The 219303-nt window shown below is 63.6% G+C and carries 229 protein-coding genes, 1 tRNA gene, 1 other RNA gene, 3 pseudogenes and 1 riboswitch (2 of these 235 running past the window's edge); of the genes and pseudogenes, 129 read left to right on the forward strand and 105 right to left on the reverse strand.

The annotated features are described in order from the left end of the window. The 6 genes and pseudogenes from AC07SZ_RS18135 to AC07SZ_RS18160 all read left to right on the forward strand — a co-directional run. On the forward strand, positions 1–499 hold the end of the coding sequence (locus AC07SZ_RS18135; RefSeq protein ID WP_494915314.1) for a glutamate-5-semialdehyde dehydrogenase. 788 nt of this gene lie to the left of the window's left edge; only the last 499 of its 1287 coding nucleotides appear in the window; its start codon lies off the left edge, out of view; it ends in the stop codon at positions 497–499. 199 nt (positions 500–698) lie between these two features. Then, entirely contained in the window at positions 699–1286 is a 588-nt protein-coding gene (locus AC07SZ_RS18140) for a nicotinate-nucleotide adenylyltransferase (RefSeq protein ID WP_056575225.1), read from the forward strand. A gap of 75 nt (positions 1287–1361) precedes the next feature. Then, positions 1362–2930: a metal-dependent hydrolase family protein gene (locus tag AC07SZ_RS18145; protein WP_494915316.1), complete on the forward strand. Its 1569-nt coding sequence runs from the start codon at positions 1362–1364 to the stop codon at positions 2928–2930. Between the two features lie 26 nt (positions 2931–2956). Further along, positions 2957–3748: a hypothetical protein gene (locus AC07SZ_RS18150; protein WP_494915547.1), complete on the forward strand. Its 792-nt coding sequence runs from the start codon at positions 2957–2959 to the stop codon at positions 3746–3748. A gap of 82 nt (positions 3749–3830) precedes the next feature. Then, positions 3831–4004, forward strand: a pseudogene (locus AC07SZ_RS18155) (nicotinic acid mononucleotide adenylyltransferase); the annotation flags it as partial. 81 nt (positions 4005–4085) lie between these two features. Further along, positions 4086–5384: an MFS transporter gene (locus AC07SZ_RS18160; protein ID WP_494915318.1), complete on the forward strand. Its 1299-nt coding sequence runs from the start codon at positions 4086–4088 to the stop codon at positions 5382–5384. A 25-nt stretch (positions 5385–5409) separates the two neighbouring features. Here the strand turns inward: AC07SZ_RS18160 and AC07SZ_RS18165 are convergent, their stop codons facing one another. Beyond that, the gene (locus AC07SZ_RS18165) at positions 5410–6261 is read right to left on the reverse strand and encodes a mechanosensitive ion channel family protein (protein ID WP_056575238.1); all 852 of its coding nucleotides are present in this window, start codon (positions 6259–6261) and stop codon (positions 5410–5412) included. A 298-nt stretch (positions 6262–6559) separates the two neighbouring features. On the opposite strand from AC07SZ_RS18165, the gene rsfS reads away from it, so the two are divergent. The 10 genes from rsfS (at position 6560) to AC07SZ_RS18215 (ending at position 16156) form a co-directional block, all read left to right on the forward strand. Next, positions 6560–6937 (forward strand): ribosome silencing factor, encoded by a 378-nt coding sequence (rsfS, locus tag AC07SZ_RS18170; protein ID WP_023766075.1) that lies wholly within the window; start codon positions 6560–6562, stop codon positions 6935–6937. 72 nt (positions 6938–7009) lie between these two features. Continuing rightward, positions 7010–7492, forward strand: coding sequence for a 23S rRNA (pseudouridine(1915)-N(3))-methyltransferase RlmH (rlmH, locus tag AC07SZ_RS18175; RefSeq protein WP_494915321.1), 483 nt, complete (start codon positions 7010–7012; stop codon positions 7490–7492). Positions 7493–7658: 166 nt separating this feature from the next. Beyond that, complete coding sequence (locus AC07SZ_RS18180; RefSeq protein ID WP_056575244.1) at positions 7659–9029, forward strand: murein hydrolase activator EnvC family protein; 1371 nt, start codon at positions 7659–7661, stop codon at positions 9027–9029. Between the two features lies 1 nt (position 9030). Then, entirely contained in the window at positions 9031–10362 is a 1332-nt protein-coding gene (locus AC07SZ_RS18185; RefSeq protein ID WP_056575247.1) for a S41 family peptidase, read from the forward strand. 194 nt (positions 10363–10556) lie between these two features. After that, positions 10557–11735: a divergent polysaccharide deacetylase family protein gene (locus AC07SZ_RS18190; protein ID WP_172371888.1), complete on the forward strand. Its 1179-nt coding sequence runs from the start codon at positions 10557–10559 to the stop codon at positions 11733–11735. 35 nt (positions 11736–11770) lie between these two features. Further along, the gene (locus AC07SZ_RS18195; protein WP_056575254.1) at positions 11771–12292 is read left to right on the forward strand and encodes an RNA pyrophosphohydrolase; all 522 of its coding nucleotides are present in this window, start codon (positions 11771–11773) and stop codon (positions 12290–12292) included. Between the two features lie 92 nt (positions 12293–12384). After that, entirely contained in the window at positions 12385–13524 is a 1140-nt protein-coding gene (alr, locus tag AC07SZ_RS18200; RefSeq protein ID WP_494915323.1) for an alanine racemase, read from the forward strand. 272 nt (positions 13525–13796) lie between these two features. After that, positions 13797–14219 carry a nucleoside diphosphate kinase regulator gene (gene rnk, locus AC07SZ_RS18205; RefSeq protein ID WP_056576455.1) on the forward strand — a complete coding sequence of 141 codons (423 nt, stop codon included), beginning with the start codon at positions 13797–13799 and terminating at the stop codon, positions 14217–14219. 14 nt (positions 14220–14233) lie between these two features. Next, positions 14234–14776: a GreA/GreB family elongation factor gene (locus AC07SZ_RS18210; protein WP_056576458.1), complete on the forward strand. Its 543-nt coding sequence runs from the start codon at positions 14234–14236 to the stop codon at positions 14774–14776. Between the two features lie 123 nt (positions 14777–14899). Further along, the gene (locus tag AC07SZ_RS18215; protein WP_172371890.1) at positions 14900–16156 is read left to right on the forward strand and encodes a D-amino acid dehydrogenase; all 1257 of its coding nucleotides are present in this window, start codon (positions 14900–14902) and stop codon (positions 16154–16156) included. Positions 16157–16232: 76 nt separating this feature from the next. On the opposite strand, the gene AC07SZ_RS18220 is transcribed toward AC07SZ_RS18215, so the two are convergent. Both AC07SZ_RS18220 and AC07SZ_RS18225 read right to left on the reverse strand, forming a co-directional pair. Next, positions 16233–18386, reverse strand: a complete 2154-nt coding sequence (locus tag AC07SZ_RS18220; RefSeq protein ID WP_494915324.1) for a phospholipase D-like domain-containing protein — start codon at positions 18384–18386, stop codon at positions 16233–16235. Then, positions 18383–18826 carry a phospholipase A2 family protein gene (locus AC07SZ_RS18225; RefSeq protein ID WP_056575264.1) on the reverse strand — a complete coding sequence of 148 codons (444 nt, stop codon included), beginning with the start codon at positions 18824–18826 and terminating at the stop codon, positions 18383–18385. Before AC07SZ_RS18225 ends, AC07SZ_RS18220 begins: the two co-directional genes overlap by 4 nt. A gap of 203 nt (positions 18827–19029) precedes the next feature. Here AC07SZ_RS18225 and AC07SZ_RS18230 point away from each other — a divergent pair, with 203 nt between their 5' ends. After that, positions 19030–19605: a hypothetical protein gene (locus tag AC07SZ_RS18230; protein WP_056575267.1), complete on the forward strand. Its 576-nt coding sequence runs from the start codon at positions 19030–19032 to the stop codon at positions 19603–19605. 127 nt (positions 19606–19732) lie between these two features. Here the strand turns inward: AC07SZ_RS18230 and AC07SZ_RS18235 are convergent, their stop codons facing one another. Further along, complete coding sequence (locus AC07SZ_RS18235; RefSeq protein WP_056575270.1) at positions 19733–20611, reverse strand: LysR family transcriptional regulator; 879 nt, start codon at positions 20609–20611, stop codon at positions 19733–19735. A 161-nt stretch (positions 20612–20772) separates the two neighbouring features. Between AC07SZ_RS18235 and AC07SZ_RS18240 the strand changes: the two genes are divergently transcribed. After that, the gene (locus AC07SZ_RS18240; RefSeq protein ID WP_056575272.1) at positions 20773–22269 is read left to right on the forward strand and encodes a CoA-acylating methylmalonate-semialdehyde dehydrogenase; all 1497 of its coding nucleotides are present in this window, start codon (positions 20773–20775) and stop codon (positions 22267–22269) included. A gap of 59 nt (positions 22270–22328) precedes the next feature. Here the strand turns inward: AC07SZ_RS18240 and AC07SZ_RS18245 are convergent, their stop codons facing one another. Then, positions 22329–23129 (reverse strand): SDR family oxidoreductase, encoded by an 801-nt coding sequence (locus tag AC07SZ_RS18245; protein ID WP_494915327.1) that lies wholly within the window; start codon positions 23127–23129, stop codon positions 22329–22331. Further along, the gene (locus AC07SZ_RS18250; RefSeq protein WP_056575278.1) at positions 23126–23455 is read right to left on the reverse strand and encodes a nuclear transport factor 2 family protein; all 330 of its coding nucleotides are present in this window, start codon (positions 23453–23455) and stop codon (positions 23126–23128) included. Before AC07SZ_RS18250 ends, AC07SZ_RS18245 begins: the two co-directional genes overlap by 4 nt. A 173-nt stretch (positions 23456–23628) precedes the next feature. Here AC07SZ_RS18250 and AC07SZ_RS18255 point away from each other — a divergent pair, with 173 nt between their 5' ends. Beyond that, a complete protein-coding gene (locus tag AC07SZ_RS18255) occupies positions 23629–23952 on the forward strand; it encodes a winged helix-turn-helix transcriptional regulator (protein ID WP_056576460.1) in 324 nt (107 codons plus the stop codon). 228 nt (positions 23953–24180) lie between these two features. Next, the gene (locus tag AC07SZ_RS18260; RefSeq protein ID WP_056575282.1) at positions 24181–24492 is read left to right on the forward strand and encodes a hypothetical protein; all 312 of its coding nucleotides are present in this window, start codon (positions 24181–24183) and stop codon (positions 24490–24492) included. 7 nt (positions 24493–24499) lie between these two features. On the opposite strand, the gene AC07SZ_RS18265 is transcribed toward AC07SZ_RS18260, so the two are convergent. After that, the gene (locus tag AC07SZ_RS18265; protein WP_140776562.1) at positions 24500–25192 is read right to left on the reverse strand and encodes a GntR family transcriptional regulator; all 693 of its coding nucleotides are present in this window, start codon (positions 25190–25192) and stop codon (positions 24500–24502) included. 69 nt (positions 25193–25261) lie between these two features. Between AC07SZ_RS18265 and AC07SZ_RS18270 the strand changes: the two genes are divergently transcribed. The 13 genes from AC07SZ_RS18270 to AC07SZ_RS18330 all read left to right on the forward strand — a co-directional run bounded on the left by AC07SZ_RS18270 (position 25262) and on the right by AC07SZ_RS18330 (position 40328). Continuing rightward, entirely contained in the window at positions 25262–26155 is an 894-nt protein-coding gene (locus AC07SZ_RS18270) for a dihydrodipicolinate synthase family protein (RefSeq protein WP_056575288.1), read from the forward strand. A 63-nt stretch (positions 26156–26218) separates the two neighbouring features. Beyond that, positions 26219–27538, forward strand: a complete 1320-nt coding sequence (locus AC07SZ_RS18275) for an NAD(P)/FAD-dependent oxidoreductase (protein ID WP_494915328.1) — start codon at positions 26219–26221, stop codon at positions 27536–27538. A gap of 15 nt (positions 27539–27553) precedes the next feature. Further along, entirely contained in the window at positions 27554–28555 is a 1002-nt protein-coding gene (locus tag AC07SZ_RS18280; RefSeq protein ID WP_056575294.1) for a 4-hydroxyproline epimerase, read from the forward strand. A gap of 335 nt (positions 28556–28890) precedes the next feature. Further along, positions 28891–29793 carry a branched-chain amino acid ABC transporter permease gene (locus AC07SZ_RS18285; RefSeq protein WP_056575296.1) on the forward strand — a complete coding sequence of 301 codons (903 nt, stop codon included), beginning with the start codon at positions 28891–28893 and terminating at the stop codon, positions 29791–29793. 4 nt (positions 29794–29797) lie between these two features. Further along, positions 29798–31393, forward strand: coding sequence for a high-affinity branched-chain amino acid ABC transporter permease LivM (gene livM / locus AC07SZ_RS18290; protein WP_056575299.1), 1596 nt, complete (start codon positions 29798–29800; stop codon positions 31391–31393). Continuing rightward, complete coding sequence (locus tag AC07SZ_RS18295; protein WP_246738921.1) at positions 31393–32913, forward strand: ATP-binding cassette domain-containing protein; 1521 nt, start codon at positions 31393–31395, stop codon at positions 32911–32913. Before livM ends, AC07SZ_RS18295 begins: the two co-directional genes overlap by 1 nt. After that, complete coding sequence (locus AC07SZ_RS18300; RefSeq protein WP_056575304.1) at positions 32913–33641, forward strand: ABC transporter ATP-binding protein; 729 nt, start codon at positions 32913–32915, stop codon at positions 33639–33641. The genes AC07SZ_RS18295 and AC07SZ_RS18300 overlap by 1 nt, the downstream gene beginning before the upstream one ends. An 18-nt stretch (positions 33642–33659) precedes the next feature. Further along, positions 33660–34007 carry a DUF6867 family protein gene (locus tag AC07SZ_RS18305; protein ID WP_056575307.1) on the forward strand — a complete coding sequence of 116 codons (348 nt, stop codon included), beginning with the start codon at positions 33660–33662 and terminating at the stop codon, positions 34005–34007. 137 nt (positions 34008–34144) lie between these two features. After that, positions 34145–35260, forward strand: a complete 1116-nt coding sequence (locus tag AC07SZ_RS18310) for a branched-chain amino acid ABC transporter substrate-binding protein (protein ID WP_056575311.1) — start codon at positions 34145–34147, stop codon at positions 35258–35260. 281 nt (positions 35261–35541) lie between these two features. Further along, positions 35542–39000 carry a pyruvate carboxylase gene (gene pyc / locus AC07SZ_RS18315; protein ID WP_172371895.1) on the forward strand — a complete coding sequence of 1153 codons (3459 nt, stop codon included), beginning with the start codon at positions 35542–35544 and terminating at the stop codon, positions 38998–39000. A gap of 163 nt (positions 39001–39163) precedes the next feature. Continuing rightward, a complete protein-coding gene (locus AC07SZ_RS18320; RefSeq protein WP_027053014.1) occupies positions 39164–39424 on the forward strand; it encodes a DUF2312 domain-containing protein in 261 nt (86 codons plus the stop codon). A gap of 147 nt (positions 39425–39571) precedes the next feature. Further along, positions 39572–40012: a hypothetical protein gene (locus AC07SZ_RS18325; protein WP_172371896.1), complete on the forward strand. Its 441-nt coding sequence runs from the start codon at positions 39572–39574 to the stop codon at positions 40010–40012. Between the two features lie 7 nt (positions 40013–40019). Continuing rightward, complete coding sequence (locus AC07SZ_RS18330) at positions 40020–40328, forward strand: hypothetical protein (RefSeq protein ID WP_056575317.1); 309 nt, start codon at positions 40020–40022, stop codon at positions 40326–40328. A gap of 71 nt (positions 40329–40399) precedes the next feature. Here AC07SZ_RS18330 and msrB read toward each other — a convergent pair whose 3' ends face one another. The 4 genes from msrB to AC07SZ_RS18350 all read right to left on the reverse strand — a co-directional run bounded on the left by msrB (position 40400) and on the right by AC07SZ_RS18350 (position 43482). After that, a complete protein-coding gene (msrB, locus tag AC07SZ_RS18335) occupies positions 40400–40804 on the reverse strand; it encodes a peptide-methionine (R)-S-oxide reductase MsrB (RefSeq protein WP_056575320.1) in 405 nt (134 codons plus the stop codon). Between the two features lie 102 nt (positions 40805–40906). Further along, on the reverse strand, positions 40907–42097 hold the full coding sequence (locus AC07SZ_RS18340; RefSeq protein WP_494915330.1) for a vWA domain-containing protein: 1191 nt from the start codon (positions 42095–42097) through the stop codon (positions 40907–40909). A 7-nt stretch (positions 42098–42104) separates the two neighbouring features. Next, the gene (locus AC07SZ_RS18345; protein WP_494915332.1) at positions 42105–42551 is read right to left on the reverse strand and encodes a GNAT family N-acetyltransferase; all 447 of its coding nucleotides are present in this window, start codon (positions 42549–42551) and stop codon (positions 42105–42107) included. Between the two features lie 91 nt (positions 42552–42642). After that, positions 42643–43482 carry an AAA family ATPase gene (locus AC07SZ_RS18350; protein WP_056575328.1) on the reverse strand — a complete coding sequence of 280 codons (840 nt, stop codon included), beginning with the start codon at positions 43480–43482 and terminating at the stop codon, positions 42643–42645. Positions 43483–43627: 145 nt separating this feature from the next. On the opposite strand from AC07SZ_RS18350, the gene ssrS reads away from it, so the two are divergent. The 4 genes from ssrS (at position 43628) to AC07SZ_RS18370 (ending at position 46199) form a co-directional block, all read left to right on the forward strand. Continuing rightward, a non-coding RNA gene (ssrS, locus tag AC07SZ_RS18355) (6S RNA) lies at positions 43628–43783 on the forward strand. A 95-nt stretch (positions 43784–43878) separates the two neighbouring features. Further along, positions 43879–44466, forward strand: a complete 588-nt coding sequence (locus AC07SZ_RS18360; RefSeq protein WP_172371902.1) for a 5-formyltetrahydrofolate cyclo-ligase — start codon at positions 43879–43881, stop codon at positions 44464–44466. 70 nt (positions 44467–44536) lie between these two features. After that, complete coding sequence (locus AC07SZ_RS18365; protein WP_056575335.1) at positions 44537–45361, forward strand: TIGR00282 family metallophosphoesterase; 825 nt, start codon at positions 44537–44539, stop codon at positions 45359–45361. A 70-nt stretch (positions 45362–45431) separates the two neighbouring features. Further along, positions 45432–46199 (forward strand): TerC family protein, encoded by a 768-nt coding sequence (locus AC07SZ_RS18370; RefSeq protein ID WP_056575337.1) that lies wholly within the window; start codon positions 45432–45434, stop codon positions 46197–46199. Positions 46200–46219: 20 nt separating this feature from the next. Here AC07SZ_RS18370 and AC07SZ_RS18375 read toward each other — a convergent pair whose 3' ends face one another. Genes AC07SZ_RS18375 through AC07SZ_RS18390 form a run of 4 tightly spaced genes read right to left on the reverse strand, consistent with a single transcriptional unit; the run spans position 46220 to position 48024 of the window. After that, the gene (locus AC07SZ_RS18375; protein ID WP_494915333.1) at positions 46220–46687 is read right to left on the reverse strand and encodes an SRPBCC family protein; all 468 of its coding nucleotides are present in this window, start codon (positions 46685–46687) and stop codon (positions 46220–46222) included. Between the two features lie 25 nt (positions 46688–46712). Next, complete coding sequence (locus tag AC07SZ_RS18380; RefSeq protein ID WP_494915335.1) at positions 46713–47075, reverse strand: hypothetical protein; 363 nt, start codon at positions 47073–47075, stop codon at positions 46713–46715. A 50-nt stretch (positions 47076–47125) separates the two neighbouring features. Further along, positions 47126–47518, reverse strand: a complete 393-nt coding sequence (locus AC07SZ_RS18385; RefSeq protein ID WP_081295069.1) for a VOC family protein — start codon at positions 47516–47518, stop codon at positions 47126–47128. A gap of 23 nt (positions 47519–47541) precedes the next feature. Further along, entirely contained in the window at positions 47542–48024 is a 483-nt protein-coding gene (locus tag AC07SZ_RS18390; protein ID WP_494915336.1) for an SRPBCC domain-containing protein, read from the reverse strand. A gap of 51 nt (positions 48025–48075) precedes the next feature. On the opposite strand from AC07SZ_RS18390, the gene AC07SZ_RS18395 reads away from it, so the two are divergent. The 3 genes from AC07SZ_RS18395 to AC07SZ_RS18405 all read left to right on the forward strand — a co-directional run bounded on the left by AC07SZ_RS18395 (position 48076) and on the right by AC07SZ_RS18405 (position 49732). Continuing rightward, entirely contained in the window at positions 48076–48399 is a 324-nt protein-coding gene (locus AC07SZ_RS18395; RefSeq protein ID WP_056575352.1) for an ArsR/SmtB family transcription factor, read from the forward strand. Positions 48400–48603: 204 nt separating this feature from the next. Then, a complete protein-coding gene (locus AC07SZ_RS18400) occupies positions 48604–49353 on the forward strand; it encodes a YebC/PmpR family DNA-binding transcriptional regulator (RefSeq protein WP_172371904.1) in 750 nt (249 codons plus the stop codon). Between the two features lie 52 nt (positions 49354–49405). After that, the gene (locus tag AC07SZ_RS18405; RefSeq protein ID WP_494915338.1) at positions 49406–49732 is read left to right on the forward strand and encodes an Rdx family protein; all 327 of its coding nucleotides are present in this window, start codon (positions 49406–49408) and stop codon (positions 49730–49732) included. 102 nt (positions 49733–49834) lie between these two features. Here AC07SZ_RS18405 and AC07SZ_RS18410 read toward each other — a convergent pair whose 3' ends face one another. Together AC07SZ_RS18410 and AC07SZ_RS18415 are read right to left on the reverse strand one after the other, a co-directional pair. Next, positions 49835–50311 (reverse strand): anthrone oxygenase family protein, encoded by a 477-nt coding sequence (locus tag AC07SZ_RS18410; protein WP_494915339.1) that lies wholly within the window; start codon positions 50309–50311, stop codon positions 49835–49837. 1 nt (position 50312) lies between these two features. Next, positions 50313–51140 (reverse strand): NAD(P)H-binding protein, encoded by an 828-nt coding sequence (locus tag AC07SZ_RS18415; protein WP_494915341.1) that lies wholly within the window; start codon positions 51138–51140, stop codon positions 50313–50315. A 125-nt stretch (positions 51141–51265) separates the two neighbouring features. On the opposite strand from AC07SZ_RS18415, the gene AC07SZ_RS18420 reads away from it, so the two are divergent. Then, a complete protein-coding gene (locus AC07SZ_RS18420) occupies positions 51266–51895 on the forward strand; it encodes a TetR/AcrR family transcriptional regulator (protein ID WP_494915342.1) in 630 nt (209 codons plus the stop codon). A 147-nt stretch (positions 51896–52042) separates the two neighbouring features. On the opposite strand, the gene rpmE is transcribed toward AC07SZ_RS18420, so the two are convergent. After that, positions 52043–52264: a 50S ribosomal protein L31 gene (gene rpmE, locus AC07SZ_RS18425; RefSeq protein ID WP_010912060.1), complete on the reverse strand. Its 222-nt coding sequence runs from the start codon at positions 52262–52264 to the stop codon at positions 52043–52045. A 206-nt stretch (positions 52265–52470) separates the two neighbouring features. On the opposite strand from rpmE, the gene AC07SZ_RS18430 reads away from it, so the two are divergent. Continuing rightward, entirely contained in the window at positions 52471–54270 is a 1800-nt protein-coding gene (locus AC07SZ_RS18430; RefSeq protein ID WP_494915344.1) for an ABC transporter transmembrane domain-containing protein, read from the forward strand. A 196-nt stretch (positions 54271–54466) separates the two neighbouring features. On the opposite strand, the gene AC07SZ_RS18435 is transcribed toward AC07SZ_RS18430, so the two are convergent. Then, positions 54467–55951, reverse strand: coding sequence for a carboxypeptidase M32 (locus tag AC07SZ_RS18435; RefSeq protein ID WP_494915345.1), 1485 nt, complete (start codon positions 55949–55951; stop codon positions 54467–54469). A gap of 243 nt (positions 55952–56194) precedes the next feature. Between AC07SZ_RS18435 and AC07SZ_RS18440 the strand changes: the two genes are divergently transcribed. Continuing rightward, positions 56195–56548, forward strand: coding sequence for a DUF1304 domain-containing protein (locus AC07SZ_RS18440; protein WP_056575376.1), 354 nt, complete (start codon positions 56195–56197; stop codon positions 56546–56548). A 92-nt stretch (positions 56549–56640) separates the two neighbouring features. Here the strand turns inward: AC07SZ_RS18440 and AC07SZ_RS18445 are convergent, their stop codons facing one another. From AC07SZ_RS18445 to AC07SZ_RS18475, 7 genes are all read right to left on the reverse strand, one after another. Further along, positions 56641–57069, reverse strand: coding sequence for a hypothetical protein (locus tag AC07SZ_RS18445; RefSeq protein ID WP_494915346.1), 429 nt, complete (start codon positions 57067–57069; stop codon positions 56641–56643). Positions 57070–57317: 248 nt separating this feature from the next. Next, complete coding sequence (locus tag AC07SZ_RS18450) at positions 57318–58349, reverse strand: peptidoglycan -binding protein (protein ID WP_056575382.1); 1032 nt, start codon at positions 58347–58349, stop codon at positions 57318–57320. Between the two features lies 1 nt (position 58350). After that, on the reverse strand, positions 58351–59376 hold the full coding sequence (locus AC07SZ_RS18455; RefSeq protein ID WP_056575385.1) for a MotA/TolQ/ExbB proton channel family protein: 1026 nt from the start codon (positions 59374–59376) through the stop codon (positions 58351–58353). A 164-nt stretch (positions 59377–59540) separates the two neighbouring features. Beyond that, the gene (trhA, locus tag AC07SZ_RS18460) at positions 59541–60227 is read right to left on the reverse strand and encodes a PAQR family membrane homeostasis protein TrhA (RefSeq protein WP_494915348.1); all 687 of its coding nucleotides are present in this window, start codon (positions 60225–60227) and stop codon (positions 59541–59543) included. Positions 60228–60327: 100 nt separating this feature from the next. Then, positions 60328–61128: an inositol monophosphatase family protein gene (locus AC07SZ_RS18465; RefSeq protein WP_056575392.1), complete on the reverse strand. Its 801-nt coding sequence runs from the start codon at positions 61126–61128 to the stop codon at positions 60328–60330. 120 nt (positions 61129–61248) lie between these two features. Continuing rightward, positions 61249–61815, reverse strand: a complete 567-nt coding sequence (efp, locus tag AC07SZ_RS18470) for an elongation factor P (protein ID WP_019861758.1) — start codon at positions 61813–61815, stop codon at positions 61249–61251. A 116-nt stretch (positions 61816–61931) separates the two neighbouring features. After that, complete coding sequence (locus AC07SZ_RS18475; RefSeq protein WP_494915350.1) at positions 61932–62789, reverse strand: LysR family transcriptional regulator; 858 nt, start codon at positions 62787–62789, stop codon at positions 61932–61934. Between the two features lie 107 nt (positions 62790–62896). On the opposite strand from AC07SZ_RS18475, the gene AC07SZ_RS18480 reads away from it, so the two are divergent. Continuing rightward, the gene (locus AC07SZ_RS18480; protein ID WP_056576464.1) at positions 62897–63913 is read left to right on the forward strand and encodes a zinc-dependent alcohol dehydrogenase family protein; all 1017 of its coding nucleotides are present in this window, start codon (positions 62897–62899) and stop codon (positions 63911–63913) included. Positions 63914–63928: 15 nt separating this feature from the next. On the opposite strand, the gene AC07SZ_RS18485 is transcribed toward AC07SZ_RS18480, so the two are convergent. From AC07SZ_RS18485 to AC07SZ_RS18495, 3 genes are all read right to left on the reverse strand, one after another. After that, a complete protein-coding gene (locus tag AC07SZ_RS18485) occupies positions 63929–64969 on the reverse strand; it encodes a tetratricopeptide repeat protein (protein ID WP_172371923.1) in 1041 nt (346 codons plus the stop codon). 1 nt (position 64970) lies between these two features. Beyond that, positions 64971–65618, reverse strand: a complete 648-nt coding sequence (locus tag AC07SZ_RS18490; RefSeq protein WP_494915353.1) for a thiamine phosphate synthase — start codon at positions 65616–65618, stop codon at positions 64971–64973. A gap of 132 nt (positions 65619–65750) precedes the next feature. Beyond that, positions 65751–66656 carry a DMT family transporter gene (locus AC07SZ_RS18495; RefSeq protein ID WP_494915355.1) on the reverse strand — a complete coding sequence of 302 codons (906 nt, stop codon included), beginning with the start codon at positions 66654–66656 and terminating at the stop codon, positions 65751–65753. A 132-nt stretch (positions 66657–66788) separates the two neighbouring features. On the opposite strand from AC07SZ_RS18495, the gene AC07SZ_RS18500 reads away from it, so the two are divergent. From AC07SZ_RS18500 to AC07SZ_RS18510, 3 genes are all read left to right on the forward strand, one after another. Beyond that, complete coding sequence (locus tag AC07SZ_RS18500) at positions 66789–67247, forward strand: Lrp/AsnC family transcriptional regulator (protein WP_172371930.1); 459 nt, start codon at positions 66789–66791, stop codon at positions 67245–67247. A gap of 88 nt (positions 67248–67335) precedes the next feature. After that, on the forward strand, positions 67336–68064 hold the full coding sequence (locus tag AC07SZ_RS18505) for a class I SAM-dependent methyltransferase (RefSeq protein ID WP_172371932.1): 729 nt from the start codon (positions 67336–67338) through the stop codon (positions 68062–68064). 122 nt (positions 68065–68186) lie between these two features. Beyond that, positions 68187–68957 (forward strand): sulfite exporter TauE/SafE family protein, encoded by a 771-nt coding sequence (locus AC07SZ_RS18510; protein WP_494915356.1) that lies wholly within the window; start codon positions 68187–68189, stop codon positions 68955–68957. A gap of 32 nt (positions 68958–68989) precedes the next feature. On the opposite strand, the gene AC07SZ_RS18515 is transcribed toward AC07SZ_RS18510, so the two are convergent. Beyond that, positions 68990–69541, reverse strand: coding sequence for a DUF2269 family protein (locus AC07SZ_RS18515; RefSeq protein ID WP_056575412.1), 552 nt, complete (start codon positions 69539–69541; stop codon positions 68990–68992). Between the two features lie 335 nt (positions 69542–69876). On the opposite strand from AC07SZ_RS18515, the gene AC07SZ_RS18520 reads away from it, so the two are divergent. The 6 genes from AC07SZ_RS18520 to AC07SZ_RS18545 all read left to right on the forward strand — a co-directional run bounded on the left by AC07SZ_RS18520 (position 69877) and on the right by AC07SZ_RS18545 (position 74538). Then, complete coding sequence (locus tag AC07SZ_RS18520) at positions 69877–70257, forward strand: hypothetical protein (protein ID WP_494915358.1); 381 nt, start codon at positions 69877–69879, stop codon at positions 70255–70257. A gap of 382 nt (positions 70258–70639) precedes the next feature. After that, positions 70640–71173 (forward strand): protease adaptor protein RcdA, encoded by a 534-nt coding sequence (gene rcdA / locus AC07SZ_RS18525; RefSeq protein WP_056575417.1) that lies wholly within the window; start codon positions 70640–70642, stop codon positions 71171–71173. Between the two features lie 95 nt (positions 71174–71268). Further along, on the forward strand, positions 71269–71778 hold the full coding sequence (gene ruvC / locus AC07SZ_RS18530) for a crossover junction endodeoxyribonuclease RuvC (RefSeq protein ID WP_056575418.1): 510 nt from the start codon (positions 71269–71271) through the stop codon (positions 71776–71778). A 13-nt stretch (positions 71779–71791) separates the two neighbouring features. Then, complete coding sequence (gene ruvA, locus AC07SZ_RS18535; RefSeq protein WP_056575421.1) at positions 71792–72412, forward strand: Holliday junction branch migration protein RuvA; 621 nt, start codon at positions 71792–71794, stop codon at positions 72410–72412. A gap of 43 nt (positions 72413–72455) precedes the next feature. Then, positions 72456–73493: a Holliday junction branch migration DNA helicase RuvB gene (gene ruvB, locus AC07SZ_RS18540; RefSeq protein ID WP_010912034.1), complete on the forward strand. Its 1038-nt coding sequence runs from the start codon at positions 72456–72458 to the stop codon at positions 73491–73493. A 148-nt stretch (positions 73494–73641) separates the two neighbouring features. Further along, positions 73642–74538 (forward strand): metallophosphoesterase, encoded by an 897-nt coding sequence (locus AC07SZ_RS18545; protein ID WP_494915360.1) that lies wholly within the window; start codon positions 73642–73644, stop codon positions 74536–74538. 32 nt (positions 74539–74570) lie between these two features. On the opposite strand, the gene AC07SZ_RS18550 is transcribed toward AC07SZ_RS18545, so the two are convergent. After that, a complete protein-coding gene (locus AC07SZ_RS18550; protein WP_494915362.1) occupies positions 74571–75821 on the reverse strand; it encodes a glycoside hydrolase family 5 protein in 1251 nt (416 codons plus the stop codon). Between the two features lie 146 nt (positions 75822–75967). Here AC07SZ_RS18550 and ybgC point away from each other — a divergent pair, with 146 nt between their 5' ends. From ybgC to ftsH, 11 genes are all read left to right on the forward strand, one after another. Beyond that, positions 75968–76450 carry a tol-pal system-associated acyl-CoA thioesterase gene (gene ybgC / locus AC07SZ_RS18555; RefSeq protein WP_494915364.1) on the forward strand — a complete coding sequence of 161 codons (483 nt, stop codon included), beginning with the start codon at positions 75968–75970 and terminating at the stop codon, positions 76448–76450. 58 nt (positions 76451–76508) lie between these two features. After that, positions 76509–76784, forward strand: a complete 276-nt coding sequence (locus AC07SZ_RS18560; protein WP_494915366.1) for a type II toxin-antitoxin system ParD family antitoxin — start codon at positions 76509–76511, stop codon at positions 76782–76784. Next, the gene (locus AC07SZ_RS18565; RefSeq protein ID WP_494915367.1) at positions 76774–77085 is read left to right on the forward strand and encodes a type II toxin-antitoxin system RelE/ParE family toxin; all 312 of its coding nucleotides are present in this window, start codon (positions 76774–76776) and stop codon (positions 77083–77085) included. The genes AC07SZ_RS18560 and AC07SZ_RS18565 overlap by 11 nt, the downstream gene beginning before the upstream one ends. A gap of 258 nt (positions 77086–77343) precedes the next feature. Beyond that, positions 77344–78054 (forward strand): protein TolQ, encoded by a 711-nt coding sequence (gene tolQ, locus AC07SZ_RS18570; RefSeq protein ID WP_056575438.1) that lies wholly within the window; start codon positions 77344–77346, stop codon positions 78052–78054. 10 nt (positions 78055–78064) lie between these two features. Beyond that, on the forward strand, positions 78065–78517 hold the full coding sequence (gene tolR / locus AC07SZ_RS18575) for a protein TolR (protein ID WP_056575440.1): 453 nt from the start codon (positions 78065–78067) through the stop codon (positions 78515–78517). Positions 78518–78524: 7 nt separating this feature from the next. Beyond that, positions 78525–79682 carry a cell envelope integrity protein TolA gene (tolA, locus tag AC07SZ_RS18580; RefSeq protein ID WP_056575443.1) on the forward strand — a complete coding sequence of 386 codons (1158 nt, stop codon included), beginning with the start codon at positions 78525–78527 and terminating at the stop codon, positions 79680–79682. Positions 79683–79750: 68 nt separating this feature from the next. Then, a complete protein-coding gene (gene tolB, locus AC07SZ_RS18585) occupies positions 79751–81034 on the forward strand; it encodes a Tol-Pal system beta propeller repeat protein TolB (RefSeq protein ID WP_494915549.1) in 1284 nt (427 codons plus the stop codon). Positions 81035–81281: 247 nt separating this feature from the next. Beyond that, a complete protein-coding gene (gene pal, locus AC07SZ_RS18590; RefSeq protein WP_056575449.1) occupies positions 81282–81788 on the forward strand; it encodes a peptidoglycan-associated lipoprotein Pal in 507 nt (168 codons plus the stop codon). A gap of 220 nt (positions 81789–82008) precedes the next feature. Continuing rightward, positions 82009–83124: a tol-pal system protein YbgF gene (gene ybgF, locus AC07SZ_RS18595; RefSeq protein WP_056575452.1), complete on the forward strand. Its 1116-nt coding sequence runs from the start codon at positions 82009–82011 to the stop codon at positions 83122–83124. 58 nt (positions 83125–83182) lie between these two features. Continuing rightward, on the forward strand, positions 83183–84556 hold the full coding sequence (gene tilS, locus AC07SZ_RS18600) for a tRNA lysidine(34) synthetase TilS (protein WP_494915368.1): 1374 nt from the start codon (positions 83183–83185) through the stop codon (positions 84554–84556). Between the two features lie 122 nt (positions 84557–84678). After that, positions 84679–86607: an ATP-dependent zinc metalloprotease FtsH gene (ftsH, locus tag AC07SZ_RS18605; RefSeq protein ID WP_494915369.1), complete on the forward strand. Its 1929-nt coding sequence runs from the start codon at positions 84679–84681 to the stop codon at positions 86605–86607. A gap of 282 nt (positions 86608–86889) precedes the next feature. On the opposite strand, the gene AC07SZ_RS18610 is transcribed toward ftsH, so the two are convergent. Together AC07SZ_RS18610 and AC07SZ_RS18615 are read right to left on the reverse strand one after the other, a co-directional pair. After that, positions 86890–87342, reverse strand: coding sequence for a hypothetical protein (locus AC07SZ_RS18610; protein WP_065005507.1), 453 nt, complete (start codon positions 87340–87342; stop codon positions 86890–86892). 240 nt (positions 87343–87582) lie between these two features. Then, on the reverse strand, positions 87583–88416 hold the full coding sequence (locus AC07SZ_RS18615; protein WP_494915370.1) for a hypothetical protein: 834 nt from the start codon (positions 88414–88416) through the stop codon (positions 87583–87585). A 367-nt stretch (positions 88417–88783) separates the two neighbouring features. On the opposite strand from AC07SZ_RS18615, the gene glmM reads away from it, so the two are divergent. The 8 genes from glmM to AC07SZ_RS18655 all read left to right on the forward strand — a co-directional run bounded on the left by glmM (position 88784) and on the right by AC07SZ_RS18655 (position 99438). Continuing rightward, entirely contained in the window at positions 88784–90136 is a 1353-nt protein-coding gene (glmM, locus tag AC07SZ_RS18620) for a phosphoglucosamine mutase (protein WP_056575467.1), read from the forward strand. A 249-nt stretch (positions 90137–90385) separates the two neighbouring features. Further along, a complete protein-coding gene (locus AC07SZ_RS18625; RefSeq protein WP_056575471.1) occupies positions 90386–91243 on the forward strand; it encodes an outer membrane protein in 858 nt (285 codons plus the stop codon). A 244-nt stretch (positions 91244–91487) separates the two neighbouring features. Next, positions 91488–92267, forward strand: a complete 780-nt coding sequence (locus AC07SZ_RS18630) for an outer membrane protein (RefSeq protein WP_056575473.1) — start codon at positions 91488–91490, stop codon at positions 92265–92267. 201 nt (positions 92268–92468) lie between these two features. Further along, positions 92469–93644 (forward strand): phosphoserine transaminase, encoded by a 1176-nt coding sequence (locus tag AC07SZ_RS18635; RefSeq protein WP_494915371.1) that lies wholly within the window; start codon positions 92469–92471, stop codon positions 93642–93644. Between the two features lie 64 nt (positions 93645–93708). Beyond that, entirely contained in the window at positions 93709–95310 is a 1602-nt protein-coding gene (gene serA, locus AC07SZ_RS18640; RefSeq protein ID WP_056575479.1) for a phosphoglycerate dehydrogenase, read from the forward strand. A gap of 448 nt (positions 95311–95758) precedes the next feature. Continuing rightward, the gene (locus AC07SZ_RS18645) at positions 95759–96454 is read left to right on the forward strand and encodes a gluconate 2-dehydrogenase subunit 3 family protein (RefSeq protein ID WP_494915550.1); all 696 of its coding nucleotides are present in this window, start codon (positions 95759–95761) and stop codon (positions 96452–96454) included. A gap of 3 nt (positions 96455–96457) precedes the next feature. Then, complete coding sequence (locus tag AC07SZ_RS18650) at positions 96458–98224, forward strand: GMC family oxidoreductase (RefSeq protein WP_494915373.1); 1767 nt, start codon at positions 96458–96460, stop codon at positions 98222–98224. Next, positions 98221–99438: a cytochrome c gene (locus AC07SZ_RS18655; RefSeq protein ID WP_494915374.1), complete on the forward strand. Its 1218-nt coding sequence runs from the start codon at positions 98221–98223 to the stop codon at positions 99436–99438. Before AC07SZ_RS18650 ends, AC07SZ_RS18655 begins: the two co-directional genes overlap by 4 nt. Positions 99439–99442: 4 nt before the next feature. Here the strand turns inward: AC07SZ_RS18655 and AC07SZ_RS18660 are convergent, their stop codons facing one another. After that, positions 99443–100351 carry a DMT family transporter gene (locus AC07SZ_RS18660; RefSeq protein ID WP_494915375.1) on the reverse strand — a complete coding sequence of 303 codons (909 nt, stop codon included), beginning with the start codon at positions 100349–100351 and terminating at the stop codon, positions 99443–99445. A 213-nt stretch (positions 100352–100564) separates the two neighbouring features. Between AC07SZ_RS18660 and AC07SZ_RS18665 the strand changes: the two genes are divergently transcribed. Both AC07SZ_RS18665 and AC07SZ_RS18670 read left to right on the forward strand, forming a co-directional pair. Then, the gene (locus tag AC07SZ_RS18665) at positions 100565–101863 is read left to right on the forward strand and encodes an adenylosuccinate synthase (protein WP_056575495.1); all 1299 of its coding nucleotides are present in this window, start codon (positions 100565–100567) and stop codon (positions 101861–101863) included. Between the two features lie 75 nt (positions 101864–101938). Next, positions 101939–103630 carry a hypothetical protein gene (locus AC07SZ_RS18670; protein WP_494915376.1) on the forward strand — a complete coding sequence of 564 codons (1692 nt, stop codon included), beginning with the start codon at positions 101939–101941 and terminating at the stop codon, positions 103628–103630. A 26-nt stretch (positions 103631–103656) separates the two neighbouring features. On the opposite strand, the gene AC07SZ_RS18675 is transcribed toward AC07SZ_RS18670, so the two are convergent. The 4 genes from AC07SZ_RS18675 to AC07SZ_RS18690 form a co-directional block, all read right to left on the reverse strand. Next, a complete protein-coding gene (locus tag AC07SZ_RS18675; RefSeq protein WP_494915377.1) occupies positions 103657–103956 on the reverse strand; it encodes a CcdB family protein in 300 nt (99 codons plus the stop codon). Next, complete coding sequence (locus tag AC07SZ_RS18680; RefSeq protein WP_056576468.1) at positions 103956–104198, reverse strand: type II toxin-antitoxin system CcdA family antitoxin; 243 nt, start codon at positions 104196–104198, stop codon at positions 103956–103958. Before AC07SZ_RS18680 ends, AC07SZ_RS18675 begins: the two co-directional genes overlap by 1 nt. Before the next feature lie 160 nt (positions 104199–104358). Beyond that, a complete protein-coding gene (locus AC07SZ_RS18685; RefSeq protein WP_056575503.1) occupies positions 104359–106179 on the reverse strand; it encodes an ABC-F family ATP-binding cassette domain-containing protein in 1821 nt (606 codons plus the stop codon). A 1-nt stretch (position 106180) separates the two neighbouring features. Then, positions 106181–106840 (reverse strand): thiamine diphosphokinase, encoded by a 660-nt coding sequence (locus AC07SZ_RS18690; protein WP_494915378.1) that lies wholly within the window; start codon positions 106838–106840, stop codon positions 106181–106183. 87 nt (positions 106841–106927) lie between these two features. After that, positions 106928–107043: riboswitch (TPP riboswitch) on the forward strand. A gap of 43 nt (positions 107044–107086) precedes the next feature. Between AC07SZ_RS18690 and thiB the strand changes: the two genes are divergently transcribed. The 4 genes from thiB to AC07SZ_RS18710 all read left to right on the forward strand — a co-directional run bounded on the left by thiB (position 107087) and on the right by AC07SZ_RS18710 (position 112357). Further along, on the forward strand, positions 107087–108085 hold the full coding sequence (gene thiB, locus AC07SZ_RS18695) for a thiamine ABC transporter substrate binding subunit (RefSeq protein ID WP_494915379.1): 999 nt from the start codon (positions 107087–107089) through the stop codon (positions 108083–108085). Positions 108086–108263: 178 nt separating this feature from the next. Further along, positions 108264–109859 (forward strand): thiamine/thiamine pyrophosphate ABC transporter permease, encoded by a 1596-nt coding sequence (gene thiP / locus AC07SZ_RS18700; protein WP_494915551.1) that lies wholly within the window; start codon positions 108264–108266, stop codon positions 109857–109859. Next, positions 109852–110628 (forward strand): thiamine ABC transporter ATP-binding protein, encoded by a 777-nt coding sequence (thiQ, locus tag AC07SZ_RS18705; RefSeq protein ID WP_494915380.1) that lies wholly within the window; start codon positions 109852–109854, stop codon positions 110626–110628. Before thiP ends, thiQ begins: the two co-directional genes overlap by 8 nt. A 259-nt stretch (positions 110629–110887) precedes the next feature. Beyond that, the gene (locus tag AC07SZ_RS18710) at positions 110888–112357 is read left to right on the forward strand and encodes a M48 family metalloprotease (RefSeq protein WP_056575515.1); all 1470 of its coding nucleotides are present in this window, start codon (positions 110888–110890) and stop codon (positions 112355–112357) included. Between the two features lie 15 nt (positions 112358–112372). Here AC07SZ_RS18710 and AC07SZ_RS18715 read toward each other — a convergent pair whose 3' ends face one another. After that, positions 112373–113236, reverse strand: a complete 864-nt coding sequence (locus AC07SZ_RS18715; protein WP_494915381.1) for an RNA polymerase factor sigma-32 — start codon at positions 113234–113236, stop codon at positions 112373–112375. 320 nt (positions 113237–113556) lie between these two features. Between AC07SZ_RS18715 and AC07SZ_RS18720 the strand changes: the two genes are divergently transcribed. The 3 genes from AC07SZ_RS18720 to AC07SZ_RS18730 all read left to right on the forward strand — a co-directional run bounded on the left by AC07SZ_RS18720 (position 113557) and on the right by AC07SZ_RS18730 (position 115913). Continuing rightward, positions 113557–114330: an amino acid ABC transporter substrate-binding protein gene (locus tag AC07SZ_RS18720; RefSeq protein ID WP_056575520.1), complete on the forward strand. Its 774-nt coding sequence runs from the start codon at positions 113557–113559 to the stop codon at positions 114328–114330. Positions 114331–114468: 138 nt separating this feature from the next. Further along, positions 114469–115149 carry an amino acid ABC transporter permease gene (locus AC07SZ_RS18725; RefSeq protein WP_056575523.1) on the forward strand — a complete coding sequence of 227 codons (681 nt, stop codon included), beginning with the start codon at positions 114469–114471 and terminating at the stop codon, positions 115147–115149. Beyond that, complete coding sequence (locus tag AC07SZ_RS18730; protein WP_056575525.1) at positions 115146–115913, forward strand: amino acid ABC transporter ATP-binding protein; 768 nt, start codon at positions 115146–115148, stop codon at positions 115911–115913. Before AC07SZ_RS18725 ends, AC07SZ_RS18730 begins: the two co-directional genes overlap by 4 nt. 86 nt (positions 115914–115999) lie before the next feature. On the opposite strand, the gene AC07SZ_RS18735 is transcribed toward AC07SZ_RS18730, so the two are convergent. From AC07SZ_RS18735 to AC07SZ_RS18760, 6 genes are all read right to left on the reverse strand, one after another. Beyond that, positions 116000–116581, reverse strand: a complete 582-nt coding sequence (locus AC07SZ_RS18735; RefSeq protein WP_010911999.1) for a CarD family transcriptional regulator — start codon at positions 116579–116581, stop codon at positions 116000–116002. Positions 116582–116952: 371 nt separating this feature from the next. Further along, positions 116953–117291: a ferredoxin FdxA gene (fdxA, locus tag AC07SZ_RS18740; protein WP_008873823.1), complete on the reverse strand. Its 339-nt coding sequence runs from the start codon at positions 117289–117291 to the stop codon at positions 116953–116955. 249 nt (positions 117292–117540) lie between these two features. Continuing rightward, complete coding sequence (locus tag AC07SZ_RS18745) at positions 117541–117927, reverse strand: RNA-binding S4 domain-containing protein (protein WP_056575528.1); 387 nt, start codon at positions 117925–117927, stop codon at positions 117541–117543. Positions 117928–117942: 15 nt separating this feature from the next. After that, positions 117943–121305 carry a helicase-related protein gene (locus AC07SZ_RS18750; RefSeq protein ID WP_494915382.1) on the reverse strand — a complete coding sequence of 1121 codons (3363 nt, stop codon included), beginning with the start codon at positions 121303–121305 and terminating at the stop codon, positions 117943–117945. Between the two features lie 709 nt (positions 121306–122014). Continuing rightward, the gene (gene phbB / locus AC07SZ_RS18755; RefSeq protein WP_056575534.1) at positions 122015–122740 is read right to left on the reverse strand and encodes an acetoacetyl-CoA reductase; all 726 of its coding nucleotides are present in this window, start codon (positions 122738–122740) and stop codon (positions 122015–122017) included. An 89-nt stretch (positions 122741–122829) separates the two neighbouring features. Further along, positions 122830–124008, reverse strand: a complete 1179-nt coding sequence (locus AC07SZ_RS18760; protein WP_140777086.1) for an acetyl-CoA C-acetyltransferase — start codon at positions 124006–124008, stop codon at positions 122830–122832. 86 nt (positions 124009–124094) lie between these two features. Between AC07SZ_RS18760 and AC07SZ_RS18765 the strand changes: the two genes are divergently transcribed. Beyond that, the gene (locus tag AC07SZ_RS18765; RefSeq protein WP_494915383.1) at positions 124095–124223 is read left to right on the forward strand and encodes a hypothetical protein; all 129 of its coding nucleotides are present in this window, start codon (positions 124095–124097) and stop codon (positions 124221–124223) included. An 81-nt stretch (positions 124224–124304) separates the two neighbouring features. After that, on the forward strand, positions 124305–124916 hold the full coding sequence (gene phaR / locus AC07SZ_RS18770; protein WP_056575541.1) for a polyhydroxyalkanoate synthesis repressor PhaR: 612 nt from the start codon (positions 124305–124307) through the stop codon (positions 124914–124916). Positions 124917–124955: 39 nt separating this feature from the next. On the opposite strand, the gene AC07SZ_RS18775 is transcribed toward phaR, so the two are convergent. Both AC07SZ_RS18775 and AC07SZ_RS18780 read right to left on the reverse strand, forming a co-directional pair. Beyond that, entirely contained in the window at positions 124956–125438 is a 483-nt protein-coding gene (locus tag AC07SZ_RS18775; RefSeq protein ID WP_494915384.1) for a GNAT family N-acetyltransferase, read from the reverse strand. After that, positions 125435–125854: a rhodanese-like domain-containing protein gene (locus AC07SZ_RS18780; RefSeq protein WP_056575546.1), complete on the reverse strand. Its 420-nt coding sequence runs from the start codon at positions 125852–125854 to the stop codon at positions 125435–125437. Before AC07SZ_RS18780 ends, AC07SZ_RS18775 begins: the two co-directional genes overlap by 4 nt. Positions 125855–125962: 108 nt before the next feature. Here AC07SZ_RS18780 and ftrA point away from each other — a divergent pair, with 108 nt between their 5' ends. Beyond that, a complete protein-coding gene (gene ftrA / locus AC07SZ_RS18785; RefSeq protein WP_494915385.1) occupies positions 125963–126946 on the forward strand; it encodes a transcriptional regulator FtrA in 984 nt (327 codons plus the stop codon). Positions 126947–126951: 5 nt separating this feature from the next. Here the strand turns inward: ftrA and AC07SZ_RS18790 are convergent, their stop codons facing one another. Next, positions 126952–128103, reverse strand: a complete 1152-nt coding sequence (locus AC07SZ_RS18790) for a citrate synthase (protein WP_056575550.1) — start codon at positions 128101–128103, stop codon at positions 126952–126954. Positions 128104–128196: 93 nt separating this feature from the next. Between AC07SZ_RS18790 and AC07SZ_RS18795 the strand changes: the two genes are divergently transcribed. The 5 genes from AC07SZ_RS18795 to AC07SZ_RS18815 all read left to right on the forward strand — a co-directional run bounded on the left by AC07SZ_RS18795 (position 128197) and on the right by AC07SZ_RS18815 (position 136163). Continuing rightward, a complete protein-coding gene (locus tag AC07SZ_RS18795) occupies positions 128197–129285 on the forward strand; it encodes a citrate synthase/methylcitrate synthase (RefSeq protein WP_494915386.1) in 1089 nt (362 codons plus the stop codon). 193 nt (positions 129286–129478) lie between these two features. Continuing rightward, positions 129479–130609 carry a patatin-like phospholipase family protein gene (locus AC07SZ_RS18800; RefSeq protein WP_494915387.1) on the forward strand — a complete coding sequence of 377 codons (1131 nt, stop codon included), beginning with the start codon at positions 129479–129481 and terminating at the stop codon, positions 130607–130609. A gap of 842 nt (positions 130610–131451) precedes the next feature. Continuing rightward, a complete protein-coding gene (locus AC07SZ_RS18805) occupies positions 131452–132627 on the forward strand; it encodes an efflux RND transporter periplasmic adaptor subunit (protein ID WP_172371943.1) in 1176 nt (391 codons plus the stop codon). A 77-nt stretch (positions 132628–132704) separates the two neighbouring features. After that, positions 132705–135881 carry an efflux RND transporter permease subunit gene (locus AC07SZ_RS18810; RefSeq protein WP_056575556.1) on the forward strand — a complete coding sequence of 1059 codons (3177 nt, stop codon included), beginning with the start codon at positions 132705–132707 and terminating at the stop codon, positions 135879–135881. A 123-nt stretch (positions 135882–136004) separates the two neighbouring features. Then, entirely contained in the window at positions 136005–136163 is a 159-nt protein-coding gene (locus AC07SZ_RS18815; RefSeq protein WP_065005546.1) for a DUF3309 family protein, read from the forward strand. Between the two features lie 66 nt (positions 136164–136229). Here AC07SZ_RS18815 and AC07SZ_RS18820 read toward each other — a convergent pair whose 3' ends face one another. Continuing rightward, positions 136230–137189 carry an SDR family oxidoreductase gene (locus AC07SZ_RS18820; RefSeq protein ID WP_494915388.1) on the reverse strand — a complete coding sequence of 320 codons (960 nt, stop codon included), beginning with the start codon at positions 137187–137189 and terminating at the stop codon, positions 136230–136232. 92 nt (positions 137190–137281) lie between these two features. Continuing rightward, positions 137282–137491, reverse strand: coding sequence for a DUF680 domain-containing protein (locus AC07SZ_RS18825; RefSeq protein WP_056575563.1), 210 nt, complete (start codon positions 137489–137491; stop codon positions 137282–137284). A gap of 114 nt (positions 137492–137605) precedes the next feature. On the opposite strand from AC07SZ_RS18825, the gene AC07SZ_RS18830 reads away from it, so the two are divergent. Beyond that, positions 137606–138520, forward strand: coding sequence for a LysR family transcriptional regulator (locus tag AC07SZ_RS18830; RefSeq protein WP_494915389.1), 915 nt, complete (start codon positions 137606–137608; stop codon positions 138518–138520). Here the strand turns inward: AC07SZ_RS18830 and AC07SZ_RS18835 are convergent. The 3 genes from AC07SZ_RS18835 to AC07SZ_RS18845 form a co-directional block, all read right to left on the reverse strand. Continuing rightward, positions 138478–139659, reverse strand: a complete 1182-nt coding sequence (locus tag AC07SZ_RS18835) for an MFS transporter (RefSeq protein ID WP_494915390.1) — start codon at positions 139657–139659, stop codon at positions 138478–138480. The genes AC07SZ_RS18830 and AC07SZ_RS18835 overlap by 43 nt on opposite strands. A 248-nt stretch (positions 139660–139907) precedes the next feature. Further along, the gene (locus AC07SZ_RS18840) at positions 139908–140216 is read right to left on the reverse strand and encodes a DUF1244 domain-containing protein (protein WP_056576484.1); all 309 of its coding nucleotides are present in this window, start codon (positions 140214–140216) and stop codon (positions 139908–139910) included. An 11-nt stretch (positions 140217–140227) separates the two neighbouring features. After that, positions 140228–141025: an N-formylglutamate amidohydrolase gene (locus tag AC07SZ_RS18845; RefSeq protein ID WP_494915391.1), complete on the reverse strand. Its 798-nt coding sequence runs from the start codon at positions 141023–141025 to the stop codon at positions 140228–140230. Positions 141026–141349: 324 nt separating this feature from the next. On the opposite strand from AC07SZ_RS18845, the gene AC07SZ_RS18850 reads away from it, so the two are divergent. The 3 genes from AC07SZ_RS18850 (at position 141350) to AC07SZ_RS18860 (ending at position 144120) form a co-directional block, all read left to right on the forward strand. Further along, complete coding sequence (locus AC07SZ_RS18850; protein ID WP_244494134.1) at positions 141350–141760, forward strand: DUF1036 domain-containing protein; 411 nt, start codon at positions 141350–141352, stop codon at positions 141758–141760. Then, the gene (gene pyk / locus AC07SZ_RS18855; RefSeq protein ID WP_056575575.1) at positions 141757–143193 is read left to right on the forward strand and encodes a pyruvate kinase; all 1437 of its coding nucleotides are present in this window, start codon (positions 141757–141759) and stop codon (positions 143191–143193) included. The genes AC07SZ_RS18850 and pyk overlap by 4 nt, the downstream gene beginning before the upstream one ends. A 198-nt stretch (positions 143194–143391) precedes the next feature. Continuing rightward, complete coding sequence (locus AC07SZ_RS18860; protein ID WP_494915392.1) at positions 143392–144120, forward strand: L,D-transpeptidase; 729 nt, start codon at positions 143392–143394, stop codon at positions 144118–144120. 36 nt (positions 144121–144156) lie between these two features. Here AC07SZ_RS18860 and AC07SZ_RS18865 read toward each other — a convergent pair whose 3' ends face one another. The 3 genes from AC07SZ_RS18865 to ykgO all read right to left on the reverse strand — a co-directional run bounded on the left by AC07SZ_RS18865 (position 144157) and on the right by ykgO (position 146170). After that, positions 144157–145224, reverse strand: coding sequence for an alpha/beta fold hydrolase (locus tag AC07SZ_RS18865; RefSeq protein ID WP_056575581.1), 1068 nt, complete (start codon positions 145222–145224; stop codon positions 144157–144159). Positions 145225–145327: 103 nt separating this feature from the next. Next, complete coding sequence (locus tag AC07SZ_RS18870; protein WP_056575584.1) at positions 145328–145936, reverse strand: tetratricopeptide repeat protein; 609 nt, start codon at positions 145934–145936, stop codon at positions 145328–145330. 108 nt (positions 145937–146044) lie between these two features. Next, complete coding sequence (gene ykgO, locus AC07SZ_RS18875; protein WP_006327841.1) at positions 146045–146170, reverse strand: type B 50S ribosomal protein L36; 126 nt, start codon at positions 146168–146170, stop codon at positions 146045–146047. A gap of 231 nt (positions 146171–146401) precedes the next feature. Between ykgO and AC07SZ_RS18880 the strand changes: the two genes are divergently transcribed. Next, a complete protein-coding gene (locus AC07SZ_RS18880; RefSeq protein ID WP_494915393.1) occupies positions 146402–146824 on the forward strand; it encodes a lysozyme inhibitor LprI family protein in 423 nt (140 codons plus the stop codon). 114 nt (positions 146825–146938) lie between these two features. Here the strand turns inward: AC07SZ_RS18880 and AC07SZ_RS18885 are convergent, their stop codons facing one another. From AC07SZ_RS18885 to AC07SZ_RS18935, 11 genes are all read right to left on the reverse strand, one after another. After that, the gene (locus AC07SZ_RS18885; protein ID WP_494915394.1) at positions 146939–148015 is read right to left on the reverse strand and encodes a 5-(carboxyamino)imidazole ribonucleotide synthase; all 1077 of its coding nucleotides are present in this window, start codon (positions 148013–148015) and stop codon (positions 146939–146941) included. After that, positions 148012–148509, reverse strand: a complete 498-nt coding sequence (purE, locus tag AC07SZ_RS18890; RefSeq protein ID WP_494915395.1) for a 5-(carboxyamino)imidazole ribonucleotide mutase — start codon at positions 148507–148509, stop codon at positions 148012–148014. Before purE ends, AC07SZ_RS18885 begins: the two co-directional genes overlap by 4 nt. A gap of 99 nt (positions 148510–148608) precedes the next feature. Continuing rightward, positions 148609–149520 (reverse strand): anti-sigma factor family protein, encoded by a 912-nt coding sequence (locus AC07SZ_RS18895; RefSeq protein WP_494915396.1) that lies wholly within the window; start codon positions 149518–149520, stop codon positions 148609–148611. After that, on the reverse strand, positions 149517–150056 hold the full coding sequence (locus tag AC07SZ_RS18900; RefSeq protein ID WP_494915397.1) for a sigma-70 family RNA polymerase sigma factor: 540 nt from the start codon (positions 150054–150056) through the stop codon (positions 149517–149519). Before AC07SZ_RS18900 ends, AC07SZ_RS18895 begins: the two co-directional genes overlap by 4 nt. Positions 150057–150093: 37 nt before the next feature. Further along, the gene (locus AC07SZ_RS18905; RefSeq protein ID WP_056575596.1) at positions 150094–150372 is read right to left on the reverse strand and encodes a hypothetical protein; all 279 of its coding nucleotides are present in this window, start codon (positions 150370–150372) and stop codon (positions 150094–150096) included. Positions 150373–150436: 64 nt separating this feature from the next. Further along, positions 150437–151642 (reverse strand): aminotransferase class V-fold PLP-dependent enzyme, encoded by a 1206-nt coding sequence (locus tag AC07SZ_RS18910; protein ID WP_494915398.1) that lies wholly within the window; start codon positions 151640–151642, stop codon positions 150437–150439. Positions 151643–151667: 25 nt separating this feature from the next. Then, a complete protein-coding gene (locus tag AC07SZ_RS18915; RefSeq protein WP_056575602.1) occupies positions 151668–152129 on the reverse strand; it encodes a RidA family protein in 462 nt (153 codons plus the stop codon). Between the two features lie 70 nt (positions 152130–152199). After that, positions 152200–152994 carry an amino acid ABC transporter ATP-binding protein gene (locus AC07SZ_RS18920; RefSeq protein ID WP_494915399.1) on the reverse strand — a complete coding sequence of 265 codons (795 nt, stop codon included), beginning with the start codon at positions 152992–152994 and terminating at the stop codon, positions 152200–152202. A gap of 4 nt (positions 152995–152998) precedes the next feature. Beyond that, positions 152999–153649 carry an amino acid ABC transporter permease gene (locus tag AC07SZ_RS18925; protein WP_494915401.1) on the reverse strand — a complete coding sequence of 217 codons (651 nt, stop codon included), beginning with the start codon at positions 153647–153649 and terminating at the stop codon, positions 152999–153001. A gap of 1 nt (position 153650) precedes the next feature. Continuing rightward, the gene (locus AC07SZ_RS18930) at positions 153651–154316 is read right to left on the reverse strand and encodes an amino acid ABC transporter permease (RefSeq protein ID WP_056575612.1); all 666 of its coding nucleotides are present in this window, start codon (positions 154314–154316) and stop codon (positions 153651–153653) included. Positions 154317–154389: 73 nt separating this feature from the next. Beyond that, on the reverse strand, positions 154390–155220 hold the full coding sequence (locus tag AC07SZ_RS18935; protein ID WP_171883346.1) for a transporter substrate-binding protein: 831 nt from the start codon (positions 155218–155220) through the stop codon (positions 154390–154392). A 170-nt stretch (positions 155221–155390) separates the two neighbouring features. On the opposite strand from AC07SZ_RS18935, the gene AC07SZ_RS18940 reads away from it, so the two are divergent. Continuing rightward, the gene (locus tag AC07SZ_RS18940) at positions 155391–156179 is read left to right on the forward strand and encodes an IclR family transcriptional regulator (protein ID WP_056575615.1); all 789 of its coding nucleotides are present in this window, start codon (positions 155391–155393) and stop codon (positions 156177–156179) included. Positions 156180–156212: 33 nt separating this feature from the next. On the opposite strand, the gene AC07SZ_RS18945 is transcribed toward AC07SZ_RS18940, so the two are convergent. After that, positions 156213–156416, reverse strand: a complete 204-nt coding sequence (locus tag AC07SZ_RS18945) for a YdcH family protein (protein WP_010911954.1) — start codon at positions 156414–156416, stop codon at positions 156213–156215. Between the two features lie 235 nt (positions 156417–156651). Here AC07SZ_RS18945 and AC07SZ_RS18950 point away from each other — a divergent pair, with 235 nt between their 5' ends. From AC07SZ_RS18950 to AC07SZ_RS18970, 5 genes are all read left to right on the forward strand, one after another. Beyond that, on the forward strand, positions 156652–156831 hold the full coding sequence (locus AC07SZ_RS18950; RefSeq protein WP_010911953.1) for a YdcH family protein: 180 nt from the start codon (positions 156652–156654) through the stop codon (positions 156829–156831). A gap of 351 nt (positions 156832–157182) precedes the next feature. Further along, positions 157183–158436 carry a flavodoxin-dependent (E)-4-hydroxy-3-methylbut-2-enyl-diphosphate synthase gene (gene ispG, locus AC07SZ_RS18955; protein WP_494915402.1) on the forward strand — a complete coding sequence of 418 codons (1254 nt, stop codon included), beginning with the start codon at positions 157183–157185 and terminating at the stop codon, positions 158434–158436. Positions 158437–158441: 5 nt separating this feature from the next. After that, the gene (locus AC07SZ_RS18960; RefSeq protein ID WP_056575621.1) at positions 158442–159296 is read left to right on the forward strand and encodes a lytic transglycosylase domain-containing protein; all 855 of its coding nucleotides are present in this window, start codon (positions 158442–158444) and stop codon (positions 159294–159296) included. A gap of 38 nt (positions 159297–159334) precedes the next feature. Continuing rightward, the gene (locus AC07SZ_RS18965; RefSeq protein ID WP_494915403.1) at positions 159335–159886 is read left to right on the forward strand and encodes a chloramphenicol phosphotransferase CPT family protein; all 552 of its coding nucleotides are present in this window, start codon (positions 159335–159337) and stop codon (positions 159884–159886) included. Positions 159887–159940: 54 nt separating this feature from the next. Next, a complete protein-coding gene (locus tag AC07SZ_RS18970; RefSeq protein WP_494915404.1) occupies positions 159941–160702 on the forward strand; it encodes a Stf0 family sulfotransferase in 762 nt (253 codons plus the stop codon). 6 nt (positions 160703–160708) lie between these two features. Here AC07SZ_RS18970 and AC07SZ_RS18975 read toward each other — a convergent pair whose 3' ends face one another. From AC07SZ_RS18975 to AC07SZ_RS18985, 3 genes are all read right to left on the reverse strand, one after another. After that, positions 160709–163048, reverse strand: a complete 2340-nt coding sequence (locus tag AC07SZ_RS18975) for a response regulator (RefSeq protein ID WP_494915405.1) — start codon at positions 163046–163048, stop codon at positions 160709–160711. A gap of 113 nt (positions 163049–163161) precedes the next feature. Further along, positions 163162–163917: an SDR family oxidoreductase gene (locus tag AC07SZ_RS18980; protein ID WP_494915406.1), complete on the reverse strand. Its 756-nt coding sequence runs from the start codon at positions 163915–163917 to the stop codon at positions 163162–163164. 55 nt (positions 163918–163972) lie between these two features. Then, positions 163973–164890 carry a polyprenyl synthetase family protein gene (locus AC07SZ_RS18985; RefSeq protein ID WP_056575636.1) on the reverse strand — a complete coding sequence of 306 codons (918 nt, stop codon included), beginning with the start codon at positions 164888–164890 and terminating at the stop codon, positions 163973–163975. Positions 164891–165112: 222 nt separating this feature from the next. Between AC07SZ_RS18985 and AC07SZ_RS18990 the strand changes: the two genes are divergently transcribed. From AC07SZ_RS18990 to AC07SZ_RS19025, 8 genes are all read left to right on the forward strand, one after another. Then, positions 165113–165874 (forward strand): biosynthetic peptidoglycan transglycosylase, encoded by a 762-nt coding sequence (locus AC07SZ_RS18990; RefSeq protein ID WP_056575639.1) that lies wholly within the window; start codon positions 165113–165115, stop codon positions 165872–165874. A 140-nt stretch (positions 165875–166014) separates the two neighbouring features. Next, a complete protein-coding gene (gene rpmF / locus AC07SZ_RS18995; RefSeq protein WP_008834724.1) occupies positions 166015–166197 on the forward strand; it encodes a 50S ribosomal protein L32 in 183 nt (60 codons plus the stop codon). Between the two features lie 128 nt (positions 166198–166325). Then, the gene (locus AC07SZ_RS19000) at positions 166326–167060 is read left to right on the forward strand and encodes an Lrp/AsnC family transcriptional regulator (protein ID WP_494915407.1); all 735 of its coding nucleotides are present in this window, start codon (positions 166326–166328) and stop codon (positions 167058–167060) included. 2 nt (positions 167061–167062) lie between these two features. Beyond that, the gene (locus tag AC07SZ_RS19005) at positions 167063–167920 is read left to right on the forward strand and encodes a transporter substrate-binding domain-containing protein (protein ID WP_494915408.1); all 858 of its coding nucleotides are present in this window, start codon (positions 167063–167065) and stop codon (positions 167918–167920) included. Between the two features lie 99 nt (positions 167921–168019). Next, on the forward strand, positions 168020–168679 hold the full coding sequence (locus AC07SZ_RS19010; RefSeq protein WP_494915409.1) for an amino acid ABC transporter permease: 660 nt from the start codon (positions 168020–168022) through the stop codon (positions 168677–168679). Next, positions 168676–169350 carry an amino acid ABC transporter permease gene (locus AC07SZ_RS19015; protein ID WP_056575651.1) on the forward strand — a complete coding sequence of 225 codons (675 nt, stop codon included), beginning with the start codon at positions 168676–168678 and terminating at the stop codon, positions 169348–169350. Before AC07SZ_RS19010 ends, AC07SZ_RS19015 begins: the two co-directional genes overlap by 4 nt. 31 nt (positions 169351–169381) lie before the next feature. Further along, positions 169382–170335, forward strand: a complete 954-nt coding sequence (locus AC07SZ_RS19020) for an agmatinase (protein WP_494915410.1) — start codon at positions 169382–169384, stop codon at positions 170333–170335. A gap of 151 nt (positions 170336–170486) precedes the next feature. Beyond that, complete coding sequence (locus AC07SZ_RS19025; protein ID WP_056575660.1) at positions 170487–170888, forward strand: hypothetical protein; 402 nt, start codon at positions 170487–170489, stop codon at positions 170886–170888. A gap of 70 nt (positions 170889–170958) precedes the next feature. On the opposite strand, the gene AC07SZ_RS19030 is transcribed toward AC07SZ_RS19025, so the two are convergent. The 3 genes from AC07SZ_RS19030 to AC07SZ_RS19040 all read right to left on the reverse strand — a co-directional run bounded on the left by AC07SZ_RS19030 (position 170959) and on the right by AC07SZ_RS19040 (position 172387). Beyond that, positions 170959–171390, reverse strand: coding sequence for a GlcG/HbpS family heme-binding protein (locus tag AC07SZ_RS19030; RefSeq protein ID WP_056575662.1), 432 nt, complete (start codon positions 171388–171390; stop codon positions 170959–170961). A 165-nt stretch (positions 171391–171555) separates the two neighbouring features. Then, positions 171556–171789: a hypothetical protein gene (locus AC07SZ_RS19035; RefSeq protein WP_056576497.1), complete on the reverse strand. Its 234-nt coding sequence runs from the start codon at positions 171787–171789 to the stop codon at positions 171556–171558. A gap of 76 nt (positions 171790–171865) precedes the next feature. Beyond that, positions 171866–172387 (reverse strand): winged helix-turn-helix transcriptional regulator, encoded by a 522-nt coding sequence (locus tag AC07SZ_RS19040; protein ID WP_056575665.1) that lies wholly within the window; start codon positions 172385–172387, stop codon positions 171866–171868. 90 nt (positions 172388–172477) lie between these two features. On the opposite strand from AC07SZ_RS19040, the gene AC07SZ_RS19045 reads away from it, so the two are divergent. From AC07SZ_RS19045 to AC07SZ_RS19060, 4 genes are all read left to right on the forward strand, one after another. Beyond that, positions 172478–173323: an alpha/beta fold hydrolase gene (locus tag AC07SZ_RS19045; RefSeq protein WP_494915412.1), complete on the forward strand. Its 846-nt coding sequence runs from the start codon at positions 172478–172480 to the stop codon at positions 173321–173323. 115 nt (positions 173324–173438) lie between these two features. Further along, a complete protein-coding gene (locus AC07SZ_RS19050; protein ID WP_056575670.1) occupies positions 173439–174095 on the forward strand; it encodes a glutathione S-transferase family protein in 657 nt (218 codons plus the stop codon). Positions 174096–174100: 5 nt separating this feature from the next. Then, on the forward strand, positions 174101–174436 hold the full coding sequence (locus AC07SZ_RS19055; RefSeq protein ID WP_056575673.1) for an ArsR/SmtB family transcription factor: 336 nt from the start codon (positions 174101–174103) through the stop codon (positions 174434–174436). Between the two features lie 11 nt (positions 174437–174447). Beyond that, positions 174448–174912, forward strand: a complete 465-nt coding sequence (locus tag AC07SZ_RS19060; RefSeq protein WP_494915414.1) for an SRPBCC family protein — start codon at positions 174448–174450, stop codon at positions 174910–174912. Positions 174913–174947: 35 nt separating this feature from the next. Here the strand turns inward: AC07SZ_RS19060 and AC07SZ_RS19065 are convergent, their stop codons facing one another. From AC07SZ_RS19065 to AC07SZ_RS19075, 3 genes and pseudogenes are all read right to left on the reverse strand, one after another. Next, positions 174948–175211 carry an ArsR/SmtB family transcription factor gene (locus AC07SZ_RS19065; protein ID WP_494915415.1) on the reverse strand — a complete coding sequence of 88 codons (264 nt, stop codon included), beginning with the start codon at positions 175209–175211 and terminating at the stop codon, positions 174948–174950. Positions 175212–175242: 31 nt separating this feature from the next. Beyond that, positions 175243–176514: pseudogene (locus AC07SZ_RS19070) on the reverse strand (MFS transporter); the annotation flags it as partial. A 65-nt stretch (positions 176515–176579) separates the two neighbouring features. Next, positions 176580–176774: a DUF1192 domain-containing protein gene (locus tag AC07SZ_RS19075; protein ID WP_027047479.1), complete on the reverse strand. Its 195-nt coding sequence runs from the start codon at positions 176772–176774 to the stop codon at positions 176580–176582. Positions 176775–176896: 122 nt separating this feature from the next. Here AC07SZ_RS19075 and AC07SZ_RS19080 point away from each other — a divergent pair, with 122 nt between their 5' ends. From AC07SZ_RS19080 to AC07SZ_RS19095, 4 genes are all read left to right on the forward strand, one after another. Further along, positions 176897–177907: an NAD(P)H-quinone oxidoreductase gene (locus AC07SZ_RS19080; RefSeq protein WP_494915416.1), complete on the forward strand. Its 1011-nt coding sequence runs from the start codon at positions 176897–176899 to the stop codon at positions 177905–177907. Positions 177908–178112: 205 nt separating this feature from the next. After that, a complete protein-coding gene (locus AC07SZ_RS19085) occupies positions 178113–178253 on the forward strand; it encodes a DUF1127 domain-containing protein (protein WP_064987068.1) in 141 nt (46 codons plus the stop codon). Between the two features lie 336 nt (positions 178254–178589). Next, entirely contained in the window at positions 178590–179672 is a 1083-nt protein-coding gene (locus tag AC07SZ_RS19090) for a helix-turn-helix transcriptional regulator (RefSeq protein ID WP_056575691.1), read from the forward strand. Positions 179673–179852: 180 nt separating this feature from the next. Continuing rightward, positions 179853–180545 (forward strand): DUF1013 domain-containing protein, encoded by a 693-nt coding sequence (locus AC07SZ_RS19095; protein WP_044548374.1) that lies wholly within the window; start codon positions 179853–179855, stop codon positions 180543–180545. Positions 180546–180600: 55 nt separating this feature from the next. On the opposite strand, the gene AC07SZ_RS19100 is transcribed toward AC07SZ_RS19095, so the two are convergent. The 4 genes from AC07SZ_RS19100 to AC07SZ_RS19115 all read right to left on the reverse strand — a co-directional run bounded on the left by AC07SZ_RS19100 (position 180601) and on the right by AC07SZ_RS19115 (position 182764). Next, positions 180601–181320: a helix-turn-helix transcriptional regulator gene (locus tag AC07SZ_RS19100; protein WP_056575694.1), complete on the reverse strand. Its 720-nt coding sequence runs from the start codon at positions 181318–181320 to the stop codon at positions 180601–180603. Between the two features lie 72 nt (positions 181321–181392). Continuing rightward, the gene (locus AC07SZ_RS19105; protein WP_056575697.1) at positions 181393–181800 is read right to left on the reverse strand and encodes a hypothetical protein; all 408 of its coding nucleotides are present in this window, start codon (positions 181798–181800) and stop codon (positions 181393–181395) included. A gap of 66 nt (positions 181801–181866) precedes the next feature. Further along, positions 181867–182457, reverse strand: a complete 591-nt coding sequence (locus AC07SZ_RS19110) for a DJ-1/PfpI family protein (protein ID WP_172371949.1) — start codon at positions 182455–182457, stop codon at positions 181867–181869. A gap of 139 nt (positions 182458–182596) precedes the next feature. Then, complete coding sequence (locus AC07SZ_RS19115) at positions 182597–182764, reverse strand: hypothetical protein (RefSeq protein ID WP_081295019.1); 168 nt, start codon at positions 182762–182764, stop codon at positions 182597–182599. A 299-nt stretch (positions 182765–183063) separates the two neighbouring features. Between AC07SZ_RS19115 and AC07SZ_RS19120 the strand changes: the two genes are divergently transcribed. The 3 genes from AC07SZ_RS19120 (at position 183064) to AC07SZ_RS19130 (ending at position 185847) form a co-directional block, all read left to right on the forward strand. Continuing rightward, entirely contained in the window at positions 183064–184017 is a 954-nt protein-coding gene (locus tag AC07SZ_RS19120; protein WP_494915417.1) for a ring-cleaving dioxygenase, read from the forward strand. A gap of 28 nt (positions 184018–184045) precedes the next feature. Beyond that, positions 184046–185602 carry an ArnT family glycosyltransferase gene (locus AC07SZ_RS19125; protein ID WP_494915419.1) on the forward strand — a complete coding sequence of 519 codons (1557 nt, stop codon included), beginning with the start codon at positions 184046–184048 and terminating at the stop codon, positions 185600–185602. Positions 185603–185685: 83 nt separating this feature from the next. Continuing rightward, complete coding sequence (locus AC07SZ_RS19130) at positions 185686–185847, forward strand: hypothetical protein (protein ID WP_081295073.1); 162 nt, start codon at positions 185686–185688, stop codon at positions 185845–185847. Positions 185848–185879: 32 nt separating this feature from the next. Here AC07SZ_RS19130 and AC07SZ_RS19135 read toward each other — a convergent pair whose 3' ends face one another. The 7 genes from AC07SZ_RS19135 to tkt all read right to left on the reverse strand — a co-directional run bounded on the left by AC07SZ_RS19135 (position 185880) and on the right by tkt (position 195584). Beyond that, positions 185880–186593, reverse strand: a complete 714-nt coding sequence (locus AC07SZ_RS19135; RefSeq protein WP_056575711.1) for an SGNH/GDSL hydrolase family protein — start codon at positions 186591–186593, stop codon at positions 185880–185882. A gap of 61 nt (positions 186594–186654) precedes the next feature. After that, positions 186655–187395: a DUF899 domain-containing protein gene (locus AC07SZ_RS19140; protein WP_056575714.1), complete on the reverse strand. Its 741-nt coding sequence runs from the start codon at positions 187393–187395 to the stop codon at positions 186655–186657. Positions 187396–187644: 249 nt separating this feature from the next. Continuing rightward, positions 187645–188670: a class I fructose-bisphosphate aldolase gene (locus tag AC07SZ_RS19145; protein WP_056576505.1), complete on the reverse strand. Its 1026-nt coding sequence runs from the start codon at positions 188668–188670 to the stop codon at positions 187645–187647. A gap of 281 nt (positions 188671–188951) precedes the next feature. Next, positions 188952–190148 carry a phosphoglycerate kinase gene (locus AC07SZ_RS19150; RefSeq protein WP_172371955.1) on the reverse strand — a complete coding sequence of 399 codons (1197 nt, stop codon included), beginning with the start codon at positions 190146–190148 and terminating at the stop codon, positions 188952–188954. A 157-nt stretch (positions 190149–190305) separates the two neighbouring features. After that, entirely contained in the window at positions 190306–192186 is a 1881-nt protein-coding gene (locus AC07SZ_RS19155; protein WP_056575720.1) for a potassium/proton antiporter, read from the reverse strand. A 183-nt stretch (positions 192187–192369) separates the two neighbouring features. After that, positions 192370–193380: a type I glyceraldehyde-3-phosphate dehydrogenase gene (gene gap / locus AC07SZ_RS19160; RefSeq protein ID WP_494915421.1), complete on the reverse strand. Its 1011-nt coding sequence runs from the start codon at positions 193378–193380 to the stop codon at positions 192370–192372. Between the two features lie 212 nt (positions 193381–193592). Next, positions 193593–195584, reverse strand: a complete 1992-nt coding sequence (tkt, locus tag AC07SZ_RS19165; protein WP_172371959.1) for a transketolase — start codon at positions 195582–195584, stop codon at positions 193593–193595. A gap of 261 nt (positions 195585–195845) precedes the next feature. On the opposite strand from tkt, the gene AC07SZ_RS19170 reads away from it, so the two are divergent. The 4 genes from AC07SZ_RS19170 (at position 195846) to AC07SZ_RS19185 (ending at position 198391) form a co-directional block, all read left to right on the forward strand. Further along, on the forward strand, positions 195846–196118 hold the full coding sequence (locus tag AC07SZ_RS19170) for a DUF4164 domain-containing protein (RefSeq protein ID WP_056576508.1): 273 nt from the start codon (positions 195846–195848) through the stop codon (positions 196116–196118). Between the two features lie 10 nt (positions 196119–196128). Beyond that, entirely contained in the window at positions 196129–196494 is a 366-nt protein-coding gene (locus tag AC07SZ_RS19175) for a cell division protein ZapA (protein ID WP_056575728.1), read from the forward strand. A 218-nt stretch (positions 196495–196712) separates the two neighbouring features. Further along, a complete protein-coding gene (locus AC07SZ_RS19180; protein ID WP_056575731.1) occupies positions 196713–197372 on the forward strand; it encodes a peroxiredoxin in 660 nt (219 codons plus the stop codon). 146 nt (positions 197373–197518) lie between these two features. Then, the gene (locus tag AC07SZ_RS19185) at positions 197519–198391 is read left to right on the forward strand and encodes an MBL fold metallo-hydrolase (protein ID WP_494915423.1); all 873 of its coding nucleotides are present in this window, start codon (positions 197519–197521) and stop codon (positions 198389–198391) included. A 286-nt stretch (positions 198392–198677) separates the two neighbouring features. On the opposite strand, the gene rpoH is transcribed toward AC07SZ_RS19185, so the two are convergent. Both rpoH and AC07SZ_RS19195 read right to left on the reverse strand, forming a co-directional pair. After that, positions 198678–199589, reverse strand: coding sequence for an RNA polymerase sigma factor RpoH (rpoH, locus tag AC07SZ_RS19190; protein ID WP_019861619.1), 912 nt, complete (start codon positions 199587–199589; stop codon positions 198678–198680). Positions 199590–199801: 212 nt separating this feature from the next. Then, the gene (locus AC07SZ_RS19195) at positions 199802–200857 is read right to left on the reverse strand and encodes an RluA family pseudouridine synthase (RefSeq protein ID WP_494915425.1); all 1056 of its coding nucleotides are present in this window, start codon (positions 200855–200857) and stop codon (positions 199802–199804) included. A gap of 27 nt (positions 200858–200884) precedes the next feature. On the opposite strand from AC07SZ_RS19195, the gene AC07SZ_RS19200 reads away from it, so the two are divergent. The 4 genes from AC07SZ_RS19200 to AC07SZ_RS19215 all read left to right on the forward strand — a co-directional run bounded on the left by AC07SZ_RS19200 (position 200885) and on the right by AC07SZ_RS19215 (position 202317). Beyond that, on the forward strand, positions 200885–201268 hold the full coding sequence (locus tag AC07SZ_RS19200) for a fimbrial protein (RefSeq protein ID WP_494915427.1): 384 nt from the start codon (positions 200885–200887) through the stop codon (positions 201266–201268). A 29-nt stretch (positions 201269–201297) separates the two neighbouring features. Continuing rightward, positions 201298–201705: a VOC family protein gene (locus tag AC07SZ_RS19205; RefSeq protein WP_494915552.1), complete on the forward strand. Its 408-nt coding sequence runs from the start codon at positions 201298–201300 to the stop codon at positions 201703–201705. Between the two features lie 90 nt (positions 201706–201795). Next, positions 201796–201870: transfer RNA gene (locus AC07SZ_RS19210), tRNA-Glu, on the forward strand. Next, on the forward strand, positions 201859–202317 hold the full coding sequence (locus AC07SZ_RS19215; protein ID WP_494915429.1) for a hypothetical protein: 459 nt from the start codon (positions 201859–201861) through the stop codon (positions 202315–202317). The genes AC07SZ_RS19210 and AC07SZ_RS19215 overlap by 12 nt, the downstream gene beginning before the upstream one ends. A gap of 63 nt (positions 202318–202380) precedes the next feature. On the opposite strand, the pseudogene AC07SZ_RS19220 reads toward AC07SZ_RS19215, so the two are convergent. Both AC07SZ_RS19220 and AC07SZ_RS19225 read right to left on the reverse strand, forming a co-directional pair. Next, a pseudogene (locus AC07SZ_RS19220) lies at positions 202381–203514 on the reverse strand (recombinase family protein); the annotation flags it as partial. A 93-nt stretch (positions 203515–203607) separates the two neighbouring features. Next, positions 203608–203940, reverse strand: a complete 333-nt coding sequence (locus AC07SZ_RS19225; protein ID WP_494915430.1) for a hypothetical protein — start codon at positions 203938–203940, stop codon at positions 203608–203610. A 66-nt stretch (positions 203941–204006) separates the two neighbouring features. Between AC07SZ_RS19225 and AC07SZ_RS19230 the strand changes: the two genes are divergently transcribed. Further along, positions 204007–204345 (forward strand): hypothetical protein, encoded by a 339-nt coding sequence (locus tag AC07SZ_RS19230; protein ID WP_494915431.1) that lies wholly within the window; start codon positions 204007–204009, stop codon positions 204343–204345. Then, a complete protein-coding gene (locus AC07SZ_RS19235; RefSeq protein ID WP_494915432.1) occupies positions 204342–205028 on the forward strand; it encodes a DNA methyltransferase in 687 nt (228 codons plus the stop codon). The genes AC07SZ_RS19230 and AC07SZ_RS19235 overlap by 4 nt, the downstream gene beginning before the upstream one ends. A gap of 69 nt (positions 205029–205097) precedes the next feature. Here AC07SZ_RS19235 and AC07SZ_RS19240 read toward each other — a convergent pair whose 3' ends face one another. The 13 genes from AC07SZ_RS19240 to AC07SZ_RS19300 all read right to left on the reverse strand — a co-directional run. Then, positions 205098–205814, reverse strand: coding sequence for a hypothetical protein (locus AC07SZ_RS19240; protein WP_494915433.1), 717 nt, complete (start codon positions 205812–205814; stop codon positions 205098–205100). A gap of 84 nt (positions 205815–205898) precedes the next feature. Beyond that, positions 205899–206783, reverse strand: a complete 885-nt coding sequence (locus AC07SZ_RS19245) for a hypothetical protein (protein WP_494915434.1) — start codon at positions 206781–206783, stop codon at positions 205899–205901. Between the two features lie 679 nt (positions 206784–207462). Continuing rightward, positions 207463–207813: a hypothetical protein gene (locus AC07SZ_RS19250; protein WP_494915435.1), complete on the reverse strand. Its 351-nt coding sequence runs from the start codon at positions 207811–207813 to the stop codon at positions 207463–207465. A gap of 94 nt (positions 207814–207907) precedes the next feature. Next, positions 207908–208300 (reverse strand): hypothetical protein, encoded by a 393-nt coding sequence (locus tag AC07SZ_RS19255; protein WP_494915437.1) that lies wholly within the window; start codon positions 208298–208300, stop codon positions 207908–207910. A 173-nt stretch (positions 208301–208473) separates the two neighbouring features. Continuing rightward, on the reverse strand, positions 208474–211116 hold the full coding sequence (gene mobF / locus AC07SZ_RS19260) for a MobF family relaxase (RefSeq protein ID WP_494915439.1): 2643 nt from the start codon (positions 211114–211116) through the stop codon (positions 208474–208476). Positions 211117–211187: 71 nt separating this feature from the next. Further along, positions 211188–213002, reverse strand: coding sequence for a type IV secretion system DNA-binding domain-containing protein (locus AC07SZ_RS19265; protein ID WP_494915441.1), 1815 nt, complete (start codon positions 213000–213002; stop codon positions 211188–211190). Beyond that, positions 212999–213406 carry a hypothetical protein gene (locus AC07SZ_RS19270; RefSeq protein ID WP_494915442.1) on the reverse strand — a complete coding sequence of 136 codons (408 nt, stop codon included), beginning with the start codon at positions 213404–213406 and terminating at the stop codon, positions 212999–213001. Before AC07SZ_RS19270 ends, AC07SZ_RS19265 begins: the two co-directional genes overlap by 4 nt. After that, positions 213403–214239 carry a nucleotide-binding protein gene (locus AC07SZ_RS19275; RefSeq protein WP_494915443.1) on the reverse strand — a complete coding sequence of 279 codons (837 nt, stop codon included), beginning with the start codon at positions 214237–214239 and terminating at the stop codon, positions 213403–213405. The genes AC07SZ_RS19270 and AC07SZ_RS19275 overlap by 4 nt, the downstream gene beginning before the upstream one ends. Before the next feature lie 192 nt (positions 214240–214431). Beyond that, positions 214432–214935: a hypothetical protein gene (locus tag AC07SZ_RS19280; protein ID WP_494915444.1), complete on the reverse strand. Its 504-nt coding sequence runs from the start codon at positions 214933–214935 to the stop codon at positions 214432–214434. Positions 214936–215353: 418 nt separating this feature from the next. Beyond that, complete coding sequence (locus AC07SZ_RS19285) at positions 215354–216553, reverse strand: hypothetical protein (protein WP_494915445.1); 1200 nt, start codon at positions 216551–216553, stop codon at positions 215354–215356. Between the two features lie 75 nt (positions 216554–216628). Next, positions 216629–217234 carry a hypothetical protein gene (locus AC07SZ_RS19290; RefSeq protein WP_494915446.1) on the reverse strand — a complete coding sequence of 202 codons (606 nt, stop codon included), beginning with the start codon at positions 217232–217234 and terminating at the stop codon, positions 216629–216631. A 183-nt stretch (positions 217235–217417) separates the two neighbouring features. Next, complete coding sequence (locus tag AC07SZ_RS19295) at positions 217418–218305, reverse strand: ornithine cyclodeaminase family protein (protein ID WP_494915447.1); 888 nt, start codon at positions 218303–218305, stop codon at positions 217418–217420. Positions 218306–218571: 266 nt separating this feature from the next. Continuing rightward, positions 218572–219303, reverse strand: the end of a protein-coding gene (locus AC07SZ_RS19300; protein WP_494915449.1) for an FAD-dependent oxidoreductase. It continues 771 nt past the right edge of the window; 732 of the gene's 1503 nt are visible here — the last part of the coding sequence; its start codon lies beyond the right edge, outside the window; it ends in the stop codon at positions 218572–218574.

Consider the following 219303-nt stretch of genomic DNA (forward strand, 5'->3'; position numbering starts at 1 on the left):
GCGCACCGGAGTCTGTGGCGCGGCCGAGACGCTGCTGGTCGACCGCGCGGTGGTATCAACCCATCTGGTGCCGATCCTCGATGCGCTGCGCGCCGCCGGCTGCGAGATCCATGCCGATGCCGAGGTGTTGAAAGTGTTTTTCGACGCCAGGCCGGCGACCGATGCCGATTGGGTGACGGAATATCTCGACGCCATCATCGCGGTGAAGCTGGTCGATGGCATCGGTGGTGCCATCGAGCACATCGAGACCTTCTCCTCGCATCACACCGAGGCGATCATCGCCGAGGATGCGAAGGCGGTAGAGCGGTTCTTCAACGAGATCGACTCGGCCATCCTGCTGCACAACGCCTCGACGCAATTCGCCGATGGCGGCGAGTTCGGCATGGGCGCCGAGATCGGCATCGCCACCGGCAAGATGCATGCGCGCGGGCCGGTTGGCGTCGAGCAACTGACCTCCTTCAAATACCGCGTGCGCGGGTCGGGACAGGTGAGGCCTTGAGCGCTGGTCTTGCCCTCCCCCTTGTGGGGAGGGTGGCGAGTGCAGCGAGCCGGGTGGGGGGACGACGCTGAATTCCACGATGCCCCCACCCCGCTCCGCTTCGCGGATCGACCGACCTGGGCAAGCCACGGGTCCTGCCCGTCTTGTGGACCCCCACAAGGGGGAGGGTGAGAACGCCGTCCCTTCCCGCTACTTGAAAATGCCGCACGCCGAAAAAGGGCTGGCCGTCGGCCTGTTCGGCGGCTCGTTCAACCCGCCGCATGCCGGCCATGCACTAGTCGCCGAAATTGCGCTCAGGCGCCTGGCGCTCGACCAGTTATGGTGGATGGTCACGCCAGGCAATCCGTTGAAGAGCACGCGCGAGCTGGCGCCGCTGACCGAACGGCTACACCTGTCGGAGCGGATCGCCAAGAACCCGAAAATCAAGGTCACCGCCTTCGAGGCGGCGCATCATGTGCGCTATACCGCCGACACGCTGGCCCTGGTCAAGGCGCGCAATCCCGGCGTCGATTTCGTCTGGATCATGGGCGCGGACAGTTTGCGCGACTTCCACCGCTGGCAGCGCTGGCGCGAAATCGTGCTCACCTTCCCGATCGCGGTCATCGACCGCCCGGGCGCGACGCTGTCGTTCCTGTCGTCGGTCGTCGCCAAGACCTTCGACTATGCCCGCATCGATGAAGGCGACGCGCCGCGGCTCGCCCGCATGAAGGCGCCGGCCTGGACCTTCATCCACGGCCCGCGCTCGTCGCTGTCGTCGAGCGCGATCCGGAAGATGGCAAAGGGGTGATCGGCCCAGCATCACCGGCAGCGCTCAACAGTAAGTGAACGGTCCGGCAGCGTTCACTGCTATCCCAACCTGATATTGACGGGCAACGGTGCCTCTGTCATCAAAGACGAGTTCTTCGGCGATACAGTTGATTGCGTGCGAGCGCTGCCTACATCAATTTTTACCTCTTTTCGGCGGGGGGTTGTTGTGAGAATTAGTTTCGGCAACAGGTATGGGGGCTTGGCGCACGGGTTGGACTGCCCTTGTCATAGTCCGCTTGCACTCAACCTCTTCGATCGATTGAACAGAGACATTTCACGCCGCTCTGTTCTTTCCGGTATCGCCGGGATGTTCGGTGCTTCGGCGCTCGGCCTTGCATCCCCATCCTTCGCGCAGGCAGCGGGTAAGCCGATCCTGCTCAGCAATGCCAGGATCTTCGACGGCCAGGCAAGCAAGCTCATCGAAGGCAAGTCTGTCCTTATCGACGGGAAGACGATCAAGGCTCTGCCTGGCGCCAGCGAAACGGTTGCCGATGCCGAGGTTATCGACTGCGCAGGCGGCACGCTGATGCCGGGCATGATAGATGCCCACTGGCATGCCTTGCTTGCCGGTATCTCGCAGGTCGCGGCCATGACGGCCGACGTCCCTTATGTTCATCTCGTCGCCGCACAGGAGGCCGAGCGGACAGTGTTGCGCGGGTTCACGACGGTTCGTGATGTCGGTGGCCCGTCATTCGCTTTGAAGCGCGCTATCGATGAAGGGCGATTGGTGGGTCCCCGCATCTATCCTTCCGGCGCCATGATCTCGCAAACTTCGGGGCATGGCGACTTCCGCATGCGCACGGATTTGCCGCGCACTCCGCAAAGCAACGCAAGCCTGGCGGAACAGGCTGGCATCGCCGAGATCGCTGATGGCGAGGCGGAAGTCCTGCGCCGTGTACGCGAGCAGCTCATGCTGGGGGCGAGCCAGATCAAGATCATGGGCGGGGGAGGCGTCGCCTCGCCCTACGACCCGATCGATGCTGTGCAATACACTGAGGCCGAGATGAAGGCTGCGGTATCCGCTGCGGCTGACTGGGGCACCTATGTGTGCATCCATGCCTATACGCCCGCCGCCGTGCAGCGTGCGGTCGCCAGCGGTGTGAAGTCGATCGAGCATGGCCAACTCGCCGACGAGGAGACCGCCAAACGCATAGCCGATGCAGATGCATGGTGGAGCATCCAGCCCTTCCTTGCCGACGAGGATGCCAACACCTACGCCTTGCCGGAACAGCGCGCGCAGCAGCAGACAATCGCCGAAGGTACGGCGCGGGCCGTCGAGCTTGGACGTAAATACAAAATCAACATGGCCCTGGGCACTGATATCCTGTTCAACCCGAAAGGCACCTCGACACAGGGAAAGCAACTCGCCAAGTTCAGCCGGTGGTATGAAAATGTGGATGTGTTGCGGTTGCTGACCAGCGGCAATGCCGAGCTTGCCGGCCTTTCCGGCCCGCGCAATCCTTACCCGGGAAAACTCGGACGCATCGAACCCGGCGCCTATGCCGACATGCTCATCGTCGATGGCAATCCGCTCGAGGACATTTCCCTCATCGCAAATCCGGAACGAACGTTGAAGCTCATCATGAAGGATGGGCGCATCCACAAGAACACGCTGGGGGGATGACCTTGCGAGCAATCCTTGGGATAGGCATGCTTGCCGCCTTCGCCTTCGTTTCCATGGAAGCAAGGGCGGCTGACGTGCTTGCGGGAAGCGCCGACACGACCGCGGATGGCGAAAAGAACTGGGCCCTGCAAGTCACGCCCTATCTCTGGGCGGCGGGCATCAACGGCGACATATCGCCTTTCCGCAGGGCCCCGACCATTGGTGTCGACAAATCATTCTCGGATGTCATGAATGATTTGAACATTGGCGGCTTCATCAATGTATGGGGGCGCTACGACCGCTTCGTCTTCTCCGCCGACGCCATGTATGTCGACACGACAGACGAGAAAGCAACCGGCCCGCTTCCGCCCCTGCCCCCGCCATTGCCGCAAGTCCCCAGCATCAGCGGCAGCGTGGATACCAAGGAATTCACATCGACACTGCAGGCCGGCTATCGTGTCTATGACAGTCCAGCTTTCACCCTGGATGCGCTGGGCGGTGTTCGCTTCTGGCATATCTCCAACCGGGTGACCGTGCAGGCGGCAGGGTTGTCGGGCAGCTACAAGGAAAGTTTTGGATGGGCTGACCCGGTCGTTGGCGCGCGCGCCTTTCTCAGGATGACGGACAAACTCTCGGCGCAGGTTCAGGCGGATGTCGGCGGCTTCAACGTCGGGTCCAAAACCACCTGGCAGGTGCTGGCAACCGCCAACTACATCATAAACGACCATCTTTCCGTCTCGGGCGGCTACAAGGTACTCAGTGTCGACTACGAGTCCGGCGGTCACGTCTTCGATACTCGATTGTCTGGGCCGGTGCTGGGGGTGACCTGGCGATTCTGATGATCTGGGACCAATCTATGATGCGACCCATCCGATGGATTGTCTGAAGCCCATCGATCATGATCGTGCTCAACGGTGTACGGGCGCGACGCTGTCGTTCCTGTCGTCGGTCGTTCCCAAGACCTTCGACTATGCCCGCATCGATGAAGGCGACGCGCCGCGGCTTGCCCGCATGAAGGCGCCGGCCTGGACCTTCATCCACGGCCCGCGCTCGTCGCTGTCGTCGAGCGCGATCCGGAAGATGGCAAAGGGATAGAGAAGAGCCAGCGTTTCGGCCGCCCGGCCATGTCGCTTTTGCGGCGGCGTTTGTCCAGCCGATCAGCGATGCTGGCCTGACATGGCAGTTCAAACCAAGACCCAACCCGCAGTCGATCCGGAGCATGGCAGCGCGCCCACGCCGCTGATCGCGATTGCCAGCGTCATCGTGTCGATGGCGCTGATCGCCATCGGCAACGGGCTGATGTTCGCCTACATCCCGGTCCGGCTCGGCGTCGAGGGTTTCGATCCGACCTGGGCCGGGCTGATCATAACCGGCCTGTCGGCCGGCGGCCTCGCCGGCTGCATCCTCACCGGACCACTGGTGCGCAGGGTAGGCCATGCCCGGGCCTTCATGGTGTTGTCGGCGCTGATCGCGCTCGCCAATGCCGCCGTCGGCGCAGGGCCGTATCCGGTTTTGTGGATCGCCGCCCGTGCGCTTTACGGCTTTGCCATATGCGGCCTGTTCATCGTCGCGCAGAGCTGGCTGAACGATGCGGTCGCCAATGCCATACGCGGCAGGGTGATGGCTTTTTTCTACGTCGCCTACGTCGCCGGGCTGGGTGTCGGCTATGCGACGCTGGCGCTGGTCGATATCAAAACGGCGGACGCGCCGCTGATCGGCATCGCCTTTACCGCTCTGTCGATCCTGCCCGTCGGCATGACGCGGCTGGCGCAGCCACCCGCTCCTCAGGCGGCCTCGGTGGCGCTGCGCTGCGCCTGGCGGATTTCGCCGGTCGGTGTTGCCGGCATGCTGGCGGTCGGCGGGCTGTCCATGTCGATCGCGGGTTTCGCGCCGATCCATGCGACGGCCAAGGGTTACAGCCAGGCCGATGTGGCGCTGCTGCTTTCGGTGATGCCGCTCGGCACGCTGATCCTGCAGCTTCCCTTCGGCTGGATTTCCGACCGCACCGACCGCCGTTACGTGCTGATCGGAGCGTCCGCGCTAGCTGCGGCGGCGGGTATGTTCGCGCTCGGTTTCGACGGCGGCGCGCTGCCGGCGCTGCTGGTGATCTACGTCTTGTGGGACGGCGCCTCGGAATCGATCTATTCGCTGTCCAGCGCGCATGCCGCCGACCGTGCCGGCAAGGACGACATGGTGGCGCTGTCCAGCTCGCTCTTGTTCGCCTGGTCGCTGGCCGGTTTTGTGGTTCCGGGCATCGTGACGGCGCTGTCGGCGGTCTTCGGCACGCAAGCCTTCATCTATGTGGCAATCGTCACTGCCTGTGCTTTCTGCCTTTTCGTGCTGTTGCGTGTGTTCACCACACAGGCCGTGCCTGCCACTGAGACCGGCAGCTTCGCACCGATGACGGCGCAGGCCCCGCTTCCGGTCGAACTCGCCTATGCGCCGGACGAGCCCGCAGGCCGGGCCAAGGACTGAAGGCTGTTTGTCCCGCCGCAATTGCTTACTGCTTGCGAGCTTCGGGCGCCGGCGCTTCCGGTGGCGGCAGCGGAATGGAGATGCCCTCGCTGTCGAAAGCCTGTTTGGCGCGTTTCGTCATGTCGATGTTCGTGGAGAAATAGTCGACCGCCGAGGTCCAGTAGCGCAAGGTAAGCGAAACGGTCGTATCGCCAAGGCCGGCCACGAAGGCGATCGGCGCCGGTTCGCGACGGATGCGCTTCTCGGCGCCGGCAAGGGCGAGCAATGTCTTCTGGGCGCCGTCGATATCGTTCCACGAGCCGATGCTCAGGCTGATGTCGGCGCGGCGCACGCCATTGCGCGAGAAATTGCGCACCGGCTGATTCCACAGCGTCGAATTGGGCGCCAGGATGTAGAGGCCGTCGGCGGTCCTGAGCCTGGTGGCGAACAGGCCGATTTCCTCGACCGAACCGGCGATGGAACCGACCTCGACGGATTCGCCGATGCGGAACGGCCGCAGCGCCAGGAGCATGATGCCGGCGGCGATGTTCTGCAGCGTACCTTGCAGCGCCAGCCCGATGGCGAGGCCGATGGCGCCGATGGCGGCGATGATCGAGGCGGTCTGCACGCCGAACTGGCCGAGCACCATGATGACGACGAGGATCAGGATGGCGTAGCGGACGATCTTGGAAAAGAAATGCCGCAACGTCGCATCGAAACCGTGGATGTGACCCAGGCCGGCAAAGATCGAACGCTCGGCGAGGCCGGCGACGATGTAGCCGACCACCAGCAGGATGACGGCGCCGATGGCGGAGAAGGAATAGGAGACGATCAGCGTGCTGAGCTGCGCGAGGCCGGCCTGAACGGTGAGGATGGTGTCTTGCGGGTCGATCGGCATGGCGGGATTCCACTTTGTTTTGACGCAATTCCAAACGGAAAACCGCTTCACACTTTTCCTGGAATTGCTTCTGGTCGGTCAGCCGATAACCGCCGCGCGGCGCCTGGGTTCCGATCTTTTTGCCTGCCGCATGGAACAACAGGGCAATCGGCGAGTTCGCATGAGTCGGGCAGCGTCTTGAAACTGCAACGGAACTCTGCCTATCTAAGTGGTGTCACCTGCTTTTGGGGGTGATTTGGTTGTTCTTGCTGCGAAAGGAAATACACTGAGAACAGCACTGCGGAAGAAGGCCGATATCATGCCTTCGCCGGCCGGGATCAGCGTAGACGACGCCGTGTCCCGTGCCATCAAGACAGTCCTTGCCAGTCTGGAAGACTCCAAGGCCGAAAATATTGTCTCAATCGACATTCAGGGGAAATCGAGCCTCGGCGACTATATGGTTGTCGCGTCGGGCCGATCGCACCGTCATGTCTCGGCTGTCGCCGACCATCTCCTCAAGGCGCTCAAGGATGCCGGCCTCGGCACGGCGCGCGTCGAGGGGCTCTCCGGCGCCGACTGGGTCCTGATCGATTCGGGCGATATCATCGTCCACGTCTTCCGCCCCGAAGTCCGCGAATTCTACAATCTCGAAAAGATGTGGCAGGCGCCGGATCTCGAGGAAGAGACCCTTCACTAGGCTGCTTGTGCCGTTGCCCGGAAGTCGGATTTCGCCTTTGGGTGACATGCATTAACGGCTTATAGAGGCGGGATGAAGATTTCAGTTCATGCCGTGGGCCGAATGAAAGCCGGCCCCGAGAGGGAATTGGCCGACCGCTATTTCGAGCGCTTCGCCAAGAGCGGGCCGGCGGTCGGGCTCGAATTCTCCGGGGTCACCGAGATTGCCGAGGGCCGCGCGCAAAGCGCCAGCGAACGCCAGCGTGACGAGAGCTCGAGGCTGCAGGCGCAGTTGCAGCCGGGCACGGCCCTTATCCTGCTCGATGAGCGCGGCAAGAGCCTTTCCTCGCAGGATTTCGCCGATCGTATCGGACAGTTGCGCGATGGCGGGCGCAAGGCGCTGGTGCTCGCCATAGGCGGCGCCGATGGTCACGACCCATCGCTGCGCGGCCAAGCCGATCTGGTGCTGTCGTTCGGTGCGCTGACCTGGCCGCATCAGCTGGTGCGCGTGATGGTGGGGGAGCAGCTCTACAGGGTGGCGACGATCCTGTCAGGCCACCCCTATCACAGATCCTGAAAGCTCCCGGATCGCACCGAATTCCGCCCCAATGCCGCGCGAGACCGGGCTGGGACTATTTTTCCATGTGCATGCCGTTATCCCAGGACAACCGCGCGGTTCTGGGCGACAGGCGTCAACATGGTTGATGGTTCGTTAACGAAGCCGCGGATAGAATCGACCGGGAATGTCTGAAGGCTGGAAATCGACACCGGGCTCAACAAGGGGCTCATCAACCGGGCGCTTCTGGCGCGCGCGTTGCGGCGTCGCGGCGGCTGCGATCCTTTTGTCGTTCCACGCGGCACGGGCCGAGAACACGCTCGACATGGCGCCCGATCCGGACCAGAGCCGCGCCGAGTACGAACAGGTCTCCAAGGAAATAACGCTGTCGTCGGAACGGCTGGCCAAGCTCGCCGCCGATATCGCCGCGGTCAAGAAGGACCATGCGTCGATCACCGCCGCGCTGATCCAGTCGGCGATGACCGAGCAGAAGCTTGGCCAGGACATCGAGGATATCGGCGCCAAGCTGGAGGGGCTGAAGGGCCAGCAACAGAAGATCCGTGCCTCGCTTGTGGCGCGGCGCGACGTGCTGGCCGAAGTGCTGGGCGCGTTGCAGCGCATGGGCCTCAACCCGCCGCCGGCGATCCTGGTCAAGCCGGAGGACGCGCTGTCGTCGGTGCGCAGCGCCATCCTGCTCGGCGCCGTGGTGCCGGAATTGCGCCAGCAGACCGACAGCCTGCTGGCCGACCTCAAGGAGCAGACCCGGGTGACGGCCTCGATCGAGGCCGAACGGGCGCGGCTGACGGAAGCGGTCGGCGAGCAGGTGGCGGAAAAGAAGCGGCTCGGCATGCTGCTCGAAGCCAAGCAGAAGCTCGAGGCCGATACCCAGGCGCAAATGGCGGCCGAACGGCAGCGTTCAGAGCAACTGGCGGCCAAGGCTTCCAGCCTGAAGGACCTGATCGCCTCGCTCGAAGCGCAGGCCGACAAGACCCGCAAGGCCGCCGATGCCGCCAAGGCCGCCGCCGCGGGCCAGGCGGGTGACGATCAGACTGGCGGCGACACAACGGCATCGCTGGCGGCAATCCCTGTCCCCGAAGGCAACCGGCTCACCGCGACGGCTCCGTTCTCGGCGCTGCAGGGGCAAATCGCGCTGCCGGTCACCGGCCGCATCAAGCGCCGTTTCGGCGCCGATGACGGTAACGGCGCAGTGATGCTTGGCGACATGCTTGCGACACAATCGGGAGCCATCGTTACCGCGCCGGCGGATGGGAATGTGCTTTATGCGGGGCCGTTTCGCTCCTATGGTCAACTCTTGATCCTCAATGCCGGCGACGGTTATCATGTCGTTCTGGCGGGGATGAGCAGAATCAGCGTCGTGACTGGCCAGTCGGTGCTCGCAGGAGAGCCGGTCGGCGCGATGGGAGAGGCCCGGGTGGCAAGCACCTCGGTTTCGAAGAATGTAAATGCCACGCCGGAACTCTATGTCGAGTTCCGCAAGGATGGAAAACCCGTCGATCCGGCCCCATGGTGGGCGGACCGTTTTTCTGGAAGGACGTGAAATGATGCGGAAACTGTCGCTTCTGTTTGCCGGTGCGCTGATGGGCGCGTCCGCCATGAGCCTTGTCTATGGTGCTCCTGGCTCGTCGGCGAACGCTGCGGGATCGGAGACCTACAAGCAGCTGGCGATCTTCGGCGACATCTTCGAGCGGGTCCGGGCGCAATATGTCACGCCGCCCGACGACAAGTCGCTGGTCGAGAACGCCATCAACGGCATGCTTTCCTCGCTCGATCCGCACTCTTCGTACATGAACGCTGAACAGGCGCAGGATATGCGCGTGCAGACCAAGGGCGAGTTCGGCGGCCTCGGCATCGAGGTCACCATGGAGAACGACCTGGTCAAGGTGATCACGCCGATCGACGACACACCTGCCGCCAAGGCCGGCGTGCTGGCAGGTGACTACATCGCCAAGATCGACGGCGAAGAGGTCCGCGGCCTGACGCTCAACGACGCGGTCGACAAGATGCGCGGCCTGGTCAACACGCCGATCAAGCTCACCATCCTGCGCCAGGGCGCCGACAAGCCGATCGAGTTGACGGTGGTGCGCGACATCATCAAGGTCAAGGCGGTCAAGTTCCGTGTCGAGAACGACATCGGCTACATGAAGATCACCTCCTTCACCGAAAAGACCTATGACGACCTCGAGAACGCCATCGAGACCATCAAGAAGCAGGTGCCGGACGACAAGCTGAAGGGCTATGTGCTCGACTTGCGCCTCAATCCGGGTGGTCTGCTCGACCAGGCGGTGAGCGTGTCCGACGCCTTCCTGAAGCGCGGCGAGATCGTCTCGACGCGCGGGCGCGATCCCAAGGACGTCACCCGCTTCGACGCCAAGCCGAAGCAGACCGACGACATCAACGGCAAGCCGATGATCGTGCTCGTCAATGGCGGCTCGGCCAGCGCTTCCGAAATCGTTGCCGGCGCGCTGCAGGATCTGCGCCGCGTCACCGTGGTCGGCACGCAGTCCTTCGGCAAGGGTTCGGTGCAGACCATCATTCCGCTCGGCGAGAATGGCGCGCTCCGGCTGACGACGGCGCTCTATTACACGCCGTCGGGCAAGTCGATCCAGGGCAAGGGCATCACGCCCGACATCAAGGTCGACCAGCCTCTGCCGCCGGAACTGCAGGGCAGGGACCTGACGCGCGGCGAGTCCGATCTCAAGGGCCATATCAAGGGCGCCGACGAGAGCTCGACGGGATCGGGCTCGGCAGCCTATGTGCCGCCGGATCCGAAGGACGATCTGCAGCTGATCTTCGCCGAGCAGCTGCTGCGCGGCGAGAAGACCGATCCGGCCTTCCCGCCCAATCCGGAAAAGGCCGTGCTCAACCAGTAAAATTCACGGCCAGCAACAGTCTGGCCGCCTGAACGAAGCAATGCGATGCTGCCGGGGCCGAAAGGTTCCGGCAGTTTGATTCGGGGGCAAGGCAAGGCCTCCAGATATGGCGCCAGGGGTGCGCCGGGGTTGATGAATTTGCGCATGTCCTGCCGAAGGGTCGCCTTCGGAACCGTGCGCTCCGGGGACAAGGCTTGGCTGATATCGGCAAGGACATCGAACGCCCGCTTGGACAGACCGTCCGGGTGCCGCGCGCCGCCGGCAAGGTCAGCCCGGGCATTGTCGCGGCGAGCGTTGTCGTATTGGCGGTGGTCGGCGTTTCAGCCGCGATCGCGCTCCGGGAAAAGCCGTTTCGCAAGCCGCAAGAGGTCGCCGTTTCGACGCCGAAAGTGACGGCGCCCGAGCCTGCCGCCGCGCCATCCGCTTTGGCCCCGGTCGCGGCGCCAAAGGTCGAAACGCCAGCCAAGACCGGTGGTCCGCAGATCATCCATGTGCAGAAGCAGGAGGGCGATGGTCCTCCGCAGGCGGCCATCGTCATTCGCGACCCGTCGAGTATCGGGCAGAACCTGAAGATCGCGCATCTTCCCGACAAGGCGCTGATCGAAGCCAGCGATAGCGGGCCCTTGCCGATACGCTCCGCAGACGGAAGGCGGCCGTTCGATGTCTATGCGCGGCCATGGTCCGGTGCGCGCGGTGCGCGGGTGGCGATCGTCATTGGCGGGCTTGCCGTCTCCCAGACCGGCACCCAGGCGGCGATCGCCAAGCTGCCCCCTGAAGTGACGCTGGCCTTCGCGCCGCAGGGCAACAGCATTGGCCGCTGGATGCAGGCCGCCCGACAGGGCGGCCACGAGATCGTCATGCAGGTGCCGCTCGAACCGTTCGACTATCCCAACGTCAACCCCGGCCGCAACACGCTGACGGTGGCGGCGAGTGCCGAAGAGAATCTCAAGAACCTGCACTGGGCGCTGTCGCGAACGACGAACTATACCGGCGTCATGAACTATATGGGCGCCCGTTTCTCCGCCGATCCGGCGGCGATGGAGCCGTTCATGGCGGAACTTGGCAAACGGGGGCTTGCCTATGTCGACGATGGCTCGTCGGCGCGCAGCCTGGCGCCCGACCTGGCGCTGAAGGATGGCGTGCCCTTCGTCGCTGGCGACACGGCGATCGATGCGGTGCAGGATCGCGGCGCCATCCTGAAGAAACTGGACAGTCTCGAAGCCACCGCGCGGGCCAAGGGCACCGCCGTCGGCATCGGCTCGGCCTTCGACCTGACCGTCGACACCGTTGCGTCCTGGATTGCCGAGGCCAGGAAGCGCGGCATCGAGATCGTGCCGATTTCCGCGGTGGCCATAGACCCGCAAAAAGGCTAGCCACGCCTGGCCGCGAACCGCTCGGAGGACAGATAATGGCAAAGACGAAAAAGGTCGACCGCGAAGCGCTGCCTTATCGTCCCTGTGTCGGGCTGATGATCCTCAATGGCGAAGGCCTGGTCTGGGTCGGGCATCGTATTGTCGAACCCGACAGCGAATTCGCAGGCGCGACGCAGCTCTGGCAGATGCCGCAAGGCGGCATCGACAAGGGCGAGGAGCCGCTGCAGGCCGCGGAGCGGGAGCTCTATGAGGAAACCGGCATGCGCGGCGTCTCGCTGCTCGCCGAGGCTCCGGACTGGATCAACTACGATCTGCCGGACCATCTGGTCGGCATTGCCCTGAAAGGGCGGTATCGCGGCCAGACGCAGAAATGGTTCGCCTTCCGCTTTCATGGCGATAGCGACGAAATCCAGATCAATCCGCCGCCGGGTGGCCACACCGCCGAATTCGACAAATGGTCGTGGCGGCCGATGCGGGACCTGCCCGACCTGATCGTGCCGTTCAAGCGCAAGGTCTATGAAGACGTGGTGGCGGCGTTCCGGCACCTCGTGCCGTAGCTGGACGACCGGCGGCCATGGTTCGAAGGGCCGCAGTTGCCGCGCCGGCCCAGCGGTCCTATTGATGCTTATCCGCCACAAGGAGGGTCGCCATGAACGACGCCCCTACAAAATTGCTGCCCGAGGACGTTGTTGCCATAAGTGAAGCGGCGGCCGGAGCAATCCTGACCATCGATCTCGATGCGATCCGCGAAAACTACCGGCGACTGAAGACAAGGCTGGGCAGCGTGCGCTGCGCCGGCGTGGCCAAGGCCGACGCCTATGGTCTCGGTGCCGCGCAGGTGGCATCGGCCTTGATGAAAGAAGGCTGCGACGTCTTCTTCGTCGCGCTGCTGGCCGAAGGCATCGCGCTGCGCGAGGTGGTTGGGAGCGAACCGGAAATCTACGTGCTGAATGGACTGCCGCCGGGTTCCGAGCCGGAAGCCGTGGCGGCCGGCCTGTGCGCGGTGATCAACAGCGGTGCGCAGTTGAAGGCCTGGAGCGCGGCCGCGCGTGACGCCAGGCGCCGGCTTCCGGCCGCCATCCAGGTCGACAGCGGCATGTCGCGGCTTGGCATGGCGCCAGCCGAGGTCGAGGCCGTGGCCAAGGATACCGGCGCGCTCGATGGAATCGATGTCAGATATGTGATGAGCCATCTGGCTTGCGCGGACGAACCGCGCCATCCGGCCAACGAAGAACAGCGGCTGGCTTTCGAGCGGCTTCGCGCCATGCTGCCCGAGGTGCCTGCTTCGCTTGCCAACTCCTCCGGCATCTTTCTTGGTCCGCCCTATCACTATGATCTCGCCCGGCCGGGGGCGGCGCTCTACGGCATCAATCCGACGCCAGGCGCACCCAATCCAATGCTGCCCGTGGTCCGGCTGCAAGCCAAGGTGGCGCAGACGCGCCGGGTCGAAAAAGGCACCGGTATCGGCTACGGACACACTTACTACGCGGACGGCCCGTTGAGCCTGGCGACGATTTCGTTCGGCTATGCGGATGGCTGGCTGCGGCGTTCCGCCTCGGCAGCCTGGTTCGAAGGCATACGCCTGCCTTTCCTCGGGCGCGTGTCTATGGATTCGATCATTCTCGATATTTCCGCAGTGCCGCCCGGCAGGCTGCGCGAGGGTGATCTTGTCGAGCTGATGGGTCCTTCGCAGAGCGTCGACGATGCCGCCGGCCATGCCGGCACCATCGGCTATGAAATCCTGGCCAGTCTTGGTCCCCGCTTTCACCGGCGCTATGTCGGCGGTTGAGCGGTTTGGCCACGCTTGACAAGCGGGCGCCTGTCGGCAAGGTTCGGGGCATGAGCAACCTCGCTTACATCAGAACCTTGTTCAGGGTCTGCCCGATCGCGGGATCGTAGCCCCGGCGCGGCCGCCTTTTGGCGTCCGTCCGTACCGGGGCATCCATACATCCAAAATCGCCATCAAGCCGTCCAGCCTTTTGCCGCTGGCGGCTTTTCGTAGCGCCGCCAGCGTGGCGGCAGGCGCGCATTCGTTCGACGCGCCGATCCATGAGGTTTGCCATGCAACATGCAACAGGACTGCGCCCAAGCAGCCAGATACTGATCAGCAACACCGACCATGACAGGTTGACAGGCCTGGCGAGGGCCTTGCTCGACCGTGCCCCCGAGACGGCCGAGGAACTGCTTTCGGAAATGGACCGGGCCATCATCACGGACGCGGCGACGATGCCGGCCGGGGTGGTGCGCATGGGTTCGATCGTGACGGTCCGCACCGAGGGCGGCGATACCCAGCGCATCACGCTGGTCTATCCCGGCGAAGCCGACATTGCCGAAAACAGGATTTCGGTGCTGACGCCGATGGGAACGGCGCTCATCGGAGCGGCGATCGGGCAGACGGTGTGCTGGAGCAGTCGTGACGGCCGTGAACTGTCGGTGACGATCGAAGCCGTCGACTCGCCGGCCTCCGGCCAGCAGCGGCGCTGATCGTGGAGGCGGTGATGACGAGCACGAATTGCTGCCTGACGACGAAAGACTTCGCTGTCCTCGAAGTCATGCTGGAGCGCCGGCGGGCATTCGCGGATCCGGTCGTGCACATGCTCGAATACAAGCTTTCAAGCGCCGACGTCGTCCCGATCGATTCGGTCGGCCCCGATATCGTCACGCTGAACAGCAGGGTGGTGTTCAGCGTCGACGCCGGTCACGCCGAGACGCGCACCCTGGTGCAGAACGAGGTGCGCGGACCGGTCGGCTCGAGCCTGTCGGTGGCAACCAGGCGAGGGCTCTGCATGCTTGGCATGGCGCAAGGCCAAACGGCTTCGATCGAGCACGCCGATGGCCGGCGGGAGTCGATCCTCATCAAGGCCGTGCTTTACCAGCCGGAGGCTGCCCGGCGCGCGGTCAGGCAGAAAGACCGGGCAGACGGGCAGCGACCGCATGGGCTCACTCTCGTCTATAGCGCCGCAGCCGATTGGCGGCCTCTTGGCGAGACGGCCGGAATGCGGCAGACAGAAGACGACGACCCCGGTCCCTCGGCGGCGTGAATAGGCCACAGCGCATGGTTCTCGAAAATCGGCATCGATTTTCACCTGGGATCATGCGCAAATCGAGAAATGCGGTCGCGACCACGGGCGTCTTGGGGACGCGCGGCGCGCAAGGAGTGAACGATGAAGATCATGGTGCTGGGAAGTGGCGTCATCGGGGTGACCACGGCCTACTATCTCGCCGAGGCTGGCCATGAGGTGACGGTGATCGATCGCCAGAAAGGCCCGGCACTGGAGACCAGCTTTGCCAATGCCGGTGAGATTTCGCCCGGTTATGCCTCGCCCTGGGCCGGGCCCGGCATTCCGCTCAAGGCGATCAAATGGCTGTTGATGAAGCATGGTCCGCTGGTGGTGCGGCCGGCTTTCGATCCGCATATGTGGACCTGGCTGGTCAAGATGCTGCGCAACTGCACGGCCGAGCGCTATGCGGTCAACAAGTCGCGCATGGTGCCGCTGGCCGAATACAGCCGCGACACGCTGAAGGCGCTGCGCGAGGCGACCGGCATCACCTACGACGAGCGGACCCAGGGCACGCTGCAGCTGTTCCGCACGCAAAAGCAGCTTGATGGCACGGCGGGCGACGTCGATGTGCTGAAGAAATATGGCGTGCCCTACGAAATCCTCGACCCGGAGGGCTGCATCGCGGCGGAACCGGCGCTGGCCGGCGTGCGTGAGAAATTCGTCGGAGGGCTGCGGCTGCCGCATGACGAGACCGGCGACTGCAAGATGTTCACCGACAAATTGACGGAACTATGCGTGGCGCGGGGCGTGAAGTTCGAGTACGACACGACGATATACCGCGTCATCCGCAGCCGTAACCGCATCGCCAACCTCAGCACCAGCAAGGGTTTCAAGGCCTCCGACGCCTATGTGATGGCGCTGGGCAGCTACTCGGCGGGCTTCATGCGTCGCATGAAGCGGTCGATCCCGGTCTATCCGGTCAAGGGCTACTCGATCACCGTGCCGATCAAGGATGCCGACTTGGCGCCTGTGTCGACGGTGATGGACGAAACCTACAAGGTGGCGATCACCCGGCTGGGCGACCGCATCCGCGTCGGCGGCACGGCCGAGATCTCCGGCTTCGACCTCAGGCTGCATGAATCGCGGCGCCGCACGCTCGAACATTCGGTCGGCGATCTCTTTCCAGGCGCCGGCGCCATGCGCGAGGCGACCTTCTGGTGCGGTCTGCGGCCGATGACACCGGATGGGCCACCGCTGATCGGCCGCACCGAGCTTTCCAATCTCTATCTCAACACCGGCCATGGCACGCTCGGCTGGACCATGGCCTGCGGCTCGGCCAAGGTGCTGGCCGACATCATGTCGAACCGGGTGCCCGAGATCGATGCCCGTGCGCTGGCGCAGGAACGCTACCTGAAATAGGAGCGGGCTTCCTTCGGCATGTTGGGTGGATGCAATTCCGGACGGAAAACCGCTTCACACTTTTCCTGGAATTGGATCAGAACGCCTGCCTGACCCAGGCCTCGTCGAACAGCAGCCGGTAGGCCCAGGGGATCGTCACCTCGGTGGAAACCGGGTTCGAGTGGGCGAGATAGTCGTCATAGATCGGCTTCATCCTGACATAGAAGGCGGGATCGAGCACCATCATGCCGTTCTCTGAATCGTGGAAGAAACTGCGGTTGTTGAGGTTGACCGAGGAGATGGCGACCAGCCTTTCGTCGATCATCATGATCTTGGAATGCAGCACCACATCCGGCGCCTTGAACTCGCGTATGTCGATGCGGTCGCCATATTTCTCGACAAACAGCTTGTTGAGCGCGGTGAGAAACTTGCCGCCGATATCGCCCTTGAGATCGATGCGGCCGACAATGTCGATCTTGACGCCGCGGGCGAGTGCCCGGTCAAAGGCTCGGGCGAGGCTCGGCGTCAGATTGAGGTAGGGGTTGACGATCTGGATATGGTGCTGGGCGGCGTCGACCAGCTCGACGAAATAATCCTCCAGCGCATGGTCGTCCTCATAGGGCACGGAAATGAAATGCCGGGCGTTGCCCCGGGGGCGGCCATCGGCGCGAACCGGGACGGAGAAGGGGCGGGCCAGATTGGTGTCGGCATCGCGCAGCCATATTGTCGACAGATGCGCGGCGAGTGTCTCGACCGTCGGCCTGTCCGCGAACTCGATGTCGAAGTCGCTCCAGTTCGAATAGTAGTTCAGCGAAAAGCCGTCGGTCTTGCCGTATTGCTGCAGGTCCGGATAGCGCGACAGATCGATCGGCTGGTGGAACAGGAAGCCGTCATGGATGTTGCGGCCGCCTATGATGACGCGCGAGCGCGCGGGGTCCTGCGCCAGCGTCGCCAGCATCTTGATGTGATGGGTCTTGTGCAGTTGCGATATCTGCTCGTCGATCGGGGCGCCATGATCGGCGCGCCAGCGGTATTCCTGTAGCTGGACGTTGGGGAACTCAGCCGCCAGCCGGTGCAGCATGGCATCGTCCTTGTTGCGTTCCAGCACATCGGTGACCATGATGCGCACCTTGGTGCCAAGGGCCGCATGATGGCGGATCAACCGTTCGATGATGCGGCCGGAAAAGTCCGCCTTGAATTCAAGCGAGGACAGATAGATCAGCTTCAGCCTTGGCGCCCTGGAGAAATCGAGCGGCAGTTCCGGGTCGCCCTTGTCTATCGCCGCATCGGACAGCGGCGCGCCCATCAGCGCCTCGACCTTGGCGTTGAAGCCCTCGCGCGACTTGCGCAGCAGCTTGGGCGCGCCGATCGGCATGGCGCAGGTCTGCGACAGCCAGCGGCTGGCATAGAAGGCGCGCTCAAGCGCGTCGAGGCCGGCGCTGTCGGGAACCGGGCAACGCTGGTAGCGGCTGTCGAAGCTGGCGAGTGCTGGATCGGCGGTCTCTTCGCGCCGGATGGTAAGCGGAGCGCCCGCCGGGTCAAGGCTGGAGCGGATCCTCGCCGTGCAGCGGCTCAGGCTGTCGCCAGGAAACAGGCTGACCGCATCGTCCTCGCCCGACAGGCGAAAGCGGAATGCCGCGCCGGCGGTGATGGTGCGGGAGGCTCCAGCGGTCCGGATCGCCAATGCGCCGTCGCAGGTGCTCTCGATGTCGGCAGGCTGCTTGCCGGCCTGGCGCACAATGATTTCGGTGCTGCGTGCCTGCAGGCCGGAGAAATCGAAAGTCCTGGGTGCCGAGGCGCGCGCGGACGGATCGATGTAGAGCGTCTGCCGGGACATCCGCCAGCGTCCGGCGAAATGGCCTTCGCCGCTGCCGCCGCCGGCTGGCAGCAGATGCGCCTTGGCGACCGGTTCGGCCAGTTGCTGCAGCGTCGAATAGGTCGCCTGGAAATCGCGATTTTGGACATCGCGGCGGTTGCGCCCGAAAGGGCCGGTGCCGTTGGCGCGATCCATGGCGCCAAGCTGGTTGTGGGCGAGCAGTGCCAGGAACCGTCTTTCATAGTCGTTGGTGCCTGCATCGCCGAAAAACCGCGACGCTGCCACCTGTGGCCCGGGCGTGCTGGCCGACGGCGAGGGCGGTGTGCAGGTTTCCTGCCCAGGCAGGAGGTCGCAGGCATCGCGGCCTGCCTCGGCACAGCCGGCAAGAGCCGCCAATCCGAACAGGGCAAGGATGATGGGTATGCGGCGATTCAACCGGCGGCTCCGGTCTTCATGCCGTTCAACTGCGCCGGGTCGCGCGGCGGCATGAAGCCCTGCGGAAAAACCTTGCAGATGGGGATGGCGAAAGTCGCGATCAGCAATTCCGCCTCATCGCGCATCTTGCGGGGCGCCGTCTTGTCGTCGCGGATCGTCCTGGCCGAGGCGACGAGAGCGCCGTCGCAGTCGCAGTGATTGTGACGGGCGATGTAGCAGGCGTCATGGGTCCGGCACACCGCATCGAGGCGGTTGACCGGCCGGGCCGACAGATCGCCGGTGCGGGTACCGGGGCCGCAGTAATTGCCGATAACGAAAGGCGAGGGCCGGGCCATGACGTAGCGGATCGGTTTGGGCAATTGGGCTTCCGGCACCTTCGTCCATGGATTGGCGCAGGCCGAGACGAAAACCAGCGGCAGGATGGCAAGAACGGCTCGCATTTTTATCCGCGCCAGCTTTCTGAACGATGTTCCCCACCCGGTGGCCCTGCCTCGTGGCCGACGACCGCATGCCTGATGCCACACTGGTCGGTTTTATGGCAAGGAAAAGGCGGCGTGTTTCACCTTGCCGTGTTATTGTCGCGGCCGCATACCTGCCTTAGTCAAGGCGCAAATCACGTCGTGGTATCTTGCGAGCACCAGTGATGCGTATCGGCTTTCCGGCCATGGCTGTCGCGTTGCTGTTCTTTGTGTCGGCGGCCAATGCCGCCGACAAGACCGTCCATGACCACGACAACGGATTCTCGCTGACTTTTCCGGAGGAATGGACCAACGAGCCGCCTTCCGGCGAGACGATGCGGCTGAAGGTAAAGTCCGGCGACCAGGGCCTTACCTGTCGGGTATCGGTCGGCCGCTACGACCCGCAGGCGTCCGGCTCGCCGGCCGATCCCAAGGCATTCATGGAAACGGAATGGTCAGGGGAAGCCTGGCAGGAGATGGTCGGAGCCGCCTTCGACTCGGCCGTTTTCAGCAGCGACAAGTTGATACGGTTCCCGGATGGCTATCCGGCACGCATGGCCGACATGGATTTCCGGATCGACGACGGCAACGCCGGTTTCCCTGGCCACGCCAAGGTCGTGCTTTCGATCCGCGGCATGCACTTCGGCCTCGTGACGTGTGGGCTCACGGGCGACACTGTCGAGCAAACCAAGCAGAAATGGGCACCGCTGGCCGATGAGGCCGAACGGGTGGCGGGCTCGTTCATTCTCGATGGCCCCTGACGGCGCTTCTGCGGCGGTCTATCGTTTCAGGGAAGCGCCGAGCCGCTGCAGATTTCTGCTTTGACGCAATTCCCTGGGGAAAGCGCTACGCGCTTTTGCCAGGGAAAGCCGCTTTCCTGGAATTGTTTCACTGGAAGAGGCTTCTTTCTCGCTCAACCGCCTTGGTGATGAAGCTGGCGACGATCTGGATGCGACGCAGCGGCCTGACCGATTCGTGATAGACCAGCCAATAGGCGCGGCGGATGGGCGCCACCACATCGACCGCCACCAGTTCCGGCATCGAACGCGCGACGAATGTGTGCAGGATGCCGATGCCGGCGCCCGAGCGCACCGCTTCGGCCTGGCCGAGGGCGGAGGAAATGGCGAAGCTGGTGCGCCAGTCGGCGCTGAACTCGGCCGCGTAGTCGAGCGATGGGCTGACGATAAGATCCGGAACATAGCCGATGAGCGTGTGCTGGCCGAGTTCGGCCGCGGTCCTGGGCAGACCATTGGAATCGGCATAGGCCCGCGACGCAAACAGGCCGAGCGAATAGTCAACCAGCTTTCCGGCCACCAGCCGGCCCTCCGTCGGCCGCTCGACGGTGATGGCGATGTCGGCCTCGCGCCGGGACAGGGAGAAGGAACGCGGGACCGGCACGAGTTGGATCGTCAGTTCGCGATGCAGTGCGGTCAGTTCGCCGAGGCGCCTGGCCAGGAAGGCGACGCCGAAGCCGTCCGGTGCTCCGATGCGCACCGTGCCCGAAACGTCGTCCTCGCCGGCAATGGTCGAGCGCGCGGCGATCATGTCGCCCTCCATGCGCTCGGCAATATCGAGGAAGCGCTCGCCGGCGGGCGTCAGTTCGCTGCCGGTGGTCAGGCGGCGAAACAGCTTTGTGCGCAGCGCGTCTTCGAGCGCGGCGATGCGCCGCGAGACGGTGGCGTGGTTGAGCTCCAGCCGCCTGGCGGCGCCAAGGATCTGGCCGGCGCGGGCGACGGCGAGGAAGATGCGGACGTCATCCCAGTTCATGGGAAGCCCTCAGGAGATGTCTTGCGGCCGCTATTTGCGAGAATTGATGCGCGGTCGTCAATCGATATCTAATTTTCGCACAACGGTTGCGTTCTCCCTCGCGTTGCCTTCGCCCCCGCAAAGGCGGACAATGCGGCATCACAAACCCAGGGAGAGAAATCATGATCGAATACGGTCATTTCATCGGCGGCAAGCGTGTCGCCGGCACCAGCGGCCGCAAGCAGGATGTCATGCAGCCGATGGACGGCTCCGTGCGCGGCACGGTGGCGCTGGCCTCGCAGGCGGAACTGCGCGCGGCGGTCGAGAATGCCAAGGCGGCGCAGCCGAAATGGGCCGCCACCAACCCGCAGCGTCGCGTGCGCGTGCTGATGAAATTCCTCGAACTGGTCGCCCGCGACTATGACGAACTGGCCGACATACTGGCGCGCGAGCACGGCAAGACGATCGCCGACGCCAAGGGTGACATCCAGCGCGGCCTTGAAGTGGTGGAGGTCTGCATCGGCGCGCCGCATATGATGAAGGGCGAGTTCACCGATGGCGCCGGCCCCGGCATCGATGTCTATTCGATGCGCCAGCCGCTCGGCGTCGTCGCCGGCATCACGCCGTTCAACTTCCCGGCGATGATCCCGCTGTGGAAGATCGCGCCTGCGATTGCATGCGGCAACGCCTTCATCCTGAAGCCGTCCGAGCGTGATCCGGGCGTGCCGATCCGCATCGCCGAATTGTTCCTCGAGGCTGGGCTGCCGGCAGGCATCCTCAACGTCGTCAACGGCGACAAGGAAGTCGTCGACGCCATCCTCGACGATCCCGACATCAAGGCCGTCGGCTTCGTCGGCTCGACGCCGATCGCGCATTACATCTATTCGCGCGGCACGGCCGCCGGCAAGCGCGTGCAGTGCTTCGGAGGCGCCAAGAATCACATGATCATCATGCCCGACGCCGACATGGACCAGACCGTCGACGCGCTGATCGGCGCCGGCTACGGCTCGGCCGGCGAACGCTGCATGGCGATCTCGGTCGCGGTTCCGGTCGGCAACGATACCGCCAACAGGCTGATGGAGAAGCTGGTTCCACGTGTCGAAAGCCTGAAGGTCGGCCCGTCGACGGATTCGGCCGCCGATTTCGGCCCGCTGGTGACGGCGCAGGCGCTGGAGCGCGTGAAGGGTTATGTCGACACCGGCGTCAAGGAAGGCGCCAAGCTGGTCGTCGACGGCCGCGGCTTCAAGATGCAGGGCTACGAGAACGGCTACTACATGGGCGGCTGCCTCTTCGACAACGTCACGGCAGACATGCGCATCTATAAGGAAGAGATCTTCGGGCCGGTGCTCTCGGTGGTGCGCGCCCCGACCTATGAGAGCGCGATCAAGCTCGCCAACGACCACGAAATGGGCAATGGCGTCGCCATCTTCACCCGCGACGGCGACGCCGCGCGTGACTTCGCAAGCCGTGTCCAGGTCGGCATGGTCGGCGTCAACGTGCCGATCCCGGTGCCGATCGCCTATTACACGTTCGGCGGCTGGAAGGCGTCGTCCTTCGGCGACCTCAACCAGCATGGCTCGGACGCCTTCCGCTTCTACACCAAGACCAAGACGGTGACCTCGCGCTGGCCGTCCGGTATCAAGGACGGCGCGGAATTCGTCATCCCGACGATGAACTAAGGTCTGATGTCTGTTTCACGATCAGGGCGCGGCTTTTGTCGCGCCCTTTTTGCATGACATCACACCGTTGGAATCGTGCCGCCATCAATGACGTATTCGGTGCCGTGGATCGCCGAGGCGCGGTCGGAGACGAGGAAAGCCACCAGTTCGGCGACCTCTTGCGGCCATGCCGGCCGGCCGATCGGGATGCCGCCCAGCGCATCCATGATGCCCTGGCGGGCGGTTGCCTCATCCGAACCCGAGTGGGATGCCAGCCGCTTCACCATGGCTTCCGATGCGCTGGTGTGGATCCAGCCCGGGGCCACGCTGTTGACCCGGATGCCTTTCGGGCCAAGTTCCTTGGACAACGCCTTGCTGTAGGTTGAAAGGGCTGCCTTGGCCGCCGCATAGGCGATGGTGGATTCGTGCAGCGGCAGGCGGCGCTGGATCGACGATATGTGAATGATCACGCCCGCGCCTTGCTCGATCATGCCGGGAATCAGCAAGCGATCGAGCCGCACCGCCGCGAGCAGATTGAGGCTGAGCTCGTCCTGCCAGAGCTGATCGGTCAATCCGGCAAATCCGCCGCCGGGGCTCTTCGAACCGCCGACGCTGTGCACGATGATGTCGATGCCACCAAGCTGCTTCATTATAGCCGCGGCCACTGTCTCGGTACCCGCCAAGGTACTCACATCGGCCTGCACGAACAGCTTCTGCGATGATGCTTCGGTCGCTGAGCGGGCAGTGGTAAGAACGATCGCGCCTGCCGCCGAAAGCCTGCGCACGATGGCTTCGCCGGTGCCCTTGGTGCCGCCGGTGACCAGAACGCGTTTCCCGGCAAATTCCCGGTCGTCGAACGCAAATTTCTGGACGATGGTCATGCGCCGATCTCCAGCCGCGCGATCCGGTCGCCGGCCAGCGTGAAGACATAGTGGAGCGTCGCAGGGCTGCCTGGGAAATTGCCTGAGACGATGCCGGCGATCCGCCATGCATCGCCACGGACCGTCGCGTCGGCGACCTCGACGGTCACCCGGTATTTGCGTGTCGTCTCCTCCATCCAGCCGCGGATGGCGGCCGGACCCCGATGGGTTTCGCCTTCGTCCTTGACCGTGGCGTCGGACGCGAAGGGCGCCAGCATGGCATCGATGTCATGCCTGTTCTTGGCGGCGAAATAGTTGGCCAGCGGCTGCGGAAGGTTTGCGGTCATGGTGTCGTCTCCGGTGCGGGTTGCCGCCGCTGGCGGAGGCTGGCGGCGCTTGTCCGGCTTCTAAAATGAGATATGCTGGTGAAATGACAAGAACCGACGAAAAAGTAAGGTACTTACCCGAAAGTAAGGTTGGGCCCGAAAGCAAGGTTGTGACCGAAAGCAAGTCCGAGACGCTGACGCCGTTGTCGGCGGCGAGCGGCGTCGAGAATGTGCTGCGTATCCTCGAGGGCCGCTGGAAGCTGGTGATCCTGTTTCACCTGTTCGGCGGCAAGGTGCTGCGCTTTTCCGACCTCGAACGGGCTATCCCGGCGATCTCGCAGAAAATGCTGATCCAGCAGTTGCGACAGATGGAGAGCGACGGCATCGTGCGCCGTATCGTGCACCACCAGGTGCCGCCAAAGGTCGAGTACTGCCTGACCGATTGGGGCCAGGCCCTGTGCCCGGCCCTCGACGCCTTGTTGAAATGGGCGGCACTCCGCGACCCTGCGGAAGCTTGACGCAGGTCGCCGGCCTGCAATGCGCCGCGAGCTCCGAAATGACGCTTGTTTTCGGATCGGGACCTCACCATATCGATTCCAGGGAATGATAAAGGTCCCTGACGACAGACCGGAAACCAGAAGGAGTGACGTGATGAAGACGTCGAATCCGGCCTGGAGCGTTCCGGTGAATTGAGGCTGCCCCATGTGCCTCCCTTTGCCGGAACGCCAAGGCGAAGGAGGTGCCAAATGGCACACGAATTTTCATTTCGATGGATCAGGATAGCCGTGATCGGCGCCGCGCTGGCGCTGTCGACGCTGTCGGCGCAGGCGCAGTTTATCTGCGGCGGCCACAGCGACCTCGTCGCGGGACTGGCGCGGGCCTTTCAACAGAAGCAGATCGGCTACGGTGTTGTCGGCCAGGCCGCCATTGTCGAGATCTATGTTTCGGCGAGCGGGACCTGGTCCATGCTGGTGACCGATGTGAACGGCCGAAGCTGTATCTTCGCGACCGGTGATGGATGGGAGAATACCGCCATGGCCGCCGCGCAAGGGATCTGATCGCCGTTCAGCGCGTCGCCGCCGTCTCGGCATGGCCGCGCAGCAGAGCCATGAGCCGCTTGGCATCCTTGGCCGCGGCCTCCTCGTCGCCGTCCAGGATCGAGCGGATCAGCGCGACGTGATGCTCGGCTGACTCGGCCAGGCCCGTATCCGCCTTGTAGCGGAACCAGAAGCGGCGGCTGTGGGTCTGCAGGGGCGCGGCCAGGCGGGCGGCGAACGGATTGTCGGCGGCCAGCGCCAGGGCTTCGTCGAGCGCCTTGTCGGCCTGGATGAAGGCAAGCACATTGCCTGATATGACCGCCTTCTGCATGGCCAGCGCCGCCTCGTGAAACAGGTCGGCGGCCTCGCGGGTGACGAAGCGTGCGGCCGAGCGGGCAAGCACCACCTCGACGCCGCGCCGGGCGTCAAGAACGCGTAACCAGTCGCCGGGATGCAGCGGTGCGATCGCGATGCCGGCGCGTGGCCTGACGTCGAGCAGCCCTTCCCAGGCCAGCCGCTGGATCGCTTCGCGCACCGGCGTGCGGCCGAGCGCCAGCCTTTCGATGAGCGCGCCCTCGGTGACGAAGCTGGCAGGCGCCAGCTCGAGCGTGACGATCATATGCTCGAGCACGCGGTAGGCCTTTGTCGCGGCCGGCTCGGATGTCGATCCTGGTTCGATGGATATCAAAGGCGGTCTCCTGATATATCTAGAATATATCATAATGGATTCCGCATTGACAGCGGCTTTCTTAATAGATATACGACTGATATATCAGATGGAGAGATAGCTATGTGGACCGGAGTTTTCCCCGCAGTCACGACCAAGTTCACCGCCGACGATCGGCTCGATCACGCCGAGATGGAGCGCTGCTTCAACCTGCAGATGGAGGCCGGCTGCGATGGCATCATCGTCTGCGGCTCGCTCGGCGAAGGGCCGATGCTGTCGCATGACGAGAAGATCGAGGTGCTGAAGACCGCGCAGAAAGTCGCCGGCAAGAAGCCGGTGCTGCTGACGGTCAACGAGGCGGGTACACGCGAGGCGGCCAGCATCGCCAAGCGCGCCGCCAAGGAAGGCGCAAACGGCCTGATGGTGGTGCCGAGCCCGATCTACCATACCAATGCGGAAGAGACGGTCGCGGCGCTGCGCGCCGTCGCCGAAGCTGGCGACCTGCCGGTCATGATCTATTCCAACCGCCTTGCCTACCGTGTCGACGTTACCGTCGATCAGATGGAGGAGCTGGCATCCGACAAGCGCTTCGTCGCCATCAAGGAATCCTCCGACGACATCCGCCGCTCGACCGAGATCATCAACCGCCTGGGCAGCCGCTACGACCTGTTCACCGGCGTCGACAATCTGGCTTTCGAGGCACTGTCGGTCGGCGCCATCGGCTGGGTGGCCGGCCTGGTCACCGCGTTCCCGCGCGAGACCGTCGCCATCTATCAGCTGATGAAGCAGGGCCGCCGCGAGGAGGCACTCGCCATCTACCGCTGGTTCCGGCCGCTGCTCGACCTCGACGTCTCGACCTATCTGGTGCAGAACATCAAGCTCGCGGAAGTCTTCGCCATCAACACCAATGACCGTGTGCGCATGCCGCGCCAGCCCCTGTCGGGCGAGCGCCGCAAGGCGGTCGAGAAGATCATCAAGGACGCTCTGGCGGTTCGTCCGAAGCTGCCGCGGTTCTGAGGGCTTTCTTCTCCCTGTTCACCGGGGGAAGATGGTCGCGGTCAGGGGAGAGGCAGCATCGACGTGCAGGGAAATTCCAAATCTTCAGACGAGGCGCCCCGCCCCTCATCGCCCCTTCGGGCGCCTTCTCCCCGTGAGCGGGGGGAAGCGGAAGACATCGCCATCATTGGCGGCGGCATCATCGGCATCTGCGCGGCGGCCTTCCTTGCCGAGGCAGGGCGAAACGTAACGGTCTTCGACCGCACCGGGATCTGCGAGGAAACGAGTTCCGGCAATGCCGCCGCCTTTGCCTTCTCCGACGTGCTGCCGCTGGCGCACAAGGGCATGATCAAGAATCTGCCGAAATGGCTGGCCGATCCGCTCGGCCCGCTCAGCATTCCACCCGCCTACCTGCCGAAGCTGCTGCCTTGGCTGATCCGCTTCTGGCGCGCCGGCGCACCGGCGAAATACGAGGCCAGCCTCGCCGCCCAGGCCGGCATGATGAAGCTCGCCGAAGCGGAATGGATGGGCCTGCTCGACCGTTCCGGTACAAGGCGCATGCTGCGCGAGGATGGTTCGCTCGAATTCTATGAAAGCGAGGCCGAGTTCCGCGCCTCGCTGCCGGGCTGGGCGGCGCGCGAACGTTTCGGCATCGGCTTCCGCCATGTCGAGGGCGAAAGTCTGGCGGATCTGCAGCCGGGCCTTTCACCGCGCTTCATCAAGGGCACCTTCGTGCCGGGCTGGAAGACGGTCGCCGATCCAAAGTTGCTCGGCAAGGCGATATGGGCCTACGCCGAGGCCAGGGGTGCCCGTTTTGAAATGGCGCGCATCGACCGCGTGGCGACGGACCAGGATGGCGCGACACTGACACTGGCCGACGGCACGAGCCGGCAAGCCAGGCAGCTCGTCGTCGCCGCCGGCGCCTGGTCGCATCTCTTGGCACGGCAGCTCGGCGACCGCATCCCGCTGGAGACCGAGCGCGGCTACAACACGACCTTGCCGCGGAACGCCTTCGACGTGAGGCGGCAACTGATCTTCTCGGGCCATGGCTTCGTCATCACGCCGCTCGAAACGGGCCTGCGCGTCGGCGGCGCGGTCGAACTCGGCGGTATCGAGCGGCCGCCCAATTTCAACCGGTCGAAAGCGCTGTTGCGGAAGGCGCAGCAATTCCTGCCGGGGCTCAACCCGTCCGGCGGCCGCGAATGGATGGGGTTCCGGCCCTCACTGCCGGATTCGGTGCCTGTCATCGGCAAGGCGGCGGGAGGCCGGTCGGCTGTCTATGCCTTCGGCCACGGCCATCTCGGCCTGACCCAGGCGGCGGCGACCGGGCGGTTGATCCGGGAACTCGTCCTGGGGCAGACTCCGCCGGTTGATCTGGCCCCTTTCAGCCCACAACGGTTTTGATTTTCGAGGAGCGACATGGCCAAGAAATCCTTCTTCTGCATCGACGGCCACACTTGCGGCAATCCGGTGCGGCTGGTCGCCGGCGGCGGCCCGCTGCTCGCCGGCTCGACCATGATGGAAAGGCGCGCGCACTTCCTCGCCGAATATGACTGGATCCGCACCGGCCTGATGTTCGAGCCGCGCGGCCATGACGTGATGTCGGGTTCGATCCTCTATCCGCCGACGCGCGAGGATTGCGACATCGCGATCCTGTTCATCGAAACCTCCGGCTGCCTGCCGATGTGCGGCCACGGCACCATAGGCACGGTGACGATGGCGATCGAACACGGGCTGATCAAGCCGAAGACGCCAGGTGTGCTGAGGCTCGACACGCCGGCCGGCCTGGTCATCGCCGAATACAAACAGGTCGGCGAATATGTCGAAGAGGTGCGCATCACCAACGTACCGTCGTTCCTCCATGCCGAAGGCCTGACGGTCGAATGTCCCGGGCTCGGCGAGATCACCGTCGATGTCGCCTATGGCGGCAATTTCTACGCCATCGTGGAGCCGCAGAAGAACTTTCGCGACATGGCGGACTATTCGGCCGGCGACCTTATCGCCTGGAGCCCGGTGGTGCGGCAACGGCTCAACGAGAAATACACCTTCGTGCATCCGGAAAACCCCGGCATCAACCGGCTCTCGCATATGCTGTGGACGGGCGAGCCGACGGTGGAAGGGGCCGATGCCCGCAATGCCGTCTTCTACGGCGACAAGGCGATCGACCGCTCACCGTGCGGCACCGGCACCTCGGCGCGCATGGCGCAGCTTCATGCCAAGGGCAAGCTGAAGGCCGGCGATGCCTTCGTGCATGAATCGATCATCGGTTCGCTGTTCAAGGGCAAGGTCGAAAAGGAGGTCACCGTGGCCGGCAAGCCGGCGATCATTCCCTCGATCGGAGGCTGGGCACGGATGACCGGACTGAACACGATCTTCATCGACGACCGGGATCCGTTCGCGCATGGTTTTGTTGTCAAGTAGGAGGAATCCTGCCCTTGCGGAAAGGTATGTGGCAAAAGAACGAACGCTGTCAGAAACGCAACGATTCGTCCCATCACCTAATTTTGACGGCGGTTTCTTCGAAACGGAGCGCATTATACGTCTGAATCATCAAGGACATTGCGTTATGCCAATGATAGGGTCCGCGATAGTCCAGGGTCGGGTGCAAAGAATGGGCGGTCGGAACGACGTGAATCGGAAACACGCGGGGCGATCAAAAAAATCACGTTGCAATCCGGGCTCGAAACTTTACGACTAGGGGAAATACGAAAAGGAATGCGTCTGCATGGGCGACATTCCAGGGGAGCCATGTACACATGCAGTACTTTGTCCAGCAGCTTATCAACGGGCTGACGCTGGGATCGATCTATGGGCTGATCGCGATCGGCTACACGATGGTCTACGGCATCATCGGCATGATCAATTTCGCCCATGGCGACATTTTCATGGTCGGCGCCTTCACGGCGCTGATCGTCTTCCTCATCCTCGGCGCGCTGTTTTATTCGGTGCCCGTGGTCGTCGCTCTGCTGGTCATGATGATCGTGGCGATGCTGCTCACCAGCCTCTATAACTGGACGATCGAGAAGGTGGCCTACCGGCCGCTGCGCGGTTCGTTCCGGCTGGCGCCGCTGATCACCGCCATCGGCATGTCGATCGCCCTGTCAAACTTCGTCCAGGTCACGCAAGGCCCGCGCAACAAGCCGATCCCGCCGATGGTCAGCCAGGTCTACAACATCAACGGCGTCAGCGTGTCGCTCAAGCAGATCATCATCGTCGTCGTCACGGCGCTGCTTCTGGTGCTGTTCTGGTACCTGGTCAACAGGACCTCGCTCGGGCGCGCCCAGCGCGCCTGCGAGCAGGACCGCAAGATGGCCGCGCTGCTCGGCATCGACGTCGACCGCACGATCTCGATCACCTTCATCATGGGCGCGGCCCTTGCCGCCGTCGCCGGCACGCTGTTCCTGATGTATTACGGCGTCATCGCCTTCTCCGACGGCTTCGTCCCGGGGGTGAAGGCATTCACCGCGGCGGTGCTTGGCGGCATCGGCTCGCTTCCCGGTGCCGTGCTCGGCGGGTTGCTGATCGGCTTCATCGAGAGCATGTGGTCGGCCTATTTCTCGATCGACTACAAGGACGTGGCGGCGTTCTCGATCCTGGCCATCGTGCTGATCTTCCTGCCTTCCGGCATATTGGGCCGGCCAGAAGTCGAAAAGGTCTGAGACCATGGCCGTGACCGTTTCTCCCGACCGCGACACCGTCGCCAACCCCGTGCCGCGCGCATTGCGCGAGGCCTTCTATGCCGGCGCCATCGCGCTTGGCCTGTTCGTGCTGTTCATCGGACTCAGAACCGACCAGAACATGTCCAACGAACTGGTCGTAGTGCAGCGCTGGGGCCTGCTCGCCGCCGTGGTCATCGCGACCGCGGTCGGACGCTTCCTATATGTCGCCTATGGCCAACCCTTCATGGCCAACCAGAAGATCGCCAACGTAGCCACCGGCCTGTTGCCGGCCAGCGTGGCGTCGCGTTTCTTCACGCTGCCGGCCTTCATCGGGGCCATCGTCGCGGCGGTGCTGTTGTTCGTGTTCAACAGCTCGCTCGCCGGATGGGTGGGAGCGGAACCAGCGGGCTACCTGCAATTCCTGCGCGCCCTGGCGGTCATCTATGCGCTGGCCTGCGTGATCTACTACTTCCGTGGCTTCATCCATGCCAACTTCACCAAGCTCGGCATTGCCGCGCTGGTGCTCTATCCGATTCTTGTCGTCGCCGTGCTGTCGCTTATGTCGTGGTCTGTCGCCACCGGGCTGCAGGGCTCACTGAAATGGGTCGACAATTTCGGCATCCAGATCCTGATCTATGTGATGCTGGCCTGGGGACTGAACATCGTCGTCGGCCTCGCCGGCCTGCTCGACCTCGGCTACGTCGCCTTCTACGCGGTCGGCGCCTATGCCTATGCGCTGCTCGCCACGCATTTCGGCCTGTCGTTCTGGATTCTGCTGCCGGCCGCGGGCGCCATGGCGGCGCTGTGGGGGGTATTGCTCGGGTTCCCGGTGCTGCGCCTGCGCGGCGACTACCTGGCGATCGTGACGCTGGCCTTCGGTGAGATCATCCGCCTGGTGCTGATCAACTGGCGCGACGTCACCAACGGCTCGGCCGGCATTTCCGGCATTCCGAAAGTCACCTTCTTTGGCCTGATGACCTTCAACGTTTCGGACCCCAACTACATCGCCAAGGTTCTGCACCTCGCGACCTCGAGCGCCTACTACAAGATTTTTCTCTACTACCTCATCCTGGCGCTGGCGCTGCTCACCGCCTTCGTCACGATCCGGCTGCGGCGCATGCCTGTCGGCCGTGCCTGGGAAGCGCTGCGCGAGGACGAGATCGCCTGCCGCTCGCTCGGCATCAACACGACGACGACCAAGCTGACGGCGTTTGCCACCGGCGCCATGTTCGGCGGGTTCGCCGGCTCGTTCTTCGCCGCGCGGCAAGGTTTCGTCAGCCCCGAATCCTTCGTCTTCCTGGAATCGGCAATCATCCTGGCCATCGTCGTGCTCGGCGGCATGGGGTCGCTGGTCGGCATCGCGGTCGCCGCGATGGTGATGATCGGCGGCACCGAGGCGCTGCGCGAACTCGACTTCCTCAAGCAGGTCTTCGGGCCTGATTTCACCCCGGAACTCTACCGCATGCTTCTGTTCGGCATGGCCATGGTCATCGTCATGCTGTGGAAGCCGCGCGGCTTCGTCGGCAGTCGTGAACCAACCGCCTTCCTCAAGGAACGAAGAGCTGTCTCAAGCTCCTTCACCAAGGAGGGCCACGGCTGATGAATGCGACCACGCAAATGAAAGAAGCCATCCTGCAGGTCGATCATCTGTCGATGAAGTTCGGCGGCCTGGTCGCCATCGGCGACCTGTCCTTCACCGCCAGGCGCGGCGAGATCACGGCGCTGATCGGCCCCAACGGCGCCGGCAAGACCACCGTGTTCAACTGCATCACCGGCTTCTACAAGCCGTCGGAAGGCATGATCACGCTCAACCGTGCCGACGGTTCGAGCTATTTGCTCGAACGTTTGCCCAACCATGAGATCCCGGCGCGCGCCAAGGTGGCGCGTACCTTCCAGAACATCCGCCTGTTCTCGGGCATGACGCTGCTGGAGAACCTTCTGGTCGCCCAGCACAACAAGCTGATGAAGGCATCGGGCTATACCATCCTGGGCCTGTTCGGCTTCAGCGGCTACCGCAAGGCCTCGGCCGAATCGGTGGACCTGGCCAGGCACTGGCTCGAGAAGGCCGATCTCGTCGACCGGGCCGACGATCCGGCCGGCGACCTGCCCTACGGCGCGCAGCGGCGTCTCGAAATCGCGCGTGCCATGTGCACCGGGCCCGAGCTTCTGTGCCTCGACGAGCCGGCGGCCGGCCTCAATCCGAAGGAATCGGCTGCACTCAATGAACTCTTGATGGACATCAAGCATACGACCGGCACCTCGATCCTCCTGATCGAGCACGACATGTCGGTGGTCATGCAGATTTCCGACCACGTCGTGGTGCTTGAATACGGCCGCAAGATCTCCGACGGCAATCCGCAGTCGGTGCGCACCGACCCGCGCGTCATCGCCGCCTATCTCGGCGTTGACGACGAGGAGGTCGAGACCGTGCTGACCGAGGTCGGCGACGAGGACGTCATCGAGCAGCTCGACATTGGACCGGATGCCGCGCATGGCCCGGGGACATCGTCGTCCTACCTGGCAGGACCGGTGACCGACACCGTCGGACACAGCGACGGCGAGCGCGTCACTGTGTCGAAGGGCGCCTCGAAGGCGGCGCAGGTCGATGCCCGCGCGGCCACCGTGGCGAGCAAACCGGTCGGGACACCATCAAGGCCGGCCGCGAAGGCCGGAGCGACGAAGGCCGCACCGAAGAAAACCGCCGCCAAGGCGCCCGCGGCGAAGGCTGAAGGCATTTCGAACCGCCTTGCCGCCCCTCGCGGCGGCAAGGCGGACAATCTGACCCGCATCAAGGGCATCGGCACGGTCAACGAGAAGAAGCTCAACGAACACGGCATCTTCCACTTCGACCAGATCGGCGCCTGGAAGAAGGCCGATGTCGAGGCGGCCGAAGCCTATCTCGCCTTCGACGGGCGCATAGCGCGCGAGGAGTGGGTCAAGCAGGCCAAGCTGCTCGGTCGGGGCAAGGATACGGAATTCTCGCGCCGTGTCGACGCGGGCAAGGTGGCGACCAGCCATGCTTCGGCAAAGAGTGCCAGTGCGGCTTCGAAGACCGCAAATGCGGCTTCGGGGAAGGCGGCGGCCAAACCTGTGTCGAGCAAGCGTGGAGGGGGCAAATAATGGCCGGGACAAGGCTGCTCGATATCAAGGGCGTTGAGACCTACTACGGCAACATCCGGGCGCTGAACGGCGTCGATGTCTCCGTCAATGAGGGCGAGATCGTGGCGCTGATCGGCGCCAACGGCGCCGGCAAGTCGACGCTGATGATGACCATCTTTGGGGCTCCGCGCGCCCGCACGGGCACCATCACCTTCGCCGGCACGGACATCACCCAGATGCCGACGCACGAAATCGCGCGCATGCGCATCGCGCAATCACCCGAAGGCCGGCGCATCTTCCCGCGCATGACGGTGATGGAAAACCTGCAAATGGGCGCCAGCCTCGACAACCTCAAGCACTATGACGAGGACGTCGAGAAGGTGTTCACGTTGTTCCCGCGGCTGAAGGAGCGCATCGCCCAGCGCGGCGGCACGCTGTCGGGCGGCGAGCAGCAAATGCTGTCGATCGGACGCGCGCTGATGGCGCGGCCGAAACTGCTTCTGCTCGACGAGCCGTCGCTGGGGCTGGCGCCGCTGATCGTCAAGCAGATATTCGATGCCATCCGCGAATTGAACCGCACCCAAGGGCTGACCGTGTTCCTCGTCGAGCAGAACGCCTTCGGCGCGCTGAAGCTCGCCACGCGCGGCTATGTCATGGTCAACGGCAATGTGACGATGAGCGGCACAGGCAAGGAACTGCTCGCCAATCCGGAAGTGCGCGCCGCCTATCTCGAAGGCGGACATCACTGAGTTTCAGGAGTCCTCACCATGCAAGGCATTCTCTATGAGGAACCGTCGATCTGGCAGTTCTTCTTCGTCACCTGCCTGCTCGGCGGCTGGGCAGCCTGGATGACCGGCAAGGCCAGCGCCCAGACATGGCGCAGCTTCATCCAGCTGTTCGCTTATGTGCTCGGGCTCGGCATCGGCATCCGCTTCATCCACCATGCGCTGTTCAACGGCACGATGTTCTCGCTGCATTACTATATCGTCGACACCATCGTACTGATGATACTGGGCTTCGTCGGCTATCAATACACACGAACCAACCAGATGGTCACACAGTATAATTGGCTCTACGAAAGAGCTTCAATCTTGAGCTGGAAACCGAAAGGTTGAGGCTCATCAATAACGCCGCGTCAGGGATGAATCGGCGTGACAAGTGCCTGAAAATCGGCAAACTATGCTTTCTGCGATAAGGGTGGGCATCGCATGAAAGCTTCATCCACGCCCACTCCGTTAATGGGAGCGTTTAAATGAAAAAGTCACTTTTGTCCGCCGTTGCCCTGACCGCGCTGGTCGCGTTCAGCGGCAATGCGTGGGCTGATGTCCTGTTCGGCGTCGCCGGTCCGATCACCGGTCCGAACGCGGCCTTCGGCGCACAGCTGCAGAAGGGCGCCGAAGCGGCCGTCGCCGCAATCAATGCCAAGGGCGGCATCAATGGCGAGCAGATCAAGCTCGAAGTCGGCGACGACGTCTCCGATCCGAAGCAGGGTATCTCGGTCGCCAACAAGTTCGTCGGCGACGGCGTCAAGTTCGTGGTCGGCCACTTCAACTCGGGCGTCTCGATCCCGGCCTCGGAAGTCTACGCTGAAAACAACATCGTCGAAGTCACGCCGGCCGCGACCAATCCGAAGTTCACCGAGCGTGGCCTGTGGAACGTGTTCCGTACCTGCGGACGCGACGACCAGCAGGGCGGCATCGCCGGCGCCTATATCGCGGCGAATTTCAAGGATGCCAAGGTCGCCGTCGTGCACGACAAGACGCCTTACGGCCAGGGCCTCGCCGACGAAACCAAGAAGGCGATGAATGCCGCCGGCGTCAAGGAAGTGATGTATGAAGGCGTCAATGTCGGCGACAAGGACTTCTCGGCGCTCATCGCCAAGATGAAGGAAGCCGGCGTTACCCTGATCTACTGGGGTGGCCTGCACACCGAAGCCGGCCTGATCATCCGCCAGTCCGCGGACCAGGGCCTCAAGGCCACGCTGATGTCGGGTGACGGCATCGTCACCGACGAACTTGCCGCGATCGCGGGCGACGCCGTCGCCGGCACGCTCAACACGTTCGGCCCCGACCCGCGCCTGATCCCGGCCAACAAGGAACTCGTCGAGAAGTTCCGTGCGCAGGGCTTCGAGCCTGAAGCCTACACGCTCTACGCCTATGCCGCCGTGCAGGCGATCGCCGAGGCTGCCACCAACGCCAAGTCGAACGACCCGCAGGCTGTTGCCAAGGCACTGCATGAAAACGGACCGTACCCGACCGTTCTGGGCGATCTTGCCTATGACGCCAAGGGCGACCCGAAGCTGCCGGGCTACATCATGTACGAGTGGAAGAAGAAGGACGACGGAAAGTATTCCTGGTTCCCGAAATAAGCTGCTCCAGCAGTCTGATATCCATGATGCCCGGCGCGTTGCGCCGGGCATTTTCTTTGGCGCTCCGCAGCGACCGATGACCTTCTTCTTGGCCGGGCCAGAGCGCATCCAGGATTGGAATTGTCGCCCTTGTTCCGCCGGTTCGGGCCAAGGCGTGCGAGTGTTGGCCGGATAATTGATTTAAATCGGTTTAAATCAGCATTGATTTTGTTTGCACTGCAGCATTTTCACGCTAATCATTGCACCGATTTCCCGTCCCTTCCGCTACTGGAGCCCAGTCCTTGGCAATCACGAAGATCCTCGTCGCCAACCGGTCAGAAATCGCCATCCGCGTCTTTCGCGCGGCCAACGAACTGGGCCTCAAAACCGTGGCGATCTGGGCCGAGGAAGACAAATATTCGCTGCACCGCTTCAAGGCCGACGAAAGCTACCAGGTCGGGCGCGGCCCGCATCTCAACAAGGACATGGGGCCGATCGAGAGTTATCTGTCGATCGAGGAAGTGATCCGCGTCGCCAGGCTTTCAGGCGCCGATGCCATTCACCCGGGCTACGGGCTGCTGTCCGAAAGCCCCGAATTCGCCGAAGCCTGCGCGCAAGCCGGCATCACCTTCATCGGCCCGAAGCCGGACACGATGCGCCGCCTTGGCAACAAGGTCGCGGCGCGCAACCTCGCCATCGAGGTCGGCGTGCCGGTGATCCCAGCCACGGATCCGTTGCCGGACGATATGGAGGCGGTCAAGAAACTGGCCAAGGAGATCGGCTATCCGGTGATGCTGAAGGCCTCGTGGGGCGGCGGTGGACGCGGCATGCGCGCCATTCGGTCCGAGGCCGATCTCGCCCGCGAAGTCACGGAAGGCAAGCGCGAGGCCAAGGCCGCCTTCGGCAAGGACGAGGTCTATCTCGAAAAGCTGATCGAACGCGCCCGCCATGTCGAGGTGCAGGTGCTTGGCGACACGCACGGCAATGTCGTGCACCTGTTCGAGCGCGACTGCTCGATCCAGCGCCGCAACCAGAAGGTCGTCGAACGGGCGCCCGCTCCCTATCTCGAAATGTCGCAGCGCGAGGAGCTTTGCGGCCATGCGCTGAAGATCGCGCGCGAAACCAGCTATATCGGTGCCGGCACGGTCGAGTTCCTGCAGGATGCCGATACCGGAAAATTCTATTTCATCGAGGTCAATCCGCGCATCCAGGTCGAGCATACCGTCACCGAGCAGGTGACCGGCATCGACATCGTCAAGGCGCAGATACACATCCTCGACGGCTTCGCCATCGGCACACCGCAATCGGGCGTGCCGGCGCAGAGGGACATCAGGCTGAATGGCCATGCCCTGCAGTGCCGCATCACCACCGAGGATCCCGAGCACAATTTCATTCCGGACTATGGCCGCATCACCGCCTATCGCGGTGCCACCGGCTTCGGCATCCGCCTCGATGGCGGCACCGCCTATTCAGGCGCGGTCATCACCCGCTTCTACGATCCGCTGCTGGAGAAGGTGACGGCGTGGGCGCCAACACCGGCCGAGACGATTGCCCGCATGAACCGCGCGCTGCGCGAATTCCGCATCCGCGGCGTCGCCACCAACCTCACCTTCCTCGAAGCGATCATCAACCACCCGAGCTTCGCGGACAATTCCTATACGACCAAGTTCATCGACACGACACCGGAGCTTTTCCAGCAGGTCAAGCGCCAGGACCGCGCGACCAAGCTGCTCAACTACCTGGCCGATGTCAGCGTCAATGGCCATCCCGAGACGCGCGGCCGGCCGATGCCGAAGGCCGATGCGGCCGCACCGGTCGTACCTTACCTCAACGGCAATGTGCCCGGCGGCAGCAAGCAGAAGCTCGACGTGCTCGGGCCGGAGAAATTCGCCGCCTGGATGCGCGAACAGAAAGAGGTGCTGGTCACCGACACGACGATGCGTGACGGCCACCAGTCGCTGCTGGCCACGCGCGTGCGCACACACGACATCGCCGGCATCGCCGGCACCTATGCGCGCGCCCTGCCGCAGCTTCTGTCGCTCGAATGCTGGGGCGGTGCCACCTTCGACGTCGCCATGCGCTTCCTCACCGAGGATCCGTGGGAGCGGCTCTCGCTGGTGCGCGAGGCGGCCCCCAACCTTTTGCTGCAGATGCTGCTGCGCGGCGCCAACGGTGTTGGCTACACCAACTATCCCGACAATGTCGTGCAGCATTTCGTCAAGCAGGCGGCGAGCGGCGGTATCGACCTGTTCCGCGTCTTCGATTGCCTGAACTGGGTCGAGAATATGCGCGTCGCCATGGACGCCGTCGGCGCCGAGGGCAAGCTGATCGAAGCGGCGATGTGCTACACCGGCGACATTCTCGACCCGGCGCGGGCCAAGTACGACCTGAAATATTATGTCGGGCTGGCGAGCGAACTGCAGGCAGCCGGCGCCCACATCATCGCCGTCAAGGACATGGCCGGGCTGCTGAAGCCGGCGGCGGCGCGCGTGCTGTTCAAGGCGCTGCGCGAGGCCACCGACCTGCCGATCCATTTCCATACCCATGACACGTCGGGCCTGTCGGCGGCGACCGTGCTGGCGGCGGTGGAGAGCGGCGTCGACGCCATCGACGCGGCGATGGATGCCTTCTCCGGCAACACATCGCAGCCTTGCCTGGGGTCGATCGTCGAGGCGCTGAAGGGCACCGAGCGTGACCCGGGCCTCGATCCGCAATGGATCCGCAAGATCTCGTTCTACTGGGAAGCGGTGCGCAACCAGTATGCCGCCTTCGAAAGCGACCTGAAAGGGCCGGCTTCGGAAGTCTACCTGCACGAAATGCCGGGCGGACAGTTCACCAACCTCAAGGAACAGGCGCGTTCGCTCGGACTAGAGACACGCTGGCACGAGGTGGCGCAGACCTATCATGACGTCAACCTGATGTTCGGCGACATCGTCAAGGTGACGCCGTCGTCCAAGGTCGTCGGCGACATGGCGCTGATGATGGTGAGCCAGGACTTGACTGTCGCCGATGTCGAGAATCCGGCCAGGGATATCGCCTTCCCGGACTCGGTCGTCTCGATGCTGCGCGGCGATCTCGGCCAGTCGCCGGGGGGCTGGCCGGCGGCGCTGCAGAAGAAGGCGCTGAAGGGCGACAAGCCGATCACGGCGCGGCCCGGATCGCTGCTCAAGCCGGCCGACCTCAAGGCCAGCCGCAAGGAAATCGAGGAGAAGCTGGAGCGCAAGCTGTCGGAATACGAGTTCGCCTCGTGGCTCATGTATCCGAAGGTCTTTACCGACTTTGCCGGCGCGCAAGAGACCTACGGCCCGGTCAGCGTCCTGCCGACGCCAACCTATTTCTACGGCATGAAATCCGAAGACGAGATCTTTATCGACATCGAGAAAGGCAAGACGCTGGTCGTGCGTTGCCTCGCCATCGGCGATGTCGACGAGAAGGGCATGGTCACCGTGTTCTTCGAACTCAACGGCCAGCCGCGTCGCGTGAAGGTGCCTGACCGGGCGCATGGCGCTTCCGCCGCCAAGGCCCGGCGCAAGGCCGAGCCGGGCAACGAGGCGCATGTCGGCGCGCCGATGCCGGGCGTGGTCTCCGCCCTTTCCGTCACGACCGGCCAGGCGGTGAAGGCGGGTGACGTGCTGCTCTCCATCGAAGCCATGAAGATGGAGACAGCTCTGCATGCCGAGCGCGACGGTACCGTCGCCGAGGTGCTGGTCAAGGCCGGCGACCAGATCGATGCCAAGGATCTGCTGATCGCCTTCAACTGAAGGCTCGCGAAAGCGCGGGCAGGCTGTCGGCTTCTGTCGGCAGCCCTTGGCGAGCTGTTCGATAACGGCTTGACCCGCCGCCCCCGGTCGGGCATCGAACCGCTGAAATTCGCTGCCGGCAACTTTGCGAGTCGCGGCACAGAAACAATCCTTGGAGAAGAACATGGCCGACGATATCACCGAGACCAGCCAGACTGTTGCCGCCGGCCAGCTGCGTGCCCTCATCGAGCGCATCGAGCGGCTCGAGGAAGAAAAGAAGACGATCGCCGACGACATCAAGGAAGTGTTCGCGGAAGCCAAGGGCACCGGCTTCGACACCAAGGCGATACGCACCATCATCCGTCTGCGCAAGAAGGACCAGGCCGAACGCCAGGAAGAGGACGCCATCCTCGATCTGTACATGGCCGCGCTCGGCATGGAGTAGGACCAGAGCGTTCTCCGTTTCGCGGAAACGGCGAACTGCCCTATCTCTTTGTCGACGCAATTCCCAGGGGAAAGCGTTTCACACGTTTCCTGGAATTGCTTTGGCCGCCCGGAGCCCGATGCGCCTGCAGGAGATATGGTTTGAACCATGAGCGAATTCGACTTCGGCGGCCGCCGCGCCTCGGAATTCCGCCATCGCGGCTTCTGGACGCTGTTCGCTGAGCGGCATCCGGAAGAAAGAGCCCGGCTGGCACGGCGCGGGCCCTGGTTCTGGCAGCGCGGGTTGCCCGACTTCGCCCTGGTCATTTCCATGTATGTCGCGCCGGCGCAGAACCATGTCGGCGTCTTCTTCGGCCGCAACGAGAAGTTCGGCGCGACGCACAGCTGGTCACGGCTGAAGCCGTTCCAACCGGCGATCGAAGCCAGGCTGAAGCTCCGGCCGGAACAAAGCTGCGAGGGCCTCGGCATCAATTCGATGTGGCGGGTCAATTGCTTTGCCGAGGATAACTGGCCGGCGATGACCGACTGGCTGGTGACCGAATGCTCGCGTGTCGAGCGCGCCGTCGCCGAAGTGCTCGGGCAGGGGTAGGGCGCCGGTGTCCCAGGACGGCGTCAGGTCCTTCTTCCGCTCGCGTTGGCTTGGCCAGGTGCCGATCGACCGGCTGTTCTGGCGCGACATGCTGATGGTCGGGACGGGGATCAGCATTTCATCGTCCGCGGCAGCGCTGATCCTGCTGGGGCTGAAGATGCCGCTCGGCCTCGTGCTGGCGGTGCATTTCGCACCGGTGCCCTACAACATCTTTCTCACCATCGCGGTCTGGCGGACGGCCGAGACATCAGGCGCCAAGGCATTGTTGATGATGCTGGGCTCGGCGCTCTGGCTGATCGCGACGGTTGTCGTCTGAGGCGATAGTCAGTTGAGCGCGTACGAAAAGGGCGGCCGAAGCCGCCCTTGCCGAAAGCTGCAGGATATCGTTCAGGCCGCGGGCTCGAAGGTCAGCGCCACGCCGTTGATGCAGTAGCGCAGGCCGGTCGGCGGCGGGCCGTCCTCGAAGACATGGCCGAGATGGCTGCCGCAGCGAGCACAGTGGCATTCGGTGCGGACCATGCCGTAGCTGCGGTCGACCGTGGTCTCGATCGAACCCGGTACCGGGTCGTTGAAACTCGGCCAGCCGGTGCCGCTTTCGAACTTCAGCTTGGATTCGAACAGCGGCTGGTCGCATCCGACGCAGAAGAAGGTGCCGGCGCGCTTCTCGTGGAGAAGGGCACAGCTTCCGGGACGCTCGGTGCCGTGGTTGCGCATGACCGCATACTGCTCCGGCGTCAACCGGGCGCGCCATTCGGCATCGGTGCGGGTGACAGGGTAGGTGTGGGTGTCCATTTGATCTCCTCAGCCTTGGCGGCTCGTTATTGGTTGCAGCTCATATCCGCATCAACATAGGCATTTGTTACAGGTTCGCCCAGCGGCGGACTTTCGACAAGATCAATGTTTCCGAGAAAGCTGCTTCGTCGCGGCTTCAAGCCCGGCCAGCGTCAGCGGGAACATGCGGCCGCCGAAGATGTCGCGGATCATCGCGATCGAATGGGTGTAGCCCCAGTTCTTCTGGTTCTCCGGATTGAGCCATACCGCGTTCGGCCATTGCTGCAGCAGGCGGCCGAGCCAGACGGCTCCGGCCTCCGGGTTCCAGTGCTCGACCGAACCGCCCGGGTGGGCGATTTCATAGGGGCTCATCGAGGCGTCGCCGACGACGATCACCTTGTAGTCCGGACCGTATTTGTGGAGCAGGTCCAAGGTCGAAATCACCTCGGCATGGCGGCGCCGGTTGTCCTTCCACACGCCTTCGTAGAGGCAGTTGTGGAAATAGAAATATTCGAGCTGGCGGAATTCGGCTCGTGCCGCCGAAAACAGCACCTCCACGCTCTTGATATGGTCGTCCATCGAGCCGCCGACATCGAAGAACATCAGCAGTTTCACGGCATTGCGCCGCTCGGGCCGCGTCTGCACGTCGAGATAGCCGTGCTCGGCGGTGGCGTGGATGGTGCCGGGCAGGTCGAATTCCTCCTCGGCGCCGTCGCGCACCCAGCGGCGCAGCCGCTTCAGCGCGATCTTGATGTTGCGGGTGCCGAGTTCCACGGCATCGTCGAAATTCCGGAACTCGCGCTTGTCCCACACCTTCACGGCGCGGCGGTTGCGGCTTTCGTGCTGGCCGATGCGCACGCCTTCGGGATTATAGCCGTAGGCGCCGAAAGGTGAGGTGCCGCCGGTGCCGATCCATTTCGAGCCGCCCTGGTGGCGGCCCTTCTGCTCCTCGAGCCTTTGCCTCAAGGTCTCCATCAACTTTTCGAAGCCGCCGAGCGCCTCGACCAGCTTTTTCTCTTCTTCGGTCAGGTGTTTTTCGGCGAGTCGGCGCAGCCATTCCTCGGGAATATTGGCGACGTCGACCGCATCCGGTCCGCCCAGCGCCTCGATGCCCTTGAAGACATGCGCGAACACCTGGTCGAAGCGGTCGATATGGCGCTCGTCCTTCACCAGAGCGGCGCGGGCAAGGTAATAAAAACCCTCGATGTCATAGTCGACCAGCCCGGCTTCCAATCCTTCCAGCAGCGACAGATATTCCCGCAGCGAAACGGGAACACGCGCTGCCTTCAGCTCAAGAAAGAAGGGGATGAACATCTTCTATCTATAGCAGATCATACTCGATGAAGCCGGTGCGACGCGCGACATGGTCATAGAGCTTGCGCGCGGTGGTGTTGGTTTCGTGCGTCATCCAGTAGACATTCTTGACGCCGATTTTTTCCGCCGCGTCCTTCACCGCCTTGATAAGCGCCGCACCGACGCCCTTGCCGCGCACGTCCGGGTCGGCGAACAGGTCCTGCAGATAGCAGTTGTTTTTCTCCGACCAGCCTGAGCGGTGGTAGAGATAGTGGGTGAGGCCGACCGCCTTGCCGTCGAGCGTGGCGATAAAACCCTTCGGCTCGAATTCGCCTGCCGTGAACAGCCGCTTCCAGGTGACGGCGTAGACTTCTTCCGGCAGCTTGGTTTCGTAGAAGGTGAGGTAGTCGGTCCACAGGCGCTTCCAGTCGGCGTGGTCGGACTGCGCGAGCGGGCGGACGATAATCTCAGACATTTCATTCCTCCGAAGGGTTCTGGCCGAAGCTGCCTTCCTGTCCTGCCGGCAGCAACGGTCCACAGCAGGGAAAAGCGCTGTCGCGGCCTGCCTATTGCTGCCTTCTGGCCATGAAGGCCAGCCGCTCGAACAGATGGACGTCCTGTTCGTTCTTCAGCAGCGCGCCATGCAGTTTGGGCAGCGCGTTCTTGGGGTCGGCGCGCAAGTCCTCGGGCGCGATGTCGTCGGCGACCAGCAGGCGGATCCAGTCGAGCGCCTCGGAGGTCGAAGGCTTCTTCTTCAGCCCCGGTACCTCGCGGATCTCGTAGAACTGGGTGAGGGCCGCCCGCACCAGGTTCTGCTTGATGCCGGGATAGTGGACGTCGACAATCCTGTGCAGCGTGTCGACGTCGGGAAAGCGGATGTAATGGAAGAAGCAGCGGCGCAGGAAGGCGTCTGGCAGCTCCTTCTCGTTGTTGGAGGTGATGATGACGATGGGGCGGACGGCGGCGCGTATGGTCTCGCCGGTCTCGTAGACGAAGAACTCCATGCGATCGAGTTCCTGCAGAAGGTCGTTGGGGAATTCGATGTCGGCCTTGTCGATCTCGTCGATCAAAAGCACGACCTTCTTGCCGGCCGCGAACGCTTCCCACAGCTTGCCGCGCTTGATGTAGTTCTTGATGTCGTTGAACCTGGCATCGCCGAGCTGGCTGTCGCGCAGCCGCGACACGGCGTCGTACTCGTAAAGACCCTGCTGCGCCCGCGTCGTCGATTTGACGTGCCATTCGATGAGGTCGAGGCCGAGGGCTGATGCCACCTGGCGGGCAAGCTCGGTCTTGCCGGTGCCGGGCTCGCCCTTGACCAGCAGGGGCCGTTCCAGCGCGATCGCCGCGTTGACGGCCACCATCAGGTCCTTGTCGGCGACATAGGCCGCCGTGCCTTCGAAACGCATTTTTGCTCCTTCGTTCATTCCGGGCGACCGTAAGGAGGCGGCTCGGCCTGCGCAAGAGTGGGGCGGCGATGCGACGTCGCGAGCCCGGCACGGAAAGAGTGGCAGCTCTCTGGCGCTTAGGGGACCATCGGCCTATATTGGATGTGACGGTCTGCGCTTCCCGGCAGGAGAACATTTTCCCCGGGGCCTTAACGATCCTTAGGGAGCTGTCCCTGGGAAGACCCGTGGGTTTTCTCACACGGCGCCCACCTACTTTGTAGGTTCCCGGGATCGCTCTCTCCACCGGTTGCGTGGATCGTCACTTCCCGCATGCGCCCATGCGTTCCGGTGGATGGTGCGGTAGAAAACGTCGCTCCTAAAACGCCATCCCTATCCGGCCTTTTCTATCGTCCGCGCATGACATCTCTCAAAGACCTGAAAAAACAGCTGCGGCGCGAAGCGCTTGGACGCCGCGACGCGCTCGATGAATTCTGGCGGGTCGAGGCAGCGCTCGAAATGGCCGAGACGGCGCGCGATCATCTCGCTATCGAGCCCGGCCAGATCGTATCCGGCTTCTGGCCGATGCGTTCGGAAGTCGACGTCAGGCCGTTGATGTTCGCCTTGCGCGAAAAGGGCGCGAGACTTTGCCTGCCGGCCATTCTCGACAAGACCACGATCGTCTTTCGCGAGCTGGTTCGCGGCGCGCCGATGGTGGACATGGGCTTCGGCACGGTTGGGCCCCATGAAGAGGCCGAGGTGCTTGATCCCGAAGTGATGCTTGTGCCACTCGCCGCGTTCGATGCGCGCGGCCACCGCATCGGCTATGGCGCCGGCTACTACGACCGCGCCATCGCGAAGCTCGTCGACAAGGGGCACACGCCCCGTCTGATCGGCATCGCCTTCGACTGCCAGGAAGTTCCGCAGGTTCCGGATGAGCCTCACGACGTCGTCATCCCGGAAATACTCACAGAGAACGGGTTGCGCCGCTTCGCGCCGAAATTGTAGATAATGGAGGCATGATCTTTTCGCGGATGTCATGCAGCTTTTGCTTCGCTGACTTTCGGTGCGGGATCATATGAGACTTCTCTTCCTCGGAGACATGGTTGGAAAAACGGGACGCACGGCGGTGTGGGAACAACTGCCTGGCCTGATCTCGGATTTCAAACTCGACTTTGTCATCGTCAATGGTGAGAACGCCGCCGGCGGTTTCGGCATCACCGAGGAGATCTTTCGCGAGACGATCGCGGCCGGCGCCGATGTCGTGACCACGGGCAACCATGTCTGGGACCAGCGCGACGCGCTCGCCTTCGCGCCGCGCGAAGAGCGCTTCCTGCGCCCCTCCAATTTTCCCAGGGGCACGCCGGGGCGCGGATCCGGCGTCTATATCGCCAGGAGCGGGGCCAGGGTCTTGGTCGCCAACATCATGGGCCGGGTGTTCATGCATCCGGAGCTCGACGATCCGTTCCAGGCTGGCGAGCGCGAGCTTGCCGCCTGTCCGCTCGGCGAGCAGGCCGATGCGGTGGTCATCGACTTCCACGCCGAAGCGACCTCGGAGAAGATGTGCTTCGCGCATTTCGTCGACGGCCGCGCCAGCCTCGTCGTCGGCACCCATACCCACCAGCCGACCGGCGATCATCAGATCCTCAACGGCGGCACGGGTTACATTTCCGACGCCGGCATGTGCGGCGATTATGATTCCTCGCTCGGCATGGACAAGGAGGAGCCGCTCAACCGGTTCCTGTCGAAAGTGCCGAAAGGCCGGTTCGAGGCTGCGACTGGACCTGCAACATTGTGCGGTGTCGGCGTGACTATTTCCGACCGTACGGGCCTGACAGAAAAGATCGCGCCGTTTCGTCGCGGGCCAAGACTTGAAGAAACGGCTCCGTCTTTCTGGTCGTGACATTGATATAGAGGTTTGTAGTACCTAACTGCCGGCGACACTGCTCTAGATCGTAGAGGGGACGACCTCCATGCAGCTCATTGAGTTCCTGGCGCCGCATTTTCACTTTGTATCCGATCCAACGGCCTGGGTCGCGTTGCTGACCCTGGTGGTGCTCGAGATCGTGCTCGGCATCGACAATCTGATCTTCATCTCGATCCTCACCAACAAGCTGCCGGAAGCGCAACGGGCCCGCGCCCGCCGGCTCGGCATATCGGCGGCACTGGTCATGCGGTTGGTGCTGCTGGCCACTATTTCGGTCATCGTCCAGCTGACGACGCCGGTGTTCACCGCATTCGACCATGGCTTCTCCTGGCGCGACCTTATCCTGATCGCCGGCGGCCTGTTCCTGGTGTGGAAGGCGACAAAGGAAATCCATCATACCGTCGACCCGGACGACCATCAGGACACGATGCTGGGCGAGACGCTCAAGATCTCGCTGGCCGGCGCCATCTTCCAGATCCTGCTGCTCGATCTGGTCTTCTCGATCGATTCCATCATCACCGCCGTCGGCATGACCGACGAGATCGCCATCATGTACATCGCGGTGATCGTGGCCGTCACCGTGATGATGCTGGCGGCGGGGCCGCTGGCCAATTTCATCGCCCGCAACCCCAGCATCGTCATGCTGGCGCTGGGCTTCCTGTTGATGATCGGCATGACACTGATCGCCGATGGCATGGGCTACCATGTGCCGAAGGGCTACATCTACGCGGCGATGGGTTTCTCGGCGCTGGTCGAGGGGCTCAACATGCTGGCACGGCGGCGCAAGAAAGCGAAATCCGGCGACGGGCATTGAGGCTGGCGCGCCGGGACGGGCTAATGTCCCGGCGCACCCTTCGGATGACGGTCGCCGATCAGGCCCAGCGTCAGGCCCTGCTCCAGCCAGGCCTTGGCGCCAGCCAGCACCAGTGTGAAGCCGCCGGTCGAGCCGATCGCTTCTTTCACCTGTTCGTCGCCCGTGCCGGCAAAACCGAAGTTATGGACCTCCAGAAAGGTCGCTTCGTCAGGCATCGCGATGAACGTCCAGACCACCGTGGTCGGCGGGTCGCTCCATGTCATGACGATTTTCTCGTCCCGGACGATCTCGCTGACATGGACTGTCGTCGAGACGCCATACATGCGCCATTCCCAGCGAACCTCCTTGCTGCTGTCCAGCCGGCCGCTGCCGTGGGTGAACCAGAATTTGGTGGTGATGGCCGGATCGACGATAGCCTCGAAGACTTCGGCGACCGGTCGCCGGATCAGCATGCCTGCTTCGGCCGTTGGCGTGTCATGAATGTCCATGGTGATTTCCTTTCAAGCTCGGTGCTCACCAGGCATCGGGTTCACGCACCATGTGAATAATGTTGGCGGGATTGGTGATCCAGCCACCACGGAAAGCCTGCCCCAACGGTTCGATGGCATCGCAACGCACGACGCCGGCTCCGGCGAGGTGCGCGGCGGCGGCGGCAAAATCGTCGGTGAAAAGTTCCAGCCACACCTCGGCCTGGCTCAGCATCGGCGCCTCGTCGATCCACAGCCTGACAGAGCCGAGCTCGAAGCCGATGGCGGGTGCCTTGGCGGTGAACGGCTTCAGGCCGATGACGTCGCGGTAAAAGGCGACCGTTGCCTCGAACTGATGAGGCGGCACTTTCATGGCGATGTTGATGCCGCCGGTTATCCTTGGGGTCATTGCTGGCTCCGTGTGTTCAGGTGCTGCCGGTCCCCTCGGCCCTAAGGCGGTTATGGCAGATTGATCTGCCAGGAGACGCCGAACCGGTCGTTCAGCCAGGCGAACCGGCGGCTGAATCCGTAATTGTCCGGCGGCATAAGGAATCCGCCATCCTTTGCCAGGACCTCGACAATGGCGTTCAATTCCTGCTCCGAGGAACAATCCACATACAGCGAAACCGAAGGCGTGAACGTGAAGGCGTGATGCACGGGGCTGTTGTAGACCGTGACCTCCAGGCCGGCGATGGAGACGCGCGCCAGTTTGAGCATTCCTTGCGGGCCGTCCTCGCCGGCTCCATAGCGCGTGACGTCAACGACGCTGCTGCCGGGAATGGTCTCGCAATAGAGGGTCATTGCCTCTTCGGCCTTGCCCTCGAACATCAGGAACGGTGTTACTCTGATCATCACGGGCCTCCTTCTTTGCCTGCTCAGACATTGGTCTCGTTGGCGGGTTCGCCCTTCATCTCGCTGCGGTAATAGCCGTCACGCAGATTGATGCCGTATTCGACATACGCCTTCATGCAGGCCAGCATCTGCGACCAGCCCTCGCAGTTGAGGTAGGATTTCTTCAGGCCGACCGCGCCTTCCCGCCAGCCGCTCTCGGCAATGGTGACGAAGGTGCCGCCATCATCCAGCGGCTCGAAATTCATCTCGATGCGGGTCTTGTAGGCCGGCTTGCCGTCGGTATCGGTGGCGTCCCAGCGCAGCACGATGCGGCTGTCCTTGACCACCTCGTCGACCTCGACCGGCACCTTGCCCCACCAGACGACGCCAATACCGGTTTCCAGCGGCGCGCTGGCGCCGCCGATGGTGGTGAAATAGCCGCTCAGCTTCTTCGGATTGACGACCGCGTCGAAGACTTCGGCGACCGGCCTGCCAATGCGTCCTGAAACCCGAAATCCAAGGGACATATCCACAGCTCCTTGCTTGATAGGTTCGAGGATATGTTATAGAAATATAACATGTCAAGCCGATCGCAAGACGACAATGTTTTCAAGGCGCTGGCGCATCCGCGCCGGCGCGAAATGCTGGACCAGCTGAAGGACGAGCCGAAGACCACCGGCATGCTGTGCGATGCTTTTCCCGACATCGACCGCTGCACCGTCATGCTGCATCTCAAGGTGCTGGAGGAGGCGGAGCTGATCGTGGCGCGCCGCGACGGTCGCGAACGCTGGAACCACCTCAATTCCCTGCCCATCAAGCAGATCCATGACCGCTGGATCAGTCAGTATGCCGGCCATGCGCTCAGCATCATCGACCGGCTGAAGTCCGATCTGGAGGCATAACGCGTTGCAGGGGATCGCCGCAACACGGCGCGCTGGACGAATTGAGCCGATTTATCTATAAGCCGGCCATTCCGACAGAGAACGCCGTGCTTCCGTGGGTTGCACCTGGGACGCTCTGAAATTTTGAATTCGAGCATTGTTGCGAAGGGCAAGGTGATCCACCTGGCTGCAGGATGCTCTAGCCGAGAAGACGACAGGGGTGCCATGGCTGGCCATTCACAGTTCAAGAACATCATGCACCGCAAGGGCCGTCAGGACGCGGTGCGGTCGAAAATGTTTTCCAAGCTGGCGCGCGAAATAACCGTTGCCGCCAAGAGCGGCACGCCCGATCCATCGATGAATCCACGCCTGCGGCTGGCGATCCAGAACGCCAAGGCCGTGTCGATGCCGAAGGACAATATCCAGCGCGCCATCAACAAGGCCTCGATGGGCGATGCCGAGAACTACGAGGCTGTGCGCTATGAAGGCTATGGCCCGGGTGGCGTCGCCGTCATCGTCGAGGCCTTGACCGACAACCGCAACCGCTCGGCGTCGAATGTGCGCGCCGCCTTCACCAAGGCCGGCGGCGCGATGGGCGAAACCGGCTCGGTATCCTTCATGTGGGACCGTGTCGGCGAGATCTACTATCCGGCATCGGCCGGCAGCGCCGACACGGTCATGGAAGCGGCGATCGAAGCCGGCGCCGACGACGTCGAATCGGACGAGGAAGGCCACACGATCTATTGCGCCTTCGAGAATCTCGGCGAGGTGTCGAAAGCGCTGGAAACCGCGCTCGGCGAGGCGGAATCGGTGAAGCTGATCTGGCAGCCTCAGACCAATGTCCCGGTCGACGAGGAACGTGCACAGTCGCTGATGAAGCTGGTCGCCACACTTGAAGACGACGACGACGTGCAAAGCGTCTACGCCAATTTCGAGGTCGACGACGAGACCTTGGCCAAGCTCAGCGCGGCGTGATCGGCGGGATATGAGCAGAGCTCAATCCGATATGAGCGGAGCTCAATCCGATATGAGCGAGAAGCCGTTGCCCGCCATCCGCATCACCTATTGCACGCAGTGCCAGTGGCTGCTGCGCGCTGGCTGGATGGCGCAGGAGCTGCTCTCCACCTTCGGCACCGACCTCGGCGAGGTGACGCTGGTGCCCGGCACCGGCGGGATCTTCACCGTCTCCTGCAACGACGTGCTGGTCTGGGACCGCAAGCGCGACGGCGGCTTTCCCGATGCGGCAAAGCTCAAGCAGCTGGTGCGCGACGTGATCGACCCGGATCGCGATCTCGGTCATTCCGATCGCAAAGGCCACACGTCAAAAGGGCACGCGCAAAAAGACCCCGCCTGAAGTCTTTTCGTTTCATCGACTGCCTTGTTTGACGCAATTCCCAAGGGAAAGCGCTGGGCGCTCTCCCGGGAAAACCGCCTACACTTTTCCTGGAATTGCTTTCTAGAGCAACGCGAAGATAAAGCAGGCCATCGCCACGATGGCGGTGACGGTGCGGACGTGGTTCCACATCACCCATTGGCTCAGATGGTTAGCCCACACGGCGGCGCCGTTGCTGCTGGCCGGGTCGACGGCGGCGAGCGCATCGTTGAGCGGCACGTTGAAGACCATGGTCACGATCGGGTTGCCGATCAGGTAGATCACCGCGCCGGCAAGCAGCCAGTACGAGCCGGACTGGCTCCAGCCCATGATGGCGGCGGCGACAAGCACCAGACAGAGCAGGCCGGTACCGAAAAGCGCCGTCATGAAAGTCGGCGTGATCACCGTGACGTTGATCGAGTTCATCGCCGCGATGCCTTGTGGGACGGGCAGCCGGGCAAGCGCCGCCATGACGAAATTGGAGAAGGCGAAGAATACGCCGGCGACGAGGCCCGAGCCGATCGCGGCAATGATGGTGAGAGCGGGCAGAAGCTTGGTCATCTCAGTTGCTCCAGATTCGGCTAGCGGCGGTTTCGCTTGCGTAGGCGGAGAAGTCTTTGGGTGGCCGGCCAAGCACGCGCTGGACGCCGTCGGTGAGCGATTCGTTGCGGCCGTCGAGCACCTGGGTGAACAGCTCATCGAGCAGCCAGACGAATTCGGGTGGCAGTCCATGCGAGGCGACGGCGTTCGTGAACTCGTCATGCGAGATTCTGACAAAGCGGATATCGCGTCCCGCCGCCTTGGCAATTTCGGCGACCGCTTCGGCGAAGCTCAAAAGCCGCGGCCCCGTGAGCTCATAGAGCTGACCGATATGACCGGGCTGGGTCAGCACAACTTCGGCGGCGTCGGCGATGTCGTCGACGTCTACAAAGGGTTCGCCGACAGGTCCGACCGGCAGTGCCACCTCGCCCGCCAGCAACGGCTCGACGAGAAAGCCTTCGCTGAAATTCTGCGAGAACCAGGCGCAGCGCAGGATCGTCCAGTCGGCCCCGGAAGCCTTCAGCATCTCTTCGGCGCGCTGGGCTTCCGTTTCGCCGCGGCCCGACAACAGCACCAACCGGCGGACGCCATGCCCCACGGCAAGGCGGGTGAAGGCACCGATCACTTCGGCAGCACCCGGCACGGCAATGTCGGGATAGTAGCTGATGTAGACCGCGCTGACGTCCTCAAGTGCGGGAGCCCAGCTTGCCGGAGCTTCCCAATCGAAGCGCGGCGTGCCGGAACGGGAGCCGATCCGTACCGGAATGCCCCGCGCCTTCAGCCGCTCGGCAAGACGGCGGCCGGTCTTGCCGGTGCCGCCGAGGATCAGGATTGGTTTGGTGTCGGTCATGGTGGTTTTCCTCCGTTTTAAAACATGAGTAATCCTCACATTTGCAAAACGTGATAAACCCTCGTATTTTGCGAGTCAAGCCATTTCCCCGGCGATTGTGCCGAATGCGTTATTGGAGACAGTCCATGGAAGGCACGCCGGCCAACGAGCAGATCGCTTCGCCACGGCGGGCGCCAAGCCAGCAGCGCAGCCGCGAGCGGGTGGAACGCATGCTGGCCGCAGCCTCGGCGCTGATCACCGAGCAAGGCAGCGATGCCATGCGCATGGGCGAGGTGGCGGAGCGGGCAGGGGTGTCGATCGGCTCGCTCTACCAGTTCTTTCCCGACAAGCGGGCGATCATCTGGGCGCTGGCCGAGCGCTACACGGCCGAGAGCCAGGCCTGCATTTCAGCGGCACTCGCCAATGTAGGCGATGCCGAAGGCCTGCGACGGGCTTTCTCCGATCTGGTCGATATCTATTACGGACTGTTCCTGGCCGAGCCGGTGATGCGCGACATCTGGTCGGGCACGCAAGCCGACAAGGCGCTGCGCCAGCTCGAACTCGCCGACAGCCGGGCCAATGCGGAGTTCCTTGTCGCGGTGTTGAAACGGCTACGTCCCGGCGCCGACCCTGTCGCCCTGGAAACCACGGCGTTTCTGGTTTGGCAAATGGGCGAGGCCGCGGTACGGCTGGCCATCTCCGTCGACCGACAGGAGGGCGACAGGCTGGTCACAGCCTACAAGCGCATGGCGCTGCGGGAATTGCTGGCTGAGTAGAGACGACTTTGGCGTTTCTGCCGCATCGGTAGCGAAACCGCCTGCGACTGCGTCCTTCTCCCCGCATAGTGACGGGGAGAAGAGAGCACTGGTCAACAAAAAACCCGCCACGAAGGCGGGTCTTTGATCTGCAAGGGCTTGTCCGGCTTAGAGGCCGAAACCTTCGAAGCGCTTCTTGAACTTCGACAGGCGGCCGCCGCGGTCGAGCAGGGTCTGCTGGCCGCCGGTCCAGGCCGGGTGGGTGGTCGGGTCGATATCGAGGTTCATCGTATCGCCTTCCTTGCCCCAGGTCGAACGGGTCGTGTATTCGGTGCCGTCGGTCATGACGACCTTGATGGTGTGGTAGTCGGGATGGATAGCGCTCTTCATGGCTCGGTTCCTGGCTTGCCGGCGCGGCTGACGGGCATAAGCCTGCGTCGATGCGCCTCTTTTTAAAACTCGAAGCCGCAGCTATTGAGGAGCCACGGCTTCTAAAACGGTCGGCGAGCCTATACATCAGGCGGAATTGAATCACAAGGCCGCGGCAAGCGCATATTGCGACGCCTAGAGCTGAAGCGGCTAGAGGAAACACCGAGATGGCGCAATCAAGCAGCGCAGACGAGCGCCGACGCTCGCTCAAGCCGCTCCGACGCCTGTTCCCCTATATCACGCAATATCGCACGCTGGTCGTCGGCGCCCTCATCTCGCTGGCCGTCGCCGCGGCAACGACATTGGCGCTGCCGCTGGCCGTACGGCGCATGATCGACCACGGCTTCTCGTCCTCCAGCACCACCTTCATTGCCGAATACTTTGCCGCGCTGGTGGCGATGGCCGCCATGCTGGCGGCGGCATCGGCCTGCCGTTATTATTTCGTCATCACGCTGGGTGAACGCGTCGTTGCCGATATCAGGCGCGATGTCTTTGCCCATGTGACGACGCTGTCGCCTGCCTTTTTCGACACCGCGCAGTCGGGCGAGATCGTGTCGCGGCTCGCCGCCGATACCACGCAGGTCAAATCGGCGGTCGGCGCGACCGCCTCGGTCGCGCTGCGCAACGTCATCCTCGGCCTCGGCGCGGTGGGAATGATGGTCATCACCAGCCCAAAACTGTCCGGCCTGGTCATCGCAGCCATTCCCATCATCGTGCTGCCCCTGGTCGCCTTCGGCCGCTCGGTGCGGCGCAAATCAAGGCAGGCGCAGGATACGCTTGCCGAGGCGACAGCCTATGCCAGCGAGCAGATCGGCGCGGTGCGCACGCTGCAGGCCTTCACCAATGAGAAACTGGTCACCGGGCGGTTTTCGGGCGCGGTGGAGGCTGCTTTCGAGGCTGCACGCGCCTCGATCTTCGCACGCTCCTTCCTCACCTTCTTTGCCATTTTCACCATCTTCTCGTCTGTCGTGGCAGTGCTGTGGTTCGGCTCGCGCGATGTGCTCGACGGCAATCTGTCGCCAGGCACGCTCGGCCAGTTCCTGCTCTATTCGGTGTTCGCCGCCGGTGCGCTCGGCGCGCTGTCGGAGGTCTGGGGCGAACTGGCTCAGGCTGCTGGCGCCGCCGAACGGCTGACCGAAATCCTCGCCGAGAAGCCGGCGATCCAGGCGCCGGCCGATCCGAAGCCGCTGCCGTCGATCGCCAAGGGCGCGATCGTCTTCGACGACGTCTCCTTCTCCTATCCGGCAAGGCCAGACCGCGCCGCCGTCCATGGCTTGAGTTTTCAGGTCATGCCCGGCGAGACGGTGGCCATCGTCGGTCCCTCCGGGGCCGGCAAGAGCACGGTGTTTTCGCTGATCCTGCGTTTCTACGATCCAGAGACCGGCAAGATCCTGATCGATGGCGTCGACGTGCGCGAAGCCGATCCGGTTTCGGTGCGCGAGCGCATCGCCATCGTGCCGCAGGACGTCACCATTTTCGCGGCGAGCGCGCGCGACAATATCGGCTTCGGCCGGCCGGGCGCCGGCAATGCCGAGATCGAGGCGGCCGCGAAGGACGCGCTGGCCGACGAATTCATCCTCAAGCTCGAAAATGGCTATGACAGCCAGGTCGGCGAGCGCGGCGTGACGCTGTCCGGCGGCCAGCGCCAGCGCGTGGCGATCGCCCGCGCCATCCTGCGCGACGCGCCGATCCTGCTGCTCGACGAAGCGACCTCGGCGCTCGACGCCGAAAGCGAGACGCTGGTGCAGACGGCGCTGGAGCGGCTGATGCAGGGCCGCACCACAATCGTCATCGCCCACCGGCTGGCAACGGTGCTGAAGGCCGACAGGATCCTCGTCATGGATGGCGGCCGAATCGTCGAGGAAGGCACGCATCAGAGCCTTGTCGCCAAGGGCGGCATCTATGCCAGGCTGGCCAAGCTGCAGTTCGAGACCGGCGCCAGCGCCTTCAGGGGCGCGGCGGAGTAGGCATTTCCGGCATGGCGGTCAGTTCGCCCGCATGATCGGAGCGTCTTGCAGCAACCGCCGGATACCACCAGTGATGGAAAAGCGAGGCGATCCCGCAAGACGTGGAAGCCCGGTGGCCGGACGGCGAATACCTCGTCGCCTTGCTGTTCGCCGGCGCTTGTCGCCAATCACCGAAACCGGATGGCGGTGGCGGATTTCATCCGCCGTAGCGCTGCTTCAAGTGATTGACGAAATACACGGCGTTGAGCTTTTCGCCGGTAGCGCGCTCGAGCAGGTCCGGTGTCGACCAGCGCGACCCCTGTGACCATATCTTATCGCGGCGCCAGTCGTTGATGGCGGCGAAATTCCCTTTCGCCAGGTCGTCATCGGCGGAGGGGTGTTCCCTGGTCAGCGCGGCCCATTGCTGCGCCGCCATCATCGCGCCCAGCGTGTAGGACGGGAAGTAGCCGAAGGCCGCGCCCGGCCAATGCACGTCCTGCATCGGCCCGTCGGCCGGATTGTCGATGGTGGAAAGGCCGAGATAGTCGCGCATCTTGGCGTCCCACGCTTCGGGAAGATCAGCCACCTCCAGCCTGCCCGAGACCAGCTCCTGCTCCAGTTCGTAGCGCAGGATGACATGCAGGGGATAGGTCACCTCGTCGGCGTCGACGCGGATCAGGCCGCGCTCGACGCGATGCACATGCGGTAGAAGGTCGTCGAGCGACCAGGCCTCGCCGAGATGCTTCTCCACCACCGGCAGCGCCCAGCGCCAGAAGGCGGGATTGCGGCCGATCTGCTTTTCGACGAAGAGGCTCTGGCTTTCGTGCACGGCCATGCCGCGCGCCTTGCCCAGCGGCCAATGCGACCATGCTTTCGGCAGGTTCTGTTCATAGAGCGCATGGCCGGTCTCGTGCAGCACACCCATCAGCGCCGACAGGAAATCGGACGTCTTGTAGCGGGTGGTGATGCGCACGTCGCTGGGCACGCCGCCGCAGAAGGGATGGTGCGACACCGACAGCGAGCCGTGCGTCAGGTCGAAACCGACCGCAGCCATCATGGCAAGGCCGAGTTCGCGCTGCTTGTCGATCGCATAGGTACCCGAAAGCGGCTTCAGCGGATGCTTGCGCAGCCGCGCCTCCTGGATCGCCAGTGCCTCCGGTACGAATCCCTTGAGGAAGGCTTTCAGGTCGGCGAAGACAGGGGTGATGTCCGCGGTGCGGTTGCCGGGGTCGAATTGCTCCATCAGCGCATCGTAGGGGGCGAGGCCGAGCACGTCGGAGCGCAGAGCCGCCTCTTCGCGCACCAGCGCCACGACACCCTCGAGCGCAGGCTGGAAGCCCGCCCAATCGTTCTTGGCGCGCAGGTCGCGCCATAGCTGCTCGCAACGCATGCGCGCCGTCGTCTGGCGTTCGACGAATTCGACAGGCAGGCAGGTCAGGTTGGTATACTGCCGCCGCAGTTCGCCGAGCGCCGCGCGCTGCTCGTCGTCGAGCGCCTCGCCTTCCGCGGCGGCGATCCAGTCCGATATCTCCGGTGCGGTCGCCCTGGTGTGGTACATGCCGGCCAGCGCCGCCATTGCCTCCGCACGCTTCTCACCGCCGCCGACGGCCATATGTGTCGCTTCGTCGGCGCCGAGGATGGCCAGCGCATGCTCAAGCGCTTCGAGCTTGTGGCCGAGGTCGTCGAGTTTCTGAAAGGACATGGCGGATTCCGTGATTGAGGACGGCGCGAAAAGACACCAACGCAAAAGCGTTGGCAACCCTCGGAGCGGTTCAGCGTTTCACGGAAACGGCACCCTGCACCGACTCATTGCTTTGATGCAATTCCCCGGGGAAAGCGCTGCGCGCCTTTGCTGGAATTGCTCTGGATACCGTCCGGCGGATGGCACCTTGCGCAGGCGATGCCACACATGAAATGCTGCGGCAACGCGTGCAGGGGGAGCAAAATGATCGGCGACATCCTGGTCGGGCTGGTGGCCTTGATCCATGTTTACATCGTCTATCTCGAGATGGTGCTTTGGGACACGCCGCGTGGGCACAAGACATTCCGCCTGACGCCCGAATTCGCGCAGGCCTCGAAGGTGCTCGCCGCCAATCAGGGCCTCTACAACGGATTTCTTGCCGCCGGCCTGATCTGGGGGCTTTACCTCGGCGCTGCCGGTTTTCAGGTCAAGGTCTTCTTCCTGTTGTGCGTGGCCATTGCCGGCCTCTATGGCGCGGCGACGGTCGGCCGCAAGATCCTGTTCATCCAGACCGTGCCGGCGGTGGTCGCCCTGGTCGCGCTCTGGCTTGGTTGGTAGGCGGGCTGGGCCGGTGAGGAAAAAGGACGCCCGCGGGATCGGGGTCCCGAAGGCGCCAGGAGGTCCCTTCCTCGTGGACCGTTCCAGAGGCCTCAGCCGTTCGGATAGGTTCCGCCGTCGGAACCATCGCCCATGAGGAAGCCGCTGCCGGTGTCGACCCTGAGCCGCTGGTCGACATTGTCGAGCCGGCGCAGCAGCTCATGATATTGCGCGGCCGGTATCCTGCCGTGATCCGACGCGGCTATCTTCTCGGCTGCCTGGTTGATGCGGACGGTACGCATTTCCAGGCGCTCCGCCACGGCCGGGGTGATGTTGTTGGCCTGCCTGGCGTCGACAATGCCCTGGCGGACACCCTGAACCTGTTGCATGAGAGCCTCGACACGCGGGCCGGTCATGTCTGTCGGATCCGTCGCGTCGAGAGTGCCCTTGTGATGGCCCGCGGCGTAGGCGCCGGCGAGCGGAATGGCGATAAAGAATGCGGTCAGTGCCGCAGTTCCGAGCGTAGGGTTAAAAGAGCGCATCGTCGCGTCTCCTCCAGAAGAGGAAAGGCAGCGGTTCCTTCGTCTGCCTTCCAGCCACGGGCCGTCGGGTTCCGTCGCGTCGCGATGGGAGGCATCGCCGGCGGTTCTCGGCCCTGGGCGGCAGGCTAGGAGCGCTCCGGCGCGAAGTGGAATTAAAAAAAGATAATCTTTTCAGGCCTTGCCGACACCGGTCTGCGCCCTAAAGTTGAGCCGTCGAACAAATTCGCGTGACATCGCGTGATGATGGTTCAACGTTCGGTGAGCTTCAGTTCAATGCGGCGGTTCTTGTTGCGCGCCTCGTCGGTATCGGCAGGGTCGAGCGGCTGGAACTCGCCAAAGCCGGCGGCGACCAGCCGGTTGGCCGGCACGCCGTTCTCGATCAGGAACTTGACCACCGAAGTCGAACGCGCCGTCGACAGCTCCCAATTGTCGCGGTAGCGGCCGGTGCCCGAGAGCGGCTTGTTGTCGGTGTGGCCATCGACACGCAGCACCCAGTTGATCTCCGGCGGAATCTCCTTCTGCAACTCGATGATGGCGTCGGCGAGCTTTTTCATCTCGACCTTGCCCGCATCGTTGATGACCTCGGAGCCGGTCGGGAACAGCACTTCCGACTGGAAGACAAAACGGTCGCCGACAATGCGGATGTTCTCGCGGTCGGCGAGGATCTCGCGCAGACGTCCGAAGAAGTCGGAGCGGTAGCGGTTCAATTCCTGCACGCGCTGCGCCAGGGCGACGTTGAGGCGGCGGCCGAGATCGGCGATCTTGGTATTGGAATCGCGGTCGCGGGCCTCCGAAACGTTGAGCGCGTCCTCGAGTGCTCCGATCTGCTTGCGAAGCGCGGCGATCTGCTGGTTGAGTATCTCGACCTGGCTCAGTGCCTGCTGGCTGATCTGGCGCTGGTTGTCGAGTTCGCCGCCCAGTTCCGCGGCACGCTGGTTGGCCGCGTCGCCGGCGCCGGCACCTTGCGCCAGCAATTGCTCGAGGCGGCTCTTTTCCGCCTCCGCCGCCGACAGCGACGCCTGCAGGTTGGCGAGCGAATCCTCCTTGTCCTGCGCCGTCGAGCGCTCCAGCGCCAGAAGCTGGGTCAGTTCGTTGATCTGCGAGTTGAGACGATTGAGCACCGTGTCCTTGCCGGAGATTTCGCGGCCGAGCAGGAACTGCGCCAACACGAAAACGGTGAGCAGGAACATGATGGCGAGCAGCAGCGTCGACAAAGCGTCGACAAAGCCCGGCCAGTAGTCGATGCGGCGATCGGTACGCCGGCCCCTGGCAAGCGCCATGTCAGTGCACCCCGGGCTTCTTCAGGGCGTCGGCGATCTTTTCCAGCGTGTTGCGCATCGCCTTCTGTTCATCGGACTGGGCCTCGACCCAGTCGCGCATGATCTGCTGCTCGGAGCGCATGTTCTTGACCAGGCCGGAAATGCCGTCGGCGAGATTGGCCATGGCGGTGGCGACACGAGGATTGGAGCCGCCGCCATTCTCCTGCATGCTGCGTAGCCGCTCCGACAACAGGCGGATTTCGTCCGACGGTTCGGACTTGGCCGGATCGGAGACGACGATGTCGGAAGAGAGATCCGTGACCGAGGACAGCCAGTTCTCAAGCTCGGTGTAGAAGCGTGTCTGGGCGCGGCCCGCCTGCAAATCGAGGAAGCCAAGCACCAGCGAACCGGACAGGCCGAACAGCGAGGATGAGAAGGCCGTGCCCATGCCGGCCAACGGCGCCGACAGGCCCTGCTTCAGGGAATCGAGCACCGCGGCTGCATCACCCGTGCCGGGATCGAGCGATTCGATGGTCTCGCGAATCGAGCCGATCGTGTTCAACAAGCCCCAGAAGGTGCCGAGCAGGCCGAGGAACACCAGGAGGCCGACCAGGTAGCGCGAGGTGTCGCGGCTTTCGTCGAGGCGCGTGGCGATGGAATCCAGCATTGTGCGCATGGAAGAGGTCGAGAAGGCCATGGTCGAGGAACGGCCGATCATGGCTTTCATCGGGGCCAGCAGCACCGGTTCGGTGGTTTCCGAGCCGGCGCGGAAGGAGTTGACCCAGCGCACCTCGCGAAACAGCCGCCCGACCTGGACGAAAGCGAGCAGGATGCCGACCACCAGCACGCCGATGATCAGGCCGTTGAGGCCGGGATTGGTGACGAAAGCCGTCGAGATCTGGCGGGTCAGGATGGCGGCAATGAAGGCGACGATGGCCAGGAAGATGACCATGGTCAGCAGGAACACCTGCGGACTCGATAGTTTATGCGGATCGTAGATCAGTACGTCGGAGCGCCTGCCCATGCCGAAGGATCTGAGAAAAGCCATCCGTGCCCCGTTTCCGATGCTCTATTTGCCTTTACGCAATTCCGAACGGGAAACCGCTCACACTTTCCCTGGAATTGCTCCAGCGCCGCCGATCACGTAGTTGGCGACTCTAAACGGAATTGTGACCAAATTGAATGGCGCTTGGCAATAATGCCGCGAGCGGATCAGAAGCGGTTTATCACCAGGCAGTCGACCATGGCCGCCAGATGCAGGCCAGCGCCAGTGACGACGAAGCCGTGCCACAGCGCGTTGTGGAAACGCAGCCCCTTCCAGGCGAAGAAAATGACACCGCTGGAATAGACGACGCCACCGGCGACGATGAGCACGATCGAGGTCGTCGGCAGTGTCGCGACGAGCGGCTTGACCAGGACAATGCCGCTCCAGCCGATGGCTAGATAGAAGACGATCGCCAGCCGGTCGAAACGGCCGGGAAAGAACACCTTGATGACGATGCCTGTCGCCGCCGCGATCCAGACCAGCGCGATCATCCAGCGGGCCAGCGGCGAGCCGGCGAGCTGGGCCAGAAAAGGCGTGTAGGTGGCGGCGATGAGAAGATAGATCGCGGCGTGATCGAAGCGCCGCAGAACCCATTTGGCCGGTGACGATACCGGCCACAGATTGTAGGCCAGCGACACCGAGAGCACGGTGAGCAGCGAAACGACATAGAAGGCGGCGGCGACGTACTCGCCGGGTCCGACCCGAAACGCCGCCAGCGCCAGCAGCGCCGAGCCGGCCGCGATCGCCAGCACGATGCCGACAGCATGGACAATGCCGTCGGCGATCATCTCCGCGCGGGAGTAGTGCCAGCGCCCGACAAAGGGGATTTCGAGTTGTGGCGGTGTGTCTGCCATCGATCGTCCTGCGTCACCCCATATCTGGGCAACCACCGGACAGTATTTCAAGCTTTGGTGGCGGTTTTGCGACTGCGGCCGTTCAGCGCTGCGGAAGGCTTCAGCGGGGTGCGAGGGGCTTCTTCACCGTCTTCAGCAGTGCACGCTGGATGACCTCGTTGCCGGCGACGACGGAGCCGTTGTCCAGCATGTCCTGCCCGCCATCCATGTCCGAGACGAAACCGCCGGCTTCCCGGATCAGCAGCAGCCCGGCGGCGATGTCCCAGGCCGACAGGCCGATTTCCCAGAAACCATCCATGCGGCCGGCGGCCACATAGGCAAGGTCGAGCGAGGCCGAGCCAAGGCGCCTGATGCCGGAAACCTCGGCCATGACGTGGCGCAACTCGATCAGGAAATTACCGTGCTGGCCGCGCCCCAGATGCGGCACGCCGCAACCGATGACGGCGTCGACGAGCTTGGTGCGGCCGGCGACGCGCAGGCGGCGGTCATTCAGGAAGGCGCCGCCGCCGCGCTCGGTCGTATAGAGCTCGTCCATGGCCGGATTGTAGATCACGCCGGCGACGATCTGGCCCTGGCGCTCCAGCGCGATCGAGACGGCGAAAAGCGGGATGCCGTGCAGGAAATTGGTGGTGCCGTCGAGCGGATCGACGATCCAGCGGTGCTGGCTGTCGTCGCCTTCCACCACGCCGCGCTCTTCCATCAGGAAGCCGTAGCCCGGGCGCGCCTTCGACAATTCGGCGAAGACGATGTCCTCGGCCTTGCGGTCGGCCTGGCTGACATAGTCGCCCGGACCCTTCAGCGAGACCTGCAGGTTCTGGACCTCGCCGAAGTCGCGCGACAGCGAGCGGCCGGCCTTCATTGCGGCCTGGACCATGACGTTGAGAAGGGCTGAGCGTGCCATATCGTTGAAACTCCAAAAGCCCGGGCGGATCACTCAAATTGGATCGCGGCCCTGCTTCATCTGCTTGTCTTTGTGCGCATGATCTTGTCCGAAAAGTCTGCAACTTTTCGGGACCATGCTCTAGTCGGCGCGGCGCACGTAAGTGATTTCGTTGGTGTCGACGATGATGCGTTCGCCGGCACCGATGAAGGGCGGCACCAACACGCGAATGCCGTTCTCCAGGACCGCCGGCTTGTACGAGGATGCCGCCGTCTGGCCCTTCACCACCGGATCAGCCTCGGTGATGGTCAGGGTCACATAGTCGGGCAGCGAGATGCCGATCGGCCTTTCCTCATAAAGCTGGACCGTCACCATCATGCCGTCCTGCAGGAAGGCGGCGCGGTCGCCGACGAAATCCTTGTTCAGTTCGAGCTGTTCGTAGCTCTGGGTGTCCATGAACACCAGCGCGTCGTCCTGCTCGTAGAGGAAGGAAAAATCCTTCAGGTCGAGCCGGATCTGTTCGACCGTCTCAGCCGAGCGGAAGCGCTCGTTGAGCTTGGTGCCGTTGATCAGGTTCTTCAGTTCGACCTGGTTGTAGGCGCCGCCCTTGCCGGGCTTGACGGTGTTGGTCCTGACCGCCACCCACAGGCCGCCATCGTGCTCGATGACGTAGCCGGGACGGATTTCGTTGCCATTGATCTTGGCCATGATGATGGGATCCGGAATGAGATTTTCGCCGGGACAAGCGATTTAGGGGCTCCCAAGACCACAAATCGTCCGGAGAGGCAAGGGACGCCGGATCGACCGCAGCCGGTCAGCCGGTATCAGGCCTCGATCCTGATGGCTTCGCCGACGGTCCTTGCAATGGCTTCCACGACCTTCGCCAGCCGGTTGAGATGTGGCGAGCGCAGCGCCACGACCTGCAATGAAAGGTCGACACCCTCGAGATCGACACGCGCGAGGCCGTCGGGAAGTCCTCGCGCCGCGAGCCGCAACGGCATGAGGCCGAGGCCGTGCCCCCGACGGACCCATTCCATCTGCATCGCCGGATCCTGAATTTCCGCCGCGACGATAAGACGATGCCGTTCGCCGCCCAAGCCGGAGAGGAGCGTCTGACGCGCGTCGCAAGGCTCGGGGCTGAGAACCCAAGGCGTGGGGCCCCGGGCGTCCGTGAGATGGGCGCCGGCCTGGGCTATGATGCAGAGACGTTCGGTGCCGAGCACGTCCGAGCCTTGATGACCGGCAGGCCGCAGAACGATCGCCATGTCGAGTTGACCGCGTTCGAACTGCTCGATGAGCTCCGCGCTCCAGCCGGTCTTGAGCCGCAACGATATTCTTGGAAACGGCACGGCCGCGCCGGCGACGGCGCCCGCAACGCTTGCATCGGACAAACCGTGCGCCAGACCGACACGCAGCACGCCCTGCGGCTCAGCGTCGGCGGCCGAGGATTTCAGCGCTTCCACCGAAGCCAGTATGTCTTTCGCGCGTGTCAGCACCTCCAATCCCGCCGCGGTCAGGCGCGGCGGCTTTTGCCGGCGATCGAGAAGTGTCGTTCCGAGCATGTCCTCCAGTCGCTGCATCTGGCGCGTGACGGCAGGCTGCGTCAGCGGCAGGCGCCGCGCCACTTTCTGGATCGAACCTTCCTCCGCGAAGAGGACGAGCGTGCGCAATTCCTCCAGCATTCCGTCAATGCTCCGAATGCATAATCATTCTGACTATTATGAATTTGAAATCATGGTTCCTGCAAGCGATTTTCCCTTCGACGGATTTGCAAAGGGAATGGAAGACCATGAAGGCAATCGAATTGCAGGCTCCCGGTGGCATCGACAATCTCAGAATGGTCGAGCGGCCGAAGCCTGAACCGGGCCGCCAGGAGATGATCATCAAGGTCAAGGCAACCGCGCTCAACTACCGTGACGTGGAGATCGCCCGTGGCAGCTACCACACCGCCTTTGCGCTCCCGCTGATACCGCTTTCGGACGGAGTGGGCGAAGTGGTCGCGGTTGGCGCCGAAGTGACCCGCTTCAAGGTCGGCGACCGCGTCTGCGGCACGTTCTGGCAGCGCTGGGTCGGCGGCAGTTTCGCCATGGCCGAGCCTGCCTATCAGCGTGGCGGCCCCATCGATGGTCTGCTCAGCGAGTTCGCGCGGCTGGACGAACAGGCGGCCGTGCCCGCGCCACCACATCTCAGCGATATCGAAGCGGCGACATTGCCTTGCGCCGCGGTCACGGCCTGGCATGCATTGTTCACCGAAGGGCGGTTGAAGCCGGGCGAGACCGTGCTCAGCCTGGGCACTGGTGGTGTCTCGCTGTTTGCGGTGCAGTTCGCCGCGGCGGCCGGCGCACGCGTCATCGTCACCTCAAGCAGCGACGGCAAGCTCGCCCGGGCGAAGGCGCTCGGCGCGCATGACGGCGTCAATTACCGCCGCGATCCGGACTGGGCGACGGCGGTCTTGACGCTGACCGGCGGACGAGGTGCCGACCACATCATCGAAGTCGGCGGGCCGCAAAGTTTCGACCAATCGCTGAAGGCCGCGGCGCGCGGCGCCCAGATCAATGTCATCGGCTATCTCGGCGGCAGCGACGGGGCGATCAATCCGCTGGACATCTTCCGACGCCAGGTCAGGGCGCGTGGCATACCTGTCGGTTCGCGCGAAACCTTCGAGGCAATGAACCGGGCACTTCTCGTGAACGGGCTGCGGCCGGTCATCGATCGGGTCTTTCCCTGGATGGAGGCGGCAGAGGCCTTCCGGCACCTCGAGCACGGGTCGCCTTTCGGCAAGGTCGTCCTGGATCACACGCAATGACCGGATGAGCTGGCCTCAGGGAAGGCGGTTCGCCTTCTGCAGGGCCTGCTTGGTCTGGTCGTCGCTCAGCCCTTGCAGGAAGTCGTCCATGTCGGGGTCGATGAGACCGGCACGGCGGGCGACGATGTACCAGGCGCCGGCGAGCACGAGGTCCGGGTCGGTGCCGATGCCTTGCATATAGAGTTTCGCCAGGCGGTTCTGGGCGGCGACATTGCCGCCCTCGGCAGCCTGCTTCGTCCAGCCGAAAGCCGATTTCAGGTCACGGGCGCCCCCGCGACCCTCGATCATCCAGGCGGCGAGATCGATCTGCGCGGTGTCATAGTTCTGCCGTGCGGCCTGCGCCAGGAAGCGCCTTGCCTGCGCATCGTCGCGCGGCTTGCCGCCAACGCCGTTGGCGTAGATCTGGGACATGGCGTACTGCGCGTCGGGGAGGCCGGTCGCGGCGGCGCGCTCATAATAGGAGACCGCTTTGGTCAGGCCGGCGTCGCCGGGATCCTGCTGGACCAGCATCTGCGCGAAATTGAACTGCGCCAGCTGGTTGCCGGCTTCGGCCGCGGCCTGCATCAGGGCATAGGCCTCTTTCGTGTCCTTCTTGACGTAACGGCCGTCGAGCAGCATCAGCGCGTACTGGAACTGTGATTCCGGCACGCCCTGTTCGGCGGCGGCGGCGTACCATTTGGCCGCCTCCGCTGTGTTGAGCGGCACGCCCAGCCCGCGCGACAGGATCTCGGCCACCAATGTCTGCGCCGCCGGGTCGCCATTTTTCGCGCGGACCAGCGCAAGGTTGTAGGCCGTCTTGTAGAGCCCGCGCTGGAAGGCGCCGTAGGCCGCGTCCGCCGGCTTGGCCCCGAAGCGGTCGGGATTGATGCTGTCGGCCGAGGGCAGCGGCGCCGGCTCCGCCGTTGTGGCGGGTTGCGGCAGCTGATTTTCGATCGGCTTGTCGGTGTGCACGCCGGTTTCGGGCTTGGGCAGCGGCAAGGGAATCGTTTCGGCGGCGGCGGCCTGGATCATGACCACTGCAAGCAAGGCCTGAAGGGGAAGCCTCACCGGAGCCACATCAGTCCTCGAAGCGCGGCGCGGTTTCGTCGAGCAGCGCATTGGCCAGGCTTATTGCCGCTTGCGGATCGACGCCATCGGCGAACACCGCGCTCGACAGCGCGACGAATTCGGCACCGGTGGCGGCCACTTCCTCGACGGAAGCCAGATCGGATCCGGCCATGACGATGCAGGGGATCTGGATCATTTGCGCCCACCACTCGCCCAGCGAGAGATTGCGCGGATGCGGCTCCGGCTTGTTGTCGTAGCCGAAGCGGCCGAAGAAGATGTAATCCGGCCTGACCTCACCGAGTTCGAGTGCGTCGTCCCGCTTCTTGGCGCCGCCGGCGCCGACCATCATCTTCGCCTGGAAATGTTCGATCGTTTCGGCGAGTTCGGCCTTGGACGTCTCGACATGGATGCCGTCGGCCTGGACACGGCCCGCGATGCGGGTGTCGCCGGCGATGATCACGGCCACGCCCGCGGCCTGGGCCGTCGGCACGATCTGCTCGGCAAAAGCCTGGAAGGAGGCCTCGTCCATGCCGTTCTCGGGCAGGATCAGCGAGGCGACGTCGCCGCCGTCGAATGCGGCGGCGATGCGGGCGGCCGGCACGCCGGGCGGCGCGATCAGCACGATGCGGCAACGATTTGGGGGTGTGGCGTCGTTCATGGTTCTTCGATCCCGGGTTTCGCCTATGCCGGGCGAAGATGGTTGGATTGCGGCATAGAGCAAACTGCCCGCTTTGAACAGGCGGGCAGCCGGGATGGCGATTTTTGCCGGCGGGGAGCCAGCTGGCGGACCCTACTCGATCGGCTGGGGGCTCGTGACGCGCGGTTTCGGCTTCCACAAAGACCAGCCGAGATTCATGCCGGCCGCGGCGATCAGGATGGCGGCGGCACCGACGACCTGGCTCGGATGCAGCCGATGGCCGAAGGCGACGACGTCGACCAGGATGGCGACGACCGGATAGATGAAGGACAGCGAGCCCTGCAGATGCGTCGGCAGCTTCTGGATGGCGCCGTACATCAATATGTACATCAGGCCGGTGTGGACGATGCCCAGCGTCGCCAGCATGGCCCAGCTCCACGGGTCGGTGGGAGGATGCGAAAGATTGGCGAAGGGGGCCAGCATGACGACGCCGACGCAGACCTGGATCAGCGCGATCAGATGCGGCGGCGTGCCCTTGAGCTTCTTGGTGACGATGGCCGCGACGGCCCAGAAGAAGGCCGCGGCCAGTGCCATCAGGATGCCAGCAAAATAGTTGGTGCCGACATCGCCGGCGTCAGGGGCGGCTTCGACGATCAGCACCATGCCGACGAAGGCTATTGTCAGCCAGGTCAGCTTGGTCAGCGTCAGCCGTTCGGCGAAGAAGAGCGCGCCGAAGCCGACCAGCATGAAGGGCTGGGTGTTGTAGACGGCGGTGGCGATCGAGATCGAGGCGCGCGAGAAGGCGCTGAACAGAAGCAGCCAGTTGACGACGATGGCCGCGCCGCCAAGCGCGGCCAGGCCGATGATGCGCAGGGGCGGCCTGTCGCGCAGCAAGCCGAGCGAAGTGCAGATGACAAGCAGTGTCGCCGCGCCGAACGCGCAGCGCCAGAACACCACGTCCATGATCGGCTGGCCGGACATGATGACGAACCATCCGATCGTGCCCAGGATCGCCATTGCGGCCGACATTTCGACCGTGCCGCGTACCATATCGTTCATGATAGACCTCTGAGCCCGTTGAGGCGTCATAATCTCATGCGAGGTGCCAGCTTTCCATCTTGGAGAAAAGGCCGTATTCGGAGATGGCCTAATTATATTAGGCTTCTGGTGCGAATCTGTGAGAAATCTGAAATGCTTGACGATCTCGACCGAAACCTCCTCGAAATCCTGGTGCGCGATGCACGGACCTCGCTGAAGGAACTGGCTGCCCAGGTCGGGCTGTCGTCGCCGAGCGTTTCGGAGCGGCTACGGCGGCTCGAGGAGCGCGGCGTCATCCGGGCGTTCACCGTCGAGATCGATCCTCTGGCGCTCGGCTATACGCTGCAGGCGATCGTGCGCATCAAGCCTTTGCCGGGCAAGCTGCACATCGTCCAGAAACTGATCGAGGAGATCGCCGAGTTTGGCGAATGCGACAAGGTGACGGGTGACGACTGTTTCGTCGCCCGTCTGTTCGTGCGCTCCATCAGCGAGCTCGACGGCATTCTCGACCGCATTGCCGACAAGGCCGAGACAAGCACCGCCATTGTCAAGGCGCAGCCGATCCGGCGGCGGCCGCCACCGCTCGGGGCGCCATCGGTTTCATCGTCTTGACTCCGCAAGGCCGGGGTGGAAATGCGCGGCTTGTCCACCAAATGTCGGTCTCCGGCCAGATGATTGGCTGAGAGACGAGGAAGAAAACATGGCGCAAAATATCTACGACCAGCCGGAGTTCTTCGCGGGCTACAGCCAGCTTGGCCGGTCGATCGAAGGCCTGGACGGTGCCGCCGAATGGCCGGCGCTGCGCTCGATGCTCCCTCAAGTCGGCGGGCTGCGGATCGTCGACCTCGGCTGCGGTTTCGGCTGGTTCTGCCGCTGGGCGCTTGAGCACGGAGCGAGCAACGTCCTTGGGCTGGACCTGTCGGAGAAGATGCTGGCCCAAGCAAGAGCCGCGGGCCCGGACGCCGGCATCACCTATGAGCGGGCCGACCTCGACCATCTCAGCCTGCCGCCAGGCGGATTCGATCTCGCCTACAGCTCGCTTGCCCTGCACTATGTGGAGGATGTCGCGCGCCTGTTCAGGACGGTGCACCAGGCCTTGTCGCCCGGCGGGCATTTCGTCTTCTCCACCGAACATCCGATCTACATGGCCCCTACCAAGCCTGGCTGGGTGGTCGATGCCGAGGGCCGCAGGACATGGCCTGTCGATCGCTATCTGGTGGAAGGTCCGCGCAAGACAGACTGGCTGGCCAAGGGCGTGGTGAAACACCACCGCACCATCGGCACGACGCTCAACGCGCTGATCAAGTCCGGCTTCACGATCGGGCATGTCGAGGAATTCCGTCCCACGGATGCGCAGGTCGCGGCCAGGCCCGAACTGGCCGAAGAACTCGAGCGACCGATGTTCCTGCTCGTCTCGGCGCGTCGATAGGATAGTCGAAGGGACAAGGGCGTCATCGGCCAGACGCGCCATGCCTGGATTTGCTGTCGCTCCGCTGAAGATTCTGGGCTATTCAGGCGGCGACGCACTTTCCCTCCAGACCAGTCCCTCCCATGTCAGGCCTGCTTCTCGATCCGTGGTTCTATGCGGCCGCCGTTCCGGCGGTCATTCTGGTCGGCCTGTCCAAGGGCGGCTTCGGCGGCGCTGTCGGTTTCGTCGGCGTGCCGCTGATGGCGCTGACCATTCCGCCGGAGCAGGCTGCCGCCATCCTGCTCCCGATCCTGTGCCTGATGGACATTGTCTCAGTGTGGACATGGTGGGGCGTCTACGACCGCAAGATGCTGGTCGATATGATGCCGGGCGCCGTCATCGGCATCGGGCTCGGCTGGCTGACGGCCGCGCTCGTCACCGAGGAGGCGGTGCGGCTCATCGTCGGCGCCGTCGCCATCATCTTCGTGCTGCGCTGGCTTTACCTGCAGTTCCGCCACGGCTCCGACCATGCCGCCGAACCCAACCGCGTGGCCGCCGCGATCTGGGGCACGGTCGCCGGTTTCACCAGCTTCGTCGCCCATGTCGGTGGCCCGCCTTTCCAGGTCTATGCGCTGCCGATCCGCCTCGACCCGAAGGTGCTGTCGGGCACGGCCGCGATCTTCTTTGCCGCGACCAATGCGTTGAAGCTCATCCCCTACTTCGCGCTCGGCCAGTTCGACACCGCCAATCTGACGGCATCCGCCGTGCTGATGCCCCTGGCGCCGCTGTCGACCATCGCCGGCGCCTGGCTGGTGCGGCGCATGCGGCCGGAGATATTCTATCCCTTCACCTACGCGACCGTGGCCGTCGTGGCGGTCAAGCTGCTGTGGGACGGCCTCGCAGGCCTGATGTAGCAGGCGAGGCGGCCGCTCTCACCGTCAAGGGGTCAGGCGGCGCTGGGCACGAGGCGACGGTTGCCGCCAAGGGCCAGCATGGCGCCGACTGCCATGACAAGCGCCATGCCGGCGAGGATGCCGATGTCATGCGTGGTCGGCTTGAGCACCATGTCGGCGACGATCACCAGCATCACCGCATAGTCAAATCGCGCCGCGCTCATCATGCGCTGGCCGATGGCAAGCACGGCCGGCGTGACGCCGTCCCTGGCGATCATCGCGCCCATGCGCTCGCCGGTCGGCTTGAAGATGAACATGCCGATCGAGAAGGTCGTGGCGTAGCCGACCAGGCCGATGATGACCCACAGGTCGGAAAAGCCGACCCAGAAGCCGCACATGATGACGCCGAAGATCAGGGTGAGCATCGACATCGGCGCGAAGAAACACCCGCCCAACCGCCCGCTGGCACGCATCGCCTGAAGCTTGTCCTCGACATGACCGGCGCGCTCGGCAAGCACGCCGAGCAGGAACAGCACGAAGCCGCCTCCGACCCACAAGATGGCCGAGACGATGTGGAGAAATTTGACGATCGAATACCAGTCCATCGGTTGCTCCTGGGGTATTTCTGGTGGTTTTCGCGGCGGAGCGGATATCCGCCAGCCGTCAGAGGAGCGGGCGTTTAGCGTGGCGCCTGTTTCGGAACGATGTCGCGAAGAGACAGCTTTTGTTTCGGCGGTTTTCGGCCGGCACCGGTTCTCGACATAGGCCGATGCGCGGCTTCATTTTCTGCTATCGTGGGAAGTGCGGGAAGGGGCGGCGCGACATCGTCCAGAAACATTGCCGATGCTAGTGCGCCGAGCCGGAAGCCCGGTGGCGACGGAAATCGCCTGACGATCAACCCATTCCCGAAAACGGGAAAAGGCATTTCGAGGGGACAAGCATGCAAGGGGTAGCACGGAATTTCTTCACGCTGGCCATCATCTATTCGTTGTGCGGGATGGCGCTCGGCATTCACATGGCCATCAGCGAAGACCACGGCCAGATGCCGACCCACGCCCATACGATGGTGGCCGGCTGGCTGATGTCGGCGGTCTTCGCCTTCTTCTATCATCTGTTTCCGGCTGTCGCGCAAAAGACGATCGCCGTCGTTCACTTCTGGCTGACGGCAATCAGCGGGATCGGGCTCTTGATCGGCCTCTACATCCTGCTTGCCGGCAATCCGGCGATCGAGCCGCTTCTGGGGATCGCTTCGATCGGCTTCTATGCAGGCATGCTCCTGTTTGCCTTCATCTCCTTGCCGGTGGTCTGGAAGAAGGCCTGAGCAGAGCCGGATGCGGACTTCCGGCCTGTGCTGTTACGGCACAGGAACCGGGTGTTCGATCAAAAAACTTAGGGGCCGTTAAAGGTTCATTAAGCTTTACAGGCGTTTACTATGCGTATCCAGTGATCTGGATTCTTACCGAGTGGTTGGAGCCACTTTGTTTGACGCCTCCCTGTTAAACTCCTGAGAGCCGCCTTATCCGCGGCTCTTTTTTTGTCCGCATTCCGCCGATACCCCGCGCGGCGGATGGCTGTTAACCTTCTGTTAAACATGTGCTTGCCTTCACCCCCGGCGAAGCGCATTTTCAAGCTTCAGTTATATAGGGTGCCGGGTGTATCGGCAGTGAACCGAATCGGCCGGTCGCAAGTGCAGGGGCGTATCAATGAACGAGCCTTCGAAGGGCAGCGCGAAAACCGTGAAGCTGGCGGAACGCCGGGTTTTTTCGCACTCCTTCAAACCGCTTTACCAGGAAGGCATGGGACTGGTCGAACAGGCGGCGGAATATCTCGATGGGAAGGGCCGCGCCGAGGCCAAGAAACTGTCGCGGCTGGCGGCCACGCTCTACGCGGCCGAATCGATGCGGCTGACCACCAGGCTGATGCAGGTCGCCTCCTGGTTGCTTTTGCAGCGCGCGGCGAATTCGGGTGAAATGACCCGGGACCAGGTCGCGTCGGAAAAGTCCAAGGTCCGCCTCGATACCGCTTCCGCGCATGACGAAGCCGCCGGCTGGGCCGAACTGCCCGAGGATTTCCTCGACCTCGTCAGCCGCTCGCTTCGCCTGCAGGCACTGGTGCGCCGCATGGATGACGAAATCTACGGCGACGGCGCCGTGGTCGACATGCAGCCGTTGAGCCGCCGGCCCAATCCGGTTTCGGATCAGATCAGCCTGCTCAATACGGCGTTCGCCCGCAACTAGGCGACTTCGGAAATTTTCCGGCTCGACAGGCCGCTGTTTCCGGTTTGTTCACATTTCGCTGGCATCGCTGTCCGCCCAGGGGGTAAAGTCACCGGATGGGGGACGCGATTCGCATCATTGGCATCGATCCGGGGCTCAGGCGCACCGGCTGGGGCATCGTCGAGAGCCTCGGCAATTCGTTGCGCTTCGTTGCCTCGGGCACCGTGCGCTCCGAGGACAAGGCGGCGCTGGCGACGCGGCTTTGCCAATTGCATGACGGGCTCGCCGAAGTCCTGCATGCGGCCATGCCGCATGAGGCGGCCGTCGAACAGACCTTCGTCAACAAGGATGCCGTGGCGACGCTGAAGCTTGGCCAGGCACGCGGCATCGCCATGCTGGTGCCGGCGCGGGCCGGCCTCGTCGTCGCCGAATACGCGCCCAATGCGGTCAAGAAGGCCGTGATCGGCGTCGGCCATGGCGACAAGAAGCAGATCCACATGATGGTGAAGGTGCTGCTGCCGAAGGCGACCTTCGATACAGAACATGCCGCCGACGCGCTGGCCATCGCGATCTGCCACGCGCATCACCGGCAGAGCGCCGCCTATCGGATGGCGCTTGCGTCATGAGAGGCTGCTGGAAATGATCGGCAAGCTCAAGGGCACGCTGGATGAGATCGACGAGGATCATTGCCTCGTCGATGTGCACGGCGTCGGGTACGTCGCCTATTGTTCGGCGCGCACGCTGGCCGCCCTGCCTTCGCCCGGCGAGGCGGTGGTGCTGTTCATCGAGACCTATGTGCGCGAGGACATGATCCGGCTTTACGGCTTCCAGTCGGCGCTCGAGCGCGAATGGTTCCGGCTGTTGATGAGCAATGTGCAAGGCGTCGGTGCCAAGGTGGCGCTGGCCATCCTGTCGACATTGGCGCCGGCCGACCTCGCCAATGCGATCGCGCTGCGCGACATCGCCATGGTTTCGCGCGCCCCAGGCGTCGGCAAGAAGGTGGCCGAGCGCATCGTCACCGAGTTGAAGAACAAGGCGCCGGCCTATGCGGGTTCGGCCTCCGGGACCATCGGCCTGAAGCAGGAGCTCGGCGAAGGCGTGGCAGCCGCGCCGATCACCGACGCGGTCTCGGCACTGGTCAATCTCGGCTATTCGCGCGACACCGCGGCCAATGCGGTTGCCGCGGCGTTGAAGACGGCGGGCGAGGACGCGGATGCCTCGAAGCTGATCCGCTTCGGGCTGAAGGAATTGGCGCGGTGAGGGCTCGCTTGCCCGGTCCTCTGCCTTATGCGAGGAAGGCAGCATGAGCCTGTCGCCCCGTCTCATTGCTCCGGAAAAACGCGGCGAGGATGCCGACCAGACCTTGCGGCCGCAAACGCTTGCCGACTTTGTCGGCCAGGCGGCGGTGCGGGCCAATCTCAAAGTCTTCATCGAGGCCGCCAAGGGCCGCAACGAGGCGCTTGACCACGTGCTGTTCGTCGGGCCGCCGGGGCTGGGCAAGACGACGCTGGCACAGATCATGGCGCGCGAACTCGGCGTCAATTTCCGCTCGACCTCCGGCCCGGTCATCGCCAAGGCCGGCGATCTTGCCGCGCTGCTTACCAATCTCGAGGAAGGCGACGTGCTGTTCATCGACGAGATCCACCGGCTGAACCCGGCGGTGGAGGAAATCCTCTATCCGGCGATGGAGGATTTCCAGCTCGACCTGATCATCGGCGAGGGCCCGGCGGCGCGTTCGGTCAAGATCGACCTTGCCCGTTTCACCTTGGTCGCCGCCACCACGCGGCTTGGCCTGCTCACCAATCCTCTGCGCGACCGGTTCGGCATTCCGGTGCGGCTCAATTTCTACACGGTCGAGGAGCTGGAGCAGATCGTGCGGCGCGGCGCGCGCATCCTGCAGATGCCGCTCGGTGACGATGGCGCGCTGGAGATCGCGCGGCGCGCGCGCGGCACGCCGCGTATCGCCGGACGGCTGTTGCGCCGCGTGCGCGATTTCGCCTCGGTCGCCGGCGACGGTCATGTCGACCGCCTGATCGCCGACGAGGCGCTGACACGGCTGGAGGTCGACGCGCTCGGGCTCGACGCGCTCGACCGCCGCTACCTCTCCATGATCGCCCGCAATTTCGGCGGTGGACCGGTCGGCATCGAGACGATCGCGGCCGGCCTGTCGGAGCCGCGCGACGCCATCGAGGACATCATCGAGCCCTACCTGATCCAGCAGGGCTTCATCCAGCGCACGCCGCGCGGCCGCATGCTGACGGCCAATGCATGGCGCCATCTCGGTCTCGATGCGCCGAAGGACCTGGCGCAGCAGCAGATCAACCTGTTCCAGGAAGAGTAGGTACGCAGGCGCTGGTTCCCGGACCAGTGATCAAGCATGCGTGAATGCGCAAAATCTGCTCGCCTTTGCCGATTTGCCGGCGCAATCGTGGATTTTATCGGCACTGTCTCGCGGCATGCCGCCGCGATCCATGTGCCGGAGCCACTGAATGATAAGCAGACGCGGGTTCCTGCGCTTCATCGGCGGGTCTTTCCTGACGGCTGTCGCGCTTGGCGCCTACGCGGCCGGCATCGAGCCGATGCTGCTGGCGCACGTGAAGCGCTACGCGCTGACGCCGCCGCACTGGCCTGATGGCCTGAAGCTGCGGGTCGTGGCATTTGCCGACATCCATGCCTGCCGGCCCTGGATGACGCAGGAACGAATTGCCTCGCTCGTTGACGATGCGAACGCGTTGCAGCCCGACCTGATCGTGCTGCTTGGCGACTATATTGCGGGCATGTCGCTGGTGACGGGGCCGGTTACGCCGTCGCAATGGGCGTCCGCGCTGTCGGGCCTCAAGGCGCCGCTCGGCGTGCTGTCGATCCTTGGCAATCACGATTGGTGGAGCGATGGCTTCGCGCAGCGCGCCGGAGCCGGGCCGATCATAGCACGCAAGGCCTTGGAGAAAGTCGGCATCCCGGTGCTGGAGAACGATGTCGTGCGCCTGGAGAAGGATGGTCATGGCGTCTGGATCGCCGGTCTGGCCGACCAGCTGGCGTTGTTGCCGGCCAGGAGGGGCGACCCGTGCAAGGGGCTCGACGATCTCGACGGCACGCTGGCCAAGGTCGGTGACAGCGCGCCGATCATCCTGCTCGCCCATGAGCCTGATATTTTTCCGACCGTGCCATGGCGCGTTTCGCTGACCCTGTCGGGCCATACCCATGGCGGGCAGGTGCGGCTGTTCGGCTATTCGCCCGTCGTGCCGTCGCGTTTCGGCAATCGCTACGCCTATGGTCATGTCGTCGAGAACGACCGCAATCTGATCGTCTCGGGTGGGCTCGGCTTCAGCATCCTGCCGGTGCGTTTCGGCATGAGGCCGGAAATCCTGCAGATCGACCTTGGTTGATTGAATACAGCTCTTTGTTTCCTGTAGCTGCTCTAGTGAAGTGACCGGATCACGTCGATCACGTCCGGCTCGGCCTTGTCGCCGTTGAAGGCGTCGACGATGCCGAAGGCGCCGCCATAGCTCCACACCGACCATGAGAAACCATGCGCCTCGGCGCGTGCGATCATATCCTTGACATAGGCGGCGCGGTATTCGGCCGGCATCACATAGGCATTGCCATATTCCTGGCGGATCATGCCGAACTCGCCCAGGGTGATGTTTTCCGGCTTGATGCCGTTGGCCTTGGCCCACGCCTCGACCTTGTTGAATGGCGCGTCCATCAGGCCAAGCAGCTTGGCGGGACTGTCCATGCTCGCGACCTGCTCGTCGAGATAGGCAAGCAGGCCGCTCCGCCGCGTCCACGGCGCCTCGGCCTTGATGCGGGCGCGGATCGTGTCCAGCGTCACGTCGAGCCGCGCCTTGGGCACCGACGTCAGCGGATAGGGCAGGCCGGTCACATAGGGGATGAAGTCGCCGGCCCAGGTCGCGCCCTGATGGGTGAGCAGGAATGGATCATAGGAATGGAAGGTCCAGATGACGTTGTCGTCAGGGATCGCCTTGGGATCGATCTTCTCCAGCGACGAGGCGGCGGAATAGCAGGCGCCGGTCAGCACCAGGGTCAGCTTCGTCGCCGACGATCGCGCCGCGGCGAACAATTTCCGTTGGCGGTCCGGCCAGAGGCTGGTGCCCGCGCTGTCACAGTCGACGATCGGTTCGTTCATCAGCTCGAAGGCAACCTTTTCAGGGTCCTCCCCGGCCAGGGTGCGTGCCATCGTGCGTATCGTGTCGACGTAGCTGTCGAAAGTCCGCGGATCGTCCATCACCTGCGCCATGCCGATCTTGCGGCTGCCGCCGGCCGGGATCAGGTGCATGTCGACGATCACCTTGAGGCCGGCGCGGTTGATCATGCGCACCGAGTCCAGCACGCTGGCGTAGAGGTCGTCGCGCAGCGCCGTTGTCTGGTCGGACAGGAAAGGCGAGGGGTCGACCGGCATGCGCAGGAAATCGAAGCCCGCTTCCTTCAGCGCCTTGAGGTCATCCTCCTGAAGGAATTTGCGCCATTCCGGATAAGGCAGTATGGCCTTGGCATCTCTCCACCGGTCCTCGCCGGGCCAGGTGACCCATTGGTCGAGGTTGAGGCCGCGCTTCATCGAGAAGGTCGCGGCCTGGCCGGGCACCGCCAAGGCCGACAGCATCAGCAGCACCGCCATCAAACTCTTGATCATCGCCGTCAACAGTGCCATCCGATGTCAGATCAGGATGACGTTTGGTTGAAACCGTCTTCCTGATCTATTTCTTTCTGGAGCATGGTCTCTGGACAAACAGAAAACCGTTTGCCCGAGGTCACGCGCGGAACTGGTGCCTCGCCGCGACTGAAAAAGGAAGCGCAATGGGCGATCATGGTGAATCAGTGACGCTGCTGGCCGGCCTTTCCGGCGCGCTGACGGCGTTTGGCCACCGGCTGATGGCGCGGGTCTACTATGCCGACACCGATTTCTCGGGTGTCGTCTATCACGCGCGCTATCTCGAATTCCTCGAGCGTGGCCGCTCCGATTATCTCAGGCTCACCGGCGTGCATCACACGGAACTCGCCGACGGCAAGCATGGCGAGAAGATCGTCTGGGTGGTGCGCCGCATGGAGATCGACTTCCGCGTCCCCGCCCGCATCGACGACATCCTGACCATCGACACCCGCACCGACACCATTTCCGGCGCGCGCATCTTCATGGCGCAGCAGCTCAAGCGCGGCGACGAGGTGCTGGTCGAAGCCAGGGTCGAGGCGGCGATCATCGGCGAGAATGGCCGGCCGCGGCGCTTTCCCAAGGAATGGGTGGCAGCGTTCATGCCAAGGTCTCGTGCTTCAGCTGATTGAAATAGTATGACAGTGTCATACCTTGTGCTACAAGGGTAACACAAGGAAGGCAGTAGCCATGAGAACCAGCAAACCCATAAGCGTGACGCTCGGACGCCAGCAGAGCAGCCTCGACGCCCGCTTGGCGTCGGGGGCGTACGAGTCCGCCAGCGAAGTCATGCGTGCCGCGCTTCGCGCCCTTGACCGCGAGGAGCAGGTCATCATCGCCATCATGCGAGCCAAGGTGCAGGAAGCTCTGGACGATTCGCGCCCGGATATCCCGGCCGAGGATGTGTTCAAGGCATTGCGCCAGCACCATGCGGACCGCATGATGGTCGCCAAGCGTGAGGCATAAGGTCGTTTTCAGACCCTCGGCGCGTTCCGACCTCTTTGCCATTTACAACTATATCGAAATGGAAAGCGGTGCCGCGCGTGCCGGTGGCTACATCGATCGCATCGAGGCGGCGTGCATGGCGCTATCCACGTTCCCGGAACGTGGCATCGTTCGCGATGCCATCGGATCCGGAATCCGTGTCGTCGGCTTTGAACGGCGCGCGTCGATCCTCTTCCGGGTCCACGAAGAGCGGGTTCTCATCCTGCGTATCCTCTATGGCGGGCAGGATTACCCAACCCACATGGACGAAACGGACTCCTAGCCTGCGGAAGTGCGTCGGCTCCGCCGCTGGGCGCGGCAATGCGCCGCGCCTTATTCACTAACCCATCCTTAACCATAACGGTTCATGAAGAGATTGGTGAAGATCGGCGCAATCCGGCGCCTTCCTTTCACCAATATTTGCCCTGAAAAGGCCGACAACGGCACGGTTTGGGGTGTCCGGTAGCTGCGTGCGAACCGACCACAAGGGATGCCATGGGCCAGCCGCCAGCTTCGCCCGGAAAATCTTAAGGACGTAACGATGGAAAATATCGCTCTCGCCGATCCGGGCGCGCAATTGTCGATTTGGTCGCTGTTCATGCAGGCCAGCTGGGTGGTCAAGCTGGTCATGATCGGGCTGCTTTGCGCCTCGGTCTGGACCTGGGCGATCATCATCGACAAGCTGGTTGCCTATGGCCGCATGCGGCTGGCGCTGAACCGCTTCGAGCAGGTCTTCTGGTCCGGGCAATCGCTGGAGGAGCTCTACCGCACGCTCGCCGACCGCAAGACGTCAGGCATGGGCGCCATTTTCGTCGCCGCCATGCGCGAATGGAAGAAGAGCTTCGAGAAGGGCGCCAAGACACCGCTCGGCCTGCAGACCCGCATCGACAAGGCGATGGACCTGGCGCTGACCCGCGAGATGGAGAAGCTGGAGGGGCGCCTCGGCTTCCTCGCCACCACCGGTTCGGCCGCCCCCTTCATCGGCCTGTTCGGCACCGTGATCGGCATCATGACCTCGTTCCAGGCCATTGCCGGCTCCAAGAACACCAGCCTCGCGGTTGTCGCGCCCGGCATCGCCGAGGCGTTGCTGGCGACGGCGATCGGCCTGCTCGCCGCCATCCCGGCCGTCATTGCCTACAACAAGCTGTCATCCGATGCGAGCAAGCTCGCGGTGCGCATGGAAGGGTTCTCCGACGAGTTCTCCGCCATACTCTCGCGCCAAATCGATGAAAAAGTCGCGCCGAAGGCCTGAGGAGTAACTAATGGGTATGTCCGTAGGCATGTCGGGACGCGGCGGGCGCGGCCACAGGCGGCGCGGCCGCCACCATGGGCTGATGTCGGAGATCAACGTCACGCCGATGGTGGACGTCATGCTGGTGCTGTTGATCATCTTCATGGTCGCGGCGCCGATGCTCACGGTCGGCGTGCCGATCGACCTGCCCGACACACAGGCCAAGGCCATGAATGCCGACACGCAGCCGATCACCGTCTCGATCAATGCCGCCGGCCAGATCTATCTCCAGGAAACCGAGATCCCGATCGAGGACCTGGTGGCCAAGCTGCAGGCGATCTCCAAGACCGGCTATGAGGAACGCATCTTCATCCGTGGCGACAAGGCCACCGACTATGGCACGGCGATGAAGGTGATGGCCCGTATTTCGGCTGCCGGCTACAAGAATATCGGCCTGGTTTCGCTGCAGGAACAGGATCAATAGACGCGAGATGAAGACCGGCCTCACCACATCGGTGATACTGCATACGGCGGTGCTGGCCTTCGGCCTGTTCACCCTGTCGGCGCCGGCCGCGCTGCCGTCCGCCGACGTGGAGTCGGTCGCGGTCGACATCGTGCCGATGGAAGCCATTGCGCAGACCTTGCAGGGCGACAAGAAGGCCGTGATGCATGAAAAGCCGGCGCCGCTGCCGACACAGCGTCCCGACATCGTGCCGGCCGCCCAGAAGGTTGGCGAAAACAGCGTCGACACCGACAAGCCGATAACGCCGGAGGCCAAGCCGAAGCCCGTCGACACGACCTCGGCTCCGCCGCCCGCGCCGACGCCGAAGGAAATCCCGAAGACCGAGGACGTGCCTAAGCCGCAGGAAAAGCCCAAACCCACTCCGGCGACGGAGGTGGCGCCGGCGCCGCAGCCCAAGGAAGAAGTGAAGCCCGAGCCGGTCAAGCAGACGGAGCCCAAGCCGACGCCGGCCAAGCCGGCACCGACCCCGCCGCCGCAGGACAAGACCGCGGCAATAGATCCGACCCCCGTGGTCAAGCCGGATGCCGTCGCCGAGGCCATAGCCAAGGATCCGCCTACCGAAGAGACGCAATTGCCGAGCTCGGCGCCGGCGCCGGAAGCGCGGCCGAAGCCGCAGCCGGCACCGGCTGAAAGCGCCAAGGCGCCAGATCGCAAGAATGCCGACAAGCCGGTCAAGGAAGCGTCGTCGAAACCGAAATCCGACGACAAGCAGTTCAACGCCAACGAGATCTCCGCCCTGCTCGACAAGCAGAAGCCTTCCGGCGGCGGCGCCAAGCGCTCGACGCAACAGGCGTCGCTGGGCGGCGACAAGGATCAAGGCCAGAAGCTGTCGAAGTCGGAGCAGGGCGCGCTGGAAAGCCAGTTGGGCGGTTGCTGGACATTGCCGGTCGGGCTGGAAGGCTCGGAGAATTTCGTCGTCGTCGTGCGCTTCAACCTGGACAACTCGGGCAAGCTCGACGGTCGCCCATCAGTCGAAAAGTCGAGCGGCAACCGGCAGTTCGATGAAAGCGCGGTTCGCGCGGTTCAGAAATGCGACGTGGCCGGCCTGCAGGTTCCCGCCGGCAAGCAGGACATCTGGAACGACATCCGCGTCACGTTCGATCCAAGGGAGATGCTGGGCCTCTAGGCCCTGACATCCGAAAAAATCAGTATGAGAAGCGAGAAGACATGAAATCAATCCTCAAGCCGCTCCTGATGATAGCAGCCATGGCCATGGGCATGACGGCTGCCGGCACGCTGCCGGCGCTGGCGCTCGTCGAGCTCAACGTCAACAAGGGCAATGTCGAGCCGCTGCCGATCGCGATCACCGATTTCCAGGGCGGCGATGCGCTTGGCGCGCAGATTTCCCAGATCGTCACCGCCGACCTGAAGCGCTCCGGCCTGTTCGCGCCGATCGACAAGAGCGCCTTTATCGAGAAGATCACCAATCCGGATGCCGCACCCCGCTTCGACGACTGGAAGGTGATCAACGCGCAGGCGCTGGTCACCGGCAGCGTCAGCAAGGAAGCCGACGGCCGTATTCGCGCCCAGTACCGGCTTTGGGACACTTTTGCCGGCCAACAGATGGCGGGCGAGCAGTTCTTCGCCAATGACGCCAACCAGCGGCGCGTCGCCCACATCATCGCCGACGCCATCTACGAGCGGCTGACCGGCGAGAAGGGGTATTTCGACACGCGTGTGGTGTTCATCGACGAGTCCGGCGCCAAGAACGCGCGCAAGAAGCGCCTCGCCATCATGGACCAGGACGGCGCCAATGTCCGCTATCTCTCCGACGGCCGGTCGATCGTGCTGACGCCGCGTTTCTCGCCGAACCGGCAGGAGATCACCTATATGTCGTACGAAAGCGGCCAGCCGCGCGTCTATCTCCTGCAGATCGAGACCGGACAGCGCGAACTGGTAGGCAATTTCCCCGGCATGACGTTTGCGCCGCGCTTCTCGCCCGACGGCCAGAAGGTGATCATGAGCCTGCTGCGCGACGACGGCAATTCCAACATCTTCGCCATGGACCTGCGCAGCCGCTCGACGACGCGGCTGACCAACTCGACCGCCATCGACACCTCGCCCTCCTATTCGCCCGACGGCAGCAAGGTGGTGTTCACCTCCGACCGTGGCGGCCGCGCGCAGATCTATGTCATGGGCGCCGACGGCTCGGGCCAGACCCGCATTTCCTTCGGCGATGGCGTCTACTCGACGCCGGTGTGGTCGCCGCGCGGCGATCTCATCGCCTTCACCAAGCAGACCGGCGGCGAATTCCAGATCGGTGTCATGAAGACCGACGGTTCGGGCGAGCGCATCCTGTCGTCCGGCTTCCAGCAGGAAGGGCCGACCTGGGCGCCGAATGGCCGCGTCTTGATGTTCTTCCGCGACGCCAATGGCGGACCGAAACTGGTTTCGGTCGATCTTACCGGCCGCAACGAACAGCCCATCCCGACCGCGAACTTCGCGTCCGACCCGGCCTGGTCGCCGCTGCTGGAATAAGAGTCGGCTGAATTGCCACATGATGGAAAGGGGCCGTTTCGGCCCCTTTTCCACGTATTGGTCGCGTTTTGGCCGCATTTCCGCCTAGGGTCCGCGCCAACTGTGGCCCGGATCAAACAGGTTGCGGACGGGCAGCTAAACCAATTTTTAACCGTGTTTCTTGAATGCCGGTTAACCCAAACGTGGTTACTGGGTGATCAACGAAATCACTCGAATACGATCACTCGCAATACGAAGGAGAGGCGGCATGGGCCGTATCGCAGCACTTACCACAAACCCGGTCATGATCGCGCTGGTGGCGATGCTCGCCATCACCGGTTGCGCCTCGAAGAAGACCCCGAACAACGCGGCAGACCTTGGCCTCAACGGTGCCGGCGCGGCAACGCCAGGTTCCGCGCAGGACTTCACCGTCAATATCGGCGACCGCATCTTCTTCGATACGGACTCGACCTCGATCAGGGCTGACGCACAGCAGACGCTTTCGCGCCAGGCGCAGTGGCTGAACAAGTACAAGCAGTATGCCATCGTCGTCGAAGGCCATGCCGACGAACGAGGCACGCGCGAATACAATCTGGCGCTCGGTGCCCGCCGCGCTGCCGCTACCCGCGACTTCCTGGTCTCCAAAGGCGTGGCTTCCAGCCGCCTGAAGACCATTTCCTACGGCAAGGAGCGTCCTGTCGCTGTCTGCGATGACATCTCCTGCTGGTCGCAGAACCGCCGCGCGGTCACCACGCTCAGCGGCGCCGGCTCCTGAGTCGGATACATCCGATCGGCGCGTTGCGAGATGCGCCGTCGAGCGACAAAAATACAACACACCCTTGCGAAAGGCGGCCCTCGGGTCGCCTTTTTCATGTCTAGACACCTGAAACAAAATTTGGCCGAAGTCTCGGGCCCTGCTATGAGCCGAGGGCGCTTGGCTGGTCCCACTCTGGTTGGAAGGCGCGAAAAGACTAACGACACACGGCGAGAGGCACATGCATTTGAGATCGGTTCTGAGCGGCACGCTTGCGCTGCTGCTCCTATCAGGCGTCACCGCCCCGGCTAGTGGCCTGGGGGCCAGCGGCACCGGGCAATCAACCGACAGCGGCTTTTCCTTCCATCTGCCCAGCATCGAGCTGCCCAGCCTTTTCGGTGAAAAGAAGAAGCCGGATCAGGTCCAGATGGTGCAGTCCGATCCTACTGCCGTCACCAGCCTGCAAGACCAGCTGCGGCAGATGAACGGAAAGATCGAGGAACTCAATTTCCAGGTCCTGCAGATGCAGGAGCAAATCCGCAAGCAGCAGGAAGACAACGAGTTCCGCTTCCAGCAGCTGGAAGGCGGCTCGCAGGGCGGACAGGCACCGGCGGCACCAAAGAAGAAGTCCGACGCCACCACCGACACCAACACCGACGTGGCTGCGGCCCCAGCAACCCAAGCGCCGGCTGATGCCGGCGCCGCCACCGGCAGCGATCAGTCGAGCGGCGGCAAGACGGTTGAGGATGTCATCGTCGAATCACCCGATGGAGATCCCGGCAAGGTGATCCCCGGCACGGGAGCGCCGGAAAAAACCTTTGGCTCCATCACCGTCGACAAGAACGGCAACGTGATCGATGCCGGTGGCAGCACCCAGGCAACCGCCCCGGCGCAAGACACCGCCCCGGCCACCGGCGCACCGGCCAAGGCCGGCAAGTCCGGCGGCACGGTGGTTGCCGCACTGCCTTCGACCAAAGACCCGGAAGAACTCTACCGCAATTCCTACCAGTTCATCCTGTCGGGCGACTACAGCACCGCCGAACAGGGTTTTCGCGATCATATTTCCCGCTTCCCCCGCGATGCGAAGACGGCGGACGCGCATTACTGGCTGGGTGAATCGCTGCTTGGCCAGCAGAAATACCGCGACGCGGCCGAGGTGTTCCTCGCCGCCAGCAAGGACTATCCCAAGGCCAAGAAGGCACCCGACATGCTTTTGAAGCTCGGCGTGTCGCTGGTCGGCCTCAAGCAGCACGATGTCGCCTGCGCCACCTTCAGCGAGGTCGGCAAGCGCTACCCCGATATTTCCAATGCGCTCAAGGAACGGGTCAAGCAGGAGAAGGCCCTGGCTGCTTGCTGATTTTTCTCCCGCATGCCCTATTCCCGAAACCGGGACCACTTTTGGGCGACACGCGTTGATGCTCGAGACCGAGCCTGATCTTTCGACCAGACTTTTTTCGCATATCGATTTTACCCACGGCGCCGTGGTGGCCGTGTCCGGCGGCAGCGACTCGACCGCCCTGCTCCTGCTTCTCAAACAACATCTTGACCGAACCGCGCCCTCCGTGCGGCTGCTGGCCGTGACAGTCGACCATGGCCTTCGGCACGGTTCGGCGGCCGAGGCGCAAGCCGTGGCGAAGCTGTGCGCCGAGCGCGGCATTGCCCACCACACCATGGTCTGGGTCGGAAACAAACCATCGGCCGGCCTACCGGCGGCGGCGCGGGAAGCGCGCTATCGGCTGCTTGCAGAGGCGGCGCGCGCGCATGGCATCGGCCTGATTGTGACCGGCCATACGGCCGACGACCAGGCCGAGACGGTGCTGATGCGGCAGGCGCGGGATGAGCCCCGGGAGTTTGCCGAAACGGCAAGCCGTGGGCTTGCCGGCATGGCACCGGCCACCCTCTACGACTGGCGCGAATGGATCATTCGCCCGCTGCTGGGCACGCGGCGCTCGGCGCTTCGCGATTTCCTGCGGCGTGAACATGTCGGCTGGGCCGAGGATCCGACCAACATCGACGAGGCCTTCGAGCGGCCGCGAATGCGTGCCTCGCTTGCCGGTGACAGTTTCCGGCGTATGGACGATGCGTTGGCACTGGCCAACCAGGCGGCTGTCGAACGCAGGCGGCTTGGCGAAAGCGCCGCCGATCTGATCCGTCGTTTCGCCGGCCAGCCCGCCATCGGCCTTATCCGCCTCGATCCACGCCTGCTTTCGGCCGGCGTCGACCGGGCGGCCATCTATGCGTTGCGTATCTTGCTGGCCACAGCCGGAGGCGTCGCCTTTCTTCCGGACCAGGCGCGCAGCGAGGCTCTGTTCGGCCGGCTGAAGGCCGGATTCCTTTGCGCCACATTGTCGCGGACCGTGGTCGATTTCCGGCGCGCCGGCATCTTCCTGCGGCGCGAGGCAAGGGGATTGCCGCCCACCGCTGCGGCCATCGACAACACCATCTGGGACGGCCGCCGCCACATCACATTGGACGACAGTTCCGGCGCATTGTTGATGGCACCGTTGGGGAGCGCGGCGACGAGACGGCTGGCAGCCGCCAGGGAAGAGACACCGCAAAGCCTGATGCGCGCCGCGTCTGCCGCTGAACCGAGCTTATGGCAAGCCGTTGAAAACGCTGGACCGCGAGGCGACGAGCCGGCCCGCCAAGGGTTCGCGGTGCGGCCGGTCGTTGCACCTTTTGTCCGCTTCCTGCCGTCCTTCGATCTGGCGCCGGCGCGGGCCGTCGCCGAACTGATCGGCGCGCCGCCGCCTCCCGCCCCGCCTTTCAGCGGCCACAGTGCCGGCTGATGGTGGTCGAAAGCTTAACCCAGACGTGCTGTTCTGCTTGGCAAGGGGAGGCGCTCTCCCTATGTTAGGCCCAAGTTTCCTCTCATGATGCTGTCCGCCCGCGGACACCAACGGGACAATTGATGAATCCGAACTATCGCAACCTCGCGCTCTGGGCGATCATAGCGGTCCTGCTCATCGCTCTCTTCAATCTGTTCCAGACGCCGCAGACGCGTGGGGCTTCGAGCGATGTGCCTTATTCGCAGTTCCTGCAGGATGTCGCGGCCGGCCGGGTCAAGACGGTGACCATCGCGGGTGCCCGCATCACCGGTACCTACACCGACAATTCCAGCGGCTTCCAGACCTATTCGCCCGGCGATCCCCAGCTGGTGTCGCGGCTGCAGGACAAGAACGTCACCATCAACGCGCGGCCCGAGACCGACGGCTCCAATTCGCTGTTCGGCTACCTGATCTCGTGGCTGCCGATGATCCTGATCCTCGGCGTCTGGATATTCTTCATGCGCCAGATGCAGTCCGGCTCCGGTCGGGCCATGGGTTTTGGGAAGTCGAAGGCCAAGCTTTTGACGGAGGCGCATGGCCGCGTCACCTTCCAGGACGTCGCCGGCGTCGATGAAGCCAAGGAAGACCTGGAGGAGATCGTCGAGTTCCTGCGCGATCCGCAGAAGTTCCAGCGCCTCGGCGGCAAGATCCCGCGCGGCGTGCTGCTTGTCGGCCCTCCGGGTACCGGCAAGACGCTGCTCGCCCGCTCGGTCGCCGGCGAAGCCAACGTGCCGTTCTTCACCATCTCCGGTTCGGACTTCGTCGAGATGTTCGTTGGCGTCGGCGCCAGCCGTGTCCGCGACATGTTCGACCAGGCAAAGAAGAATGCGCCCTGCATCATCTTCATCGACGAAATCGACGCCGTCGGTCGCCATCGCGGTGCCGGTCTCGGCGGCGGCAATGACGAACGCGAGCAGACACTGAACCAGTTGCTGGTCGAGATGGATGGTTTCGAATCCAACGAAAGCATCATCCTGATCGCGGCCACCAACCGTCCCGACGTGCTCGATCCGGCGCTGCTCAGGCCGGGCCGTTTCGACCGCCAGGTGGTGGTGCCGAACCCCGATATCGTCGGCCGCGAGAAGATCCTCAAGGTACATGTGCGCAACGTGCCGCTGGCGCCCAATGTCGACCTCAAGGTCGTCGCGCGCGGCACGCCGGGCTTCTCTGGTGCCGACCTGATGAACCTGGTCAACGAATCCGCGCTGATGGCGGCGCGGCGCAACAAGCGCCTTGTCACCATGGCCGAGTTCGAGGACGCCAAGGACAAGATCATGATGGGCGCCGAGCGCCGCTCGTCGGCCATGACCCAGGCCGAGAAGGAGCTGACCGCCTATCACGAGGCCGGCCATGCCATCCTGGCGCTCAATGTGCCGTCGGCCGACCCGCTGCACAAGGCCACCATCATCCCGCGTGGCCGCGCGCTCGGCATGGTCATGCAGTTGCCGGAAGGCGACCGCTATTCGATGAGCTACAAGTACATGATCTCGCGTCTCGCCATCATGATGGGTGGCCGCGTCGCCGAGGAGTTCAAGTTCGGCAAGGAGAACATTACCTCGGGTGCGTCCTCGGACATCGAGCAGGCGACCAAGCTGGCGCGTGCCATGGTCACGCGCTGGGGCTTCTCCGACAAGCTCGGCCATGTCGCCTATGGCGACAACCAGGAAGAGGTGTTCCTCGGCCATTCGGTGGCGCGTACGCAGAACATCTCGGAAGAGACCGCGCAGATCATCGACGCCGAAGTGCGCCGCCTGATCGACGAGGCCTATTCGACGGCGAAGTCAATCCTGACCAGGAAGAAGAAGGAATGGATCGCGCTGGCGCAGGGCCTGCTCGAATACGAGACGCTGTCGGGCGACGAGATCAAGCAGCTGATCGCCGGCCAGAAGCCCGCGCGCGACCTCGGCGACGACACGCCGCCCAGCCGTGGGTCGGCGGTGCCGAAGTCCGGCGGCCGCCGCAAGAAGGGCCCCGAGCCCGAAGGCGGCATGGAACCGCAGCCGTCGAGCTGAGGTTCGCGCGAAAGAGACTGATCGAGAAACGCCGCGGCTTGGTCCGCGGCGTTTTTGTTTGGATTTCGACTCGTCAGCGATCTTGCGTCCAAAGCTTTGGCGATCGGGAGAAGCCCAAGCTCAGCCGATTTCCCCCGTGGGGGGGGCCAGTGGGGGAGATTGGCAGCGTTGCCGGCCGCGCGTCTCCCCAGCGCAGAATGGGATTCTTCCTGAAGCCGCCAACGGAAAGCCCGCGAACCTTGCGGCTCGCGGGCCTTTGATTTCTTCCGATGCCGCTGGCGATCAGCTCTTCAGCTTGGCATTGCACAGGCTGTAATAACCGCCGCCCTTCTGGATCCAGCGAAGGCCGTTCAACGTACCCGCCTCCTTGTTGCCGTGATAACCCTGCAGGCACGTCTTCATCCGTGCCTTCGCGGGCTTTTCGGTCTTGAACTCGGCGGCGAGGGTGGTCGGGAATGTCACGCCCGCCGGGGCTACGCTGGGGGCGACCGCCGCGCTGGTTTCCGTTTCCGGCGGCAGCGCGGTTTTGACCGTATCAGCGCTGACACTCTCCGCTGCTGGCGTGGCGCATTTCTCCTTGCGGAAAGCGGCCCAGTCCATGCCGTTCAGAGTGCCGCCTTCCTTGGCTGTCCGATAGGTCTCGCCGCATTCCTTCATCGTCAGTGCACTTGCAGGGGCGACGCCGCAAGCAACCAATACCGTCACAGCCAATACCGCCAATTTCAAACCACGCATAAGACCCTCCCTGGTTGATAACAAGTTTGGCGTCTCTTTGTATATGGTTTGTTCTTCATATGTTCAACCAGAATCTTTGCGGGGCAGCCAACTGTCGTTGTGCAGTGTGAGCGAATTGATGATGCCGACAGCTTCCGTGATATGGAGATGCGGGTAGGGTCGCGGGCGTCTTCGCGCGTAACAAAAAGCCCGCGCATCGCGAGATGCGCGGGCTTTCGTTCGGGGAAAATGGCTACGCGATCAGCCCTTCAGCTTGGCGTTGCACAGGCTGTAGAAGCCGCCGCCCTTCTGGATCCACTTCAGGCCGCCAAGCGCGTTGGCATCCTTGAGCACATAGTACTGGTCGAGGCAGGTATGCATGCGGCCCTTGCCGGGGGCCTCGCTGGCATACTTAGCCGAGATCGCGGACGGGAAGGTGACGCCCTTAGGCGCAACCGTCGTCGGCTTTGCCGGCTCGTTGGTGTAGTTCGCTTCGCTCGGAGCAGGCACGCTGTCGTCATCCGAGGCGGCGGCACCGCACTCGGCCTTGCGGAAGTCGTTCCACTTCTGGCCCTTCAACGTGTTCGCCGTCTTGGCCGCCTGGTACTTGGCGCTGCACTCGGCCATGGTCAGGCCCTTGCCGTCGGCGGCAGCAGCGGCCTTGGTGGTCGCCGGCTTGGTGGTGGCGGCGGCGGCGGATGCGCCGGCGGCGCACTCGGCCTTGCGGAAGTCGTTCCACTTCTGGCCGTTCAGCGTGCCGGCGGCCTTGGCCGCCTGGTACTTGGCGCTGCATTCCTTGGCCGTCAGGCCCTTGGCGGCGCTGTCGTCAGCGGCCGCTGCCTTGGCGGCCTTGGCCGGCTTGGTCTCGGCCGCCTTCTTCGTGTCGGCCGGCTTGGTGTCCGTGGTGGCAGCCGCGTCGGTGCCGCACTGCGCCTTGCGGAACTGGTTCCAGGTGGCGCCAGCAAGTGTCCCCGCGTCCTTGGCCGCGTTATATTTCGTGCTGCACTCGGCCATCGTCAGCGCGTTGGCTGGCGCAGCCAGGAACAACGTCACTACGGCGAGGCCGGTCAGAGTGGCAAGTCGGTGGATGAGCATAGCGTTTCTCCGTTGCTGCAGCCCATTATACGTCCCTGCGAATCAATAACGCTCAACGATCGGTTGCGCCAGATGCTAAGTGAGGTATATATCGCTGGAGGGCCGATCCTCCCGATAAGGTGATGAAATCATTGCCCCTTGCCGGGCTGGAAACAAGATTTTCCGCGTGCACCCGCGCCGAATAGCTCGCATAACTGGTATGTTGCAGTGCTACAGTTCCATCATGTTACGCTGGGCGTTCTTGTGTGCGGTGCACAACAAGGATTTTCTAAGGATTGGTAACATATAATCACACAATGTGATCATGGCGGACCTCCCAATTGTGGCATGAGACGCCGGCAAAGAACCGTCAGGGAATCTAACCAGCATGGCAGGGAATTACTTCGGCACGGACGGCATTCGCGGACGCGCCAACAAGTTTCCGATGACCGCCGAAATCGCCATGCGTGTCGGCATGGCTGCCGGCCTTTCTTTCCAGCGCGGCAGCCACCGCCATCGTGTCGTTCTCGGCAAGGACACCAGGCTTTCCGGCTACATGATCGAGAATGCCATGGTGGCCGGTCTTTGCGCCGCCGGCATGGATGTGTTCCTGCTCGGCCCGATTCCCACGCCGGCTGTCGCGATGCTGGTTCGTTCGCTGCGCGCCGATATCGGTGTCATGATCTCGGCATCGCACAACCCCTACTACGACAACGGCATCAAGCTGTTCGGACCAGACGGCTACAAGCTCTCCGACGAGATCGAAGAGCGCATCGAGAGCATGCTCGACAAGGATATCGAACTCTCACTCGCCGATTCCGACGGGCTTGGCCGGGCCAAGCGCGTCGACGGCGTGCATGACCGCTACATTGAATTCGCCAAGCGCACCTTGCCGCGCTCGATGTCGCTTTCGGGTCTGCGGATCGTCGTCGATTGCGCCAACGGCGCGGCCTACAAGGTGGCGCCCGAGGCGCTGTGGGAGCTTGGCGCCGAAGTCGTGGCCATCAACGTCGAGCCCAACGGCTTCAACATCAACAAGGAATGCGGCTCGACCCATCCGGCCGGCCTGCAGAAGAAGGTGCATGAAGTGCGCGCTGATATCGGCATCGCGCTCGATGGCGATGCCGACCGTGTCGTCATCGTCGACGAGAATGGCGCGATCGTCGATGGCGACCAGATCATGGCGCTGATCGCCGAGTCCTGGCACCAGAGCGGACGGCTTGCCGGCGGCGGCGTCGTGTCGACGGTGATGTCCAATCTCGGTCTCGAACGCTTCCTCGGCGACATGAAGCTGCAACTCCACCGCACCAAGGTCGGTGACCGCTACGTCGTTGAACATATGCGCGCCCATGGGCTCAATGTCGGCGGCGAGCAGTCGGGCCACATCGTGCTGTCGGATTTCTCGACCACCGGCGATGGCCTCGTGTCGGCGCTGCAGGTGCTGGCCTGCATCAAGCGGCAAGGCCGCCCGGTCAGCGAGTTGTCGAAGAAGTTCGAGCCGGTGCCGCAACTTCTGAAGAACGTTCGCATCGCCGGCGGCAAGCCGCTCGAGGAAGCTCCGGTCAAGGCCGCGATCGAGGATGCGCGCAACCGTCTCGGTAAGGCCGGCCGGCTGGTCATCCGTCCTTCCGGCACCGAGCCGCTGATCCGGGTCATGGCCGAGGGCGACGATCCGCAACTGGTCGAGGCCGTCGTCAACGACATCGTCGAAGTCATATCGGAAACCCGCAGCGCCGCCTGATTTCCGCCGCCCCCAGGGCGTCATAGCCGCCTCTGCCGCATACAGGCCCGCCTTCCGGCGGGCTTTCTTGTTGGCCGGAGAGCCGGTCTCCGGTTGTCGAAACTAGCTTCTGAATCCCTTGGATTTTAGCGATTCGTGGTTAATCGACAGGGTTAAACGCGTTTTAACTTTTGCAATTCATTATCCACGCCTGAAAGCCAATCTCATTCGGACGCGATCGCGTTACGAGGGTTCCTAGGGGTGACAAGCATGTTCAATACAGCAAGAAAGGCCCTGTTCGCGTTGCTGTTCGCGGGCCTTGCCTGGCCAGTGTTCGCAGCCGACCTGCCAGAACCGCAGGTCGAAGAAGCGCCGCCGCCCGTCTACGAGCAGCCGGTCGACGTCGGCGGCTGGTATATCCGCGGCGATATCGACTATCACAAGTCGAATCTGTCCGGCATCGACTATATGACCTATACCGTCGACCCCTGTAATTGTACGGTGACGCCGGGCAGCAAGAGCTTCGACTATGGCAAGCTCAAGGGCGGCTTCTCGCTCGGCGCCGGCGTAGGCTACAAGATCAACGATCACTTCCGCACCGATTTGACCGCCGACTACTGGTTCAAGTCGAATTTCAGCGGTCAGACAACGGGCACGGCTGGCGGTTCGCCAGTCTTGGTCTCGTCGGCTGAGTCGTCGAAAATGAGTGCCCTTTTGCTGCTTGCCAACGCCTATGTCGACATCGGTACCTGGCACGGCATCACGCCCTATGTAGGCGCTGGCATCGGCGGCGCGCGTGTCAAGTGGGATACTGTCTATGACCCGACCCCGGGCGCTACCGAGCGCAATACCGGTGCATCCAACTGGCGTTTCGCCTACGCCTTGATGGCCGGCGCGTCCTACTGCCTGACCGACAAGGTCATCCTCGATGCCGGCTATCGCTTCTCCCATATCCAGGGTGGCCGCATGTTCGAGTGGGATGTGACCAGCTCCGGCCCGGGCTTCGACCGCGGCATCAACACCCACGAGGTGCGCGGTGGCCTGCGCTATCAGTTCGGCGGCAACAATGGGTGCGCGGCACCGGTGGTGGCCTACCAGCCCGAACCCGAGCCGATCTACACCAAGTAAGAAATCCACTGCTTCGAATATACGTGGAACCGCCCGGCCTGGCCGGGCGGTTTTCGTTTGAGCTGCCGCCAATGAAGTGCCCAGGCAGGCAAAGACAATTTAGGACGTCATGCATTAGCGATAATGAATTCGCTAATGCTCTGTTAGCCTTAACCGCGACTTAACCACTATGGTTAACAATGGTCCTTGAAACGATGGCTGCCGCTTTGATTGCAAGCGCCGCCAAATCCGGGAGTCGGGGACCATGACACTCACATCGCGTATTGTGCTGACGCTTGCCGGATTCGGGCTTTTGCCGCTGACGCCAGCATTGGCCGCCGACTATGATCCGCCGATCTATGTCGACCAAGCGCCCGACTACGTGCCGGTCGAGGTCGGCTCGGGTTGGTATCTGCGCGGCGACGTCTCGTACCTGGCGCAGAAGAGCTTCGAGAATGGGGATTTCACCTTCCCGTCGGCGATCAACAACGAGAACTTCAGCGAGAGCGAAGACGCATATTTTGCGAGCGTTGGCTTCGGATATCATTTCAACGATTACCTCCGCGCCGATGTCAACTTCGGCTATTTGCCAGGTAACAAGGCCAGCTTCGGCTATGACGATACCACGACCGCACCGGCTGGAACGTCGATCGCGGGATCGGGAAACCTGAAGAACTATGCGTTCTCAGGCATACTCAATGGCTATGTCGACCTTGGCACCTATGTTGGAATCACACCGTATGTCGGCGCGGGTGTCGGTGTAGTTAGGAGCAAGCGCAGCGTCTCGGCGAGCTACACCGACGAGGCTGACCCCACCAACGATTTCACCCTTAATGATAGCAAGACCCAGTATTCCCTCGCCTATACGCTGAATGCGGGCCTTGCCTACCAGGTGACGAAGAACGTTTCCGTCGATCTGGGCTATCAGTATTTTTCCGCCCCGAGCGCGGAGTATGTGACGGCCGAAAGCCTGACCTCCTTTCCGGTCAAGAAGGGGATCAGCAATCACCAGGTCAAGGTCGGGCTGCGCTACGATCTCTGGTAGGCCTGCGGCAAACCACGACCTCGGCGGCGGATCCCTGCGGTCCGCCGTTTGCGTTTGAAATCACGCAATCCTGATTGCTGATCGCCGGTATCCCGGCAGCGACAAAAACTTTCCTCTTGACGCCCGAAGCCTGAACGCATATCGCCGTCCGTGGGCCACCCCTCCCCAACGAGGGGCCACTATCTGGAAGGATAGACCACGATGACGACGCATACGAAGCCCGGACTCCGTCCGGCAAACCCCAATTTCTCCTCAGGTCCCTGCGCAAAACGTCCCGGCTGGTCGGTCGAGGCGCTCAAAAATGCCGCGCTCGGCCGTTCCCATCGCGCCAAGATCGGCAAGACCAAGCTCGAACAGGCGATCGAGCTGACGCGCGAAATCCTCCAGGTCCCGGCGGACTACCGCATCGGCATCGTGCCGGCGTCGGACACCGGTGCAGTCGAGATGGCGCTGTGGTCGCTGCTCGGCGAGCGCGGCGTCGACATGGTCGCCTGGGAAAGCTTTGGTTCCGGCTGGGTCACCGACGTGGTCAAGCAGTTGAAGCTGCCCGACGTGCGCAAGCTCGAGGCCGGCTATGGCGAATTGCCGGATCTCACCAAGATCGATTTCGACCGCGACGTGGTCTTCACCTGGAACGGCACGACGTCTGGCGTGCGCGTGCCGAACGGCGATTTCATTCCCGCCGACCGCAAGGGTCTGACTATTTGCGACGCGACTTCGGCCGCCTTCGCGCAAAGGCTCGATTTCGAAAAACTCGATGTCGTCACCTTCTCCTGGCAGAAGGTGCTGGGCGGCGAGGGTGCGCATGGCATGCTGATCCTGTCGCCGCGTGCCGTTGCGCGGCTGGAGAACTACAAGCCCTCATGGCCGCTGCCGAAAATCTTCCGCCTGACCTCGGGCGGCAAGCTGATCGAAGGCATCTTCAAGGGCGAGACCATCAACACGCCGTCGATGTTGTGTGTCGAGGACTATCTCGACGCACTCCTTTGGGCGAAGTCGATCGGCGGCCTCGATGCGCTGGTCGCAAGGGCGGATGCCAATGCCGCCGTGCTCGATGGCTTTGTCGGCAAATCCTCCTGGCTGGGCCATCTTGCCGTCTTGCCGGCGACGCGGTCGAATACTTCGGTCTGCCTGTCCTTCACAGATCCGGATATCGCGGCGCTCGACGCCGACGGACAGGCGGCTTTCGCCAAGGGTCTTGTGTCGGCGCTCGACAAGGAAGGGGTCGCCTACGACATCGGCTCCTACCGCGACGCGCCTCCCGGCCTGCGCATCTGGTGTGGCGCGACCGTCGAGACCTCCGATCTCGAAGCGCTGCTGCCCTGGCTCGACTGGGCCTTCGCGGCACAGAAGGCGTCGCTGAAAGCGGCTGCCTGAGATTTCAGTGGCGGCCCGCGGGCCGCCCATTCCCGGATCAATCCCATTTTTCAAGGAGGTCGCCATGGCGCCCCGTGTTCTCGTCTCCGACAAACTCTCTCCCACCGCCGTACAAATCTTCAAGGATCGCGGTGTCGAGGTCGACTATCTGCCCGATCTCGGCAAGGACAAGGAAAAGTTGCTCGAGGTGATCAGCCAGTATGACGGCCTCGCCATCCGCTCGGCGACCAAGGTCACCGAAAAGCTGATCAACGCCGCCACCAGGCTCAAGGTCATCGGACGCGCCGGCATCGGCGTCGACAATGTCGATATCCCGGCGGCGAGCCGCAAGGGTATCATCGTGATGAACACGCCCTTCGGCAATTCGATCACGACGGCCGAGCACGCCGTAGCGATGATCTTCGCGCTCGCCCGCCAGATCCCGGAAGCCAACGCCTCGACCCATGCCGGCAAGTGGGAGAAGAACCGTTTCATGGGCGTCGAGATCACCGGCAAGACGCTGGGCGTCATCGGCTGCGGCAACATCGGTTCGATCGTCGCCACGCGTGGCGTCGGCCTGAAGATGCATGTCGTTGCCTTCGATCCGTTCCTGTCGGACAAGCGCGCCGAGGAGCTCGGCGTCGACAAGGTGGAGCTCGACGAGCTCTTCGCCCGCGCGGACTTCATCACGTTGCACACGCCGCTGACCGACAAGACGCGCAACATCATCGATGCCGGGGCAATCGCCAAGATGAAGAACGGCGTGCGCATCATCAATTGCGCCCGCGGCGGACTGGTCGTCGAGGCCGATCTGATCGCGGCTCTGAAGAGCGGCAAGGTGGCGGGCGCCGGCATCGACGTGTTCGAGGTCGAACCGGCCGAGCAGAACCCTCTGTTCGGCATGGAAAACGTGGTGGCCACGCCGCATCTCGGCGCCTCCACGGCGGAAGCGCAGGAGAACGTCGCGCTGCAGGTCGCCGAACAGATGTCGGACTACCTGATCAAGGGCGCCGTCTCCAATGCCATCAACATGCCGTCGATCACGGCGGAAGAAGCGCCGCGGCTGAAGCCGTTCGTCAAGCTCGCCGAAGTGCTCGGCGCCTTTGTCGGCCAGGTCACCGAGGATCCGATCAAGGAGGTCGAGATCCTGTTCGACGGCTCGACCGCGACGATGAACACGCGCGCGCTGATCAGTGCCGCCCTTGCCGGGCTGATCCGGCCGCAGGTCGCCGACGTCAACATGGTTTCGGCGCCGATCATGGTGAAGGAGCGCGGCATCATCGTCGCCGAGGTCAAGCGTGACAAGTCGGGCGTATTCGACGGCTACATCAAGCTCACCGTCAAGACCGAGCACATGACGCGTTCGATCGCCGGCACCTGCTTCTCCGACGGCAAGCCGCGCTTCATCCAGATCAAGGGCATCAACCTCGACGCCGAGGTTGGCCAGCACATGCTCTACACGACCAATGCCGACGCGCCCGGCATCATCGGCCTGCTTGGCACGGTGTGCGGCGAGAATGGCGTCAACATCGCGAACTTCCAGCTTGGCCGTAACCGGCCGGGCGGCGACGCCATCGCGCTGCTCTATCTCGATGCGCCGTTCCCGGAAAAGGTGCTGGAGCAGGTGCGGGCGCACACGTCGATCGACTCGGCCAAGCGGCTGCAGTTCGACGTGGGCGGGGTCTAGACCTGGTATCCTCATAACCGGCAAGCGTATCCTCCTGAAACGCGGCCCGCGTGCTTTGGCAAGCACGTGGGCCGTTTCAGTTTTGGCAGCTCGTGCCACCTCGAGGCGAACGTTGGCCCTGTTTCCTGGCAATTTCGGCGTTCGTGCAGCTATGTTTAACCTCCGGCGAGCAGCGGAGCCAGTCCAAGGATCACCTTTCATCTCCCGGTAAATTAGGAAGCCCGACAAGCAGAAAGCCTGGCTCACTCTAACGATTTTGTGATCTGCTTGACGATCCCGCTTTCTTTCCTCACTTTGTCATCTATCGACTCGCGTGAATTAAACTTTACTAGTTTCATCATGATTTGTGCGCCCTTTTAGAGGTGCGCCCGTTGTTGTCGAGGTGTCGACGATGGACCATCACAATACTGTCCGACTGAACCGACGTCTTTTCCTGTCTTCAGTCGCGATGTTTACCGTGACGGCAACCTCGGCCGGCCTTGCCCGCTCGTTCTCGGGATCCTTGCCTTGGGCGCCCTTGTCGGCCAATCCGCCGATGCGGGTCGTCCCTGGCGGCTGGCAATTCTTCTCGCCGCAGGAGGCGGCCCTGGTCGAGGCTATCGTCGATCGTCTGGTTCCCGCCGACGATCTCAGCGTGGGCGGCAAGGAGGCCGGCTGCGCCGTCTATATCGACAGTCAGTTGACGGGTGCGTTCGGAACCTCAAGCCGGCTCTACACGCAAGGGCCGTTCCTGCCGGGATTGCCCACGCAGGGATATCAGGACGAGGCCAATCCCGCCCAGCGTTACCGCGCCGGGCTCGCGGCCATAGACGCTTTCCTGAAGCAGCGGGACGGCAAGACATTTATCCAGCTTCAGCCGGCCGAGCAGGATGCATTCCTGACCGACATGGAGGCTGGAAAGGTCGAATTGCCTGATGGCGTCAAGGCCGCCGGCTTCTTCGGACTTCTGTTGCAGAACACCATGGAGGGGTTCTTCGCCGATCCGGTCTATGGCGGCAACAAGGACATGGTGTCGTGGCGCATGCTCGGCTTTCCCGGCGCGCGCTATGATTATCGTGATCATGTCAGCAAGCACAATCAGCCTTATCCCAGGCCGCCCGTGTCCATCGAGGGCAGCCCGGAATGGCGTGTAAAAAGGAGCTGACCCATGACGACGATCCTGCCCCGCAAAGATGTCGTCATCGTCGGCCTCGGCTGGACCGGGGCAATTCTCGCGCATGAATTAACCGATCAGGGGCTGGACGTGCTGGCAATCGAGCGCGGTCCGTGGCGTGACACGGCCACCGATTTCAACATCGGCTATGCGCAGGATGAGTTGCGCTACAGCGTTCGGCGCGACCTGTTCCTACAGCCCGCCGTGGAAACCATGACAATGCGCAACGATACGTCGCAGACGGCACTGCCAATGCGCGATTTCGGGTCCTTCCTGCCCGGCAACGGTGTCGGAGGCGCAGGCGTGCACTGGAACGGCCACACCTGGCGCTTCTGGGATTCAGACTTTCAGATCAAGACCAACCTGACACAGAAATACGGGGCGGCAAGGATCGCGGACCTTCAGGTCGAGGACTGGGGCGTGACCGGTGCCGAAATGGAGCCCTACTACGACCAGTTCGAATATCTGGCGGGAATTTCGGGCAAGGCCGGCAATATCAAGGGCAAGTTGCAGGAAGGCGGCAATCCGTTCGAGGATCCAAGGGCGCGGGACTATCCGAACCCGCCGATGGAGATGACCTACGCGCCGACCCTGTTCGCCAATGTTGGCCGCTCGATCGGTCTGCACCCGTTCCCGACACCGTCCGCCAACATGTCACGGACCTATGTCAATCCGCTTGGCATCACCATGGGGCAGTGCACCTATTGCGGTTTCTGCGAGCGTTTCGGTTGCGCCAACTATTCCAAGTCGAGCGCCCAGACCACCATCCTTCCCGTGCTGATGAGGAAGGCCAATTTCGAGGTCCGGACAGACAGCGAAGTGCTGCATGTCGATCTCGCCCCCGGCGGCAAGTCGGCGCGCGGCGTGACCTATGTAGACTCCTCGGGGCAGGAATTCTTCCAGCCGGCCGATCTCGTGCTGTTGTGCGCCTACGGCCTGCACAATGCGCGATTGATGATGCTGTCGGGCATCGGCAAGATCTACGATCCCGTCACCGGCGAGGGAACGGTCGGCCGCAATTACTGCTACCAGACCAATGCCGGCGCGCAGGTGTTCTTCGACGACAAGAATTTCAATCCGTTCATCGCCGCCGGCGCGCTCGGCCAGACGATCGATGACTATAATGGCGACGCCTTCGATCATGGAGCGCTCGATTTCGTCGGCGGCGCGGGCATCAACTGCATCCCGACCAACGGGCGTCCGATCGGGACGAGGCCGACGTTGCCCGGCACGCCGAAATGGGGCAGCGCCTGGAAGAGGGCGACCGTCGACGGCTACAAGAGCACGCTCGGCTACTCGTCGCAGGGCAGCAGCTACGCGACCCGCACAAATTACCTAGATCTCGACCCGACCTACAAGGATCGCTTCGGCCGGCCGCTGATGCGCATGACGTTCGATTTTCCCGACAACGATATCCGCATGTCGAATTATGTCAGCGACCGGATGGAGGAGATCGCCAAGGCGCTTGGCGGCAAGCAGTACAACGTCAATCGTCTCAAGAAGGGCTGGAACAGCGTTCCCTATCAAAGCACCCACAATACAGGTGGCGCCATCATGGGGACGGATCCGAAGAAGAGCGCGGTCAACAGCTTCCTGCAAAGCTGGGACGTGCCCAACGTCTTCGTCATCGGGGCATCGGCCTTTCCACAGAATGCCGGCAAGAACCCGACCGGAACGGTCGGCGCGCTGGCTTTCCGTGCCGCCGACGCCATCCGTAACCAGTATCTGCGCAATCCCGGTACGCCGCTGGTGCAGGCATGAGGAGGCTCGCCGTCACGCTTGCCGCCGGCGCCGCGCTTCTGGCGATTGCTCCGGCAATCGCAGCCGACCAGGCGGACCAGATCATGCGCGGCCAGTACCAGGCCGTTCTCGGTGACTGCGCGGGCTGTCACACAAGGCCAGGCGGCAAGACGCTCGCCGGCGGCCTGCCGCTCGAAACGCCGTTCGGCGCACTGGTGCCTCCCAACATCACCCCCGACCACGAAACGGGCATCGGCAATTGGTCGGAGGCCGATTTCCGCAGCATGATGAAGTCAGGCATCGGCCACGATGGCGTGCGGCTCTACCCCGCCATGCCATACCCCGCCTATACCAGGATGAACGAGCAGGACATTTCAGACCTGTGGGCCTACCTCACCACGGTCGAGCCGGTGTCTAACAAGGTCGAAGCCAATCAACTGCCGTTTCCTCTGAACATCCGGCTGGCGATGTGGGGCTGGAATCTCCTCAACTTCACCGAGGACGGCTTCAAGCCGGACCCTTCCAAGTCGGCGGAATGGAATCGCGGCGCCTATATCGTGCAGGGGGCGGGGCACTGCGGCACCTGCCATACGCCCAAATCCTTCCTCGGAGCCGACCAGGACAGCAGCTTCCTGCAAGGGGCATCGCTGCAGGGCTGGTTCGCACCCGACATCACCAACAATGCCCAATCCGGCCTTGGGAAATGGTCGCAGGATGATGTGGTCAGCTATCTCAAGACCGGTGTCAACGCGCATTCGATCGCGTCCGGTCCGATGGCCGAGGCCATCGAAAACTCGACCTCGAAAATGACCGATCAGGACCTCAATGCGGTGGCCGTTTATCTCAAGAGCCTGGGCCCGGACACTGCCATTGTGCCTGTACCGAAGCCCGACGAAGCGCGCATGATCGCGGGCGAGGCGATCTACCATGACAATTGTTCGGCTTGCCATGGAGCCGATGGTGCCGGGGCCGGGGCGCTTTTCCCGGCGCTGGCCGGCAACTCGATCGTCGCGCAGGGCAATACTGAAACGCTTGCCCGGGTGATTCTCGCCGGAAGCCAGGCTGTCCATACGGCCAGCGCACCAACGACACCGGCCATGCCCTCGCTGGCGTGGCGCCTGAAGGATCAGGAAATCGCCGACGTCTTGACCTATGTGCGCAGCAGCTGGGGCAACTCAGCTCCGGCGGTTTCATCCGACGATATCGCGTCGGTCCGCAAGGAATTGCCGCAGTAGCACGTTATCGAAATCGGCGGTCCAGCATCGCCACCTTTCGCCCGCTGTATTCGGCAAGCGCGATGCCGCCCAGCACGAGGACCAGCGCCAGTGCCTGATAGAGCTGGAACGTCTCGCCGACGATCAGCACCGAAAGCAGCGTGCCGAAGATCGGCACCAGGTTGATGAACAGGCCTGCGCGGTTGGCGCCGATCAACTCGTTGCCCCTGATGTAGGTTACCTGCGAGATGACGGAAGCGCCGATCGCGGTATAGACGATCACCGTCCAGCCGCGCGCGTCGGGCGCGACGGCCTTGCCGGCGGCGACCTCCCACAGGAGGAAGGGCAGCGAGGTGATGAGCGCGGCGACTGCCAGGGACAGCATCAGGCTCTGCCAGTGCATCACCGGCTTCAGCCGCAAGCCAACCGTATAGCCGCTGTAGAGGACGACCGCGACCAGCATGATGGCGTCGCCGAAATTGAGCTCCAGCGTCAGCAGCCGGCGCGGGTCGCCGTGGCAGGCGGTCAGGATCACGCCGGCGATGGTCAGCACGACGCCGGCAATCTGCGCCCAACTCACACGCAGGCGGAAGAAGATGAAGTTGGCGACGATGATCAGGACCGGCATCGCCGCCTGCTCGATCGAGACGTTGATGGCAGTCGTGTAGTTGAGCGCCGTATAGAAGATGGTGTTGAACAGGGTGAAGCCGCTGGCCCCAAGTGCCGCCAGCACCAACCAGTGCCGGCGCACCACCGGCCAATCCTGCCGGATCGTGCGCCAGCCGACCGGCAGCAGGATGGCGACTGCCAGCACCCAGCGCAGGAAGACCAATGTCATCGGCGAGACGTGATCGACCGCCAGCTTCCCGGCCACCGAATTGCCTCCCCACAGCAAGGTGGTGAGCAGCAGGAATATGTAGGCGCTTCGATGCATCGCGGAATTCCGGCCGCGGCGGGCGTGCCGGGGTGTTTGCCGGCCTATTGCCCCCGCCAGCCCAAGTAAATGATGTCAAAGCCGAAAATTGTTGTGCCTCAGGGCATTTTAGGCGGCAAAGAGAGGTCGCACTCGCGAGGTCTTGACGCTATAGAGGCCTGTCGTTTCGAACCATATCCAGGCCGCTCGGCGGCATCTCAAGGGAAAAGAAACATGGCCAATGTGGTGGTCGTCGGCTCGCAGTGGGGTGACGAAGGCAAGGGCAAGATCGTCGACTGGCTGTCGGAGCGCGCCGATGTGGTGGTGCGTTTCCAGGGTGGCCACAATGCCGGCCACACGCTGGTCGTCGACGGCAAGGTCTACAAGCTGTCGCTGTTGCCGTCCGGTGTCGTGCGGCAGGGCAAGCTGTCCATCATCGGCAATGGCGTGGTCTTCGACCCGCATGCTTTCGTGGCCGAAGTGGCGAAACTCAAGGCGCAGGGCGTCGAAGTGGCGCCGGATCGCCTGAAAATAGCCGAAAACACGGCGCTTATCCTGTCGGTGCACCGGGAGTTGGACGGATTCCGCGAGGACGCCGCCTCAAATTCCGGAACGAAGATTGGCACGACCCGCCGAGGTATCGGTCCGGCCTATGAGGACAAGGTGGGTCGGCGCGCGGTGCGGGTGATGGATCTGGCGGACTTGGAAACGCTTCCCCTGAAGGTCGACAGGTTGCTGACGCATCACAATGCGCTGCGCCGTGGGCTTGGCCACGCGGAAGTCACGCATGACGCGATCATGGCGGAGTTGACGTCGGTCGCGGATGAGATCCTGCCCTATATGGACCGCGTCTGGAAAATTCTCGACGACAAGCGCCGCGCCGGCGAGCGCATTCTGTTCGAGGGCGCGCAAGGCACCCTGCTCGATATCGATCACGGCACTTATCCCTTTGTCACCTCGTCCAACACGGTGGCTGGGCAGGCCGCCGCCGGCTCCGGTGTCGGTCCGGGCGCCATTGGCTATGTGCTCGGCATCACCAAGGCCTATACGACGCGCGTTGGCGAAGGTCCGTTCCCGACCGAACAGAAGAACGAGATTGGCGAATTCCTCGGCACGCGCGGTCATGAGTTCGGCGTCGTCACAGGGCGCAAGCGCCGCTGCGGCTGGTTCGACGCGGTGCTGGTGCGCCAGGCGGTCGCCGTCAACGGCATCAAGGGCATCGCGCTGACCAAGCTCGACGTGCTCGACGGGCTGGACGAAATCAAGGTCTGCACCGGCTATCGCCTCGATGGCGAGATGATCGACTACCTGCCGGCCAGCCAGGGCGCGCAGGCCCGTGTCGAGCCGGTCTACGAGACGCTGGAGGGGTGGAAAGGCACCACCGCAGGCGCGCGCAGCTGGAACGACCTGCCGGCACAGGCGGTCAAATATGTCCGCTACATCGAGGAGTTGATCGGCGCGCCGGTAGCACTCCTCTCCACCAGCCCGGAACGGGATGACACGATACTTGTGACCGATCCGTTTCAAGACTAGTTTCTGAAGCCTTTCCGGGCATCGCGGCTGATTTGCGGGGGCCGGCGCGGAAGCAAAATACAGGTCGACTGAAGCATGGCAGATTTCGTTGCTATTCTGAAAAAGGCGCTCGACAAGCACGGTGACGAGACGCCCGAGAAGCGTACGCGCATCTATGACAGCGTTCGTACCATGCTCGCCAAGAAGCTTGCGGACTATTCGCCGCCGCCGGCCGCCGAAGCCATAAACATGCAGAAGCGCTCGCTGGAAGACGCTATCGCGGTCGTCGAGCGGGACTATGCCAAGAGCGTGCCGGAAACAGACCCGCTCGCCGAGCTGGAGCACATCTTTTCCTCCATCGACCGCAACAAGAACCAACCGAGCCACACGCGCCAGCCGGTGAAGGCGGAGCCGGTATGGCCGGCGCCGCCAGCGCCGCCCGCCGCCAAGCCGGAACCCTACCGGCCGGCACCACCGCCCGCCGCCAAGGCCGAGCCGAGCTGGCAGAAGCCCACGCCGGTGCAACCGGCGGCTCCAAACCTTGCCGACCATGCCTTGCCGGGCATGGATGCGGACCAGGACGATGACCGGACCGATGTCTTCGCGAATGACGAAGAGCCGGAGGCGGGCGATACCTTCCAGCGCCTGCGTCCAGCCGAACGCAAGCGCAGCTATGGCGGGCTGATCGCCGCCGTCGTCGCCCTGCTGGTCGTTGCCGGCGGCGGCTATGGCATCTGGCTGAACAAGGGCGCCTTCAGCAGGATGCTGGGCCTGGACGGCGGCAAGGTTGTCGCCAAGACCGAGCCGGTGAAACCGGCGCCGGCCAAGCCGGCTAGCGACGCAGCGGCGACGCCACCGGCACCGGCAGCCGGCGCCGAAGGAACCAAATTCACGCAGCGCCTGACGCCTGAAGGCGGCGAAACCGATCCCGGCCCGGCCGGCGGGCAGAGCGGCATAGGCGAGGGTGAATCCGTCGCCGCGCTGACGACGCCACCTTCGGCGACCACCGCCCCGGCGGCTCCGCCACCGGTCACCGGCGCGCCGGCCGCAGCTGCACCCGCCGCGGCCGCGCCCGCCGCGACCACGCCCGCGCCGGGTGCCGCGCCCGCGACACCGCCCGCCAACGGAACCGCACCCGCGGCGCCGGCCGATGCCGCCGCCACACCGCCGCCCGCGCCGGCGGGCGCTACGCCCGCGGCACCGGCGGCCGCTCCGGCGACGGAGGCCTCGGTACCGGTCGGCCAGAAGGCGATCTTCTATGAGGAGCGCACCAGCACGGCACAGGGGTCGGCCGAGCCCGGCAGCATCGTCTGGTCGCTGGTGCAGGAATCGCCGGGTGGCGACCTGCCGCCCGAGCCGGCGATCCGTGCCGAGGCGACCATCCCCGGCAAGGACATCCAGTTGCGCATGACCATCCGCCGCAACACCGACCAGACGCTGCCGGCCAGCCATATCATCGAGATGATCTTCCTGACGCCCGACGGTTTCGAAGGCGGCGGTGTCGACAACATCCTGCGCGTCGCCATGAAAAGCTCCGAACAGGATGCCGGCAGCCCGCTGATCGGCATCCCGGCCAAGATCGCCGACGGCTTCTTCCTCGTCGCGCTCAATGACACCAAGGCCGACGAGGACGCCAACATGACCCTGTTGCGCGGCCAGGACTGGATCGACGTGCCGGTGGTCTACAAGACCGGACGGCGGGCGCTGCTGACCATGGAAAAAGGTATTCCCGGAGAAAAGGTGTTCGACGAGGCGATCAAGGCCTGGCAGGCGAAGACGGCGGGCTGAGAGAGCGGCGTAACGGTCGCCTTTGTTCAGAAGCCCTGGAACAGCATGTCGAGCGCGGCGACGATGTCGTCGTGATACTTCGTCAGGTTCAGCCGGCTCTCACCCAATTCGCTCGCCGGAACGGTGGCAATCAGGTGTGTCGCCATGACCAGCTTCCGGCCATTGACCTCGAAGATCGGATGAAGTTTTCGCATCGGCGGCGGCACCGCTGCGATCGGAAGAAGCGGGATGACTAACCGTGTCTTGAAATTGTCGAGCAGGTCGGCTTGAACGTCGAGCAGATAGTTGCCTTCGATGCGGCCAGCGAAGACATCATAGCGTGCCATCAGAACTGTCGGTACTCTTCCAAAGGAATGCCGTTCTTTTCGACGTAGTCGTTCCAAGCATCCATTGTGGCCCGGTTCTCAAGCTTCCAAAGCCGTGTTTTTTCGGCAGCCACAGCCTCCGCGATGCCAGCTTCCGCGGCGCGTGAGACATTCACGTCAAGCCCCTTGGCTTCCCTCATGAGGTTCGAGTCGATCGACAGATTTGCAGGCTGACGGATCGCATTCAAGGCAATCTTACGCATAATGGCCTCCGCAACATGCGCATAATGTATGCGCATTCTTGTACGGGAGCAATAATGGAGTGGCTCTGGCTGGTGGTCCCGGTTTCCGCCATGGCTCTGGGCGTTCGTCGCTTCAATCGACAAATCGTTGTCGATTGATCGGCCTACGGCCGAACGCTACTCACCCCTCCATCTCTTCCCGTAGCATCTCCAGCTCCAGCCACTCTTCCTCGAGCGCGGCCAGCGTCGCGCGTTCCTTGTCGAGGGCGGCGATGGTCTTCTGAAACGAGGCCGGGTCGCGCTCGTAATAGGCCGGGTCGGCGATGTTGTTCTCCAGCCGCGAGATCGACGCGGTCACCGCCTCGATCTTCTTCGGCAGCGATTCCAGGGCGAATTTCTGCTTGAACGACAGTTTTTTCGCGGGCCCTTTTGGGGTTGCCGGTTCGCTCTTGCCCGCCGCCGGCGTATCGGCGGCTTCCGCCTTGGCGCGGGCCTTGCGGTCATCGAGCCGGGTGCCGCCGCGCTGCGCCAGCATGTCGGAATAGCCCCCGGCATATTCGACCCAGCGGCCGCCGCCGTCCGGCGCGATGACGCTGGTCACGGTGCGGTCGAGAAAATCTCGGTCGTGGCTGACCAGGATGACGGTGCCGGCAAAACCAGCGACCAGTTCCTGCAGCAGCTCCAGCGTCTCCATGTCGAGATCGTTGGTCGGTTCATCGAGCACCAGCAGGTTTGCCGGCCGCGCGAGCACGCGCGCCAGGATCAGCCGCGCCCGCTCGCCGCCGGACAGTTCGCGCACCGGCGTGCGCGCCTGCTCCGGCTTGAACAGGAAATCCTTCATGTAGGAGACGACATGGCGCTGCTCGCCATTGATGACGAGGTTTTCGCCGCGCCCGTCGGTGAGGTATTGCGCCAGCGTCTCCTGTGGGTCGACCGCCTCGCGCTTCTGGTCGAGCGTGGCGATTTCCAGATTGGTGCCGAGGCGCACCGAGCCGGCGTCCGGCGGCAATTCGCCGGTCAGCATCTTCAGCAACGTGGTCTTGCCGGCGCCGTTCGGCCCGACGAGGCCGACACGGTCGCCGCGCTGGATGCGGGTCGAGAACCCCTTGACCACGGTGAGATCGCCGAAGCTCTTCTCGATGTTTTTTGCTTCGATCACCAGCTTGCCGGATTCGGCGGCATCGCTCGCCACCATGGTGGCGTTGCCTTCGGCGCCGCGATGGCCGCGGAAGCGCTGGCGCATGGTCTGCAACTCGCCGAGGCGGCGCATGTTGCGCTTGCGCCGCGCCGTGACGCCATAGCGCAGCCAGTGCTCCTCGCGCACGATCTGGCGGCCAAGCTTGTGCTGCTCGCGCTCTTCCTCTTCCAGGATGAGATCGCGCCATTCCTCGAAATGGCCAAAACCCTTGTCCAGCCTGCGGGTTTGGCCACGGTCGAGCCAGACGGTGGCGCGTGACACGCGTTCGAGGAAGCGGCGGTCGTGCGAGATGACGATGAGCGCCGAAGAGGTGCGGACGAGCTCTTCTTCGAGCCATTCGATGACGGACAGGTCAAGGTGGTTGGTCGGCTCATCAAGCAGCAGAATGTCGGGTTCCGGCGCCATGACGCGGGCGAGGGCTGCGCGCCTGGCCTCGCCGCCTGAGAGATCGCCCGGCCGCTCTTCGCCCGACAATCCAAGATGCTCCATCAGATAGGAGGCGCGGTAGGGATCGTCGGCGGGCCCGAGGCCCGCCTCGACATAGGCGCGCACGGTGGCGAAACCTTCCATGTCGGGCATCTGCGGCAGATAGCGGACCGTCGCCGAGGGTTGGCGGAAGACTTCGCCGTCCTGCGGCTCGATAAGGCCGGCGGCGATCTTGAGCAGCGTCGACTTGCCGGAGCCATTGCGGCCGACCAGCGCGATCTTGTCGCCGGCGGAAGCGGTCAAGGCGGCGCCGTCGAGCAGTGGCGTGCCGCCGAAGGTCAGTTTTATCCCGTCGAGATTGAGAAGAGGCGGAGCCATGTCAGCTTTCGGGCAAAGGATAGGGATGGGCGAGCAGCAGCGCGCGGCCATGGCCGAGCGCGATGTCGAGGCGGCCCCCGGTCTTGTCGAACTTGACCTCGTTGGAGATGGTCAGTGATGAGCCGAAGGCCACCTCGACCTGGTTCAGCGGCCATTTGGCACCGGTGACGCTCAGGCCGGCAAGTGCGGAAAAACCCAGGATCGAAAACAGCGTGCCGTCGGCATAGTCGAAGCCGGCCTTTCCCAACAGAAGGGGCACGCCTTCCTGGGCGCCGCTGGTCAGCAGCACCTCCGTTCCGGCCTCGGCCAGGCGCAGGGCGAGCGCCAGATGCAGGAAGGCATGGTCGGCGCGCCTGCCGCCGAACGCGCCCGCCAGCACAAGGCGGGTCGCGCCGCGCTCAAGGGCCGCCGTGATCGCCAGTTCGCCATCGGTCTTGTCTTTTTCCGCCGGGAAGGTCTGGCGAGGCACTGCGGCGAGGTCGGCGGGCAGGTCGGCCGGCACCGAATCGAAATCACCTACCCACAGTTCCGGCACAAGGCCGAGCAGCCTGGCGTGGCCGATGCCGGCGTCGGCGGCGATGACGCGCGAGCCCTCGACCTGGCGGTCGAGCCGGGGCGTGCGGATGAGATCGCCGCCAAGCAGGATGGTGAATGTGCTCATATCCGGTGGCCTGTACCAGCCCGGCGGCGGAAACGGAAGGCGGCAAACTCCCACTTGCGCGGTTCCTCGGCCGGGCCTATGTGTCGAAACGCTCTAACGGGGTGCCGGACGCGATCTTTCGCGGACCGGCTGAGAGGCAGTCTCGCCAACCCGCTGAACCTGATCCGGTTTGTACCGGCGGAGGGATTAGACGTTTCGGACAGTCCGACGCCTCAATTCCTTGTCACGCGAACGAAGGAGGCGCCGATGCGCACGCTTTTATACTCTCTTGTCTCAGCCATGGTCGTTGCGTTGTCGGGGTCGGCCTTGGCCAAGGACAAGCTCACCGTCTACACCTATGAAAGCTTTACCGCCGACTGGGGTCCAGGTCCCGTGGTTAAGAAGGAGTTCGAGGCCGAATGCGGCTGCGACGTCGAGTTCGTCTCGGTCGCCGATGGCGTGGCGCTGCTCAACCGCGTCAAGCTCGAAGGGGCGTCGACCAAGGCCGATATCGTGCTTGGCCTCGACACCAATCTCACCGCCGATGCCAAGGCTAGCGGGTTGTTCGCGCCGCATGGCGCGGTAAGCGACGTCAATGTGCCGGGCGGCTGGAGCGACGATACTTTCGTTCCGTTCGACTACGGGTATTTCGCCGTCGTCTACGATACCGAGAAGCTGAAGAGCCCGCCCAAGAGCCTGAAGGACCTGGTCGAAGGCAGTGCCGACGACAAGATCGTCATCCAGGATCCGCGCACCTCGACGCCGGGCCTCGGCCTGTTGTTGTGGGTGAAGTCCGTCTATGGCGACAAGGCGCCGGAGGCCTGGGCCAAGCTCAAGGCCAAGGTGCTGACCGTGACGCCCGGCTGGAGCGAGGCCTATGGCCTGTTCACCAAGGGCGAGGCGCCGATGGTCCTGTCCTACACGACGTCGCCGGCCTACCACATGGTCGCCGAGAATACGCAGCGCTACCAGGCGGCTTCCTTTGAAGAGGGCGAATACCTGCAGATCGAAGTCGCCGGCATCACCACGACCGGGGCCAGGAACCCGCTGGCGGCAAAGTTCATCGCCTTCATGACCGGACCGAAATTCCAGGACGCGATCCCCGAGACCAACTGGATGTTCCCGGCCGGCAAGACCGACAAGCCGCTCAACCCGGCCTTCGACAGGCTTGTCAAGCCGACCAAGACCTTGCTGTTCAGCCCGGAGGAGGTCGCGGCCAACCGCAAGCCCTGGGTCGATGAATGGCTGGCGGTGATGAGCAAATGAACGCGCTCTTCACCCTCCCCCTTGTGAGGAGGGTCGATCCGCGCAGCGGAGCGGGGTGGGGGCTGCGACACTGAGCACTGCCTCACCCCCACCCAGGCTCGCGGACACCGCTTCGCGGCATCCGCGCTCCGACCCTCCCCACAAGGGGGAGGGTGGAAGGCGCGCATCTGACTCCCGCATCACCGCCGGCATCATCGCGCTCGCCGCGATCACGCTGCTGATCGGTGGCGCGTTTGCCGGCTTGCTCGTCGAAGGCGCTCATGACTTCTCGGGCGCGTGGGCGGCCTTCGATCCCTATCTCCTTCGCGTCGTGCGCTTCACGCTCTGGCAGGCAATCCTTTCGACGCTGCTTTCGGTCATCCCGGCACTCTTCGTCGCACGCGCCCTGTCGCGGCATCCGCGCTTCCTTGGCCGCGCCTTCATCCTGCAGCTCTTTGCCGTGCCGCTGGCGCTGCCGGCGATTGTCGCGGCGCTCGGCATCCTGGCGCTCTACGGTCGCGCCGGCTACTTCGCCGGGCTGTTCAGCGCGATTGGCGGCGGGGGCTGGCCTGGCATTTACGGCCTGTCCGGCATTCTCGTCGCCCATGTCTTCTTCAACCTACCGCTTAGCGTGCGACTGCTGCTCGAGGCGCTGCAGACCATTCCCGCCGACCAGTGGCGGCTGGCGAGCCAGCTCGGCATGGGCGCGCGGCCGGCGTTCCGGTTGATTGAATGGCCGACGCTGCGTGCCGCTCTGCCTGGCGTCGCCGGGCTGGTCTTCATGCTCTGCATCACGTCTTTCACCATCGTTTTGACGCTCGGCGGCGGGCCTGCCGCGACGACGCTGGAGGTCGGGATCTATCAGGCGCTGCGCTTCGATTTCGATCCCGCGCGCGCGGTCGCCCTGACATTGCTGCAGATCGCCCTGACCTTTGTCGTGGTGCTGGCGCTGACGCGGCTTGGCGCCAACGTCGTCGGCGACACCAACCTGCCGGTCGCGCCGCGCCGCTATCTCTCCGTCAACGGAACCGAGGCGTCGCTGAACGCCGCGCTCATCGTTTTGGCCCTGCTGTTCGTTGTCGGACCGATGGCCGCGACCGTGGCCGCCGGTTTGGGCGCCGATCTCGACCGGCTCGCCGGCGAGGCCGCCGTCCGGCAAGCGACGCTGACCAGCGCGGTGCTCGCCTTCCTGTCGGCGCTGCTCTCGGTGATGCTGTCGCTGGCGCTCACCATGGCGCGGCGAGCGCTGGCGCTGGGCCGCCGTGCCGGGCCAAGGACATTGCTTGAGCACGCAACCGACACCGGCGCGGGTTTCGTCCTGGTCGTGCCGCCCATCGTCATCGGCGCCGGCTGGTTCCTGTTGCTGCGCCATGCCGGCGATGTCTTCGCCGTGGCCCCGGTGATGGTTGTCACCGTCAATGCTGTCATGGCGATGCCGTTCGCGCTGCGGGCCGTCCGTCCCGCCTATGACGCGGCGAGCGAGCGTCACGAACGGCTCTGCGCGCAGCTCGGCATTGCCGGCTGGGCGAGATTGCGGCTGGTCGACTGGCCATCACTGCGGCGTCCGCTCGCCACCGCTTTTGCTTTCGCCATGGCGCTTTCGCTCGGCGATCTCGGCGTGATCGCGCTGTTCGGCAGTGATTCCGTGCAGACCTTGCCCTACCTTCTCCTGGCGCGCATGGGCAGCTACCGCACCGAGGACGCCGCCGGCCTGGCGTTGTTGCTTGGCTTCGTCTGTCTCGCATTGGTGCTGGCCGCGGATTGGCTCGGCAGGGAAAAGGTCGGCAATGTCTGACGGGGCAATGGACAGGAAGGGCGTTCCGGTGCGGCTGGACAAGGTTTCGTTCAGCTATGGCGAGGCTCCGCTCGCCTTCGATGTCACGTTCGCCGCGGCGGAAATCACCGCCATCATGGGGCCGAGCGGTTCGGGCAAGTCGACGCTGCTCAACCTCATAGCCGGGTTCGAGACGCCGTTGTCCGGCCGCGTGCTGATCGGCGGGACCGACGCCGGCGCCGCGCCACCGGCTGAACGGCCAGTGTCGATGGTGTTCCAGGAAAACAACCTTTTCGCCCATCTGTCCGTCGAGCAGAATGTCGGGCTCGGCCGCTCGCCATCGCTGCGGCTGACGGAGGCGGACCGCGCTGATATCGCCGGGGCGCTGGCGCGCACAGGCCTTGGCGGCAAGGAAAAACGCTTGCCGCGCGAGCTCTCCGGCGGCGAGCGCCAGCGCGTCGCCCTGGCGCGCGTGCTGGTGCGTGATCGCCCGGTGCTTCTGCTCGACGAGCCCTTCGCTTCGCTCGGGCCAGCCTTGCGTGACGACATGCTCGATCTGGTCGCCGGCGTGCATGCGGAACGTGGCATGACGGTGCTGTTCGTCACGCACCAGCCGGAGGACGCCCGCCGCATCGGCCAGAATGTGGTGTTTCTGGACAATGGTTTTGTGGCGGCGACCGGCAGCGCGGGCGATTTCTTTGCCGGGGCTGGTCCCGATGCGTTCCGGCGCTATATCGGTGCGAGTGCCGGGAATGCCGTATCACGAGATATTGCCCGGAAGCGGACATAATTTACGGTCAAACCGGCCTCAGGCGATGGGGCGCTTGCTTGCCATGGCAGAAGTAGTGTGGCTAGGTCCGCCCTACTGGTCCGGCACAAGCCGTGATTTGCCTACAGCATCCGCCGCACGTCTCGAGGGACGCGTGACGGATGCTGTAGAAGTTTGTTTTTTGCGCATGACAGGTTCCGAAGATCGCCCCCGATTTTCGTGGTCATGCGCCAGGACCTGAAAGGAAGCCGTTCTGGCGATCGGCGTTGACAAGCTGCGAATGAATCCACTGGCGCGCTTTCTGGCGCTGGCCGGCTTTGCCGTGGCGCTTGCAAGCTGCCAGATGTTCACGCCTCCGGAGGTCCAGGAATCCGGCTTCCAGCCGTCCGACAAGCCGATCACGGTCGACAATGTCGCCGCCAACAACAAACTCGCCGAACTCGCCAAGGCGCAGCATCCGCGCATCCTGGCCACCTATGGCGGCGAGTATTCCGATCCCAAGCTCGAGCGCATGGTCGCCAAGGTGGTCGGCAACCTGACCGTCGTGTCGGCGAACCCGACCCAGACCTACCGCATCACCATCCTCAACTCGCCCAACGTCAACGCCTTCGCGCTGCCGGGCGGCTATCTCTACATCACGCGCGGGCTGCTGGCGCTGGCCAATGATTCGTCCGAACTCGCCGCCGTCATCGCGCATGAGATGGGTCACGTCACCGCCAACCACGGTCTGCAGCGCCAGCAGCTCGAGGCCGAGGAAGGCCTGGCGACCAAGGTGGTCTCTGACGTGCTGGGTGACAGCCCGACCGCCAAGGCGGCACTGATCCGCGGCAAGCTCAGGCTGGCGCAGTTCTCGCGCAACCAGGAGCTGGAGGCCGACGCCATCGGCATCAAGTCGATCGGCGAAGCCGGCTACGATCCCTATGCCGCCGGCCGCTTCCTGCAGTCGATGTCGGCCTATACCGATTTCCGGTCGATCAGCGGTGCCACCGATGCCAGCCTCGACTTCCTGGCCACGCATCCAAACACGCCGCAGCGCATCGACCTGGCGCAGCGCCATGCCCGCCAGTTCGGCGCACCCGGGGTCGGCACGCGCGACCGCGATTCCTTCCTCGCCGGCATAGATGGCCTGCTCTACGGCGATACACCGGAGGAAGGCTATGTGCGCGGCGAGACCTTCCTGCATCCGGGGCTCGGCGTGTCGTTCACGGTGCCGGACGGTTTCATCATCGACAATTCGGCGGCGGCGGTGACGGCGACCGGGCCGGGCGACATCGCGATCCGCTTCGACGGCGTTTCGATCGACAAGAACCGCGCCTTGACCGACTATATCAGAAGCGGCTGGGTGGCTGGCCTCGACGACAGCACGGTCAAGCAGGAAACCATCAACGGCAACGAGGCGGCGACCGCGCATGCCGGCGCAGAAGGCTGGCAGTTCGACATAGCGGTGATCCGCGCCGGCGGTCAGGTCTACCGGCTCCTGACCGCGGCTCCCTCTGCCAGCACTTCGCTGGACACGGTCGCGCGCTCGGTCAGCGGCTCGTTCCGTATCCTGAGCGCCGCTGAGAAGGCGGCCTTGAAACCGCTGCATATCCGCGTGCTCACCGTGCAGCCGGGCCAGACCATGGGCACGCTCGCCGCGCAGATGGTCGGCGTCGACCGCAAGCTCGACCTGTTCCGGGTGCTCAATGCGCTGTCGCCGGGGGCCGCGGTTTCGGCCGGCGACAAGGTCAAGATCGTCACCGACAAATAAGCCGGTCGCGCGGGATCAGGCGGCTGTCGCCAGAAATTCCGGATTCTGCTTCACCAGCGCGACCTTGAGCTTTTCCATGGCGCGCGCCTCGATCTGGCGGACGCGTTCCTTGGAAATGCCAAGCGTCTCGCCAAGCGCCTCGAGTGTGGCGCCTTCGTCGTTCAGCCGGCGCTCCTCGATGATCCTCAGTTCGCGCGCGTTAAGCGCACGAAGCGCCTCTCGCAGCCAGAGCGAGCGGCGCGCGACATCGATCTTGTCGCCGACGATCTCGTCGGGCAGGGGATCGTCCGAGACCAGGAAGTCCATGCGCTCGGTGCCGCCTGAATCGTCGGCAAGCGGCACATTGAGCGAGGAGTCGGGTGCCGACAGCCGCGAGTCCATCATCGCCACATCAGCCTCGGAAACGCCAAGCGCAACCGAAACTTCGCGGTAGAGCGTTGTGTTGGAGAGCGGCTCCGCACCGTTCGCCAGCCGGGCGCGCAGGCGCCGCAGGTTGAAGAACAGCGCCTTTTGCGCCGAACTGGTGCCGCCGCGCACAATCGACCAGTTGCGCAGGATGTAATCCTGCATCGAGGCGCGGATCCACCACGTCGCATAGGTCGAAAACCGCACTTCGCGTTCCGGCTCGAAGCGGGCGGCGGCCTCGAGCAGGCCGACATGGCCTTCCTGGATCAGGTCGCCGAGCGGCAGGCCGTAATGGCGGAATTTCGAGGCCATGGAAATGACCAGCCGCATATGGGCGACGGTGATGCAGTGCAACGCGTTCTGGTCGTTGTCTTCCTTCCAGAGCAGGGCCAGCCGATGCTCCTCATCCCGTTCGAGATAGGGAGCCTTCATCGCCGCGCGGACCATGATCCGTCCTGCCGTGTCTTCCATCATGAGGCGCTCCCTGGTTCAGGCGATACGACTTGCGAACTTGGCAGGGCACCGGTTGAAATCGCCGCGTCGCGCCCTAGAACAGCCAAAACTGCCATGCGCGAGAAAGGTTCCGCTGGCGCGGGCGGGCGAGTGACGCTGTTCAGGCGATTTCAAACCGTCGCCCGGACGCCTCGGACGCTGCTAACAATCCCTTTTTGAGAATTACGTTTCGGAAATTATTTGTTTTTGAAATCTGATTCCTTATTCTTTCTGTCGGCATCTGTCATTTTCCAGCCCTCACAACAGGCCGGATTTCAGGCCAAGGACGGGATCACAAAAAGATGAAATGGCTCAAGTCGCTTATCGTCGCCGGAACGCTGCAGGCCTTGGCGGTCACTTCAGGCCATGCGGGCGCCAATCTCGATCAGATCAAGCAGGCCGGCGTCATCAAGGTCGGCACGGAAGGCACATACGCACCCTTCACCTATCATGACGCTTCGGGCGCGCTGGTCGGCTTCGACGTCGAGATCGCCAAGGCGATCGCCGACAAGCTGGGTGTCAAGGTCGAGTTCCTTGAAGGCAAGTGGGATGGGCTGATCGCCGGTCTCGACGTCAGCCGCTATGACGCCGTCATCAACGAGGTCGGCATCACCGACGCACGCAAGGCCAAGTATGATTTCTCCGATCCCTACATCGCTTCCAAGGCGGTGCTGATCGTGCGCGGCGACAACAATGACATCAAGACTTTCGCCGACCTCAAGGGCAAGAAGTCGGCGCAGTCGCTGACCTCGAATTTCGGCAAGCTGGCCGAGGCCAACGGCGCCGAGCTCGTCGGCACCGACGGCTTCGACCAGTCGATCCAGCTTCTGCTGACCGGCCGTGCCGACGCCACCATCAATGACAGCCTGTCGTTCCTCGACTTCAAGAAACACAAGCCCGACGCCAATGTGAAGATCGCCGCGCAGGAAGAAAACGCCGATTATTCCGGCGTTATCGTGCGCAAGGGCGATCCCGAGCTGGTCGCGGCCATCAACAAGGCACTGGCCGATATCAAGGCCGACGGCACCTATAAGAAGATCGCCGACACTTATTTCGGCCAGGACGTTTCGAAGTAGTTGATTATCGGGGCCGGTTTTTCGGCCCTGCAACATGCCCAGCGGCGAGCCGTCTTTGACGGCCCGCCGCTTTTGTCGTGATATGGCGCCTGCATTCGCATTCCGATAACGCCGCCGCGATCATTCTGGGGGTCTTTCGTGCCGCACTGGCTGCAACTGATGCTGGAGTCGCTGCCTTCGCTGCTCTGGGCCGCTCTCATCTTCACCGTGCCGTTGACGCTGTTGTCGTTCGTCCTCGGCCTGACGGTTGGCCTCGGCGCGGCACTTGGCCGGCTGTTCGGACCAAGGCCGCTGGTCGCGGTCGTGCGCTTCTATGTCTGGATCTTCCGCGGCACGCCGCTCCTGGTGCAACTGTTCCTGATCTTCTACGGCCTGCCGTCGCTTGGCATCCTGCTCGACGCCTTCACGGCAGCGTTGATCGGCTTTACGCTCAACATCGGCGCCTACACGTCGGAGATCATCCGCGCGGCAATCGGCTCCGTGCCGAAAGGCCAGTGGGAAGCCGCCTATTCGATCGGCATGACCTGGAGCCAGGCGATGCGGCGCACCATCCTGCCGCAAGCCGGCCGGGTCGCGGTGCCGCCGCTTTCCAACACCTTCATCTCACTGGTCAAGGACACGTCGCTGGCCGCCGCCATCACCGTGCCGGAGATGTTCCAGGCGGCGCAGCGCATCGTCGCCACCAGCTATGAGCCGCTGATCCTCTATGTCGAGGCGGCGATCCTCTACCTGGCGATGAGTTCGGTGCTGTCGGCCTTGCAGACGCGGCTGGAGGAGCGGCTCAACCGCTATGGCGGCTTCCTGGAGGCGCGCTCATGATCGGCCTCACCAATATCGAAAAGCGCTTCGGCGACAATCTGGTGCTGAAGGGCGTGACAGTCGCCATTGCGGAAGGCAGCGTCACCGCGCTGGTCGGCCCTTCAGGCGGCGGCAAGAGCACGCTCTTGCGCTGCATCAACCTGCTGGAAATCCCGACCTCGGGCACGGTGCGCATAGGCGACGAGACGCTCGAGTTCCGTCCGGGCATCAAGGTGCCGGCGAGCGACATCAGGCGGTTGCGCCTGCAGACCGGCATGGTGTTCCAGAATTTCCAGTTGTTCCCGCATCGCACCGCGATCGAGAACGTCATGGAAGGCCTGGTCACGGTGCTGAAATGGTCGCCCGAGAAGGCCCGCGAGCGGGCGCTCGCCTTGCTGGAAAAGGTCGGGATGGCGCACAAGGCCGACGCCTGGCCGGCGACGCTGTCGGGCGGCCAGCAGCAGCGCGTGGCGATTGCCCGCGCTCTGGCGCCATCACCGAAGGTGCTGCTGTGCGATGAGCCGACTTCGGCGCTTGATCCTGAATTGGCGCAGGAGGTGGTCGATGTGCTTGGCAAGCTCGCCAGCGAAGGCACGACCATGGTGATGGCCACGCATGACCTGCGGCTTGCCTCCAAGATCGCCCAGGAGGCGGTGTTCCTCGACGCCGGCGTCATCGTCGAGAAGGGGCCGTCCACGGTGCTGTTCGGCAACCCGGAGCGAGAACGGACGAAGCGGTTCATCGCGACGCTGAAGCAGGAGGCGGAGAGGGAAGGCGGCGGCTGAACTCTCTACCCCCTTGTGGCGAGTGCAAGTCAAAACAAAAAACCCGGCGCGAGGCCGGGTTTTTCGAATTCGAAGGCCAAAGAGCCTCAGGCAGCTTCTTCCTGCTCGGCTTCCTCATTGTCAGCCTTGGCGCCGCGCTTAGGGCCCTTGTTGAGGTTCACCTCGATCAGGCGCACGGCTTCGGTTTCCGACATGCGGTTGACGGCCGCGATCTCGCGGGCCATGCGGTCGAGCGCGGCCTCATAGAGCTGGCGTTCGGAATAGGACTGCTCCGGCTGGTTGTCGGCGCGGTAGAGGTCGCGCACGACTTCCGAGATCGAGATCAGGTCACCCGAATTGATCTTGGCATCATATTCCTGGGCGCGGCGCGACCACATGGTGCGCTTGACGCGGGCGCGGCCCTGAACGACCTTGAGCGCGCGCTCGACATAATCTTCCTCCGACAGCTTGCGCATGCCGATGGAGGTCGCCTTGGCGACCGGCACCTTCAGGCGCATCTTGTCCTTCTGGAAGTCGATGACGAACAGTTCCAGCTTGTGACCCGCCACTTCCTGCTCGTCGATCGACACGATTTGGCCGACGCCGTGCGCCGGGTAGACGATGTACTCACCAGTCTTGAAACCGTGACGCGCTCCGGTGGACTTCTTCTGCGGGGTGATCGTTGCCATTACGCCCTGAACTCCTTGTTGTGGTACCGGCGTCCTGCCGGCCCGAACTCGTGCGACCGGGGAAACCGATCGTTAGCCGCACAACAGGTGAACCCACCGGAAAGGCTGGGACCGGCAAACCGCATGGATTGCGACCGCCTGGCCCAGATCGCTCTGGTCCGGAATGGGATTTTTCACCTTTCAGTGATTTGGGGCGTCTGCGCCATAAATCGACGTTGTGTCACCGGCATGTTTCGCTGATGTAACACAAAAAGTCGGAAGAATCAAGGTTTTGCTGCGTTCGCGCAGGCCACAGGTTCGCGCCGCCTGTCAAGGCGGTTTATGTGACATGTCTCTTACGCTGCGTAATACCGGCCTTTACGGCCGCATTGTCAATCGCCTTCACCGGGCTCGGCCGAGAAGTATTTCTCGAACTTGCCGGCCTCGCCGTCGAAGGTCTTGGCGTCTGCCGGAGGCTCCTTCTTGGCGGTGATGTTGGGCCATTTCTCGGCATATTCGGTGTTGATCTGCAGCCATTTGTCGAGGCCTGGCTCGGTGTCCGGCTTGATCGCGTCGGCTGGACATTCGGGCTCGCAGACGCCGCAGTCGATGCACTCGTCGGGATGAATGACGAGCATGTTCTCGCCTTCGTAGAAACAGTCGACCGGACAGACCTCGATGCAGTCCATGTATTTGCATTTGATGCAATTGTCGGTCACGACATAGGTCATCGGTCGGCTCCGGGACGCCCCAGCTTTAATGGGCCAGTTTTGTTGGGCTTTTTCCGTGAGGTAACGCCTTTGTCCGTCGCTTGCAAGGGCGGCCATGCGCGGCGGCATCGTCGTTTCCGGAATGGAATTCCAGACATCGGGTACGGCGGAAGCCTGTCATGTCCTCGGGAGGGTCTTGTTTGCGGGGTTCGGCTTTGCCCCAAGCCGCGTCATTGACGTGAAGTCGTTATGCGGTGTTGAGCGACGGGATCATTCTTCGCCAAGCAAGCGGTCGGTCTGCCGGCGTTCTTTCTTGGTGGGGCGGCCGCTGCCGGCCTCGCGCAGCGCCGGAATCGCATCGGGAAGGGCCTCACCCTTCGGTGCGGGTGGCGGCGACATGTCCTCATAGAGGGTGCGGGCTTCCTCCGCCGGGCCGCGCCGGACGCCGGCGCCGATCACCTTCCAGACGAAAATGCGCCGGTCCAGCGTGATGGTCAGCACGTCGCCCGGCTTGACCAGATCAGAGGCCTGCGCTGCTTTGTCGCGATTGATGCGCACGCGCCCGGCGACGACGAGCTTCGCCGCCAGCGAACGCGATTTCACCGCGCGCGAGAAGAACAGCCATTTGTCGATGCGCTGGCGGCCTTCGGCAACCATCGAACCCTACCGAGCCTACTTCTTCAGCTGGTCGCGCAAGGCGGCGAGCTTGGCGAAGGGCGAGTCTGGATCGAAGCGCACCGGGCGTTCCTCGCGCGGCTTCGGCTGGAAGGCCGGCTTGGCGCCGCCCTTGCCGCGATCGGGGCCACCCTTGCCCTCGGGCCGGCCACCCTTCCAGTCGGGGCGGCCTTCGCGGCGTTCGGGACGATCGCCCTGGGGCCGACCGTCACGGCGCTGTTCACCTTCACCCGGTGGCTTGGGCTTGAACTTCGACCGGTCGAAGCGCGGCTTGCCGGCGCCGTCACGCCGCCCTTCATGGGCGGGGCGCTCTCCGGGAGCAGCCGTGGCCGGTGCGCCGCCGGAGTCGGCCGGTGCATTGTTTCGGCCGCGCGCTTGTCCGTTGCGCTGGCGATTGTTGCGGCCTTCGTGATGGCGGGGGCGCTGCTCGAAACGGCCCTGGCGCCACAACAGGATCGGCTTGGGCGCTTCAGCTTCTGGAGCGGGCTCGCCGGGGGGCGCTTCGGTAGGCACGTCCGAAACCGCTTCCGTCGCGGGTGCAGCTTCGGGAACTGGCTCCACTGTGGCTTCGACGGATTCAGCTTCCGCCTCTGGCTCGGCAGCAGGTTCAGCAGTTGCTTCGGCGACAGCCTCAGTTGCGGGCTCTTCCGCGACTTCGGCCGAAGCTTCGGTTGGCTCTTCCGCGACAGGTTCTGCTGCGGCTTCCGCGATGACCTCGGCCGGAGCTTCGACAGCAGCCGGTTCCGAACCCTCGATCGCTGCCTCCGCCGCAGCATCTGTCGCGGCAGCCTGCGCAGCCCTGGCCTGCTCGGCGCGTGTGGCTTCTTCCGCCGCAAGCCAGGCTGCTGCGGCTTCCCGTGCGGCAGTGTCCTGCGCTTCCAACCGCGCCTTGACCTCCGCCGCCGGCTTCGGCTCGGCGCGATAGCCCAGGCCCTTGAGGATCTCTTCCATGTCGTCGGCGGTTGCGCCGAGGATCGACATCATCGGCGGCGTCACCATGAAGGACTGGCCGTCATAGGCGCCGTCCGGACGCTGGCCGAGGCCAGGCTTCCAGTTGGTCGCCGGACGGATCAGGTCGGCCAGCCGCTCCAGAATGTCGATGCGCACGGCGCGGCGGCCGAGATTGCGGTAGCCGGCGAGCTTGTAGAAGGCCTTGTCGAAGGCCGGATCGATGACCACCGAAGTGCGGCCGGACGCCAGCGCATGGACCACGTCGCCAAAGCCGGGCTTGTCCTTGCCGTCATTCTTCAGCGCCCACAGCAAGGTCACCAGTCCGGCGGGTGCCGGCTTGATCAGCGCCGGGACGAAGACATGATAGGCGCCGAAGCGCACGCCAAGCCGGCGAAGCGCCGCGCGACCCTCCTGGTCGAGCGACTTCATCTCCTCGGCAATGTCGCGGCGGTTGATGAGGCCGAAATTCTCGACCAGCTGGAAGGCGATACCACGGCCGATGCCGGAAATCTGGTCGGCGTTCTTCAGGTCGACCAGCGGCTTCAGCAGCGACTCGATCTGGAAATTGACGAAACGTTCGGCGCGCGCGGCGACCTTGTCGCGCGCCGGGCCGGTCAGCTGTTCGTCGGCCAGCAGCACGAGGCGCGGCTTCAGCGCGTCTTCGCCGGAGACCAGCGTGCCGATCGGCGCGCCGATCCAGCGCAGCGTGCCGTCCGAGCCAAGTGCCAGGTCGCCATTGGCGCAGGCGCCAAAACGGTCGGCGCGCGCCTCGAACTCGGCGGCCAGCGCCTTTTGCGCGGCGGTGCGCACGGCCTTGGCGTCTTCGCCGCCGGCGGTCTGGTCGGCGGTGAAGCGGAACCCTTGCAACTCGCCGACATGATGGCCTTCGACAAGGACGGTTCCGGTAGGGCTTATTTCGGCTTCAGGCATGGTATTTTCTCTAAGGCGCCGCATGAGGACGGAAGTCCTGCGGTCTACGAAGCGTTTCGTCAACCGCTCATGCAGCGCATCCGACAATCTGTCTTCGATTTCGCGCGTCTTTTCCTGCCAGTGTGCCTGATCGGCCAGCCAGCCGGGCCGGTTCGACACGAATGTCCAGGTGCGGATCTGGGCAATCCGGTGCGACAGCGTGTCGATGTCGCCCTCGGTGGTGTCGGCGCGGCGCACTTGCTCGGCCATGTAATTCTCGTCGACATGGCCTCGCTTGGCGAGGTCCATATAGATCGACGCGATGAGGTCGGCATGCTGCGCCGGGGCGATCTTGCGGTAGTCGGGCAGCGCGCAGGCTTCCCACAGGAGCGCCACGCGTTTGGCGTCGGTCGCCAGCGCGCGGATATCCTCGTCGCGGGAAAGATATTCGAGCGCCTGCGCGTCGACCGCCGGCAGAGCGCGCGTCAGACCCTCCACCGGAGCGTTGGTCTCGATCGAGCGCTTCAGCGCGTCCAGGCTGGCGAAGTCGAAATGCGCGGTGCGCCACTGCAGCACCTTCACCGGATCGAAGTCATGGCTTTCGATCTTCTTGACCAGTTCCTCGTCGAGCGGATCGACCTGGCCGGTGACGCCGAAAGTGCCGTCGCGCAGATGGCGTCCGGCGCGGCCGGCGATCTGGCCGAGCTCGGCCGCCGTCAGGTTGCGGTACTGGTAGCCGTCGAACTTGCGGTTCTGGGCGAAGGCGACATGGTCAAGATCGAGGTTGAGGCCCATGCCGATGGCATCGGTGGCGACGAGATAGTCGACATCGCCTGATTGGAACAATGCCACCTGGGCGTTGCGGGTGCGCGGCGAGAGCGCGCCGAGCACGACGGCGGCGCCACCTTGCTGGCGTCGGATCAGCTCGGCGATGGCATAGACCTCGTCGGCGGAGAAGGCGACGATCGCGGTGCGGCGCGGCAGGCGCGTCAGCTTCTTCGAGCCCGCATAGGCGAGATGCGAAAGCCTTGGCCGCGTCACCACGGAGACGCCCTTCAACAGGCGCTGCAGGATGCCGTGCATGGTGGCGGCACCGAGCAGGAGCGTTTCCTGGCGGCCGCGAAGATGCAGGATGCGGTCGGTGAAGATGTGGCCGCGCTCGAGGTCGCCGGCGAGCTGCACCTCGTCGATGGCGACGAAGGCGGCGTCGGTCTCGCGCGGCATGGCCTCGACCGTGCAGACCGAATATCTGGCGCCTGGCGGCTGGATCTTCTCCTCGCCAGTGATCAGAGCGACTTTATGGGCGCCGACCTTTTCGCAGACGCGCGTGTAGACTTCCCGCGCCAGCAATCTGAGCGGCAGCCCGATGACACCGGTTTCATGCGCCACCATGCGCTCAATGGCGAGGTGGGTCTTGCCGGTGTTGGTCGGCCCAAGCACGGCGGTCACGTCGCGGCCCGACAGGATCAGCGGCTCGGTATGTTTCGGCTGGATGTTCATCGGCTCGGAAATAAGGCTTTCTGGCCTCTCATTGTCGGGAGCGTGCCTTCAAACTGGCGCGTATGACAGGCGACACATAGGGATTTCGTGCGCGAAGCGAAAGCGGAATGTTCCGTGGGCGGCTCGAAGGCCTCTTTGCACAGCGCTAAATTGGCTATCGCTTAACTGATGGAACGAGTCTGGAACGAATCGGCGACGAATCAGTGACTCGACCAGATTCAGCTTTTGTTCACGGCTATATGTGGATTTCGTGAGCGTGACTCTCACCACATGCTGAATCCCTGAACTGGCCCGTTTTATGCTAAGCGACCTCAGCTATTAAGCTTTGCCGAGAAACGACGGCGGCGGCACGATATCCATCACTCAAGATTATGAAATTGTTAATCTTTCTGAATTTGGTGTTAAGGAACTGTGGGCGATTCCGGCCAGTTAACGTTAACTTGCGCTCAAAGCCGGAACGAATCGGCTACAAATCAGCGCCGGCGGCGTTTTCCCTTTTTGTTCTCCAATAACTTGTGTTGTGAACAGCTTTTCCACCGACAATCCACAGGCTTGGCCACAGGGTTCCGCACAGGCGGCGCTGCCGCATTAGCCCCTGCGTGCGGGATTCAGGCATTGCGCTGCGGCGGGGCTTTTTCGCTTCCAAGGCATCAAAGGAAACGGACCGGTTTCCCGGTCCGTTCGCTACGGTATGAAGCCGTCGGACGTCTCAGGCGAAGTATTGGCCGCCATTGGCGGTGAGGGTCGAGCCGGTAATGAAGCCGGCATCCTCGGAAGCGAGGAAGACGACGCAGCGCGCGATCTCTTCCGGCTCGCCGAGGCGGCCGACCGGGATCTGCGGCAGGATGCGCTCGTTGAGCACCTTCTCATCGATTGCCTTGACCATCTCCGTGGCGATGTAGCCGGGGCAGATGACGTTGACGGTGATGCCGGCGCGGGCGCCCTCCTGGGCGAGGGCCTTGGTGAAGCCGATGTCGCCGGCCTTGGCGGCGGAATAGTTGACCTGGCCGGCCTGGCCCTTCTGGCCATTGATCGAGGAGATGGTGATGACGCGACCGAACTTGCGGTCGCGCATGCCGCCCCACAGCGGGTGCGTCATGTTGAAGACGCCGGAAAGATTGGTGTCGATGACCTCTTTCCACTGCTCACGGGTCAATTTGTGGAACATGGCATCGCGGGTGATGCCGGCATTGTTGACCAGCACCGAGACCGGGCCGAGATCGGCCTCGACTTGGCTGATGCCGGCGGCGCAAGCGTCATAGTCGGCGACCGACCATTTGTAGACCGGAATGCCGGTCTCGGCCTTGAATTTCGCCGCCGCCTCGTCGTTGCCGGCATAGTTGGCCGCGACCGAATAGCCGGCGTTCTTCAAGGCGATCGAGATCGCCGCGCCGATGCCGCGCGATCCGCCCGTGACGATTGCAACCTTGGTCATGCATTTCCCCTTTTTGATATCGCCCTGTTGTCGGGCTTGGCAGGCACTGGATATGAAAGGGGCGGCTTGCGCCGCCCGTTCAGTATTTTTCAGAGGGCTTCCACACACAGGGCGACGCCCATGCCGCCGCCGATGCACAGGGTGGCCAGCCCCTTCTTGGCGCCGCGACGGCGCATCTCGTAGACCAGGGTATTGAAGATGCGGGCGCCCGAGGCGCCGATCGGGTGGCCGATGGCGATGGCGCCGCCATTGACGTTGACGATCGAGGGATCCCAGCCCATGTCCTTGTTGACGGCACAGGCCTGCGCGGCGAAAGCCTCGTTGGCCTCGACAAGGTCGAGATCGCCAACCGACCAGCCGGCCTTTTCCAAAGCCTTGCGCGAGGCGGGAATGGGGCCGGTGCCCATGATCGCCGGATCGACTCCGGCGGTCGCCCAGGAGGCGATGCGCGCCAGCGGGGTGATGCCACGCCGTGCGGCTTCCGCTTCACTCATCAGCAGCGCGCCGGCGGCACCATCATTGATGCCGGAGGCGTTGGCGGCGGTCACGGTGCCGTCCTTGTCGAAGGCCGGCTTCAGCTTGGTCATGGCGTCCAGCGTCGCGCCATGGCGGATGTATTCGTCCTGGTCGACAATCGTGTCGCCCTTCTTGCCCTTGATGGTGAAGGCGACGATCTCGTCCTTGAACTTGCCCGCCTTCTGCGCCGCCTCGGCCTTGTTCTGCGAGGCCAGCGCGAACTGGTCCTGGTCGTCACGGGTGATCTGGAACTGGCGGGCGACGTTCTCGGCGGTGTTGCCCATGTGATAGCCGTTGAAGGCATCCCACAGCCCGTCCTTGATCATGGTGTCGATCATCTTGTAGTCGCCCATCTTAACGCCGGCGCGCAGATGCTGCGCGTGCGGCGACAGCGACATCGATTCCTGGCCGCCGGCGATGATCACCTTTGCGTCACCAGTGGCTATCTGCTGCATGCCGAGTGCAATGGCGCGCAGGCCCGAACCGCAAACCTGGTTGAGGCCCCAGGCGGTGGTCTCCTTGGGCAGGCCGGCAATGATCGAGGCCTGGCGGGCCGGGTTCTGGCCCTGGGCCGCGGTCAGCACCTGGCCGAGGATGACCTCGTCGACCTCCGCCGCTTCGACCCCGGCGCGTGACAAAAGTTCCCTGATGACGACGGCGCCGAGCTCATGCGCCGGCGTGGCGGCGAACGCGCCGTTGAAGGAGCCGACGGCCGTGCGCGCGGCGCTGGCGATGACGATGGAATCGGACATTTTCTTCTCCAGACTTCAAGGATGTTGTTCTGTCGTTGAGGACTTTTCTTGCCCTTTCCCAACCCCAAGTCAAACCGGAAATCGGCATGGCGCCCATGCGCGCCAAGCAGGTCACGCTCCGCCATGCCTTCGGGCTGGCCGCTGCTGCGCAGCATATTTTGCCTGCTATGCAGCATTATATGATCCCGCACTGCACAAACTGCTTGGAATTATGAGGCTTTTGCGCATATCCTCAAAAAGGGCGCAATCGTTACCGGCCGCTTACTCAGGCGCGCCGGTGTCCGGGGAGGATGCAGATGGCCGCAAAAGACGACCCGATCATTATCAAGAAATATGCCAATCGCCGCCTCTATAATACGGGGACGAGCACCTATGTGACGCTCGAGGATCTGGCCGAGATGGTCAAGAAGGGCGAGGAGTTCACCGTCCAGGACGCCAAGACCGGCGACGACATCACGCATCCGGTGCTGACCCAGATCATCTTCGAGTTGGAGAACAAGGACGGGCAGAACATGCTGCCGATCCCGTTCCTGCGCCAGCTGATCGCCTTCTACGGCGACCAGATGCAGATGATCGTGCCGAGCTTCCTCGAACAGTCGATGATCGCCTTCTCCAAGGAGCAGGAGCGCTTTCGCGAGCAGATGAAGGGGGCGATCGGCAAGTCGCCGCTGGACGTGATGAAGATGGCGACGCCGATCAAGGCGCTGGAAGAACAGACGCGCCGCAACATGGAGATGTTCCAGAACGCGATGCGGCTGTTCACGCCTTTTCCGCCGGCGGGCTCGGCACCGGCCGCGGCCCCCGCCGAGCCGGCCAGGAAGGACGCGCCGGCCGAGAAGTCCGACGATCTACAGCAGCTGAAGGACCAGATCGCGGCCATGCAGCGCAAGCTCGATACGATGTCGTAAGCCGGCAGCGGGTCGGGCGCAGCCCAACCCGGCCGTGCCTTATCCGTCGATGGTCAGCTTCCACAATTCCCAGGTGTCGTCGGCCCGCCCGTCAAGCGAGCGGTAAAAAGCCTTGGCCGGCATGTTGGAGTGCAGCACCGTCCACTTGATGGCGGATGCACCGATGCTGGTGGCATGGTCTCGGAGCCGCTCGACAAGGGCGCGGCCGACCGACCTGCCGCGCGCCGCCTCAGCCACGTAGAGTTCCTTGAGCACCACGACTGGCTTCAGATCGTAGGTCCAGGGGATGAGATAATGGACGGCGATGCCGACGACTACGCCGTCGACCTCCGCCACGAACACGCCGAAGCGGGGCGATGGCCCCAGCCCATGGTCGACGATGTCGGCCTCGGTGACCCGGAATTCGTCGTCATAGCCCTCGAAGACGGCGAGCGCCCGCATAAGGGCGAGCACCGCGCCGACATCCCGCCGCTCGAACGGACGGACGACCGCTTTGCGCGCTGGGCTCGGCGTTGCGGTCATGCCCTCGGAGTGCCAGGCGCCTTGCCGGAGGCGAAAGGAAGCTCTTCATCCTGCCAGCCTGTCATGCCACCGATCATGACCTTCACCGGCAGGCCGAGGCTGGCCAATTTGAAGGCCGCCCGATCCGCGCCATTGCAATGCGGCCCGGCGCAATAGACGACGAACAGCGTGCCTGCCGGCCATTTCGCCATTCGGTCGGCCGAGATCTCGCGGTGCGGCAGGTGGAGCGCGCCCGGCACATGGCGGCGCTCATAGGCTTGCGGCGAACCGACCACATGCAGAAGGACAAAGTCCGGCTCGCCGGCGCGCAGTGTCGCGGCGACGTCGGAACAGTCGGTTTCGACCGAAAGCCGACGCAGGAAATGGTCGCGGGCAATCTCCGGCGATGCCGCCGGAATGTCTGTCACGTAGCTCATCAAGGGTCTCCATCTCAGATGGAGCCGGTCTCCATCTCTGATGGAACCGAGGTAGCGCACCGGGCCAGACGATTGCAGCTGGCAGCTTTGCCATATATCGTCAAGATCATGCCAAATCCGCCTCTCGCCAATCCACTGGTCGTTGCCGTCGCCTATGACGGGCTGTGCACGTTCGAGTTCGGCGTGGCGGCCGAGATGTTCGCCTTGCCCAGGCCGGAGATGGGCGCGGATTGGTATCGGTTTGCCGTCGCCGGCATCGATGCCGGCGAAATGCGCGCGATGGGCGGCGTGCGTGTCGTCGCCGATGGCGGGCCCGATCTGATCGGCGAGGCCGGCACGGTGATCGTGCCGGGGTGGCGCGGTGTGGAGTGTCCGGTGCCGCCCTCGCTGGTCGAGGCGCTTCGGGCGGCCAATGAGCGGGGGGCACGCATCCTGTCCATCTGCTCGGGCGTCTTCGTGCTCGCCGCGGCCGGCCTGCTGTCGGGCAAGAAGGCGACCACGCATTGGCGCTACAGCGAGAAACTGAGGGAGATGTATCCCGACATCACCGTGGTTCCGGACGTTTTGTACATCGATGAGGGGAATGTGCTGACATCGGCCGGCAGCGCGGCGGGCATCGACCTGTGCCTGCATCTGGTCCGGCGCGACTTCGGCACCAAGGCCGCCAACATGGTGGCGCGACGCCTGGTCGTGCCGCCGCATCGCGACGGCGGCCAGGCGCAATATGTCGAGAGCTTGGTTCCCGAGCCTCATGAACGCAGCCGGCTCGGACCGTTGATCGACAGGATGCGCGCGGATATTTCCGCCGACTATCCCATAGCCACCCTCGCCAATCTGGCCGGAATGAGCGAGCGGACATTCTTGCGCCGGTTCGCGGCCGCTACCGGTGTCACGCCGGCGCGCTGGCTGCTTTCGGAACGGCTATCGCGGGCGCGCACATTGCTGGAAGAAACCGCCATGCCGATCGAGCGGATTGCCGAGACCGCCGGATTTGGCGCGGCGGCGACGTTGCGGCATCATTTCCGCCAGCAATTCGCAACGACGCCCGCCACTTACCGGGCGCGGTTCGGAACCAGTGCCAACCCAGCCTGACGGCCTCACAGCTGTCCGGGCAGCAATCCCTCATAGCGGCCGCGCGGGCGGATGATGCTGCCGCTCACGATCTGTTCGACCATATGCGCGGCCCAGCCGACGCTGCGTCCGAGCGCGAACAGGTGGAACGGCGCATCGCGCGGCAAGCCCAGGCCGCGCGTCAGCACGGCGAGGGCAAAATCGATATTCGCCGGAGCGCCGGTGGCGGCAATGGCGGCGGCTTCCAGCGACCGCAATGTCTCGTCTGTGTTGCCGATGGCGGCCAGAAGCGCCGCGGCCCGGGGATCGCCTTCGGGGTAGAGCTGATGGCCGAAACCCGGCAATGGCCGGTCATGGCCGAGCCAGCGCCGGATCGTTGCATCGGCGCCGTGCCGTGCCGCATCTTCGGCGAGGTGCATCACCGCCTCGCCGGCGCCGCCGTGCCGCGGGCCCGACAGCGTCGTCAGTCCCGCCAGCAGGCAAGCGGCGGGTGAGGCTCCCGTGGAGGCGGCGACGCGAGCGGCGAAGGTCGATGCATTGAGTTCGTGATCGGCGAGCAGCACGAGGGCGCGCCGGATCGCTTCCGCCCCGTCTTTGCCGACCGACCAGCCCCGCGCCAGTCGCCGATGCACCGGCTCCGGCCCCGCCTCGGCCCCGAGGGCGCCGGCCAGCACGCCGATCGCGCGCGCCGCGTCGGCGCATAGCGAGGCGGCGCTGCGTCCAAGCGAAGGCCGCGCCTGGCCGGCAAGCAAGGCAAGTTGCGCGAAGGCCGGGCCTCGGCCGAACTGGCGCGGCGCATCTGGCGGCGGCGCCTCGAAGCGGACCGGTTCAGGCAGGGCCCAAAGCACAGCGGCGGTTTCTTCCAGCGTCGCATGGTCGGACAGCGCAACGGCGTCCCGGCCCCGATAGATGAGATGGCCGTGCCAGACGGTCGAGATCGCCGTTGCGATCGACGGCTCGCCCCAGGCGATGGCGCTTTCGGCGATGGCGGAGGGGCTGCGCCCGCGTGCCCTCCGCGTTGCCAGCGCGGCGATGTCGTCGGCGCGATATTCGCTGCGGCGTGGGTCAGCGCGGTCCGGGCGCATGCCAATGCGACCGCGGCTGACATAGGCGTAGAGCGTCTGCGGCCTCACCCGCAGCCTTTCCAGTGCCTCTTCCCGCGACAACCATTCGGACATGGCGAGCCCTGATATTGATTCTATTGATCAAGATTGATGACGATCCGGCCTACCCTTATCTCCCATGTGGAAAAGCTTCAAGGAGACAAGGCCATGGCGAATGGGCTCGATGATGTGGTGGCGGCCGAAACCGTGCTGTCCGATGTGGATGGGCTGGGTGGCCGGCTGACGATCCGTGGCTATTCGCTGCCGGAGCTGGCCGGACGATGGAGCTACCCGCAAGTGGTGCGCCTGCTGCTGGATGGTTTCTTCGACGATCTGCCTGGCGATGCCGAACTGATGGCGAGACTGGGCGAGGCCCGCGTCGAGGTGTTCGAGCAGCTCCTGCCCTCGCTGCCCTTGCTGGCGCCGCTCGAAATCTACAGCGCCATGCGCGCCGGCATGGCTCTGCTGCCGGATGGCGAGACGCTGGCGGACGCCTTGCGGCTGATCGCGGCGCCCGCCGTGCTGACGCCGGCCTTGTTGCGCCTGCAGCGCGGCGAGCAGCCGGTCGCCCCGGACGGCAAGGCCGATCATGCCGCCGACATGCTGAGGATGCTCAATGGCGTCGCGGCATCGCCGGCATTGGCAAAAGCGCTCGACACCTATCTGGTGACCGTCTGCGACCACGGCCTGAATGCCTCCACCTTCGCCACCCGTGTCGTCGCCTCGACACTGGCCGGCCTGACCTCGTCGGTGCTGGCCGGGCTCGGCGCGCTCAAGGGACCGCTGCATGGCGGCGCGCCCGGACCGGTGATCGAGATGCTGGATGCGATCGAGGCGCATGGCGACGCGGCCGGTTGGCTGCGCGACGAGATCGCGCATGGCAAGCGCATCATGGGTTTCGGCCACCGCATCTACCGCGTGCGCGATCCGCGTGCCGATGTGCTCAAGGCCGTGGTGCGGCAGCTTGGCGGCGAAGGCGAAACCGGCCGCCGGCTGGCTTTCGCCGAGACGGTCGAGCAGACCGCGCTCGAGGTGCTGCGGATCGCCAAACCGCAGCGCTCGCTGCAGACCAATGTCGAGTTCTATACAGCGCTGGTGCTGGAAGCGGCGGGTTTCCCGCCGCGGGCTTTCAGCAATGTCTTCGCCGCGGGCCGTGTTGCCGGCTGGATCGCGCATGCGCGCGAGCAGCAGACAACCGGGCGGCTGATCCGTCCGCAATCGCGCTATGTCGGCCCGGTGCCGGACCTCGTCGCATAGTCCATCAGAGGCACGGCCTCGCCGCGTCGAAGCGGAGGGGCTTTTGGCACAAGCGAAATTTCATGTGATCACGCGACCGTGTTCGTGTCTTGCCACGGTCCATCCTTATATGTTGCACTGCAACATAAAGCGATAGCGCTGCTCTTTCCATTGACGGTGGGGCAGGTTGACGCATCAGGATGACAGGAACGCCATGACGAAGAACGCCAAGGCGGAGGACAGGAAGAAGATCAATATAGCCCTTCAGGGAGGCGGCTCGCACGGCGCCTTTTCCTGGGGGGTGCTCGACCGCCTGCTGGAGGACGGCAGGCTGGAAATATCGGCCGTTTCCGGTACCAGCGCCGGCGCCATGAACGCGGTGGCGCTGGCCGACGGATATGTGCGCGGCGGGGTCGAGGGCGCGCGCAGGAAGCTCGATGATTTCTGGCACGCCGTCGCGGCGAAGGGCCGGTTCAGCCCGGTCCAGCGCATGCCGTGGGACGTCGCCTGGGGTAACTGGTCGATCGAGAACACGCCGGGCTATGTCTTCTTCGATACGATGTCGCGGGTGTTCTCGCCCTATCTCGCCAACCCGCTTGGCCTCAATCCGCTGCGCGACGTGGTCGCGCAGGAGATCGACTTCAAGAATGTCCGCGCCTGCAAGTCGATGGAACTGTTCATCTCCGCCACCAATGTCGAGACCGGGCAGTTGCGCGTCTTTTCGGATGGCGAGATCGACCTCGACACTGTGATGGCCTCGGCCTGCCTGCCGCAATTGTTCCGTGCGGTCGAGATCAAGGGCGTGCCTTATTGGGATGGCGGCTATGGCGGAAATCCGGCGCTCTATCCGTTCTTCAAGACAGCGGCGACCGAGGATGTGCTCCTGGTGCAGATCAACCCCGTGGTGCGCGAGGGAACACCGAGGAGTGCCAACGAGATCCAGAACCGCATCGACGAGATCACCTTCAACGCGGGGCTGTTGCGCGAATTCCGCTCGATCGCCTTCGTCAAGGAACTGATCGCCGCCGGCCGCCTGCCGCATGGCGAATACCGCGATATCCGCATGCACCGCATCGATGCCGACGAGGCGTTCAAGGACTTGTCGGCGTCATCGAAGGTCAATGCCGAATGGGCGTTCCTGACCTATCTGCGCGATCTCGGCCGCACCGCTGCCAGCGACTGGCTGGAGGAGAACTACGACGCTGTCGGCAGCCATGCCACACTCGACCTCTCGGGTGAACTCGACGACGGCTTCAAGCCGGTGCGCGGTCCCGCACCCGGCCGTCGGGTCAAGGAATTCCTCGCCGTGCGCAAGAACCCGGAAGCCGAGCGCCGCCGTGCTTGAACTCGCCGGGCCTGCGCCCTGAGCGCCACTCCGATTTCCGGAGACCGCGCTGACGTCTTGGTCGACCCCGCGCCCTTCGCCCGGTCCGGCAAGGCGACAACCTTCGCGTGTGAAGGATGCTTCATCATGCTGACGCCTGTTGCCACCCAGGTGCCGACGGTGCAGCGCGGTGTCGCCGAACCCATGAGCCGAACGATGGGCGCCGCTCCGGCGAATGACAGGGAAGACAGTTCGGATTTCCCCGGTCGCGCCACGTCCGCTGTCCGGTCGCGAGCCGGTAGGTTCCGCCGATCCCGGATGTTCCCGAACAGGGCACATCGAGGTTGCCGACGCCAGCTTCCGTGGCAACGAAACCGACCCCGGGCGATCCCGGCCTGATTGGGTTTCAGCCATTTCGCCAGCAGTTCCAATGCGTTGCACAAGCTCTCCGAGGCGGAGAGTGTCGTTCGCTAACTGAAAACGATCGGGCTTGTCGGTCTAAATTTCGCGTCCAGTTCCAGGAATCTGCGCGTGGCGGTCGCGTTATTGAGGGGACGTCGCGCTGCCTGTCGGCAATGGCAGACCGATCGTTCGGGTTTGGTCATGAGGGAGAGATCGTGAGCCGTCCGCAAGCCCGCTGAACTTGTATTTTAGCGGATCAACAACAGTTTCGCGGCGGCCACATCTTGTCCCGTCACGCAACGCTGCTGCAACTTTCGGACTATATTGCGGTGCAACTTTGATGTAGAAGCGCGCACGCCGATCACGGCAATTTGAACACGGTCAGGCGCGCACCCATATCGGCGACGCGCCCGCGTCATGGAGGCGCGGCGCTGGCCGAACCCGCAACGGAAAAAACGACGATGCCTAAAATCAGGTTTCACAAGCTTGCAGCCATTGTTGTGCTCATCGGTTTCGCGGCGTGGATGGCGACAGGCGAATTCTCGTCGGTCGGCAGCGTAGCGGCGAACAAGGCCAAGGCAGCCGAAGCCGAGCAGGGCAAGGCACCGGACGCGAGCAAGCCGAAGACTGCGGAAGCCGAACCGAAAGCGCCGTTGCGCACCGTCGCGGTGGTGACGCCGCCGCGCAAGACCTATGCGCGGGCCATCCGCATTTCAGGCCTGACCGAGGCCGACAAGCGCGCGGTGCTGGCAACCCGTGTCGGCGGCGTCATCGACAAGCTGCCGGTCAGCCAGGGCCAGCACGTCAAGACGGGTGATCTGGTGCTGATGCTCGCGGCGGAAGAGAAGATCTCCAATGTCGATAACGCCAAGCAGTTGCTGGCGCAGCGCAAGGCCGAGCTCGATGCCGCGGAGCGGCTCGCCAAGACCGGCAATTTGCCCAAGCTGCAGCTCGACACCGCCCGCTCCAACCTGACCCAGGCGCAGTCCCTGTTGGACACCGCGCAGGCTGAACTTGACCGCAACGAAGTCAAGGCGCCGTTCGACGGCGTTATCGACCGGGTACCGGTGGAACTCGGCAGCTCCGTCATGCAGGGCGCCGAGGTTGCGACCATCCTCAAGCTCGATCCGGTGATCGCGCGCGGCGAGATCAGCGAGCGCGACCTCGGCTATCTCAAGATCGGCGACAAGGCCAAAGTGCGGCTGGTCAGCGGCCAGACCGTCGAAGGCACCGTGCGCTACATCAGCCGCGACGCCTCGTCGGCGACCCGCACCTTCCGTGTCGAGATCGCCATCCCCAATGCCGACGGCTCCGTGCCGGCCGGCATGACGGCGGAAATCCAGCTCAGCGCGTTGCCTACCGACGCGGTTCTGCTGCCGCGCTCGGTGGTGACGCTGGGCGACAAGGGCGATCTGGGCATCCGCGCCGTCGGCAAGGACAACAAGGTGGCGTTCTTCCCGATCGACCTGGTCGACGACACGCCGACCGGTCTGGTGCTTGGCGGAATCCCGGCCGATGCGCGCATCATCGTTGCCGGCCAGGAACTGGTGAAGGAAGGCGATGAGGTCAATCCGGTCGAGGCCGACCAGGCGACCATCAACAAGCTGATCGGCGAGGCCACCGCCGGCACGCAGTAGCGAAGCGGCGACGCCGCCGGACCTTCCGGCGACAGACGTCCGTTGGCCACTTCCGAAAGCAACCGCAGGCACAAGTCATGGATATCGTCAGACTCGCAATCAACAATGCCCGCCTGACCATCTCGGTCCTGGTCTTCCTGCTGATCGCGGGCTGGGTCGCCTATCAGTCGACGCCGAAGGAGGCGGAACCGGATGTTCCGATTCCGATGATGTATGTCAGCCTGATCTATCAAGGTATTTCGCCGGAGGATTCCGAGCGCCTCCTGTTGCGGCCGATGGAAAGCAAGCTGAAAAGCCTGAAGGGCCTCAAGGAAATGCGCTCGGCAGCCTTCCAGGGCGGTGGCTACGTGCTGGTCGAGTTCCAGCCGCAGACCAATTTGGCGACGGCGCTGCAGGACACACGCTCCAAGGTGCAGGACGGCAAGGCCGACCTGCCGCAGGCGGCCGAGGAGCCGGTCGTCACCGAAGTCAACATTTCCGAATTTCCGGTGCTCGTCGTCACGCTGTCGGGCGAATTGCCCGAACGTGTGCTGGCCGCCGCCGCACGCGAGTTGCGCGACCGCATCGAAGAGGTGCCCGGCGTTCTGGAAGGCTCGCTGCAGGGCTCACGCGACGATCTCGTCGAAGTCGTCATCGATCCGATGAAGCTGTCGTCCTACGGCTTGCAACTCGAGCAACTGATCGGGGCTGTGGGCGCCTCCAACAGCCTGGTCGCCGCCGGCAACATCGAAGGGTCGCAGGGCAAATACGCCGTCAAGGTGCCCTCGCTGATCGAGACGCCCGAGGATGTGGCGGCGCTGCCGGTGGTCGCCGGTCCCAATGCGGTGGTGCAGGCCAAGGATATCGCGACGATCCGTTCGACCTTCGCCGATGCCGACACGATCACGCGGCTCAACGGCAAGCCCGCGATCGCCATCGAGGTGAAGAAGCGCATCGGCGCCAATCTGATCGACACGCTCACCAAGGTGAGGGCGGTGTCCGACGCCTTCGTCAAGACGATGCCCGAGGGGATGCACGTCACCTACACGCAGGACAAGTCGGTCTTCGTCAATCAGCTGCTGGGAGACCTGCAGAACCACGTGATGATCGCCGTCATCCTGGTGTTCATCGTCATCCTCTACGCGCTGTCCGGCCGTGCCTCGCTGCTCATTGGCCTCGCCATCCCGTCGTCCTTCCTGATCGGCATCCTGCTGCTCGCGATGATGGGCTACACGATCAACATGATCGTGCTGTTCAGCCTCATCCTGGCCGTCGGCATGCTGGTCGACGATGCCATTATCGTCACGGAATTCGCCGAACGGCGGATGAGCGAAGGCATGCCGAAGCAGGAAGCCTTCGCGCTGGCCGCCAAGCGCATGGCCGGTCCGGTCATCGCGGCGACGATGACGCGCATCGCCGCCTTCTCGCCGTTGCTCTTCTGGCCGGGCATCATCGGCGATTTCATGAAGTACATGCCGATCACGCTGATCGTCACGCTGTCGGCGTCGATGCTCTACGCGCTGGTCTTCGCTCCGACGCTGGGAGCGATCTTCGCCAAGGCGCCGGACCATCACGCGGATGACAATCGCGATGGCTGGTACATGGCTGTCGTGAAGCAAGCGGTGCGCTTTCCCATCACCGTGATGGTGCTCACCGTCGTCCTGCTGGCCGGCATCTTCGTCGGGTATTCGAAGTATGGCGCCGGCGTCGAGTTCTTCCCGAGTGTCGAACCGGATTACGGCCTGCTCTACGTGCATGCCCGCGGCAATCTTTCGCTGGCCGAAATGGATACGGCGACCAAGATCGCCGAAAACAGGCTGGTTGGCTGGCCCGGCATCAAATCGGTCTACACCCGCGTCGGCAAGACGCAGGGCGGCGGCCAGGACGTCCCGGAAGATGTGGTCGGCGTCATCCAGTACGAATTCATCGACTGGCGCGAACGCAAATCGGCGAACCAGATCCTGAACGATCTGCGCGGCGTGATGGCCGGCATTCCCGGTGTCGACGTCGAGGTCCGCGTGCCGGAAGCCGGCCCGCCGACCGGCAAGCCAATCCAGATCAGGCTTTCGGCCATCGACCCGGCCGGCCTTGACGACAAGGCGCGTGCGGTGGCGGCGCGGATCGCCAAGGTGCCCGGCGTCATCGACATCTCCGATGGCCTGCCGCCCCCCGGCGTCGACTGGGCTCTCGAGGTCGACCGTGCCAAGGCTGCCCAATACGGCATCAGTCCGACCTCGGTTGGAACGGTGGTGCAGCTCGTCACCAACGGCTTGAAGTTGTCGGAATACCGGCCTGCCGGCGCCGACAAGGCGGTCGACATCCGGCTGCGCTTGCCGGAGGACCGGCGCACGCTGTCGACGCTCGACGAGCTCAGGGTGCAGACCGCGCAAGGTTCGGTGCCGATCTCGAACTTCGTCGTCCGCAAGGCAAAGCCCAGCGTCGGTATCCTCAACCGCATCGACGGCGCCCGCACCGTGGTGGTGCAGGCCAACGTCGCCGCCGGCGCCCAGGTCGCCGCCGTGCAGCAGGAGGTAACCCAGGCCGTCACCGACATGAACCTCGGCAGCGGCATCCGCTGGAAGCTGGCCGGCTCGAACGAGGACAGCGCGGAAGCCAGCGCCTTCCTCAGCAAGGCCTTCGGTGCCGCGATCTTCCTGATCTTCCTGGTGCTGCTGGCGCAGTTCAACAAGTTCACCAGCGTCTGGCTGGTGTTGTCCTGCGTGGTCATGGCGACGATCGGCGTATTCCTCGGGCTGCTGATAACAGGCGAGACGTTCGGTATCGTCATGTCGGGCATCGGCGTCATCGCGCTCGCCGGCGTGGTGGTGAACAACAACATCGTGCTGATCGACACCTATGACCGGCTGCGTGAAGAAGGCTGGGACAAGATGGACGCCGTGCTGCAGACCTGCCGCGAGCGCGCGCGACCGGTGGTGCTTACGGCGGTGTCGGCCATCCTCGGCGTGCTGCCGATCGCCTTCGGCCTTGGCCTGGAAATCTTCCATCACGAGACGACGATCAACGCGCCGTCGACGCAATGGTGGATTTCGCTGTCGTCGGCGATTGTCTTCGGCCTGTCCTTCGCCACGGTGCTGACGCTGGTGGTGACGCCGTCGATGCTGATGGTGTTCACCCGCGCCAAGGTCAAACCCGGCGCACGGCGCGGCTTGATCAGCCGGCTGTTCCGGCGCGGCAAGGGCGAGATCTCGTCGGACGCGCCGACGGCGGATGCCGGGGCGGAACCCGCGATTGCCTTCCCGAAAGCCGCCGAATAGGCAGGCTTTCCGACCTGACCGGCAAAGGCCGCCCGGAACAACCGGGCGGCCTTTTGCATTGTCCCCCCAAGAGCGATGCAAGGCATCGTCTCGCAGCAGAGCGTCAAATGCGGGGAATTCCTCATGCCGATCAGCACCGTTGTCGTCGTCGTCCTGATCCTTGTCCTCATCGGCGCGGTGCCGGCCTGGCCGCACTCGCGCTCCTGGGGTTATGGACCGTCGGGCATTATCGGCGTGGTGCTGGTGGTGGTTCTGGTGTTGCTGCTGATGGGGCGGCTCTGAGCCGCCTTTTCGGTTCGTCGAGATGCCTTTCAGCGTGAGAGAAGGACGGCATGGCCGCCGACTGGCTCAGGCCGCTTTCGACGTGCCCGCCACGGTGGCGGTGCCGATGTCCTCGAGGGCTTGGGCGACCGCCTGATCGAGCGGCGTATGCGGGATTTCGCCGATGATGCCTTCCAGCCGTGTCGAGGCCAGTTGGTGCGGCTCGAAGCGCAGGTAGGACATCGAGACGATCTCGCGCCACATCGCCACGAACGGGCTGCCGGCGCGCAGCACCCACCAGGGCATCGAGGTCATCTTGAGCGACCGGCCGAGCGCCTTCTCGGCAGCGGCCTTGATCTCGATATCGGTGACGGCGTGGCCGGGAAAGTTCAGCGCCTCGTAGGAGCCGAGCTTGTCGAGATTGCTCGCCAGCGCGACGAAGCCAACAGCGAAATCCGGCAGGTAGGCCCATTCATGCACTAGGTCGGCCGGACCGGGCGCGGTGTAGGCGCCCTTGTTGATCTTGGCTGCGACGACCAGATCGAACCAGGAGCCGCTGCCGGTGCCGCCGAAGAAGTCGCCGGCGCGCAGCACAATGGTGCGCACCCGGCCGGCATCGGCCTCGCGGCGGAACAGATCCTCCATGGCGCAGCGGATGCGGCCCTTCTCGGTCGTCGGGTGGAATGGCGTGTCTTCCGTGATCACCGCCGGCATCGGCGAGCCGTAATTGTAGACGGTGCCGGGGAACAGATGCAGCGCGTTGTTGGCATGGCAGGCGGCCATGACGTTCTCGGCCATCGGCAGGCATTTGCCCCAGTCGGTATAGATCGGGTTGAGGCCGTTGAAGATGATATCGACGCCTTCGGTGGCACGGATCAGCGATTGGCGGTCCAGCGCATCGCCGGCAACCGCCGTGGCGCCTTCGATCTCAGCCGGTACCTTGCCGGTGCGTGTGACGGTGCGGACGTCGAAGCCGGCGTCGATGAAGGCTTTGGCAACCACACGGCCGAGCCGGCCATTGGCGCCGAGAATTGCGATCTTGGTCATTGTTCGTCTCCTTGTTTGCTCTGAAGCGACAGGGTTTGCTTTGAAGCGACGGGGCGAGCCCGCCGCTTTCAGGATCGTTCGAGAACCGCCCTTCAGCGGTTGCCGAAGAGGTTGCGGTCGGCGCCCTGGACGACCGGTTGCTGATCAGCGGCCCCGGACTTCGCGATCGACGTGGTGATCGTGCTGTCGACGCCGGTGGCGGCGGGCTGGTTGGTGGCGTTAGAGCCGAACTTGTCGCTGCCGGCAAAAGCCGCGCCGGCGGCGATGAGGAGGGCGGTGGCGGTGAGTGCGATCTTGGTCATTTGAATTCTCCTTGGTTGGTGTTGCAGTCCGTATTGGTGTTTGCAGGGCGAATATGATTGCTTCACGAATGAATTAAAATTGACCATGTATGCAGTTTTGATATTCATTATTGAATGGCAGATATCGATTGGAACCTGATCAAGAGCTTCGTCACGGTCGCGGAAACCGGCAGCCTGTCGGCCGCCGCGCGAAAACTGTCGGCCAGCCAGCCGACGCTGGGCCGTCACATCGGGGAGTTGGAGCAGGCGCTCGGTGTCACGCTGTTCCGGCGTGGGCGGAGCGGCTACGCGCTGACCGAAGCTGGCGCCACGCTGTTCGAACGCGGCAAGGCCGTCAGCGAGCAGGCGAGTGCGTTTTCACGGCTGGCGCTGGGTTCGGTCGAGGCCATCGAAGGCACGGTGCGCATTGCCGCCAGCGAGGTGGTGGCGGCCTATGTGCTGCCCGACATGATGGCGCGGCTCGGCATGGAGGAGCCCGGCATCGAGGTCGAGATCGTTGCCTCGAACCAGGTCGAGAACCTGCTGCGCCGGGATGCCGATATCGCCATCCGCATGGTCAAGCCGGCGCAGAACGAACTGGTGGCGCGCAAGGTCTGCGATATCCCGCTCTGCGCCTGCGCGGCCATTTCCTATCTCGACCGGCGCGGCCGCCCGCTCGGGCCGGCCGATCTCGTCAACCATGCCCTGATCGGCTTCGATCGCAGCGACGAGATGATCCGAGGCTTCACGCAATCCGGTATCCCGGTCACCCGGAGCAGTTTTCGCTTCAGGGCCGACAACCAGATCGTCCTGTGGGAGGCGGTACGGGCGGGGAATGGTGTCGGCCTCGGCCAGGAGCCGCTGGCCGACCGCGATCCGCTGGTGGAGAAGGTGCTTCCCGGCCTGCCGCTGCCAAGCTTGCCGGTGTGGCTGGCCATGCATCGCGATGTGCGCGGCAGCGTGCGCATCCGCCGCGTGGCCGACTTTCTCCACGAGGAACTCAAACGCTATTCGGCGGGTGCCGTATCGGGAGCGAATTCGGCGCGGTGAGCGAGGCCCGCCATCAACAAGACGACGATCAGCAGCACCGACATGGCGATGAAGATCGGCCCGAAGCTGGAATGCTCGGCGACGAAGCCGATCGCGGACGGAGCCACCAGAATGCCGGAATAGCCCATGGTGGTGACGACGCTCATGCCGGTGCCCGATGACATGCCTTCCTGGTTGCCGCCGGCCGAAAAGATGATCGGCACCATATTGGCGATGCCGAAGCCGCACAGCGCGAAGGCCGCGATGGCGAGCCAGGGTGAGGGCGACAGGCCAGCGATCAGCATGCCGGCGGCGGCGACGACAGCCGAGCCGCGCAGCGTCGTCACCGCGCCGAAGCGGTTGCGCACGCCATCGCCGAAGAAGCGCATGATCGCCATGACGCCGGAAAAGGCGGCATAGGCAAGACCGGCGACGGCAAGGTCGGCGCCGAGTTCCTGTCTGAGATACAGCGCCGCCCAATCGAGCACCGCGCCCTCGGAGATCATTGTCAGCAGGGCCATCAGGCCGATCAGGTAGACCAGCGGGTTTGCCGGCAGCGTGAATTTATGATGCTCGGCCGCCTGTGGCCTGTCCTCGGCAACGAGATAGCCGACCGCCATCGCGATCGCCACAAAGGCAAGCACGGTCACGACCGCGGCATGAGCGAGGTGGCCATAGTGCTGGATGGCGAAGCCGCCGAGACCGCCGCCGGCGAAACCGCCGAGACTCCAGAAGCCGTGCGAAGACGACATGATGGCGCGGGACATTTTTCGCTCCACCACCACCGCATTGGCATTCATGGCGACATCCATGCCGCCGATCGAGCCACCGAAAATGAACATGGCGAGGGCCGCCAGCGGCACGTTGGGCGCCAGCGCCACGACCAGCAGGCCGAGGCTGCCGCAAAGGCCGAACCAGCGCAGCACGGTGCGCGAGCCATGCTTCGAGATCAGGTGGCCGCACCAGGTCATGGCGGTGACCGCGCCGGCGCCGAACAAAAGGATCAGCAGGCCGAGCGTGAATTTCGAAATGTCCAGCCGGGTCAGGAACACCGGAATCTGCGGCGCCCAACTGCCGGTCAGGAAGCCATTGGCAAGGAAAATGGCGGCCACGGCCCATCGCCCGCGAATGGCAGTCTGCACGGCGTTCGATGCGTTCATAAGGCGAATCCGGTCGAAAATGGCTTTGCGCGGCAAATTAGATCGATTCAATTCGCAGTCAAGCACCGCGCTCGAGGAAGTGCTTGGACCAAAGGGCGAATGGGACCGGCATCGCTGATGGCGGGCTGACACCTTGGAGATGAGCCGAAACGCTCTTCCCTTCGTCATCCACGGGCGAAGCCGCGGAGGTTTGGTCTACACAGGCGCCGGATGCGAGTGGCCGGAGGCCGCTCGCCGTATCGGGCTCGCTAATGATCCTTCGGCCGCCTGGCCTCGAATTCGGCTTTCTTGGCGTCCGACGCTTCGGTCTGGTTGAGCGCTTGCCACTCGGCATAAGGCATGCCGTAGACGATCTCGCGCGACTGGTCCTTGGAGAGATCGACACCCTCGGCATTGGCGGCTTCGCGATACCAGTTCGAGAGGCAGTTGCGGCAGAAGCCGGCGAGGTTCATCAGGTCGATGTTCTGCACGTCATTGCGTTCCCTGAGATGCTGGACCAGCCGGCGAAAGGCAGCGGCCTCGAAGTCGCGCTTCTGCTCGTCGCTGAGTTTGGTCATCGAAACCTCCGTCACAGCGGCCCGGTGCGCGAGCCGAACATTTTCACGACATGTATATCGGGACGGCGGTCGATGGCGTCAACGATCGGCGCCAGGCGCCCGGCCCACGCGATCGCGCCCTTCTGGTCTGAAATCAGGTCCTGGCGGATCTCGATCAATGCGTGGGCATAGCCATTGATGATGGCATGCTTGAACATGGTGTCGCCACGCAGCGCGCCGTCATAGGGCTCATTGTCACCGACGACGAGGTTCTTGTCTTCGGCAAGCATGTCGATCAGCGGTCGCGCCACCCGGTCGTCCCGATCCCAGAGGATGCCGACATGCCATGGCCTCTGACTGCCCTGCATGACCGGGGTGAAGGAATGCACCGAGAAGATGAAGGGCGCCTGGCCGGAAGCCTGCGCGACCGAAGCGATCATGGCGCCGACGGCGTCGTGATAGGGCCTGTAGAAGCGATCGAGCCGCCTTTCGCGCTCCTCGGGCGCGAGCGGATAGTTTGCCGGCACGACAGTGCCGTCATAGAGCTGGCGAATGAGCGTCGGATCGTCCTCGCCACGATTGGGGTCGATCAAGAGCCGTGAAAAGTTGGCGATCAGCGCAGGCACGCCGAGCAAGGCGGCAAGTTCGCGCGTCACCGTTTCGACGCCGATATCGTAAGCGATGTGGCGGTCGAATTCGGCCGCCGGCAGGCCAAGGCTGCCATAGTCCTCGGGCAGGTCGCGGCGGGCATGATCGGCCAAAAGCACGATGCCTCGCTTGCGGTCGCCCTCGACGATATCGAAAGGCGCGAAAACTGTGGATCGGGTCATTGGCGGGAAATGGTCTGTTCGCTGGCTTCCGGGGAGGGTGCTATCGTCATTCCACGAAGACGACGCGTGCGCAATGCCGTTGTTTGGCCAAGGTTTCCGCTGAAATCTGGCAAGGGGCGACGGATAGTGCGCCGGGAGCCTTCCTAAATCGATTGGAATTGGTCAAAACGGCGCGTTGACATGCGCCCGGACTTTTCCGAAAAGGGGCGCAGAGAGATGCTGATGTGGTTCTTGAGGGGTATTGGGATGGGTTCCGCCGGCAGGCAGCGCATGCGCTCTGTCTTTGCCGTGCCGCTCCTGATCCTGACCGTTGGGGTGTCGGCGATGGTCATGGCCTCGCCGGCGCGCGCCGATTTCCGCGTCTGCAACGCCACGCAGAACCTGGTCGGCGTCGGCATCGGGTATCGCGCCAAGGCCGGCTGGATCACCGAAGGCTGGTGGCACATTGAAGGATCGAGCTGCAAGACGTTGATCGAAGGGCCGCTGTCATCAAGGTTTTACTATCTTTATGCAGAAGACGCCGAGCGCGGTGGACGCTGGGACGGCCCGATCAACATGTGCGTGGCTGAAAAAGAGTTCAAGATCGCCGGCGTGAACGACTGCGTCGCCCGGGGCTTCCAGCGCGCCGGATTTCAGGAATATGACACGGGCGAACAGGCAAGCTGGATGGTCCAGCTGACCGATGAGCCCGCAACGGGAGGCGCTCCAGCCGCCCCGGGAACCAACAGTCAATGAGACGCAGCCGCAAGGTCAAGATCCTAGCCACAATCGGTCCGGCCTCCTCCTCCGAGGAGATGCTGAAGAAGCTGTTCGAAGCGGGCGCCGATGTATTCCGCATCAATATGAGCCATACCGATCACGAACTGATGCGCACGCTGGTCGGACGCATCCGGGCCGTCGAGGAGCAGGTTGGCCGGCCGATCGGTATCCTCGCCGACCTGCAAGGCCCCAAGCTGCGCGTCGGCAAGTTCGCCAATGGCAAGGAAGTGCTGACACCGGGCCAAACCTTCACGCTCGACGACAATCCCGAGCCCGGCACGTCGACCAGGGTCTACCTGCCGCATCCGGAAATCCTGAGTTCGGTCGAAGCCGGTCACCGTCTTTTGATCGATGATGGCAAGCTCGAGCTGAAGGCGGTGAAGAGCGATGGCAAGTCGATCGTCTGCACCGTCGTCGCAGGCACCACGATTTCCGACAAGAAGGGCGTCAGCCTGCCCGACACCGACCTACCGGTCGGCGCGCTGACCGAGAAGGACCGCAAGGACCTCGACGCGGTGCTGGCCACGGGCGTCGACTGGATCGCGCTGTCCTTCGTGCAGCGCCCCGAGGATCTGGCCGAAGCGCGCAAGATCGCGCGCGGCCGGGCGCTGATCATGGCCAAGATCGAAAAGCCGCAGGCCGTTGCCCGGCTGGCCGAGATCATCGAATTGTCCGACGCGCTGATGGTCGCCCGCGGCGATCTCGGCGTCGAGATGCCGCTCGAAGCCGTGCCCGGCATCCAGAAGCAGATCACGCGCGCCGCGCGCCGCGCCGGCAAGCCGGTGGTGGTCGCCACGCAGATGCTGGAATCGATGATCACCGCACCGGTGCCGACCCGCGCCGAAGTGTCGGATGTTTCGATCGCCGTGTTCGAGGGCGCCGACGCCATCATGCTGTCGGCGGAATCGGCGGCGGGTGCCTATCCGGTTGAAGCGGTGGCGATGATGAACCGCATCGCCACCAAGGTCGAAACCGATCCGACCTATGCCGGCATCATCAACGCGCAGCGCTCCGAGCCGGAAGCGACCGGCGCCGACGCCATTTCGCTGGCCGCCCGTGAAATCGCCGAAACGCTGAAACTGTCCGCCATCATCACCTACACCGCATCCGGCACCACCGGCCTGCGTGCCGCCCGCGAGCGTCCCCAGGTGCCGATCATCGCGCTGTCGCCGATCCTCAATACAGCGCGGCGGTTGTCGCTTTTGTGGGGCACGCACTGCGTGGTCTCACCCGATGCCACCGATCTCGACGACATGGTCAATCGCGCCTGCCGCATTGCGCTGGAAGAAGAGTTCGGCAAGCCCGGCGACCGCGTCATCATCACGGCCGGTGTGCCGCTGAGGACGCCCGGCTCGACCAACATGCTGCGCATCGCCTATGTCGGCTCGGACGTGCAAAGCAGTCGCTAACCCGTTCTTTCCAGGCGGAAGCGTATCGCGGGTTTCGTGCTCATCTCCTGTGGCCATAATACAACAAAGGCACGGACAATGATCCCGGCCTTTGTCTCGACACAGGGTTGTCGTGATCGCCTCTACAAAACGCGGTGAAGCGGCGCTAACAGTCGCCCCGCGCCCGTCTGCATTTCCCATCGTTTGAAAGTATAGTGAATGTCATCTCTCGTCTCGCGCCGGTCACTTCTGACCGGGCTGTCGCTTATTGGTGTTTCCACGATCTCGGCGTGTGCTCAATTTCCCAAGCAGTCCCTCAGCGTTGCCAGTCCTCTCAATCCGGCGCCGCTTGAGCCGACACTTGAAAAGGCACCGATCGAAGTCGCCGCGCCTGAAGCCCGGGTGTCTCCCGATTACGCCAGCATGTACAGCGCGGTCGAAGATGGCGGTCATTCGCTGCCGGCGATTCCCTTCAGCAAGGTCGACGGCCGGTTCCTGCGGCAGATCGTCGACGATCCGACTGGAGAACAACCCGGCACGATCGTGGTCAACACGACAGACAAGCACCTTTACTGGGTGCTCAAGGACGGCAAGGCCATGCGCTATGGCGTCGGCTTGGGGCGCCAGGGTTATTCCTGGAAAGGCCGCGCTATCGTCCAGTGGAAACGCAAATGGCCGACCTGGACGCCGCCATCGGCAATGATCCGCAGGGATCCGAAGCTGGAGAAATGGCGCCAGGGCATGCAGCCCGGTATCAGCAACCCACTGGGGCCACGCGCGCTGTATATCTTCAAGGACGGCGTCGACACGCTCTACCGGATTCATGGATCGCCGGACTGGAAGTCCATCGGCAAGTCAGCGTCATCGGGCTGCGTGCGCATGTTCAACCAGGATGTCATGGATCTTTACGAGCGTGTCCCCGGCAAGACACCGCTGCTGGTCATCTAGCCCCGGGGTGCAGCGCAGCTGCTTCTCTGTCGGACATCAGGTCGGAGCGAGCTCGGCCTGAGGCTCCTTGAGGTCGGCACATTTGCCGGCGCCATAGGCGTCGCCGGCAATCCGCGCTTCCGCCGTCCTTGCCATCGCCGCCAGATCGATATCCTTGCCGGCGACCTTCTCGATGGCGCCGACGACGAGGTCGGGGGTGATCCAGTCCGGCTTGTGGCCGAGGTTGTGCACCCAGACGAGTTCGGCGCCCGCTATGTCGCGTACCAGGCCGACGGAATGGATGTGCGCGTAGACGATCTTGTCGCGGTCGCCCGAAATGACCACGGTCGGCGCCGTGATCTCGTTATAGTGCGGCGCCGCACTGAGCACGTAGCTGTAGAGGCCGGCAACGTCGGTGGCATTGGCGCGAAAGGCCGATGGCCGCAACACCAGCGGGATCGCGGCCATGCCGAGATAATTATCCGGCACCTTGTTGGGCGCGAACACACAGGTCGTGGCGTCCGCCATCTGCAGTGCTCCCGCGGGATAGGTCAGCGTCTCGGAAAACAACCGGCCGATCACCGGAATGGTGGTCAGGTCGTAGTACCAGGACGTCGCGCCGCCCGGCCAGGGATGCGTCGCAGGCGCCAGGAAGACAAGACCGAGCGTCTTGTCGGCATGCTCGCGGCCGAAAGCGGCTGTGACCACGCCGCCGAAGGAATGGCCGACGATGATTGCCTTCCTGATGCCGAGACGGTCCATCAGAGCGGCGATGGTGGCAGCCTGAGCCGAAGGGTTTTCATTGTTGCCGGCGCCGCGCCCGGACCAGCCATGCCCGGGCCGATCGAAGAACAGCAGTTCGGCATGGCCTTCGAGCAACGGCCGCAGTGGCAACATCTGGTCTTTGAGATTGGCGCTGGCACCGTGGATGAAGACGATTGGCGGCAGGTCCGTCTTGGTTGGGGCGGGGATGTGGACATAGTGGATGCGGGCGCCGTTGATGTCGGCAAATTCGCCGACCGCCTGGTTGCGGCGCTCGATCAGCCATGAGCCGACGCGGGTAACGCCGACCAGGGCAAGGACGAGTGCGAGGAGAAGGGCGACCGCGGCGTAGATCAGGTTCATGCGGGGAGATACGGGGTGGGACGGGATTAGTTCCGGCAGTAGGGCAGTAGAGTCGGGCGTTCCGCGGTGGAATCTATCCCTATTGCCTTACTCCCTTCAGGGATCAAATGCCTTCGCCGGCAAGCTCTTCCGAAAGGGTGGCGACCTGGTCCTGGGCGCTGCGCATCATCGGGTAGATGGCCAGTACCTTCTGCCAGGCCTCGAGCGCCGACTGCTTGTGGCCGGTCAGTGCCATGATCTGCGCCAGACCCGACAGCGCGCCGAAATGGCGCGGCTCGAGCTGCAGCGTGCGGTCGATATCCGACATCGACTTCCCGTAGTTCTTCATCATGAAATGCACCGTGGCGCGCCGGTTCCAGCCCTCGGCATAGGTCGGCTGCAAGGTCACCACCTGGTCGAGGAAATCGAGCGCGACGTCGAATTTCTGGTTGTCCATCGCTTTTTGCGACCACAGCATCATCAGGTCGATCGAGGCGCTGCCGGACTGGGACCATTCGTTCCAGATATTGCCGGCGATGCGTTCGGCCGCCTTCTCGTTGCGTTCGCGCTTGAGATCGGAGAACAGCTTGTCCAGCCGGGCCTGCTTGGTCATCGGCGGCGCCGGAGCATCCGGGGTGGCCGGCACTGCCGGCTGATCGTCGGCGGCTCTGGCCGGCAAGCTCATGGCACCGGAAACAAGCAGAGCTGTCAAAAATGCAAAAAGAATCCGCATCGCCCGATCCTAGTCCCGGGCGGCGGAACATCAAAGTGATTTTAGCGTGAGAAGGTCGGCGGGCCGACTAGCATCAAGGGGCGGAGGCAAAAGCCTCCGGCCGAAAACTCAACCCTGGCGCGCCTTGTAGCGCGGAGCGGTCTTGTTGATGATGTAAACGCGGCCCTTGCGGCGAACCAGCTGGTTGTCGCGGTGACGCGCCTTCAGCGCCTTGAGCGAATTCTTGATCTTCATGGTCTTGCCTGTCGGTGTGGACCCGGTGCCGGGTCGAAATTTTAAGGCGCGCCAGAAGACGCGCCTTTTGAACGGTGGGTGGCTCATAAACGAGGACCCTTGTCCGTGTCAACCGCAAGCATGCGCCGCATCCTGATATCATCAAATATCCGCCATGTCGTCCCGGCGGCATTGCACCGCTCCGGGCGGACTGGGATGATGCGCTGTATCTCAAGTGATTTGGGGACCGTCATGCGCCGAACATTCCTGTCCGCCTGCCTTGTCTTGCTGGTGGGAGCGTCGGTTGCTCGCGCACAGGAATGCGACCGCTCCGACGACAGCCAGCAGATGATGAACATCTGTGCCGGAGCGGATTACCAGGCCGCCGATGCCAGGCTCAACGCGGCCTATCAGAACCTGATCGGCTCGGATGACGCAGACGGCAAGAGATTGCTGCAGGCGGCGCAGCGCGCCTGGATCGCCTTTCGCGACGCCGAGTGCGCGCATACCACCACCGCCAGCGCGGGCGGTTCCATCCACGCGATGGAGGTTTCGCAATGCCTGACCAGGCTGACCAACGACCGCATCAAGCAGCTCGCCGCCTCGGCCAATTGCGGGGAAGGCAATGCGAGCTGCGCCGGTTCCGACGAGGTTGAGGGCGACGAGGTGCAGTAACCTGGGTCGGCGTTGAAGCGGTTCACCATTTCAACGAAAAGGCCGAACCGCTCTATCTCGTTGTTTGCACGCAATTCCGAACGGAAACCGTGTCACACCTTTGCTGGAATTCCTCTAGGCGCGCCGGCTGATGCGGGTGAAGTGGCCCATCTTGCGGCCGGGCCGCGCCTCGGCCTTGCCGTAGAGATGCAGCATCAGATCGGGCTCGGCGAGCAGGGCCGGCACGCGCAGCACGTCGTCGCCGATCAGGTTTTCCATCACGCAATCGGAATGGCGGCCCGGGCTGCCCAGTGGCAGTCCGCCAATGGCACGGATGTGCTGCTCGAACTGCGAGATGACGCAGGCGGCTTCGGTCCAGTGGCCGGAATTATGGACGCGAGGCGCAATCTCGTTGGCCAGCAGCGAACCGTCACCCAGCACAAAGAACTCGACGCCGATGACGCCGACATAGTCGAGCGCGGATAATATCGTCGATGCAGCCGCACGCGCCGCTGCCGCCGTCTTAGGCGTGATGGCGGCCGGCAAGGTCGAGGTGTGGAGAATGCCGTCGCGATGCACATTCTCGGCCGGGTCATAAGCGACGACCGCTCCGTCCAGCCCCCGTGCCGCGATCACGGAGATTTCGCGCTCGAACGGCACGAAGCTTTCCAGGATCAGCGGCACATTGCCCATCGCCTCGCAGGTGCCGGCGAAGCCGCCCGTTTCCATGTTGCGGAAGACGCGCTGGCCCTTGCCGTCATAGCCCATGCGCCGCGTCTTCAGGATGCCGCTGCCGCCGAATGTCTTCAGCGCCGCCCTCAGCTCGTCGTCGGTGTCGACCGGACGAAAATCGGCCGTGGCGATGCCGATGCCGTTGAGGAATGTCTTTTCGTTCACCCGATCCTGCGCCACGTCAAGCGCGCGCGCCGGCGGATAGACCGCGACCTTGGCGGCAAGCGCTTCCGCCGCGGCGACCGGCACGTTCTCGAATTCGTAGGTAATGACGGCACTCGCGGCCGCCAGTTCGGCAAGGGCGGCCGGATCGTCATAGGCTGATGTTATCTGCCGGTTGGCGACCTGGGCGGCCGGGCAATCCGGCTGCGGCTCCAGCACGATGGTGCGGTAGCCGAGGCGGGCGGCGGCCATTGCCAGCATGCGGCCAAGCTGGCCGCCCCCGATGATGCCGATGGTCGATCCGGCGGGCAGGCTCACGGCGTATCCGTCGGTTCGGCAGCGACCTTGGCGGTCTGCGAGGCGCGCCAGGCGTCGAGCCGCTGGGCGAGCTTGTCGTCGGTCAGTGCCAGCACGGCGGCGGCCAGGAGGGCCGCATTGGCCGCACCGGCCTTGCCGATGGCCAGCGTCCCCACTGGAATACCGGCCGGCATCTGCACGATCGAGAGCAGCGAATCCTGGCCCGACAGCGCCTTCGATTCCACCGGCACGCCGAACACCGGCAGCGGCGTCATCGCCGCCGTCATGCCGGGCAGGTGCGCCGCACCTCCGGCGCCGGCGATGATCACCTTGTAGCCGGCGGCCTTGGCGCCCTTGGCGAATTCATAGAGCCGGTCGGGCGTGCGATGCGCTGATATGATCAGCCGTTTGTGCGGAACGCCCAGCGCCTCCAGCGTTTCGGCGGCATGGCGCATGGTCGCCCAGTCGGACTGGCTGCCCATGATGATGGCGACGTCGGCGCGTTGGTCGTTCAAGCTGATGCTCTCCGGCGACAAAGGCGCGCCTTAGCGGAATTCGCGCGGGGCCGCAAGGATTTCAGGCCATCGGCCAGATGCCGACGGCCACAATCCAGGTCACACCGCCGCCTTGCGGAAGCGGGCGACGAAGTCGTCAAGCTCGGGCCGTTCCATGTCGGAGATCGCCCAATAAGAGAAGGCACCGTCGCTCCATTGCACCATCGAGAAGCCGCCGGATGAAAGGTCGTCCGGCTGGGTGGTCTTGCCGCCCTGCTGCGGTTCGGCGACCAGCGTGATCAGGTGCTCGCGGTGGCGGTAGACCAGTGCCGGCACCGGCCGGCCCGATATCACCTCGACCCGGCCGCCGATCAGCGCGTAACCGTCCTGGGCAAGGTCCGGCGCCGGTGGCGAGACGCCAATGCGGGCGTCGAGCCACGGCTTCACCGTATGGCGGTCGGACGAAACGATGTCGATCGGGCTCGCCGCAAGCAGGCTGCGGCGGTGGCCGCTGGCGACCGCCGCGGCAAAGCCGTCGTCGACGCCGCTTTGCATCACCCATTGCGTCGCGCCGCTGGCGAGCACGGCGCTGATCATGATCGACGCGGCCATGGTGCGCCAGTCGAACGAGCCGAAGCGGCGCGCTCTTGGCGATGGCCGTGCCAGGGAAGGACGTGTCCCGGCCTCCCGCCTCTGGCCGCCGCCGGAGCCCGCTATCAATCCCGGCAATGCCGACGGCGCGCCCCGCTGGGGCTCCGTCGCCTGGGCCGGCGCCTGTTGTTCGGTGCCGGCCATGCCGATCGCCGCGATGCGGGCTCGAAAGGCGTCGCTGACATCGGGGCGCGGCAAGCGGCTGACAGCGCCTTGCAAGGCGACAATGCGGGCATGCTCGGCGGCAAGCCGGGGGTCGGCGGCGATGCGACGCTCCACGGCAAGTGCGGCTGCCGCATCAAGCTCGCCATCAACAAGGGCATGGATCATCAGTCTGATACCTTCGGAATCATTGGGCAGTCCGTCGTCATGGTTGGTCATGGCGCTCTCCCCAATTCAGATGCCAGCAGGCCGCGCGCACGCGCCAGCCTGGACATCACCGTGCCCATCGGCACGTCGAGCATGGCCGCTATCTCGCGATAGCTGAGGCCGTTGATATCGCGCAGCACCAGCGTTTCGCGAAATGGCTGCTGCAAGGCGGCGATCGCCGCCTCGAGTGCCGCCGTATCGGCCCTGGCGATCAGGCTCGCCTCCGGGCCGTCCTCTTCCGGCAGGCTGCTGCCGTGTGCCGCCGCCATGTCGTCGAGATCGCCGAGATCGCCGACGGCCATCATGGCGCGCGGCCGGTTGCGCGCCATCCAGGTGTAGGAAGTGTTGCGCACGATGGTCAGCAGCCAGGCGCGGGCGTTGCCGCCGGCATAGCCTGAAATGCCGGCATGTGCCTTGATGCAGGCGTCCTGCACGACATCCTCGGCGTCGGCTGCATTGCCGGTCAGCCAGCGGGCAAGCGCCAGCGCGTCGCCGAGATGCGGCAGCACCACCTGGTTGAAGCGTTCTGCCAGGGCCCTCTCGCTCAAAGCAGCACCATGATCCGAGACTCCGGGCCGTGCCGCTTCAAGATGCGACGGCGACCTTGACTTGCTCGCTGGGGCAAAGCCCCCGGAAGCAGGCAGAGCCGCCTGCCTTGCTGAAACTGAAATCATCTGCCTCACCGGTGTCAAGCGCCATGGAAGAGAGACTGATGACGATCACGCGCGCGAGCGCATGGTCACGGTCGGTGCCGCAGCCATGGTCGCTGTTTTCGCATTGACGGGGCATGCCGATCTCCTCAACGCCAGCCGTGGCGTATGCTGAAGAGACCTGTCGCGGCGCCGGCTTATTCCCGTCGCGCATAAATCCGGCTGTTCACAGTCGCGTGATCAGCCGGCGCTTCTGGAATTTTTGGTCGGCCTGGTGCTCAATCCGGCCAGCGCAAGACGCCGGAGGAATCCTTGCGGGCGGCTTTCATCGCATCGGCGGGACGGTCCTTCGCGGTCAGTATGGCGCGCAGGCGTTCGCCGACGATCTCGGCCTCGCCGGGATGCAGATTGCAGGGGTCGAGGAAGAAATGGCCGCGCTCGATCTCGTGGTTGCGCACAATGATGGGCGGCGAGCCCGAGGCAAGCGCCGAGGTGAGCCCGGCGGCGGTAAAGCGGCTCTCGGGCGATACGAAGATCTGCAGCCGGTCGAGCGGATTGGCTGTTGGATCTGGAATGATCTTCGCAAAGATGCCTGGTATCCCCTGCAAAGCATCCTTCCAGAGATTGAGAGCGGCCTCCTCGCGCCGGCGGATGCCGTCGTGATCGCGCGTCTCCCAGGCTTCCAGCGCGGCCATGGTGCCGGCGATGCTTTCCTTGCCGACCTTCATGGCCCGCGCCACGCCGCGGTTCTGCAGATAGGCGGCCCGCACCAGATCCTTGCGGCCGGTGACGATGCCGCTGGTCGGCCCGCTCAGGAACTTGTGGCCGCTGTAGATGACGACGTCGGCGCCGCGCGCCAGAAAACCGCGCAGATCGTATTCGGACGCGGCATCGACGATCACCGGCACGCCCTTGGCGTGGCAGATTTCGCAGAACTCCTCCAGCGACAGCATGCCGTACTGCACGGTGTGGTGGGCGACGACATAAAGGCCCGCCGCCGTGCGTTCGTTGATCGCTTCGCGCACATGATAGTCTTGCGTCACGCTGACCGTGCCAGCGGGCACCACCTTGGCGCCGGCGACGCGGACCGACTGGTCGATCGGTGCGCCGTAGTTGACGATGTGGCCAAGCTGGATGACGACCTCCGACTTGAGGTCGCCGGTATCATCGGGCAGACGCTCGATGGCCAGCAGGTTGGTTCCCGTCATCACGCCGGCGATCGCCATGGTGATGCCGCTGGCGCAGCAGGCGGTGATGAAGCCGGCCTCGCCGCCAGTGAGGCGTGCGACGACGGTGCTCGCGGCGCGCTGCAGATCGTCCATCTCCACCCATTGCGAGGCCATTTCAGCCATGGCGCGGATCGCTTCCGGGACGATGATCGACGCGCCAAGCGCGGTCATGGTGCCCGAGACATTGATAATTGGCCTCAAGCCCAGCTGTTCGCGGATGGTGGTGTTGGAGCCGGTGGAGGAAGTGGTTTTCATGTGAGCGGATCCTGTGGGTGGCAGATCAGGCGGCGATCTCGATGACCGCTTCGATTTCGACAGTGATGTTTCCAGGCAGCGAGCCGACGCCGATGGCCGAGCGGGCATGGCCGCCGATCTTGTCAAAGACATCGGCGAACAGATCGGAACAGCCATTCATCACCTTGGGGTGGTCGCTGAAGGTCGGCGTCGCGTTGACGAAGCCGAGCAGCTTGACGACGCGCACGATGCGGCCGAGATCGCCGGCGGCGGCATGCATGACGGCGAGCAGATTGAGCCCCGTCAGGCGCGCATGCCCGTAGGCCTGCTCGACGGTCACATCCTCGCCGACCTTGCCGGTGCAGAGCGTGCCGTCGGCGCGCAGCGGCCCCTGGCCGGACAGGAAGATCAGCCGCCCGCTCTCGGCATGGGTGACGAAGTTGGCGATCGGGGTTGGCGGCTCGGGCAGCGTCAGGCCAAGTTCGGCGAGCCGGATGTAAGGCGTCATGGAAGAAGGCTCCCTTGGTTGGCTTCAGCCATCCGATATTCAAGAATGAGACGGCGTCTGCCGTCCGATGTCAGAAATGCGAGGCGCGGAAGCGCGCCAGGAAGGTGCGGAGGCGCTCGTTGCTGGTCTCCGCCGCGAGGATCTCCTTGGGCGGACCAACAGCACTGACGCCGCCATCGGCCATGAAGACGATGCGGCTCGAGGCGTCGCGGGCAAAGGCCATTTCGTGCGTCACCATCAGCATCGTCATGCCGTCCTCGGCGAGGCTGCGCACCACGGCCAGCACCTCGCCAACCAGTTCGGGATCGAGTGCCGAGGTGATCTCGTCGAGCAACAGGATCTTCGGCTCCATCGCCACGGCGCGCGCGATGCCGACGCGCTGCTGCTGGCCGCCGGAAAGCTCCGCCGGCAGGCTGTCGGCCTTGTGGGCGAGGCCGACGCGGCCGAGCCAGTGTTCGGCGGTTTGTCGCGCCTCGGCCTGGCCCTTCCCCCGCACCTTGGTCAAGCCCAGCATGATGTTGCCGGCCGCTGTCAGGTGCGGAAACAGGTTGAAGCTCTGGAAGACCATGCCGGTCTCGGCACGCATCGCGGCCAAGTCGCGCTCGCTGCGGCGCTGGCGCGTTCCGGCCTCGCGATAGCCGACCTCCTTGCCGTCGATACGGATCGAGCCGCTATCGTAGCTTTCGAGGAAATTGACACAGCGCAACAGCGTGGTCTTGCCGCTCCCCGAGGGGCCGATCACGGTGACCACCTCGCCACGCTTCACCTGAAGGCTGACGGAACGCAGCACCTCGACGGCGCCGAAAGCCTTCGAGACATCGCGCACTTCGAGCAGTGCCGGATTGGCGCTTGTGGCATCGGACATCTTGCTATTCCCGAATGAAGGAGAAGCGCCGCTCGAGCCGCCGGCTGGCGAGCGAGAGCGCATAGTTGACCGCGAAATAGATCAGCGCGCCGAGGATATAGAGCGGCATCGCCTCATAGGTGCGGCCGATGACCTGGTTGATGGCCTGCATCAAATCGGTGATGCCGAGCAGCGAGACCAGCGCGCTGCCCTTGACCGCGTCGGTGACGCCGTTGATCCACGGCGGCAGGAAGCGCCTGAAGGCCTGCGGGAAGATGACGTAGGTCAGCCGCTGGCTGAAGGTCAGCCCGATCGCCATTGCAGCCTCGGACTGTCCCTTCGGAATCGAGGCGACCGCGCCCCTGAGATATTCGATGACCTGCGCCGTCTTGAACAGGGTCAGCGCCAGCACCGCCGCCCAGAACGACGGCAGATGAAGTCCGATGGCGGGCAGGCCGTAATAGACGAAGAACATCAGCACCAGGATCGGAATGCCACGAATGGTGTCCGAGAAGATGCGCACCGCCCAGCGCAACGGGGCGGGACCATAGACCAGGGCGACACCCAGCAGGGCGCCGGCGATGAGCGACAGGACCACGACCAGAAGCGATACCCAAAGGGTCAGGGCGAAGCCTTTGGCGAGGAAAGGCAGAGCGTAGAGGATCTGGCTCAGCATGTCAGCGCGCCGCCCTGAACCGGCGCTCGACCAGCCTGAGCGCAAAAAGCAAGGCGTAGCCGGTCACCAGATACATCGCCGTCGTCACCAGATAGACCTCGACGATGCGGAAGGTGTTGAAGTTGATCCACTGGGCGCCGAAGGTGAGTTCGGGCACCGAGATGACTGAGGCGATCGAAGTGTCCTTGAACAGCGAGATGAAGGTGTTGGACAGCGCCGGCAGCGTGATGCGCAGCATGGTCGGCAGGCGCACATGGATGAGCCTTTGCCAGGGTGTCAGGCCGATGGCCTTGCCGGCATCGAGTTGACCGCGCGGGACAGCCTCTAGCCCTGAGCGAAACACCTCGACCAGATAGGCGCCGCTATAGACCGACAACGTCAGGACAAACGAGGTCGGCGCGCTGTAGGCCAGGTCGACCACGGTGGGCAGGCCGTAGAAGACAAGGTAGACCAGCAGGATCAGCGGCACGTTGCGGATGAATTCGACATAGGCTGCGATGATCGCGCGCACCACCCGCCCGGCCGAAACGTACCAGACCGCGAGCACCAGCCCGATGACGACGCCGATGGCGATCGAGATCACGGCAAGCTCGAGGCTGAGCAGCAGACCGCCCCACAATTTGTCGAAATGCCGCCAGATCAGATTGAAATTGAGGGCATAGCCCATGCGTCCGCCTCGGTGTGAAGGGCGTCGGAGGAAGCAGGCGGAAGGGCGCGGAATGCCCCTTCCGCCTGCTGGGTCAGATGACCGGGAAACCCGGATGACGCGCCGGCGGCTCCTGGCCGAAATAGTCCTTGAAGGCGGCGTCATAGAGCGCCGATTCATGGCCGAACATGGCAATGGTGAAGGTCTGGTTGACGAAGGTCAGCCAGTCGAGGTCGCCTTGCCGAAGCGCGGCGCCGTAGAGCATCGAATACCAGCTCTTGCCGGCGTCGAAATATTTGTCCGGATTGCGCGAGGCGAGCCAGCGCACGGTCGACAGATCGACGGCGGCTGCATCGGCGCGCTTGGATTCCAGCGCCTGCAGCACGTTGGCCTGGGTGTCGATCTGTAGCACCTGCGCCTGCGGAAGGGCGTAGTGCACGGAGCTTTCGGCGTCGACATTCTGCAGGATGGAGATGCGCGTCGCCGAACCGCCGGCAAGCAGCTTGTCGAAGGTCTTGTTCTCGGCGGTGGGAAGCGTCAGCAGGGCAACGCCTTCGACATAGTACGGCCGGGTGAAGTTGATCAGCTGCGAGCGCTGCGCCGTCATCGTCATGAATTGGATGGTGATGTCGACCTTGTTGGTGGTGACGTTGGGGATGCGCTGCGCCGGATCCTGCATGACGAACTCGACCTTGGTCGGATCGTCGAACAGGCCCTTGGCCAGGATGCGGCCCATGGTGATGTCCATGCCGACCAGTTCGCCGGCATCGTTCTCGAAATGCCAGGGCGCGTTGGTGCTGCCGGTGCCGACGATCAGCTTGCCGCGGTCGAGCACGGTGCGCAGCAGGCTGTCGGACGCGGCCTGGGCCGCGGCCTTCTGGGCATCTACGGTTGCCAGCACGCCGGCGGTGGCCAGTCCAGCCATTCCCAATTTCAGAAAATCACGTCTTCCGGATGTGTCGTTCACGGCGACCTCCTTTCGTGTTGTGTTCCCCATGCACAGGCAAGACACACGTCGGTGATTTCAAGAAAATTGTCTCTTACAAGAGACGCATGTATCCTGTACAAGACAGATACTAACACCAGGAATCGACAATGCAAGATGGCAATGCCTTGGCCGTTTCGGCCGACGAAAAGACGACGGCTTCCCGCGAAAAGGGCCTCAACCGAGTGCTCGAGATCCTGGACTTCCTGCACACGACGCAGCGCGCGATCGGCATCGGCGACCTTGCCAAGGGGGTGAACGCGCCGCGCTCGACGACCTACACGCTGGTGCGCTCGCTGGTCGACGCGGGCCTGCTGGAAATGGCCGGCGACGGCAACCGCGTCTATTTCGGCAAGAAGCTCTATCTCTATGGAATGGACTATGTGCGCGGCAATGACCTGCTGCGGCGAGGGCGCCAGGAGGTCGACCATCTGTCGCGGGAGACCGGGGAAACCTCGGAACTGTGCATGCTGCAGAGTGGCCGCTATACCATCGTCCACTCCAGTCCCGGCACCAGGCCGTTCCGCATCAGCTCGGCCACCGGCCTGCAGATACCGTTGCCCTGGACCGCTTCGGGGCGGCTGCTTCTGGCGGGGCTGGAGCGGGCCGCGATCGAGGACATGGTGTCGCAGGACGATCTCGTGCTGCCCGATGGCCGCAAGCTGCGGCTGGATGATTTCATCGCCGACATCGCCAAGGCGCGGGTCACCGGCTACTGCGTCACCTCGGGGCTCGTCGACGCCTACACCAAATGTCTCGCCGTGCCGGTCTTTTCAGCGCCGGGCAAGGTCGAGGCGACGATGTGCCTTGTGGTTCCGATCGATACGACCGAGGAGCGGACCGAAAGTCTCATCGGCCTGCTGCGCGAACGCGCCGGCAGGCTCTCCATCGCCGGATAGGCGAAACGTGACGAGGATCGCGCGGCCCGCGGCTCAAGCGATGATGTCGGGAATGATCTTGTCTTCCAGCTTCATCAGCCGGTCCTTCAGCGCCAGCTTCTTCTTTTTCATGCGCTGGATCTGCAGCGGGTCGCAATTGGTGGCGATCATCGCGTTGATCGCCGCGTCAAAATCGGCGTGTTCCTGCTTCAGCCGGGAAAATTCGAGGCGAATATCGGCCTGTTCCTGATCGGACATTCTCTACCGTCTGCACTGCGGCGCCCAAAACTGGGCCTTGTTGGGCGGGGGCGGCACTTTCTGCCACCGGCGCGCAGCCCATATCACATTTCACATTGCCGTGGAATGCTACCACGCAGCATTCGACATCACTGTCGGAAGGTGGCAAAGTGTCATTGTGCCGTCACAGAAGCGACCTGCGGTGGACGCGCCTTGGCGGCTGCAATCGGGGAAACCATGAAAGGGAGAACCAATCATGTCTCTTGCATCCCATCTTGATGAGTTGCAGCGGAAACACGGCGACATCGAACGCGAAATCGATGACGCGATGAACCACCCGTCGGTGGACGACCTCGAAATCGTGAATCTCAAGCGACGCAAGCTGGCACTCAAGGATGCGATTGAGAAACTGAAAGCGCAACCAACCACGCATTGATGCCCGACTGACATAGCCGCCACTATGCGGTCTTGCTTGCCGGCGGCAGCCGCCGCCGGTGTAGTGGGTTTTGATTTTCAGCGCTACGTTATAAGCCGCAGCAGGACTTCCAGTCGGTCCTCTCGATGGACCCTCCTAAACATTTGAGATTGGCCGAAGCCGAGCGACCGGGTCAAAACTCCGGCGCCTGGAAACTGCTTGCGGGTTATTTCGGGGCCAGTGGCGACCTGTCGCCATTGACAAGCCATCTTTGCTCCTCCACCTCATGCCCGGACTTCAGCGCATCGGCCCCGGGGAGTGCTTGTGCGTCCGAGCGGACGCACGGGACTTCAGAGACAAAAGGCTGCCGGCATGACCGGATATTTTTCCTTTCCCTTCCCTCGCCGCACCTCGGTCGGCGTCGATGTCGGCGGCGTGGTCGTCGGCGGCGGCGCTCCGGTTGTCGTGCAGTCGATGACCAACACCGACACCGCCGATATCGACCAGACGGTCGCGCAGGTTGCAGCACTGCACCGCGCCGGTTCCGAGATCGTGCGCATCACCGTCGACCGCGACGAGAGCGCGGCCGCCGTGCCGCGCATTCATGAACGGCTCCAGCGGCTCGGCATCAATGTGCCGCTGGTCGGCGACTTCCACTATATCGGCCACAAGTTGCTCGCCGATCATCCGGCCTGCGCCGAGGCACTGGCCAAATACCGCATCAATCCGGGCAATGTCGGCTTCAAGGACAAGAAGGACCGGCAGTTCACCGATATCGTCGAGATGGCGATCAAGCACGACAAGCCGGTGCGCATCGGCGTCAATTGGGGCTCGCTCGACCAGGAACTCCTGACCCGGCTGATGGATGACAATCAGGACAAGGGTTTTCCGCTGACGGCGCAGGAGGTGACGCGCGAGGCGATCGTGCAGTCGGCGATCCTGTCGGCCGAGATGGCCGAAGAGATCGGCCTGGGCCGCGACAAGATCATCCTGTCCGCCAAGGTCAGCGGCGTGCAGGACCTGATCGCCGTCTATACGGAACTCGCCACCCGCTCCAACCATGCGCTGCATCTGGGCCTCACCGAGGCCGGCATGGGGTCGAAAGGCATCGTCGCCTCGTCGGCGGCGATGGGCATCCTCCTGCAGCAAGGCATTGGCGACACCATCCGCATCTCGCTGACGCCCGAGCCGAATGGCGACCGCACGCGCGAGGTGCAGGTGTCGCAGGAATTACTGCAGACGATGGGCTTCCGGCAGTTCGTGCCGATCGTCGCCGCTTGCCCTGGCTGCGGCCGCACGACATCCACCGTGTTCCAGGAACTCGCCCAGAATATCCAGGCGGATCTGCGCAAGAACATGCCGGTTTGGCGCGAAAAATATCCGGGTGTCGAGAACCTCAAGGTCGCGGTGATGGGCTGCATCGTCAACGGCCCGGGCGAATCCAAGCATGCCGATATCGGCATTTCGCTGCCCGGCACCGGCGAGACGCCGACGGCGCCTGTCTTCGTCGACGGCAAGAAAGCGGCGACGCTTCGCGGGCCAGCGATCGCGGCGGATTTCGAGAAAATGGTCGCCGACTACATCGAGCAACGGTTCGGTCGCAGCGGCAAGGCCGCGGCAGAGTAGGCCAGATGCGGCGTTTCCCCCGGGTGGCGCTGATAGTCCTGTGCAGTGTGGCCTGGTCGACGCTTGCCCAGGCCGATCCGCCGCAATCGGCCAAGCAGCGGTTGATCGACAAGGTCTGCAATTTGATCCAGGCCCATGCCGACCAGAACGGCCTGCCCCGGGATTTCTTCGCCCGGCTGATCTGGAAGGAAAGCCGTTTCGACCCCAACGCCGTCAGCCCCGTCGGCGCCGAGGGCATCGCCCAGTTCATGCCGGGCACCGCCAAGATGCGGGGGCTCGAAAATTCCTTCGACATCAACCAGGCGATCCCGGCATCGGCGAAGTATCTCGCCGAAATGAAGACCAGCTACGGCAATCTTGGCCTGGCGGCCGCCGCCTACAATGCCGGCGAAAGCCGGGTGTCGCGCTGGCTGGGTTCGGGCGGTTTCCTGCCGATGGAGACCGAGAGCTATGTCTTCGACATCATGGGCGAGCCGGTCGACAAGTTCACCGACCCCGCCTATGCCGGACAGGTCGCGCCGCTCGACGCCAAGACGGATTTTGCCGTCGCCTGCCGCAAGCTGCCGGTGATCATGTCCCAGACCGTGGCGATGGCCTCGATCAACGTCAAGCCGTGGGGCGTCCAGGTGGCCGGCAATTTCCGCCGCAGTGCCGCGATCAGCCAGTGGCTGCGGGTGAGGAGCCGGTTTCCGGCCCTGCTTGCCGGCCATGATCCGGTGGTGAGCCGGGTGCGCACGCCGATCGGCCGGCGCGGCATCTACGCGGTCAGGATCGGAATCGACGACCGCGCCGCCGCCAATGTCATTTGCCAGAAACTGCAGAGCGTCGGCGGGGCCTGCGTGGTGGTGCGCAACCGTTAAAGGCTGAAGCCGGCTCGATGCTTGAAAGAGAATCGAACATGAATGCCAGGATCGTCCTGCTCAATGGCGTCGGCAGTGCCGGCAAAAGTTCGATCGCCAGGGCGTTGCAGACAATAACCGCCGAACCGTTCCTGCATGTCCAGATGGACACCTTCATCGAGATGCTGCCCGATGCCTTGCAAGATCATGCCGACGGCCTTTCCTACGAGACCATCCGGCAAGGCGGCCAGCCGTCGGTCGTGATCAGGACCGACCCGACGGGAGCACGTGCCCTGCGCGGCATGCGCCACGCCGTCGCCGCCATGGCCGGGCAAGGCAATAACCTGATCGTCGACGATGTGCTGTGCAACGGTGAAATGCCTGAATATGTCGAACTGCTGTCGGCCTTCGATCTCCATCGGGTTGGCGTCATGGCGCCGCTGGAGGTCCTGGAAGCCCGCGAAGCCCAGAGGGCCGACAGGCGGCCGGGCCTGGCGCGCTGGCAATATGGGCGCGTGCACGCGGGCATAGTCTACGATCTCGAGGTCGACACCAGCCATCTCACCCCGCTGGAATGCGCCCGTCGCATCCAGCAACAATTTCGACTATAGGCGCCGATGGATCGGCCGGGCTTGCCCTGCCTGTGAAACGACAAGGGCAACGGGATGTTCGACACCTATATCATCTGCGGCACGCCGAGAACCGGCAGCACTTTGCTGTGCAAGCTCCTGGCATCCACCGGGACATCAGGCGATCCGCACTCATTCTATCGGCGGCAGGACGTGCCGGAGTGGGCCGAGGAGTGGAGACTGCCCGGCCGCGACACGATGGGCGAGCTTGCATTCGATGTCGCCTATCTCGATGCGGCAATCACCGCCGGCAAGGGCGGCACCGAGATTTTCGGCCTGCGCCTGATGCGCGAAAACCTGGATGAGCTTTCGGCGATCCTCGACCGGATTTTCCCAGGGCTGGCGTCGGACACGGCGCGTTTGACAAAGGCCTTTGGCCGAACTCTCTACATACACCTGTCGCGCGAGAACAAGCTCGCGCAGGCTGTCTCCCTGGTGAAGGCGCAACAGACAGGTCTTTGGCATGTCGCGCCCGATGGAACCGAAATCGAGAGGGTCGGACCGGCGCAAGACCCCCAATATGATTTCGAGCGAATCAAAGGGGAGCTTACCGAACTCGAAGCCTATGACGTGGCCTGGAACGTTTGGTTCACAGCGCAAGGCATAACGCCGCTGCGGGTTGGCTATGAGCGTCTATCCGCCGATCCGGCGGCGGCGTTACTGGGCATATGCGATGCTCTCGGCGTTCAGCCTCCGAATGCCGACGACATCCGGCCGGGCGTCGCAAGGCTCGCCGACGAGACAAGCATCGACTGGATCCGCCGCTATCGTCTTGACGCGGCCCGCCTGGCGCCGTGACCTGGATCAGGCCGTCTTGGCCACCACCGTTTCGCTGAGCCATGTGCCGATCTTGGCGCCGAGGCGATCCGGCGAGACCGGCTTCGGCAGATAGTCGTCCATACCGGCCTCGATGCATTTGTCGCGATCGCCCTTCAGCGCGTGCGCGGTGACGCCGACGATCGGGATGTGGCCGCCCGACGAGGCCTCGATCGCGCGGATGGCGCGGGTTGCCTCGTAGCCGTTCATCTCGGGCATCGAGACGTCCATCAGGATCAGTTTCGGATGCAGCGACCGATACATCTCGACCGCCGTGCGGCCGTTGCCGGCGATGCGGTAGCTGAGGCCAAGCCCGTTGAGGATCTGGCCGAACACCAGTTGGTTCACCTCATTGTCCTCGGCGATGAGGATGTCGATCGGGCCGTTCGGCGCGGTGGCCGATTCCGGCACTGTAATGGCCGGCACGGCAGGGCCACGGATGACCGTGAAGGCAGGCGGAGCCGCCTGCGGCATCGGCTGGACCGGCTCGCGAACGAAATGCGCCTTGCCGGTCTGTGAGCGAGCCTTCTGGATAACCGAGATGACCGTGCCGAGCAGGATCGCAGAGCGTGCCGGCTTGGTCAGATGCGCTGATATGCCGAAGTCGATGATCATCTTGCCGAAATCGACCTGATCGACGGAGGTCAGGATAACGATCGGGATGGCGGACAGCCGGCTGTCGGCGGCGATGGCGCGGGCGACATCGCCGCCGTTCATGCCGGGCATCTGGTAGTCGAGGATGATGCAGTCGACGCTGGCGCCCAACTGGCAGGCGCGATCGAGGAAGGCGAGCCCCACGGCGCCGCTTTCGGCTGCCGCGCAGTCGAAGCTCCAGCTTCTGAGCTGCTCGAGCAGGATCTCGCGGTTGACGGGATTGTCGTCGATGACCAGCACGCGCGCGCCGGTGACGTCGACCGGCACGACCGCGTCGCGCGCCTCGGCATGATGCACGGGCAGCGGCACCGCGAACCAGAAGACGGAACCGCGCCCGATCTCGCTCTCGACGCCGATCTTGCCGGCCATCAGGTCGACGAGGCGCGCGGCGATGGCAAGCCCCAGGCCGGTGCCTTCGTGGCGGCGGGTCGAGGACCCGTCAACCTGCGCGAATTTCTCGAACACGTTCTGCAGTTTCTCGGCCGGGATGCCGATGCCGGTATCCTCGACGCGCAGCTTGAGCTGGACGACATCGTTGACCGTTTCGCCGCCGACATCGATCAGCACATGGCCCTTCTCCGTGAATTTCACCGCATTGCCGACCAGATTGGTGACAATCTGCCGGAACCGCCCGGCGTCGCCGACGACATGGGCCGGCAGGCGCGGATCGACGCGCACGATCAGTTCGAGGTTCTTTTCGGCGACACGGGCCGAAACCAGCGTCGCCACATCCTCGACCGCTTCGGAGAGACGGAACGGGGCAGGGTCCAGGGTGAGCTGTCCGGCATTGATCTTGGAGAAATCGAGGATGTCGTTGATGATGGTGAGCAGCGCATTGCCCGATTTGACGATGACGTCGGTGAAGGTCTTCTGGCGCGCGGTCAATTCGGTCTTGGCAAGCAACTCGGCCATGCCGAGCACGCCGTTCATCGGCGTGCGGATCTCGTGGCTCATATTGGCCAGGAATTCGGACTTGGCACGGTCGGCGGCCTCGGCCTTGAACAGGGATTCGGCCGATTGGGCAAAGGCGCGGCGGATCGCCTGCTCCATCGGCCGGAAGATCCAGAAGGCGACGATGGCCAGGACGCCGAACAGCAGGCCGCTCGCCCACAGCAGGAGCCGGTCGCTGGAAGCGTCGGCCAGATGGCGCTCGTCATCCATCGCGGTGCGGACACGTACCAGCATCGGCTGCACAAACAGGTCGTTCTGGTTGCGGATTTCCCGGTAGCTCCATTCATCGGCTTTTTGCGCCACCGACATCAGGTTGAGGTTGCGCACCATGTCGCGCGGCGACCAGAACAGATCCCCGTTGACGGAAGAGGCTTCGAGTTCGTTGATGGTCTTGGCCGACAGGCGCGGACGTATGGCGGCGAGCTGGGCGGTCAGTGTGTCGATCTCGCGGGTCAGGCGTTCGGAATGATCACGCGCAGAAGCGGTCAGCGCATCGCGCGTTTCGTTGCGCCAGGCGGACCCGGTCGTCTCGGCGAAGCTGGTCGCGTTGCGCAGGTCGCGGGTGAAGACGACGAGGTTGCTGCTCAGCGCATCGATGTCATGGCGGAAGGAATTGACACGGTCGAGCGCAATCATGATGGCCATGGAAGCCAGCGCGAAAATCAGCAGTCCTGAAAGGTAGCGGATCCGGACAAACCGGATGAAGGAAGAATATTCCGGCATGCGCAACCCCAACACATACGCATTATTTTAACGACCGGGATTACGCTTCATTTACATTAAGATTTCGTTCGCGCGGCCGGCGCCGTTGCTCCTGCATGAGGCATCGTGACGGATCAGATCGATGCGGTGATGCCGCCGTCGACATAAAGGATATGACCGTTGACAAAGGACGAGGCATCGGAGGCCAGGAACACGCAGGCCCCGACCAGTTCCTCGACCTTGCCCCAGCGGCCGGCCGGGGTGCGCTTTTCAAGCCAGGCGCTGAAGGCCGGATCGGCGACAAGGGCCTCATTGAGCGGCGTGTCGAAATAGCCGGGAGCGATGGCGTTGCATTGCAGGCCGTGTTTGGCCCAGTCGGTCGCCATGCCCTTGGTCAGGTTGCCGACCGCGCCTTTCGTCGCCGTGTAGGGCGCGATGCCAGGGCGGGCGAGGGCTGTCTGCACGCTGGCGATGTTGATGATCTTGCCGCGGCCTCGCCTGATCATGTGGCGTGCGACCGCCTGACCGACATGGAAGACGCTGGCGACGTTGGTCTGCAGCATGCGCTCGAACGCATCGGCGGGGAAATCTTCAAGCGGCGTGCGGAACTGCATCCCGGCATTGTTGACCAATATGTCGATCGGCCCGCCGGACAGTTCGAAATTGTCAATCGCCGCGCGGACCGCGTCATGATCGGTCGCGTCGAAGGCGAGCGTTTCCGCCGCAGCGATCTGCGCCGCCGCCGCGCCGAGTTTCGCGGCGTCACGGCCGTTGAGGATCACGCTTGCTCCGGCTTGCGCCAGGCCCTTGGCCAGAGCGAACCCGATGCCTTGCGACGAGCCGGTTACGAGCGCCCGGCGCCCGCTGAGATCGAACAGATTGGACGACATCGAAGCTGATCTCCCATTTGCCTCTCGCCACGCACCGCCGATATCGGGCCTGCCGTCAGCTGTTGCGCGTCGCGACGAAGGTCGCGGCTTCCTTCAGCAGCGCCGCCTTGTCGCCATAGGGGTCGAGCAGCGCGTGCGCCTGGCCAACAAGACCATGCAACTGACTGCGCGCCCAGTTCACACCATGCAGCGCCACGAGGGTTGCCTTGCCGGCGGCGGCGTCCTTGCCGGTCGCCTTGCCCATCTGGCTGGCGTCGGCCGTCAAATCGAGCAGGTCGTCGGCAAGCTGGAAGGCGAGGCCGATCGCCGAGCCGAATTCGGCGAGCCGTTCGCGATCCTCCGCCGGCGCGCCGGCGATGATGGCACCCGCCTCGCAGGCGAAGCGGATCAGCGCGCCGGTCTTCATCGCCTGCAGCCGGATGATGCCGGCCTCGTCGGGCGCTGCCTGTTCGGCCTCGAGGTCGAGTTTCTGGCCGCCGACCATGCCGCCGGCACCGGCGGCGCGGGCAAGCGCCAGCACCAGGGCGGCCCGCCGCTCGGCCGGCAACAGGGTCGCCTCGCCAGCGATGATGTCGAAGGCCAGCGTCAGCAAGGCGTCGCCGGCCAGGATGGCTGTCGCCTCGTCGAAGGCCTTGTGCACGGTCGGCTGGCCGCGGCGCAGATCATCGTCGTCCATCGCCGGCAGGTCGTCATGGATCAGCGAATAGCAGTGCACGCATTCGAGCGCCGCCGCGACGCGCAGCGCCGCTTCGCCATCGGCCGAAAACAGGGCGGCACTTTCCATGACCAGGAACGGCCGCAGGCGCTTGCCGCCGTTCAGCACGCCATGGCGCATCGCGGCCATCAGACGATCGGGCCGCGCGATCTCGCCCGAAAGCGGGCGATCGTCGAGCAGCCGCCGCAGCAGCACCTCAATGGCGGCTGCCCGCCGGATAAGCGCCATTTCGAACGCCATTTCGTCGTCATTCGTCATGGCCGGGAGCGGTAGCCGACACTCAGACGTTGCGCAAGAAGGCAAGCGCCATTATGCCGGAGCGGTATGAGCCCGTTTGGAAACTCTCCTCCTGCGGTCATTTGATGGCGTTTTCCGCGCTTCCTGTGCTTGCGTACCCGAATGTACGCTCCGCTCCGGTTCTCGAAAACACCGTCATGTGATGCACAGGAGCGAGTTTCAAAACGATCTCTCTGGCACGGGTTGGGCGGCTTGGCGGAACCGATCGTCGATCATGAAACCGAAAAGCTGGACATGGCGACGAGATCGCGCGGCGTGAACCGCCGCAGTCTCAGGCGCTGGGTCCGGCGCGGCCTCATCGCGGCCGCAGTGCTAGCGCTGATCCCGATAGTGCTGACCTTTCTCTACCTGCCGTCCTTCGTGCATCCGGTGTCGACGCTGATGCTGAAGGATCTGACGACCTTCTCCGGCTATGACCGGCGTTGGGTCTCGATCGACGATGTCGCGCCGGTGCTGGCCCATTCCGTCATCATGTCGGAGGACGGCCAGTTCTGCTTCCACCGCGGCGTCGATCTGGGCGAACTCAGAGGGGTCGTCGACGATGCGCTGGCCGGCGAGGCGACGCGCGGCGCCTCGACCATCACCATGCAGACAGTGAAGAACCTGTTCCTGTGGTCGAGGCCGCTGGGTTCGGTGCGCAAGGTCGTCGAACTGCCGCTGGCCGTCTATTTCGACGCGGTGATGTCGAAACGGCGGATCATGGAGATCTACCTCAACATCGCCGAATGGGGTCCCGGCATCTATGGCATCGAGGCGGCGGCGCAGCACCATTTCGGCATCCCGGCAAAACAGCTGTCCAGACGGCAGGCAGCGCTTCTGGCCGTCACGCTGCCCAATCCGATCGCCCGCAATCCGGCAAAACCCGGGCCGGGCCTGAGAAGACTCGCCAATCTGATCGAGCGGCGTGCCGGCCGTTCGGGCGCCTATGTCGGCTGTCTGGAATAGCCAGCTCAAAAAAATTCACTGTAGTGCTGGCCAAAACAGTGTCAGGCGTGTATAGGCACCCGACTTTCTCAGATTTAGGCCCCGACATGGCCCTTTCACGAGGGCGGGCGGGGCTTTTGACCATGTAGTGGAGCATATCCATGGCCGTTCCGAAACGCAAAACCTCTCCGTCCAAGCGCGGCATGCGCCGCTCGGCCGACGCCCTCAAGGCCCCGACCTATGTCGAGGACAAGAATTCCGGCGAGATGCGCCGCCCGCACCATATCGACCTGAAGACCGGCATGTATCGCGGTCGCCAAGTGCTGACCCCCAAGGAAAGCTGAGACCAGCTTTTTTGAAGGTTTGAGTTACAAAGGACCGGCCTCTGGCCGGTCTTTTTGCGTTTGGCGGAACTTAACAAGCAGAGCCGACGCCCGGGCCATCGTCCCCACTCCAGGATACCGACAAGGCCTTGAGGCTGCCTCCAAGGGGGCTGTGCCCAAGCGCGTCGGATACCCGCGCGCCGCGCGATCCTCCCCGGCTGATGCCCATCGACGCTAATTCCCTCAAAGCCAAGCCCAGCTTCCAGCATCTCATCCGACCATCGAGGGGCCTTCTCTCGGTGTTTTTCGGCGCAGGCGGGATTGTCATTGGCGTTTTCTTATGTAATTTTCAAAATTATAGTCGGAAATCGACATCAATGGGGAATTGCATGTGGGATTTCGTCAGCACGAGTGATCTCGACGACACCGAACAGGCGGTGCTTTCCCAACTCAAGGTCGACGGGCGGATGTCGAGCGTCGATATCGCCAAGCGCATCGGCGTCACCGAAGCGACGGTGCGGCGGAAAATGGCGCGCGTGCTCGAGGATCCGGATATCTGCATCCAGGCGGTCGTGCGCCCCTTGCGCAGCGATGTCGGCATCGCCGCCATTGTCGGGTTCGATGTCGATCGCGAGCACATCATCAGCGTCGCCCGGAAACTGTCGGAATATTCGTTCGTAGACAGCGTCTACGCCATGACCGGGCCGTTCGACATCATCATCCAACTCACTTTGCCATCAACGACCAGCCTGCATGACTTCCTGGTCAGCGAACTGGCGAACGTTCCCGGGATCAAGGATTCAGAGAGCTACATGATCGGCCGTGTGTTCAAGCACTCGGGCCGGGCCTACCAGCGCAGCAAAACCGAAGAAAAAAGAGGGTAACAATGGGTGAGTTCCTTTCCGCATCGCGCCGCCGCGTCCTGTCCCTGCTTGCCGCCGCGCCGCTCTTCCTGTCCTTCGCATCCGCCGCTCATGCCGACGGGCTTGTCGACCAGATCAAGCAGCGCGGCACCATCGTGGTCGGTACCGAGGCGGCCTTCGAGCCGTTCGAGTTCGTCCGCGACGGCCAGATCGTCGGCTACAACAAGGACATTCTCGACTATGTCGTGAGCCAGCTCGGCGTGAAGCTCGACCAGCTCAACCTGCCGTTCCAGGGGCTGCTGCCGGGCCTGCTGGCGAAGAAGTTCGACCTGATGGCGACCTCGACCGGCATCAATGCCGAGCGGGCGGCGAAATATGCCTACACGAGGCCGACGGGCTCGTTCGAGAACGTCATCGTGGTGCGCGCCGATGAGGAGCGCATCAAGAAGCCGGAAGACATCAGCGGCATGGTGGTGGCAACGCAGCTTGCCTCGTCCGTGCAGCCGATCATCGAAGCCTATGACAAGGAACTCAAGGACAAGGGCGGCAAGGGTGTCGGCGAACTGAAGCTGTTCACCTCCTTCCCCGAGACCCATGTCGCTCTCGCCTCCGGCCAGGTTGATGCCATTGTCATTGCCTCGCCTTCGGCGGCGGTGCTGATGAAGAACGTCCCCGATACCTACAAGGTCGTCGGCTCGATCGGCGAATTCTCCTACCTGTCCTGGGTCGTGCGGCCGGAGGACAAGGACCTGCGCGAATTCATCAACACCAAGATCGGCGAGCTGAAGGAAAGCGGCAAGCTGAAGGAGCTGCAGCTGAAATGGTTCGGCTTCGAGATGAAGACGCCAGACCAGGGCTATCTGCCGCCCGGCGCGCTCTGAATCGCTTCCCCTGAATTTGTCTGGCGTGGCGCAGACGATGCGCTGCCGCGGCTATCGCCCGCGCGACGCCGGATGGTGCTTCTCCGTTCGAGCTGAAAAATGTTCCATTTTTCAAAAACGCTGATCTTCCTGCCGCAATTCCTGACCGGTGCCGGCATCACGCTCGGCGTCTCGGCGCTGGGGTTCCTGGCCGGTACGCTGATCGGCTTCGGCCTGCTGGCCTGCGGCCGGTCGCGCTGGCGCCTGGTTCGCTGGATCGGCGCGCTCTACACCAGCTTCATTCGCGGCACGCCGCTGATCGTGCAGATATTCGTCGTCTACTACGTGCTGCCGGGGCTGGTCGGCATCGATCTGCCGCCGCTCCTGGCGGGCGTGCTGGCGCTCAGCTTCAACAGCGCGGCCTTCGTCGCCGAGATCCTGCGCGCCGGGCTGACGCGCATTCCCTCCGGCCAGTATGAAGCGGCCAAGGCGCTCGGCCTGAAACCCGTGGTGACCTGGTTCAAGATCATCATGCCGCAGCTGTTCAGGGCCATCATCCCGCCGATGGTCAACGAGTTCACCATGCTGGTGAAGGCCTCGTCCATCCTGTCGGTGATCGCCGTGGTCGAGCTGACCCGCACCACGCAGAACATCATGAACGTCACCTACCGGCCGGTCGAGGCGTTCTGCATCGCGGCGGTGCTGTATTTCATCGTGCTGTTTTCCTGCAGCCTTTTGACCCGGCATCTGGAGCGCAAGGCGGAAGGCGCGCGCGCATGACGTTCGATTTCGCCGTCATCGCGGACAACTGGCAGATCCTGGCCAAGGGCTTTGGCAATACGGTGCTGATGTGCGCCGTGTCGCTGCCATTCGGCTTCGCGCTCGGCATCTTGCTGGCGCTGGTGAGGCTGAGGGGCGGAGGGCTGCCGGCGGCAATCGTGTCGGCCTATGTCGAGATCTTCCGCAACATTCCGTTCCTGATCCAGATTTTCCTTTTGTTCTACGCCTTGCCGATGTTCGGCGTCCGGCTCTCGCCGGTGGTGGTTTCGATCGGTGCTCTGTCGGCCTATGCCAGCGCTTATTCCGCCGAGATCATCAGGGGCGCGATCCAGTCCATCTCATTTGGCCAGGTCGAGGCCGGCTATGCGCTTGGCCTGCGCTACCTCACCATCTTCCGCAAGATCCTGGTGCCGCAGGTGCTCGGCTACATCCTGCCGGCGGCCACCAACCTCACCATCACACTGATCAAGGAATCGGCGATCCTGTCGGCGATCACCGTGCCAGAACTCACCTACATGGCCCAGAACATCATCGGCCGTACCTTCTCGCCGGTGGAAATCTTCACCGCCATCGCATTGCTGTATTGGGGGCTGACCGCCCTTGTCGCGGCAATCTCGCGCAGCCTGGAGCACAGGCTGCAGCCCCATCTCGCAGCCCGCCGTGGCGCCTGATCCAAAAAGCCTTCAACACAGAGGAGACCCCATGTCCAAACTCACCACCGCGCCGCGCGATGTCTTCCAGACATTCCTGAACTTCCCGCTGGTCGAGGATCTCGACACGCTCAAGGCCGATGTCGCCATCATAGGCATGCCCTATGGCGATCCCTACACGATCGACGAGCTGATCAACGACCAGACTAACGCGCCGACGGCGGTACGGCGCGCCTCGCAGCGCATCAGCCAGGCGCTCGACCGCTATGATTTCGACATTGGCGGGCCGGTCTTCGCCGGCCAGGACATCAAGGTGGTCGATGTCGGTGACGTGCCGGGCAATGCCGCCGATCATGTCGGGCACTACGGCAGGGCCGAGGCGGCGATCCGCAAGGTCCTCGCCGCCGGCGCACTGCCGATCACCATCGGCGGCGACCACGGCATTCCGATCCCGATCTTCCGGGCGCTCGACGGCGAAGGCCCGATCACGCTGGTGCAGCTCGATGCCCATCTCGACTGGCGCGACAATGTCAACGGCGTCAAGGAAGGTTATTCCAGCACCATCCGGCGGGCCTCGGAGATGGCGCATATCAAGGATATCTTCCAGGTCGGCATTCGCGGCCAGGGCAGCGCGCGCACCGAGGAGGTGGAGGCGGCCCGCGCCTACGGCGCCAACATCATCACCACCGACGAATGGCAGGATATCGGCACCGCCGCGCTGCTCAAGCGCATTCCGGACGGCGGCCGCTACTACCTTACCATCGACGCCGACGGACTTGACCCTGCGGTCATGCCGGCGGTGGAGGGCCCGCAACCGGGCGGTATCAGCTACCGCCAGACGATCGAACTGATCAAGGGGCTGGTCGGCAAGGGCCGTCTCGTCGGCATGGATATCGTCGAGATCGCGCCGGCGCGCGATGTCAACGAGATCACCTCGATGACGGCCGGCCATATCATCCTCAACGTCATCGGCGCCGCCGTGCGTGCCGGCTACTTCAAGCGCTGAGCCTTTTATCTCGTTTGCTCCATGTCAGCCGGGCAACCGGCTGACATGCTTGTTTCATCCGGTCTTCGACCGTGTTTGCGGCTGCGCACGAAAAATCTTGACGGCGTGCCTGCGGCGCATTCTACAGAAGGTGCCCCTTTGGAGACGCCAGATGTTCGGTGCCGTCCCGCTTTTGATCGTGCCTTTCATTCTCTATAATCTCGGCCTGCTGGGTATATTCGGCGGCGGCGACGATCCATGGGCGAGCGAGATCTTCTCGTTCCGCATGATGTCGGGTGGGGTATTCTCGATGACGCTTGGCGACCTGATGGTGCTACTCGGGCTGATCTTCCTGTTCCTCGAAATGGTGAAGGCGGCGCGCACGACCGGCGCTTCGATCATGGACCACCTTCTGTCGACGCTGGTCTTCGTCGCCTTCCTGGTCGAGTTCCTGCTGGTCAAGGGCGCGGCGCATTCCATCTTCTTCACGCTGATGATCATCGCGCTGTTCGATGTGCTTGCCGGGTTCGCGGTGTCGATACGGTCGGCGAGCCGGGACATCAACCTGAACTAGGTCTCAGCGTGGAAGTTTGACGGGCGCTTGTACCGACAGTTGGCGGAAACGTCCGCCGCGTCCCCGGCGCTCAGCCTGGGTCGGCGGTAAAGCCGGCCGCCTCGATGCCGGCTATGGCCGCGGCCTCGTCATTGTCCGAGGTATCGCCGGAAATGCCGACGGCGCCGATGATGGTGCCGGCCTTGTCGCGGATCAGCACGCCGCCGACCACAGCAAGTACGCGTCCGCCCGACACATCGGAAATGCCGGCGACCAGATGGGGGCGCTCCTTGGCGAAGGCCTCGACCTTACGTGAGCCCATGCCGATGGCCAGTGCGCCATAAGCCTTGCCCGCCGACATTTGCGGGCGCAGGAACGAGGCGCCGTCCTGACGCTGGAAGGCGACCAGATGGCCGCCGGCGTCAAGCACCGAGACACCCAGCGGCTTGAGCTTGAGATCGGCACCCTTGGCGAAGGCGGCATCGATGATTTGACGGGCTTTTTCGAGCGGCAGTGCGGTCATGGCAATCTCCTGTTTGAAAAGGACAATGATCGGGGGCCGGCCGCACGAAGCAATCCCGGTTTCGGTTGAAATTGCTTCTTGCGAAGCGATGGAATGAAAGCCGGGGCTGTCTGGATGGTGTAGCTGATGTATCCGAGCAGCGTCGGTTCGCCGGAGAGCGGCGCGCTATTTCTTCTTGGCGCGCGCAGGCTTCTTGGCTGGCACTGCCGGCGCGTTGGCGAGGTCTTCGGCTTCCTTGGCGAGCCGCAGCGCCCGCAGCTTGTCGGTCTTGGCCTTGCGGGCATCACTCTCCGCGGCGTATTCCGCCATCGCTTTCTGGCGGACGGTGGCCGCTTCTTCCTGCTTCTTGAAGCGCAAATCGGCGCGCGCGCGGGCGGCATCCCGAGAGTTCTCAACCAAGACCTTATCCAATCCCGTGAATTGTGGTTTCCGCTTCTTCTAGCAGAGCCGGCCTCTTAGCGGGGAAAATAGTTGGTCACGCGGCCGGGCTGGCGCCGAGAGCCTTGCCGGCGACCACGGCTTCATAGGCGGCCTGCAGGGTCGCGCGGACAGAAGGGCCAGACGCTTTGTCGAGCGGCGTGCCGAGATGCTCATGGCGCAACTCGTCCATGAATTTCTCCCACAATGGCGGTCCGCCCTTTTCCAGGAGCTCGGCGCGGATCGAGAGTTCCTCGCTGGTCGGCAGCCAGACCCGCCCCCAGGCGCCAAGATGGGCGAGGATCGGCACCAGCGTGATGGCCATCTCGGTCAGGCTGTAGATCGCCTTCTGCTTGTGCGAGGGGTCGTCGGCCTTGGTCAGCATGCCAAGCTCCATCAACCGCTTCAACCGGTCGGCGAGGATATTTGAGGCAATGCCTTCCATCGATCCGTTGAGCAGCTCGCGAAAATGACGCCTGCCGCCGAAAATCATGTCACGCAGGATGATCAGGCTCCAGCGGTCGCCGAACACTTCCAGCGACAGGTTGATCGGGCAGCCGGACCGGCGATCGAGGCTCATTCGATTCTCTCCATAAAACCAGTTGCATTATCGTATCAGTTTTATTATGGTGCAACTGATTGTAAAGTGCAATCAGTTTGGAGGCATACAATGACGACGATCGACCGTCCCGTGATCCAGTCCGAAACCTTCGGCGCCCCCAAAAATCCTCCGCTGCTGCTGATCATGGGCGCGATGGCTTCGATGCTGTGGTGGCCGGCGGCATTCTGCCGGGAGTTGGCGGATGCCGGGCTGTACGTGATCCGCTACGACAATCGCGATACCGGGCGCTCGACCAAATATCCGCCTGGCGAGCCGCCCTACACATTCGATGACATGGCGGACGATGCGATTGGCGTGCTCGACAGTCATGACATCGGCAAGGCCCATGTCGCCGGTATGTCGATGGGCGGCATGATCGGGCAAATGGTAGCGCTCAGGCACTCCTCCCGTGTTGCATCGCTGACCGTGATCAGCAGCTCGCCGATGGGGATGGACACCTCGCATCTGCCAAGGATGAGCGACGCCTATATCGAGCATTCGGCCGAGGGCGCCGACGTCGACTGGACGGACCGCCGCCAGGTGATCGACTTCATGGTCAGGGATACCAAGGCGATCGCCAGCATCGCCCATCCATTCGACGAGCTCGGGATGAGAGCCTTCATCGAACAGGATTACGATCGATCCGGCGGGTTCCTGAGCGCGACCAATCATTTCTCGCTCAAGGGCGGCGCCGAGTGGAAGGGCCGCCTGCACGAGATGCAAGCTCCGCTGCTGGTCATCCATGGCACGGCCGATCCCGTTTTTCCGGTCGAGCATGGCGAGGCGCTGGCCGAGGCAGTCGCCGGCGCGAAATTCCTTCGTGTCGACGGCGGCGGCCATGAACTGCATCCTCAGGACTGGCCCGCGATATCGGCCGCCATAGTCATGCACATCAGGTCCAACCAGGGGACCTGATGTGCCGGGCTTGACGGGCAAGGCCTGACACAATAGTGAAGTAAATACTTCAGTGTTGGCTTGGCCGGGCATCCGGCTCCTACCCATCGGCGAACCAGAAACAGGCGAGCAAAGAATGTCCCTGATGTTGCATTTCCATCCCCTGGCCTCCTTCTGCTGGAAGCCGCTGATCGCGCTTTACGAGAACGGCACCGCCTTCAACCCGGTCATCGTCGATCTCGGCGACGAGCGATCGCGCGCGGCCTTCCTCAAGATATCGCCGACCGGCAAGATGCCGGCGCTGCGCGACGATACGCGCGACCGCACGCTGCTGGAATCGACCATCGTCGTCGAATATCTGGCCGCGCATTATCCGGGGCCGGTCGAACTCGTTCCCGCCGACGTCGATCTGGCGCTGGCCGTCCGCCAGTCCGACCGCTTCTATGATTTCTATGTGCAGGAGCCGATGCAGAAGATCGTCGGCGACCGGTTGCGTCCGCAGGACAGGACCGATCCGTTCGGTGTCGAGCAGGCGCGCGGCCAGCTGCGTACCTCCTATGCCATCATCGAACAGGAGATGCAGTCGCACAGCTGGGCGGTGGGTAATGCCTTCAGCCTGGCCGATTGCGCGGCATCTCCAGCACTCTTCTATGCCAACAAGGTCGAGCCGTTCGGCGACAGATATCCGGCCGTGAAGCGCTATCACGACCGGCTGCTGCAGCGCCCTGCCTTCGCCAGGGTGATCGAGGAGGCGCAGCCCTACTTCAAGTTCTTCCCTTACAACAACGGCTAACCGGGATGCTGCACGATTCCGCCCAGCTCGACCTGATGTTCCAGGCGCTTGCCGATCCGGCGCGACGGCAGATGGTCGACCGGCTGTCGCGGGGCCCCGCCTCTGTCAGCCAACTGGCCGAGCCGCTGGCGATGTCGCTGTCGGCCGTGGTCCAGCATCTCAACGTGCTGGAGGCGAGCGGCCTGGTGCGCTCGGAAAAACTGGGACGGGTGCGCACCTGCCAGATCGAGCCGAAGGCGTTGAGAGCGGCCGAGCATTGGATCAACGAGCGGCGAAACGCCTGGGAACGCCGGCTGGACCGGCTCGGCGATTTTCTCGCCGAGACCAGTGACAAAACATGAAGGAGGCTTCAATGACCCAACGATCCGTCGTCCATTCCACCTTTGTCGTCGAGCGCTTCTATCCGGCGGCACCTGCGAGAGTCTTCTTCGCGCTCAGCAATCCTGATGCCAAGCGGCGATGGTTCGTCGATCCCCACGACCCGATGCCCAGCCGACACGAAATGGACTTCCGCGTCGGCGGCAAGGAGACCAATGCCGGCTGTCCGAGCGATGGGCAGATGCATTTCTTCAACGCGGTCTATCAGGACATCGTGCCGGACAGCCGCATCGTCTACAGCTATGAGCTGCTGTTCGGCGAAACCCGCGTCTCGGTGTCACTGGCGACAATCGAGCTCATGGCGGAAAGCGGTGGCACGCGGCTTGTGATGACGGAGCAGGGGGCCTTCCTCGACGGCCACGACACGCCGGCCACGCGTGAGCACGGAACGGGCGAACTGCTCGACGCGCTTGGCGCCTTCCTGCATGTACAGACCTGATCATCGGGGCGCTGTCGAAGGTTGAGGGCGCTGGATCAGGCCTCCCAGAATTGATCAAGCCAGATGTTGAGCTTCAGGAAGCCGGCGTTGCTTATCGTGTAGACACGCCGCGTGCCTTCGGCCTTGGCTTTGACCAGCCCGGCGTCGAGCAACACTTTCAGATGCTGTGAAACGGCTGGGCGCGACACTGGCAGCCCGGCCGCCAATTCGTTGACGGTCTTCGGACCGCGTCGAAGTTCTTCCAGAAGATGGCGCCGATTGGGGTCGGCGATCGCCATGAAGGCGTCGGAAAACATCATGCCTTATTTGTGAGGCAAAGTTTTTCAAATCTCAACTGTCTGTTTCTTCTTTTCTTCTTGGATCAAGCCGCAATGCTTCCGGCGTCAGCGAGCGGTCGGCCGGTTGCGTCTTGAAGGCGTCGCGATCTCCGATCGGCACCGGAGCGCGGCGGCTGATGCGCAGCAGCGTGTAGCCGGCCAGCGACAGATGCGCGAAGGCGGTCGCCAGGAACAGGCCTTCCGGGCGCATCCAGCCCATCAGCGCCGCCGCCAGCAAAGGGCCGATCATGGTGCCAAAGCCGTAAAGCAGCAGCAGGCCGCCCGATACCTTGACGAAATCCTCGGCACGGGCGTGGTCGTTGGCATGCGCCACGGCGATCGAATAGAGCGTGTAGGCGAAAGCGCCGTAGGCAGCGGTGAAGACGATGACGAAGATGCCGGAGCGCGGTTCGAACAGGAAGATCATGAGGGCGAACAGGGCCGCGCCGAAAGCCGCACCGGCCAGTACGAAACGCCGGTCGGTCTTGTCGGACAGACGCCCCGCCGGCAGTTGCATGGCGGCGCCGGCGACGACCACAAGGCTCATCATCAGGGCGATCTCGGCGGTGGAAATACCAATGCGGGCGCCGTAGACCGCACCAAGCGTTCCCCAGGCGCCGTTGGCGATGCCGATCAGCAGGCAGGCGATCGCCGACACCGGCGAGTTGGCGTAGAGCCCCTTGACGTCGAGTTTGACGTCCTGCAGCGGTTTGGGGTGCGAGGCCGTCGAAACCGCGGTCGGGATCAGCGACAGGCAGAACAGGATGCCGGTGATCATGAACAGCGACGCCGACTTCACATCGCCGCCGGCGACGATCATCTGGCCTCCCATGATCGAGGCATAGGTGACCATCATATAGAGGCCGAAGACGGTGCCGCGGTTCTCGTTCGTGGCTTTCTCGTTCAGCCAGCTTTCGATGACCATGAAGGCGCCGGCCATGGTGAAGCCGGTGAAGGCGCGCAGCAGGATCCAGACATATTCGTCGATGACCAGGCCGGTGAGCAGCGCCACGATGGCACCGGACGCGGCAAAGGCGCCGAAAGCGCGCACATGCCCGGCGCGGCGGACGATGCGCGGTGCAAAAAAGCAGCCGGTGACGAAGCCACCGGCCCAGGCCGTGCCCATCAGGCCAAGCGAGGCTGTCGAAAACCCTTCCACCTGGCCGCGCAAGGGCAACAGCAGCCCATGCAGGCCCGATGCAGCCAGCAGGAAGGCAGTGCCGCGAAGCAGGGAGAGGATCGGCCTGTAGGATGCGAGCATTTTTTGATCCGGCTGGACTCTGGGAGGGACGCAAGGTCTGAAGACAGTCGCATTCGGGCTTTTCGGCGGCGGGCCGTTGCGCCCATCGCCTATCCGCGGCGGAACAGCGCCTCGGCGGCCGATTTGGTGTTGTCCTTGGCCTTGAGTTCGGCCTCCAGCCGGGCGATTTCGTCTCGCAGGATGCCGATGCGCTCCGACAATTCGCCAACGGAGAGCAGCGACAGGTCCTGCCCGATCTCGTGCGGACGCGCCTTCTTCTTGGGTTCGTCGTCGAAGATCGCCATGGTTGCTCCTCCTCCGCCATACCAGATTGGCCATTTGCCTGATTTGGCAATGAGCATACATAGGGCAAGGGTGTCGATGCAAACAGCCGGTAAGAACGCGGCGAGGAAAGACGGGAAAGTTCATGGCGAGCGGACAGAAAATTCCGGCAAGGATGACAGCGATCGCGATCTCGGAGCCGGGCGGCCCACGGGTGCTGAAACCGGAAACCCGCGACGTGCCCCAGCCAGGTCCCGGCGAGATCCTGATCAAGGTGCATGCCGCCGGCGTCAACCGGCCCGACGTGCAGCAGCGCAAGGGGGCCTATCCGCCACCGCCCGGCGCATCGGACCTGCCGGGCCTCGAGGTCTCGGGCGAAGTGGCCGCGCTTGGCGACGAGGTGTCGCGCTGGCGCATCGGCGAACGGGTCTGCGCGCTCACCCCCGGCGGCGGTTATGCCGAATATGTCAAGGTTCACACCGGCAGCGTGTTGCCGCTGCCCGCGGGCTTCACCCATACGGAAGCGGCGGCGGTGCCGGAAAACTATTTCACGGTCTGGCACAATGTCTTCGAACGCGGCGGCCTGAAGAAAGGCGAGACGCTGCTTGTGCATGGCGGCTCGTCCGGCATCGGCACGACCGCGATCCAGCTTGCCTCTGCTTTCGGCGCCCATGTCATCACCACCGCCGGATCCAAGGAGAAATGTGATGCCTGCCTGAAGCTCGGCGCCGACCGGGCGATCAACTATCGCGAGGAGGACTTCGTCAAGGCGGTGAAGGAGGCGACGGACGGCAAGGGCGCCAATGTCATCCTCGACATGGTCGGCGGCGACTATGTCCAGCGCAACTACGAGGCCGCCGCCGTCGAGGGCCGCATCGTCCAGATCGCGGTGCAGGCGGGCGCCGTGGCCAGTGCCGACTTTTCCAAGATCATGGTCAAGCGGCTGACCCATACGGGTTCGACGCTGCGGCCGCGCACCGTCGAGTTCAAGGCGGCGATCGCGGCGGCGCTGGAGGCGCAGGTCTGGCCGCTGCTCGGCACGCGCAAGGTCGCTCCGGTCATGGACATGATCTACCCGCTCACGGATGCCTGGCGCGCGCATGAGCGGATGGAGGAGGGCGAACATATCGGCAAGATCGTGCTCGACGTCGGCTAGGACGTGCCGATATCCAGGTGAGGCCGGCCTGACCGGGAATCCCGACACGTCCGGAGACAGCTCCTCCCTGCCTACAAGATGAACAGAAGCTTAATGGTGCAATGCAGCATTTGCATCATTGCTATGCAAAATCGGCCGTTCAAGTCCTCATCGATGATCACTATCTGTGCAGCATCGAAACGAACACCCCATCAGGAGGACCATCATGAACCCGATCCGCGCTTTCCGTAACTGGCGCATGTACAACGAGACCGTGCGCGAACTGAACCGTCTCAACGCGCGTCAGCTCAGCGATCTCGGCATCAACCGTGCCGACATCGAACGGATCGCCCGCCAGGCGATCTGATCTCAAGCACCCGGCCGCAAGGCCGTGCACTTGCCGAGAAGCAGAGCCGTCGCAGACGCTTCCCGTCTCCGGTTCCGAACCCGCTGGACCCAGTCCAGCGGGTTTTGTCTTTTGGGGATCCGGGTGATTGGCTTGCCGGTTCCAAAAGAGGGCGCGTCGCGTTGCAAGCGGCAGGAGGCAGTTCAATGGTGCTGCTCAAGCCCACCGCTCTTCGGCATCTTGCTTATTGACCATGGTTGCCGCCGTGGCATGCTTGACCACGGGGGAAGATCGGTCGGCCTGAAGCGTTGATTGTTCGGGCCTGGCAAGTTGCTTGCCCGGAAAGGCTTCTTGCCCATGCTCGACGATCTGACGAACAGAATCTACGAGGCGGCCTTCGTGCCAGACCTCTGGCCTGATGTGCTGGAGGATATCGATTCCGTATCCGGTTCCGTGGGTGGCGCCGTGTTTCTGTTCGGTGACGACCAGCCCGCGCGCGGCAGGGCGATAGCGTTCCTGCAGGATCTGCAAGGCGAATTGCTGGCGAGCGACGCGCTGCAGTTTTCGGCGGCGGTTTCGCGCATGTGCGCGCTGCAGCCGGCGAGCTTCGTCGACGTTGAGGCTTTCCTCACGCCCGACGAGATCGAGAACGATCCGGTCCGCAAACGGCTTCGCGCCATGGGCATCGGCGCGCATGCCTGCACCGCGATACCGATGCCCAGCGGCGAGCTGGCGATTTTCGTTTTCCAGCGACGGCTCGGTGAAGGCGACTACGACCAAAGGAGCCTGGACGTGCTCGACAGTCTCCGGCCAGCCATGGCGCGTGCCGGCCTGATAGCGGGGCGGCTCGGCCTTGAACGCGCCGAAGGAACAGTTGCCGCCATGACGGCGATGGGCCTGCCGGCGGCTGTCCTGTCGCTGAAAGGACGGGTGATGCTCGCTAACGCACTGTTCGACGGCCTGTCCTCCCTGTTCCTGCCTACAGCCTTTGGCGGCTTGGCCATTGCCGATGCCGAGGCCAACCGGCTGTTCCAGCAGGCTGTCGTCGCCGCGCGCAACGACATGGAGCCGACAGTCCGTTCCATACCGGTGCAAGGCGTGGACGGCCGGCGGCCGATGGTTCTGCACATGCTGCCGTTGCGCCGTTCGGCGCATGAGATCTTTTCAGGCGCCGACATTCTGGTGGCGGCGACGGCGCTCAGCGCCAGCTCGGTCGTGCCTTCGCCAACACTGCTTGCCGGATTGTTCGATCTGACGCCAGCCGAAGCACGGCTGGCCACGGCGCTGTCGCAAGGCCACGCGCTCAAGGCCGCCGCAGCCGGCTCCAACATCACCGAAAAAACCGCCCGGACCTATCTGGAGCGAATATTCGCCAAGACCGGGACACGCCAGCAAAGCCAGCTCGTGGCCCTGCTCAAAAGCGCCGGACCCTTTGGTTGAGGTCGCCGGCGGTTTGGGCATTAATGCGCTCGCTGGCCCCCGAACGTATTGAGGCCGCCGCGCCTCCAAAAACATTGCGAAACGGCAAGGGAACGGTTATACAGGCCGCGAATTTCCCATTTTGGTGGCTCTAAACCACCGCCCGCGCGGGAACGCGGGCGAACGAGAAGGATTTTTAAAATGGCCAATACGCTGCTGATGCCCAAGGCGACCGCCGTCTGGCTGGTCGACAACACCGCGCTCTCCTTTGAGCAGATCGCGCAGTTCTGCGGGCTGCATCCGCTCGAGGTCAAGGCGATCGCCGATGGCGAATCGGCGCAAGGCATCAAGGGCATGGACCCGATCATGACCGGCCAGCTGACCCGCGACGAGATCGCGCGCGCCGAGAAGGATCCGAACCAGCGGCTGAAGCTTTCCGACCCCAAGGTGCGGGTGCCGGAATCCAAGCGCAAGGGTCCGCGCTACACACCATTGTCGAAGCGCCAGGACCGGCCGAACGCCATCCTTTGGCTGGTGCGCAACCATCCCGAACTCAAGGACGCGCAGATTTCGCGTCTCGTCGGCACCACCAAGTCGACGATCGAGCAGATCCGCGAACGCAAGCACTGGAACTCGGCCAATCTGCAGCCGATGGATCCGGTGACGCTGGGCCTTGCGTCGCAGATCGACCTCGACATGGAAGTCAACCGCGCCTCGCGCGGCCGCGAGCAGGCGCAGCCGGTCGGCGATACGCTGCTGCCCGCCGCCCTGACCGAGCGGCTGGTGCCGGCTCCCGAAAAGCCGAAGGACGAGGATGCCGAACTCGACGCCAATGCCGTGTTCGCCAAGCTCTCGGCGCTGAAGTCGAAGAACGAGGACGCAGACGACGAGTAAGGGTCTCGACAGACCAAAAAAAGCCCGCTTCGAGCGGGCTTTTTTATGGGCGATCTCAGCTTCGCGCCACGCGGTCCGGCGCCATGCCGTAATCCTCGCTGCGCTCCACCGCCCGGTAGAAGTCGGCAAGCTGCTTGCCGCGCTCCGGCTTGAAGATGCGGCCGGCGATCACCACCGAGGCGATGCGGTCAATGCGGAAGGCGCGGAAGTCGTCGCGCATCTCGCACCAGGCGACCAGCGTCCACACCTTGCCCCAGAACCAGAGGCCGAGCGGCCTGATGTCGCGCGCGGTGCCGCGGCCGGCCTCGTCCGAGTAGTCAATGGTCAGCACCTGGCGCTTCTCGACCGCACGCTCGATCAGGTCGATCGCCTCGCGGGCGGCGTCGCTGACCACCCACATCGGTGTATGGATCTCGGTGCGGGCGATGCGGTCTTTTTCGGTATCGGGCAGCACGGCACCGATCTTGACCAGCGCCTCGTCGGCGGCGCGTGCCATGGCGGCGCCGCCAAAGGCGCGCACCATGCGCGCGCCGGCAACCAGCGCCACGATCTCGTCACGCGTGAACATCAGCGGCGGAAGGTCGAAACCTTCCCTCATCATGTAGCCAACACCGGCCTCGCCGTCGATCGGGACCCCGGTCGACTGCAGGTCGGCTATGTCGCGGTAGATTGTTCGCTCGGAAACCTCGAGCCACGTGCCGAGCTTCTGGGCGGTGACCAGACGGCCACCCCGCAGATGCTGCACGATCTGAAAGAGCCTGTCGGCGCGGCGCATCGTTTGCTTCCCCAGTGGTTTTCCCGTGCATGCCGTGGCTCCCAGACCGGATCCACCTGCAGATGACATGCATTACGGCTTCAGTCCTTCGCGCTTGCGCTGCGCGGCAACGAACTCCGCGCCAAAGGACAGTTTCTTCGTTGTCGGCGTCTTGGCATCGAGCACGCGCCAGAAGGGAGCGATGTCGCTCAGCGTCATGCCGCGCTCGAGGTCTTCCTTGGCGGCTTCGGCAACCGTGCGCAGATGATAGCCGATGGTGACCGGGCATGTCACTTCGGCACCGTGTTCGACGGCAAGCGCCGTGCGCAACGCACGGACGTCCATCTCGACGCCTTCGGGAATCGAGCGGATAAAGTCATCGACCTGGCGTGCGGTCGGCACCAGCATCGGCTGGCCTTCGATGACGTCTCCCACCGTGCGCGGCGTTGGTTTCACGCCGTTGATGCCAGGCGTGTTCAGCTTGTCGTTCCAGCTTTTCATCGATCGTCCTCTCGGCCGGCCCTGCGCATTGTTTCACCATTGCACGCGCCTCCTGACAGCATACTGTCAGGAGGCTTCAGCATATTCCCTGGCGAACAGCGTCCGCATCTGTGCGAGATCGCTGCTTCTTTCCGGATAGAGCGTCTTCAGAAAGGCGAGGGCAAAGGTGCCTGGCGCCGAACCCGGCGCCGACACGATCTTGCCGTCCGCGACCGCGTGCGGCACGTCCTGATAGTTATTGTCACCCGCATAGCCGGCTTCATGACCGTTGATCCAGTCGCGGCCATTGCTGGTATGCCCGGCATCTTCGAACATGCCGGCTCGAGCCAGCGCCAGCGTGCCGGCGCAAATCCCGCCAACGACACCGCCGCGCGTTGCAACGGCGTTGAGCAGTTCGGCGACATCCGGTGGCGCCTTGCCGGCCCACTGGTCGGAACCGATGACTGCGACAGCATCGAGATCGGCATTCTCTTCAACGCCGGCCGAGCGGTCAGGCGTCAGCCGAAAACCGCTGATTCCGGTCACCGGCCTCCCTTCGGGCGTCAGCGACACGGTGCGGGCGCCGAACCATTCAACCGCCGAGGCCGCCAGCAGGCCATACTCCCAGTCGGCAAATCCTTCGATGAAGAGGAAGCCGATTGTCTTCTGTTCGGGCATAAGCTCGCTCCATCCCCGGCGCGCCATAGCTTATTTTGATGCATGTCGTGGCCCCGAAACCGGAGGTCATTTGGGCTACATGCATCGATATCTGGGCATTGGCGCGTCCATGTCCAATATCAACGTCGAAAAATTCGCCTCAATTGCCGGGGGAGCGACGTTCCGCATACATGTCCGGCCAGCCGATATCCTTGCGGATGTCCGCCGGCAGTGCGTTCATGAAACGCTGCGTGCGGATCTCGTTGCGCATGGTGCGAACCTTGCCGACATAGTGCTGCATGCCGCGCAGAATGGTGAAACCGTTCATGGCTATTCTCCTCTCTCTGACTGAAGGCAGTATCGCACACCTCTCCTGACAGCAGTCTGTCAGGAGGATGGCAGGGTTCGCGGCGATAGTTCCGCCCGGCACGGGTCCTCGGTAGGCCATCCTCGAACCGCAGTCACCGACCAGTGCACGGGAGGATGATTGTTCACTTTGTGAGTACTTATCTGGGCGTCGTTGTTCAATCCGCGGCGACGGACTGTCGGGATACAAGGCCTTCAGCGATGGGACCGCAGTTCTGATATGACTGGAGAAAATTCTTCCCCAGAAACAGGGAGACGACCATGAGCCTGCAACTGACAGGAATCCACCATCTGACCGCCATCACCGCCAATGCACCCGGCAATCTTCACTTCTACACGAAGGTGCTGGGCCTGCGGTTGGTCAAGAAGACGGTGAACCAGGACGATACGTCGGCCTACCACCTCTTCTATGCAGACGGTGAGGCGACACCGGGCACGGACCTCACCTTCTTCGACTGGCCGGTTGGCCGCGAACGACGCGGCACCCACAGCATTGCGCGGACCAGCCTCAGGGTCGGCAGCCGGGAGAGCCTTGCCTGGTGGAAGCAGCATCTGGCCGCTGAGAGCATTGAGACAGGAGAGATTGCCGACATCGGCGGCTATCCCGGCCTGGATTTCGAGGATCCTGAAGGCCAGCGTCTGCGGCTGATCAGCGATGGCGGCAAGGGCGGCAGCCACCCCTGGGCGCAAAGCCCGGTACCGGCCGAGCATCAGATCCGGGGGCTCGGGCCGATCGTCATCAGCGTCCCCGACATCACCAATACCGAGGCGGTGCTGACCAGGGTCATGAACATGCGCAAGGTCCGCGACTATGCCTCCCCTGACGGCGAGGGCCAGGTCCACGTCTTCGAAATGGGCGCGGGCGGGCCGGCGGCGGAGCTTCATGTCGCCGTGCAGCCCGGCCTGGCGCCGGCAAGGCAAGGCGCCGGCGCGGTTCACCACGTCGCCTTCAGGGCGCCGGACCAGGAGACGCTGCATCAATGGACCGCCCGTCTGGGCGAATTCCGCCTGCCGTCGAGCGGCGAGGTCGAGCGCTACTACTTCCGCTCGCTCTATTTCCGCGAGCCAAACGGCATCCTGTTCGAGATTGCCACGGACGGGGCGGGCTTCACCGCCGATGAGCCGCTGGAGACGCTGGGCGAAAGCCTGGCCCTGCCGCCGTTCCTCGAACCGAAACGCGCCTCGATCGAGGCCGGCCTCAAGCCGCTGAGGTAACTCAAGACAGACGGGCGAGAGGAGTACTTTGACAGCCGGCCGCCATGCAGGGCAAAAAGCGGCTGTCGAAATTCCTCTCGTTCGTTGTGAGACCATGACTGTCGGCCAGCCGCTTATGCCAGCCACCGCCGCCGACCTGACACGGAGTGATTCGCAGGCGTTGGCCATGTTGGTGCTGGCAGCAGTCTCGGCGTCGCTTGCCTTTTACAATCTCGACTTCCCTTTTGGGATCCAGCCGGACGAGTCGATCAAGGTGGCGTTTGCCGCGGGGCAGCACCACAATTACGCACACCCGCCATTGTTGATCGTATTGGCCCGCTTCGCGGGATGGCTTTCCGGCGCGTCGAACGAACATGACTATTTGCTGGCTGGCCGAAGTGTCAGCGCGTTGGCCTGTGTTGCGGCAAGTATCCTCTTCTACATCGTGTTGCGGCGTTACGCGGATGATATCAATGCCTTCCTGTGGGCCTGCGTTTTCGCGGTCTCGCCAGCCATCGCGGTTCATGCGCATTACTTCAAGGAAGACGCTGTCCTGGTCTTCGCCCTGTGTGTCGGGCTGCATGCGCTCGTGCGGCTGAGGGAGCAGGCCAACTCAGTCAATCTCGTCTATTTCGGATTTGCGCTCGGCCTCGCCGTCTCGGCGAAATACGTGGGCGCCGGCAACAGCCTAGCTCTTTTCATCGTGGCGATCTTCTACTGCCGGCTCGGTCTCAGGCAGACCGCCATCATCGTCGCCGCTGACGCGCTTACCATATTGGCGATCTTCGGCGCGTCGCTGCTGACCGAGGCCGGAAGTGGCCTTTCAACGGTGATCAGAGGCCTTGGCTCGGAACTGATGCACGCTGAAACGGGTCACGACCTCAAGGAGTGGTTCTGGGAGGGCTATGGGCTTATGCATTTCCGCTACCATCTGATCCCCAGCCTCACCAGCCCGACCGTGGCGATCGCGCTTGGGGCGATCGCTTTCGCCATCATCGCCGACCGTAACAGATATGTTGTCGCCTACGCGGGCGGAGCCTTCATCTGGCTCTTCCTGCTCGAACTTTCGCCGCTCAAACTCTTCGGCTCCATGCGTTACATCCTGCCGGTCGTTGTCTACCTTCTGCTGGCCGCGGGCATCGCTTGCTCCAGGGCGATCGGGCTGCGAAGCACGCCGGTGGCAATCGGACTTGGACTTGTTGCGATGGTTGCCAGCGCGCACGCCGGCATGGCCTATGTCGCGAACCTGGACCGGGGAACGGATACACGCTTTGCAGCGATGCGCTTCCTTGAAGAGCGGGAAATCAGGCGTTTCGTGGTGGACTATCCAATGGGAGAGCCGGCACCGGAAACCAGGGACTACAGCAATCTCTCGTCGGCCGATTACCTCGTATCGTTGAAGTTTCAGCGATATCTGCGTGGCGGAGGATTGAGAGCGCAGGATCCGCTAATTTATGAGCTTGCCGGCATGTTCCAATGCCTCGAAGGTCATGTCGTGGTGCAATTTTCGAAGCCATATGGCAACTATGGCTATGTCGCGCCGACGGTTAGGATTTATGATCTGCGCAATGCGCGATCCTGCATCCCCGCAAGCATCGTCCGCTGATGGTATGCGCTGGAACATCTGGCTTCGGCCGGTGATTTATAAGCAGGTTTTGACAGCCGGTCGCGTTGCTGGTCAAAGGCGGCATGACGAAACTTCTCGCCCTTGTCATCGTCGGCTTCATGGTCATCCAGCTGATCAAGCCAATCGGCTGGCCCGGGCTCAGGCGGCGCGCCGATTTCTGGAAGCTGGCGCTTCTCGCCATGGCAGCGATCTCGCTGGCGGCCGTGCTCGGGCATTTGACATAGGCCTTCCCAAGACAAGATCGGTTTCTTGGCTGTCAGCTGGTGAGGACCATGCCGACGAGATGTTCCGCCCAGGCCCGGTAACCCGCCTCCGAGGCATGGAAGCCGTCCGAGGCAAAACCGGCCTCGGGATTGGTGATCGGCAGGCGGGGCGCGGGCAATGCGCCGCGCTCCAGGCACAGCCGCTCGCCCATCCGGTTCATCGCGGTGGCGCGGATTTCGAGGATTTTCCCCAGCAGCGTCGGCATGGCCGGCGCCCGCGTGAACTCCAGAACCGGCGACCACACCACGCGCGCCTCCGGCCATTTGGCGCGCAGCGCGTAGAGCAGGCCGCCGAACTCCTTCTTGAAGCGCGGCACGGAATGAAAATTCTTGGTGTCGTTGGTGCCGATGGCGAGCACGATATGCGTCCACTGATCGGGGGACAGATTGGGCAGGACGTGGTCGCGGATCTGGCCTGACGTCGCTGAATTGAAGCCGGCGGCGCGCCAGCGCACGGCGTGGCCGGTACGTTGCGAGACCAGAACGGCGAGCTGCGCGGCAAGCCCGTCCTCGGAATTGCCTATGCCGACCGAGGCGGCGGAGGAATCGCCCAGCACCAGCAGCGAGACCACCGGTGCCTTGCCTGATATCTCGTGCATGACCGGTCCCTGTGCCGGCAGCATCCGCGAGGTGCGGCGGCGCACACCCAATCCCTGCCAGACATAGACGGGGAAGGCGAGCCAGGTGAGAAGGGCGGGAAAACGCATGGCGATACCGTGGAATGATTTGCGGCAGGCTTAGCGCATGTTTCGGCGGAGGTGAACGCCTTCAGTCGCAGCAGTTCGTCGGAGCCGCCTGCTTGTCCTGATATTCGTCGTGCAGGCGCACCCAGTCCATCAGGCCATGATAGGGGCCATTTTCATTGCGGCCTTTCGGCGTCATATCGAGATAGTCATAGGCGCCGATCTGCGCCTCGCCGCCGCGCGCACGCGACAGGAAGGTGAGGAAGATCTCGCCGCTCTCGTCCTTGTAGAAAACACTGGTGCCGGGAAGCTCCCTCGATGTCCGTGGACGGGTCTCGAAATTGTAGGTGGTGTCGCCGGCGGCTATCTGCTTGTCGGTGAAGGAAACCTGCATGTCGAAGTTGAAGTCCGAGGCATAGGACGACACCCAGTCGAATTTCCAGCCCATGCGCCGCTTGTAGGGCGCAAGCTCGGCCAGCGGCGCCCGCGAGATCACCACCAGGGTTACGTCGTGATGCCTCAAATGCTGATTGGCGCCGTCTATATGATCGGCAAGGAAGGAGCAGCCCTCGCAATGATGCGTGCAGCCCGGCCCGAACATGAAGTGGTAGACGATCAGCTGGCTGTTGGCGCCAAACAGGTCGGTCAGTTTCTTCGGCCCCTGTTCAGTCTCGAAGACATAGTCCTTCCTGATCCTCAGCCAGGGCAATCCACGCCGCTCGGCCGCGATGCGCTCGCGAAGCCGGGTCAGTTCCTTCTCGCGGGCCAGATGTGCCTTGTGCGCCTGGAACCAGTCTTCGCGTGAAACGATCTTGTTGCGATGCATGAATCTCTCCCTGTCTGCACCCCAAGGACGTTCGGGATGAGCGCAAACCGACATCGCTCGTTGGTCGAGCATGATCCCTGGACAAGCCGGCTCCCGTTTGTCCGAGAAGACCGGCTTCCGCCTTTTGGATCATGCTCCGGCGCCGAGAGGGAGATAAGGACGGACAGGCTCCATCCCAAGCCCGCGCCTGCCGCAAACAAAAACCCGGGCGCATTGGCCCGGGTTTGAAGGGAGACGGAAGCGCTGTGTTCAGGCGGCCTGTTCGAGGCTCGCCTTCCATTTTCCGAGCGCGGCCAGATAGTTCATGTGAGCGCGATGGGTGAAGGCGGCCTGACCGGCCGCGACATTCGATGCCTTGCCGCTCCAGGCCTTCTGCGGGGCGGCCTGCAGCGCGCGGCCGTAGGAGAAGGTCAGCTTCCACGGATGCGGGCCGATGGCGTTGATGGCGTTGAGGTTGGCGGTCGCTTCCTCGTCCTCCTGGCCGCCGGAAAGGAAGGCGATGCCCGGGACCGCCGCCGGCACCGTCTCGCGGAACAGTTTTATGGTCATCTCGGCGACCTTTTCGGGGCTGTCCACCGTGCCCGACTTCTTGCCCGACAGCACCATGTTGGGCTTCAGGATCGTGCCTTCGAGCACGACGCGCGCCGCGTAGAGCTCGCTGTAGAGCTTAAGCAAAGTCATCTTGCTGATCTCGTAGCACGTTTCGATCGAATGGGCGCCGTCCATCAGCACTTCCGGCTCGACGATCGGCACGATGCCGGCTTCCTGGCAAAGGGCGGCGTAGCGGGCCAGGGCATGGGTGTTGGAGCCGATAGAGGTCGCCGACGGCACGCCCTTGGCGATGTCGATGTCGATCACCGCGCGCCATTTGGCGAAGCGGGCACCGAGCTTGTAATAGTCGGCCAGCCGCTCGCGCAGGCCGTCGAGGCCTTCGGTGATGGTGTCGCCGGGAAAGCCGGCCAGAGGCTTGGCGCCGGCATCGACCTTGATGCCGGGGATGGCGCCTGACGCCTTGATGATGTCGACCAGCGGCGTGCCGTCGGCGGCCTTCTGGCGGATGGTCTCGTCATAGAGGATGACGCCGGAAATGTACTTGGTCATCGCGTCCTTGGCGCGGAACATCATCTCGCGATAGTCGCGGCGGCTGTCGGCGGTCGATTCGACGCCGATGACGTCGAAGCGCTTCTTGATCGTGCCGGAACTTTCATCGGCGGCCAGCAGGCCCTTGCCGTTGGCCACGATCGCGGCGGCAATGTCTTCGAGACGTTCGCTCATCATGCTTCTCCTGAACCGGTTGATCTGCGCCTAACAGAACACTACCGCCAAAGGAATGACGCCGGAAAGCTCGAATCGATTGAAAGTCTCGGGCGCTCTCATTTGCTCCCGGTGAGTTGATCAGGTCGCTTGTCTTGACCGCACTTCCGCCACGCTAGGCATTTCTGCCCTGGCTGAAATGCCTTTGCGCGGTTCATCGCTTCGCGGAAACGCCGAACCACTCAATCTCGCTGCCTTGACGCAACCGCGCAGGGAACCGTTGTACGCTTTCCCTGGATTTCTTACCGCTTCAATACGTCGACACCGGGCAGGGGCTTGCCTTCCATCCATTCCAGGAAAGCGCCGCCGGCGGTCGAGACATAGGTGAAGTCGTCGGCGACACCGGCGTGATTGAGTGCCGCCACGGTATCGCCCCCACCGGCAACGGAGATCAGCTTGCCGGCCTTGGTGCGCGCCGCCGCGTGCTGGGCGGCAGCCACCGTGGCGTGGTCGAACGGCGCGATCTCGAAGGCGCCGAGCGGTCCGTTCCAGACCAGCGTCGCGGCACGGTCGATCCACTCGCCGATCGTCGTCACGGTCTTGGCGCCGACATCGAGGATCATGCCGTCGGCCGGGACGTCGGAGATGGCGACCGTCTCGCAGGCCGCGCCCGCCTTGAACTCCCTGGCGACGACGCCGTCGACGGGCAGGATGATGGCACAGCCGGCCTCCGCCGCCTCGATCATGATCTGCTTGGCGGTGGGGGCGAGGTCATGCTCGCACAGCGACTTGCCGACATCGGTGCCACGCGCGGCGAGGAAGGTGTTGGCCATGCCGCCGCCGATCACCAACGCGTCGACCTTCTTCACCAGGTTCATCAACAGGTCGATCTTGGTCGAGACCTTGGCACCGCCGACGATGGCGACGACCGGGCGCACTGGTTTGCCCAGGCCTTTCTCCAGTGCTTCCAGTTCGGCCTGCATGGTGCGGCCGGCAAAGGCCGGCAACAGACGGGCCAGCCCCTCGGTCGAGGAGTGGGCGCGGTGGGCCGCCGAAAAGGCGTCGTTGACGAAGATGTCACCATTGGCGGCGAGCCTTTCGGTGAAGGCCGGGTCGTTCTTTTCCTCGGCCTTGTAGAAGCGGGTGTTTTCGAACAGCAGCACGTCGCCCTTGTTCATGGCCGCGACCGCACTGCCCGCCGTGTCGCCGACGCAATCCGAGGCAAAGCCGACGGGGCGGCCGAGCACCTCTGACGTCGCCCTGGCGATCGGCTCCAGCGAGAATTCGGGCGAGGGACCGTCCTTAGGCCGGCCGAAATGCGCGAGCAGGATGACCTTGGCGCCCTTGCCGGACAATTCGGCGATGGTCGGCGCGATGCGTTCGATGCGGGTGGCATCGGTGACCTTGCCGTCGGCGACGGGAACGTTGAGGTCGACGCGCACCAGCACGCGCTTGCCGCTGATGTTGCCGATATCGTCCAGTGTCTTGAAGGCAGCCATGCTGGTCCCTTTCCTCGGAAAATCGCCGGGACCATACCCCGCATCGGTGACGATGCAAGGCTTTGGCCGCGGCGCGGTGCGAAATTTTGAGGCGGACGGGGATACAGTCCGTGAAGATCGTCCCATGCCGATGGCACAGGGCAAACGATCGCTGTTGTCAGCTTCCGGTCGTTGCCTTTTCTACCGACGGCTCAGGGGCGTCCTCAGGCTCTGCCAGCGCCTGCGTCTCGATCGGTTTGCGCCAGTTGCGGATAAAGGCGCTCAGCCGGTCGCCCATCTCGCCGGCACTGAGGAACACCGGCACCCGCGCCACCGGTGCGGTCGGCTCGAAGGAAAGACCGAGGCCCGTGATCCTGCCCTTGTCGTCGACGTCCCTGACGATCAGCTCGATCGAGCCGATGAGCACGCGGTCGGCATATTCGGCATGGCCGCCGAGCCGCGCCGTGACCAGCGCGCCGACGGTCTGCTTCTGCTCCGCCTCGGTCAGGCCCGGCGCATAGGCGGCCTCCAGCTCGGCGGCGGAGCGCGCCGGGTCGACGGCGAAGGCACCGAAGAAATCGGCATCCTCGGGGTCGACCACGGCACGGCTGGCGAACAGCTTGTCGAGCAGGCGCGGATAGCGGTCCGGCACGAAGATGTAGACCTGGTCGCCGGCGGCGAGCCGGCCCATGTCCTGGAAGCGCATCGAGCGGCCGTCGCGCAGCACCAGCGAGGGCCGTGCCCAACGGGGAATACGCTCGCCGCGCGCCACCGGGCTGCCGGGTGCGACGCGATAGGCGAGTAGCTCGTGATGGGCGGAGCCCGGCAGTTCAAGTTCAACCTTGTCCAGCGGCCCCAACCGCGCCGGCACGATGAGGCCTAGGCGGCGGGCCAGGGGACCGACGGTCCAGCCCTGAACGACCAGGGACACCAGCACGATGATGAAGGCGGTGTTGAAGATGATGCGGCCGTTCTCCAGCCCGCCGAGCAGCGGCGTGATGGCAAGCAGGATCGACACGGCGCCGCGCAGGCCGACCCAGGAGACGAAGGCGACTTCGGGTCGCGGCAGGCGGAACGGAATCAGGCAGAGCCAGACCGCGACCGGTCTTGCGACAAACATCAGGAACAGGCCGAGCAGCACCGCCGGCACCATGATCGCCGGAAACTGCGAGGGGGTCGCGAACAGGCCGAGGATCAGGAACATGATGATCTGCGCCAGCCAGGACATGCCGTCCTGGAAGCGCTTGAGGATGGTGACGGCGCGGATGTCGGAATTGCCGGCAATGAGGCCGGCGATATAGACCGCCAGAAAGCCCGAACCGCCGATGGCGCCGGCGGCGGCGAAGACCATCAGCGACAGTGTCAACACGAAGATCGGCAGCAGGCCATGGTCGAGGTTGAGCCGGTCGACGAGACGCACGATGGCAAGGCCACCCAACACGCCGACGATGGCGCCGAGGCCCATATTGACGAGAAAGCCGAGGATCAGGCTGGTGACCAGGACGTTGGCTTCAGGGTTGGCATGGGCCGCGATGACCTCGACCAGGGTGATGGTCAGGAAGATGGCGATCGGGTCGTTGCTGCCGGATTCCACCTCGAGCGTGGAGCGCACGCGTTCGCGCAGATTGATCTCGCCCGCGCGCAGCAGGAAGAACACCGCCGCGGCGTCGGTCGAAGCGACGGCGGCGCCGAGCAGGAAGGATTCCAGCCAGCTCAAATCGAGCAGGTAGTAGGCGGCGGCGCCGAACAGGCCGGTGGTGAGAAGCACGCCGAAGGTTGCCAGCGAGAGCGCCGGGCCCGCCGCCTGCCGCAAGGCGTTGAGCGGCGTGCCGAAGCCGGAATCGAACAAGATGACGGCGAGCGCCAGTGAGCCGGCAAAATAGGCGATACGGGCATTGTCGAATTGGATGCCGAGGCCGTCGGTTCCGGAGGCGAGTCCGATGCACAGAAAGAGCAGGAGGAGAGGGGCGCCGAAGCGGAAGGCGATCAGGCTCGAAAACGCGGCGGCGACAACCAGCGCCGTGCCGACCAGCGTGACGAGATAGATCGCATGCTCCATCCGTGATTTGCCCCTCGAATTCCTCTGTCTTCTCGCTTTACGGGAGAGTGGGGCGAAGGCATGGCCAGTGCAAGGCGGGAGGGTGGTTTTTTGGCCCGAAGCCGCCGATTTCGTCGCTGCTCCGGCAAATGAAAACGCCCGGACGAAGCCGGGCGTTTCAAATCTCTCAAGGATGGGTCGCGATCAGGCGATTGTCTTGCCGAAGGCGACAGCCGTATCGCCCATGCGGTTGGAGAAGCCCCATTCATTGTCGTACCAGGACAGCACCGAAACGAAGTTGCCGTCCATCACCTTGGTCTGGTCCAGCGCCATGATCGAGGAGCGCGGATCGTGGTTGAAGTCGATCGACACGTTCGGGTGATGAGTGACGCCGAGAATGCCCTTCAGCTTGCCATTGGAAGCGGCGATGACGGCGTCGTTGATTTCCTGGGCCGTGGTCGCGCGCTTGGCGATGAACTTGAAGTCGACGACAGAGACGTTCGGGGTCGGCACGCGGATCGAGATACCGTCGAGCTTGCCCTTGAGATCGGGCAGCACGAGGCCGATCGCCTTGGCGGCGCCGGTCGAGGTCGGGATCTGCGACAGGGCCGCGGCGCGGGCGCGGTAGAGATCCTTGTGCATGGTGTCCAGCGTCGGCTGGTCGCCCGTGTAGGAGTGGATCGTCGTCATCATGCCCTTTTCGATGCCGACCGTCTCGTGCAGCACGGCGGCCAGCGGCGCGAGGCAGTTGGTGGTGCAGGAGGCGTTCGAGATGACGATGTGGTCCTTGGTCAGCTTGTCGTGGTTGATGCCATAGACGACGGTGAGGTCGGCGCCTTCGGCAGGGGCCGAGACCAGCACGCGCTTGGCGCCGGCGGTCAGGTGCGCGGCGGCCTTGTCTCGGGCGGTGAAGATGCCGGTGCATTCGAGCGCGATGTCGACGCCGAGTTCCTTCCACGGCAACTGCGTCGGGTCCTTGATGGCGGTGACCTTGAATTTTTCCTTGCCGACCGTGATCTGGTCGCCGGACACCGACACTTCATGCGGGAAGCGGCCGTGCACGCTGTCGTAGCGCAGCAGGTGCGCGTTGGTCTCGACCGGGCCGAGGTCGTTGACGGCGACGACGTCGATGTCCTTGCGGCCGGATTCGTGGATGGCGCGCAGGATATTGCGGCCGATGCGGCCGAATCCGTTGATGGCAACTCTGACGGTCATTTTTCTCTCCCTGGGAGCTGGAGCGCAGACGATGGGTCCGCAGCTTCATAGCGGCGCAAGCGGAAAGAATCCAGCCGCAGCGACGCGGATTTAAATCGATTAGGTTAGGCCAGACCGGCGAAATCGCTTTGCGTGACTTCGCCGGGGCATTTTTGTTTCTTGCATGTTCTTTACTCCAAAACCGCAATGCGGTTTGGGCACATGCACAGGCCTTACTTGGCGTGCAGGCGGGCTTCCGCCGCCTTGGCCGCAGCCTCGGCGGTGATGCCGAAATGCGGGTAGAGTTGCTCGATCGTGCCCGAGGCGCCGAAGCCGGTCATGCCGACGAAGATGCCGTCCGAACCGATGAGATGATCCCAGCCCTGGCGGATGCCGGCCTCGATCGCCATCTTGATCGGCGCGTTGCCGATCGTCTTCTTGCGGTAGTCGTCGCTCTGCTTGTCGAACAATTCGAAGCAAGGCACCGAGACGACCCGGGTCGGGTGGCCGTGCTTCTCAAGCAAGTCACGGGCGCCAAGAGCGATCTCGACCTCGGAGCCGGTGGCGAAGATGGTCACCGCCGCCTCGCCGCTGGCCGCGGCCAGTTCATAGGCGCCCTGGCTGCTCAGGTTCTTGGCCGAGTGCTCGGTGCGAACCGTCGGCAGGTTCTGGCGGGTCAGCGCCAGGGTCGACGGCGTCTTTTCGGATTCGAGCGCGATCTGCCAGCATTCGGCGGTTTCCACCGCGTCGGCCGGACGGAAGACATTGTGGTTCGGGATGGCGCGCAGGGCCGCCAGGTGTTCGACCGGCTGATGGGTCGGGCCGTCCTCGCCCAGACCAATGGAATCATGGGTCATGACGAAGATCGAGCGGATGCCCATCAGCGAGGAAAGCCGCATCGACGGGCGGGCATAATCGGAGAAGCACATGAACGTGCCGCCATAGGCGATGAGGCCGCCATGCAGCGTCAGGCCGTTGATCGCGGCCGCCATGCCGTGCTCGCGGATGCCGTAGTGGACATAGCGCTGGCCATAGTCGTCCGGCGTGATGTTCTTGGTCTGGCTTGTCTTGGTGTTGTTGGAGCCGGTCAGGTCGGCGGAGCCGCCTATGGTTTCCGGTACCGCGCCGTTGATGACTTCCAGTGCCATCTCGGACGATTTGCGGGTGGCGACCTTCGGCTTGTCGGCCGAGAGCTTCTTCTTGTACTCGGCAATGACGGCGTCGAAGTTGGACGGCAGCTTGCCGGCCAGCCGGCGCTCGAACTCGGCCTTGAGTTTCGGCTCGGCCTTGGCGAGGCGGCCTTCCCAGTCGGTACGCGCCTTGACGCCGGCCTTGCCGGCCGCGCGCCAGGCCTCGAGGATCTCGGCCGGAATTTCGAAAGGCGGCGACTCCCAGTTGAAGAACTTGCGCGCGCCGGCGATCTCCTCGGCGCCGAGCGGCGAGCCGTGCGCCTTGTTGGTGCCGGCCTTGGTCGGCGCGCCGAAGCCGATGGTCGTCTTGCAGGCGATCATCGTCGGCTTGTCGGAATGGCGGGCGGCCTCGATGGCGTAGGCGATCGCTTCCGGATCGGTGCCGTCGATATGGCTGGCATTCCAGCCGGAGGCCTGGAAGCGGGCGACCTGGTCGGTGTTGTCGGCGAGCGAAACAGGACCGTCGATCGAGATGTTGTTGTTGTCCCAGAAGACGATCAGCTTGTTGAGCTTCAGATGCCCGGCAAGCGCGATGGCTTCCTGGGAAACACCTTCCATCAGGCAGCCGTCGCCGGCCAGCACATAGGTGTAGTGGTCGACGAGGTCGTTGCCGAAGGCGGCGTTCATGATGCGCTCGCCAAGCGCGAAGCCGACCGAATTGGCCAGCCCCTGGCCGAGCGGGCCGGTCGTCGTCTCGATGCCGGTGGCATGGCCGTATTCCGGATGACCGGCGGTCTTGGAGCCCAACTGGCGGAAATGCTTGATCTGGTCGATCGTCATGTCTTCGTAGCCGGTCAGATGGAGCAGCGAATAGAGCAGCATCGAACCATGGCCGGCCGACAGGATGAAGCGGTCGCGGTCGGCCCAGTGCGGGGCCTTGGGATCGTATTTCAGGAAGCGGGTGAACAGCACAGTGGCGATGTCGGCGCAGCCCATGGGCAGGCCGGGATGGCCGGAATTCGCTTTCTCGACGGCGTCCATGGAGAGAAAACGGATCGCATTGGCCATCCGGTCATGTTGTTCACGCGACGTCATGGTTCCTCCAGGGTGGGGGTTTGGGGGCTTGGGAGAGCCCTTGAAAAGGGTGCGCGACACATAGCAGGCGCGGGCTTTTAGTCAACAAATCGGGTGCACATTTGCCGGTGTTGTGATGCCGGCGGCGGGTCTACATTAGCGTTAGCGGGGGACAGTCGCGAGAGCTTTGTTGACGTTGCCTTCACCCGGTGCCTAATGTTTCCGGGATAACGCGTTCTGAACGCGAACGATTCGGTGATGGGCAGGGCACAGGACGAAGCCATGACCGGGGAAAGCACGCTCAAGGAAGTCATCGCCAGGCTGGGCAAGGCCATCGAAGGGCTGGAGAACGCCGTCGCGGCCAAGCTGGAGCACGAGCGCGACTATTCGGAAGCCGAGGCCGAAGTGCAGCGGATGAATGCCGACCGCTCGCGGCTGGCGCAGGAACTCGACAACTCCGAAGCGCGCGCCGAACGGCTGGAAGACGCCAACAAGGAAGTCTCGCGACGGCTGGTGACCGCCATGGAAACCATCCGCGCCGTGTTGGACAGATAGGAGCTGGCCCATGGCACAGGTCACGGTTTCAATCGACGGCAAGCAGTATCGCATGGCCTGCGACGAGGGCCAGGAAGAGCATCTGATCGACCTTGCCGAGCGCTTCGACCGCTATGTCTCGCACCTGAAGGACTCGTTCGGCGAGATCGGCGACCAGCGGCTGACGGTTATGGCCGGCATCATGGTGATGGACGAACTGTCGGAACTACAGAAACGCGTCAAGGGCATGGAAAGCGAAGTGCTGACCTTGCGCAAGACGCGCGACGAGGCGTTGACCAAGGCCGACAAGAGCGACAGCGTGCTGACCAACGCGCTCGGCGCGCTGGCGCAGCGCATGGAAGATCTGACGGCGACGCTGGCGATCAACAAGGCCTGAGTTGCCGAAGCCTCGCCCGTGCAACCGGAAGGCTCTTGCGCCGGCACCGTCGGCAGCATGAAAATGCTCATTCCGCCGCCGACAAGAGTTTCATATTATCTTGCAGTCGCGATTTTTGCGCTAATATGCGGCTGTGCCGAAGGGCGGGCGCCTGGTGGCGGCATGGTTGCCGCCCGCCGCGCCGACCGGGGACCAGATCACTTACAGGGGAATGTGCCATGAGCCTTCGTATCAACGACATCGCGCCGGACTTCACCGCCGAGACCACGCAAGGGGAGATCAAGTTCCATGACTGGATCGGGGACGGCTGGGCGATCCTGTTCAGCCATCCGAAGAACTTCACACCGGTCTGCACGACCGAGCTCGGCACGATGGCGGGGCTGGAAGGCGAGTTCAAGAAGCGCAACGTCAAGATCATCGGCATCTCCGTCGATCCGGTTGCGAGCCACGACAAGTGGCAGGCCGACATCAAGACGGCGACCGGCCATTCGGTGCACTATCCGCTGATCGGCGACAAGGACCTCAAGGTCGCCAAGCTTTACGACATGCTTCCCGCCGGTGCCGGCGAAACCTCGGAGGGGCGCACGCCCGCCGACAACGCCACGGTTCGCTCGGTCTATGTCATCGGACCGGACAAGAAGATCAAGCTGGTGCTGACCTATCCGATGACCACGGGCCGCAACTTCGACGAGATCCTGCGCGCGGTCGATTCCATGCAGCTCACCGCCAAGCATCAGGTGGCGACGCCGGCCAACTGGAAGCAGGGCGAGGACGTCATTATCACCGCCGCCGTCTCCAACGAGGATGCGATCAAGCGCTTCGGCGCCTACGAGACCATCCTGCCCTATCTCAGGAAGACCAAGCAGCCATCCGCCTGAAACAGGCGCAACGGAACAGTTTTTGCCTTTTCCGCCTTCGCGGGCCACGTCATGCTTGACTGGCCCGCGCGGGTGGACAACCATGCTCCCGTTGGGTGCCGGTGGAGAAAATTGTTCCCGCCGGCGATGGGTCCAGGGAGCCGGAAGTGGACGTAACTTTGGCCAGGCCAATGGTCAGCGGCTTCTATGACAAGCCGACCGGGGCCATCCAGTATGTCGTCACCGACCCTGCCACGAAGCGGTGTGCCGTCATCGATCCGGTCCTCGACTTCGACGAGAAATCCGGCGCGACGGGTACGAAGAGCGCGGATGCCTTGCTCGATTTCATCAGGGAAAGCGGGCTGGAGCTCGAATGGATCCTCGACACGCATCCGCATGCCGACCATTTCTCGGCGGCGCACTACCTGAAACAGAAGACCGGAGCGCCGATGGCGATCGGCGACAGGATCGTCGACGTTCAGAACCTGTGGAAGGCGATCTACAACTGGCCGGATTTTCCCGCCGATGGCTCGCAGTGGGACAGGTTGTTCGCAGAGGGCGAAACCTTCCGGATCGGGGCCATGCCGGTCAAGGTGCTGTTCTCGCCGGGGCACACGCTGGCCTCGATCACCTATGTGATCGGCGATGCCGCGTTCATTCACGATACGCTGTTCATGCCCGACAGCGGCACGGCGCGGGCTGATTTTCCCGGCGGCAGTGCCGCGCGGCTGTGGCACTCCATCCAGGACATACTGGCGTTGCCCGAAGAGACGCGCGTCTTTGTCGGGCATGATTATCAGGCCGGTGGCCGCGAGCCGTTGTGGGAAAGCACGGTGGCCGCGCAGAAGGCGACCAACGTCCATCTCGTTGCAGCGCGCAACGAGGCCGAGTTCGTCGCCCTGCGCGAGGCGCGCGACCGGACATTGCCGATGCCGCGGCTGATCCTGCATGCGCTGCAGGTCAACATGAATGGCGGACGGCTGCCGGAACCGGAAGCCAATGGCAGGCGGTACCTGAAGTTTCCGCTGGATGGGCTTTGAAGGCGCGGCGCCGCACGGTTAGTTCCTTCTCCCCGTCACTATACGGGGAGAAGGTGGCGGCAGCCGGATGAGGGGCAGCGCCAACGTTTATTATGATCGCGCCGCTGCTCATGTGGTGGCAAACCCGCAATCTCGGCGCTGCCCCTCATTGTCCTGCTGGACATTTCTCCCCGTATAGTGACGGGGAGAAAGGGCTGTGGGGCCGGTTTCGCCAAATCGCTGGCATCACAAAAAAGGCGGCGCCAGTTTCCTGGCGCCGCCTTTTGTTCATTGCCGAACCTGGTCTTTAAGCCGCCGGCTGGGCCTCGATGGTGCGCAGGGCCTGGGTCTGGCGCTTGGCGGCGGCCTTGACCGCATCCTGCACCTTCTCGAAGGCGCGCACCTCGATCTGGCGCACGCGCTCGCGGCTGATGTCGAACTCGGCCGACAGCTCTTCCAGCGTCAGCGGCTCCTCGGCGAGGCGACGGGCCTCGAAGATGCGCCGCTCGCGCTCGTTGAGCACGGCAAGAGCGCCCGACAGCATGCCGCGCCGGTTTTCCAGCTCGTCCTGCTCGATCAGCATCTCTTCCTGGCTTTCGTGGTCGTCGACCAGCCAGTCCTGCCATTCGCCGGATTCGCCTTCCGTCGCCCGGATCGGGGCGTTGAGCGAGGCGTCGCCCGACAGGCGGCGGTTCATCGACACCACTTCGGCTTCGGAAACGTTGAGCCGCGTGGCGATCTCGGCGATCTGGTCGGGCTTGAGGTCGCCGTCGTCCAGCGCCTGGATCTTGCCCTTCACCTTGCGCAGGTTGAAGAACAGACGCTTCTGGTTGGCGGTCGTGCCCATCTTGACCAGGCTCCACGAGCGCAGGATGTATTCCTGGATCGAGGCCTTGATCCACCACATGGCGTAAGTCGCGAGGCGGAAGCCGCGCTCGGGTTCGAATTTCTTGACGGCCTGCATCAGGCCGACATTGCCTTCCGAGATCACTTCGCCGATCGGCAGGCCGTAGCCGCGATAGCCCATGGCGATCTTGGCGACGAGCCTCAAATGGCTGGTGACGAGCTTGTGCGCGGCGGAAGTGTCTTCATGCTCGGCATAACGCTTGGCGAGCATGTACTCTTCCTGCGGCTGAAGCATGGGAAAGCGGCGGATTTCTTCCAGATAGCGGCTGAGGCCGCCTTCGCCGGAAACGATACTGGGTAGTGACTGGGCCATGATAGCGCCCCCTCTCTATTGGAGTGATGCCCCCGAAACGCGGCGGGCATGTGACGCGAACACCAAAAGGCTCGTTCGCGACATACGATCTTATACAGGAACAAAACCAGAAAAGACAGAGATTTGTTCAACACGAAACAGTGTGTCACGTTGAAGTGAACAATACCAGTCAGGTTTTTTGATGGCTGGTTTCGAGCTCGTTGATGGCAGGTTCAGAGATTACGAAAGCCGCCAACGAGTTCCTCCATGTCCCTCGGTATCGGCGCCTCGAACCTCATCGGTAGATGGGTATCCGGATGGCGAAATGCAAGGAGCCAGGCGTGCAAAGCTTGCCGGGAAAATGCCTTCACCTGACTTTTCAGGGGCTCCGGCAGCCGATTGGCCTTGGTGCGGAAGGCCTGGCCATAGTCAGGGTCGCCGATCACCGGGTGGCCGATATGGGCCATATGGACGCGGATCTGGTGGGTGCGGCCCGTTTCCAGCCGGCATTCGACCAGGCTGGCGGTCGCAAACGCCTGTTGGTTCTCGCCGAAACGCTCCTGAACGGCGAAATGCGTGACGGCATAGCGGGCGTCGTCGCGGTCTTCCGGCACCACGGCGCGGCGCACCCGGTCGGCGGCGCGGCCGAGCGGTGCATCGACTGTTCCGGTCGGCCTCTGCGGTATGCCCCAGACCAGGGCCAGGTAGGCGCGTTCGAGATCGCCGGTGCGGCCATGGTCGGCGAAGGCCTCTGACAGGGCCTTGTGGGCGCGGTCGGTCTTGGCCACCACCATGACGCCGCTGGTCTCCTTGTCGAGACGATGGACGATGCCTGGCCGGCGCACCCCGCCAATGCCGGAAAGGCTGTCGCCGCAATGATGGATCAGCGCGTTGACCAGCGTGCCGGTCCAGTTGCCGGCGCCGGGATGCACGACCAATCCCGCCGGCTTGTTGATGACGATCAACGCGTCGTCTTCATAGAGTACGTCGAGGGCGATGTCCTCGCCCTTTGGCGCGGCCGGCTCCGGCTCCGGCATCGCGACCGATACACGTTCGCCTGGTGTCATCTTGCGCTTGGTTTCGTCGACCGGCCTGCCGTCGACCCTGACCGCGCCTTGCCGGATCAGCATCTGCACGCGGCTGCGCGACATATCAGGGCCAAGGCTGGCCGCCAGCCATTGGTCGAGCCGCTGGCCGGCCGCATCTTCGCCCGCTATCAGCACGGTGGGGGCTGCCTCTATCAATTGGTCCCCTATCAATTCGGGGGCCTCTTCGTTATGAGCGCTCATCGAAAAACCGTTTCGGAATGTTTTGCCATGGCCCGGCCCGCTGCCGAAGAAGATCAGGAAAAGCCTCTCGATCCCGAGGTCGAGAAGATGCGTGGCAAGCTCGTCCGCTTCATGGCCATCAATCTCGGCCTGCTGTTGCTGGCCCTTATGGTGGTGATTGCGGCGATTGTCTACAAAGCCCGCAAAGCATCTCCCGAGAACCCGCCATCGGCCGGCGATATCCAGGTGCCCGCCGGCCAGCCGTTGAGCGGCGACATCGTGCTGCCGGTCGGCGCCAAGGTGGTCAGCCAGTCGCTGTCCGGCAATCGCATCTCCATCGATGCCGAACTTGCCGACGGCGGCCGCACGATCTTCGTCTATGACATTGGCGAGCGCCGCCTGATCGGCCGTTTTGCTGTCCGCAACAAATGACAGGCCGCAACCACGAGCAGGCCCAGGGCATGAAGGGTTTTGCCGAACATCGCCGTGTCGCGACCGTGGCACTGGTCGTCGCCGATTATGACGAGGCGATCGCCTGGTATGTCGGGCGGCTGGGCTTCCTCTTGCTAGAGGATGTCGATCTTGGCGGCGGCAAGCGCTGGGTGACGGTGGCGCCGGCCAACGGGCAAGGCGCCAGGCTGCTGCTGGCCGAGGCGTCCGACGAGGCGCAAAGGCAAAGCATCGGCAACCAGACCGGCGGCCGCGTTTTCCTGTTCCTCGAAACCGACGACTTTGCCCGTGACCATGCGACGATGCTGGAGAAGGGAATCGAATTCCGCGAGGCGCCTCGTTTCGAACCCTATGGCACGGTCGCTGTTTTCGCCGATCTCCACGGCAATCTCTGGGACTTGATCGAGCCGAAACGGTAGGTCTGCCGCCGGTTTTCCCTCGATGCGGTAAAGCCGCCGAACCCCAGTTGCTTTTTCCCGGCCGTCAGCCTATATCGCCGGTTCTTGAGCGCGCCCATCGTCTAGCGGTCAGGACACCGCCCTCTCACGGCGGGAACAGGGGTTCGATTCCCCTTGGGCGTACCACTTCCGTGCAAAACTGCGAACACCGGATGCGGCAAAGCTTTTGCCGCCGATTGCCTGTTCGAGCCTCGTCTTGTCGCCCGCGATTCGGATGACATCGTCGTCTACCTCGATGCAGTCGACGACCGAACGCAGATAGGCCTTGCGGAACGGAACCTCGCCAGTGGTGATGTTTTCGCGCATGGCGCGGCCGAACCGCTCGATGACGTCTGCCGGTATTGCGGAGGCAGGAACATTCGTCACCCTGTTACGATCCAGCGCCGCCTGCGCGCGTTCGCGTTCAAGTTTAAGAGTGCCGATGCGTTCCCTCAGCAGATCGTCCATGTCGGCAACCCCGTCTTCGACCATTTTGTAGAGCCGCTTCAGCTTATCCTCGGCATCAGTGGCTTCGCGTTGCAAGGTCGCAATGCGCCCGTCGACCTCGGCGGCGCGGCTGGCGCGCCGTTTTGACAGCGAGGCAAGCATCTCGGTCAGCCGCTCGGTGGTAAGCAGATCACGGGAGAGATGGTCGACGACCAGCGTGTCAAGCTTGTCCATCGGGATCGACCGCCCCTTGCAGGCAGTTTTGCCTTTCTTGCTGCAGGTCGAGCAGGTGTAGTAGCGATGCACGGTTCCGGACTTCGAAGTGCCCGTGCGCAGCACCATGCTGCCATGGCAGCTGGCGCAGACCGCCAGCCCGGTCAGCAGGATCGGGCCGCTGACGACGCGGGGCGGCGTCACACGCGGATTGCGTGATTTGAGCGTCGCCTGCACAGCATCAAACTCTTCCCGGCTGACGATTGCCGGCACGTCGACGGCGATATGCTCGTCGACCGGCTTTTCTCGCCCAGTTTTCGACTGTCTGCGGTTAAACATCCACTTCCCGACATAGACCGAGTTGGTCAGGATCTTGTGCAGCGTACCGACGCCGAAGCGGGCATTGCGCTTCGTGCGGTAGCCTTTCCCGTTCAGATACTTGACGATTTCCTTCATACCGAGCGGCCCTGACTTGTCGTCGCCATGCAGGTAGAGTCGGAAAATCAGCCTGATCGTCTCGGCCTCGACCGGATCGATGACGAGCCGCTTCTTGATGCGGGCGCCGCGTTTCTCGACCTCTTCCGCCCTGTAGCCGAGCGGCACCGGCGAGCCGTTCCAGAAGCCCTGGGTTGCGTTTTCCTTCATGGCGCGGAGAACGTGCTTGGCCAGCTCCCGGCTCTGATATTCGTCGAACAATGCGATCACCTGCCGCATCATCACCTGGGCGGGATCGTCGCCCAGTTCCTGCGTTATGGAAATGAGGCGCACACTGGCCTTGGCCAGACGACGGATGTACATCTCCAGACCGAAGGAATCGCGGAAGAAGCGGGAATAGCTGTGCACCAGAATGACATCGAACGGCCTGTCACCGTCGGTCGCGCGCTCGATCATCTTCTGGAATTCGGGCCGGTTGTCGTCAGTCGCGGAAGCGCCCGGCTCGACGAATTCGAGGACGGGACGCCAGCCCCGGGACGCACAGAAGGCGGCGATCTGCTTGCGCTGGTCGGGCAGTGACAGATCGCTTTCGGCCTGCCTGCCGGTGGAGACACGCAGATAGGCGCAGACGCGGACAATGCCACTGTCCGGCTCTGCCATCTCATCACGATAGTTAAGCTTGTGATGAACGTTCATGACGATCCTCTCCTTGGTCCGGTAGGCAACAATAGCACCTTGGGAAACACACCGGAGCCCATGAAACGCGCAGGCTGGTTTTCATGCGAGTCGTCATGCCGTTCCGTGACATTCGGCAAAAAGCTCGTCGAGCAGGCTGCCGAGGTAGGTCTCGATGACATCGAGCTCGGCATTGGTGATCGCGCGAGGAGAGCCGTCGAGATCGTCGACCACAGTCCAGTGACGTTCGTCACGCTGCCGTCGCCGCTGCTGACCGGCGCGACGGGCATGCCCCCACGACCGTTCACTGCTGGCCGATGCAGCTGTGACGTCGATGCGCTGCGAGGCGCATCCGGCTGCCCTGACATTTCCCGCGCCGGCTACCGCGCTTGAACTCTTGCGACCGGCACGCTTCTGCGGACATCCGGCCGACACCCTTTTCGACATGACGGAAGTCCGCCCGCACCAGCCGACGACTTACGCTTTCGGGGGTAGCCGCCGACCAGTGCGGACATGTTCCTCACCTTCCCCGAGCGGCCCGCCTGCCTGTCGCGAAACAGCGACAAGGCAGCGGACATCAAAATGCTGACGCCGATTTCCATCGGCCGCAAGCGTCTATTTTACAGATTTCTGCTCCCGGTATCGAAAACGCTGGCAACGCTGCATGGCGGCGGGCGAGCCTTTCCAGTCCCCGTTTTCGGTTTGTCCCTGGTCTCTTCGTCGTTTCTGGCCGAACGCGCCGCCCCGTCAACGGCAAGCCGTTCCCCTTGCGGTGACGGGGCGTCTTTTGCGTCCGGCCTTTCTCCTGCGTGTCCCGAGGGACGAACCCGAAATCAGGAGATAGAGAAATGACCACCGCCGCCAATACCAGCATCCAGCCCTTCACCGCCAACACCGTGATCCATGGCGACTGCATCGACGTCGTGCGCAGGATGGAAACCGGCTCGGTCGACATGGTTTTGACCGACCCTCCCTATATCACCCGCTATCACTCGCGCGATGGGCAGACGGTGAGAAACGACGACAACGCCCGCTGGCTCCGGCCGGCTTTCGCCGAGGCCCATCGGGTCCTGAAGAGCGGCGGCTTCTGCATCTCATTCTACGGCTGGAACCAGGCCGACAAATTCCTCACCGCATGGCGCGGCGCAGGCTTCCGCCCGGTCGGGCATGTGGTTTTCCGGAAACGCTATGCCTCCGCAAGGCGCTTCCTGAGCTACCATCACGAGCAGGCTTACCTGCTGGCGAAAGGCCAAGTTCAGATGCCGCTGATCCCGATCCCCGATGTGCTGGACTGGCGCTACGAGCGCAACGAACTCCATCCGACCCAGAAGCCGCTCTCAGTGCTGAAGCCATTGATCGAAGGTTTTACGAAACCGGGCGACATCGTTCTCGATCCCTTCTGCGGTTCCGGATCGACTCTGGTCGCCGCCCGCGAACTCGGCCGTCGCTTCATCGGCATCGAGCTCGACGCCGGCCATCATGCGACCGCCAGCCGGCGTGTTGCAGAAACCGAAGCCCGAGAAGTGGCCGCGTAAGCGGCCACTTCTCCATCACCCCTTTGCCGTGAAGACACAGCAGCCTGACTCACGGCGTTGAAGCCAGGATCAGACCGCTTCCGGCTCTTCGTTCTCCAAGCCAGTTTCATCGTCACGCTCGCCGACGACGCGCAGATAGACCGCTTCGTAGTCGGGCGCGGATCTCAGGGACATGGACGGTCCGTTGACTAGGCCGACGACCGCCCAGTGTGCCTCGCGGTCGAGGCCGGCAATATCGAAGATCAGGTTCGGAAAGAGTACGCCCAGGACCCGGAACGCCGGCGCGGGGAAGGACCAGGCGGTGCTGAAGCGGAACACGAGGCGTTCGGGTTCATCGATCAGGATTGCGGTCCACTCCGGCGCGCGCACCGTCCCCCAGTTGGCTTCGCGCCAATGCCGCCAGTCGTAGAAACCGGTTTCGGCAAAAGCGGCAAGGCGCCTGCGTGCTGCTGCTACGCCCTCAGGACTTCTCTTCTCGATATGCGCCAGCAAGTCCTCACGTGAGGTGATCCCCGCCTCCCTGGCCCATTCGAATCGGAGCACCCGCTCCAGCGTGAGCGTGATGTAAGGGACCGGATCGGCCGGATCGACGCCCAGAGCGATGAGAGCGAGGTCGGAGTCGAAGGCGGGTTCGGGTTCGTACAAGACCTTGGGCTCCGGCACGAAGCTGTCCAGGCTGAAATTCAGCTGACCGTAGCTGTCCTTTACAAAGCAGGTTTGGCGGAGCCGGGCGAGTTCAAGCTCGGGTCCGGTCACAATGATGTTGCTGTCACAGTAGTTCGGCATTTCATTCTCCATGATGGGTGTTGTGCATCCGGCGCGCTCCGCCGGGAAGCGGATACCGGCCGTACAGCCGGTACCCGCAAGTCATCAGCAGCCGTACCAGCGGTAGCGGTCTCCCATTTGCTCGATCTCCTCGTCCTGCGGGTTCTCGAGGCAATGCTTCAGATCAACGAGCGCCTGATGCCAGTCATGGAAGCGCATGCCGATCCTGTTACCATCCGCAAAGGTGACAGTGACGGTGGGATATCCCGGATCGCCCCGGTCGAGCTCGTGCCTGGCGCCCAGTCCGGCGAGGAAGCGCGTGTAGGCGCCGCGCGCCTTCTGCCCGGCAGCGGCTCTGGCCGTCGCTGCGGAATAGTCCTTGCGGGGAATGGCCGACGGCTGGACGCGTCCGGTGATAACGAACACGCGCTTCACGCGTGCACGGCGGCGCGGCGCATCATCGGCCTCCACGACCTGCCCCTTGCTGAAGGTGTCGCAGAACTGCCAGCCGCAGACCGCAACCCAATGCCCGGTCACCCCGATGATCGTGGGATGTGTCCGCAAAATGCCACTGCGTTCCTCGAGGAAGGCAGCAAACGTCGGATTGCCATGGATGGTCTGCCAATGGCCGATAAAGCCAAACGCTTGCAGAACAGCTTGGACTTCGTGGTGAGTGGTACCAACGATAGCTGGAGCGCGATTATAGTTTACCCAGCCGGCACCGCAACGTGCCAGCCGGAATGCATCACGCACAACCGAAATCGGCTCATCGACAATGGTCGCGACGGCCGTCGGCCCGCAGAAGGCGCGGGATTTCGTGTCGTTCCTGACATCGCGCAACTGGTGCCCTTCGAGGCGCGGCTGCCTGTCGCCGGCAAATGCGAACGCGGACGCTGATGCTTTCAGCGCCGGATTGCGTCTCGCCAGCGGGAAATTCAGGCCGGCATCGCGGCACGACCTGGTATCGGGTTTGTTGACGGTCTTGTCCAAGATGGACTCCTCTTGAATGCCGACGAGCATCGGCCGCATGCTCCAGCATGGGGGTCATGATGCGTCGTCGATGGGTTGAAAAAGCCCGGCAGCCGGCAGGCCACGGCAAGCCGTGACGATGCTAAACGCGCAGGCGTGATCGCCGGACGCGTTAGGGCTGACGGACCCCAAGAGGGGCAGTCGAGAGGTTAGGGAAAATTGCGGTAACCATGGAATGACCTTTCACGTGTCCGAGGTAAAATCGGAAATGCGCTCGTCACGTGGATCTCCTTGGCTTCCGCTCACCCGGGATCCGGTCATCTGTGCCTGCCAGTGGCTCACCACACGGAATAAGGTGATGCAGGCTGCCCTCTAAAATCGCTTTTCGGGTCTGCCGGCCGTTGTCCGTTCCGCCGTCAGTCGTCGCCTCGCTCGTGCTTGCCCTGGTCGCCATTCACGGTCTGGCTGGCAGGTCCGGAGGTCTCCCCCTTGCACGGAGCCTCCGAGAATGTCTCTTCTCTTTTCCAAAAACTGCGGCAACCTCACAGGCGGCACCGCAGTCGCGCATTTCCAGCGGCCGCTTGCGCAGCCACCTCCAACAGCAACTCACAGGTCTCGAAGAAAGTCGAGCGAATTCGTCAACGACGATCCATAATTCTCAAGACATGGTTGCCTGATAATAACAATAATAGGAACAATTTTACTTAATCTGTAGCCGATCAGGTTCTTGATCTCGCACGCGTTCAAACTGATCTCTCGCGTGCTGATAGAGATAGGCCTGGATGTAGCGCAACTCATCCTGCGCCGCTTCGAACTTTGCCAAGGCTTCGTCGCGCGTGAGCGTCACATCGCTCCACTCGATCTCGTCGGGGAATTCGGCACCCGCGATCGTCTCGGCAACCTCTTCAAGCGCAGTCCAGGCCTGCTGGAATTTTTCTTCGACCGCGTAGGCGCACTCCAGTTCATCGTCCGCTTCCATCCTAGCAATCAGATCGGACGAGATTTCGGATGGCATTACCGGCTCATCATTGTCGCTGGTGGTGTTGTTCATGTGAACTCCATATGGGGCAGTTTCGCCGGCCGCATACTAAAGACGGCCGGCGTGCGTTGCGAACAGGGAAAACAACTCGTGCGGCCGGAACGGCTCAGGCAGTCGTCGCGGTTCCGCCAGGATACGCAACCCAGTTGCGCGACCCTTCGCTGGCGGTGAGAAGATTGACGACCCAACTCATCGGATCGGCCACCTCGAAGGCGAGATCCATGAACCGCAAAGCGATCTCTTCTGCTGCATTCGCCGGTTCCTTTCCGGAGAACATGACGTCGACAGCATTGTCGATGAACTCATGCAGCAGGCCGGCCTGCTGCGGGGTGAACTCGGCGGTGAGACCGCGGTTCAGCCGGCCGAGGTTTTCGGCGATCTCGAACACCGCCTGGACGACCGGCGGTGTTCCGCTGCCTGCGTCCCGTGCTGCAAGCCGGCCGTCGACGACGGCGTCCACGATGGCGACGAAGTCGCGATGTTGCCTGGATTTCCGCATGGAGGACTCCTGTACAATGATGAACCGACCCCCTCGGGGTAGACGGTGCGGATCGATCGAGCCACCTGATCAAGGTGCTGAACGGGGTCCGGCAGAGTTCGGGAACAAATCGATTTTCGGTGAAAGCCGTGTATTCAACTCAGTTGCGGGCGCAATTTCGCCGGCCTGATCGTTCAGGCGAGTTCGATTTCGTGCGAGAGGCCCTTCTGGCGCCGGGGGTACGCCACGGGCTGGCGAGATTCTTCGTGCCGCGGCAGAAGCAGGTCCAGCGTCGTGCCCTTGATGCCCGCCCGCGACAGCCTGCTGCCCAGCCATGCCAGGCGTTCGGCAGTTTCCGGCTCGGCCATGCCAGCACGTTGCGTCAGGGGAAGCTCGGCGCGAATGCCGGCGTCGATCATCTTTCGATCGGCGAAGATTTCCGTACGATCCTTGGCGCGGCTCAAGCCGACATAGGCGTCGTGGCGATCGCAGGCCGGATCGAGCAGCACGAAGGCCCGGTCGACCGTCAACCCCTGCGCGCCATAGATCGTGGATGCATAGGCATGGGCGAGGCGGGCTTTCCCGGTCTCGTCTGCAAGATCGCACGGCGTGAAGGAGATGTCGCGGTTGCCGATGCAGGCACCGATCCTGACATCCCCGCCTGCTTCCTCTCGTAGGGCGGTGACGATGGCAGTCGTGCCGTTGATGACGCCGAGGCGGTCATTGCGTACCAGGAAGCGAATCTCGTCGCCGACGGCAAGGTCGAGCCGGTACGCCTGACCCGAAGAGGAGACGGCGTCGATCGCCATCTCCGGTCCGCGCAGCGTGCCGGCCGCGCGCAAACGGGTCCGGACCGCTGCATTGATCTCGCGCACCTGGCCGTTGGTGCGGGCCAGCAGCAGGCCGGTGCCAACCTCGCCGTCTGATGTGCTGTATTCCCATGCCTCTACCATTGCCTGGACGGCGTCCTTTTGCACGGCATGAAGATGGACATGATTGCGCTCCGCATAAGCGGAGAGCGCCTCGGCTGTCTTTCCGGCAGCCAGCGCCATCGTTGCCTCCCGCGCCCATTCCTCCCGTTGCCGAACGACCCGGTCGACACGTGCGAATGCGGTCGCCCGCGCCACGATCGACAGCGCGCCGCCGGCGCCGATCGGCTGCAGCTGACGACGGTCGCCGACCAGCGCCAGCTTGGCGCCGGCGCGTTCGACTTTGGAAAGCACGGCATGCATCTGACGGCTCGACAACTGACCGGCTTCGTCCACCACCAGCAGGGTTTTGCTATCGAGAAACGGACGTCCGGCCGCATGACCGGCAAGCCAGGCATCGGTGGCCTTCGCTTCGATACCGAGATCGTCGCGCAGCTGATGAGCGATGCGCCAGGCTGTGGCCGAGCCGATGACATGATAGCCGGCAGCACGATGCGCCTCGACGATCGGGCGCAGTGACGTGGTCTTGCCGGAGCCTGCCGCCCCTTCGATGACGGCTATGGCATTCGCGGAAGTCGCAACCGCGACCGCTGCTGCCTGTTCGCTGTTGAGCGCATTGTCGCTGACCATTTGCCGGGCGAGATCGCGATCCGGGGCCGGCATGGATTGCGCCGACAGCGTCTGCGCCATGTCGAGAATCTCGCGTTCGATGCGGATCATCTCCGATGTCGAATACCGCATCTCGCCGATCGCGTCGGCGCCGAGTTCGACAACGCTGCCGTCTCCGATCAGTGCTTCCACCGCTAGCTCTGCCCGGTCCACCGAAGCGCCGCTGCCGACTAGGGCCGAGGCGACGGCCGCCATCAGCTGACGGCGCTCGAATACGCTTTCGGATTGCGTAAGCTGGTCAGGCACGGCCTGCAGTCGTTCAAGAGCGGTCTGCCCTCTTACCGCTTCAGTTTCGAGCCCGGCAATGTGGCCATGAAGCAGAAGAGCAGTTTCGACCAGCCGGTCCGCTTCATGGCCGCGCTCGTGGGCGATATCCCGCCACAGCGCGAAGCGGTCCGCGTCCCTGTCCGCAGGTTTCGCCTCCCGCGAGGCTTTGGTGATCGCGCCGGCGAGCGCCGGCGCCATAGCGCTCGTCAGGCCGGCCTCGCCGAGGGCGGCTTCGACCTCGGCGCGCCGCGCGGAAAAATATTCCGCCAATTCCGCATCGACGCCGGCGATCTCGAACATGCCGTTCCTGCCGATCTCGCAGATCCCAAGTCCGAGTCCCTGCAGGCCGCTGGCGAGTGCCAGATGATAGGCGGCGCCCGCCGCCATCTTCCATGCAAACAGGCGTCTGCCATCGAGCGTGCCGACGGTGCCGTCCGCACGCCGGGCGAGATTGAGGATGACGGCATGGGTGTGCAACTGCGGATCGGCAAAAATGCGGCCATCGCTATGTTCCGTGGGACGCGCCTCACCATGCTGGAAGGCGGCGACGCTCAGATTGACGGCTTCGCTCTGCAGCCCGTTGCGGCCGCGCCGGCTGAAGGCGGCATTTTTCTCAAGAACACGAACCGCCGCCTTGACGGCCTCGGCCTGCGCCGCCTCGATCCTGCCTCGCAGGTCCTTATCGCAGAGCGACCACAGCACCGAAACGGATTTGGGTGCAGAAAAAGCTATGTCGTAGCCGGGCACGCGATCTATGCGTTTGCCGCCATTGGAGAGCAGCACCTTCCCATCGGCATCGGTTGCCGCATGCAACCGCTCGAACAACTCCCGCTCGACAGTTCCGCCATCGACAATGCCGAAACCCGCATCGGTCGCGATCCAGCTTCCCGGCGGCTCGCTGCCGCCGAGGTAATATTCCGATTGCGCAAGGTAATAGCCGGCGCTCGTGCCGGCAGCGATCGTCGCCACCATCGACAGATCTCCTACTCACCTGCCGATGGTGATCGCTGTCGAAACCCTCGGGCTCGGGAACAAATGGCTATTCAGGGATCGCCGTTGTCGGTCCCGTCGTTACGATCCGCAACAACCCGCCGCACCGGTCGCTTCCGCATCCACGCGGCAGGACGATGCGCCGGCCTGCGCTCCGGCCAGGCGGTGAACGGAACATCCAACAGAGCCGGATCGCCGAGCCCCAAAATAAGGCATCGGATGAGGGATCTTCCGCGAAAGCTGCGCACGCCAAGTTCCGTTTCCATCCGTTCCGGCGGGAACACCGGATGCGTCTCGCGACGCTTTTGCAGTTGCATGCTGGCGGATGCGCCTGAAGGCGCAGGTTCGAAGAACTCAATCAGGCGCTCGCCGATCAGCACCTTTGAGATGCGCTCGGCGGTATCGCCAGCCGTCAGCCGTCCGACCACCTTGATGCCGAATCTGGCTTCCAGCGTCCTGGCAACCGTCTCGCCATAGATTGCCGTGAGTTGGCCGAGATCCTGGACGGCGGCGATGGTGACGACACCGACCTCGCGGCCGACCGACAAAAGGTTCGGCAGTCGGCTAAGTCGCCCAAGCTCGGCGAGTTCGTCCAGCACCAGCGCGATCTTTTTGGCCGGATTGCGCTTGCGGGCCGGCGCAAGCGCCAGTCCCGCCAGCCGCTCGACCAGCAGCCCGCCGACCAGGGCAGAAAGTTCGGGATATTCAGCGGATTTCTGGATCACGATCGTCACCGGCAGCCTGGTATCGTCGTCAAGCCATTCCGTCAGGCTGAAGCGCTTTCCGGCAGGAACATCCTCCCAGGCGTCGACGAGGGGCTTGAGCGTCGTCAACGCCGCCACCCACAATGTTATAAGGAGGCTCATGCTGGTGCGCTGCACGCCGCCGTCGTCGTCGAAGGCGATCAGCTCGGCGCTTGCCGCGCCGCCCTGGACCAGGGCTGCCCGGAAATCCTCCGGCGGCGAGGTCAGAAGCTCATAGAGATGGCGCAGCGTCCAACTGCGCCCATGCTCCAGCACGAGGCTGACGATGGCGTCGGCCCACAGCGCCCGTGCTCCGTCCGCCCACATCGAATCGCCGGCTGCCGCCTTGATGCTGCGCGTGGCGAATTCCAGCGCCGCCGCCCGGTCGCCGATGTCGCAGGCAATGTCCCAGGCGGCGGAACGGGCATCGTGCGGTGCAACCAGGATCATGCGATCAGCCGGAAGGCCGGCCGTCATGTCGCCCTTGACGTCGTGCACGACCACGCGGGCGCCGCGCTCGATCAGTTGTTCGAGCCAAGCGCGCAGCAGTCCGGTTTTGCCCGACCCTTGCGTACCGACAGCGAGGATATTGTAGCTCTCGGCAGCAGGCGGCAACTGCACATGAGGCAGGAGCCATAGACCGGCTTTGTCCGGACGACCCGTTCCGGCGAGATGGTGCCGCAGGGATTTTCTGGCGAACGCATCCTGACAGAGGCGGCGGCCCCGCACATGCAGCAGTCGGTCGGACGCCGGCGTAGTGTGGCTGACACTGCCGAATGCAACCCATGCCGCGACAAACACCGCCGCCGCGATCAGAACCGTGCGCGGCATCAGCGCCGAGGCGGCGGCCGGCTGACTGACCGCACGCCAGACGGCGTCGACGCGGCAATCGATGGCAAGGAAGCCGGCAATGCCGGTTCCGCAATCGGCTCGTGCAGCTATCGCCCAGAGTTCTTTCGCAAGCGGCAGGAGATGGAGAGTAGCAGAACTGCCGTCGGGTCGGGCCATAACCGGCGGCAGGATAACGAAAAGAGCGGATACCGAGAACGTGAACATCAGCATGGCAGCGAGTCCGCATGCCATTCGTGCCGGCCATGGCGAACGGGTTTCCAGAAACGGGTTCATCGCAAAAACTCCCTCACCAGCGGCGCAATCCGTTCGGCCGAGAACAGGATGAACAGGCCGGCGCCGATCACCATGATCCCTGCGCGCAGGCCGGCACTCACGCCGGCAATCCATACCGGCCATTCGGCGCGGCGGAGATGCCGCCAGCCCGAAACCTGGGCGGCCACGCTTGTACCGGCCCGTCCAGGCGCAACCTCGGAAGTTGACGCAGGAGCCATGGTCCGGCTGCGTGCGCCGACCTCGCCAAGAAACTGCCGCAGGCCGGCAGCGCCGAGCCGCTCCAGGCTCCGTGGATCGAATGTCCTAGGATCGTGCCGGAATGCTGCGGCAAGTTCGGCGGCAAGGGCTGCCCGTGATTGCCGGCCCGCGGCGATGACAGCCGAGAGATCGTCGGGTGCGCTCATCGGGTTTCCTCCCCGCCAAAGCCGATCACCCCGCTAAAGGCATCGAGCATCTCGGCAAAAAATGCCGCAACATCGCCGCGCACGATCTTCGCCTCGGCCCGCGGCAGCCCCGTTACCTGCATCACCCGATCGACGGGCATGGCCGCCACATCAATCAGCCGGCAACCGGCCGCCTCGAAAGGACGCCAGCTGCCCGCTTCGATCAGCGGCATGCGGATCGTTCTGCCAATCCGCTTCAGCGGCGCGAGCTCGCGCGCGAATATCGCGACGGCGTCCGAGGCGGGATGGAGCCCGGCGATCGTTCCGTCGCGCTCGTTCTCGACCAGCACCAGACGGGCCGAAGGCAGCCGATCCAGAAGCAGCCGCGCTGTCTGGCCGGCCTGGCGGATCGCTTCGCTCTCGGCAACGAAGGGGACGACGGCGAGCATCGGCACGCCCCATTCTTCCAGATCGCCAGCGAGATCGACGAGCCCGAGCCACTGGGCAAGGCCGGCGCCCTCATTGGCGCCGACATCAATAAGCACCGAAGCGCCGCCGGAGCCGATCTTTTCGACCGCTTCGTAGATCGGTGTATAGGCCCGGGCCGCCGCAGCCGGATCACGGCGCGCCAGTTTCGCATCGACGCGGATCGTGGTGATCTCCCCACCCAGCGCCCGCGACAGCCGCGCCTGGCTGTCAACCTGCAGCACATGAAGCGACAGCGCGTTGAGTTGAAAAATATCAGCCAGTGCCAGCGAGGTCAGCGATTTGCCGACGCCGCCTTTTTCGCCGGCGACAATCGCCAGCAGCGGCGGAGCAATGACACGGTGAGAAGGGGCTGCAGGCTTGGCCATCTGGAGGTCCTTTCAAATGAGAGGACCCAAGCATCACCGCATCCGGGCAAAGGAGGTTCGGGAACAAATCAGAAAAGTGTCAGCGTCGACATTGCCGGCGGATCCTCGGCTACTTCTCCGTGGCGATGGCAACAGGGGCACGAAATAGGCCGGGCAGCCGCAAAGCCGCCCGGCCTGAAGGGTGCGCAAAGCCTAGACGGCCTGTTCGATCAGCGCGCGGGCCCTGGTGATTACACCGCGCTTGGCCGACCAGGCGTCTTTGTACTCCTCACGCAAGACAATGGTTCCCAGCACCACATCGCCTTCGAAGAGGCTGTCCTTGCGCTCTGTCACGACGCCGTCGATCCCGAGTCCGTTGCCTTCAAACCAGGTGCAGAGCGAGTAGATTTCCTCGTCCCACTCCCAGATCGATTCCGTACGCCCCGGCTCACCGGCGTCGCCTTCCATCGGCGCCTCCGGTTCGCAGGGAAGCGGCGCACGGTCGAACCGCTTCACGGCCGCGATCACGGCCCTCTTGGCATCGGGGAGCGTGGCGTACTCGCCCGTCCACAGGAAGACCTGGTCCTCGTGGTCGATGAGAGCCGCCTCGAACCGCAAGGGGCCGGCTTTGATCACCCAACCCTCTGCCGTGTCGGAGAGGCGCAACACGTGCTCGTCCCCCTCCTCATTCGCACTCCAGTTGTATTTCCTCGGCATGGGACACCTCCGTACTTCGCCGATGAGAACAAGCGCCGTGCCCGTGCACGGCGCCTATGATCCGCAACAGATCGTTGCGGGTCGATCGCGCAAAGATGTCGATCGACGCGCATAGGAGGCACCAACAATCGATATTTCGTCAATATAAAATATCGACGTTATTTAGTTTAGCAAAATGTATATTCCTTTAAAAGGACTCGATGAAATAATATTCTCGCGCCAGGATTCGATAGATACTTAGGTGTTATTGTTGCCTTACTAAGGACTCGCGTAAGGATTCGAGCTGCCGCTGTCCGCAGAAACGTCTGCCGACAAGGACTCACTATTCCAACTCCGCAAGGACTCGCGACGCAAAACCCGCGTTCCGATTATTCCCGTGCATGACATTTGACAGAAAAATATTCCAGGCAGGCAGCCGTCAGACGGTACCCGAACCGGCCCTCGACAGCGTCAGCGCGGAACCGCTGGCGATTGCCTCACTCAGAACAGGCAGCCAGCGCTCCCGTGAAAACAGCTCATACCCGGCCTGTGTGATCACCAAAGCCGCAGCCTGCTCGTCGAAAGGCAATTCCTCCGGATGCCGCTTCAGCTGCGCATCAAGTCCATCACGGACCGTGATTATGCGCCTCATCTCCCTGGCGGCAGCCACGTCAAGACGCACGTCATGCCCGCGGCCATGCCGCCCGAGCAGCCGGGCAAGCTCCAGCGTATCGTGATAGCTGAGCAGGTTGCCAAAAAGCTCAGATGGATTGAAATCGCCGTCGAGCGCCGCGCGTGCCGCTTCATAGAGTGTCGGCCGATCCATCGTGGCGCCGGATAGCACGGCCTGCTGGTTCCGGCTCATGCGGTCATGCTTGCGGATGTCCGCACTCATCTCATGCGCGCTCAGCACCAGCGTCGTCGCCCGGTGCAGACAGCGCAGCATGAACCGGATCAGGTTGAACTCGCGCCCGATGGATTCTTCGAGCACGGTGCGGTCCATGGTCCGCGCCGATGTCTCGACGATTGTGCGTGCCACGCGGGAAAGGTCGTCCGGCCGCTGCGCCCACGGATACCATTTTCCGGCCAACCGGCTGCCAGCATCGAACTGGGTTCGGAAAAAGGCCTGTCGGCGCTCCTCTGTCGCCCTGCCGGGCGTGTTCGGATCGTCCAGCCATGCCTCCGTCACCAGCAGTTCGATGGCGCGGTCGCGCAATTCAGGCACCGTGACTGCCAGCCGGCGCCCGTCACGCGCCTGTAACCAGGAACACAGGCGCTCCACGCCGACATAGGTCTGGATCGCCAGCGCGTCCTGGACCTGCCGCTCCAATTCTTCCTTCCGGCGTCGTCCGCGCTTCAGGGCGTCGCGATGGTCGACGCGGCCAACGACAATAAGAACCGGCTCGCCTTTCTGGAAACGCGCCAGCTGATCATGCGCAAGCACGATGCCGATCCGGTCGATCTCCTCTCTGGAGGCCACGAGAAAATCCGGCCGTGTGCCACCCAGGCGCTCGACCAGTTCAGGCGGCAGGTCTTCTACTGTAGGTGCCGGATTGACGTCACGATTGGCCAGGACGATCCGGGGCCGGCTTCGCGGCCAGTCCTCAAATGCTTCCCGATCGATCATCTCTATAGTCATCTTCGCCTTCCTGACATTGCGCCTTCCATCGAGGATGAGCCCGTTTCCAGCCGGCGCAAGCGGAAAATGCCGGCCTCAGGTGGAACGGCGCGCCAACGCCGCCTGGCGCATCATCGCCAGCACGCTTGCCCGGTCGTGCTCCGGCGGTCTTTCAGATGCTCCGGCTGCCATCCCGCCGTGGGGAGTTTCGGAGCCGCCCGTAAGAGCGATGGAGTCGATATCGACCTGGAGCGCAGCAGCGTCCGCTATCGCCGCGACAGCTCGAGGATTAGCGACCTGGCCCGTCGCCCGCATAGATGCCGATAACGGTGGATGATCCGATGGGGCTGCGGGATAGGACGAACCAGCGTTCGGGAATGGCGCCACGCGGCTAGATGGTTTTGCCGTGCGCTTATCCTGCAGACGCTTGCGCTGCCGCCCGTAAACGCCGCGCAGATGCGATGGTGAAAAAGCGCCGCCATCACCACGTGCGATTTCGGCACCTGCCAGCAGCCGTGAGATCTGTTCCCACGTCAGCCCGCGTTCGCGCAACTCCTGAAAAGCCCCCAGATGCCTGGCAACAAGCCGCTCAAACGGAATCTCCCCTGCCGGACCGACGTAGTCCGAAGCCATTTTCGTCAGTATCTGTTTGAAATCGTCCTTCATGCCGAAAAGCATGAGCCCGATATTCATCAGCGACAAGCCGCCGATTCAAAACGAGTCATTCCGCAACGTTTCGGAACGTCACGAAATGACTCAAAATGAATCCATCACACCTGTGCACCTCGCCGAGGCCTGCCAAGCAAGAGCTTTTTCTTCGTTTTAACTGAGTGGTCGGTTGCCGTCATCCCCCGGCCTCTTCACGCGATTCGATGCCCGCCGGTCTTAACTGGATGGTCGGTTGCAGTCATCTGAGAAGTCTCGATCGGCCTTGATTGATATCTGTCGGTATAGGTGTTCTGTCACGAACAAATCCAAATGTCCGCCGCCTGCGTTCTTGCAGACTGTGATTTCGTCATCTGTCCGCCGGCCGGGGTGCCTGCCGCTGCAAAGGTCGAAGAAGTCAGCTTCTGGCTCGGCGATCAACCCCTCGGCGACCGGATCGTTGCCATCGCCCGAGTTTGGAAAGGACAGGCGATTGTCCGTGAACATCCGGCCCGCGCGGCGGATAGTTTGGGTATCAGCTTCGCGCATGTCGCGCAGATAGGCGCCCACCAGATCAACATGCGCGCCCGGCTTCAGTGCACCGCCGCTGATCACGGGCGAACGCGCCATTGTCACGGCACTGACGATATCGGCCTGTGGCAGGGCGGTCGCCAAGTCGTCCACGACCTCGATGCTTTCAACTTCATCCGCCAGATCGGCGGCCATGGCCTCGGCCCGGGCACGGCTACGGTTCCAGATCAGCACGCGCTTGATTGGCCGCACGGCGCAGGTCGCCCGGACGACGTAGGGGGCAAGTCCCCCGGCTCCCGCAATGGCCATCACCTCGGCGTCGGGTCGTGCCAGCAAATCAGTGCCGAGCGCCGAATCGCCAGCCGTCTTGCGATAGGTCAGCGCGGCGCCATCGCAGGTCATAAGCGCGCGACCTGTCTTGCCGTCAAAGAGCGCCACCAGTCCTTGAACCGAAGGCTCCGGCGTGACTAGTGCTGCGTTTTGTGGAAACACTCCCACCATCTTTACGGCAATCATGCGCGACGGTGACCACGCAGTCAGGTTCACGAACTGATCGCCGGTCCCGTCGGGAGCGTCGAAGACGCCCACATTGTCCATCGGCCGTTCTTGCGTAGCATGGGCCGCCCGCAAGGCATCGACAACACCACGCCAAGGTAAGTTTTCGTGAACGGCTTTCTCTCCGAGGTGAAACATCCTGCCGCCTCAGTGCTCGTGCATCAAACGAGAGGTATCGTAAAGCATGGCGTACACATTACGGTTACGTTTGGCGGGATTTCCCGTACAGGGTATGATCCAGTTCGTTGGTGTCAGGCGCTTCGGCTTGAAAGATTTGAGCGGCGCGTCGCGGTTCACCCTTCGGCTCCTTACTTAACAGCGGACTGTGGGGCGAGGGTCAAGTCAAAATCGATTTGTGTCTGGTGGCGAAAACGAGCCGCTTCCGCGCCAGCTTTGTCGGCAGACCAGCCAAGCAGTGGGGCGGCGATGCGCACGGCTTCGTCCACACAGGAGAGACCAAGGTCAGGCTCCCACCCCACAGGCAGGCGGCGGCGCAGGATACCGGCCAAGGTCCTCGCTTGCTCGTTCTCGATCGCATAAGTGACCGAAGTTTCGGACACTCGATCACCATCCGGCACCAGCCGCGCGGAATAATCGACAGGCACAGCCTTACCCGAGGGTTTGATCCTCCGCGACACAGCAGCGGTCAGACGCCGCCCGGCGTCACGGTGGGTCATCAAAAGCCCCCCGGTAAAGGCGAAGAAGTTCGGCAAACCCTTGCTGGTCAGGTCATGCTCCATCACCCCCATCGAACCCAGCGGATTGGTGAGGTGCGCGCTGCGCGGGCGCGCCCCGGCCCAGGAGTAGATCACGTCCTTGCGCGTTAACTTTACACCGGGAAACAACAGGGCCATCTCGTTCAGGATGGCGGCTACTTCCTCTTCGGTTGCGCGGAATTCTTCCGGACTGCCGATAGCGGGCGAGTCCCAAGGGCCGATGTAGTGCAAGTCACCCCAAGGGATAATATAGAACGCCATACCGGTAGAGGTAACGGTGTCGAAGCCGACGCCGCGGAACTGCTCGGGAAGATGAGCGACGAT

This window comes from Mesorhizobium sp. GW821-FHT07A06 (assembly GCF_059419085.1).

What these genes read in the sequence shown, in the direction of transcription:
- AC07SZ_RS18790 (WP_056575550.1), bottom strand. Translation starts at nt 128,103, where the DNA reads ATGTCCGAATGGTTGTCGCGGGAAGAGGCACTGGAAAGGCTGCGGGTG.
- AC07SZ_RS18665 (WP_056575495.1), top strand. Translation starts at nt 100,565, where the DNA reads ATGGCCAATGTGGTGGTCGTCGGCTCGCAGTGGGGTGACGAAGGCAAG.
- rpoH (WP_019861619.1), bottom strand. Translation starts at nt 199,589, where the DNA reads ATGGCCCAGTCACTACCCAGTATCGTTTCCGGCGAAGGCGGCCTCAGC.
- rsfS (WP_023766075.1), top strand. Translation starts at nt 6,560, where the DNA reads ATGCCTTCGCCGGCCGGGATCAGCGTAGACGACGCCGTGTCCCGTGCC.
- AC07SZ_RS18845 (WP_494915391.1), bottom strand. Translation starts at nt 141,025, where the DNA reads ATGACCCGATCCACAGTTTTCGCGCCTTTCGATATCGTCGAGGGCGAC.
- AC07SZ_RS18680 (WP_056576468.1), bottom strand. Translation starts at nt 104,198, where the DNA reads ATGCGTAAGATTGCCTTGAATGCGATCCGTCAGCCTGCAAATCTGTCG.
- AC07SZ_RS18440 (WP_056575376.1), top strand. Translation starts at nt 56,195, where the DNA reads ATGATCGGCGACATCCTGGTCGGGCTGGTGGCCTTGATCCATGTTTAC.
- AC07SZ_RS18295 (WP_246738921.1), top strand. Translation starts at nt 31,393, where the DNA reads ATGAATGCGACCACGCAAATGAAAGAAGCCATCCTGCAGGTCGATCAT.
- AC07SZ_RS19225 (WP_494915430.1), bottom strand. Translation starts at nt 203,940, where the DNA reads ATGTCGAAAAGGGTGTCGGCCGGATGTCCGCAGAAGCGTGCCGGTCGC.
- AC07SZ_RS18500 (WP_172371930.1), top strand. Translation starts at nt 66,789, where the DNA reads ATGCTTGACGATCTCGACCGAAACCTCCTCGAAATCCTGGTGCGCGAT.
- ybgC (WP_494915364.1), top strand. Translation starts at nt 75,968, where the DNA reads ATGGGCGATCATGGTGAATCAGTGACGCTGCTGGCCGGCCTTTCCGGC.
- AC07SZ_RS19055 (WP_056575673.1), top strand. Translation starts at nt 174,101, where the DNA reads ATGCTGCACGATTCCGCCCAGCTCGACCTGATGTTCCAGGCGCTTGCC.
- AC07SZ_RS18445 (WP_494915346.1), bottom strand. Translation starts at nt 57,069, where the DNA reads ATGCGCTCTTTTAACCCTACGCTCGGAACTGCGGCACTGACCGCATTC.
- AC07SZ_RS18965 (WP_494915403.1), top strand. Translation starts at nt 159,335, where the DNA reads ATGAATGCCAGGATCGTCCTGCTCAATGGCGTCGGCAGTGCCGGCAAA.
- AC07SZ_RS19030 (WP_056575662.1), bottom strand. Translation starts at nt 171,390, where the DNA reads ATGACCGCACTGCCGCTCGAAAAAGCCCGTCAAATCATCGATGCCGCC.
- AC07SZ_RS18400 (WP_172371904.1), top strand. Translation starts at nt 48,604, where the DNA reads ATGGCTGGCCATTCACAGTTCAAGAACATCATGCACCGCAAGGGCCGT.
- AC07SZ_RS18415 (WP_494915341.1), bottom strand. Translation starts at nt 51,140, where the DNA reads ATGACCGACACCAAACCAATCCTGATCCTCGGCGGCACCGGCAAGACC.
- AC07SZ_RS18410 (WP_494915339.1), bottom strand. Translation starts at nt 50,311, where the DNA reads ATGACCAAGCTTCTGCCCGCTCTCACCATCATTGCCGCGATCGGCTCG.
- AC07SZ_RS18860 (WP_494915392.1), top strand. Translation starts at nt 143,392, where the DNA reads ATGTCATCTCTCGTCTCGCGCCGGTCACTTCTGACCGGGCTGTCGCTT.
- AC07SZ_RS18850 (WP_244494134.1), top strand. Translation starts at nt 141,350, where the DNA reads ATGGTCATGGCCTCGCCGGCGCGCGCCGATTTCCGCGTCTGCAACGCC.
- AC07SZ_RS19105 (WP_056575697.1), bottom strand. Translation starts at nt 181,800, where the DNA reads ATGAAAAGCTGGAACGACAAGCTGAACACGCCTGGCATCAACGGCGTG.
- AC07SZ_RS18420 (WP_494915342.1), top strand. Translation starts at nt 51,266, where the DNA reads ATGGAAGGCACGCCGGCCAACGAGCAGATCGCTTCGCCACGGCGGGCG.
- AC07SZ_RS18245 (WP_494915327.1), bottom strand. Translation starts at nt 23,129, where the DNA reads ATGACCATCGTCCAGAAATTTGCGTTCGACGACCGGGAATTTGCCGGG.
- AC07SZ_RS18165 (WP_056575238.1), bottom strand. Translation starts at nt 6,261, where the DNA reads ATGCCGATCGACCCGCAAGACACCATCCTCACCGTTCAGGCCGGCCTC.
- AC07SZ_RS18260 (WP_056575282.1), top strand. Translation starts at nt 24,181, where the DNA reads ATGGCACACGAATTTTCATTTCGATGGATCAGGATAGCCGTGATCGGC.
- AC07SZ_RS18515 (WP_056575412.1), bottom strand. Translation starts at nt 69,541, where the DNA reads ATGGACTGGTATTCGATCGTCAAATTTCTCCACATCGTCTCGGCCATC.
- AC07SZ_RS18645 (WP_494915550.1), top strand. Translation starts at nt 95,759, where the DNA reads ATGTTTACCGTGACGGCAACCTCGGCCGGCCTTGCCCGCTCGTTCTCG.
- AC07SZ_RS18305 (WP_056575307.1), top strand. Translation starts at nt 33,660, where the DNA reads ATGCAAGGCATTCTCTATGAGGAACCGTCGATCTGGCAGTTCTTCTTC.
- AC07SZ_RS19115 (WP_081295019.1), bottom strand. Translation starts at nt 182,764, where the DNA reads ATGAACGGTTTCACCATTCTGCGCGGCATGCAGCACTATGTCGGCAAG.
- AC07SZ_RS18975 (WP_494915405.1), bottom strand. Translation starts at nt 163,048, where the DNA reads ATGCCGGAATATTCTTCCTTCATCCGGTTTGTCCGGATCCGCTACCTT.
- AC07SZ_RS19235 (WP_494915432.1), top strand. Translation starts at nt 204,342, where the DNA reads ATGACCACCGCCGCCAATACCAGCATCCAGCCCTTCACCGCCAACACC.
- AC07SZ_RS18775 (WP_494915384.1), bottom strand. Translation starts at nt 125,438, where the DNA reads ATGACCGCAACGCCGAGCCCAGCGCGCAAAGCGGTCGTCCGTCCGTTC.
- AC07SZ_RS18300 (WP_056575304.1), top strand. Translation starts at nt 32,913, where the DNA reads ATGGCCGGGACAAGGCTGCTCGATATCAAGGGCGTTGAGACCTACTAC.
- rcdA (WP_056575417.1), top strand. Translation starts at nt 70,640, where the DNA reads ATGAACGAGCCTTCGAAGGGCAGCGCGAAAACCGTGAAGCTGGCGGAA.
- AC07SZ_RS19295 (WP_494915447.1), bottom strand. Translation starts at nt 218,305, where the DNA reads ATGGACAATGTGGGCGTCTTCGACGCTCCCGACGGGACCGGCGATCAG.
- AC07SZ_RS18230 (WP_056575267.1), top strand. Translation starts at nt 19,030, where the DNA reads ATGCGTATCGGCTTTCCGGCCATGGCTGTCGCGTTGCTGTTCTTTGTG.
- AC07SZ_RS18780 (WP_056575546.1), bottom strand. Translation starts at nt 125,854, where the DNA reads ATGAGCTACGTGACAGACATTCCGGCGGCATCGCCGGAGATTGCCCGC.
- AC07SZ_RS18835 (WP_494915390.1), bottom strand. Translation starts at nt 139,659, where the DNA reads ATGAACGCATCGAACGCCGTGCAGACTGCCATTCGCGGGCGATGGGCC.
- AC07SZ_RS19150 (WP_172371955.1), bottom strand. Translation starts at nt 190,148, where the DNA reads ATGGCTGCCTTCAAGACACTGGACGATATCGGCAACATCAGCGGCAAG.
- AC07SZ_RS19110 (WP_172371949.1), bottom strand. Translation starts at nt 182,457, where the DNA reads ATGCCCGAACAGAAGACAATCGGCTTCCTCTTCATCGAAGGATTTGCC.
- AC07SZ_RS19025 (WP_056575660.1), top strand. Translation starts at nt 170,487, where the DNA reads ATGTTCGGTGCCGTCCCGCTTTTGATCGTGCCTTTCATTCTCTATAAT.
- AC07SZ_RS18235 (WP_056575270.1), bottom strand. Translation starts at nt 20,611, where the DNA reads ATGAACTGGGATGACGTCCGCATCTTCCTCGCCGTCGCCCGCGCCGGC.
- AC07SZ_RS19240 (WP_494915433.1), bottom strand. Translation starts at nt 205,814, where the DNA reads ATGCCGAACTACTGTGACAGCAACATCATTGTGACCGGACCCGAGCTT.
- rpmF (WP_008834724.1), top strand. Translation starts at nt 166,015, where the DNA reads ATGGCCGTTCCGAAACGCAAAACCTCTCCGTCCAAGCGCGGCATGCGC.
- AC07SZ_RS18650 (WP_494915373.1), top strand. Translation starts at nt 96,458, where the DNA reads ATGACGACGATCCTGCCCCGCAAAGATGTCGTCATCGTCGGCCTCGGC.
- msrB (WP_056575320.1), bottom strand. Translation starts at nt 40,804, where the DNA reads ATGGACACCCACACCTACCCTGTCACCCGCACCGATGCCGAATGGCGC.
- AC07SZ_RS18285 (WP_056575296.1), top strand. Translation starts at nt 28,891, where the DNA reads ATGCAGTACTTTGTCCAGCAGCTTATCAACGGGCTGACGCTGGGATCG.
- AC07SZ_RS19255 (WP_494915437.1), bottom strand. Translation starts at nt 208,300, where the DNA reads ATGCGGAAATCCAGGCAACATCGCGACTTCGTCGCCATCGTGGACGCC.
- AC07SZ_RS18610 (WP_065005507.1), bottom strand. Translation starts at nt 87,342, where the DNA reads ATGCGTGGTTTGAAATTGGCGGTATTGGCTGTGACGGTATTGGTTGCT.
- AC07SZ_RS19065 (WP_494915415.1), bottom strand. Translation starts at nt 175,211, where the DNA reads ATGATGTTTTCCGACGCCTTCATGGCGATCGCCGACCCCAATCGGCGC.
- AC07SZ_RS18925 (WP_494915401.1), bottom strand. Translation starts at nt 153,649, where the DNA reads ATGCTGAGCCAGATCCTCTACGCTCTGCCTTTCCTCGCCAAAGGCTTC.
- efp (WP_019861758.1), bottom strand. Translation starts at nt 61,815, where the DNA reads ATGGCCAAGATCAATGGCAACGAAATCCGTCCCGGCTACGTCATCGAG.
- AC07SZ_RS18840 (WP_056576484.1), bottom strand. Translation starts at nt 140,216, where the DNA reads ATGACCAAACTCAGCGACGAGCAGAAGCGCGACTTCGAGGCCGCTGCC.
- AC07SZ_RS18880 (WP_494915393.1), top strand. Translation starts at nt 146,402, where the DNA reads ATGCGCCGAACATTCCTGTCCGCCTGCCTTGTCTTGCTGGTGGGAGCG.
- AC07SZ_RS18375 (WP_494915333.1), bottom strand. Translation starts at nt 46,687, where the DNA reads ATGGACATTCATGACACGCCAACGGCCGAAGCAGGCATGCTGATCCGG.
- AC07SZ_RS19195 (WP_494915425.1), bottom strand. Translation starts at nt 200,857, where the DNA reads ATGAGCGCTCATAACGAAGAGGCCCCCGAATTGATAGGGGACCAATTG.
- AC07SZ_RS18830 (WP_494915389.1), top strand. Translation starts at nt 137,606, where the DNA reads ATGGCAGATATCGATTGGAACCTGATCAAGAGCTTCGTCACGGTCGCG.
- AC07SZ_RS18510 (WP_494915356.1), top strand. Translation starts at nt 68,187, where the DNA reads ATGTCAGGCCTGCTTCTCGATCCGTGGTTCTATGCGGCCGCCGTTCCG.
- AC07SZ_RS19130 (WP_081295073.1), top strand. Translation starts at nt 185,686, where the DNA reads ATGACGAAACTTCTCGCCCTTGTCATCGTCGGCTTCATGGTCATCCAG.
- rnk (WP_056576455.1), top strand. Translation starts at nt 13,797, where the DNA reads ATGCAACATGCAACAGGACTGCGCCCAAGCAGCCAGATACTGATCAGC.
- AC07SZ_RS19005 (WP_494915408.1), top strand. Translation starts at nt 167,063, where the DNA reads ATGGGTGAGTTCCTTTCCGCATCGCGCCGCCGCGTCCTGTCCCTGCTT.
- AC07SZ_RS18270 (WP_056575288.1), top strand. Translation starts at nt 25,262, where the DNA reads ATGTGGACCGGAGTTTTCCCCGCAGTCACGACCAAGTTCACCGCCGAC.
- tolR (WP_056575440.1), top strand. Translation starts at nt 78,065, where the DNA reads ATGGGTATGTCCGTAGGCATGTCGGGACGCGGCGGGCGCGGCCACAGG.
- AC07SZ_RS18625 (WP_056575471.1), top strand. Translation starts at nt 90,386, where the DNA reads ATGTTCAATACAGCAAGAAAGGCCCTGTTCGCGTTGCTGTTCGCGGGC.
- AC07SZ_RS19080 (WP_494915416.1), top strand. Translation starts at nt 176,897, where the DNA reads ATGGCGAGCGGACAGAAAATTCCGGCAAGGATGACAGCGATCGCGATC.
- AC07SZ_RS18520 (WP_494915358.1), top strand. Translation starts at nt 69,877, where the DNA reads ATGCAAGGGGTAGCACGGAATTTCTTCACGCTGGCCATCATCTATTCG.
- AC07SZ_RS19200 (WP_494915427.1), top strand. Translation starts at nt 200,885, where the DNA reads ATGGCCCGGCCCGCTGCCGAAGAAGATCAGGAAAAGCCTCTCGATCCC.
- tolB (WP_494915549.1), top strand. Translation starts at nt 79,751, where the DNA reads ATGATAGCAGCCATGGCCATGGGCATGACGGCTGCCGGCACGCTGCCG.
- AC07SZ_RS18745 (WP_056575528.1), bottom strand. Translation starts at nt 117,927, where the DNA reads ATGGTTGCCGAAGGCCGCCAGCGCATCGACAAATGGCTGTTCTTCTCG.
- glmM (WP_056575467.1), top strand. Translation starts at nt 88,784, where the DNA reads ATGGCAGGGAATTACTTCGGCACGGACGGCATTCGCGGACGCGCCAAC.
- ruvC (WP_056575418.1), top strand. Translation starts at nt 71,269, where the DNA reads ATGGGGGACGCGATTCGCATCATTGGCATCGATCCGGGGCTCAGGCGC.
- tolQ (WP_056575438.1), top strand. Translation starts at nt 77,344, where the DNA reads ATGGAAAATATCGCTCTCGCCGATCCGGGCGCGCAATTGTCGATTTGG.
- AC07SZ_RS19170 (WP_056576508.1), top strand. Translation starts at nt 195,846, where the DNA reads ATGACCGGGGAAAGCACGCTCAAGGAAGTCATCGCCAGGCTGGGCAAG.
- AC07SZ_RS18390 (WP_494915336.1), bottom strand. Translation starts at nt 48,024, where the DNA reads ATGTCCCTTGGATTTCGGGTTTCAGGACGCATTGGCAGGCCGGTCGCC.
- alr (WP_494915323.1), top strand. Translation starts at nt 12,385, where the DNA reads ATGAACGACGCCCCTACAAAATTGCTGCCCGAGGACGTTGTTGCCATA.
- AC07SZ_RS18160 (WP_494915318.1), top strand. Translation starts at nt 4,086, where the DNA reads ATGGCAGTTCAAACCAAGACCCAACCCGCAGTCGATCCGGAGCATGGC.
- AC07SZ_RS18895 (WP_494915396.1), bottom strand. Translation starts at nt 149,520, where the DNA reads ATGACCAACCATGACGACGGACTGCCCAATGATTCCGAAGGTATCAGA.
- AC07SZ_RS18350 (WP_056575328.1), bottom strand. Translation starts at nt 43,482, where the DNA reads ATGCGTTTCGAAGGCACGGCGGCCTATGTCGCCGACAAGGACCTGATG.
- AC07SZ_RS19015 (WP_056575651.1), top strand. Translation starts at nt 168,676, where the DNA reads ATGACGTTCGATTTCGCCGTCATCGCGGACAACTGGCAGATCCTGGCC.
- AC07SZ_RS18670 (WP_494915376.1), top strand. Translation starts at nt 101,939, where the DNA reads ATGGCAGATTTCGTTGCTATTCTGAAAAAGGCGCTCGACAAGCACGGT.
- AC07SZ_RS18960 (WP_056575621.1), top strand. Translation starts at nt 158,442, where the DNA reads ATGCGGCGTTTCCCCCGGGTGGCGCTGATAGTCCTGTGCAGTGTGGCC.
- AC07SZ_RS18970 (WP_494915404.1), top strand. Translation starts at nt 159,941, where the DNA reads ATGTTCGACACCTATATCATCTGCGGCACGCCGAGAACCGGCAGCACT.
- ruvB (WP_010912034.1), top strand. Translation starts at nt 72,456, where the DNA reads ATGAGCCTGTCGCCCCGTCTCATTGCTCCGGAAAAACGCGGCGAGGAT.
- AC07SZ_RS18630 (WP_056575473.1), top strand. Translation starts at nt 91,488, where the DNA reads ATGACACTCACATCGCGTATTGTGCTGACGCTTGCCGGATTCGGGCTT.
- AC07SZ_RS19045 (WP_494915412.1), top strand. Translation starts at nt 172,478, where the DNA reads ATGACGACGATCGACCGTCCCGTGATCCAGTCCGAAACCTTCGGCGCC.
- AC07SZ_RS19040 (WP_056575665.1), bottom strand. Translation starts at nt 172,387, where the DNA reads ATGAGCCTCGATCGCCGGTCCGGCTGCCCGATCAACCTGTCGCTGGAA.
- tolA (WP_056575443.1), top strand. Translation starts at nt 78,525, where the DNA reads ATGAAGACCGGCCTCACCACATCGGTGATACTGCATACGGCGGTGCTG.
- thiB (WP_494915379.1), top strand. Translation starts at nt 107,087, where the DNA reads ATGCGCACGCTTTTATACTCTCTTGTCTCAGCCATGGTCGTTGCGTTG.
- AC07SZ_RS18195 (WP_056575254.1), top strand. Translation starts at nt 11,771, where the DNA reads ATGGCAAAGACGAAAAAGGTCGACCGCGAAGCGCTGCCTTATCGTCCC.
- AC07SZ_RS18150 (WP_494915547.1), top strand. Translation starts at nt 2,957, where the DNA reads ATGCTTGCCGCCTTCGCCTTCGTTTCCATGGAAGCAAGGGCGGCTGAC.
- tilS (WP_494915368.1), top strand. Translation starts at nt 83,183, where the DNA reads ATGCTCGAGACCGAGCCTGATCTTTCGACCAGACTTTTTTCGCATATC.
- AC07SZ_RS18140 (WP_056575225.1), top strand. Translation starts at nt 699, where the DNA reads ATGCCGCACGCCGAAAAAGGGCTGGCCGTCGGCCTGTTCGGCGGCTCG.
- AC07SZ_RS19050 (WP_056575670.1), top strand. Translation starts at nt 173,439, where the DNA reads ATGTCCCTGATGTTGCATTTCCATCCCCTGGCCTCCTTCTGCTGGAAG.
- AC07SZ_RS18385 (WP_081295069.1), bottom strand. Translation starts at nt 47,518, where the DNA reads ATGATCAGAGTAACACCGTTCCTGATGTTCGAGGGCAAGGCCGAAGAG.
- AC07SZ_RS18635 (WP_494915371.1), top strand. Translation starts at nt 92,469, where the DNA reads ATGACGACGCATACGAAGCCCGGACTCCGTCCGGCAAACCCCAATTTC.
- AC07SZ_RS19100 (WP_056575694.1), bottom strand. Translation starts at nt 181,320, where the DNA reads ATGCGCCGCGCCGACAGGCTCTTTCAGATCGTGCAGCATCTGCGGGGT.
- AC07SZ_RS18455 (WP_056575385.1), bottom strand. Translation starts at nt 59,376, where the DNA reads ATGGCTTTTCTCAGATCCTTCGGCATGGGCAGGCGCTCCGACGTACTG.
- AC07SZ_RS18765 (WP_494915383.1), top strand. Translation starts at nt 124,095, where the DNA reads ATGGCGCCCATGCGCGCCAAGCAGGTCACGCTCCGCCATGCCTTCGGG.
- AC07SZ_RS18920 (WP_494915399.1), bottom strand. Translation starts at nt 152,994, where the DNA reads ATGTCCGATGCCACAAGCGCCAATCCGGCACTGCTCGAAGTGCGCGAT.
- AC07SZ_RS18815 (WP_065005546.1), top strand. Translation starts at nt 136,005, where the DNA reads ATGCCGATCAGCACCGTTGTCGTCGTCGTCCTGATCCTTGTCCTCATC.
- ispG (WP_494915402.1), top strand. Translation starts at nt 157,183, where the DNA reads ATGACCGGATATTTTTCCTTTCCCTTCCCTCGCCGCACCTCGGTCGGC.
- AC07SZ_RS18210 (WP_056576458.1), top strand. Translation starts at nt 14,234, where the DNA reads ATGACGAGCACGAATTGCTGCCTGACGACGAAAGACTTCGCTGTCCTC.
- ybgF (WP_056575452.1), top strand. Translation starts at nt 82,009, where the DNA reads ATGCATTTGAGATCGGTTCTGAGCGGCACGCTTGCGCTGCTGCTCCTA.
- AC07SZ_RS18760 (WP_140777086.1), bottom strand. Translation starts at nt 124,008, where the DNA reads ATGTCCGATTCCATCGTCATCGCCAGCGCCGCGCGCACGGCCGTCGGC.
- ruvA (WP_056575421.1), top strand. Translation starts at nt 71,792, where the DNA reads ATGATCGGCAAGCTCAAGGGCACGCTGGATGAGATCGACGAGGATCAT.
- AC07SZ_RS18435 (WP_494915345.1), bottom strand. Translation starts at nt 55,951, where the DNA reads ATGTCCTTTCAGAAACTCGACGACCTCGGCCACAAGCTCGAAGCGCTT.
- AC07SZ_RS18750 (WP_494915382.1), bottom strand. Translation starts at nt 121,305, where the DNA reads ATGAACATCCAGCCGAAACATACCGAGCCGCTGATCCTGTCGGGCCGC.
- AC07SZ_RS19145 (WP_056576505.1), bottom strand. Translation starts at nt 188,670, where the DNA reads ATGAGCGAACGTCTCGAAGACATTGCCGCCGCGATCGTGGCCAACGGC.
- AC07SZ_RS18215 (WP_172371890.1), top strand. Translation starts at nt 14,900, where the DNA reads ATGAAGATCATGGTGCTGGGAAGTGGCGTCATCGGGGTGACCACGGCC.
- AC07SZ_RS18490 (WP_494915353.1), bottom strand. Translation starts at nt 65,618, where the DNA reads ATGAACGACGCCACACCCCCAAATCGTTGCCGCATCGTGCTGATCGCG.
- AC07SZ_RS18950 (WP_010911953.1), top strand. Translation starts at nt 156,652, where the DNA reads ATGTCTCTTGCATCCCATCTTGATGAGTTGCAGCGGAAACACGGCGAC.
- AC07SZ_RS18980 (WP_494915406.1), bottom strand. Translation starts at nt 163,917, where the DNA reads ATGTCGTCCAATCTGTTCGATCTCAGCGGGCGCCGGGCGCTCGTAACC.
- AC07SZ_RS18685 (WP_056575503.1), bottom strand. Translation starts at nt 106,179, where the DNA reads ATGGCTCCGCCTCTTCTCAATCTCGACGGGATAAAACTGACCTTCGGC.
- AC07SZ_RS18715 (WP_494915381.1), bottom strand. Translation starts at nt 113,236, where the DNA reads ATGATGGAAGACACGGCAGGACGGATCATGGTCCGCGCGGCGATGAAG.
- AC07SZ_RS18310 (WP_056575311.1), top strand. Translation starts at nt 34,145, where the DNA reads ATGAAAAAGTCACTTTTGTCCGCCGTTGCCCTGACCGCGCTGGTCGCG.
- AC07SZ_RS18345 (WP_494915332.1), bottom strand. Translation starts at nt 42,551, where the DNA reads ATGTCTGAGATTATCGTCCGCCCGCTCGCGCAGTCCGACCACGCCGAC.
- AC07SZ_RS18475 (WP_494915350.1), bottom strand. Translation starts at nt 62,789, where the DNA reads ATGCTGGAGGAATTGCGCACGCTCGTCCTCTTCGCGGAGGAAGGTTCG.
- gap (WP_494915421.1), bottom strand. Translation starts at nt 193,380, where the DNA reads ATGACCGTCAGAGTTGCCATCAACGGATTCGGCCGCATCGGCCGCAAT.
- AC07SZ_RS18915 (WP_056575602.1), bottom strand. Translation starts at nt 152,129, where the DNA reads ATGACGCCTTACATCCGGCTCGCCGAACTTGGCCTGACGCTGCCCGAG.
- AC07SZ_RS18805 (WP_172371943.1), top strand. Translation starts at nt 131,452, where the DNA reads ATGCCTAAAATCAGGTTTCACAAGCTTGCAGCCATTGTTGTGCTCATC.
- AC07SZ_RS19270 (WP_494915442.1), bottom strand. Translation starts at nt 213,406, where the DNA reads ATGAGCGCACCCGACGATCTCTCGGCTGTCATCGCCGCGGGCCGGCAA.
- AC07SZ_RS18935 (WP_171883346.1), bottom strand. Translation starts at nt 155,220, where the DNA reads ATGGCTGGACTGGCCACCGCCGGCGTGCTGGCAACCGTAGATGCCCAG.
- AC07SZ_RS18820 (WP_494915388.1), bottom strand. Translation starts at nt 137,189, where the DNA reads ATGACCAAGATCGCAATTCTCGGCGCCAATGGCCGGCTCGGCCGTGTG.
- AC07SZ_RS18430 (WP_494915344.1), top strand. Translation starts at nt 52,471, where the DNA reads ATGGCGCAATCAAGCAGCGCAGACGAGCGCCGACGCTCGCTCAAGCCG.
- AC07SZ_RS18865 (WP_056575581.1), bottom strand. Translation starts at nt 145,224, where the DNA reads ATGAACCTGATCTACGCCGCGGTCGCCCTTCTCCTCGCACTCGTCCTT.
- AC07SZ_RS18240 (WP_056575272.1), top strand. Translation starts at nt 20,773, where the DNA reads ATGATCGAATACGGTCATTTCATCGGCGGCAAGCGTGTCGCCGGCACC.
- pyk (WP_056575575.1), top strand. Translation starts at nt 141,757, where the DNA reads ATGAGACGCAGCCGCAAGGTCAAGATCCTAGCCACAATCGGTCCGGCC.
- AC07SZ_RS18545 (WP_494915360.1), top strand. Translation starts at nt 73,642, where the DNA reads ATGATAAGCAGACGCGGGTTCCTGCGCTTCATCGGCGGGTCTTTCCTG.
- ftrA (WP_494915385.1), top strand. Translation starts at nt 125,963, where the DNA reads ATGCCAAATCCGCCTCTCGCCAATCCACTGGTCGTTGCCGTCGCCTAT.
- AC07SZ_RS18735 (WP_010911999.1), bottom strand. Translation starts at nt 116,581, where the DNA reads ATGGCAACGATCACCCCGCAGAAGAAGTCCACCGGAGCGCGTCACGGT.
- thiQ (WP_494915380.1), top strand. Translation starts at nt 109,852, where the DNA reads ATGTCTGACGGGGCAATGGACAGGAAGGGCGTTCCGGTGCGGCTGGAC.
- AC07SZ_RS18825 (WP_056575563.1), bottom strand. Translation starts at nt 137,491, where the DNA reads ATGACCAAGATCGCACTCACCGCCACCGCCCTCCTCATCGCCGCCGGC.
- rlmH (WP_494915321.1), top strand. Translation starts at nt 7,010, where the DNA reads ATGAAGATTTCAGTTCATGCCGTGGGCCGAATGAAAGCCGGCCCCGAG.
- AC07SZ_RS18655 (WP_494915374.1), top strand. Translation starts at nt 98,221, where the DNA reads ATGAGGAGGCTCGCCGTCACGCTTGCCGCCGGCGCCGCGCTTCTGGCG.
- AC07SZ_RS18660 (WP_494915375.1), bottom strand. Translation starts at nt 100,351, where the DNA reads ATGCATCGAAGCGCCTACATATTCCTGCTGCTCACCACCTTGCTGTGG.
- AC07SZ_RS19010 (WP_494915409.1), top strand. Translation starts at nt 168,020, where the DNA reads ATGTTCCATTTTTCAAAAACGCTGATCTTCCTGCCGCAATTCCTGACC.
- phbB (WP_056575534.1), bottom strand. Translation starts at nt 122,740, where the DNA reads ATGACCAAGGTTGCAATCGTCACGGGCGGATCGCGCGGCATCGGCGCG.
- AC07SZ_RS19075 (WP_027047479.1), bottom strand. Translation starts at nt 176,774, where the DNA reads ATGGCGATCTTCGACGACGAACCCAAGAAGAAGGCGCGTCCGCACGAG.
- AC07SZ_RS18905 (WP_056575596.1), bottom strand. Translation starts at nt 150,372, where the DNA reads ATGCGCGACGGGAATAAGCCGGCGCCGCGACAGGTCTCTTCAGCATAC.
- AC07SZ_RS19285 (WP_494915445.1), bottom strand. Translation starts at nt 216,553, where the DNA reads ATGACTATAGAGATGATCGATCGGGAAGCATTTGAGGACTGGCCGCGA.
- ftsH (WP_494915369.1), top strand. Translation starts at nt 84,679, where the DNA reads ATGAATCCGAACTATCGCAACCTCGCGCTCTGGGCGATCATAGCGGTC.
- trhA (WP_494915348.1), bottom strand. Translation starts at nt 60,227, where the DNA reads ATGGCAGACACACCGCCACAACTCGAAATCCCCTTTGTCGGGCGCTGG.
- serA (WP_056575479.1), top strand. Translation starts at nt 93,709, where the DNA reads ATGGCGCCCCGTGTTCTCGTCTCCGACAAACTCTCTCCCACCGCCGTA.
- AC07SZ_RS18185 (WP_056575247.1), top strand. Translation starts at nt 9,031, where the DNA reads ATGATGCGGAAACTGTCGCTTCTGTTTGCCGGTGCGCTGATGGGCGCG.
- AC07SZ_RS19020 (WP_494915410.1), top strand. Translation starts at nt 169,382, where the DNA reads ATGTCCAAACTCACCACCGCGCCGCGCGATGTCTTCCAGACATTCCTG.
- AC07SZ_RS18560 (WP_494915366.1), top strand. Translation starts at nt 76,509, where the DNA reads ATGAGAACCAGCAAACCCATAAGCGTGACGCTCGGACGCCAGCAGAGC.
- AC07SZ_RS18250 (WP_056575278.1), bottom strand. Translation starts at nt 23,455, where the DNA reads ATGACCGCAAACCTTCCGCAGCCGCTGGCCAACTATTTCGCCGCCAAG.
- AC07SZ_RS19180 (WP_056575731.1), top strand. Translation starts at nt 196,713, where the DNA reads ATGAGCCTTCGTATCAACGACATCGCGCCGGACTTCACCGCCGAGACC.
- AC07SZ_RS19175 (WP_056575728.1), top strand. Translation starts at nt 196,129, where the DNA reads ATGGCACAGGTCACGGTTTCAATCGACGGCAAGCAGTATCGCATGGCC.
- AC07SZ_RS19135 (WP_056575711.1), bottom strand. Translation starts at nt 186,593, where the DNA reads ATGCGTTTTCCCGCCCTTCTCACCTGGCTCGCCTTCCCCGTCTATGTC.
- AC07SZ_RS18320 (WP_027053014.1), top strand. Translation starts at nt 39,164, where the DNA reads ATGGCCGACGATATCACCGAGACCAGCCAGACTGTTGCCGCCGGCCAG.
- AC07SZ_RS19230 (WP_494915431.1), top strand. Translation starts at nt 204,007, where the DNA reads ATGTTCCTCACCTTCCCCGAGCGGCCCGCCTGCCTGTCGCGAAACAGC.
- AC07SZ_RS18720 (WP_056575520.1), top strand. Translation starts at nt 113,557, where the DNA reads ATGAAATGGCTCAAGTCGCTTATCGTCGCCGGAACGCTGCAGGCCTTG.
- rpmE (WP_010912060.1), bottom strand. Translation starts at nt 52,264, where the DNA reads ATGAAGAGCGCTATCCATCCCGACTACCACACCATCAAGGTCGTCATG.
- AC07SZ_RS18265 (WP_140776562.1), bottom strand. Translation starts at nt 25,192, where the DNA reads ATGATATATTCTAGATATATCAGGAGACCGCCTTTGATATCCATCGAA.
- AC07SZ_RS18450 (WP_056575382.1), bottom strand. Translation starts at nt 58,349, where the DNA reads ATGGCGCTTGCCAGGGGCCGGCGTACCGATCGCCGCATCGACTACTGG.
- pal (WP_056575449.1), top strand. Translation starts at nt 81,282, where the DNA reads ATGGGCCGTATCGCAGCACTTACCACAAACCCGGTCATGATCGCGCTG.
- AC07SZ_RS18795 (WP_494915386.1), top strand. Translation starts at nt 128,197, where the DNA reads ATGGCGAATGGGCTCGATGATGTGGTGGCGGCCGAAACCGTGCTGTCC.
- AC07SZ_RS18225 (WP_056575264.1), bottom strand. Translation starts at nt 18,826, where the DNA reads ATGCGAGCCGTTCTTGCCATCCTGCCGCTGGTTTTCGTCTCGGCCTGC.
- AC07SZ_RS18985 (WP_056575636.1), bottom strand. Translation starts at nt 164,890, where the DNA reads ATGACGAATGACGACGAAATGGCGTTCGAAATGGCGCTTATCCGGCGG.
- AC07SZ_RS18730 (WP_056575525.1), top strand. Translation starts at nt 115,146, where the DNA reads ATGATCGGCCTCACCAATATCGAAAAGCGCTTCGGCGACAATCTGGTG.
- AC07SZ_RS19155 (WP_056575720.1), bottom strand. Translation starts at nt 192,186, where the DNA reads ATGGAGCATGCGATCTATCTCGTCACGCTGGTCGGCACGGCGCTGGTT.
- AC07SZ_RS18550 (WP_494915362.1), bottom strand. Translation starts at nt 75,821, where the DNA reads ATGGCACTGTTGACGGCGATGATCAAGAGTTTGATGGCGGTGCTGCTG.
- AC07SZ_RS19085 (WP_064987068.1), top strand. Translation starts at nt 178,113, where the DNA reads ATGAACCCGATCCGCGCTTTCCGTAACTGGCGCATGTACAACGAGACC.
- AC07SZ_RS19205 (WP_494915552.1), top strand. Translation starts at nt 201,298, where the DNA reads ATGAAGGGTTTTGCCGAACATCGCCGTGTCGCGACCGTGGCACTGGTC.
- AC07SZ_RS19140 (WP_056575714.1), bottom strand. Translation starts at nt 187,395, where the DNA reads ATGCATCGCAACAAGATCGTTTCACGCGAAGACTGGTTCCAGGCGCAC.
- AC07SZ_RS18910 (WP_494915398.1), bottom strand. Translation starts at nt 151,642, where the DNA reads ATGAAAACCACTTCCTCCACCGGCTCCAACACCACCATCCGCGAACAG.
- AC07SZ_RS18945 (WP_010911954.1), bottom strand. Translation starts at nt 156,416, where the DNA reads ATGTCCGATCAGGAACAGGCCGATATTCGCCTCGAATTTTCCCGGCTG.
- AC07SZ_RS19120 (WP_494915417.1), top strand. Translation starts at nt 183,064, where the DNA reads ATGAGCCTGCAACTGACAGGAATCCACCATCTGACCGCCATCACCGCC.
- AC07SZ_RS18800 (WP_494915387.1), top strand. Translation starts at nt 129,479, where the DNA reads ATGACGAAGAACGCCAAGGCGGAGGACAGGAAGAAGATCAATATAGCC.
- AC07SZ_RS19095 (WP_044548374.1), top strand. Translation starts at nt 179,853, where the DNA reads ATGGCCAATACGCTGCTGATGCCCAAGGCGACCGCCGTCTGGCTGGTC.
- AC07SZ_RS18480 (WP_056576464.1), top strand. Translation starts at nt 62,897, where the DNA reads ATGAAGGCAATCGAATTGCAGGCTCCCGGTGGCATCGACAATCTCAGA.
- AC07SZ_RS18365 (WP_056575335.1), top strand. Translation starts at nt 44,537, where the DNA reads ATGAGACTTCTCTTCCTCGGAGACATGGTTGGAAAAACGGGACGCACG.
- AC07SZ_RS19280 (WP_494915444.1), bottom strand. Translation starts at nt 214,935, where the DNA reads ATGCCGAGGAAATACAACTGGAGTGCGAATGAGGAGGGGGACGAGCAC.
- fdxA (WP_008873823.1), bottom strand. Translation starts at nt 117,291, where the DNA reads ATGACCTATGTCGTGACCGACAATTGCATCAAATGCAAATACATGGAC.
- AC07SZ_RS18395 (WP_056575352.1), top strand. Translation starts at nt 48,076, where the DNA reads ATGTCAAGCCGATCGCAAGACGACAATGTTTTCAAGGCGCTGGCGCAT.
- AC07SZ_RS18930 (WP_056575612.1), bottom strand. Translation starts at nt 154,316, where the DNA reads ATGGGCTATGCCCTCAATTTCAATCTGATCTGGCGGCATTTCGACAAA.
- AC07SZ_RS18360 (WP_172371902.1), top strand. Translation starts at nt 43,879, where the DNA reads ATGACATCTCTCAAAGACCTGAAAAAACAGCTGCGGCGCGAAGCGCTT.
- ykgO (WP_006327841.1), bottom strand. Translation starts at nt 146,170, where the DNA reads ATGAAGATCAAGAATTCGCTCAAGGCGCTGAAGGCGCGTCACCGCGAC.
- AC07SZ_RS19265 (WP_494915441.1), bottom strand. Translation starts at nt 213,002, where the DNA reads ATGAACCCGTTTCTGGAAACCCGTTCGCCATGGCCGGCACGAATGGCA.
- AC07SZ_RS18465 (WP_056575392.1), bottom strand. Translation starts at nt 61,128, where the DNA reads ATGGCACGCTCAGCCCTTCTCAACGTCATGGTCCAGGCCGCAATGAAG.
- AC07SZ_RS18810 (WP_056575556.1), top strand. Translation starts at nt 132,705, where the DNA reads ATGGATATCGTCAGACTCGCAATCAACAATGCCCGCCTGACCATCTCG.
- AC07SZ_RS18370 (WP_056575337.1), top strand. Translation starts at nt 45,432, where the DNA reads ATGCAGCTCATTGAGTTCCTGGCGCCGCATTTTCACTTTGTATCCGAT.
- AC07SZ_RS19090 (WP_056575691.1), top strand. Translation starts at nt 178,590, where the DNA reads ATGCTCGACGATCTGACGAACAGAATCTACGAGGCGGCCTTCGTGCCA.
- AC07SZ_RS19250 (WP_494915435.1), bottom strand. Translation starts at nt 207,813, where the DNA reads ATGAACAACACCACCAGCGACAATGATGAGCCGGTAATGCCATCCGAA.
- AC07SZ_RS19060 (WP_494915414.1), top strand. Translation starts at nt 174,448, where the DNA reads ATGACCCAACGATCCGTCGTCCATTCCACCTTTGTCGTCGAGCGCTTC.
- AC07SZ_RS18870 (WP_056575584.1), bottom strand. Translation starts at nt 145,936, where the DNA reads ATGCGGATTCTTTTTGCATTTTTGACAGCTCTGCTTGTTTCCGGTGCC.
- AC07SZ_RS18380 (WP_494915335.1), bottom strand. Translation starts at nt 47,075, where the DNA reads ATGACCCCAAGGATAACCGGCGGCATCAACATCGCCATGAAAGTGCCG.
- AC07SZ_RS18690 (WP_494915378.1), bottom strand. Translation starts at nt 106,840, where the DNA reads ATGAGCACATTCACCATCCTGCTTGGCGGCGATCTCATCCGCACGCCC.
- phaR (WP_056575541.1), top strand. Translation starts at nt 124,305, where the DNA reads ATGGCCGCAAAAGACGACCCGATCATTATCAAGAAATATGCCAATCGC.
- AC07SZ_RS18710 (WP_056575515.1), top strand. Translation starts at nt 110,888, where the DNA reads ATGAATCCACTGGCGCGCTTTCTGGCGCTGGCCGGCTTTGCCGTGGCG.
- livM (WP_056575299.1), top strand. Translation starts at nt 29,798, where the DNA reads ATGGCCGTGACCGTTTCTCCCGACCGCGACACCGTCGCCAACCCCGTG.
- mobF (WP_494915439.1), bottom strand. Translation starts at nt 211,116, where the DNA reads ATGGTGGCGACGATCGCTGCCGGCACGAGCGCCGGCTATTACCTTGCG.
- AC07SZ_RS19275 (WP_494915443.1), bottom strand. Translation starts at nt 214,239, where the DNA reads ATGGCCAAGCCTGCAGCCCCTTCTCACCGTGTCATTGCTCCGCCGCTG.
- AC07SZ_RS18325 (WP_172371896.1), top strand. Translation starts at nt 39,572, where the DNA reads ATGAGCGAATTCGACTTCGGCGGCCGCCGCGCCTCGGAATTCCGCCAT.
- AC07SZ_RS18180 (WP_056575244.1), top strand. Translation starts at nt 7,659, where the DNA reads ATGTCTGAAGGCTGGAAATCGACACCGGGCTCAACAAGGGGCTCATCA.
- AC07SZ_RS18940 (WP_056575615.1), top strand. Translation starts at nt 155,391, where the DNA reads ATGCAAGATGGCAATGCCTTGGCCGTTTCGGCCGACGAAAAGACGACG.
- AC07SZ_RS18280 (WP_056575294.1), top strand. Translation starts at nt 27,554, where the DNA reads ATGGCCAAGAAATCCTTCTTCTGCATCGACGGCCACACTTGCGGCAAT.
- AC07SZ_RS18675 (WP_494915377.1), bottom strand. Translation starts at nt 103,956, where the DNA reads ATGGCACGCTATGATGTCTTCGCTGGCCGCATCGAAGGCAACTATCTG.
- tkt (WP_172371959.1), bottom strand. Translation starts at nt 195,584, where the DNA reads ATGACGTCGCGTGAACAACATGACCGGATGGCCAATGCGATCCGTTTT.
- AC07SZ_RS18615 (WP_494915370.1), bottom strand. Translation starts at nt 88,416, where the DNA reads ATGCTCATCCACCGACTTGCCACTCTGACCGGCCTCGCCGTAGTGACG.
- AC07SZ_RS18340 (WP_494915330.1), bottom strand. Translation starts at nt 42,097, where the DNA reads ATGTTCATCCCCTTCTTTCTTGAGCTGAAGGCAGCGCGTGTTCCCGTT.
- AC07SZ_RS18405 (WP_494915338.1), top strand. Translation starts at nt 49,406, where the DNA reads ATGAGCGAGAAGCCGTTGCCCGCCATCCGCATCACCTATTGCACGCAG.
- AC07SZ_RS18505 (WP_172371932.1), top strand. Translation starts at nt 67,336, where the DNA reads ATGGCGCAAAATATCTACGACCAGCCGGAGTTCTTCGCGGGCTACAGC.
- AC07SZ_RS18495 (WP_494915355.1), bottom strand. Translation starts at nt 66,656, where the DNA reads ATGAACGATATGGTACGCGGCACGGTCGAAATGTCGGCCGCAATGGCG.